The sequence below is a fragment of the Streptomyces sp. NPDC086549 genome, assembly GCF_044746205.1.
In the GTDB taxonomy this organism is placed as follows: Bacteria; Actinomycetota; Actinomycetes; order Streptomycetales; family Streptomycetaceae; genus Streptomyces.
Window position 1 is genome coordinate 1 of sequence record NZ_JBIVBS010000008.1, and the last position, 226,710, is coordinate 226,710.

Consider the following 226,710-nt stretch of genomic DNA (forward strand, 5'->3'; position numbering starts at 1 on the left):
ATGACGTCGTTGATCGCTGCGGACGGCTCAGTCCGCTCCGTCAGCGTCATCCCGGCCGTTCCCGCGGCCCGGTCGGTTACCACAATGGCTTTCATCGAGATTGTCCCCTTCCTCATATGTGTTGTGGGTTTGGATCTCCGATGAGCCAGGGTGAGGAAACAGCGGTGTCCGCTCGTCCACTGGTCGGTGATGCTGAGGGCGAGGTCCTCGGCGACCCTGTGGAGCGCGCGTCGCCCCAGCCGCGCCCAGGGGAAAGGCGGACCGCTGTGGCCCTGGAGGTCCTCGAACCACGCCGTGCACAGCTCCTCGACGTCACCGGGGTCGACCTCGATGACGAGGCGTCCCGCCGGGGCCATGAGTCCACCACAGCGGTGCAGCAGGCTGTGAGGGTCACCTCCGATGCCGATGTTGCCGTCGATGAGCAGAACCGTCTGCCAGCCGCTCTCGGCCGGTAGACGATCGAAGACCGACCGGCACAGTGCGAGCCCGCCCCGGATCGTGGTGAGTGCGACCGCGCGAGGTGCGATGTCGACCCCGAGAGCGAAGACTCCCCGGCTCAGCAGCTCTCTACACAACCGGCCCGGCCCGCAGCCGACATCCAGGACCGGGCCGACGCAGCGTTCCAGCACGGTCGTGTCAGCTGCTGTGGGCTGCTCGTGCCAGCGGTGCACGGGCATCCGGATCCGGCGCCCGTCGACCAGCCGCAGATACACCGGTCCACGGCCGGTTCGCAGGGCCAGCGCGTAGGGGTCCTGCTCGGTGCCGTACAGCTTGTCCTCGTCGGCAGTCACGGTGTGGGGCCATGACCTGGCGCGGGCAGGCCCTCGTCGCCGCGGTCGGCCCGCCGGGCGCGGCGAACTCTGATCGCGAAGGCCAGTGCGGAGGCGGCGAAGAGCACACCGGTGATCGCCAGCCATCGGCCGAGGTAGACACTGTCGGAGAGCCCGGTGTCACCGGGGTAGGGGACGGCGAGCCGGAAGACGAGGGGAAACCAGACCAGCAGGAGCAGGCCGGACAGGAAGGCGGGGACGCGCAGGTGGTTGATCCACGGCACTGCTCGTCGGTCGGCGGTGCGATGGCGCAGTACAGAGAGGGCAGACTGGTCTGCCAGCGAGTACAGGGGAAGCAGCATGAGGTCATGGAGGATGGCCGCGCCGACGAACCAGATCGCCACCTCCAGCGGCCGGACCGCGAAGAGGCGCACCATGGCGTAGGCGATGAGGGCGAACGAGGCGATCAGGACCAGCAGATGCAGCGGGCCTGAGCCGTACCAGCGGACGAATCGTGTCATGACCACGCCCTGAATGTGAGCCGGTGGACCCACTTGGTGTTGTTCACGCCGGGGTTGGCCGGAACGATGATGCGGGCCGGGTATCCGTGATCGAGCGAGAGGTCCGCGCCGTTGACGCGGAGGGCGAGCAGCGCTCTGGAATCGCGGATCTGGTTGCCCCGCAGCACCACCCTGGTGAATGGGCCGGGTGGTTGGATGGATTCGACCAGGACGCTTCCGGCGTCGGTCATGCCGGCCAGGGCGGCGAGGTCGGCCAGCCGGAGGCCGCTCCAGTTCTGGTCGTCGGTGGACCAGCCCTCCACGCAGGCGATCGGCAGAGCGGCGGAGTGCTGGGGTACCGTCAGAAGCTGCTCGCGTGTGAAGACCTGCGGCGCTCCGCGTCCGTGCACCTCCAACCGCCAGCTGGGGCCGACCAGCGCGGGGGTGACGCCGACCTTCGCCGCCGTCTTGTTGATCTGGAAGACGTTCGGGCCGCTGCCGGGGTCGCGGTTGTGTGGTGCGAGGAGCGCGGTGCCGCGCAGCCAACCGCCGATGCTCTGTCCGGCGGTCACGGCGAGGAGGAGCAGCGACCCCGCGCCCACCATGCCCAGCGCGCCGCGGCGAGTCATCGTCGGCTGAGCGGGGGTAGTTGCCACCAGGCCGTCGGGGTCGGGGGGTTCGGGCACGGTGTGGGCGAGGTCGGTGCGCAGCTCGGCGCTCAGACTGCGCGAGCGCAGGGCCCGTGCCATCCGGCTGAGCTTGAGGCACACGTGGACGACGAAGGCGGCGATGAACACCCAAGCGCCGTAGAAGTGCAGGCGATAGAAGGAGCCCGGGAAGACGTAGTAGAGCTGGATGTTGAGGATACCGGTGACGAATTCGAAGATGACGCCGCCGACCAGCATCAGCAGGGACAGCCGCTCGAGTCCGTGAGCGACGGAGCGCACGGGCAGCCATTCGAAGAGCCTCGGGATGACCGACCACAGCTTGGCCAGCAGGACCGGGACGAGGACCACGCCCAACGTCACATGGACGCCCTGGAGCAGCCGGTAGAGCCAATACGGGTGCGTGGGCCAGCTGAAGAGGTAGAAGCCCAGCACGCCCTTGTCGGGTGTCTCGTCATTGAGGGGGCTCAGGCTGGGGTTGTAGGAGGCGTAGGACAGCAGTCCGGTGACAAAGAGCAGCGGAATACAGATCAGGAGGACCAGTCCGAACACCGACGTCAGCCAGGGCCCGCGGATCGGACTGCGCCAGAATCCCGGCCGGAACGGCCCCGGGGGCGGAGGCATCCGGCTGACGCGCTGCGCCGCCGTACGGGTACGGGAGGCCGCCGACGCCACCGCTGCCGCCCCACCGGCCCGCACACGCCTCAGCCGCTCCCGTGCGCGCCTCTCATCCGGTCCCCGGCGCGCCGGCCCACTGCGTGGGGCCGAACCCGACGGCCGTCCGCCACTTGCGACAGGCATCTCGCTACCGGTGCTCGGGGTTCTCGTAGTCGCGGCGGCAGCCGGCGTCCCAGGCGGTGCGCTGGTTGCCGTAGGCGGGGATGCCGCCCAGGTCCTTCAGCGCCCGGGCCAGGTGCAGCAGGTTCCAGGTCATGAAGGTGGTGTTGCGGTTGGTGAAATCGTTCTCCGGGCCGCCCGAGCCGGGATCCAGGTAGGAGGGGCCGGGACCGGCCTCGCCGATCCATCCGGCGTCCGCCTGGGGAGGGATCGTGTAGCCCAGGTGCTGAAGGCTGTAGAGGACATTCATGGCGCAGTGCTTGACGCCGTCCTCGTTGCCGGTGATCAGGCAGCCGCCGACGCGGCCGTAGTAGGCGTACTGGCCGGCTTCGTTGAGCAGGCTGGAGCAGGCGTAGAGGCGTTCGATCACCTGCTTCATCACTGAGCTGTTGTCGCCGAGCCAGATGGGACCGGCCAGCACGAGGATGTCGGCTGCCAGGACCTGCTGGTACAGGTCGGGCCAGGCGTCCGTCTCCCAGCCGTGCTCCCTCATGTCGGGCCACACGCCGGTGGCGATGTCGTGGTCCACCGCCCGTACGATGTCGACGTGCACTCCTTGTGCGTCCAGGATGGCGGTGCTGCGGTCGATCAGTCCCTGGGTGTTGCTCGTCTCCTGCGAGCGCTTCAAGGTGCAGTTGAACACCAGAGCACGTAGGTCGTCGTACCGGGCCGGCGGCGCGTCGGTAGCGGGCGACGAAGTAGTCACACGGTCCTCCCGGAGCCCTGCCGCCGCACGGTGCGCGGCGACTCGTCCACTGCGCCCAGCCTGCGTGCCAACCGCGGCAGCCGCCACCACAACGCCTCCGAATGGTTCCGGCGTTCCGCGCCCCCGGTCGGCTGCCGACGAGTGGCTGGGACCGGTGGCCGTGCATACCTTCGTCTCATGGGTACCGAAGGCGCGACCGAGTCGCAGAACACGGCAGCAGTTGAGGACGTCGCGCACCTCTTGGTGCGTTGCCTGCGGGCCGAGGGCGTGGAGTACGTCTTCGGCATCCCTGGTGAGGAGAACATCCGCTTCGTCGACGCGCTGAACGGCTCCGGGATCCGGTACGTCCTGGTACGCCACGAACAGGCCGCCTCGTTCATGGCGGAGATCTACGGGCGGCTGACCGGCCGGGCCGGTGTGTGTTCGGCCACGCTGGGGCCCGGCGCGATCAATCTGCTGCTCGGCACCGCGGACGCCATGACGAACAGTGCGCCGATGGTGGCCCTGGCCGCCCAGGGCTCCCTGCGCCGCATCCACAAGGAGTCGCACCAGGTCATCGACCTGGTGTCGATGTTCGCTCCCGTCACCCAGTGGTCAGCCCGTGTCGAGTGTCCGGACGCGGTGCCGGAGATGACACGCAAGGCGTTCAAGACAGCGCAGAGCGAACGGCCCGGCGCCGTGTTCCTCGCGGTCCCGGAGGACATCGAAGCGGAGCGCCCCGCCGAGCCGCTGGCGCCCCTGCAGATCGACACGGTGCGGGCCGACGCGCCGTCACCCTCCCAGATCGCACGGGCGGCCGAGGTGCTCTCGGCCGCACGGCACCCGGTCGTGCTGGCAGGCCATGGTGCCGCCCGAGCCGGGGCCTCGGCCGCCCTGGTGCGGTTCGCCGAACGGCTGAACATCCCGGTCGCGACCACCTTCCACGGCAAGGGCGTGTTTCCCGACGACCATCCGAACGCCCTCGGCGCGGTCGGCTTCATGCGCCACGACTACGGCAACTTCGGCTTCGACGCGGCCGATGTGCTGCTCTGCGTGGGCTACGAGATCCAGGAGTTCGACCCCGTCAAGATCAACCCGAACGGCGACAAGCGGATCGTTCACGTCCACCGCTTCCCCGCCGAGGTGGACGCCCACTACCCGGTCACCGTGGGTGTCGAAAGTGACCCCTCACAGGCGCTGGACGCGCTCTCGGCAGCACTGCCCGAGGGACTCACCTACGATTCGGGAAGCAGCGAGAAGATCCGCACCCTGCTCGACGAAGAGCTGAAGTACGGACGTGACAACGACGCGTTCCCCCTGGTACCGCAGCGCGTCGTGACCGATGTGCGCACCGCGCTGGACCGCCACGACATCGTGCTCGCCGACACCGGCGCCGGAAAGATGTGGATGTCCCGCCTCTACCCCACCTACGAACCGGACACCTGCCTCGTCTCAAATGGCCTGTCCACGATGGGGTTCGCGCTGCCGGGCGCCATCGCCGCCAAGCTGGCCCGGCCGGACCGGCGCGTGCTGGCGATGATGGGCGACGGCTCGTTCCTGATGAACTCCCAGGAACTGGAGACGGCCGTCCGTGAACGCGTCCCATTGGTCGTCCTGGTCCTGGTGGACGAGGAATACGGCCTGATCACCTGGAAGATGGAACTCGAACTGGGCCGCCACAGCCACACCCGGTTCACCAACCCGGACCTGGTCGCCTATGCCGAGAGCTTTGGGGCGCGCGGCTACCGGATCGAGGCCCCCGACCAGCTTTTGCCTGTGCTGCGCAGGGCCCTCGACGACGACGGGGTCGCCGTGATCGCCTGCCCCGTGGACTACTCCGAGAACCTTCGCCTGACCGACAGACTGGGCAGTCTCCACGGCCCGTTCTGACCTGACGGGCCCAGAACCCGGAGTTTGCGGTCTTCATCCCTCTGAGGGCCGATTTCGGTTGCCCGCCTTGTACAACCCCTGCAGAGGTCTGTCACCCACCGGCCGAGGCGTCAGCACTTCCTGAATCCCGGCACTCCGGGCGCTCCCGCAGTGCCAGACTGCTACCGACCGAGCGGACAGGCGGACCGAGGATGACGCGGCTTGCGGCGCTGGCACTCATCACGCCGGCCTGGAAGATATCCGTACACCAGGCTGTGTCGGCCGGGGCCGTCATCATGCTCGTCCAAACCTACGGCCCGTGGGCGTTGTGCGGTTACTCCCGGGTCGCGGTCGTCGGCTGGTCACGTGTCGCTCTGCGCGACCACACACCGGCGAAGGTGGTCGCGGGAACGATCCTCGGCTCAGCGGTTGCGGCCGGGGTGTTCGCCGCCCTCCGCCGAGCACGTTCTCCAGCCTCGGGCCGGTGTCGTGCGGCAGCAGGGCGGTCTCTGGCCAGCGGCATGGAGAGACCCGCCGTGAGAGTCTCCTACCGGACCGAGGAAGGAACACCCGGTCGCGTTCAGGTGTAGCCGCAGCCCGCGCCCGGGACGGCCGCATCTTCACCGCGGTGAACGCCTACCACTTCACGGGAGGGCCCTGCGCCGAGCTGATCCTCATCGGCACGGCAGCCGCCCAGGGCGCCTACGAGCTGGATACGATCGTCGCCGTGGGCGACCGTGACCGCGGAGTTGTTCCCCCGTGCGGCCGGTGCCGTCAGGTCCTTCTCGACTACTTCCCCACCCTCAAGGTCATCGTCGGCGAAGGCGACCGCATCCGAACCGTCCTTGTCACCGACCTGCTGCCCGAAAGCTACGTCTGGGCTGACCACCAGCTCGAGGCCGAGTAGACCGCGCCACTCAGTGCCGCCGCAGACCGTCTCTCCACCCGATCGAGGACGCAGCCTGACACCCAGAACCTTCCTCCTCGACTTCGCCCGCACCGGCCGAATCGGGCCCCTTCGCCACGGAATGCCCCTGTCCGAGGCCGAGGACCTCCTCGGTCCGGGGCGTCCGCATCCCGCCATCCGCTTGAAGGGGCCCGACATCGACGGCTACCCCTACTCCTGGGACGGGCTGCAACTCGACATCACCCGGCGAGCGGTCAGCGGCATCCGGAACAACCTCCGGCCGGGCCCGACCACCAAGCTCCCCGCTCTCGTCCTGCCCGAATCCACGTCGTTCGAGGCCACCGTGGACCGCGAGGAACTGGTCACGGCCCTGGACATCGCAGGCTGTGAGCACCACGTCAACGACACCCTGACGTTCGGTCAGCAGTCGAGCATCCTCACCCGGCCCACCGGCGTCTGCGCGGTCTTCAGCCTTCCGGGCCGAGACGACCACGTGCCTCACCGAGACCGTCACTACCTCCGCGTGATGTACAAGCGCATGGCTTGACACAGCAGCCGCCGGTACAGGGCTTCATCGGCTATGACGGGGAAGTGGCCGGACGCCGTGCGCCGACCGCCGTGTGGACGCGAGCGATGAGCGGCGGCAGGAACAGCGAGCTCGCCGTCGCGCCGGCCGCGGCGGACAGCGCGATGCCCCAGGCGACGGGGCCGAGAGGCGTGCAGCCGAAGAACTGGCTGAGGACCGGGGTCTGGACGACGGCCGCCAGTGCGGCCAGGGAGCCGAGGGAGGAGACGACGATCGCTCCGCTGCGGCCCCCGACCAGGAGGGTCTGACCGAGCTGCGCGCCCACGAGCGCGACCAGGGCGACGGTGCGGGCGCGGGTGGTGCGGCCGGTGAACCGTGCGGCGAGCCAGCCGGCTGTGGCGCCCAGGGCGGTGGCCACGGCGCGGCACACCATGTCCTCGGTCAGTGCCGTGCCGAGCGAGACCTCGGGTCCCTCGTGGAGCACGCGTTCGGCGGCCTCAGGATGCGGCGGGCGCAGGGCGACGGCCATGGCCGGGGCGAGGTCCGTGAAGAGGTTGACCAGCAGGAGCTGGCGGGCCGTCAGGGGTGAGGTCCCGGTGGCGGCCGCACCGAGGAGGGTGAAGGCGATCTCGCCGAGATTGCCGCCGACCAGGATCGCCAGGGCCTGTCGTACGGAGGCCCACATCGCGCGGCCTTCCACGAGCGCGTCGAGCACCGTCTCCAGCCGGTCATCCGTGACGACGAGGTCGGCCGCGGCACGCGCGGCCGGCGTGGCCCGCGTGCCGAACGCGATCCCGATGTCGGCGAGCCGGATGGCGGGCGCGTCGTTGGCGCCGTCGCCGGTCATCGCGACGGTGCGGCCCAGGCGTTGGAACGCCTGGACGACGCGGACCTTGTGCACGGGGGTACCGCGGGCGACGACACCGACGTCGGGCAGCAGCCTGTCGAGGGCGCGGTCGTCCATGTCGTCGAGTTCGGCTCCCGTCACCACCCGTCTGCCGTCCACGACGCCCAGTTCCCGGGCCATCGACTCGGCGGTGCCCGGGTGGTCTCCGGTGATCATCACGATGTGCACACCGGCGTCGGCCAGCCGGCGCACCGCGTCGCGGGCGGTGCCGCGTACCCGGTCGGCGAACGCGAGGAAGCCGAGGAAGTCGAGGCCGTCCACCGCCTCGTCCGTGAGTTTGCCGCCCGGCGCGTCCCGGAGTTCCGCCACCGCGAGGATCCGGTGGCCCTTGGCCGCCAGCTTCTCACCCGCCGCGAGAACGGCCTTCCGCCCCTTCCGGTCCAGGCGTTGTCCGCCCCGGGTGGCACAGCGCTCCACGACCTCCTCCGGAGCCCCCTTCACCGACAGGATCCGCTGCTCGCCGCAGTGGCCGCGCGTGGCGTGGAAGCCACGGCTCGGTTCGAACGGCAGGCTCGAGGTGCGCCGCCAGTGCGGCGCGGCCGTCGTCCGGTCCGCTCCCGCCTCCTTCGCGCCCTCGGTGACCGCGCCGTCGGTGGCGTGTTCCAGTTCGCCGCCGTTGTGCGGGCGTGGTGTCGCTCGCAGCGCCGCGGCAAGGACGGCCCGCTGCTCGTCCCGGAGTGCTTCGAGGGGCCGGCTGTCCCCGTCGGCGGCGACGGCGACGAGGGAGATCCGCCCTTGGGTCAGGGTTCCCGTCTTGTCGAAGCACAGGACGTCGGTGCGGCCGGCAGCCTCAATGGTGCGGGGATGCCTGAGCAGGGCTCCGCGTGCGGAAAGTCTTCTGGCCGAGGCGAGTTGGGCGGCCGAGACCAGAAACGGCAGTCCTTCGGGCACGCTGGCCACGGCCAGCCCCACCCCCGCCCCGACCGTGTCCCGGGTGGGGCGCCCGCGCAGCATGCCCGCCCCCACCACCGCGGCAGCCGAACCGAGGGCCACCGGCAGGGTGGTGCGGGTGATCCGGGCCAGTCGGCGTTCGACCCCGGCGGAGGGCGCCGTGCCTCGCCCGCCTGCCGCGGCACGGCCCGCCTCGGTGGCCGTGCCGGTCGCGACGACGACCGCGCGGCCGCGACCGGCCGCCACGGTGGTGCCTTCATAGACCATCGACGTACGGTCCCCGAGGTCCGAGGCCAGTACCGGCTCCACCCCCTTGGCCACCGGCAGCGACTCGCCCGTCAGGGCGGATTCGTCGACCTCCAGATGATGAGCCTCCAGCAGGCGGCCGTCCGCCGGCACCACGTCACCCGGGACCAGCTCCACCGCGTCGCCCACGGCCAGTTCCTCGGCGGGGACGGTGCTCTCCTCCCCGTCCCGCACCACCTTGGCCATGACGGCCGACTCCCGCCGCAGCTGGGCGACCGCGCGCTCGGTCCGGTACCGCTGGAAGCCGCCGAAGAGCCCGGACAGAGCGGTGACGGCCACGATGACGACGGAGTCGAGGACGGCGCCCACCGAGGCCGACATGGCGGCTCCGGCGCCGAGGACCGGCGTGAGCGGGTTCGCCATCTCGGCCAGGTAGGCCCGGCCGAGTGACGTCGTAGGCGCGCGCTCGCCGGTGGGAGTCACCCGCGCCCGCGCCTCTTCCGCCGTGAGGCCGCCGTCGCGGCCGCCGGCCCTGTCCAGCGCGGTGGCCGCGTCCATCGCATGCCATGGGTGCCGCGACGGGGTCACCGGCGGCGGGCGCCGCAGCAGCCGTACCGCCGACCAGACACCCGTCACGGTGCCCAGTGCGGCCGCCACGTTGAACGCCGCCACTCCCCGGGCCGTCGGCCGCCGCGCCCGCCCCGCCAGCACAGCCGTCGCGCCGACCACGACCGCGGCCTGGGCGAGCCGTACGCCCCGGCGGGCGGTCTCCCGGGCGGTGCGGCACGCCTCGACGATCACCACGGCCGACGCGGGGTCGCCGTCCAGATACAGATCCGCTCCCCAGGGCGGCGCGCCGTCCGGGTCGGCGAGACCCGCACCGACATCAGCGGCCAGGAGCGCCCGTCGGTCGTAGGAGACCAGCAGCACACCGTCGCCATCGCGCTGCAGGGACCGTACGGAGTCGATCAGACGATCGCCTCCGTCCGTGACCGCGTCCGCCTCCCGCACGGACGCGTGGCGGGCGTGCGCACCCGCGGTCACCACCTTGAGCCCGGCCGCGTGGGCGGCCGAGAGGAGGGCGCTCGCCGCATCGTGCATCTCGGGCAGCACGCTGATCACGGCGAGCAGGTGCTGCCCGTGCGCCAGGCCCAGCACGAACCGCGCGCCCTGCCGTCGCAGCCGCTCCCGGGCCTGTCTCCCCGTACGCCCCTGCAATCTCAGGCACTCGACAGGCCCCAGCACCCACTCCCCGTCCCGCTGCACACGTTCCGGCGCGGAGCCGTCGAAGAGCCGGTGAGCCGTCGCGGCGAGTTCACCCACCGCCATGTCGTCGTCGAGGGTGACCAGATCGGCCGGCAGATGGGACCCGGTGGCCAGGGCGTCCGTGTCCAGCAGCACAACGCCGATCCGGTCCAGCCTGCGCAGCGCCTCGGCGTCGGCCACGACGATTCCCCGGCGGGCCAGGCCGCGGCCGAAGACGCAGGCGAAGCCCTCGCGCGCTGAACCCGGCGCCTTCGGGATCGCCGCCAGCGCCGCACCGGCGGCGCGCCCGAGGCGCCGGGTCACGAGCAGCGATCCGGCGAAGGACGCCGCCGCCACGGCCGGTGCCTGGTCCGCGTAGCGCTCGATCGGCCCGGGCTTCAGCCGTGTCTCGCGGGGAAGACGCTCAGGCGGGGCACGGTGGGCTCCCGCCGCGGCGCTGCCCGCGAGGCGCGGCTCGGCCGCGGCCCAGGCGGCGTCCTCCTGGTTGGCCTCCATCGTGCGCAGGACGTGCCGGAGGGTGTCCACGCCGACCCCGGAGAGGCCGCCGGATCCGGCCTCCATGAACGCGGTGGCGGAGGCCAGGAGCACTCCGGCGTTGTCGGCGCCCACCGCCTGCTCCACGAGACGCCTCAGGCGGGGGTGGGCGTCGACGAGCGGAGCGAGCGCCGCGATGCCCGGGGGGATGGGGGTGCGCCGCGTCAGACCGGCGACCGCCGCCACGGGCGCGGCCGCCACGTGCAGGGCCATGGCGGAGGTGGACCTGCGGACCGTCCCGCCCGACAGGGGATGCTCGGGCAGCGGGTGCGCGACGCCGTGGGCTTCCTCCACCTCCTCGACCGCCTCGATCAGGGCGTCCGTGATGGTTTCGATCCCGGAGGAACCGTCGGTGCCGACGACGGCGTGGCCGAGCACGGTGTTCACCACGGCCCAGTCCACCGAGGGCACGGCAGCGAGGCGCCGCTCGACCTCCTTGACCAGCTTCGTCGCCGCGGCCTCGGGCAGGTCGCCGGGGCGCAGACCCCGTACGGCCACGTGCGCGCGCCTTCCGAAGAACCGCACGCGTGCCTCCTCGCCCCGCAGCGCACCGGCCGCGCACGACACCGCGCTCCTCAGCAGTCCGCGTCCGGGAAGTGCCACGGCGCATCACCAGCTCCCTGCGGCCCGGCACCCCTCCGCCTGCGCGGGCGGCTCAGCTCCCCCGATTCCATCGCAACGCTTTGGACGCGCACACGCCACCGGGGGCGCGCGAGAATTGAAGAGGCACACCACACCGACTCCGATGAAAGGAGGAGGGGATGGGCAGGACAGCGGAGACACCGCAACAGGAGACCCACGAGCGCGACGGTGCGGGTCTGCATCTGCACATGCGCACACTGCATCCTTCGGTGCCGGTTCCGTACCTCACCAGAGAGGAACTGACGCGCACGGCCCACGCGGCCACGACACGACTGCCCAGCACTCCGCCCGTCAAGGACCTCGCGTTCTACGGAGGCCTCGGCGCGCTGACGGTGGCTGGGGCTCTGGAATGGCCGGTCGCCATGGCCATCGGCGGAGCCACCTGGCTGCTGCGCAGCGGGCGGAAGGAGAACCAGGACGCAGGCGTCCTGATGTAGGTGAAGAGCGACCCGATGGCGCGCAGTGGCGTAGGCGCTGCGCGCCGGGTGGTTGCGGGGTGAACAGACGTCCACGACGTCCAGAGGAGCGTGGGCGGGGTTGGTTGCCGCTTGGCTGTCACCGGCCCCAGATCTTCCGGTAGCCGTCCCGGTAGCCCGACGGGTCCCAGGACGTGGCGCCGTGGCTGTTGGCAGCCGTGGCCAGGTGGACCGGGGCGACATAGCCACTGGCCGGCCGGCCCGCAAAGGCGCGGTTGAATTCGTCGACGATCTGCCAGCCCTGTAGGGACAGCGGCTCGGGGACCGTGGCGGCCTGGTACTGCCTGCTCTCGATGCGCTGAAAGGCCGAGGGGTCGCCGTCGCCGGCACCGATGTTGAAGGGCGGGCCCGAGCCCTTCCGGCCGGCGGCGCGGAAGGCGGGGGCGGCATCGGCGAAGTACAGGTCGTTGATGGCGACGGAGTGCGTCCACGCGCTCCGGAAGCGGGCGAGGAGGGAGGAGATCTCCCGCGGGGTACGGCTACCGGCGTCCGCGATCGGGATGTTCTCGTACGCGAGTAGTTTCACGCCCTCGCAGGTGGCGAGTTCCTTGCGGATCAGCTCGGATTTGTCCCTGGCGAACGGGATCGAGGCGTCGGTGATGAGCACGACCCCGGCGTGGCCGTCGGAGCGCGCGATGACCCACTGTGCGCTGATGGCGGCCACCTCCCCGAGATGGGTCGTGACGTTGGTGAAGAGGCGGGGCCGTCGGCTGGGGCCGGGGGAAGCGAGCGCGTGCCAGCCGATGAGCGGGATGCGTGCCTCGTTGGCCGCGGCCACCTGCTGTGAGGTCGAGTTGGGGTCGAATCCTCCGACGACGATCCCGGAGGGCTTGAGGGCCACGGCCTCGCTCATGGCCGCCTGGATGCCGGCCGGGGTGCCCTCGCCGTCGAGCACCCGGGTCTTCCAGCCGATCACGCGCGCGGCTTCCCGTACGCCGCTCGCGGCGCCCGCGACTCCGGGGTTGGTCATGGTCTGGGCCACGAAGACGATGTTCCTGCCGGACACCGCCTTGGGACCGCCGGTCGGTCCGTTCCAGGGGATGTCCGTTCTCTCCGCCCGTGCGACCTCGGCCGCGGCCCTGGCGTGGACCGCGGGGCAGCCGACCGGGGCGGTGACGGAGTCCGACGAGACGCCGGAGGATCCGCGTTCGCAGCCGGCGAGGGCGGTGGCCGCTGCCAGCAGGACCGCAGCGGTGTACCGGGCCTTGGCGAGGCCGGGGGTGGCCTTGCGGTTGCCGTGCACGGGAACTCCTCGGAAACGGGTCACGGGCCGGCGCCTTCCGTACCTCCGTCCTGGTTGGGGGGCGGGGGCAGGGCGGAGGGGCCGTCGCGGGTGGCGGCGGTGTCCGTGCGCAGGCGACGGCGAGCCGAGTAGCCGGCCAGCCCGACAGCGAGGAGCAGAGTGCCGCCGTAGAACAGCGGGGTCGTCCAGAAGGCGCCGCCCAGCTGGCCGATGCCGGTGAGGCCGACGGCCAGGACGGCGACGGCGACGAGCGTGCCCAGGGCGTTGGGCCGGCCGGGTCTGACGGCGGTGGAGCCGAGGAGGGCGCCGGCGAAGGCGGGCAGCAGGTAGTCCAGTCCGACGCTCGGGTTGCCGACCTGCTGCTGGGCCGCGAGCAGGACCCCGGCGAAGCCGGTGATCAGGCCCGAGCCGGTGAAGGCGTAGACGGTGTACCTGCGGGTCGGGATGCCGACGAGGTCGGCGGCGCGCGGATTGGATCCCACGACGTACAGGCTGCGGCCGAGCGGCAGCCGCTCCAGAACCGCCCAGAGCACGGCTGCGAGGGCCAGCACGTAGAAGGCGGGAACGGGCAGGCCGAGGAACGTGGAGTCGTAGAGGCCGGTGAAGGCGGCCGGGAGTCCTTGCGGGCCGGGGACGATGCGACCGCCGCCGGTGACCCAGCCGGTCACTGCGTACAGCATGCTGCCGGTTCCGAGCGTGGCGATGAAGGAGTCGATCCGCCCGAACTCGACGATGACGCCGTTCAGGACGCCCACGACACCCGCTCCGACGAGTACCGCGAGGCAGGCGACCGGCCACGGCCTGCCTTCGTCGACGATGAGGTGCAGCACCATGACATGCGCGAGACCGAGGACGTAGCCGATGGAGAGGTCGAACGCCCGGGTCACGATGGGGACCATGGCGGCGAGCGCGAGGATGGCCGGGATCGACTGGGCGGACAGGATCGCGTCGATGTTCTCGCGGGTGGGGAATGTGCGGGGCAGGGCGAGAGAGAAGGCCAGGAAGAGCAGGCCCGTGAGGGCCGGCAGGCCGTAGGCGCCGATGAGGTGCCCGACCGGTCGGTGCCGTCGCGGCCGGGGCGGGGAGGGGGATGCGGTCACGAGGTGGTCGTGGTTCCGGAGGCGGGCAGGGCGGAGGCGGCCCTGGTGAGCCCGGAGACGGTCAGGCCCGCACCGCTGAGCTCGGCCGTCATCGATCCGCGGACGAAGACCAGGGCGCGTCTGCACACACGGGTGACCTCCTCGAAATCGCTGGTGATGAGCAGAGCCCCGAGTCCGGCGGCCAGCTCCTGGTCGAGCAGGCGGTAGAGCGCGGCCTTGGCGCCGATGTCCACGCTCGCCGTCGGCTCCTCGAGGATCAGCAGGCGCAGGCCGACGCGCAGCCACCGGCCGATCATGACCTTCTGCTGGTTGCCGCCGGACAGGGTGGCGATGGGGGTCTCGCTGTCGCGGGGACGCACCGAGAACCGGTCGATCAGGGCGGTGGCGTCGACGCGTTCACGGCGGGGGCTGATCCAGCGGAGCGCCGGCCGGCCGCCCGCGCGGGGGTTGGCCAGGAGGTTCTCCCGTACCGTCAGTTCCGCGGCGCTGCCCTCCCGTTGTCTGTCGGCGGGTACGAGGCCCACGCCGAGTCCGACCGCATCCGCGACACTGCGCGGGCGGTAGGGACGGCCGCCCAGGAGTGCCCGCCCGCCGAGGAGGGGCCGGGCGCCGGCGAGGGCTCGGCCCAGGTCGACGTGTCCGGCGCCCGTCAGACCGACCAGGCCCAGGACTTCCCCGGCCGTGAGTTCCAGACTGACCGGTGCCACACCGGGGGCGCGCACGTGGTCGAGGGCCAGGACGGCCGGACCGCCGGCGGAGACGGCGGCCGGGCGGAAGTCGGCCGGGCGGAAGTCGGCCGGGCGGAAGTCGGCCGGGCGGAAGTCGGCCGGTTCCGCACCGACGATGTCGCGCACCAGGCGGGCGGGGGTGCGCCCGGCCAGCGGGCCGTGACTGACGAGGCGGCCGTCGCGCAGGACGGCGAAGGTGTCGGCCACCTCGTACACCTCGTCGAGGCGATGGGTGACGAAGAGGACGCCGTGTCCCCGGTCGCGCAGGGCATGCAGGACACGGAAGAGCCGGGCGCAGTCGACCGCGGGGAGACGGGCGGTCGGCTCGTCGAGCACGATGAGCCTGGCCCGGGCCGCGAGGGCCCGGGCGATGGCGACCAACGAGCGCTCGGCAGGGGCCAGTTGGGCGATGAGCGCCTCGGGGTCGAGATGTCGTGCGACAACCCGCAGGGCGTCGGTGCAGCGCTCCCTGGTGCGGCGCCAGGAGATGAGTCCGGCACGGCGGGGATATCCGGCGCTCAGCGCGATGTTCTCGGCGACCGTCATCCACTCCACCAGACCGAGGTCCTGGTGGATGAAGGACATGCTGCCGGATGCGTCCCGGGTCCCGAGCGGGTGCCCGGCCACGGTGATCTGCCCGGCGTCGGCGTGATGGACGCCCGCGAGCACCTTGATGAGTGTGGACTTTCCGGCGCCGTTGGGGCCGAGGAGGGCCAGGACACTGCCGGCGGAAATGTCGAGGTCGATCCCGTCGAGCGCGAGGGTTCCGCCGAAGCGCTTGCTGAGCCCGCGGACACGGACCAGCGGTTCGGCCCCGAACGGCGGGACCGCCTTCGCAGAGGTGTCGGGAGCGTCATGCACGGACATCTCCGGAGGTTCGGCCTGGTCGGTTCACTCAGATTTGATCGTGGATTTATAACGGATATTAGCCAAGGAAATCGCAGAATTCAGAACATTCTGGATTCCTTTGTGGCCCCAACGGGCCAGCGGGCCGTCAGACCGCGGCCAGCGCGCATTCGGCCCAGATGACCTTGCCCTGCGTGGTGTAGCGCGTACCCCAGCTCTGTGACACCTGTGCGACGAGGAACAGGCCACGACCGCCCTCGTCGGTGCTGGCCGCCCGGCGCAGATGCGGGGCGGTGCTGCTGGTGTCGGAGACCTCGCAGATCAGGTTGTGGCCGTGCAGCAGCCGTACCCGGATGGGGCCGGCACCGTGGCGGACGGCATTCGTGACCAGCTCGCTGAGTATGAGTTCCGCGGCGAACACGGTGTCGTCGAGGCCCCAGTCGGCCAGCTTCCGGACGGCGCCCGCACGGACCTCGCCGACGAGGGCCGGGTCGGCGACCAGGTCCCAGGTGGCGATCCGGTCGAGGCCCATGGCGTGGGTACGGGCGACGAGCAGGGCGATGTCGTCGTAGGGATGGTCGGGCGCCACAAGATCCAGAACGGTCTGGCAGGCCTCCTCGGGCGTGTGCTCGGGGTGGGCCAGGGCGCCGCACAGGCGGTCGAGCACCTCGTCGACGTCGCGGTGCCGGTCTTCGATGAGTCCGTCGGTGTACAGGACCAGTTGGCTGTCCTCCGGCACATGGACCTCGGCAGTCTCGAAGGGCAGGCCGCCCAGGCCGAGAGGGGGGCCGGCGGGCAGGTCGGGGAAGGACACGGTGCCGTCGGGGTGGACGAGCGCGGGCGGCGGGTGACCGGCGCGGGCCATGGTGCACTGCTGCGAGGTCGGGTCGTATACGGCGTACAGACAGCTCGCCCCGATGATGCCGAAGTCCTCGGCCTCGGGATCCTCCCGGTCGAGGCGCCCCACGACATTGTCGAGGTGGGCGAGAACCTCGTCCGGAGGGAAGTCGAGTTCGGCGAAGCTGCGTGCGGCGGTGCGCAGGCGGCCCATGGTGGCGGCGGAGAGCATGCCGTGGCCGACGACATCGCCGACGAAGAGGCCGACCCGGCTGCCGGAGAGCGGGATGACGTCGTACCAGTCACCGCCCACGTCGGATTCGGCGGGCAGATAGCGGTGGGCGACTTCGACGGCGTCCTGGTCGGGCAGGACGTGCGGGAGCAGGCTGCGCTGCAGGGCCAGGACCATGGCGCGTTCGTGCGTGTAGCGCCGGGCGTTGTCCATGGACAGGGCGGCGCGTCCGGCGAGCTCCTGGGCCAGCGAACGGTCGTCGTCTCCGAAGGGTGCGGGGTCCTGCGAGCGGTAGAAGCTGGCGACGCCGAGGAGGACGCCGCGGGCGACCAGGGGAACGGTGATGAGGGAGTGGACAGTGGCCAGCAGCTGTCCGGTGAGCTCGGGGTCCTGGGCGAGCCAGCCCGCGGCGGCCTTCAGGTCCGGCTCCAGCACCGCCTGCCCATTGGTCAGGCACCTCAGCTGCGGCGTGGTCGGGCCGTAGTCGATCCGTTTGCCGGGAGGACTGAAGGGAAGGTCGTCGCGGATGCCGCGCACGACCGTACGCTGCAGGTCGCTGTGCGGGTCGGCACACTTGTCGCCCCGAAGTACGGCCTCGGCCAGGTCGATCGTGACGAAGTCGGCCAGTCGCGGAATCGCCGTCTCGGCGAGTTCCTCGGCCGTGCGGCGCACGTCCAGGGTCGTGCCGATGCGGACGCTGGCCTCGGACAGCAGCTCCAGGCGGTGTCGCGCGGCCAGGGCGTACTCCCCCACGTACGGCTCCCCCACCAGCACGAGCCCTCTCGCCGGCGGCCGGGAGGCGGCAGGAAGGCCCGTCGCGCCACCGGCGTCGGCGGCCGCGATCCTCTCGCCGCCCGTGCCACCCGTGCCGTCCGCGCCGTCCGTGCCACCCCTGCCGTCCTGTCCCGGCACGGGTCCGGCGAGGCGACCGGGCATCGGGCCGCCGGAAGGCCGCTCCAGTTCCAGGAGGTCTGCACCGTGTCCGGACGGCAGAACGGTGGACAGAGTGGGCAGAGTGGGCAGAGCTGCGGGCGGTGCGCCCGCGCCGGCCTCGACGGCCCGGCGCGGTTCGGCGGAGGTTGGGCCGGACGAGGGGCCTGTGAGAACGGCCTCGACGGCGATGCCCTCCACCCCGGAGGCACTCGTCGTCGGCCGGCTCACGAGGGTGACGCGTCGGCCGTCGGGCAGGCCGAAGTCCACCGCGGCCCGGTGCGCGGCGGAGATCAGCTGGGTGGCCTTCTCCAGGAGAAGGGCCCGGTCTCGGGGGCGCAGCTCCGGGGCCAGTTCGTCCACGCCGATGCGTTCGTGAGGACCAGCGGCGGCTTCGGCCCTGGCCTCCAGGTACGCCCGCAGCAGCGCACGCTCACGCACGGAACTCTGTCCCAGCAAACGCCGTTCGATGGCCTCGGCGGCCCTGCACAGAACGGCGGCCAGACGCGGATCCTCGGCACCGCGCGGATACCCGAAGCACAGGACGCCTTCGATGCGCCCGTTGAGCGGGTCACGGACGGGAAGCGCACGGCAGGCGCTTCCCTGCGAACGCTCGGCGAAATGCTCGGCGCCGCGGACCCTGATGAGTCGACGTTCCGCGAGCGCGAGGCCGATGCCGTTGGTTCCGGCGTACTGCTCGGCGAACACGAATCCCGGGACGCGTTGAATCGCGGGGAGGGTTCTGGCCAGTGACGCCTCTCCGAAACGGCGAAGGAGGACGGCCCCGCGCGCATCGGCGACGGAGATGTTCATCTGGCTGCCGGCGAATATGGACTGCAACCGGTCGAGAACGGGAACGGCCGCGCGTACGAGCCTGCCGTCCCGATCGAGATCCTCCCGGAAGGGAAGGTCGGTCTGGTCCGGCGAAAGGCCCAGGGACCGGCAGCGCTGCCAGGAACCCAGGATCGGTGACCGCACGTCTGCTGCGATCGTCTCCCCCTGCAGGAACCGTTCGCGGGTACGCACGGGCCCCGCGCCACGTGCCGTACGCCCCGTGGGCATCGGTTCCCCGCCAGACCGGACCACGCTTTGCCTCGCTCACAACACGAGATCAAGCATTTCCAGAAAACTATGACAATAACGAGAGTACGGTCAGAAAAGCCGCTAGTCATTGCCAGAGGTTCACAGAACCGCGACCGGATTGACGGGCGACCCGGTCCCGCCCGGCACATTCAGCGGCGACAGCACGAACAGGAACGCGTACCGCCCGGCCTCGGCAGTCGCGGCGGAGAGCGCCTCCAGGTCGAGGTTGTCCAGCAGCGGCACCCCCATCGCCGCCACCGCCAGCGCGTGGACCGGCGAGTGGACGCCCTCCACGGGCGAGGGCCGCACATCGCTGTCGCCGTCGGCGCCGAGCAGCGCGATGCCTCGCTCGGCCAGCAGCGGTACGGCGCTCACATGAAGGCCCGCGCTCGCCGTATCGGGATCCCAGGCGCCGAGTTCCTCTCGGCGGCGGACGTGACCGGAGCGCAGCAGCACCGCGTCGCCCTCGCCGATCGTCACGCCCAACGCCTTCTCCGCCGCGATGATGTCCCGGGCCCGGACGGCCTGTCCCGGCTCCAGCCAGCGGATCCCGGCAACAGCGGGAAGGTCGAGCAGCACACCCGTCGTGACGAGCGGACCCAGCGCCGACACCGCGCCGAAGCGTGCGCCCTCGGCGTCGACGGCCTCGCTCGCCGTCCGGCCGTCGTAGAGCTGCCCCCGGTAGGCGATGTGACACAGGGCGTCCAGGTGGGTGACCGCCTTGCCGTGGTAGTCCGCGGCGATGAAGTCCTTGTGGGTGGAGGGTTCCGGCGGCTCCACATCACCGAGATCGGTCATACGGTGCACAGCGGGCTTGCGGTTGTCGGGGCCGGCCCGGGTGTTCCATGGCAGCCCCATCGGTACGACCGTCCCCGACCGCACCCGCGCCACGGCCTGCCGCACCCGGTCCGCGGTCACCCGGTTCCAGGCACCGCGGTCGGCCGGGGCCCAGCGTCCCCACGTCCGCACGGTCTCGAACAACGCGTCGAACTCCTGCCGGGAAACGGCGGGCCCACTGCCCGGGGCGGCAGCCGCGGGACACGGTCCATCGGCGCGGTCGGAGCTCATCAGGCAGTTGGAGCTCATCTGGCGGTTGGAGCTCATCTGTACTCACCTGGAGTCGCTGTGGTGATCAGAACTCCAGCGTCGCACACACGGGGGGAACCGCCGCGTGTGGCGTGCGCTTGGATGTGGGCATGACCGTTCATGACATTGCTCGACAGCTGCCCGGGAAAGCCGTCCTCAAAGATCACTGCCGTTCCCTGGCGATGCTGGACGCGGTGCTGAGTCCCGAGTGGGCGGACCGCTACTACTCCTTCGACGCCCATTGGTCCGAGACGGAGTCGATGGCCTCGATGCGCAACGGGTCGGGCGACGAATACTCGATCGTCTTCTCGCCCGCCGGCGCCTATGTCCGTGGGTTCGCTCACGAATCACCGATGAGCCCCTACGCGGGGGACGGGCCATGGCCCGGCGTGCTCGATGACGTGCCGGAAGTCTTCCGGCCGTGTGTCGAGGAGCCGGCGTTCTCGGACGAGGACGGGATGCCTGTCATCACCGCGTGCATGTGGCGGGAGCCGGGAGACGATGAATGGCAGGCGGGGACGATCGACTTCCCCGAGGAGACCACGGAAGATCCGGACGGCGCCGGGTACTTGTTCCATCTGCTGGTGGATCGCTCGGCGGAAGCGTTTCAGCGGTGGGCCGAGGACTATCACGAGGTCCCGGTCGACTTGGCGGCCGTTCGTCACGTCCTTGCCTCACGTCCGCTGACCGAGCATGTGGTCAGCACGTTGAACGCGGAGATCACATGGGCGGACCTCGCGGAGGACATCGCGGAGATCGGCTATCCGGTGGGCGCCTGACGCGGACCCGTCGGCGCAGGCGTCCGTTCAGGGTGTCATCGCGGTGCGCAGCGAACGGAAGTCGTCGACGGACAGCGAGACGAGACCGAAGCGCAGCGAATATCCCCAGTTCGGCTGCTGCGTCAGCAGCAGTTCGCCGGAGACGTCGCTCAACGGCACGGAATGGACCGGCAGGAAACGCACGTTGCGCCGCCAGGGCCGCACAGGGCCCTTGGCGCCCATGTTCATCACCTCGTCGGCGAGGTAGGGCTCGTCGTCGTCGATGACGCCGAGCGCCGTGAAGGCGCGCAGACGTCCCCGGTCCCCCATGCGCTGGGTGGGCGAGTAGAAGACGAAGCCGTCACCACGGCCCATCCGGGCGAGGTTGTGCCGCTTGCCGTGGTTGAGCTGGACGAAGCCGCGCCGAACCGCGATCCGCGCGTGCTCGGCCGATACGACCCCCAGCCATGCGCGCCGGGGCGCGACCGCCGATGTCCCGGCCGGGCTTTCCTCACGGCTGACGGCCGTTGTGCCGACCGCCGTCGTACTGACGGTCGTTGTGTCGGCCGCCGTCGTGCCGGCCATCGTCGTGCCGGCCATCGTCGTGCCGGCCGCCGTCGTGCTGGTCATCGTCGCGCTGGTCATCGTCGTCTCTCCTGGAGTCGGTGCGGTTGTCCGTGCACACCCGAGAGTGCGTCGAAAACCTGACAGAGCACGTCATGTATTCCAGGTCACATCTCGATCTCCTGGCCTGATCCGACCGGTGAGCCCGGGGCATGGCAGGAATCGTCAACAAGGTGTCGTTGCGGGCAGCGCCGGACTGGGCACAGGGTGTGATCGTGGAACAACGACGTGTTGTGATCGTGGTCTATCCCGGCGCGCAGACGTTGGACATCAGCGGGCCGCTCGAGGTGTTCGACACGCTGAACCGGCTGTTACCCGGGCCGGCCGGCGCCTATCGCCTGCAATGCCTCTCCCCCGACGCACCGTCGGTCCCAACCTCCGCCGGCCTGGTCATGCAGGCCGAGCCGCTGGAAGCCGGCGAGGGGCCGATCGACACCCTCCTCGTGCCCGGAGGCTGGGGTCTGCGGCAGGCCCTGTCGGATCCGTCCCTCGTCGCGTGGATCCGGCACGCCGCGGGGCGGTCCAGGCGCGTGGCCTCCGTGTGCGGTGGGGCGTTCCTGCTGGCCGAGGCCGGCCTGCTGGACGGGCGACGGGCCACCACCCACTGGGCCTACGGGAAGGAGATGGCGCGCCGCTACCCCAGCGTGACGGTGGACACCGAACCGATCTTCGTCTGGGACGGTCCCTACGTCACCTCGGCGGGCGTAGCCACCGGCATTGACATGACCCTGGCACTGGTGGAGGCCGACCACGGGTCGGCGTACGCCCTGGAGGTCGCCAAGTACCTGGTCCTGTACTTCAAACGGCCCGGCGGACAAACCCAGTTCAGCGTGGTGCTGGACGCACAGCTTTCGGACCGGGAGCCGATCCGGTCCGTGCAGGACTGGGTCCGGGAGAACCTCCACCGCCCCCTGCCGGTGTCCGACCTGGCCGATCGGGCGAGCATGAGCCCGCGTCACTTCGCCCGCGTCTTCCGGCGCGAGGTGGGCACGACACCGGGCCAGTACGTCCGGCAGATGCGCGTCTCCCGCGCCCGTCAGCTCCTGGAGGCGAGCGAGCTGACGGTGTGCCAGATATCGAGCCGGTGCGGATTCACCGCGACCGAGACGTTCCTGCGGGCCTTCAGCGCCCTCGTCGGACTCACCCCCGCCCAGTACCGGCAGCGCTTCCAGCTCCTCTCCCCCGCCGGTCTGGTCGTCGAGCCGGCCGACGCCGAGCGGAGGGCCGCATGACGGACCGTACGCGTCTGGTGGACTTCGTGACCGCGGAACTGGACCGGCTCGGCGTCCGGTACGTGTTCGGTGTCGGCGGCGCGAACATCGAGGACCTGTACGACGCGGTGGCCCGTACGCACGGCCGGATCCGCGGTGTGGTGGCCAAGCACGAGTTCTCCGCGGTGACCATGGCCGACGGGTACGCACGGGCCACCGCCCGGCTCGGCGTCGTCGCCGCCACGTCCGGCGGGGGTGCGATGAACCTGGTGCCGGGGCTCGCCGAGGCCCACGCCTCGCGCATCCCGCTGCTCGCACTGGTGGGCCAGCCGCCCACGGACCTCGACGGCCGGGGTGCCTTTCAGGACTCCAGTGGCCGGGCCGGCTCCTTCGACGCCCTGGACGTCTTCGCACCCGTCTCGCGTTTCTGCGCCAGGGTCACCGTGCCCGGCTCGATCGCCGGGCTGCTGGCGCGGGCCGTCTCCGTGGCACAGACCGAACCCCGGGGCCCGGCGGTGCTGCTCCTGCCCAAGGACGTCCAGCAGTCCGGCCTCGGCCTGCCGGCGGGGGCGGGCATCGGGCGGCCAGGGCCCGTCGGCACCGCGGATGTCATGGACACCGGCGGCCCGGCAGGAGCTGTGGACGCGGCGCCGGCCGACGCACCGGCGGCTGTCGCCGACGGCAGCGGGGCTACGGCAACTCCGTGCACCCGCTCGGCCCTGTCGGCCGATCCCGCCATGCTGACCGATCCCACCACGTCGGCCGATCCCGCCACGCTGGCCGCCGCGCTCGATGTCCTCCAGAACGCCTCACGTGTCCTGGTGATCGCGGGGGAGGGTGTGGCCGGGTCCGGGGCACGCGAGGAACTGGCCGGACTGGTGAGCCGTCTGGGTGCGTGTGTGGCGGTCACACCGGACGCCAAGGACGTCTTCGACAACCGCAGCCCCCGGTTCGTGGGCGTGGCAGGGGTTATGGGCCACCGCGAGGTGGAGGAGTGCCTGCGACGCGCCGATGCCTGCCTCCTGGCGGGCACGCGTCTGCCGGTCCTGGCCCGGGGGCGGCTGGAGTCGTCGCTCACCGCGACGCCCCTGGTCTGTGTCGATCCCGAGCCGCCGTTCGTACCCGGTGTCGCACTGCGCGGTGGGCTGGCCGGCACGCTGCGGACCCTGCGGCACCGCCTCCGGCCGCGGCCGCCCGCCTGCCCGGCGCACCCCTCGCCCCGCGTGCGCACCGCGCCCGAACTGCCCGGCGCCACCACCGGCTACGGCGCGGCGGTGGCCTCGATCGCCGGGGCGCTGCCGCAGGACGCCCACGTCTTCGTGGACGCGGGCAATGCCGGGGCCAGCGCCATCCACGCTCTGCCGGCCCCCCGAAACGGCCGCTTCGTCGTGGCGGTGGGGATGGGCGGCATGGGTTACACCTTCGGGGCCGGGATCGGCGCCGCGCTGGCCACCGGCCGCCGCACCTACGTCCTGGCCGGTGACGGGGCGTTCTTCATGCACGGGATGGAGGTGCACACGGCGGTCGAGTACGACGCACCGGTCACCTTCGTCGTACTCAACAACAACGCGCACGCGATGTGTGTGACCCGCGAGGAGCTCTTCCAGGGCGGTGCCCGGCCCGAGAACCTCTTCCGTCCGGCCGGCATAGCCGCGGGCGTCGCAGCCATGTTCCCCCGTCTTTCCGTCGCCTCGGCCGACACGCCCTCCCAACTGCGCGCCGCGCTGCTGCGGAGCAACGCCCGCCGTGGCCCTTCGCTGGTCGTCATGGACTTCGACCACCGCGAGATCCCACCGTTCGAGCCCTTCCTGACCGGCCCGACCGCGACCGGTCCCGGTCACCCCCGCATCGACCACCCCCACATCGACGACCAGGAGCAGGCGCATGACCGACCGATCCACGTTGGCTGACATCCCTGGCCTGGTCCGGGTGGAGAACACCAGCCCGGAGAAACTGGCCGAACTCTGCGCGCAGACGACCTCGCACTCCTATCCGCACCAGGAGGTCTACGGGCAGTACTGCACCATCCACGCGTACGTCGACTGCCCGCCGGAGGCGGTGTACGACTACCTCAGCCGCGGCCACCACCTGGAGGAGTGGACCTGCAGCCTCAGGGGGTTCGAACCCTCCGACGTGCCGGGCCTGTGGGTCGGTCACGACCGTCTGGAACAGGACACACGGATCTACTGCCGGGTCGAGGCCCATCACGGCGCCATGACGGTCGACTTCCACTGCGCCTGGGACCAGGGGGACGAACTGTGGATGATCTATCTGATGCGGGTGCTCCCGGCGGCAACGGTCCTCGGCCGCCCCGGCTCCGTGATCACCTGGACCAACTGTCGCCACCCCTACTACCGGACCAATCCGCGCCCGGAGCTGACACCGCGCCCCGGCCGGCGCTGGGTCGGTGACTACTGGGACCTCTTCTACGCGGGCCACACCCTGGAGATGAACAACCTCAAGGCGATCCTCGAACACCGGCACCGCAACGGACTGCCGGTCAACAGCTCCCCGGCGGCACGGGTGGCCCGATGACCACGGTGAGCCTCACGGACGTCTCCAGCTACCTGCCGGGCGAGCCCGTACCCGCCGCCTTCTTCACCGGGCATCCCGCCGCGGAGGACAGGCTGCGCGACAGCCCGATGTTCAAGGTCCCGCCGTACCGCCACCACGTCACGCCCGAGGAGTCCAACACGGACATGATCGAGCGTGCCGTCCAGCCACTGATCGAACGTCACGGCCGGGCGGAGATAAGCCGCGTGGACGTCCTGCTCGTCCACAGCCAGCTGCCCGACCAGCCCTTCGTCGGATCCGGCACCGAAGTGGCGCGCAGGCTGGGCCTGTCTCCCCGCTGGCTCGTCGACGTGGCCAACGCCGGATGCGCCTCCTTCGTGCACATGCTCCAGCTGGCGCGGCACCTCCTGCTCACCGGAGACGCCCGTACAGCCCTCGTCTGCAACGCCCAGAGCGCGGCGGGCCAGTTGTTCACCCAGTCGCAGGTCCGCGGTCTCTCGCAGGCCGCGATCCCCGGCGACGGCTGCGGCGTGGGCTACCTGACGACATCCGGACACGCGCCCCTCCTGGGGACGGAGAGCAGACACATCGCGGCGTACGCCGGAGACATGACCATGGTGCGCGACGACGGACGCAAGTACTGGGAGCCCGGCGAGGCCCAAGTGCGCATCGGTTTCACCCCTCGCGGGGTCACGGACGTACTGGACCGGGGCAACCGTCTGGTGCCGGAGGTCGTACGCGCCCTGTGCCGTCGGCTGGACGTGAAGAGCGCCGGCATCGACTGCCTGATCACCAATCAGCCCAACCGGACCTTCCTGGAGAACTGGCGCAAGTCACTGGGTTTGCCCGCGCAGCGGCACCCCGACACCTTCGACCGGTGCGGCAACCTCTTCGGCGCGGCGCTGCCCGTCACGCTCGACGACGCCATCCGTAGCGGACGGATCGGGGACGGGGATCTCGTGGTCCTGGCGGGATTCGCGCATGCCGGGGACTACGCCGGTGCCGCCGCGATCCGTGCAGGCGGGTGGTGACAGCGCTGTCCCCACACCTGCGAGCTCGAACGGAGCCTGGCGTGCGCCGTACGATGCCGGCGCCATGACGGATCGACGGGAGGTCGCCATCGTCCGCCGACCCGGCCACGACCCCGCCGCCGAGCAGGGGTTGGCCGCACTGCCGACTGCCGACTGCCGACCGGCGACCGGCGACCGGCGACCGGCGACCGGCGACCGGCGACCGGCGACTGCCTACCATCTGCGGACGGAGGTCGGCTGTCGGCAGCCGCGGAAGGTGGCGGTCGCGCCGGCCGGAGGGGGGTTTGCCACACTGCCCCCATGCCCCTGACCACCGGCCCCGCCTCGCACGACCCCGTGCGCGACTTCCCCGAGCTGGCTCCGTACGCTCGGACGACCGTGCGACTGCATCCCCGCCGGGGCACTCCCGGCCCGCGCGGCAGCCACATCGGCGGTCCCCTGTGGTGGCCGGCCTGCGAGCCGTGGCCGCACTGCGCGGACCACAAGGACGTCAACGGCCGGCCGGAGGAACCCTGTCCGCTGGTCGCCGTCGCTCAGTTCACGGCCGCCGAGTTCCCGGAGATCCGTTTCCCGGAGGGCACGGACCTGGTGCAGGTGCTGTGGTGCCCGGAGTGGCACGACCAGCCGCATCCGGAGGGCTGGGGCCAGGCTTGCCGGCTGTTCTGGCGCCGGGAGGCGGACGTCACCGACCCGCTCACCGCCCGGCCCGACCCCGAGGACCACTGGGACTACGACTGGGACATGATCCCGCGCGCGTGCGTGCTGCACCCCGAGCGCCTGACGGAGTACCCATGGCATGAGGAACTCCCCGTCGGCCTCGCGGAGCGGCACACCGCCTGGCTGGAGGAGCGGAGCCTGCCCGACGACGTGTCGGCGGTCCCCGGCTGGAAACTGGGCGGCAGCATGAACTGGTCGGTGACCGACATGCCCCTGGCCCTGGAGTGCTCGCAGTGCGGCGCGCCGCTGGAGCTGTTCCTCCAGTGCGACACCTACGAGTACGCGCTGGGCGGCTGGGGCGAGGATGGTGCGCCGCACCGTTTCTGGCCTCTGGAGGAACGCCATCTGGAACCGGGGAGCGAGGAGTGGGCGGCGGCCCGCGAACCCACCGGCATGAGCGTCGGCCGGGGCAGCCACGCGGGAGTGTTCGTCTGCTCGGCCGACCCCTGCCATCCGGCGCCGTTCTTCTCCCAGTGAGTCGTGCGGAAGCCACTGCGGTGCGCCATGCCGCCCGAACATGGGGTTCCGTCCACCGGCGGGCCTCACACACCGTCGCGACTCCGTGACCGGGAATCCGCTGCGAGGACATCGCGGCCGACGTCCGAAGTCGAGGGTCGCAAGGCGCGCGACTACGATGGAGTTGTCGCCCCATCGAGGGCTTGACCAGTGGCTCTGTCCAGCGCCGGGCGTTCGGCGACGCCGGCGCCCCGGAGGATGTCGTACACCCTCCGCTCTCCATCATGGGCTTTTCAGCATCCCCCAGGGAGCACTGCCATGACTGCTCAATCCCGCTCGATCGTCCTGGAGCGCCCGGCACAGGAGCTGGCCGACGCGACCTCGAACCATCCATTCCTGTACGAGCTGAAGCCGGCCGAAGCTCGCAAGGTCCTCGACGACCTGCAGGCCGCGCCGATCGACAAGCTGCCGGTCGACGAGGAGTGGATCACCGTGCAGGCCTCGGTGGGCGACGTGCGGGTGCGCATCGTCAAGCCTGAGGGCGCCACCGGCACACTGCCCGTCGTGCTGTACATGCACGGTGGCGGATGGGTGCTGGGCAACGCCGCCACCCACGACCGGCTGGTGCGGGAACTGGCGGTGGGCGCCCACACCGCGGTCGCCTTCGTGGAGTACACCCCGTCACCGGAGGCCCACTACCCCGTGGCCATCGAGCAGGGCTACGCCACCGCACAGTGGATCACACGCGACGGGGCGTCCAAGGGCCTGGACGCCCGCCGCATGGCGGTGGCGGGCGATTCGGTCGGCGGCAACATGACCGCCGCGCTCGCCCTGATGGCCAAACAGCGCGGTGATGTCACGTTCACACAGCAGTCGATGTACTACCCGGTCACGGACGCGGCCATGGACACCGAGTCCTACGACCAGTTCGACGACGGCCCCTACCTCCGCCGCAAGGCGATGGAGTGGTTCTGGGACGCCTACACCACCGACCCGAAGCAGCGCGCCGAGATCACGGCCTCCCCCAACCACGCGACCACCGAGCAGCTCACGGGCCTGCCACCCGCCCTGCTGATCGTCGACGAGGCCGATGTACTGCGCGACGAGGGCGAAGCGTATGCCGCCAAGCTGCGCGCCGCGGGCGTCCCGGTCACCACGGTGCGCTACGACGGCACGGTGCACGACTTCATGATGCTCAACTCGCTCAGCCAGTCCAAGGCCACCCGAGCCGCCATCGACCAGGCCATCTCGCTGCTGCGCGACGCCCTGGGAACCGCCTAGCATCGACAACGCGGTTCGTCGACAACGTGGTTCAGGGAATGCCCTGACCCCTCGGCATGGTGACGACGTCCGTCATCGTGAACTCCCCGACGGCTAGTGGTTAGCAGGTCGCCGGGGCCGCCGTAGAAGGCCGTCGCGGGAACGATCACCGCTCCCGCGGCGGCCTTTGCGCGGTCCGTGAAGTGCGCGCGACCCATGAGGCAGGCGCACACGCGAGCCCCGGCACCTGCCACCGCCACGACGCCGCGCCGTCCGGAGGCACGCCGACCGGCGTGAGCACAGGAGCACCCTCGTTCGAGGGCCTTCCGCGTGCGTGAAGCGACGTGCGGCGGGGCGTGGCCACGACTCTCGCCAAGTGCGGACGGAAATCGGCCCGTTCGGGTTCTCCTCCGCACGTCTCTTTCTGTGTCCGCCCGTAGTCGTAGCAGGACCGCCCTGCAGATGGATTCGCCCGTATCCGCAGACACGAAATGGTCGTTCCGACCCGTCAGTTGATCGAAAGGAACGGCCATCGTGCGGATAGGACGCATGGCGCCCTTGCTCGCGGTGGGGATCACGGCAACGCTGGTCCCCGTCCTCGCCCCGGCGCAGGCATCCGCGGCAGAACCGCTCAAGAGATTCGAGAACCAGAGGCCCGCGTGGCACCGTTGCGACAGCTCGACGCCCGCTGCGTTACAGTGCGCGACGATCAAGGTCCCGCTCGACTACAGCCGCCCCACCGCCAGGACGATCAAGCTGGCCATCTCCCGCATGAAGACCAGTGTCCCCGGCAAGCGGCGCGGCGCGATCCTCTTCAACCCGGGCGGTCCGGGCGGCGAAGGCCTGGACATGCCGGCCATGATGAAGGACTCGATGCCCAAGAAGGTCCGTGAGCAGTACGACCTCATCGGGTTCGACCCGCGCGGTGTGGGGCGCAGCAGCCCGGTCACCTGCGGTCTCACGGACGCGGAACAGAACATCGAACACCCCTACAGGTCCGAGACGTTCAGCCGGGACGTCAAGTGGGCCCGGACCGTCGCCGAGAAGTGCCGTGCGAAGAACGGCGACACGCTCCCGTACATCACCACCCGCAACACCGCCCGCGACATGGACGTCATCCGCGCCGTACTGGGCGAGCGGAAGATCTCCTACCTGGGCTACTCGTACGGCACGTACCTCGGCGCCGTGTACGCGCAGATGTTCCCCGAGCGGACCGACCGCTTCGTGCTGGACAGCGCGGTCGACCCTGCCCGGGTCTGGCGCGGCATGATCCAGGTATGGGCGGAGGGCAGCGAGCCGGCGTTCACCCGCTGGACGAAGTGGACCGCCCAGCACCACCGCGCCTACAGGCTCGGCGACACCCCGGCCAAGGTGAAGAAGACGTTCTGGGACCTGGTTGCCCGGGCCGACCGCGATCCGATCAGGGTCAATGGCGAGAAGGTCACCGGGGACGACATCCGGGCCGGCCTGCGCGCCGCGTTCTTCAGTCCCAAGATGGCGGCCGAGTCCGTCGTCGAGTTGAAGAGGGCCGCCGACGGCCGTCCGCCCTCGCGTCACTCCGCCGTGCCGCGCGACGAGCGGGAACCGCGCCGTTTCGCGGCCTCCGCCGCGCAGGTGCCGGAGGACAACGGCTCCGCCGTCTTCTGGACCGTGGTCTGCGGCGACACCGCGGCCTGGCCGCGCGACCCCGAGCAGTACCGGAGTGACGCGATCCGCGACAAAGCCAAGTACCCGCTGTACGGCGACTTCGGCTCCAACATCACCCCCTGTGCCTTCTGGAACAAGCCGGCCGAGCCGGTGACACCGGTGGACAACAACGTCGGCCTGCTCACCGTCCAGAACCAGTGGGACCCGCAGACGCCCCTGATCAGCGGCCTCGGCATGCACCACGCCCTGAAGGGCTCGCGCATGGTCTACGTCAAGGGCGGCGAAGGCCACGGCGTCTACTCCAGGGACCCGCGCTCCTGCGCCGACCGCGCCGTCAACGACTACCTGAGCACCGGAAGGCTTCCGGCGCAGGACGTCACCTGCAAGGCGTCCGGTGTCCGGAACCCGGGCGTGAACCAGGGCATCGTCCCGACACCGCAGCGCACTCCGGGATCACCGCGCTTCTGACGTTCCCTCGACCGGCCGACGGTGGCGGTCGCGCGTCGGCGCAGCCGCCACCGTCATCGCGGACGATCGTGGCGGCAGCCCTTGCCGTCTCCGTGGAAGAATCCGCGTGACACGCAAGGAGGACGGATGACGGGACACCAGCGGGGATCCGTCCCCGGAGCCGCCGATGCGCCCGGCGCCGCTCTGGTCCCGCGCCGCACCCCTGGTGCAACACGTGCGGCCGTACTGTTCCTGCACGGCGGCAGGGCCGACAGCCGGGCTCCGTCCCGGCCCTGGCACCCGGCGGCCGTACGGATGAAGCCCTTCGTCCGGGCCGTCGCCACGCTGCTGCCGGACGAAGGTGTCCTCCTGGGAGAGGTCCGCTACCGCCTGCGGGGCTGGAACGGCAGTGACGCCGATGCCCTGCGGGACGCCCGGCGGGCGCTGGAGGAACTCGTCCTCCTCGTCGGCGATGTGCCGGTGGTCCTCGTGGGCCACTCGATGGGAGGCCGGGCAGCCCTGCGTGCCGCGGCCGCGCCGCAGGTCCGCGGCGTCCTGGCCCTGGCGCCCTGGTGCCCGGACGGAGAACCGGTGTCCCATCTTCGGGACAAGGACGTCGTGATCCTCCACGGCGACCGCGACCGCGTCACCGACCCCCGCGCATCGGAGTCGTTCGCGCGCCAGGCGCGGGAGGCAGGCGCCCGCGCCGATGCCGTCATGGTCCCCGGCGGTGATCACGCCATGCTCCGCCACAGCGGGAACTGGCACCGCAGGGCGGCCTCGACCGTCGCCACTCTGCTCCCGGGCGGGCGAACGGTCGCGTAGGGCACGGCACTTGTCCGCATGCCGCCCGCACTCCTCACCACTCGCGAACCACCTTGAACAAGGCGTCACACCTATTGACGGTTCACGTCAACTCTCGCACGTTTCCCCCGCATTGACGGATTGAAGCGATTCACAACGCCAAGCCGTCCTGCTTCGCCCGGCCCGCGTGAAGGAGTACTTCGTCGGCCGGTCAGACCACTCCCCCGACCCCGGCACACCCCCTGCCTCCGACACACCCGCCGCCCACGACCAACCCTCGCTCGGCCGACGCCACTTCCTCAGCGCGGGGTCGGCCCTGGCCGCCGGTGCCCTCGCCGCGGGAACCGTCGGCACGCTCCCCGGCCGTGCGCAGGCGGTCGCCGACCTGGCGCACGCGAAGGCCGTCGGACTGTCCCCGGCCCACTGGATCGGGTACCCGGAGGGGAATCCAGGCACGGACGCCCCGCCGGATACCGCTACTTCCGCAAGGAATTCAACGTCCCCGACGGCGAGGTGACCGACGCTCAGCTTGTCGACACGGGCGACGACACGGTCGACGGGTGGCTCAACGAGAAGCCCCGGCGGGATCCCCGAGGGGCGCCGACTCCTGGCGCAACGCCCAGTATGTGGACCTGAGGCCCGCTCTGACATCGGGCGCGAACACCATCGCGCTGGCGTGCCGGAACCAGGGCGGCCCCACCGGCGTCATCGGGCAACTGCGTGTCCGTACCGACGGCGGAACGACCGACGTCGTCACCGACGGCGGCTGGCATGGCGGGCAAGGACGTTCCCGAAGGACGGCTACGCCTCCCTGCGCATCGCACCGCAAGTCCGGCGGCGGCCTGACCTCCGCCGGCAGCACGTACGAGAGGCCGTTCGGCAGCGCCGCGAGCAAGTGATCAATCTCCGACGGGCGACTGACCCTGCACGCCGCCGTCCCCGTCAGTGCCTGTTCTCGATCCTGGCTCGGGTGACCGCATGGTCGGCCGCGCGATGTAATCGACCAGGCTGCGCGTGTCGGGCATGGAAACTCGGTATCGCAGGCACCAGTGACGAGTTGAAGATGGTGGCATGGACACGCAGAAGGTGACCTTGCGGAAAATGACGCCGTCGGAATACGACGTAGCGACTGAGCAGCGTGAAGCCGAGAATGCTGGTGCTGCTGGGGCTGCCGGCTGCCGGACTGACCGTGGCCGCCGCCCGTATGGGTGCGGCAGGCTATGACCGCCGCGCCCGCCTGCTGGCCATCCTCGGCGCGAACCGGCGTGCACGGGCCTGGATGGACTTCGGGGCTGCCGTGCTGCCGGTCGTCGCCGGCGCCGCCGCAGCCGCGACACTCATCGCCCCAGCCCTGGTTTTCAACGTCACGCTGCCATGGATCGACTTCACGCTCGCTGCGAGGGACCTTCGCCAGGCGGCGGGCAGTCTGCTCCTCTCCCTGGCCGGCGCGGTGGCGTTCGTCCTCATGATCACGCTGCTCCTGCAGCCCTCGGCCGGCCGCCGCTCGCGCCGCACCCACATCCGCGTGGCAGACAGCGGGCTGCTGCGACGCCTCGCCCTCGCGGCCTGCCCGGCCTTCCTTGTCCTCGCCGTCGTCACTGGTCCACTGCTCGGTGGCGGCCAGCGCTCCGCCTTCGGGTACCTCTTCGCCGTCCTGGGAGTGTGGGTCACCCTGCCCTCGGTGATCGGCTGAGCCACCTCCCGGTACGCCCCCCGGATTGCCGCCGCGGCACGCAAGTCAGGCGAGCCCGGGCGCCGTCGTACGTCTGGTCGCCACGCTGATCATCGCCATCGGAGTGATCGGACAGACCCAGCTCATCAGCACACTGCTCTACAACCGCTCGGACGACAACGAGTTCGTGGGCTCCGCCGAGGGCAGAGGCATGGCACTGGTACAGGCCGCCGACCGCGCCCGGCCGAGCAGCGAATTCCGGGCCGCACTCCCCCACGGCGTCCACATGGTGTCACTGGGCCACGTGGACCTCGCACCGGACGGATCCAGCACACGACGCCTCATCCAGGCGCCCTGCCCGGACCTGCAGGCCCTGCATCTACCGTGCCCCACGGGACAGAACACCGAAGAGGTGCCCGTCCAGCAGCTGGACCGTCGCCTGAAAGCCACCACCTACACCTACTTCGGCGACACCCCGGCCACCGTACGCACCGCCCAGACCACCCGCCTGGACCCCCAGGATGTCTGGCTTGTCGTCTTCACCGCCGACAGCACGGCCCTCGACCTCCCGGCCGTCAAGCGCGCCGCCCGCCTGACCCTGAGCACCGACTCGGTGATCCGGCCCCTGTCTGAGAGCACCGGATCCAACACGATCGGCTTCCAGGCCCGCTGGATCCCGTTCTTCGGCACCGTCGGCACCATGTACATCGCCACGGCCATGGTCTTCTCGGCGCTCTCGGAATTCATCCGGTTCGCCCGCACCCTCGCACCCGTCACCGTACTCACCGGACACAGCCGCGTCTTCCGCACCACGGCTGTATGGTCTGTCAGCCTGCCCATCCTCCTCGCCGGAGCCGCGGGCGTCGGAGCCTACATCGTGCTCGCCCAGCCCATCAGCGGCGGCAACCAAGGCGCGCAACTGTCCGTAAGCCTGTGCGCTGCACTACTCCTCCTCACCCTGGCCCTCTCTGCAGCAGCAGCTGGAACGGCCAGCCTGGCCACCACCAGAGAAGCCCGGCAGTGGCGGCCACGGGCCGACTGAACTACCAGCGGATTCGGGCCGCCGCTCCCGACGGTGCCGGCAGCCCGTTCAAGCCGCTGCCAGACAAGCAGGCGCCATGACCAGTACGCTCTGCACCCCGGCCGCCGGGTCGTCGGTGGCCACGGTCCGCCGCCGGTGGGAGATGCTGCCTGAATGATCGACCGTGAATTCGCTGTCCGGCTGGTGGAGGCGCAGCTGGAGCGTGAGTCGCCGGGTCAACTGCTAGTGGCGCATGTTGAGGAGCACGAACTGGCGTGGATTGTCTCCTACCAGTCCGCGGAGTATGTGCGGACGGGAGACCCCGCTCAGCTGCTGGTGGGCAATGGCCCGTTTCTCGTCGATCGCGTTGATGGCGGACTGCATTCGATCGGGGTGGTGTCGGCGGTCACTGGCGCGTGGGAATCGGACTACCGGACCCGCATCCGGAAGATGGCAACGCGAACGGCGGTGGACGACCTGCACGACGAGATACGCCAGACGACAGCAATCCGCGGGCGGATCTTCGCTATGCACGTGCTGCGACAGAAGGTTCCGTCGCTTGCTCACGCAGAGGTCATCGAATACGTCAATGCTCTGCAGAGCGGCTCAGCACCGGCCCATCTCGTGGCGACCTCCACCAAGACCCTCGTCCCCGAGCTGGACCCCGTCCTCAGCGTCCACACCATCCAGACTGGACAACGCACCACCGGCTGAACTCGGGCCGCCACCCGGCAGTCCGGATATTCGTCGCTCATTGCCTTGAAGGTGACGACCGCGGGGCGGCGCAGGAAGTCCGCGGCGACGGCGGCCGCGACCTGGTCCTCGCGGGTCAGTTCCTCCACTGCCCGGACCTTGTGTCCTCCTCATTGACCTGCGCGACCACCGCAGGGCCGCCGCAGCAGGTCCCCGGTCACCGCCGCAGCGACCTCCTCGTCCTGGGCCAGGGTGTGGATCGCATGGCAGAGGGCGCGAAGGCCAGACGACCCGGTGGCCGCAGCGCCCGGGTGCGGGCGGCAGCGCACCAGGCAGTCACCGACCTGGTGGCCGAGCGGGGGTACGGCAACTTCACCGTCGGCGAGGTCGCGGAGCGGGCGGGGGTGGCCGACACCAGCATCTACCGCCGCTGGGGCACGCTCGAGGCCCTGACCATGGACGTGGCCCTTACCTGGCTGACCACCAACTCCCCCATCCCCGACACCGGCACGCTGGAGGGCGACCTGCGGGCATACGCCGCCGGCGTCGCCCGTGATGTCGGTGGGCCGGACGGGCCGGCGGTGCTGCAGTTGGTCATCGCCCTGTCCAGCGCGGGCGAGTCCGGCGCCGCGGCCCGCGACCAGTTCCTCGCCGAGCGGGGCCGGCAGATCCAGGGCATGCTCGACCGCGCCCACGCTCGCGGCGAACACCCGCCCGACGCCCTGGAAGTGCTCGATCACGTCCTCGCGCCCCTGTACGTCCGCACCCTGTTCGGCATGGGCCCCGTCGCCCCCGAGTACGTCGACTCACTCGTCGACCGACTCCAGGCCTGGCGCAGTCACCCTTCGAGCGTCAGGTAGAGGCGAGTGCCTCCGGGACGGTAGCCGACGCGCTCGTACACCCGGCGGGATCCCTCGCCCGAGTACTCCAGCCAGACCGATCCCGCGCCCCGGGCGAACATGACGTCGGTCAGCGCCGCGGTGACCGACGCGGCGATGCCGTGACCGCGGTACGCGGGGCGGGTGCCCACACCCGCCAGTTCCGAGGTGCCCACGGCGGGCGCCGAGCAGGAGGCCGCGCCGGCGCATTCCCCGCCGGGGGCTCGGACGAACCGAACGGCCCCGCCGTTCTCCTGGATGCGCCGCAGCCGGGCGGCGCCTTCCGGTGATGAGGCGAAGTCTCCCGCGAACGCCTCGGACAGAGCGGCGTCGATCGCTGTGTAGTCCGCGTCCGTGGACGGGGTCTCCACGGCGGGCACGGCAACTGACGGGTTGCCGGGGGCCGGCAGCGTCAGGGTGCCGGGAGTGCAGACCAGGTACGCGTGTACCGCTTCCGTGGTGAATCCCGCCCGGCGCAGTGCCGGTTCCACGGCGGGTGCGGCATCCGGAGCGAATTCCAGACGCGGCTTGAGGCCGCGCCGGCGGAACGCCTCGATCAGTGCGGTCACGTCCCGATCGGTTGGACGTGCGCCGGGCACCGGAGTTGCGTAGTTGATGTGCGGGCTGGCCGTCGAGGGGTCGAACCCCGCGACGAAGCAGCCGATTTCGACTGCCATGGGGCGGCGGAGCAGATTGGCGACGGCAAAGCTCTGGACGTCGATGTCCACGATGTTGACCTCACGTGAATGGCAGGGCGCTGCGGTGGTAGCGGTGTCTTCGGACACCGGATCGTTGGACCGCCGTGAGGAGACGGGCGTGGCACCGGTGGTTGCTGCGCCTGGGGCAGACAGCTCAGTGCCTACGGCGGCCGCTGGCGGGCGCCGGGATCAATGGCTTCAGTCCTTCGCCGTGAGTGTGTACATGCCGGAAAAGATCGCTGAAGGCTCCCACAACGCCGAGGAGGACAGCAACCGAAATTCCGGGCGCGGGGAGAACCCCCGCGCCGGTTCAGGGACTGTCGGTTCGCCTCGCGGTGACCGCCAGGGTGGCGTAGCGCATCGTGAAGCTTCCTCCCGCGGCGTCGATGGCGGCACCGACGCCCGACAGCACCTCCTCCAGCCCGGCCCGCGGGAGCCGGGTGAAGGCTCCCTGCGTGGGTAGCTGATCCAGCCACTCGTCCCGCGTATAGGCCTGTTCCCAGTCGAATCGCCACTGCTCGGGGTCGGCGAACGCGCCCACCTCCCGAATTCCGTCGGCAGCCTTGGCGCACAGCGCCGCGTACCCGTCCGCGGCCGACACCGTCCACTGACGCGCGGCGAGCGAGTCTGGCATCGCCCGGCGGTAGACCTCGGCGAAGGCTTCCGCCACTTCGGGCACCGGTTGACCCGCGTTCCAGAACAGGGCCAGCAGACCGCCGGGGCGCAGTGTCCGCGCCGCCTTGGCGGCTCCGGCGACCGGGTCCACCCAGTGCCAGGTCTGTCCGGAGACGACGGCGTCGAACTTCCGGCCGGCCGGGTCCCAGGCTTCGAACGACGCCACCTCGACGTCGAGTCCGCGCCGGCGTGCCAGGTCGGCCATGCGGGCGTCGACGTCGACGCCCAGCACCCTGGAGCCGACCGCTTCGAACTGCCGGGCCACGATGCCGGTGCCGCAGCCGACGTCGAGAACGTCCGGGCCCGGTCCGGCGGCGACGATCCGGTCCACCAGGGCTTGGGGGTAACGGGGCCGAGCCCGGTCGTAGCGTTCGGCGTTCGAGCCGAACGACTCCGCCGTCTGCCGGTGCTGGTGGGACGCGAGGGCGGAGCGAGGGGCGGGCTCCGGGGGTAAAGTGGGCATGCGCCCACTATGAGTGGGCGCATGCCCACTCGTCAATCGAACCGGGCCGGCCCAAAGATCGGACCGGGCCGTTCCACAGAAGGCAGTTCAGGAGAAAGGGAGGGCGCGGTGCCCACGGGAGTAGCCATCCGCGACGCGCGCAACCAACTGTTCGACGCCGCCGAGCGTGTCCTGCTCCGGGACGGACCGAGCGCGCTGACCAGCCGTGCGGTCACTACGGAGGCGGGCTGCGCCAAGGGCGTCCTGCACCGGCACTTCGCCGACGTCGACGCCTTCCTCGCCGAACTCGTCCTCGACCGCGCCGCCCGGATCGACGGCCAGGCCGCCGCCCTGCGCGAGTCCGCCGGAACCGGCACCATCGCCGACAACCTCACCCAGGCGCTGATGGACCTGTTCGGGTCGGTCGCGGTGGCGATCGTCAGCCTCGTCACCTCCCGGGACGTCCTGCGCGCCCGACTGCGCCGGGCCAGGCCCACCGGCGTGCCGATCCTGACGGACGCGGCGACAGCGGTGGGCTCCTACCTCACCGCCGAGCGTGAACTCGGCCGCATCACCGCGGATGCCGACGTCGACACGCTCGCTCCCACTCTGATCGGGGCCGTGCACATGCTGTTCGCCGACCGGCAGGACACCCCGCCGGAGGCTGCGGCCGTCCGCAAGGTCGTGACCGCGGTCGTCCCCGTCGTCGAGCGGGAACCGCCGCGCTGAAGGGCCCGGCAGCAGGCGCACACGAACGCCGCTATGCGGAAGCCACCACCTCGCCGGCCATCACCTGGGGAGGGTTGGGGAGCAGGGGCGCGAGATGGTCCCGTACGAAGTCCGACGCTGTCGAGACCGATTCCTCGGCACCCGCCCGGTCCTGGAAGACGCTCGTCGAGATCATGACTCCGTCCCCGGCGTCGACCCAGTAGTACGCCACGAAGCCGGGGATCTGGCGCATGAGGGGCACGAATCCCTCGTTCACCAGGCGTCCCGCCTCGGCTGGATCGGTGACCCCCTCGTACCGCCGCACTGCTACGTACACGGCCAATCTCCTCACGGTCCGGGTTCGTCCTCTGCCTTCGTCCTCTGCTGAGACGCCGTACCCGCTACGACGGCCACAGCGCTCGCGAGGCGTCCGACATTCACCGGAAGGGCGGCCGATGGTGCCCTGAACGGCGGCTCCCGGATGCCCCGGCCGGGTGCGGCACCGTAGAGGTGAAGCATGGAGAGCCTGGATGCGGACGTGTGTGTGGTGGGCGCGGGGTTCGCGGGTCTGGCCGCCGCACGGCAGCTGGCGCGAGCCGGCCGCCGGGTGACGGTCCTCGAAGCCCGCGACCGGGTGGGCGGGCGCGTGTGGAACCGGCGGATGCCCGACGGCACGGTGGTGTCGGCTGGCGGCACCTGGCTGGGCAAGGGCCAGGAGCGGATGTTCCGGCTCTGCCGGGACTACGGCCTGTCGGTGTATCCCCAGTACGAACAGGGGGACCAGATCGTGCGCCTCGACGACGTCAACCACCGCTATCGCGGCACCGTCCCCAAGGTCGGCGCGGGAGCCGTCGCCAGCCTCGGCGTGGCCTTCGCACGCCTGGACCGGATGGCGCGCCGCCTGCCCGCCGACGCCCCCTGGCAGGCCCGAGGCGCCCGCGCGATGGACGCGCGCACGCTCGGGCAGTGGCTCGCCTCCCCCGTCAACCTGCCCTCGGCCAGGGCCCGCACGCTGGCCACGGCGACGATGAGCCTGCTGTTCTGCGCCGACCCGGCCGAGGTCTCACTGCTGGGCTCACTCGTACTGGCCCGCGGCGGCGGTGGGTTCACGTACTACATCGACAGCCGACGTACCGAGACCCATCTGGTCGACGGCGGCGTACCGGAACTCGCGCAGCGGATGGCCGAGGCCCTGGGTGCGGCGGTACGGCTCTCCTGCCCGGTGACGCGCATCGCCCAGAACAGCGGCGGCGCCGAGGTGTTCGGCGACGGGGTCACCGTCAGGGCTCGTCGGGTGATCGTGGCGACGCCGCCAGCACCGGCGGCGCGGATCCTCTTCGACCCGCCGCTGCCCGCCGTCCACAGCCATCTGCTGCAGCGACTGGTACCCGGAGCCGTCATCCGGGTACACACCGTCCACCCGGAACCGTTCTGGCGCGGTCAGCACCTCTCCGGGCAGACCCTGGCACCCCGGTCACCGGTGGCCGTCACCATCGACCAGACCCCGCGCTCGGGACGGCCGGGCGTGCTCAGCAGCTACGCGTTCGGCCCCGGTGCCCTGCGCCTGGGCCGCCTGCGCCCCGAGCAGCGGCGCGAGCTGTGGCTGGCGGCACTCGCCGAACGCTTCGGTCCACAGGCGCTTGCACCCACCGGCTACCTGGAAACGGACTGGTCGGCAGAACCCTGGTCACTCGGCGGGATGACGGCCCACTTCGCACCCGGTGTCCTCACCACCTACGGCGGCGCACTGCGTCAGCCGGTGGGCCGGATCCACTGGGCAAGCACGGAATCGGCCACCCTGATGCACGGGCTGATGGAGGGCGCCGTACGTTCCGGGGAACGAGCAGCCCACGAGATTCTGCTCACGGACTGATCCGGCCGTCCACCGCGGTGTCAGCTCTCGGATCCGGCGATGTTGACCATCCAGGGGATACCGAAGCGGTCCGTGCACATGCCGAACACATCGCCCCACATCTGCTTCTCCAGCGGAACGGACACGGAGCCGCCGGCGGACAGCTTCTCCCAGTAGCCGCGCAGTTCGGCGTCGTCGTCGCCGCTCAGGCTCACCGCGAAGTTGTCGCCCACGGCGCGCTCCATATTCGGCGGGGTGTCGGCACCCATCAGGGTGAAGCCGCTCGGGGTCTCGAGCATGCCGTGCATGATCCTGTCGGCGTCGGGAGACTCCTGTTGGCCGAAATCGCCGTAGACGTTCAGGGCCAGCGTGCCGCCGAAGACCTCCTTGTAGAACTCCATCGCCTGCCGGGCGTCGCCGTTGAAGCTGAGATACGGGTTGAGCCGCGAGGTCATGGGAACCTCCCGAAACGGGAAAAATGGTCTGATACAGCCAGGCTAGCGCGGGCAGGCACCCGTGGCCCGCCGTCTGCCGTCTGCCGTCTGCCGTCTGCCGTCTGCCGTCTGCTACGACCGTCCCCTGAGTGCCGGCGACGTCGAGGAGCTGGAGCTCGACCGCCACCGGCGCAGCCGCCTCGCGACTCGGTGCCCGCTCGTCCGCGGAACCCAGGACCGTGCCGCTAGAGCGTGCGCTCCAGCCGCTCCGCCACAAGCTGCACGAAACGCGCGGGCTCCTTCGGCCGGCCGCCCTCCGCGAGCACCGCCAGACTGTGCAACAGCAGGGCGGTCTCCACGAGTTCGGTGCGGTCCTCGCGCTCCTCGTAGGCCCGGTTCAAGCCCTGCACGAGCACGTGACCGGGGTTCAGCTCCAGGATCCGCTTCGCCGACGGGACATCCTGGCCCATCGCCCGGTACATGTTCTCCAGCGCCGGAGTGAGGTCGTCGGCCTCGGAGACGACACAGGCCGGGGAAACGGTGAGCCGCGTCGAGAGGCGCACGTCCTTCACGTCCTCCCCCAGCTGCTCCTTCATCCAGCCGAGCAGGCCGGCGTACGCCTCGGCCTGCTTCTCCCTCTCGACATCGGCCTGTTCGCCGTCCTGGGCGTCGAGATCGATCTCGCCCTTGGCCACGGACCGCAGCCGCTTGCCCTCGAACTCACCCACGGCATCGACCCACACCTCGTCGACCGGGTCGGTGAGCAGCAGGACCTCGACGCCGCGTGCCCGGAACGCCTCCATGTGCGGGGAGCTCTCGATGCTCTGCCGGGACTCGCCGGTCATGTAGTAGATGTCGTCCTGCCCGTCCTTCATCCGCTCCACGTACTGCTGGAGCGTGGTCGCCTCGTCCTCGGCGTGCGTGCTCGCGAAGGACGCGACGGCCAGCAGCGCGTCACGGCTGTCGGGGTCGCCGAGCAGCCCCTCCTTCAGGACGGCGCCGAACTCCCGCCAGAACGTGGCGTACTTGTCGGGGTCGTTCGCCTTCATCTCCTTGACGGAGGACAGCACCTTCTTGGTCAGTCGACGCTGGATCAGCCGGATGTGCCGGTCCTGCTGGAGGATTTCGCGGGAGACGTTCAGCGAGAGGTCGTGCGCGTCGACGACACCCTTGACGAAGCGGAGGTACGGCGGCAGCAGCGCCTCGCAGTCGTCCATGATCAGTACACGCTTGACGTACAGCTGGAGGCCACGCCGGAAGTCCCGGGTGAACAGGTCGTGCGGGGCGTGCGCCGGGAGGAACAGGAGGGCCTGGTACTCGAAGGTGCCCTCCGCCTGGAGGCGGATCGTCTCCAGCGGGTCGCGCCAGTCGTGGCTGACGTGCTTGTAGAGCTCGTGGTACTCGTCGTCGGACACCTCGTCGCGCGAGCGTGCCCACAGGGCCTTCATCGAGTTCAGCGTCTCGGGTTCGGGCGCGCCCTCGCCGTCGGCCACCCCCGGAACGAGCCGGATCGGCCAGGTGATGAAGTCGGAGTACCGCTTGACGATCCCCTTGACCGTCCAGACGGAGGTGTAGTCGTGCAGCTGGTTCTCGGGGTCGGCCGGCTTGAGGTGGAGCGTGACGGCGGTTCCCCGCGGCGCGTCGCCGGCGGTCTCCAGGGTGTAGGTGCCCTCGCCGCGCGACGACCAGCGGGTGCCTGCGCTCTCCCCGGCCCGCCGGGTCACCAGGGTCATCTCGTCGGCCACCATGAAGCCGGAGTAGAACCCGACGCCGAACTGTCCGATGAGTTTCTCGGCCCCCGCCGCGTCCTCGGCCTCCTTCAACTCCTCCAGGAAGGCGGCCGTCCCGGAGTTGGCGATGGTACCGATGAGCCGCCCGACCTCGTCGTGGGACATCCCGATGCCGTTGTCCCGGACGGTGAGCGTCCGGGCGTCCTGATCGATCTCGATCTCGATGTGCAGGTCGGACGTGTCTTCGTCGAGGCTGTCGTCCCGCAGCGCGGCAAGGCGGAGCTTGTCCAGCGCGTCGGAGGCGTTGGAGACGAGTTCCCGCAGGAAGACATCCTTGTTCGAGTAGACCGAGTGGATCATCAGCTGGAGCAGCTGACGGGCCTCAACCTGGAACTCAAACGTTTCGGTCGGCATGGTTCGCGTGTCCCTCACAGGTACCAAGGTCACCGGAAGCGGGTGACAGCCACTGTAAAACACCAAGTCAGGGCAGTATCGCCGTTGTTCGACGTCCGTCGGCACCACCCGCCGCGCGAACGGTCATTACCGGCCATAAGCGTGGCGGAATGGCGCTCCGGTACGACCCTCCGGCGGTCCCATTCGTAGAGGCTCGGACATTTACGGAAGCGGCGCCCGTGCGCGGGGCGCGGATCGGTACGGTCGCGGCTCGTCTTCCGACCGGTCAGGGGATCACGGGATCTCACGGGATCTCGGGATCAGCCGATCAGGGGACATCAGGGGACCAGGGGGAATCCGATGAGCCGAAACGACACGACGTCCTGCGCGGGCCTGGGCTGTGCCGGACTGGTGTTGCTCCAGCTCTGGGTCCCGGTCGGATACCTGCTCGCCGCCCCGGTGACCGTGCCGGCCCTGCTGGCTGCCCAGTCCTCCCCGGTCCGCATGCCGCCGGCCGGCCCCTGGGCGCTGGTCTGTGTCGCCCTGCTCGTGGCCGGCCTCGTGACGTGGCGCGCCGGTCACCGCGTCCGGGTGCGGCCGTGGCTGCTGCTCGCCCAGTCCGGGGGCCTGGTGGGGTTGTCCGTGGCGGTGTCCCTGTGGGTCAGGTCGCGGGTCGAGCCGCCGGCGCTCCGCACGGCGCGGGGCGACCCCAAGGGCGCCTGGAGCCTGGTCGCGGAGGCGCAGACGGTGGCCGTCATGGTGGTGGCGGTGGTGTTCTTCCTCGTCGTCCGCAGGGTCAGCCCCGCACCGCCCGCTCGCTGGGCCGCCAGGGTGGGGCCCGTCGAGCGGCGCTCGCCCGAGCCGGGCGAGATCTGGTGGTGCGAGAAGACCCTGCGCAGCGGCGAGCGGAAGCATCTGCCCTGCCTGGTGATCGACCGGGACAAGGAACTGGCTCGCATCCTGTGGCTCAACCGCGGGCCGGGCGGCGCCCGCGACACCTCCGTCCCCGTGCTGGACGGCACCTGGAACACGCGGTCACCCGAGACGAGCAGCTGGGTGGACGTACGCCGCCCCAAGGCGGTGCCGCTGGCCGACTTCGGCAGGATGATGGGCCCCTGCCCCTCCGGGACCTGGCACGAAGTCCACAAGGCGGCCGGTTGAGGGACGCCCCGTACGTGCAAGGTCGCCGGTTTCTCACCCGCCGGCGACCCTGCCTCCTCGGTGCCGGGGTACCCGGTGGCCTGTACCGAACGGACATCCGCACCGTCCCGGAGGCCGACCATGAACACACGTGTCCGCGCTCAAGGGCTCCCTGGGCTTCGTGCCCCTGCTACGGAACCGGTCGCGGACGAGTGAAACGCCGGTCGTGGGCGACGCAACCATTCGGCCCGCTCGGATGTCCCCATCAGTGAAATCACTGTCCCCTTGCCAGAAAGATCGGGGGGCGTCATGCACCACCGCCATCAACGCCGTACGGCCGTCGCCGCCGGCATCCTTCTCACCGCCGCCCTCGGCGCCACGGCTCCCGCCTCGGCCGCCCCGCGGTCCGGGCAGGCTCCCACGACCGCACTCGTGACCAACGCCCGATGGGGCGGGCACTGCACGTACGACCGGCTCGTCATCGAGGTCCGGGGGACGATCCCTCCGGTCACCGTGCAGCCGGTCAAGGAGCTGCGCTACGACCCCTCCGGGAAGAAGGTCCCGCTCGCCGGGAGGTACTTCCTAGAGATCAGGCTCTCCCCCGCCGCCACGCACAACGAGGCGGGCCAGTCGGTCTACCGAGGACCCAAGCTGGTAAAGATCTATCTGCCTGGGCTCAAGGGACTTGCCCTCACCGGCGACTTCGAGGGTGTGGTCACCTTCGGGACCGCTTTCAGCACCAAGCCCGTCTACAAGACCTTCAAGCTCCACTCCCCGGAGCGTTTCGTCCTCGACGTCAGGCACGCCAACCACTGTGCCTGACCGCGCCCACTGGCCCTGCCGTCGGTGAACGGCAGGGCCTTCTTTCTGCTTGACGGACGGTCCACCGCTCTGTATGTACATGACAGAGCCTTGGTATGGACCAATCTTTCGCGGCCTCGCGCGCCGCTCCGGCGCCCAACCTCCAGTGGAGGCAGCAATGCGAAGACCGTCGGCACTCGTCGCCGCCCTGTTCGTCGGGGCGCTGCTCCTTTTCCTGTCCCCGCCCGCCACCGCGGCGGGCTCACCGACCGCCACCTTCTCCAAGTCCTCGTCCTGGGACGGCGGTTACCAGGGCGCGTACGCCATCACCAACGGCGGCAGCACCGCACTGTCCGGCTGGACCGTCGAGTTCGACCTGCCCTCCGGCACCACGGTCGGTTCGTACTGGGACGCTCTGCTCACCCAGAGCGGCAGCCACTACACCTTCAAGAACCGTGAGTACAACGGGTCGTTGGCGCCCGGTGCCACCACCACCTTCGGCTGGGTGTCCAGCGGTTCGGGGACACCCACGAACTGCAAACTCAACGGAGCGCCCTGCGCGGGCGGTTCGGGCGGCGGCGACACCACACCGCCCAGTGTGCCGACGGGGGTGACCGTCGGCTCGGCGACCGGCTCGTCGCTGACCGTGCGGTGGACCGCCGCGACCGACGACTCGGGATCGGTCGCGGGTTACGAGGTCTCGCGCGACGGCGGCACACCGGTCAGCGTGACAGGAACCTCGTACACCGCCACCGGACTGCAGGCGGGCACGAGTTACGCGTTCCGCATCCGGGCGAAGGACGCGGCGGGCAACGCCTCCGCCTACAGCGCGGCGGTCAGCGGCACCACCGCCTCGGGCGGCACCCAGCCGGGCGGGGGCGTCCACACGGCGCCCTACGTCGACATGGGCGCATGGCCCACCCCGAGCATGCCCGAGATGGCCGCCGCGAGCGGGGTCACGAGCTACACCATGGCGTTCGTCACCGCCTCGGGCTGCAAGGCGATGTGGTTCAACGCCTATGATCCGCGCGATGGTTGGGCCAAGGACCAGATCGACGCGATCCGGGCCGGCGGCGGTGACGTCAAGGTCTCCTTCGGCGGCGCGTCCGGCATCGAACTGGCCCAGGCCTGCGGCTCGGTGGACGCGCTCTACACCGAGTACAACGCGGTCGTGAACGCGTACGGCCTGACGTACGTGGACTTCGACATCGAGGGGGCCGCCACCGCGGACCCGGCCTCCGTCACCCGCCGCTCCCAGGCCCTGGCCCGTCTGCAACAAGCCCATCCGGGACTGAGGATCTCGCTCACGCTCCCGGCGCTCCCCGAGGGCCTGACCGCGGACGGTCTGAACGTGGTCGCGTCGGCCCGCGACGCCGGTGTCGACCTCGACGTCGTGAACGTCATGGCCATGGACTACTACCGCAGCGTCGACTACGGCGACGCCGCCCTCCAGGCCGCGCAGAGCACCTTCGCCCAACTGAAGTCGCTCTACCCGGGCCGGACGGACGCCCAGGTGTGGGCGATGGTCGGAGTGACGCCCATGCTCGGGCAGAACGACGACGGCCATGTCTACGACCAGGCCGACGCCCGCCAGCTGGTGGCCTTCGCCAAGGGCAAGCACCTCGGCGAACTCGCCTTCTGGGAGGCGACGCGCGACCGCAACGCCTGCACGGGTGCCCTGTACCGGTGCACGAACATCGCCCAGGCCCCGTACGAGTTCGCGAAGATTTTCGCGGCGTACGGAGGTTGATGCTCCGTCAGATACCGGTCGCCCCGCTGCCTGGTGCGGCGGGGCGACTCCGGGACAATTGCCGTGCCGCAGCCGCCCCCACGGTGGCAGGATGCCCCGGACGCGGGACGCACTCGCGCGAGGAAAGCGGGGGACATGCTGGAGGGGCTGGACGCGGTGGACTGGCGCGCCCTGAAGCCGGTGGAGCCGGACCTGTCGGCCAGGGACGTGCCGAAGGTGCTGCGCCGGTTCGCGCGGGCGGACGCCACCACGAGGGAGGTGGCCCTGGACCGCGCCTGCGGCGATCTTCACCGCCTGCTCGTGGTCCCGGGACGGGTCACCGACGCGGGCACGGCCGCGCTGCCGTTCCTGGTGGACCTGGTGACCGACCCGGACACGGTCCGGCGGCTGGACCTGGTCATGTGCTGGTGGGTCTGGCCGACAACGACACGAGCGCCGAGCACGCGGACATGGACCCGGGGTGGAACGCGGCGTGGCAGCGACAGTGGCCCCGCCTGCGGACCCTGCTCGGCGACGCCGATCAGGTCGTACGGCGGGCCGCGCTGGGGCTGATCGCCGGCCGGACCGCGCCGCTGCTTCAGCGGTGGCACGAGGAGACGGACCGCTCGGTTCGGGTGACCGTGCTGCTGGAGCTGGGCAGGGCCGCGGCCGCCGAGGACCCGACGGGCGGGACGGCCGCCGAGGTACGCGCGCTGCTGGACGGCCTCCTCCACGGCGAGGACCGGGTGCTGCGGGTGGCGGCCGTGATCGCCATGGCGCCGCTGGACCCGCAAGCGCCGCTGCGGGTCTGCCCGATGCTCCTGGAGCACCTCACCGACCCCGTGCTCGCTCCGGAATTCGAGAAGGTCTGGTACGCCCTGGACTGCGAGTATCCGTACGACCGCAACGACGTCGCGTCCTGGGCCGTAGACCTGTTGAAGGCCGACACGGTGGTGGCGACCTCGTTCGTGGTCGGGCTCGTCGAGGCCGGGAGCCGCATCGATGACGCCGACCTGCGCCGGGGGGCGCTGGACGAGGCGTGGCGCCTGCTGGTGGAACGGCCGTCCGCGGCAGCCGCGCTGCTGCCCGTGGCGGCCGGACTGCTCGCCGACCCGGACGACGACGTACGGTACAAGGCGACGCATCTGCTGGCGGTGCTCGGCCGCCGGGCGGCCCCCTACGCCGACCGGCTCGCCGCGCTCCTCGACGATCCCGGCGAGTCGGATTTCTTCGACGGCACCGTCGGCGACCACGCGCGGTGGGCACTGACCCGGATCGGGGACGCGCGCGCCCTCCCGGACCTCGTGGAACGGCTCGTCGCGCCCTACCGGGACATGCAAGGGCGGGGCTACTGCATCGGGGACCCGCGCCAGCCGGACGTCGCCGACGTACTGCAGCCACTGCGCGCGCACGCACCGGAGTTGCTCCCCGCGGTGCGCGAGGCGCTGCGTGACGAGGTCGCCCGCAACGGCTGGCTGGTCCGGGATCTCAGGGAGGTCCTCCGTGCCTGGGGAGAGAAGCACATGCTCCCCGGCGAGGCCGGACCGGACCCGCTGCCGTCGGAGCCACCGTTGACGGACGCGGCACAGGCCGCGGAAGCGGTGCTGGCGTGCGCCGCCGATGAGCAGGAGTACTGGAGGCTCCGCGTCGCCCTGGCCTCGCTCAGCCACCACGGACGCCTCACCGCGCCGGTCCGGGAGGCCCTGACGCGGCTCCGGGCCGCGGACCGCCGCCTGTCGCAGTACGGCGACTACCGGGCATTCCTCCAGGACGAGGAGATCCGCACACGGATCGACACGGTCCTCGCGCTGCCGTAGCCGTCAGCCGCTGACGATTCCCACGACGAGATTGATGGCGGTGGCGAGGATGCTCGTGCCGAAGACGTACGACAGCAGCGCGTGGCGTAGCACGATCGCACGGATCGCCGAACTCGACACACCGGTGTCGGAGACCTGATAGGTCATGCCGAGGTTGTAGCTGAAGTAGAAGAAGTCCCGGTATGCCGGCGGCTGGTCCGAGTTGAAGTCGATCCCTTCCGCGCTCTCGTAGTACACGTAGGCGTAGCGGGTCGCGTACATCAGGTGCAACGCCGCCCAGGCCATGAAGACCCCGCACAACGCGGTCGCGGCCGCGGCGTTGCCGTTGTCGGACCTGCCGCGCACGAGCAGCAGCACGATCGTGACCAGTCCGCACAGGGTCACTGCCACGACCAGCAGCTCCTCGGTGACGGGTCGAAAGTCCTCCCGTCTGGCATTGCGGTGGGTGGCCGTGGCGTCCATGGGCCACAGCACCATCCAACCCGCCACGACGGAGAACAGTTCCGTCGCGGCGATCCCGGCCAGAGCACCCAGCGCCACGTCGGTCGCCAACGCCACGGCCACGCCGACCACGGTTCCGAGGACGACCGCGCCGGCGACGCGGGGACCGGCATCCAGGGGCAACCAGGTGCTCATGCACCACCACGGTAGTCCCGTTACCAGCGGTGAGCCTGCGGGGTGGTGAGCCTGCGGGGTCACGACGAGATAGCGTGATGCGATGCGCCACGAGGTGACCGAAGCCGATACCGCGGTGACGATGGGCAGTGGGGATGTGCCGGTGCTGTCCACCCCGCGGCTGATCGCCTGGATGGAGGCGGCGACGATGCGGGCCGCCGCGCCGTTCACCGAGGCGGGTCGGACAACAGTGGGAACGGCCCTGCGCGTCGAGCACGTCCGTGCCACGCGGGTCGGAGGGTGGGTGGATGTCTTCGCCGAACCTCCGGTCCTTGCGGGCCGGCGCCTCACGTTCCGGGTACGGGCCGTCGACGGTTCGGGGAGGTTGGTCGCGGCGGGCGAGATCGACCGGGCGATCGTCGACCGAGCACGGTTTCTCGAAGCGACAACCGATGAGGGAAAGCCCGGCCGGACGTCGTGACGGCGGCGGCCTGTGCGGGTGGGCTCACTGTCCGGCCGCTGCGCCGGGATCGGTCCCGGCGCCGTCCGGCAGGAGGGCCAGGAGCTGCTTCGTGTGGCCGGGCAGCTCCGCCTCTGCGAGGCCCGTGACGAGGTCCCTGAGCGGCATCGGTTGGTCGACCAGGACGGTGCCGTTGGACAGGAGCAGGGTGGGCACCAATGTGTCGAGTTCGCCCTCGCTCAGCATCGGTCCGCCGAGTGCGCAGAGGGCGTCTCCTTGGACACGGATGCGGTCCCGAAGCCCCGCGTTGCCGCCGGCGAGCGCGATGACGCGTTCCAGGGTCCAGGCATCCTGCGCCATGCGGTTGTCGTACGTCGTGTTCGTTCCCGAAGCGACGGAGGAGACGGCGGTGATGGTGGCGGCGTTGATGACGGCGACGTGCGCCAGAATCTGGTCCGCGTTCCACTCACCGGCCGGCGGGACGGGGCTCGTGCCGCCGGAGTCGGCCACTGTGGCGGCGGCGTCCAGCAGCGCGCGGTAGGCGTGTCGGAGCGGGGTGGTGTCCATCGTGTCTTCTTTCCCTTCCCGGTCGTGCTGTCGGCTCAGGTGTGGGCGCGGTACATCTCCCATGGCGCCTGCGGGAGGACCTCGCCGGTCTCGAGCAGCGACTTGAGGTTCGCCAGTACGGCCGGCCATCCGTGCGAAATCCCTTTGAACATCTCCGGGTTGGGGAGGTTCTCGTGGGTCACGGTGAGGCGGACGATGTCGTGGTGCGGTTCGACGAGGAAGGTGACCACCGACGGTTCCCTCGGCGGTTCGGCGTCGGGGGCGTCTTCGAAGGTGATGACCAGACTCGTCGGGGGCTCGGCCTTGAGGACTCGGCCGACGACGTCGACGGCGCCCGATCCGTCGACGCGCCGGTGCTCCCACGTCGAGCCCGGCTGCCAGTCCGAGACGTTGGCGTGCCCCCAGTAGCGCGCCGTCAGGTCCGCGTCCGTCAGGGCTTGCCACACCTGCTCCGCGCTCGCGCGGATGTACGTGACATAGACGTAGGTCGGCACGGAGGTGGGTCCGTTGGTCATGGCGTACTCCTCTGCATGGAGGCTCACGCTCAACATTATGCAGGTAATCACCTGCATAATGTCAACGTGCCGCCGTGATCAGGCGCCGGGACTCTGGGAGTCGACCATCAGCTGGAGCAGGTCCCTCAGGCCGCGTCGCTGGTTCCCGTCGAGGGCGACCAGCGGGTCGGTGGCGAAGCGCAGGCGGGCACGGAGGTCCCGGGCGGCCGCCCGGCCGGCGTCGGTGGCGGCGATGCGCTTGATCCGCCGGTCGGTGGGGTCGGGCACGCGCTCGACGAGGCCGCGACTCTGCAGCCGGTCCACCATCCCGGTCAGGTTGGAGGGGTCGGCGCCGACACGCTCGGCGAGCCGTCGCATCGGGAGTGCCTCGTCCAGCGCGAGCAGCACCTTGACCTGCTGCGGCGTGAGTCCGTGGTGGGCGGAGGCGGTCTCGTACTCGCGGCTGTAGAGGTCGGTGATCTTCGCGAAGAGGGCGATCACCTCGGCGGTGAGCCGGTCCGGGGCGTCCATGACCGGAGTCTAGACCAGCCCCTTTCGTACCACCATGGTTGACAATGATGGTGGTACTCCATAACTATTTAGAACCAGCAACCCGCACCAGGGCTCACGCCCACCTCACGGTCCTCCACCCCCGGGAAAGGCAGTCACATGTCCTCCAACGTCGTCCTGATCACCGGCACCTCCTCCGGCATCGGCCTGGAAACCGCCGTCGCCGCCGCCCGGGCCGGGTGGACCACGGTCGCCACCCTGCGCGACCCGAAGCGGGCGGACGCACTGCGCGACGCCGCCGAGCGGGCCGGGGTCACGCTCGACATCCGCCGGCTCGACGTCACCGACCCGGCCTCCGTGGCCGCCGCGATCGAGGGCACCGTCGCCGAGTACGGCCGGCTCGACGCACTGATCAACAACGCGGGCGCCGGCCACGTCGGCACGATCGAGAACGAAACCGTCGAGGACGTACGCCGCGTGATGGAGGTCAACTTCTTCGGTGTCGCACAGACCACCAAGGCCGCGCTCCCCCACCTGCGCGCGTCCGGCGGCAGGCTGATCACCGTCACCTCGGTCGGCGGAGTCGTCGGCCAGCCCTTCAACGAGGCGTACTGCGCCGCCAAGTTCGCGGTCGAGGGCTTCATGGAGAGCCTCGCCCCGGTGGCCGGCAGGCTCGGAGTGACCGTCTCCGTGGTGGAACCCGGCGCCGTCGCCACCGAGTTCGTGAACAACATCGGCCTCGACCCGGAACGCCTGATCGCCGCCGCGGGCGACTACGCGGAGCTGCTGCAGAACTACGCCACCCGCACCCTGAAGCAGTTCGCCGACTCCGCGCAGACCCCGGAGCAGGCGGCCGTCACGGTGATCGAGGCCCTCACCGCCGAGCGGCCCGCGTTCCGGCTCCAGACCTCCGAGTGGGCGCGCGCCTTCACCGGTACCAAGCTCGCCGACAACGACGGCTCGGCAGTCCTGGCCCTCACCGGCGGCTATCTCGGCTGAAGCGCCGACACGCCTTCCCTTCGACGACCCCACGCGGTATATTTCAATATTCAATCAATGAGAGGTGCTGAGAGGAGAAGGCACCGTGGCAGAGCTCGAGCTGGCTGACACGGTCGGCATCCTGCGGCAGCCCGGCGTGCGCCCGCGGCACAGCAGCGCCGGACTCGGATGGGAACGGCTGTACCTGTCCTCCCAGCACGAGCAGCCATATCGTGCCGAATTCGATCCGGCCCCCACCCATCTGCTCATCCTGCACCTCAACGGACCTGTCACCGTCCGGCGCGGGAAGCGCCCGGGCATCCAGTCACGGACGATCTCCGCCGGTGGGCTCTTCCTGCAGCCGGCCGAACGGACCCTGGCCGTCGAGCTCACCGGCAGTCTCGACACGGTTCACGCTTACCTCGCCGACGAGGCGCTGCGAGACGCCAACGAAGGCCGGCCCGTGCAGTTGTCCGAGGACTTCGGAGCCACGGACCCGCTCACCGAACAGCTGATGCTGGCGCTGGACGGTGCGGTACGGCGCTGGGAGCCGTCGGCCCGTACGTACACCGATCAGCTGACCGGAATGCTGGCTGCCCAGCTGGTGCGCCGGCATGCCGTCGGCGCCACCACCGCACCGCGGCCCCGTCACTCCGGGCTCTCCTCGCGGCAGCTCGCCGCTGTGCGAGAGCTCATGGAGCAGAGGCTGGCCGAACCGCTGCCGATCGCGGAGCTCGCCGCCGTGGTCTCGCTGAGCCCCAGCCAGTTCACCCGGCAGTTCCGCGCGAGCACAGGGCAGTCGCCGCACCAGTTCCTGCTCAGGCTGCGGCTCGATCACGCCTGCAGACTGCTGCGGACCGGGTCCGACGCGATCGGGAACGTCGCCGTCGAGTGCGGTTTCTCCCACCAGGAGCACCTGACGCGCGTGATGCGCACCAAGCTGGGCACCACCCCGGCGGTTCTGCGCCGCGCCGGCTGAGCCCCCGTACACCGGGCGCCGAGGGGGAGCCCTGCCCCGTCAGCGCTCCAGCACCAGCGCCAGGCCCTGGCCCACGCCGATGCACAGGGCCGCAAGTCCTCGTCCCCCGCCCGCCGCGGCCAGCTGGTGCGCGACCGCTCCGGTGATCCGGGCGCCCGACGCACCCAGCGGATGCCCGATCGCGATCGCGCCGCCACGGGGGTTGACGCGGGCCGGGTCCAGCTCCGGCAGGGCGGCCAGGCACGCCAGCGCCTGGGCCGCATAGGCCTCGTTGAGCTCGATCGTGTGCAGATCGGCCGGGGCCACCGCCGCCTTGTCCAGCACCTTGCGGATGGCGTCGACCGGACCGAGGCCGAAGTACTGCGGCTCGATGCCCGTCACCGCCGCCGCCCGCACCCGCGCCAGGGGCTCACGCCCGATCGCCGCGAGCCCCTCCTCGTCGGCGAGCAGCAGCGCGGCCGCCCCGTCGTTCAGCGGTGAGGCGTTGCCGGCCGTGATGGTGCCGTCGGTGACGAAGGCCGGCTTGAGCCGGGCGAGGGCCTCCAAGGAGGTGTTGTCACGGATGCCCTCGTCACGCGGCAGATCCACGCCCTCGACCGGGACGACCTCCCCGTCGTAGAGACCGGCGCGCCAGGCGTCGGCGGCGTTGCGGTGGCTGGCGAGCGCGAAGGCGTCCTGGGCCTCGCGGGTGATGCCGTACTTGGCACCGACCAGTTCCGCGCTCTCGCCCAGCGGAATCGTCCACTCCGCGGGCATACGCGGGTTCACCATCCGCCAGCCGAGCGTCGTCGAGTGGAGCTGCTGGTCCTTCGCCGGGAAGGCCCGGTCCGGCTTCGGCAGCACCCAGGGGGCGCGGCTCATGGACTCGACGCCGCCCGCCACCGCGATGGACGCGTCGCCGAGCGCGATGGCGCGAGCGGCCTGGACGACGGCTTCCATACCGGATCCGCACAGGCGGTTGACGGTGGCGCCGGGCACGCTGACCGGGAGCCCGGCGAGCAGCACGGCCATGCGGGCCACGTCGCGGTTCTCCTCGCCGGCGCCGTTGGCGTTGCCGAGCAGCACGTCGTCGATGCGCGCCGGGTCCAGGTCGGGGCTGCGGTCCAGGAGGCCGCGCAGCACACCGGCGGCGAGGTCGTCGGGGCGGGTGCCTGCGAGGGCACCGCCGTAGCGGCCGACGGGGGTGCGGACGGCGTCGACGATGTACACGTCACGCGGTCGCTCGATCATGGAAAGCTCCCGGCAGGCTAGTGGTGGACGGTCAGAGGGGTGTGGGCCGCGACCTGATCGGGCGTCACTCCCGGTGCGGTCTCGACGAGTTCGAGTCCGTGCGGGGTGACGTCGAGGACGCACAGGTCGGTGATGATCCGGTGCACGCAGCCACGGCCCGTGAGGGGCAGCGTGCACTCCTCCACGATCTTGGGGCTGCCGTCCTTGGTCATGTGCTCCATGAGCACGACGACCCGGCGGGCGCCGTGGACCAGGTCCATCGCTCCGCCCATGCCCTTGATCATCTTTCCGGGGACGGTCCAGTTGGCCAGGTCGCCGCGGACGGAGACCTGGAGTGCGCCGAGGACGGCGGTGTCGATGTGGCCGCCGCGGATCATGCCGAACGAGAGCGAGGAGTCGAAGAACGACGCTCCGGGCCGTACGGTCACGGTCTCCTTGCCCGCGTTGATGAGGTCGGCGTCGACCTCGTCGGGCGACGGGTACGGCCCCACGCCCAGCAGTCCGTTCTCCGAGTGCAGGACCACGTCGACCCCCGGCGGCAGGAAGTCGGCCACGCGGGTGGGCAGGCCGATGCCGAGATTGACGTAGTCTCCGTCCCGCAGCTCGCTCGCGGCGCGCGCCGCCATCTCGTCCTTGCTCCAGCTCATCGCTCGCGCACCGTCCTCTTCTCGATTCCCTTGTCCGCTGCCTGTTGCGGCGTCAGCGCCACGACGCGCTGCACGAACACTCCCGGCAGATGGATCTCGTCGGGGTCGAGCACTCCGGGTTCGACCAGTTCCTCCACCTCGGCCACGGTGATGCGCCCGGCCATCGCGGCCAGCGGATTGAAGTTGCGGGCCGCACGGCGGAAGACCAGGTTGCCGTGCCGGTCGCCGCGGGCGGCCCTGACCAGCGCGTAGTCCGTGGTGATGGCGTGCTCCAGGATGTGGTCCACGCCGCCGAAGGACCGCACCTCCTTCGGCGGCGAGGCCACGGCGACCGATCCGTCGGCGGCGTAGCGCCACGGCAGGCCGCCCTCGGCGACCTGTGTACCGACACCGGCCGGGGTGTAGAAGGCCGGGATCCCGCTGCCGCCCGCCCTCAGTCGCTCGGCGAGCGTGCCCTGCGGTGTGAGTTCGACCTCCAGCTCGCCCGCGAGGTACTGGCGGGCGAACTCCTTGTTGTCTCCGATGTACGAGCCGGTGACCCGGGCGATGCGGCCCGCGGCCAGCAGGATGCCGAGCCCGCGGCCGTCGACGCCGCAGTTGTTCGACACGACGCCGAGGCCGCCGGCGCCGGACTCGTACAGGGCGCCGATGAGGACCTCGGGGACACCGCTCAGTCCGAAGCCTCCGACGGCGAAGGACCGGCCGTCCGTCACGTCCGCCAGGGCTTCCTCGGCCGTGGCCACCAGTTTGTCCATCCCGCTCTCTCCTAGCGCGCCAGCACCCGGCGCAGCGCGCCGAGCAGCTCGTCCTGTGCCGCGGCCTCGGTGTCGGGGGCGGCGGGACGTCGCCAGGCGACGTGTCCGTCCGGTCGCACCAGCAGCACGCCGTCCTCGGCGATCTCCGAGACACGGCTCCATTCGCCGTACGCGTCAAGGGAGTTGTCGTCGCCGACGCGCACCACCCGCAGCGGTACCCCGAGGGCCTCCTGACACGCGGTCGCGGCCGTGTCCCACACTCCGCCGGACAGGCCGGTCAGCACGGTGAAGACGCCGGTTCCGACGACGTCCAGCGTCGACACCCGCTCTCCCCGCTCGTCGACGAGCCAGGCGTGCGGCAGCTTGGCGCCGGGACGGGTCGTCGGCCGGTGCACCAACTCCCGGTCCTGGTCCCAGACTTCGGCCGGGCCGTCGTCGGGAAGCACCGCGGCCGACACGTAACGCTGGTTCATCTCGACGCCGTGCGCGTTGAACTCGTAGTTCTTCAGCTGGATCGCCTCTTCGAGCAGACGCCTCTTCTTGGCGCCCTCGGGCGTCCGGGCGCCTATCGCCGCGAGCCCCTCGGCGATGACCTCCTCGTCGCTGCCGGCACCGACGCCCAGTACGTCGAAGATCGGGCCGAACTGGTCGCGGCTGAGGTTGGCCCGCTCGACGATCTGCCGCCCCACGGGGGCGCGTTCGGCGCTGTAGGTGTCGAGCAGCTCGGGTCCGGCCTCGCCCCGGATCACCATGGCGAGCTTCCAGGCGAGGTTGTAGGAGTCCTGCACGGAGGTGTTGGAGCCGAGCCCGTTGGACGGCGGGTGACGGTGTACGGCGTCTCCCGCGCAGAACACCCTCCCGGACGAATACGTCGAGGCATAGCTGTGGTTGACCGTCCACAGCGAGGTCGAGGTGATCTCCACGGGCAGGTCGGGGTCGCCGATGAGGTCGCGCACGATCTGCCGCGCCGCCTCCTCGTCCACCTCCGGCGGGGGCTGTTCGATGTCGTAACCCCACACCAGCAGCCACTCGTTCCACGGGCGGACCATGCGGACCAGGCCCATGCCGATGCCGCCGGTCTCGGCTCCGGGCTGCAGCACCCAGTACAGGACGCTCGGCCGGTGGGCGCAGTACCGGGTGAGGTCGGCCTTGAAGACGATGTTCATGCTGCCGGCCTTGGCCATACGCCCGTCGAAGGGCAGTCCCAACTGCTCGGCGACCGTGCTGCGCCCGCCGTCCGCTCCGATCAGGTAGCGGGCCCGTACGGTGAACTCGTCGCCGCGCACCCGGTCGCGGAGCAGGGCCGTGACGCCGTCGGGGTCCTGGGTGAAGCTGAGGAACTCGGTGTCGAAGCGGACCTTGGCGCCGCGGGCCGCCGCGTTGCTCACCAGGATCGGCTCCAGGTAGGTCTGGGGCAGGTCGATCATCTGGGAGGGGCTCTTCGAGGCGTACTCGGTGGCCGACTCGGGGCCCGTGCCCCAGCTGCGGATACGGCCGATCTCCTGGCCGGTGAGCGCGGTGCACAGCACCGTGTCCCCCATGAGGTGGGAGGGGCTGCCGACGGCCAGGGCCTCGGACTCCACACCGAGGTCGCGCAGGACCTCCATGGTGCGCTGGTTGGTGATGTGCGCCCGCGGGGTGTTGGCCAGCCAGCCGTACTTCGTCACCAGCAAGGTGCGGATGCCGTACGTGGCCAGCAGCAGGGCGGCCGAGCCGCCGGCGGGGCCACTGCCGACGACGAGGACGTCGGTGTCGTACGTGTCGTACGCGTTGTGCGTGTCGGTGGTTGTCATGGGGAGCGCTCCTCGGTCAGTCGGCCAGGGGGGCGATGCGGAAGGTGTAGTCGAGGCGGCGCCACTCCCCGTCGACCCGGCGGCCGTCGGGGGTGGGTCCGCTCTGCGGCGTGAAGTCGACGACGAGTTCGTTCTTGACGCCGAAGACGGTGTCGCCGTCCAGGTGGGCGCCGCCCGCCACGAACAGCTGCGTGATGAGCCGGCGGTGGCCGGGTGCGTCGAGCATGAAGTGGAGGTGCGGTGCCCGGTTGGGATGGCGTCCGACCGCGGCCAGCATCTGCCCGACCGGCCCGTCGTCGGGGATCGGGTACGGCGAGGGCAGGATGGACCAGAACGTGATGCGTCCGTCGGCGTCGGTGCGCAGCCGGGCTCGCAGCACCGGCCCGTCGAGATCGGGGAGTTGGACGTCGTAGAAGCCGTCCTTGTTGGACTGCCAGACGTCCACGACCGCGTTCTTGACCGGCTTGTCGTCGGTGTCGGTGACCCGCACGTCCACCCAGAGGGGGGTGCCTGGCAGCCCTGCGGAGATGTCGCTGCCGTGCGCGGCCTCGGGCGGGCCCTCCACGTAGAAGGGGCCGAGCACCGCGGACGGAGTGGTGGTGGGCGTACGGGAGTTGGTGAGCAGGTCCACGGCGCTGGAGACGCCGAGGGTGTCCGACAGCAGTACGAACTCCTGGCGGGTCGGCCCGCTGATCTCCCCGGCGCGGGTGAGGAAGTCGATGGCGTACTGCCATTCGCCGTCGGTGACGTCGTTGGTGGCGACGAAGGTGTGCAGGTGCCGGACGAGGTCGCTCAGCAGGGTGCGGACGCGCGGGTCGGGCGCCTGGGCGAAACTCGCCACCACCTGTTCGGTGAGGCGGGCGAGCATCGCCTGCGTGGAGGAGGGTCCCTCGGGGCGGCGCCCGTGCCAGGCGCCGGTCAGCAGCTCCGCGATGCCCTCGGTGGTCAGCTCGCGCGGGTTCGGGTACGGCGTGGCGGTGGCCAGCTCGGCCGCGCGGGCGAGGCCGGACTCCGGCATGCCGAGGTCGCGCAGCGAGGTGGGCCCGCCCAGGGAGGCGACCAGGTCGTGGACGCCGCTGGGAGCGTCGGCCACGCCGAGGGCATCGGCGATGCGGCGCATCACGTCGGGCACGGCGGACGCGTTGTAGGCCATGGCGTGCGGCAGGACGACGGTGTGCGTCTCGGCATGCGGCAGGTCGAAGCTGCCGCCGAGGGTGTGGCACAGCTTGTGGTGCAGGCCCATGCCGACCGTGGCGAGGCAGGTGCCGGCGAGCCAGGCCGCATGCAGCAGGTCGGCCCGTGTCTCCCGGTCGGCCGGGTCGGCGGCGAGGCGGGGCAGCGCCCGCGCGATACGGGAGATCGCGTCGAGGGCCAGCCCGTCGGTGACGGGATCGGCGTCGGCGGAGTACAGCGCCTCCACGGCGTGCGCGAGGGCGTTCACGCCGCTGGTCACCGACATCGCGGGGGGCAGGGAGAGCGTGAAGTCGACGTCGTAGAGGACCGTCTCGGGCAGGATCGCCGGCGATGACTGCGTGATCTTGCGCCCGTCCCGGGTCTCCCCGAGCACAGGGGTCACCTCGGAGCCCGCGTACGTGGTCGGCACGATCACCTGCGGCATGCCCGTACGCAGCGCCAGTGCCTTGGACAGGCCGGTGGTCGAACCGCCGCCGACGGCGACGAGGCAGTCGGCGCCCGCCTCCCGCAGCACGGAGAGTGCCCGTTCGGTCACTTCCACGGGCGTGTGCATGGCGGCCCCGTCGAATTCCGCCGCCACCAGGCCGGCGAGCGCCTCGCGGACCCGTGCGGAGGCTTCCGCGAGCGGTGGGCTGGACAGCAGCAGCACCCGGGAGCCGCCGAGGCGCTTCACCTCGTCGGCGAGCCGGTCGGCTGTGCCGGAACCGAAGACCACCCGCGAGGGGTGGGATGTGTAGACGAACGTCCGCATGGAGCTCCGCCTCCGCTTGTCGGTCGAGATGCGGCCTGGTTGACCACGAGTGTGCTGATGCGTGCGTACGGAATCCTGTACGAACGGAGCATGTCCCTGCACGAAAGACGCGTGCTCGCCGCGGGAGTGCGGGAAGGAGCCGAAATCGGCGCCCGCGCCATCGCGTCCGCATCCAGGTGACGGCGGCCCCACCGGTGGTGGTGCCGCCCGGGCGCATGACTTGGACAAACGGCATGGGGACGCCACCCGCGCCGCCTGTAACGCCATCCCGTGACTTGAGCGGAAAACGCGCAAAGGAAATCATCGAGAACGCGTCCGCTCCCTGCGCAAGGACCCACGCGACGCGGCACGTTCACGGTATTTCCGCGGTGTCCCGACCGCCGTAGCTCAGACCGAGGTGGAGTCATGTCTGCTGCCCAGCACACTTCGCTGCCGTTGACGGCAGCCCAGAGCGGGGTCTGGTTCGCGCACCAGCTGAATCGGAATTCACCCGTCTACAACGTCGGCGAATTCGTGGAAATCCACGGACCGGTCGACGGGGACATATTCGAGACCGCCCTGGAGCAAGTGGTGCGCGAGGCCGGGGCGTTGCACATCCGGCCGACCGAGGAACGGGACGGCCCACGACAGGTGCTCGGCGATCCGCCCGGACCCCGGCTGACCCGGCTCGACCTCTCCGGCGAGCCCGACCCGGAGGCGGCGGCACGCGCGTACATCACCGGCGAGATGGCTCGGCCCGTCGACCTGGCCGACGGGGATCTGTACGCGTACGCCCTGATCAGGCTGGCCGAGGACCGCTACTTCTGGCACCAGCGCTACCACCACGTCGTCGTGGACGCGTTCGGGGCCGCCGCCATCACCGCCCGCGTGGCCCGCGTCTACACCGCCCTGGCCGGCGGCGACCCGGGCACGGAGGGCGGCTTCGCGCCGTACACCGCACTGCTGGACGGCGAGAACGCCTACCGCGACTCCGAGCAGTACCGCAAGGACCGGGCGCGCTGGACCGAGCGGTTCGCCGACTGCCCCGACGAGATCGCCACCTTCGCCGGCTCCGGACGCGCCGCCCCGCCCTCGGACACGTTCCTGAGGCGCACCGCGATCCTTTCCCCCGGCGTCCTGGACCGGCTACGGGCCACCGCCCGTGCCTCCCGCACGACGTGGTCGGCCGTGATCATCGCGGCGGTGGCCGCGCATCTCCACCGGGTCACCGGAATCCAGGACATCACTCTCGGAATTCCGGTCGGTGCGCGCCACGGGGCTCAGGCGCGGAACGTTCCGGGAATGGTCTCCAACGAACTCCCCCTGCGCGTCCGTCTTTCCCCCGAGATGACGGTCGGGGACGTCCTGCGGAATGTCGCCGGAGAACTCAGGAAACTACTGCGCCACCAGCGCTATCCGTACGGGGACCTGCGCCGGGATCTGCGTCTGCTGGACGAGGGTCGGCATCTCTTCGGCCCCATGATCAACATCATGCCCTTCGATTTCGACGTCACATTCGCCGGGCATTCCATCACCGTTCACAATGTGTCCAACGGACCGGTGGGGGACCTCTCCATCGCGGTCTACGAACGCTCGGACGGCAACGGGCTGCGGTTCTCCTTCGACGCCAACCCCGCGCTCTACAAAGCAGCTGAACTGTCCCGGATCCAGGAGCGCTTCCTCGCCTTCCTCACCGCCATGGCCACGGCGGACCCCGGCCTTCCCCTCGGCCGCCTGGACACCCTGACCGGCCCCGAGCTCGAGTCGGCTCTGTCCGGCGCCGGCCGACCGCCCCGCCCCGTCGCCCCCGCCACCGTCACCGACCTGTTCGCCGACCGGGCCGCCCGCACCCCCGACACCACCGCCCTGGTCTCCCCCGGCCGCACGCTCACCTTCCGTGAGCTCAACGCGTCCGCCAACCAGCTGGCCCACCTCCTGGCCGGCCTCGGCGCGGGCCCCGAGAAGTGCGTGGCCCTGGCCCTCCCCCGCGGCGCCGACACGGTGATCGCCATGCTCGGCGTCCTGAAGGCCGGTGCCGCCTATGTACCGCTGGACCCGGACCACCCGGCCGAGCGGACCCGGCGCGTCCTCGCCGAGGCCGACCCGGCGCTGATCCTGACCACCGCCGCGCAGGCCGGCACGCTGCCCGAGTCCGACGACGCCCGGGTACTGCTCATCGAGGACGCCGGGCTCGGTCTGCCCGGGCTGCCCGACACCGACCCCACGGACGCCGACCGCACCCGCCCACTGCGCCCCGGCCACCTCGCCTACGTCATCCACACCTCCGGATCCACCGGCCGGCCCAAGGGTGTCGCCGTCGAGCACCGGAGTCTGGGCAACCTCTACGAGCACCACCGCCGGGTCCTCATCGAGCCCGCCGTGGCGGAGGCCGGCGTCGAGCGCTTCCGGGTTGCGCTGACCAACGCGTTCGTGTTCGACGCCTCCTGGACGGCACTGCTGTGGCTCGTCGCCGGGCACGAACTGCACGTCGTCGACGACGCGACCCGCCGGGACGCCGGTGCGCTCGCCGTCTACGCCGACAAGTACGCCATCGACCTGCTCGACACCACACCCACCCACGCCCGCCAGCTCCTGTCAGCCGGGCTGCTGGAGGGCGGGAACCGCCCCCGGGTCCTGGTGCTCGGCGGCGAGGCCGTCCCGGACGACCTCTGGACACAGCTGCGCGCCACCCCCGGGCTGACCGCCCGCAACGTCTACGGACCGACCGAGTGCACGGTCGACTCGATGTACTGCGACCTGCGTGCCGCGGCCACCCCCACCATCGGACGCCCGGTCGACAACCTGGGCGCCCGCGTCCTCGACAGCGCCCTGCGCCCCGTCGCGGACGGGGCCGTCGGAGAACTCTTCCTGTCCGGCGCCGGGCTGGCCCGCGGCTATCTGGGCCGGGGCGCGCTCACCGCGGAACGGTTCGTCGCCGACCCGTTCGGCGCTCCCGGCGAGCGCATGTACCGCACGGGTGACCTCGTCCGCCGCGGCCCGGACGGTCTGCTGGTCTACGTGGGCCGGGCCGACACCCAGGTGAAGCTGCGCGGCTTCCGCATCGAGACCGGGGAGATCGAGTCCGTGCTGGCCGCCCACCCGGCCGTCGCCCAGTGCGGTGTCGTGGTGCGCGAGGACCGGTCGGGGGTGCGCAGACTGGTCGCGTACGTCGTGCCCGCCCCGGGCGCCGGCATGCCGGACGCCGGAGCCCTGCGGGAGCATCTCGCCGCGTCCCTCCCGGAGTACATGGTCCCGGCCGGCTTCGTCGCCCTCGACGCACTGCCACTGACCCACAACGGAAAACTCGACCGCGACGCCCTGCCGGCCCCGGAGATCACCGCCGCCGCCGACAGCCGCCCCCCGCGCACACCCGTGGAAAAGACGCTGTGCGCCCTGTTCGCCGAACTCCTGGACGTGCGCCGGGTCGGCATCGACGACAGCTTCTTCGCCCTCGGCGGCGACTCCCCCCTGGCCGTACGGCTGGCCGCGCGCGCCCGCGAGGCCTCGGTCGTCATCCACCCCCGGGACGTGTTCCAGCACAAGACCGTCGCCGCGATCGCCGAGGTGGCGCGCGGCCCGGAGGCGAGCGGGGAACAGCCCGTCCGCTCCCGCCACCCCCTGGTGAGCCTGGACGACGCCGAACGCGCCGCCCTCGCCGCCGCCCACCCCGGCCACAGCGCCGTCCTGCCGCTCACCCCGCTCCAGGAGGGCATGCTCTTCCACGCCCAGTACGAGGGCACGGACGGCGAGACGGCCGGCATCGACCCGTACATAGCCCAGACCGCCTACGAGCTCTCCGGCCCGCTCCGCCCGGACCGGCTGCGTGCCGCCTGCGAGGCGGTGCTCGCCCGGCACGAGTGCCTGCGCGCGGCCTTCACCCGCACCGCTTCCGGCCGGGCCGTCCAGGTGATCACCGAGGCGCACACCGTGCCGTGGACCGAGCTCGACCTGACCGCACTGCCCGCGGGCAGCCAGGAGGAGCGGATCGCCGGCGAGCTGGCGGCCGACCGCGCACGGCCCTTCGACATGGCCGCCGCGCCGCTGGTGCGTTTCCTGCTCGTACGTCTGGCGGCCGAACGGCACGTTCTCGTCTTCACCGGCCACCACATCGTCCTCGACGGCACCTCGCTCGGCCTGGTGCTGGACGACCTCCTCGACGGATACGAGGGCGGTGACTCCCGCACACCGGACCCGATCACCCTGCGGGACTACGCCGAGTGGCTCGCCGCGCAGGACAGGCAGACGGCCGAGAAGGCGTGGACCATCGCGCTGGAAGGTGTCGGGGAGCCGACGCTGGCGGTGCCCGACGCGGACCGGGGCCGGGCACCCGTCCTGGCCGAGCACGTCCGGGTGACCCTCGACCCGGCACGTACCGCCGCGCTGGCCGACCGCGCACGGTCCCGCTCCCTCACACCGAACACCGTCGTACAGGCCGCGTGGGCGGTCACCCTCGCTCAGCTGACCGGCCGCGACGACGTCGTCTTCGGCACCACCGTCTCGCTGCGCCCGGCCGAGCTGCCCGGCGTCGACCGGCTGGCCGGTCTGCTGATCAACACCGTGCCGGTGCGGGTACGGCTCGACGCCGCCGAGCCGCTGGAGCGGCTGCTCGCCCGGGTCCAGGAGGAGCAGTCCGCCCTCTCCCCGCACCACCACCTGGGCCTGGCCGAGCTGCGCCGGCAGACCGGGCTCGACCAGCTCTTCGACACCTCCACGGTCTTCGAGAACCACGCCGGAGGCACCGGGACCGCCCGGAAGTCGGCCGGGGTGACCGTGCGCACCGCCGACAGCTACGGCGCCACCCACTACCCCCTCACCCTCATCGCCGAACCGGGCGAACGACTGACCCTGCGCCTCGCCTACCGTCCCGACCTGGTCGACCGCGCCACCGCCCAGGCCGTCGTCGCGCGCACGGCCCGCTTCCTGGACGCGTTCACCACCGCACCCGACACCCCACTCGCCGCCGTGGACCTGCTCTCCCCCGCGGAGCGCTCGCGCGTGCTGCACGAGTGGAACGCGGCCACCGCGCCCCCGTCGGACACCGCGATCCACCGGCGGTTCGCCGAACTTGCGGCCCGCACGCCCGGCGCGGTCGCGGTCACCGGCGTCGACGGCACGCTCACCTATGCCGAACTCGACGGCCGCGCCGACGAGTTGGCCCACCGGCTGCTCGCGCTCGGGCTGCGGCCCGAGGAACGGGTGGCCGTTCTCCAGGAACGCTCGCCCGAGCTGATCGTCTCCCTGCTGGCCGTACTCAAGGCGGGCGGCGCGTACATGCCGCTCGACGCCCGCTCCCCCGTCGACCGGCTGCGCGCGATGACGAGCCGCACGCAGACCCGCATCCTGCTGACCGACCTCGCCTCACGGGACACGGCGCGGGCCCTTGCTCCCGGGCAGCTCCTCGTCGTGGACGAGCCCGGCGCGGCAGTGCGCGGGGACACCGCCGGCCCGCTTCCCGAGGTCCGCGCCGAGCAACTCGCCTACGTCCTGTTCACCTCGGGGTCGACCGGCGAGCCCAAGGGGGTCGGTGTCACCCACCGGGCCGTCCTCGACCTGGCCGGGGACAGCGCGTTCGGTACCGAGGCCCACCGGTCGGTGCTCCAGCACTCCACCCAGGCCTTCGACGCGGCGACGTACGAGATCTGGGAGCCGCTCCTCAGCGGCGGCCGGATCGTGCTCGCACCGCCCGGCCAGCTGGACGGGCCGGTCCTGGAGCGCCTCGTCACCGAGCACGGCGTCACCGCGCTGTGGCTCACGGCGGGGCTGTTCCGGCTGCTGGCCGAGGAGTCGCCGGGCAGCTTCGCCGGGCTGCGGGAGGTGTGGGCGGGCGGCGACGTCGTCCCCGGCCAGGCCGTCCGCAGGGTCATGGCCGCCAACCCGGCACTGGTCGTCGTCGACGGCTACGGCCCCACCGAGACCACCGTCTTCGCCGCCCGGCACCGCATGCGCGCCGGGGACGAGGTGCCGGCCACGGTGCCCATCGGCCGGCCGCTGGACGGCATGCGCGCCTACGTCCTGGACAGCGCGCTGCGCCTCGTACCGCCCGGCGTCGCCGGTGAACTGCATCTGGCCGGCGCCGGACTGGCCCGCGGCTACCTGGACCGCCCGGAGGCGACCGCGGAGCGCTTCGTCGCCGACCCCTTCGGGGCGCCGGGCGAGCGCATGTACCGCACCGGCGACCTGGTCCGCTGGAGCGAGCGGGGTGAACTGGTCTTCCTCGGGCGCGCCGACGACCAGATCAAGATCCGCGGGTTCCGCGTCGAACCGGGTGAGATCGAGGCCGCCCTGGTCAGGCACCCCGCGGTGGCCCAGTGCTGTGTGCTGGCGCGCGAGGACACTCCCGGCGTCAAGCGGCTGGCCGCCTACGTGGTCCCACCGCCCGGTGCCGATGCGCCGACGGCCGCCGAACTGCGCGACCATCTGGCCCCGTTGCTGGCCGACTACCAGGTGCCCGCCGCGTTCGTGACGCTGCCCGGCCTGCCGCTGACCCGCAACGGCAAGATCGACCGGCGTGCCCTGCCCGCCCCCGCCGTCACGGCCGACGCGGCGGGACGCGCCCCGGCCACACCCCGCGAGGAACTCCTCTGCGCCCTCTTCGGCGAGGTCCTCGGCCTGGACGCGGTGGGTCCCGACGACGGCTTCTTCGCCCTCGGGGGCGACTCCATCCTCTCGGTCCGGCTGGTCGCGCGGGCCCGCAGGGCGGGACTGGTCCTCACCGCCCGGGACGTCTTCACGCACCGGACGGCGGCCGGGCTCGCCGCGGCGGCCCAGGACCTGGAGCCGGAGACCGCCCCATGCACCGACGAAGACCTCCTGCCCCCGATCGACCTGCCCGACGACGAACTGGCCGAGCTGGTGGCCGAATGGGAGTCCGCCCAGTGAACGCGACACCGAGCACCGCACCGCGGTCCACGGCCGGCAACCGCCCCGACCTGGACGTCCTGCCGCTGACGCCGCTCCAGGAAGGCATGCTCTTCCACGCCCTGTACGACGACGAGGGCAGCGACGTGTACACCGTCCAGACCTCGCTGGAGCTGACCGGCCCGCTCGACCCCGCCGCGCTGCGGACGGCCTGCGAGACCGTCCTGACGCGACACCCCGCGCTGCGGGCCGGATTCCTCCAGCGCGGGACGGGCCGGGCCGTCCAGATCGTGCCGCGCGCCGTCGAGGTCCCCTGGGCGGAGGACGACCTGAGCCCGCTGCCCGAGGCGGAGCGGTCCGCCGCGCTCGACCGGATCACGACCGAGGACCGGGAGCGCCGCTTCACCCTCGCCGCCCCTCCGCTCGTGCGGTTCCGGCTGCTGCGCATGGACGCCGACCGGCACGTCCTGCTCCTGACCAACCATCACATCCTGCTGGACGGCTGGTCGCTCCCGCTGGTGCTGCGCGACCTGTTCGAGCTGTACGAGCTGTACGAGCGCGGCGGGAGCGCCGACGGCATGCCGCCCGCGCCCTCCTTCCGCCGGCATCTCGCCTGGCTGGCCGGGCAGGACCGGCAGGCCGCGCGGGAGGCGTGGCGCACGGCCCTGGGCGACCTGGACGAGCCCACCCTCGTGGCGCCCGCCGGAGCGGGCGGCGGCCGGGCCGTGTTCCCGCGTCGCGTGGTGACCCATCTGCCCGAGCGGCTCACCACGGACCTGACCCGGTTCGCCCGTTCCCGCGGCCTCACGGTCAACACCCTGGTGCAGTCCGCCTGGGCGCTGCTGCTGGCCCGGGTGACCGGCCGCCAGGACGTGGTCTTCGGAGCGACCGTCTCCGGCCGGCCCGCGGAGCTGGCCGGCGTGGAGGAGACGGTGGGCCTGTTCATCAACACCGTGCCGGTCAGGGTGCGACTGGACGCCGCCGAACCACTCGACGGCCTGCTGAAGCGCGTCCAGGACGAGCAGTCCGCGCTGCTCCCGCACCACCACCTCGGTCTCGCCGACATCCAACGCCTGACCGGTCTCGGCGACCTGTTCGACACCGCGGTGGTCTTCGAGAACGCCCCCTTCGACCAGGAGTCCCTGGACCGGACGTTCGGCGGACTGCGCGTCGGGATCCTGGAGGACACGGCCGCCACCGGCACGATGCATTACCCCCTCAGCCTGGTGGCGGTACCCGGCCGGCGGCTGCGCCTCGACCTCAGCCACCGCCCCGACGTCGTCGACGGGGCGGCCGCGCGGCGGCTCGCCCGCGGCCTGGCACGGATCCTGGGCGCCCTGGTCGCCACCCCCGAACTGCCGTGCGGCAGCGTCGGAGCGCTCGACGCGGAGGACCGGGCGGCACTGGCGGCCGCCGGAACCGGCCCGGCCGTCCCGCACCCGGCCACCACCCTGCCCGAGCTGTTCGCCGCGCAGGCCGCGCGCACACCCTCCGCCACGGCCGTCGTCTTCGAGGGCACGACACTGACGTACGCCGAACTCGACGACCGCGCCACCCGGTTGGCGCACGCCCTGCGGGCCCGCGGTGCCGGCCGGTCCCGGATCGTCGCCGTCGCGCTGCCCCGCTCACTGGACCTGCTGGTGACCCTGTACGCCGTGCACAAGGCGGGCGCCGCGTACCTGCCGGTGGACCCGGACTATCCGCAGGACCGGGTGCGGTACATGCTCGACGACGCGGCCCCGGCCCTCGTGGTGACCCCGGAGGTCTACGGTCGTCTGATCGAGGAGGCCGTGGCCGACGGAGGGGAGCTGCCGCGCGTCGACCCGCGCGAGCCCGCCTACATGATCTACACGTCCGGTTCGACCGGTCGCCCCAAGGGCGTGCTCGTCCCCCACGAGGGCATCGTCAACCGGCTGCTGTGGATGCAGTCCGCCTACGGCCTGACGCCCGGGGAGCGGGTGCTGCAGAAGACACCGTCCAGCTTCGACGTGTCGGTCTGGGAGTTCTTCTGGCCGCTGCTCACCGGGGCCACTCTGGTCGTGGCGCGGCCCGAGGGGCACAAGGACCCCGAGTACCTGGCGGACCTGATCCGGCGCGAGGGCGTGACCACGCTGCACTTCGTACCGTCGATGCTGGAGTCCTTCCTCCGGACTCCGGGAGCCGCCCGCTGCACGGGCCTGCGCCGGGTCATCTGCAGCGGCGAGGCGCTCCCCACCTCGCTCGCCGACCGCTTCCACGACCTCTTCGACGCCGCCGGCACCGAACTCCACAACCTCTACGGCCCCACCGAGGCCTCCGTGGACGTCACCCACCGGCGCAGCCGGCCCGGGGCGGACACCGCCTCGGTGCCCATCGGCCGCCCGGTCGACAACACGGGTGTCTACGTCCTCGACGCCGGTCTGCAACCCGCCCACCCGGGAGCCCCGGGCGAGCTGTACCTGGCGGGCGTCCAGCTCGCCCACGGGTACCACGGGCGGGCGGGGCTGACCGCCGAGCGGTTCGTCGCCGACCCGTTCGGCCCGCCGGGCTCGCGGATGTACCGCACCGGTGACATCGTGCGATGGACCGAGGGCGGCGAACTCCTCTACCTGGGGCGGGCCGACGACCAGGTGAAGATCCGCGGATTCCGCATCGAGCTCGGCGAGATCGAGTCCGTCCTGGCCCGCCACCCGTCCGTGGGCACCGCGGCGGTCGTGGTCCGCGAGGACCAGCCCGGCGCCAAGCGCCTGGTCGCCTATGTCGTCCCGGCGGACCCGGCGCGCACGGCGGAGTTCGACGCCGACGAGCTGCGCGCCCACTGCGCCGCCGGTCTGCCCGAGCACATGGTCCCGCGGGCGTTCGTACCACTGGCGGAACTCCCCCTGTCCCTCAGCGGAAAGCTCGACCGCAAGGCGCTGCCCGCCCCCGCGTTCACCGCCGTCGGCGGACGGGCCGCCGACGGCCCGGTGGAGGAGACGCTGTGCGCGCTGTTCGCCGAGGTGCTCGGCGTGCCGGGGGTCGGGCCGGACGACGGCTTCTTCGAACTCGGCGGCGATTCCATCCTGTCCATCCAGCTCGTCGCCAGGGCCCGCCGCGCCGGGCTGACCCTCACGCCACGAGACGTGTTCCAGCACCGCACGGTGGCCGCCCTCGCCACGGTGGCCGCCCCGGCGGGGACCGGGCCCGACACGGAACCCGACGATGCCGGCACCGGGCCCGTGTCCCTCACGCCCATCACCCACTGGCTGCGCGAACAGGGCGGCCCCGTGGCCGGGTTCCACCAGTCCATGCTGGTTCGCGTACCGGCCGGGCTGCGCGAGGAGGACCTGCTCGGGGCGCTCCAGGCGGTCCTCGACCGGCATGACGCGCTGCGTCTGCGGCTCGGCGACTGCGACGGCAACGGCGGTGGCGACGGCAACGGCGACGGCAACGGCGACGGCAACGGCGGTGGCGGTGGCGATAGCAGTGACGGTGAAGGCCGGTGGACGCTGGAAGTCGCCGCGCGGGGCAGCGTGCGGGCCGCCGACTGCCTCACCCGGCACCGCGACCCGGGCGAGACCGTCGCGGAGCTCGCCTCGGCGGCGCAGCGGAAGCTCGATCCCCGGGCGGGACGCGTCCTGCGCGCCGTGTGGCTCGACCGTGGCGAGGCGGAGCCGGGCCGACTGCTGCTGATGGTGCATCACCTCGCCGTGGACGGAGTGTCCTGGCGGATCCTCCTGCCCGACCTCGCGACGGCCTGGCGGGCGGCGGCCGCCGGACAGGACGCGTTCGCCGCCCTGGACCCGGTGCCGACCTCCCTGCGCACCTGGTCACGTCGGCTCACCGAGGCCGCCCACGCCCCCGCACGCACGGCGGAACTACCGCTGTGGCAGGCGATGCCGGCCGCCGAGGACTCCCTGCTGACCACCCGCCCGCTCGACCCGGCCCGCGACGTCTACGCCACCCGCCGGGACGTCACTGTGACCCTGCCCGCCGAGGAGACGGCCGCGCTGCTGACGAGCGTGCCCGAGGCGTTCCACGCCGGGATCGACGACATCCTGCTGACGGCCCTCGCACTGGCCGTCGCCCACTGGCGCGGACCGGAGCGACCGGACGGCGTCCTCGTCGATCTGGAGGGTCACGGCAGGCAGGAGGAGATCGTCCCCGGGACCGACCTCTCCCGCACGGTGGGATGGTTCACCGCCCTGTATCCCGTACGCCTCGACGCTCGGGTCACCGACTGGGCGGACGTGTGGGCCGGCGGGGTCGCACTCGGCCGTGCCGTGAAGACCGTGAAGGAGCAGCTGCGCGCCGTACCGGACCGGGGCATCGGCTACGGGCTGCTGCGCCACCTCAACCGCGACACCGGCCCGCTGCTCGCCTCCGGTCGCACCCCGCAGATCGGCTTCAACTACCTGGGCCGGTTCGCGGCGGGCGGCTCCGCCGACTGGGAGGCCGTCGACGAGGCCGGCGCCGGCATCGTCCCCGCCGACCCCGCGATGCCGCTCCCGCACGCCGTGGACCTCAACGCCGTCACCGAGGAACACCCCGACGGCCCGCGTCTGGTGGCCAACTGGTCCTGGCCCGGCGAACTGCTCGACGAGGACCGTGTGCGCGAACTCGCCGACACCTGGTTCCGGGCCCTGCGGGCACTGGTCGCACACACCGCCGGTCCCACCGCGGGCGGCCACACGCCGTCCGATCTCGGTGTCGTGGCCATCGCCGGCGAACGGGTCGGCCAGGACGAGATCGACGCGCTGGAAGCCCGCTGGGCGCGGCACACACTGACCGACGTCCTCCCCCTCTCGCCCTTGCAGGAAGGGCTGTTGTTCCACGCGCTGTACGACGAGGGGACGGCGGACGTCTACAACGTGCAGCTGTCCCTCGGGCTCGACGGCGCCCTCGACCGGGACGCCCTGCGCGCCGCCTGCCGGGACCTGGTGCGCCGGCACGCCCCGCTGCGCACGGCCTTCGGCACCCTCGCCTCGGGCACACCCGTGCAACTGGTCCTGCGCGACGTGGAGCCGTCGTGGGCCGAACACGACCTGGACCCCCTCGCACGGGAAGCCCGTCGAGCGGAGATCCTGGCCACCGACCGACGCAGCCGCTTCTCTCTGACCGGGCCGTCCCTGGCCCGCTTCACCCTCGTACGGGAGACCGAGGAGCGCCACACCCTGCTCCTGACGGTCCATCACCTCCTGCTCGACGGCTGGTCCCTGCCGGTGCTGCTGCGCGACCTGTTCGCTCTGTACGCGGCGCGGGAGAACGGCGGCGGTCACCTGCCGAGGCGGCTGCCCGCGGTCTCCGTACGCGACCATCTGGCCTGGCAGGCCGGGCAGGACCGGGACGCCGCGGAGAAGGCCTGGCGGGACACGCTCGACGGACTCGACGGACCCACCCTGCTGGCGCCGCACGCCGACCGCGGGGGCACGCCACTGCTGCCCGAACGGGTCGTGACGGAGCTGACCGAGGCGGAGACCACCGCGCTGACCGAGCTGGCCCGCACGCACCGGGTCACGCTCAACACCGTGATGCAGACCGCCTGGGCACTCGTCCTGGCCGAGGCGACCGGACGGCGCGACGTGGTCTTCGGCGCCACCGTCTCCGTGCGTCCCCCGGAGCTCGCCGGAGTGGAGAACGGGGTCGGCCTGTTCATCAACACCGTGCCGGTGCGGGTGCGCCTGGCGGACGGCGAGCCGCTGGAACGCCTGCTCGTCCGTGTCCAGGACGAGCAGTCCGCTCTCACACCGCACCACCACCTCGGCCTGGCCCACATCCACACGCTGGCCGGAGGCAGCCCGCTCTTCGACACCTCCACCGTCTTCGAGAACTACCCCGCCGACGAGGGAGAGGTGTGCGCCGGAGGGATACGGCTGTCCGGCCTCGAAGGCCGCGACGCCTACCACTACCCGATGACCCTGATGGGCGTGCCCGGCGACCGGCTCTACCTGCAACTCGGCTACCGGCCCGACCTCTTCGACCAGGAGACCGCCGAACGCATCGCGGCCAGGCTCCGTCAGGTGCTGACCGGTCTGCCCGGCCGGCCGTGCCCCGCCGAGGGTCCCGTGGACACCGTACGCGCCCTCTTCGCGGAGGTCCTGGCCCTCGAACACGTCGGCCCCGACGACGACTTCTTCGCCCTGGGCGGCGACTCGTTGCGCGCACTGCGGCTCGCGGGCCGTGTCCGCTCCCTCGGCCTCGACCAGCGGCTCCCGGTGCGCGCGGTCTTCGACCGGCCGACCCCTCGGGCCCTCGCCCGGCGCCTCGGCTGACCCGTCGGTCACCCGGTGCTCATCACGGCGCCCGCCCCATCGCACCCCCCATGTGCACCCCCCATGTCGCACCACCCATGTCCCGACACCCAGGAGGAACCACATCATGAGCAGCCCCTTCGACAACCCGGACGGCACCTACCTCGTCCTCGTCAACGACGAGAACCAGCACTCCCTGTGGCCCGCGTTCGCGGAGGTGCCGGCGGGCTGGACGGTGGCCCGGCCGGAAGGCTCGCGCCAGGACTGCCTGGACTACATCGGCGAGCAGTGGACGGACCTGCGCCCCAGGAGCCTGGTCCGGGCGATGGACGCCGACGCGGCACCGACGCGGTGAGCGCGCCCCTTCCGGTCACGGCCACGGCCTTCCTCGCGCGGGCGAGTCAGCTCGGCCTGTTCTCGGCGGAGACGCTCATCCTCCTCGACCGGGGAGTCGCCAAGGACCGGATCGGGCTGGTGATGGCCGCGGCCGCGGCCGGCGGGGCTCTGGCCCAGCTCGCCGCGGGCCGCTGGGGACACCGCTGCCGCACTGCCCGGACGACCCTGCTGGGCACGGCTCTGCAGAGCGTCGGCTGTCTGGCGTTCGCCACGCTCACCCCGTGGTGGAGCCTGGCCGCCGCCGACTTCCTGCTGATGGCCGGAGCGGCGCTGACCGCCACGGGGCTGCGCGCCACGCTGGCCGCGCCCGGTCCGGGCGGCTCCGCGCCGGGGCCGGACCGGCTGGAGCGTGCCTACGGCCGTCTGACGGCCGCGCAGATGCTGGGTGCCCTGGTGGGTCCGCTCGGCGCGGGAGCCGTGCTGCTGCGCGGCAGCTCGTGGGCGGCATGGGCCGCCACGGCCGTCGCCCTCACCGCCACCGCGGTGGCGGGCGCCGCAGACCGGTGGGACCGCGCGGAGGGCCTTTCGGGGCCGACGAACGGAACCCGGCAACCTGCCATGCCCGAACGCCTCGCGACGCCCCCGCTGCTGCGCCCGCTGTGGCCGCCTCTGGTGCTGTTGCTCGGCATCACCGCGCTCTACGGCGGTTACTCCGTGGTCTGGGCCGTGTACCTCCGTGGACTGGGCGCCCCGGACGCGCTCATCGCCTGGTCCGCGGCCTGCCTGGCGCTGCCCGCGCTCGTCCTGTCGCCCCGGGCAGGCGCCGTCCTGCCCCGGGTGTCCCGCACCGTACTCATCCGCTGCGCGGCACTGCTGCTCGGCTGCTGCGCCTGTCTCTACCCCCTGGTCGGCTCGGTGGCCGCGGCCGTCGCCCTGTCGCTCACCGAAGGCGTTCTCCTCGCCGTCGCTCTGCCGCTCATCTCCGCTCAGGTGGCGCGCGACGCCGGACCCGGCCGTACGGCACGGGCCTTCGGCTTCCTCGGCACGGCGGACGCCCTCGGCAGCGGCCTGGGCACGGCGTTGGGCGGCGCGCTGCTCGCCCGGGGCGGAGCGGCCGAGGCCTTCCGCCTCAGCGGCGCCCTGTGCCTGCTCTGCGCCGCCGTCTCCCTGCTGCCCCTCCCCGTCCCCGTACCCCTATCCTCCCCAGCCTCCCCAGCCTCCTCGCCCTCCTTACCTTCCTCACCTTCAGAAACCGGCAGGTCCCCGCATGTATCACGGCCTTCCCCTCGAATACGTCCTGTCCGCCGCTGAGACGGAACAGATCCAGGAGGCGATCGCCCGCCTCCGCGGCTCCTCCCCGTCTCCCGCACAGCCCGCCTTCTACGACCGGCACTGGGACGCGGCGGCGCACCTTCCGCCCGGGCTGCGCACCTTCCTGGAGCACTTCCGCCGCACCGAACCCGCCGCGGCGCTGGTGATCCACGGTTTCCCGGTCGACGACACGGCCGTCGGCCCCACGCCGGCCCACTGGGAGGACGTACCCGCCGACGGCCCGCCCCTCGACCAGGAACTCTTCCTGGCCATGGTCGGCACGGCCCTGGGCGACCCCTTCACCTTCTCCACCCTCCAGCTGGGCCGGGTCGTACAGAACCTGCTGCCGATCCGCGGCGACGAGCTGCGCCAGAGCGGCCACGGCAGCGCGTGCCTGCTGGAGTTCCACACCGAGGACGGCTTCCACCCGGGCCGCTGCGACTACCTGCTGCTGTTCGGGATGCGCAACCACGAGCGGGTGCCGACCATCGTGGCCTCCGTCCGAGACGTCAAGATCAGCGACGAGACCGCGGACCTGCTCCGCGCGCCGCGCTTCCTCATCCGGCCGGACGACGAGCACGTACGCCAGCTCCAGGAGCGCCACCCCGACCACCCGGCACTGGCCGGCATGCTGCGGATGCAGTCCGACCCCGAGCCCGTGCCGGTCCTGTCCGGCGAGCGGGAGCGCCCCTACCTGCGGATCGACTACCCGTTCATGACGTGCGCCGGCCAGGACACGGCCGCCCAGGATGCCCTGGACGAACTGATGGAGGAGCTGGAGCGGGTCCAGCTCGACGTGGTCGTGGAGCAGGGCAGCCTGGCGGTGGTGGACAACTACGTCGCCGTACACGGCCGCAGGGCCTTCCGAGCGGCGCACGACGGAACGGACCGCTGGCTCAAGCGCATGATCGTCAGCCGTGACCTGCGCAAGACGACCCCGCACGCCTCGCCCCGCGACGCGCGGATCCTCTTCTGACTCCGGCCGACGTCGCGCCCCTCACCCGCCCCTCACCACCCCCTCACCCACCCCGTCACATCCCCCTCGCATCCCCTCAGGAAAGGGACGGCAAGAGATGCGCACCATCGTCGTGTCCGGTGGCTCCAGCGGTATCGGCAGGGCCACCGTCGAGCGCTTCGCCCGAGCGGGCGACCGTGTCGTCAGCCTGGACATCGCCGAACCGCAGGACGAGCCCGGCGGCCTCGTCTCGTGGATCCGCTGCGACGTCGCCGACTGGCAGGCCGTCGACGACGCCCTGGCCCGGGTGCACCGGGACCACTCCCTGGACGTGGTCATCGCCAACGCCGGCATCAGCGTCCGCCACGGCGTCCTCGACATCGCCGAACAGGCGGCGCGCCGCGTGGTGGACGTCAACCTCCTGGGCACACTGGGTCTGTGGCGGAGCGCTGCCCGCCTCATGGCCGACGGCGACGGCGGAGTCCTGCTGGCCACGGCGTCCGTCAACGGCCGCCGCGGCTACCCACATTACGCGGACTACAACGCGACCAAGGCCGGCATCATCGCCCTCACCCAGACATTCGCCCTGGAGCTCAGCCCCCGCATCCGGGTCGCCTGTGTGAGTCCCGGAGCGGTCCTGACGCCCATGCAACTCGCCGAGTACACCGACGAGATGCTGGCCGACGTCAACGCGCGGATCCCGGCCGGCCGCCATGCCTCCCCCGCCGAGATCGCGGCGGCCTTCCACTATCTGGCCTCGCCCGAGGCCGCCTTCCTGACCGGTCAGGAGCTGGTCGTCGACGGCGGCGAGACCGCGGGCGCGACCACCGCCGACTTCGGCACGGCGATACGCAGCTCCGTGCAGGCCTGAGCCCGTCCGCGGGCGCCGTCCCGCCCGGCCCGGCTCCCCGGCCGGGCGGGACGGCGGTGCCGGGACCGGAACAGAACCACGTCCCGAAAGGCAGAACTCACGCATGACAGCGCTCACCCAGGAAGCCGTCGCTCCCGGGAACGGCCCCGACACGGTCCCGCCGGACGCGTTCCGCGACGCGATGGCCCGCTTCGCCCGCAGTGTCACGGTGGTGACCGCCTACGACGGCACCCACCCGGTCGGCTGCACCGCCACCGCGGTCCTCTCCCTGACCGACCGCCCGCCCACCCTCCTCGCCTCGCTCGCCTCGGACAGCGGAACGCTCCGGCACATCCGGGCCGCGGGCCGCTTCGGCGTGAGCGTGCTGCCCTACCGGCTCCGCGCGCAGGCCGCGCGGTTCGCGGTGCTGCCCTCGGCGCGGCGCTTCGACGGGGTCGCGCACACCTCCCGGTGCGGTGCTCCCCTCCTCGACGGCGCGGTGGCCGGTGTGGTGTGCCACGTCACCCGGTTCGTGCCCGTGGCGGACCACACCCTGGTCATCGGTCACGTGGTCCACTCCGCGGTGGACGAAGGTGCGGAGCCGTTGATCCACTTCGCCCGCCGGCAGACCCGTCCGGAGGCCTGAGATGGACATCCCCGACGCCGGACGGCCGGGCCACGGCACCTGGTTGCGCCGCTACGGTGCCGAGCCGCCCGCGGCCGAGGCCACGCTCGTCTGCCTGCCGCACGCGGGCGGTGCGCCGACGTTCTTCCGCGACTGGCCGGAGCTGATGTCCCCCGCGCTGGACGTGCTGGCGGTGTGCTACCCGGGGCGCCAGGACCGTTTCCACGAGCCCCCGGTCACCGGCATGGCCGAGCTGGCCGAAGCGGTGGCCGCCGCCCTCGTCCCGCTCGCGGACCGGCCGCTGGCCGTGTTCGGGCACAGCATGGGAGCGGCCGTGGGGTACGAGGCGGCGCGGCTGTTGCGGGCCCGTCACGGGATCGAGCTGTCGTACCTCTTCGTCTCCGCCATGGTGCCTCCGCACCGGCTCCGCCCGCGTTCCCGGCATCTGCTGGGGGACGCCGAGCTGGCGGCCGAACTCCTCGAACAGGGCGGCACCGACGCCGAGGTCCTGGCCGACGAGGAGTTGCGTGCGATCGTCATGCCCGCCGTCCGGGCGGACTACCGGCTGATCGAGACCTACCGGCATGTCCCCGGAGGCGAGCCGTTGGACGCCCCGGTCGTCGCGTATCACGGGCGGCAGGACCCGTCCGTCACCGAGGCAGCCGTACGGGAGTGGCGGCACTGCACCCGCGCGACGGCCGAGACGAGGTCCTTCCCCGGCGGGCACTTCTATCTGCGGGAGGCACGGCTCACGCCGGCCGCCGACATACGGGAGCGGCTCCCGGCGTCGGCGCGCGGGTCTCACCAGGCCGGCGGGTGCAGGGCGAGGACGAGCAGCGTGCACGGCGAGTGCGCCTCGTTCAGTTCGTAGCCGAATCCGCTCGGCACGTAGAGGGCTTCGCCCACGCGCAGCCGCAGTTCCAGGGCGCGGTCCAGTACGGCGCGGGTCTGGCCGGGCGGAGAGGGTTCGACCCGGCCGTCGCAGCTTCCGCGCACAGGCAGGAGCACGAGGTCGGTGGCCGCGGTGTCGCCGGTGCTCCGCGCGCCGGTGGGCAAGGTGAGATACGAGCTGCCGACGCGGCAGCCCAGCAGGTCGCCCAGCCCGGAGGTCAGCCGCGCCGTCCCGGCGGCCACACCCTCCCGCTCCGGGCCCGGGTCCGCGCGCCCGCGTCGTACGCCGCCGTCCTCCGACAGCACGGCGTCGGCGCCGTCCGGCCACACCAGGGCCGGCCCTCTGTCGCGGTGGACCGACAGGCACAGCGCCAGGTCCCTGACGAAGAGGTCCAGACCGGTCTTGCCCTTGCTCCAGTCTCCTTCGTAGTCCACGTCCCGCTCCCGCTTCGCGTCGCACCCGCCGTCCCGCGTGCCGTGGTTCACGCGCGGACGGCCCGTCCGTGGTGCACGGGACGTCCCGGGAAGGGGAGTCTCCTGTTCTTCCGCCACATGGCCACAGGGACGAGCGGCACCGTAGCCCCGTCCCGTTCCTGTGGTTTGCAGGAACTCTGCTGCACACAGCGGGGGTTGCGGCAGTCCCGGGTTCACGGTACCGAAACGGTGGCGGCCCGTCGCCACACTGGCGGTAATCCCCCGGGAGTTCTGGAGCTCCGTGGTCGGATCAGGCGCCCGGCCCGGCCTCCGGGACCTCGTCGAGGAGTCCCTGCTGCGCCGCGAGCACGCCGGCCTGGAAACGGCTCTCGGCTCCGAGCGTCTCCATGATGTCGGCGATGTGCTTCCTCGCGGTGCGCAGGGACATGCCGATCCGACGCGCGATGCTCTCGTCCTTCAGGCCCGCCGCGAGCAGCCGCACGATGGTCCGGTGGATGTCCTTGGCGACGAGTTCCAGGCCGTCGGCGGCGGCGTCGGAGAACGGCGCGGCCTGCGTCCACGCCTGCTCGAAGACCTCGCACAGGTAGTGGACGACCGAGGGTTCCCGGATCACCACCGCGCCCCAGGTGCCCCCGCGTTCGGGGATGAAGGCCACCTTGCGGTCGAAGACGATCAGCCGGCCGAACAGTTCGTGCGCGGTGCGGTACTCGGCGCCGAGGGCGGACACGGTGGCGACGTAGGCCTGGCTGGGGCCGTTGAAGCGTGCCGTGTGGTGGTAGAGCGTGCGCATCCGCACGCCGCGGGACAGCATCGCGGTGTCGCGGGCCAGGGCCTCCTGGAGGACTTCCGGCACCCGGTTCCCGCCGGGCTGGCTGGTGAGCATCTCCTCGGTGCATTCCTCGGCTGCCCGGTTGAGGGCGGCCCGCACCTCCTCCACTCCGGGTATCACCTCGAGGTCGACGGACTCCCGGCTGAGGCTGTCCAGGTAGTGGCCGCGCAGATCGGCGAACTGGTCGCGGATGCGGTGCAGTTCGGCCTGCTGGGTGCGGATCGCGGTCTCCATGGAGGTGGTCACCACGGCGGCCACGAGGTCCGGATCGACGGGGCGCAGCCGCGCCGGGTCGTCCGAATCGGGTTTGAGCAGGCCGAGTTCGGTCAGGGAGACGACTGCGGCGTCCACGTCCTCCGGGGTGAGGCCTAACTCCCGGGCCGCCCGGTCCGGGTCCATCCTTTCGTTGGCCGACACCCATCGGTACAGGGCGACTTCCCTGTCACTGGGCCGTGCGGGAGGGTCAATTGCCCGATTCTGCTCGGATATGAACATTACATCCCCTGTTCGTTTTGCTGCGGGGCAGCTTGGTGAGCACCTGGATCCCTGGCCATGACCACCGCCGACACGAAAGTCTTGAGGCACCGGAGATCGAATACATGGAACTACCGGTTCCGCTAGAGAAATCAGAACCAGGAGTGCCCCACATGAAATTCTTCCGTGCCGCCGCCGCAGCGTCCGCCCTCGCATGCATCGCATTCGGCGCGTTTATGGGAGCGACCCAGACCGTGTCGGCGCACCCGTCCGGAACGGCCCCGCATTCCGTGCTCGCCGGCACCGGCACGACGGACAGTGACAGCGGGTGGGGCGGTCGCCGCATCAACGACGTGGTCACCGAAGCGGAGGGCATCACCCCGACCGGCGACAGCGGCTGGGGCAGCACGAACAGCTGAACCGGTCCGCACGCGGCTCGACGAGCCCGGGGAGCGGCGCGCCCGCGGAAGCCATGACAGGACCAGCGCGCCTGGGACCGGACATGGACCCGGGTCAGCGCGCCGCCCCCGGACCGGGCAGACGGTCACCACTTGGTTTGCACCCCCACCGTGTCGTCCCCCGACCACGGGCGCACCTTAACCCGCGTCAACGGCGTTCGGCCCGGCGGCGCGCGCGAGGCGCGGCCGACAGTCCCGGCCGGCGAGCCGGCGACGGGCCCGGCCGCGTGGCCCTCGTCTCCCCAAGAAAGGCACACCTGTGAGTCCGTTCGCCGTCGAAATCCTGAAACAACTCAGCGACCGTGAGCTCGAAGTACTCGGCTATCTCGCCGAGGGCCACACGTATTCCTCCATCGCGCGCAGAATGAATCTGAGCCCGCACACCGTGGACACCTATCTGCGCAGAATCCGGGGAAAGGCGGGAGTCAGCAACCGCGCGCACCTCATGGTGCTGGCCTTTCAGGTCTCCCGGCACCTCGACCTCGGCCTGGCACAGGCGTGAGCTCCCCCCCGTACGACGGCGGAGGGCGCCGGTGGGTGATCCCCACCGGCGCCCTCCGCCGTCGTGGTGCGCCCCCGCCCCTGGTGGGGACGCACCACCGGTGTCATCCCGCGGGCACCGCCGTGCGCTCGCGCCGCTCGGCCTCCTGGCGTACCAGCGGCAGCAGCGTCCGCCCGAACTCCTCGGCGTCCCGCAGTGGTTCGTACCCGCGCAGCAGGAACGTCGTCACGCCGATGTCCATGTAGTCCAGCAGGGCTCGGGCCACCGTCTCCGGAGTGCCCACCAGTGCGGTGGAGTTGCCCGCCGCCCCGGTGGCGGCCGCGGGAGCGGTCCACAGGGCCCGGTCGTGCCGCTCGCCCTTCGCCGCGACGTCCAGCAGCCGCTGGGAACCGGCGTTCTCGGGACGCGCCGACGGCCCGAGCGGCAGCGGCGGCCGGGCACGGTCGAAGAAGGAACCCGCCGTCCCCCGCCGGCGGATGGCGTCGAGGACGCCGTGCGCCCGCTCCCACGCCTCCTCGTCGGTACGGCCGAGCACCGGCCGGAACGACACGCTGATCCTGGGCAGCACCGTGCGTCCGGCCGCGCGGGCCGCGGCATGCACGGCCGCGATCTGCTCGGCGGTCTGAGCCAGCGGCTCGCCCCACAGGGCGAACACGTCCGCGTGCTTGCCGCCCACCCGGTACGCGGCCGCCGAGGATCCGCCGAAGTACACGGGGATGCGGGGCTGTTGGAGCGGCTTCACCTCGGAGCGGAAGTCGTCGAACCGGTAGCAGCGGCCTTGGTGGCCGAAGCCCTCCGGTTCGGTCCACGCCCGCTCCAGGACCTCCAGGAACTCGTCGGTGCGGGCATATCGGTCGTCCTTGCCCAGGTAGTCGCCGTCGCGCCGCTGTTCGGCGTCGTTGCCCCCGGAGATGATGTGGACGGCGAGCCGGCCGCCACTGAAGTGGTCGAGGGTGGCGAAGGTCCGCGCGGCCGCGGTGGGGGCGAGGACGCCCGGGCGGTGGGCGAGCAGCAGCCCGAGGCGCTCGGTGTGCGCGGCGACGTACGCGGCGACCTGGGTGCCGTCGGGCGAGCTGGAACTGTGGCCGATCAGGACGCGGTCGAAGCCCGCCTCCTCGTGCACGCGGGCGAACCGCCGCGTGAACTCCGGGTCGACGGCGGGCCCGTGGGGGCCGCCCTCGGAGTCCTTGGTCCCGATCATTCCGATGAACTCAACCGGCACGGTGATCGCCACCTGGTGTGGTGTGGGCCAGGGCGTTTCTCCCGCGCGCGCCGGTGGCGGGCGCTGCCGCCAGGGCCGCCCGGTCCAGCTTGCCGTGCGCGGTGACCGGCAGCCGGTCGAGGTAGTGCAGACGCTGCGGCAGCATGTGCGCGGGCAGCCGCTCGGCGAGCCGCTCACGCACCCGGGCCGGGGGGAGTACGTCACGGTCGGCGACCAGGTAGGCGCCGAGCACCGGCGTACGGCCACTGTCGTCGACCAGACAGGCTGCTCCGCTCACGCCGGGCAGTGCGCGCAACTCGGCCTCGATCTCGCCGAGTTCGATACGGAATCCGCGCAGTTTGACCTGGCCGTCCATCCGCCCCGCGTAGTACAGCAAGCCGTCGGCGTCAGCGACGGCCCAGTCGCCGCTGCGGTAACGGCGGCCCGAACCGTCCTGTGCCGCGGGGAACCGCTCGGCGGTGAGTCCGGGGCGGCCCAGGTAGCCGTGGCTCACGCCCGCGCCGCCCACCCACAGCTCACCGAGTTCTCCTGGAGCCGCCAACTCCCCGTTTTCATCGCGTAGTTCGACGTTCAGATGGCTCAACGGCCGTCCGATCGGGGTACGTCCGGGACCGGCGTGGCGCAGGACGTCGGCCGTGACGGGGCAGTGGGTGACATGGACCGTGGTCTCCGTGATGCCGTACATGTTGGTGACGCGAGCGGCGGGCGAGGTGCCCGCCGCCCACCACCGTCGTATGTCGTCGGGGACGAGTGCCTCGCCGCCGAGGACGACATGGCGCAGGCCTGGCAGCCGTACGCCAGCGGCCGCCGCCTCGGTGACGAGGTTGCCGAAGGCCGAGGGCACCTGGTTGAGCACGGTGACCCGCTCGGCGGCCAGCAGCGCGGCGAAGGCCTCGGGGTCGGCGGCGGTGTCCCGGTCGACCACCACCGCCCGGCCGCCGTACAGCAGGGCGCCCCAGATCTCCCAGACGCTGAAGTCGAAGCTCCAGGAGTGGAACAGCGTCCACACGTCCTCGGCTCCGGTACCGAACAGCGGTATCGCGGCGTCCAGCAGGGCCAGCACCTGCGCGTGCCCGACGACACAGCCCTTGGGGGCGCCGGTGGAGCCGGAGGTGTAGATCGTGTAGGCGGTGTCCGGCGGGAGGACGGGGGTGTCGGCGGCGCCGGGGGCGGGCGGACGGGAGGCGAGGACGAGCGGGCCCAGCTCGGCGAGCGGGGTCTCGCCGGGCGCCGGCCGTCCTTCGGTGAGGACCAGTCGGGTCCCCGAGTCGTCGAGCAGATAGCGCTGCCGCTCCTGCGGATATCCGGGGTCGACCGGCAGGTAGGACGCGCCGGCGCCCAGGATGCCGAGCAGGCCGGCCAGCGCGTACCGGGACCGCCCCGCGCGGAGCGCGACGGGCTGTCCGGGGGCCACATGGCCGCGCAGGGCACGGGTGACGGCGTCCGCGTGCTCGGCGAGCCGGCCGTATGTGGCGGAGCCCTGGGTGTCGGTGACGGCCGTGCGGTGGGGCTCGCGGGCGGCGACCGCCCGGAACCGGGCGTCGAGCCGGTCCCCGGCGACCGTCGCGCCAGGCATCTCGGGCACCTCGGGCATCTGTGGGGGCTTCATACGGCGCTCCTGTCATCCACGGGCTCGGTCGCGGGCTCGGTCACGTTCGCGGGCTCGGTCACGTTCGCGGTCGCGGTCGCGGTCGCGGTCGCGGGGAGCCTTCCGCCCGTCAGCGCGTGGGCGAGATAGCTGGCCACGTCGTCGGGGGTGGTACCGCGTCCGAAGACGCGGTCGACGCCCAGCTCCGCGGCCATGCCCGGGGCGAAGCGCGGTCCGCCCACCACGAGCAGGGGACGGGTGCGCCCGGCGTACGCCGCGTCCAGTTCGGCGCCGAGTTCCCGGACATTGGTCAGGTGCGCGTCGCGCTGGGTGACGGCCTGGGAGACCAGGACGGCGTCGGCGCCCTCGCTCACGGCCCGGCGCACCAGGTCGGCCACCGCGACCTGGGCACCGAGGTTGACGACCCGCATCGAGTGGTAGTACTCAAGGCCCTTCTGCCCGGCGAAGCCCTTGATGTTGAGGATGGCGTCGATGCCGACGGTGTGCGCGTCAGTACCGATGCACGCGCCGACCACGACCAGGTCGCGTCGCAGGCCCTCATGGACGGTCTCGTCGACCTCCTGGGCCGACAGCAGCGGATACTCCCGCTCCACGACGTCGACCGATTCAAGTTCCACCCGGTGCACGACCGCGCCGTAGACGACGAAGAAGCTGAACTCGGTGCCCACCTGGCGGGCGTGGACCAGAAGCGGGCGCTCCATGCCCATCCGGCGGGCCAGTTCGAGGGCCGCGGCCTCGGCGAGCGGGCCGTGCGGCAGCGGGAGGGTGAACGACAGTTGCACCATGCCGTCGTCGGTGGTGTCCCCGTAGGGACGAACCGCGGTCGGCGGCCCGACGGGGAAGTTCATCGCTGGTCTTCTCCTTCACGGTCGGGGTCCGGGGACGCTTCCAGCAGCTCGACGGCGGGATTGCGGTAGCCGGCGGCGCGTTCGGCGACTCCGTCTCGGCCGCGGCCGCCGTCGACGGGACGGCGCATGCCGCCGAAGGTGCCCGCGGCGATGGCGTCCAGCAGGCCGCGGTCGCAGATGCGCTCCAGCAGGTCGACGGCCTCCCCGAGCACCGCTTCCGCGCGCCGGGCGATCACGCCGCCGGGGGCGGGGCGGAAGTCCTCCTCCAGGGCGCCGGCGGCGTCCATCACGTAGCGGACGTTCTGCAGCGCCAGGTCGCGGTCGGAGAGGAAGGGGGTGACGACGGCCTCGGTCATCATGCCGACGAGCAGGATGTTCTGCCGGGTCAGCGCCCCGGCCAGGTTGAAGAACCCGTTGAGCAGATAGCCGCGGAAGACATCGCCGGTCATGTGCCGGGTGGGCGGCATCCACTTCAGCGGGGCGTCGGGGAACAGTTCGCGGGCCAGCAGCGCGTGGGCGAGCTCCATCCGGAACGAGTCGGGCAGGTCCGGGTCGATCTCGAAGGCGTGGCCGAGGCCGAGCTGGGTGTCGGTGAGTCCGGCCTCCTTGCCGAAGTACTCGTTCAGGAGTTGGCTGGCGGTCACCGTGTGGGCCGCCTGCATCGCGTCGGCGGTGGTGAGGTAGTTGTCCTCGCCGGTGTTGATGACGATGCCGGCGCGGGCGTGCAGCTGCCGGGAGAACCGCTGGTCGACGAAAGTGCGGACCGGGTTGATGTCGCGGAAGAGGATGCCGTACATCGAGTCGTTGAGCATCATGTCGAGCCGTTCGAGTCCCGCGAGTACGGCGATCTCGGGCATGCACAGTCCTGACGCGTAGTTGGTCAGGCGGACGTAGCGGCCGAGCTGGGCCGACACCTCGTCGAGGGCGGCGCGCATCAGGCGGAAGTTCTCCTGCGTGGCGTAGGTGCCGGCGTAGCCCTCGCGGGTGGCGCCGTGGGGCACGTAGTCGAGGAGCGACTGGCCGGTGGAGCGGATGACCGCGATGACGTCGGCGCCGCCGCGGGCCGCTGCCACCGCCTGCCGGACGTCCTCGTGGATGTCGCCGGTGGCCACGATCAGGTAGACGAGCGGTCCGCCGGGCTCGCCCCATTCCCGGATCAGGCGCTCGCGTTCGCCGCGGCGTGCGTCGATGACCGCGAGGCCCCCGGCCATGGCCCGGCGGGCGTCCCGCACGGCGCTCTCCGCTGCCGCCCCCTCGGGCAGCCGGAAGGAGACGTCCCGGGCGGTCGCGCGGGCGGCGAGCTCGGTGAGGTCGCGGCTCGGCCCGGTCCGCAGCGCGTGCCAGACCGGCAGGGCCACCCCGTGTTCCAGACCGACCTGGTCGCGCACCGCGTCCACCAGCCGGTTGGCCCAGGGGATGCCCTCGGCGTCGGCCCCGGACAGCCCGGCCAGCCGCAGCGCGGCCCGCTCGACGGCCACGGTGGTGTGGGACCGCGCCAGGTCCACCACCGGGCGTCCGGCCCGGACCGCCAACTCCCTTGCCCGGCGCACCAGGCGGGGATCGAGGCCGAGCTTGCCGGTGGGGGCGGAGGGGGTGGCGGGCCGGGAGACGGGGGTGCCGGCGCGGGGCGGTGCGAGTCTGCGGGCGAACAGTTCCCGCACCCCGGGCTCGGTGCGCACCAGGTCCAGTGCCTGCTCGGCGTGTCCGGGCTGGTAGCCGTTGCCGATGAGCATCGTGACGTCGGCGCGGAGCCCTTCGGCGCCGAGCGCGGCCGCGGGGAACGAGGTGGCCATCGAGAAGAAGACGACGGTGCCCCCGTCCCGCGTCGCCAGCACCGCCGCGTGCTCGCAGCCGGGTACGTCGGTGCAGACCACGGTGATGTCGACGGGTCCGCCGGCCCCGGCCAGCCGCTCGGTCAGCGCGACCGCGTCGCGCGCGTCGGCCCGCAGGACCGTGCCGGCCAGGCCGGACGCGGCGAGCGCGGCTTCCTCCGCGCCGTCGGGCACGACGCCCACCAGGCGTCCGGCACCCGCGCGGCGGGCGGCCGCCAGCGCCAGGCTGCCCGACTTCCCGGCCGCCCCCAGGACCGCCACCGACGGCGCGGTGCCGCACCGGGCGGCGTACTCGGCCACGGTGCGGGCCGTCAGCGCGGGCGCGCCGCACACGTCCAGTACCGCGAGGGACAGCTCGTCGGGCAGATCGGCGGGGAGGGCCGCGGCGACCGACCGCCCGAAGAGGACGGCGTGCCCGCGGGCCGGTACGCGCTCCCCCAGCCCGTCCCAGTCGCGCAGCCCGTCGGTCAGCGTCAGCGGGGTCAGGGTGAGCGAGACCAGACTCGCCACCCGGTCCCCGGACCTGAGGCCGAGCGGGGTGCGTGGCCCGGCCTCCGCCACGGTGCCGATCAGCATGCCGCCGGAGCCGGTGACCGGGTTGTGCATCTTGCCGCGCTCACGCACGATCCGGCAGACCGCCTCCCGTATCGCGTCCCCGTCGCCGTCGTACTGCTCGTGGAGCTGGCGGTAGGAGGCCGCGTCCAGGTTGAGGTACTCGACGTCGATGCGCAGTTCGTCCTCGCGCAGCGGGGAGTCGGGGTCGAGCCGGTCGGCGGCCTGCGGCAGCACCCCGGCCGGGGCGAGCACTCGGTGCAGTCCGAGCGGCGAACTCTGGGCCCTTGTCGTGCCGTTCACCGGCCCTCCCCCGGCTGCCACTGCGCCCAGTGCGCCTGCCCGGCCTCGGGCAGGGTGTGCAGCGGGTCGTAGTAGTGGTGGGTGCGGTGCAGCGCCTGCGGGTCGTCGTGTTCCACCGAGGTCAGATAGTTCTTGGACCAGTCGGAGATGCCCAGTACGCGGTCGTAGGCGTCGGCCTGGTGCACCCATCGCTTGCCGACGTAGGGGACGTCGCACACCAGGCGGGGCGTGGCGAAGCCGGGCAGGTAGCCCATGACGGCGTGCTGGAGGCGCTGGGCCTCGGACAGCGGCAGCCGCCAGTGTTCGGCGCCGGGCACGATGTCGCAGAGGTAGAAGTAGTACGGCATGATCTGCGCGCTGTCGAGCAGGGCGAAGCACAGATCGAGCAGGGCCTCGGGGGTGTGGTTGACGCCGTGCAGGAGCACGCCCTGGTTGCGTACGTCGCGCAGTCCCGCGGCGAGCAGCGCGCGGGAGGCCTCGGCGACCAGCGGGGTGACCTGCTGGACGTTGTTGGCGTGGGTGTGCATCGCCAGGCCGACGCCGCGCGCGGACGCCTTGGCGGCGAGGTGGGCCATGCCGTCGAGGACGTCGGGGGCGAGCCAGTGCTGGGGCAGTCCGACCAGGCCCTTGCTGGCGAGCCGGATGTCCCGGATGTTGTCCAGGTCGAGGAGCCGGTCCACGAAGGAACGCAGCCGCGGCCAGGGCACGTTGGCCACGTCACCGCCGGAGACAACGACGTCGCGCACGGTGGGGGTGGCGCGCAGATACGCGATCATCCGGTCGAGGCGGTCCGCCGGACGCAGCACGAACCGGTATTTGTCGATCTGCGGGGTGGAGGTGCCGACCAGGTCCATCCGGGTGCAGTGGCCGCAGTACTGCGGGCAGGTGGTGACGAGTTCGGCGAGCACCTTGGTCGGATAGCGGTGGGTGAGCCCTTCGACCACCCACATCTCGGCCTCGTGCAGGGAGTCGCGGGAGGCGAGCGGGTGACTGGGCCACCTGGGGTGCCGGTCGCTGGCGACGGGCAGCATGTAGCGGCGGACGGGGTCGGCGTACCAGGCGGCGGTGTCGGGGGCGCAGGCGGGGGCGATGGTGTTGAGGACCTGCGGGGTGAGCAGGATCGGCATCGTCGCGTACTGCCGCTGGTCGGCGGCGAGGTCTTCGTAGAACGCGTCGTCCAGTCCGGGTCCGGCCACCTCGCGCAACTGCCGGACTCCCTTGACGCAGTGGGCGCGCTGCCACTGCGGGTCGCGCCACTCGGCGGGGGTGACGTGCCGCCAGGCCGGGAAGCGCCGCCAGTCGGGCTCGACCGCCACATGGCGTCGGTAGCCGTACGGCTGGGCGGGCGCGTCGGCCGCCTCCCGGGTGGGCGGCGCGGCCGGCAGGGGTGCGGTTTTCACGGGGTGCCTCGGATTCTCCCGGCCAGTGGCGGCGGGTGGGGTCTCGGAGCGGGGCGGGGGGGGGGCGCCGGGACGGCGGGCCGGCCGCCTCGGCAGGGGCGGGGGGGGCGGGCGGGGGGGCCGGGGGAGGGAGTTGGGTTAGGCCGGGGGGGGGGGGGGGCCGGGGGGGGGGGGGGGGGGGGGGGGGGGGGGGGGGGGGGGGGGCCCCCGCCCCCCCCCCCCCCCCGCCGCCGGATCGGGTGCGGGCCGGTGCCCGGTCAGCCGGTGAGGGCGTAGACGAACTGGCCCTCGTGGTCGGGGCGGCGGGCGAAGCCGGCGCGCTCCATGACGCGTTGGGAGGGGGTGTTCTCGGGCGTGGTGGTGGCGATGACGGTGTCGACGCCGGTGTCGTCCAGCGCCCAGCGGGCGAGCGTGGCGAGGGCCTCGGTGGCGTAGCCCCGGCCGCGGGCGTCGGGGTGCAGGTCGAAGCCGATCTCGACGGATCCGTCCTCGGGCGGGCCGTGGAAGCCCATGCCGCCGACGACGAGGCCGTCCTCGCCGCGGACGAGCACGTACATGCCCCAGCCGGGGCGGTGCAGTCCGGCCGCGTGGGCGCCGGCGAGCATCCCCGCCGCCTCCCGCGAGCCCTCCCCGGGGGCTCCGCCCAGCCAGTCCAGTCCGGCGGTCCGGCCCTCCCTCAGTTCCAGGGCTTCGGCCGGCAGCACCTCCCGCAGCCGGAGGCGGTCGGTGTCGAGGGCGATGGCTTGGGTCACTGCTGCTCCTGTGCTGTGCTGTGGGATACGGGGGTGAAGTCGGCGTCGGCAACGGGGGCGACGGTGTCGAGGGCGTCGAGGAGGCGGTCGAGGTGTGCGGCTTCGCCGACGGAGATCCGCAGGTGTCCGTCGAGTCCGAAGCGGCCCGCGTCGCGGACGAGGATGCCGTGGTCACGCTCCAGCAGCCGCTCGGCCCGTGCGGAGTAGGGCACCGGTACGGCGAGGAAGTTGGTCACCGACGGCAGCGCGCGGCGCCCGCGGGCGGCCAGGTCGGCCCGGAACCGCTCACGGGCCACGGCGTTGCCCTGCCGTACCCGCTCCAGGTGGTCGCGGTCGGCGAGCGCGGCCACGGCGGCGGCCTGGGCGGCCCGGTTGACGCTGAACGGCATGCTGCCCTGCACTTCGCGCAGCCGGCCCACGAGGCCGGCGCTGCCCACGGCGTAACCGATGCGCAGTCCGGCCAGCCCGTGCGCCTTGGAGAAGGTGCGCAGCGCCAGCACGGGTGCCCCGGTGCCGAGGTAGTCGAGCACCTGCGGGGTGCCGGGCGGGGCGAAGTCCAGGTAGGCCTCGTCCACCACGAGGGGGGTGCCGGTGGCGGCGGCCCGTTCGACGAGGAGGTCGAACGAGGCCCGGTCCAGGGCGCCTCCGGTGGGGTTGTGCGGGTTGCACACGTAGGCGACGCCCGCGCCGTCGAAGGCGTCGGCCAGGGCGGCGATGCCGTCGACGGGGACCTCGCGGCAGCCGCGCCGGACGTTCTCCAGACAGATCCTGTAGCCGGGGAAGGTGCCCGCGGTGGTGACCCCGGGGCGCTGCCGGTCACCCAGGCACAGCGCGGTGAGCAGGACGAGTTCGTCACTGCCGTTGGCGACGGCGACCTGGTCGGGCCGGACGCCCAGCAGGTCGGCGATGGCCCGCGCGGGCGCGGTGCGGGTGGGGTCGGGATAGGTGCCGGTGTCGTCGACGGCCTCGTGGGCGGCGCGCAGCGCGTGCGGGCTGGGGCCGTACGGGCTCTCGCTGAGGTGCAGGCGCAGGGGCGCGCCGGCCAGGGTGCGCGGGACGGCGGGGGCGGTCACCGTTCACCGCCGAGCAGCAGGCCGAAGCAGTAGCTGCCGGGCTCGGCCTCCAGGGTGAGGAAGCGGTGTTCGGCACCGGCCGGGACGCGCAGCAGGGCCGGCGAGGTCAGCTCGTGCCGGTCGCCGTCGACGAGGACCTCGATGCGCGCGCCGCCTGGGTGGGGCGAGACCAGGAAGTAGATCTCGTCGACCTCGTGCCGGTGCGGATCGGCGACCGGCCTGCCGACGAGGTGGTCGATGGGGCCGCCGGCCAGCTCGACGGGGACGCCGCCGAACATGTCGGCCGTCAGGTAGAAGGGCGCCGGTTCGTGGTGCCCGGCCACCGGCAGGAACTGCGGGATGTCCGTGCGGATTTCGGCAACCGCCGTACGGGGGGCGGGTGTCGTCGTCTCGGGGGTCATGCGGGGGCCTTTCATCGGTCGAGGGGGACGGGAGGGGCGGAGGCGGCCAGGTCGCCGGCGCGCAGGGTGCGGCCGTCGGCGAAGGTGTAGGTGAGGGTGTCGAGGGCCCGGTCGAGTACGGCGACCATCGCGCGGTGGTCGTCGGCCGTGCCCCACAGCACGGCCAACTCGCCTGTTCCAACGCCGGGTTGTACGTGGGTTCCGGGCTGCACCCGGGTCTCGTAGCCGTCGAGGCCGGGCAGGGCGAGCGCGTCGGCGACCCCGCGCACGGCGGTGAGCAGGCCGCCCTCGGCGGGGGTCGGTACGGCGCGGGCGTAGACCACCCGCTGCTGCGGCACCCAGGCCCCGGGGGCGGGACCGCCCAGCGCGAGATGTCCGGCCAGTGCCACCGGGTCCAGGCCACCCGCCAGTCGGCCCAGTCCGCTCTGGAAGCCGCCCAGCCTGCCGTTGACCTCGATCAGCCGGGGTCCCCGGGCGGTGAGTTTGATCTCGGTGTGGGTGATGCCGGTGCGCAGCCCGAGTGCCTCGACCGCGCGGCCCGCCAGGTCGAGCACCGCCGCCCGTTCGGCGTCGGCGAGCGGCGCCGGCCAGTAGTGGCCGACCTCGCGGAACGGCGGGGCGAGCGGAAACTTGCCGGTCACCGCCCAGTGCGTGACCCGGCCGTCCGCCACCGCGCTCTCCACGGAGACGTGGTCGCCGAACGGGGTGCGGTCGACGCCCGCCAGATACTCCTCCAGGACGAGGGCCGTCTCCCGGTCCGGGCCCGTCAGCAGCTCCGCGGCGAGCGCGGCGCCGGTGTCCGCGTCCCGCACCAGGTGGGTGCTGCGGCTGCCCTCGCCACGCACCGGCTTGAGGACCGCGGGCAGACCCACCGCGGCGAGCGCGGGCGCCCAGTCCGCCGGGGTGCGCAGCAGCCGTGTCCGTACCGGGTCCACGCCCCGCTCACGGAGCCTGCGCCGCTGCTCGTACTTGTCGGTCAGCAGCCGTACGGTGTCGGCGTCGTGGTACGGCAGCCGCAGCCGTGAGGCGAGCTCCGCCGTCGTCCCGAGCCGGCGCTCGCTGAAGGTGAGCACGGCGTCGGGACGGTGTTCCCGAAGGCGCGCGGCGGCCTCGTCGAGGTCCTGTGCGCTGTCGCCGTCCACCGGCACGACCGGGGCCAGGTCGGCCAGGAGCGGGGTGAGTTGCTCGGTGTGTGCGGAGCGGCAGACGGCGAGGACGACGTCACCGAGCGGTTCGAGCCGGTCCACGATGTCCGCGGGCGCGACGGAGCCGAAGTCGTAGACGACGGCGATGACGGGGCGTGGCATGGCCGGTTTCCTCAGGCGTCGACGTGGTCGGGGTCGGGCGCGTACCGCACGCCGGAGAGGGCGGCGGACAGCGTGGTCGCCGCGGGTGCGGGCGTCGTGGGCTCGGTGCCGAACATGGCGAGCGCCGGTGCCAGGCCGTCGATCTCCGCGGGGATGCGGCGGGACGCCTCCCAGTCCGTGCGGCGCAGCCGGTAGCGGTCGCTGACGGCGCGTCGGCCGCGTACGGCGTTGACCTGCGTGCCGTCGTGGGAGAAGCCGAACTTGCGGCACACGGCCTGCGAGGCGGTGTTCTCCCGCCGTACGACGGAGAACGCGTCCTGCGCCCCGAGGCCGGCGAAGGCCAGTTCCAGGACCGCGGCGCGGGCATGGCCGCCCAGGCCCAGGCCCTGGTGGCGCAGGCCGAGCCAGGACGTCAGGAGCACCTCTCGGGTCACCGCGAAGTCGCGCGCGCCCAGTGACTGGGAGCCCACCACCTCGCCGTCGTGCACCACCACCAGGTACAGCGTCCAGTCGTCGGCGCTCCAGTTGGCCATGGCGTTCCAGTGGCGCTGGAGGACACGCCGGGCGACGGTGGCCGGATCACCGTCCGTCCACTGGGAGAAGAAGGGCATGAAGCCGGGCGCGTGCACGCCTTCGGCGCCCAGACCGGCGAGCGCGTCGAGGTCCTGCGGGGTCGGCCAGCGCAGTTCCACGAGCGGGGTGCGCACGGTGATGCCGCTCAGCGGCCAGTGCTGCATGACGGGTACCTCCTAGGAACCGCTGGCTGCGATGACGGGGGCGGATCCGGTGACGGCGGCCGCGGGCTCGTCGGCCTCGGCTTCCGGTGCCGGGTCGGGCAGGTCGGCGTCCGCTGGAAGGGTTCGGCGCAGGGCCGGTCCCACCAGGGCGACCGCCGCGCAGACGGCGATGAGGAGGACGACCAGCGGCAGGCCGTGGGCGAGCGGAAGCGTGGCTCCGGCGAGGAGGGGACCGGCCACCGATCCGGTGGACACGGCCACCGACAGCATGGCGTTGGCCCGGCCCCGGATCCGTTCCCCGGCGAGGTCGTTGAGCAGCCCGGTGATCACCGGGAAGACGAGCGCCTCCCCCACCGACAGCAACAGCACCCCGGCCATGGCCGTGACCGTCGCGGCGGTGCCGTGCTGGCGTCCGGCGGCCAGGACGAGGGCCCAGGCCGCGGCCCAGAGGACGCCGGTGACGGACAGCACGGTGCTGCGCCGCACACGCTGGACGCGCTCGCCGAGCAGGACCTGGGTGAGCACGGCGACGACGATGTTCACGGCGAACGTGCCGGACAGCCCCTCCGGGCCCACCGCGCCCCCGGCCGTGAGGTAGCCGGGCAGTCCCGACCTGAGCTGTCCGTACGACACCAGCGAACACAGCGTCAGGGTGGCCAGCAGCACCGCGAGCGGCCGCTGCCCCAGCACCTCGCGGTAGCCCGCCGGTCCGTCCGTCGCCGGCTTCTCGCCGCCGGTGCGCTCGATGCGCGGCAGCAGCAGGAGGAAGGCGGCGCCGGCGACCAGGAAGGTGGCGCCGTCGGCGAGGTAGAGCACCGCGAAGCGGGCCGCGCGGGACCCCGGCCCCGAAGCCGCGACCAGACCTCCGACGAGGACGCCGAGCCCGGTCATCGCGTTGAACACCGCGTAGTCGGCCGAGAAGGCGAGCCCGCGCTCCCGGGCCGTGGCGGCACCGGCGTACAGATAGCGCAGGACCGTGCCCACCCCGCTGATGCCGAGTCCGTACACGACCGCGGCGGTGAGCGCGGCCGGCGCCGACGTGGCGAAGGCGTACAGGCCGGTGCCCGCGCCCGCCACGCACATCACCAGCGTGACGACGGCGCGCGGCGCGAGGCGGTCGAGGACCGCGCCCCAGGCGAGGCCGCCGACGACGGCGGTGGCGGCCTGGACGGCGAGGGTGGCCGCGGGGATCCAGGACGCGAGGCCCCGGACCTGGTCCAGATAGATCCAGAGGAACGGCAGGACCAGGCCGCCGCCGAAGGAGTTGACCGCATTGACGGCGAGCACGGCCCGGGTCCGCGGGGAGAACTCGCGCAGGACCGCGAGGGGGTTGACGCTCACCGCGCCTCCAGGACGTACAGCCACGAGTGCGGGGTGCCGAAGGGAACCGTGCGGACCGGGTGGAGTCCGGCGGCGGCGAACAGCTCCTCGTAGGTCTCCTTGGTGTGCAGGGGTACGCCCATGAGCGCGTGCGCGAGTTCGTATCCGAGGGAGAACACCGGCAGGGTGGAGGAGCCCTCCGCGTCCGGGCGGAGCATGGTGTCGGCGAGCACGAAGGTCCGCGCGGCCGGGAACGCCTCGCGCAGCCGGGTGAACAGGTGGGGGCGGGTGGCGGGGTCGGCGAGCAGGTCGTGCAGCAGGAAGAAGCTCATCACGGTGTCCACCTCGGCGATGGCGTCGCGATGGGCCTCGCGGTGGCACACGTCGAGCACATCGGTGCGGATCGCGCGCACCCGGTCCTCCAGGCCGGCCTCGGCGATGGTGCGGCGGCCCAGTTCGGTGGCGGGGCCGCTGATGTCCAGGCCCAGGCCGCGGGTGCCGGGGCGGGCGCCGACGACCCGGCTGACCCGGGCGGAGATGCCGCTGCCGAGGTCGGCGAGGGTGTGGAAGTCGATGCCGTCGAGGACGTCGTCGAGGGTGGTGGACATGAAGGAGCGGTCGTTCTGGCCGGAGCCGAGGGCTACCATCGCCTCGTCGCGCAGCAGGTCCTCGCCGAACGTGGCCTCGCCGGTGGCCAGTCGGGCGGCGCCGGAGAAGACGTCGCTGTAGCCGCCGACCGCCCAGGTGAAGTAGCCGCGCATCCGGATCGTCTCGCGTCCGGCGTCGGTGAGGACCGCGGTGTCGCCGCCGTCCTCCAGCCGCAGCCAGCCGCACACGGCCGCGGCCCGCAGGACCTCGCGGACGACGCGCTCGCGGACCGCGGGTCCGGCGGAACGCACGAACTCGGTCACGTCCAGGCGGGGTTCGGCGGCCAGGCGGTCCCAGACGCCCAGCCGGTCGAGGGTGTGCACGACGGTGGCGGCGACATAGCCGTTGAAGGCCTGGTCCACGCCGATCGGGGCGGGCGCGGCCCCGTACCAGTCGGCGGGCAGGGCGCTGGGCGGGGTGTGCAGGAGTGTCATCGTGATTCCGATCTCTGTCAGGCGAGTTGGGGTTCCGGAGGCAGGGCGTCGGCGCCGGCCAGGCCGACGAGTTCGTCGAGCAGGTGCTGCGGGTCGAGCGAGGTGGTGAGCGGCTCGTACACGGCCAGGGCCAGCGCCCAGTGGGCGGGGCCGCTGCGGAAGGTGCAGCGCACCAGTGGCGTGTCGCGCAGGCGCAGCGGCGACCGTGCGGCGTCCAGCACCGCCTGTCGCAGAAGCTCCGGCCCGCCGTCCGGGTCGGGGACGAGGTGGGCGGGCCGGGCGTCCGAGGTGGGCAGGGTGCGGGCCTGCCAGCGTCCGCCCGGTTCGCTGAAGACGGTGCGCAGGGCCGGGTGCCGGCGCTGGAGTTCGGCGAAGGCGTCGCTCACGGCGCCGGGTGCGGGCGGCGGTCCCGGTATCACGGCCGCGACGGCCACGTTGTGGTCCCCGGAGGAGCCGTGCCGGACCAGGTCGTAGAACAGCCAGCGCTGTTCGTACGGCGTGAGCGGGCGCGTGGCGGACGCGTCGGCCGGTGCGGGACCGCCCGGTTCGCGGCGGCGCAGCGGGTGGCCGGGCAGCCGGACCCGGCGGCCGGGGCGGCCGAGTGAGGTGTCGACGTCGTAGCCGTGCCGCCAGAGTTCGGCGAGCAGCCACGCGTAGGAGGTGCCGTCGGCCGGGTCGAGGGCGAGCGCGTCGGTCGCGTCCGGCCGGTGCGCGCCGATCCGGACGACGGGTGTGCCGGCGTGTTCCGCGGGAAGGTCCTCGTCGGTGGCCGGGGTGCCCGCGGCGGCGGCCCGCAGTGCGTCGGGCAGGGTGAGGTCACCGCGCGCCGCCGCGGCGGCGAAGGCGCCGGGTCCCGTTCCGCGCACCGCGCGCGGGGTCACGCCGCAGGCCCGCAGCCAGGCCACCGCGCCGTGGAGGACGGCGACGGTACGGGCCGCGGCGCAGTCACCGTGCTGCTCCGCGACGCGCAGTGCGTCGGCCACCTCGGGGAGGTCCGGGGGCGGCGTGGTGACCGGCGCTCCGTCGAGCAGCAGGACGGGTCCGTCGCCGGGTGCCCGCGCGGGCGAGGCGCCCGTGGTGGCGGTCGGCTCGCCCAGCAGGGCGGCGGCTTCGGCGACGGTGCCGCCGGTGACGGCGTCCCGGCAGGGGAAGCGTTCGCGGCCGGTCCGGAGGGTCAGGGCGACGTCGTCGAGGTCGGCGTCCGGCGTGTTCGCCAGCCACGCGGCCAGACGGGCGCGCATCTCGGCCAGGGACTCGGGGTCCCGTGCGGACAGGGCCAGTACGCGCGGGACGTCCGTCGGTGTCATGGGTCCGTTCACCACAGGTCACGCCCTTTCGAGCTGCGGGAGGAGGGCTGCCGGCGACGCGGCCCGGTGCTGCTGCACCACCACGTGGGCGTTGGTGCCGCCCACGCCGAAGGAGCTGACACCGGCCGTGCGCGGCCGTCCGGTCTCCTCGGTCCAGGCGCGGCCCTCGCTCAGCAGGGACAGGCGGCCGCCCGCGGCGAGTTCGTCGATGGGCTCGCGGACGTTGGGAGTGGCGGGCAGGTGCCCGTGGTGGACGGCGAGTACGGCCTTGATGAGTCCGGCGATGCCGGCGGCGGTGTTGCAGTGCCCGATCGAGGCCTTGACCGCTCCGACGGCGACCGGCGGTCCGGTCTGCCCCAGTGCCTCGTCCAGGGCCGTGATCTCGATGGCGTCGCCGAGGCGGGTTCCGGTGCCGTGGGCCTCGACGAAGCCGACGTCGGCGCCGCTGACACCGGCGGCGGCCAGGGCGTCGCGGATGACACGGGACTGGCCTTCGACTCCGGGCGCGGAGTAGCCGATGCGGGCCTTGCCGTCGTTGTTGACCGCGCTTCCGCGGATCACCGCGTACACCGGGTCCCCGTCGCGTTCGGCGTCGGCGAGCCGGCGCAGCAGCACGGCTCCGGCGCCGAAGCCGCCCACCGTTCCCGACGCGCGCCGGTCGAAGGGCCGGCACATGCCGTCGTCGGCGTAGAGGAAGCCGGGCCGGTAGCGGTAGCTGCCGTCGGAGGCCGGGTCGAGGGAGACGGCACCCGCGAGGGCGTAGTCGCTGCTGCCGGTCAGCAGGCTGCGGCAGGCGAGGTGGACCGCGTACAGGCCCGTGGAGCAGGCGGTGTCGAGGAGCAGGGCCTCGCCCCACAGGTCGTGCAGGTAGGCGAAGCGGGAGGCGACGAAGGTGGGGTCGGCGTTGACGACGTCGTCCACCCGGGCCTCGGGGTCGGTGTCGAGGACCTTGGCGCAGCCGGCGTACAGGCTGGTGCGGGAGGCGATCTCGGACAGCCGCAGGGAGGCGTCCTCCACGGCCGACCACAGCACCTCGTGCAGCACTCCCTGCTGGGGGTCGCCGTGGCGCAGGTCGTCCTCGCTGAAGCCGAGGAAGCCGGCGTCGTAGCCTGCGCCCTCGGCGGTCATGCCCCAGCGCGCCACGCGCCGCTGCCCGCCGGGCAGTTCGGTGATCAGCGGTCCGGGGCCCTCGGAGAAGCAGTCCCGTCCGGCCCGCAGGTTGTCCCAGAAGGCGCCCAGGTCGGCGGCGCCGGCGAACCGGGCTCCCATGCCGACGACGGCGACGGCGTCATCGTCCGACCCGGACCCGGACCCGAGCCCTGCCGTGAAGCGCGCGGCGGCCTGGCGCGGGGTTCCGCTCTCGTCACCGCCGAGCAGCCGGGTCTGCGACCGGACCGTGGTGTGGCGCAGCAGGTCGCCGATGGAGGGCCTGGTCCCGGTGGCGCGGCGCAGTGCCGCCTGGAGCCGGACCAGGAGGAGCGAGTGGCCGCCCACGTCGAAGAAGTTGTCGTCGGGTCCGAAAGCACGCTCGCCCAGCACCTCGCTCCAGGCGCCGTGGACCGCCTGGTGGAGGTCCGGTGCGGGCGCGGTGGCATCGCGGGTGACGGGCCGGGTCGGCACGGGCGCCGGGGTGTCCTCGGGCCGGGGCAGGCGCCGCCGGTCGATCTTGCCGTTCGGGGTGAGCGGGAGCTCGTCGAGGACGAGCAGGTGGGAGGGGACGGCGAACGTCGGCAGGCTCGCCCGCAGGTGCCGCATGACCTCCGGGTGGGCGCCGGGCCGGGCGAGTACCGCGTAGCCGACGATCTCCTTCTCGTCCCGGTCGTTGCGGCGGCTGGTGACGAACGCGGCGGTGACGTCCGGGTGGGCGCGCAGGGCGGATTCGACCTCGCCCAGTTCGACCCGCTGGCTCCGGATCTTGATCTGGTTGTCGGCCCTCCCGATGAACTCCAGGCGGCCGTCGGCGGTCCACCGCACCCGGTCTCCGGTGCGGTAGAGCCTGCCGCCCGGCTCGGTGCCGAACGGATCGGCCCAGAACCGCTCGGCGGTGCGGGTGGGGTCGCCGAGGTAGCCGAGGGCCACGCCGGAGCCGCCGAGGACGAGTTCGCCGGGCATGTACGGCGGCGCGGGCACGAGGGTGTCCTCGAAGACGACGTGGGCGCGGGTGCCGGGGACCGGGGTGCCGATGGACAGGGTGCGGGCCGCCTCGGGGACCTCCTCGACGGGGCACCATGTGGAGGTGAAGGAGTTCTCCGTGGGGCCGTAGCTGTGCAGCAGGGTGCCCGGGCGGGCCCAGCGCAGTGCTTTGCGCAGGTGCGGGACCGAGACCAGCTCGCCGCCGAAGTACACCCTGCGCAGTGTCTGGAGCAGGTCGGGCGCGTCCTCGATGATGCGGTTGAGCAGCGGGGTGGTGACCAGCAGGGTGGTCACGCCGAGGTCGCGGACGGCCGTGCGCAGGGCGGGCGGGTCGAGGACGAGTTCCTTGTCCAGTACGGCCAGCCGGGCGCCGTGCGTGAGGGCGCCCCAGATCTCGTAGGTCGCACCGTCGAAGTTGAGCGGGGAGAGGTGGGAGACGGTGTCGTCGGGTCCGAGGGGCAGGAAGTCGGGCCGGTGCATCAGGCGCACCACACCGCCGTGGTGCAGCAGGACACCCTTGGGGCGGCCGGTGGAGCCGGAGGTGTACAGGACATTGAAGACGCTGTCCGGGCGGATGCCCACGGCGGGCGGCGTGGCGGGCAGTCCCGCGGCCGCCTCGGCGATGTCCTGGGTGGTGTGCACGGGCAGGCCCTCCGGCACCCCGCCGGTCCCGGCCGACTCGGCGATGAGCACCCGGGGGCGGGCATCGTCCAGGACCAGCCTGAGCCGGGAGTCGGGGTGGTCGGGGTCGAGCGGCAGATACGCCGCCCCGGCCATGGCGACGGCCAGCATCGCGGTGATCGTGTGCGCGCCGGGCCGCAGCAGCAGCGCGACCAGGTCGCCGTCGCGGACGCCGGCTTCGGACCTGAGCCAGTGCGCCGCGCGCGCCGCCTCCTCGACCAGCGCGCGGTAGGTGAGGCTGTGGCCGCCGTGCACCACGGCGACGGCGTCGGGGGCGCGGCGGGCCTCGCGCAGGACCAGTTCGGGCACGCTCGGTGCCACGGCGGTGGTGTCCTCGGCCTGCGGAGCCGGGGTGTCGCGCCGGGGTGCTTCGGCCAGCGCGGCAAGCAGTTCCCCACAGCGGGCACCCGGGTGTTCGGCGGCCCCGAGCAGGGTGTCGAGCTGGCGGGCCATCAACGCGGCGGAGGCTCCGGTGTACAGGCCGGTGTCGTAGTCGATGCGCAGCACCAGCCGGTCGGAGTGTTCCAGTGCGGCCAGGGCGAGGTCGTACTTGGCCGAGGCGGTGTCCAGGTGCACCACGCGCACGGTGGCTCCGGGCACCGCTTGGACGGCGTCGGTGCGGGGCTGGTGCAGGAACACCGCGCGGTACGCCGGTGCGGTCGCCGGGGGCGGCGGTCCACCGGCGGCGAGCGCCTCCATGGAGTCCAGCACCTGTTCGCCCAGGCGCCGCGCGTGCTCGCCGAACTCCTCGTCGGGGACCATGCGGCTGCGGACCGGGAGCACCCGGGTGAACAGGCCCACGGCGTCCTCGGTGCCGGGCTCGCCGCGGCCGGCGAACGGCATGCCGAGGACGCCGTCCCGCTCGCCGGACCAGGCGTGCAGCAGCAGGCTCCACGCGGCCAGCAGCACGGTGGCGGGCGACACGGCGTGCCGGACGGCGATGTCCCGTACGGCGGCGACGCGTTCTGCGGACAGGGTGCGCTCGGCCCATCCGGCCGTGCCCCGCAGCCGGTCCTCGGCGCGTACGAGGTCGGGCAGCGGTCCGAGGGTGACGGGTTCGTCGGCGAGCAGTTCCTGCCAGTACGCGGTCGGCAGGCGCTCGGCGTCCTCGGTGGCGGGCGGCGACAGCTCGACGGGAGCGACGGCGACGGCGGCCCCGGAGGCATGGGCTCGGTAGGCGGCGAGCAGGTCGGCCGCGACGAGGTCCAAGGTGCGTCCGTCGGCGACGATGTGGTGCACCGTCAGAACGACCAGGGCGCCGTCGTCGTGATGCAGCACCTCGGCGCGCAGCAGGGGCGCGCTGCCCGGGTCCAGGGGGCGCTGCGCCGCCCGCACGGCCTCCTCGATCGCGTCGTCGGAGCGGCACGAGCCGGGTCGTCGTACGACGCCGAGCGGGACCGGTGCCGTCGGCTCCGGGCGGAAGCGGAGTTCACCGTCCTCGGCGTCGAATCGCCCGGCCAGCGCGGGCCGCCGGGCGAGCAGGTCGCCGAGGGCCGGCCGCAGGGCGGCCAGGTCGAGGTCGCCGAGGAACTCCAGGGCCACCGGCACGTTGTAGCGGCCCGACTCCGGCTCGCAGCGGTCCGCGAGCCAGATCTCCGTCTGGGCGGCCGAGACCGGCAGCCCGTCCGCGTGGCCGCTCACGAGCGCTCCTCCGGGGCATCGACCGCAAGCGCCTGCCCCAGCCCGCTCACTGTGGGGTTGCGGAAGAGGACCCGCACGGAGATCCGGCGGCCCAGGGCCGCGCCGAGGTCCCTGACCACCTGGAGGGCGCCCAGGGAGTGCCCGCCGACCTGGAAGAAGTGGTCCTCGTCGGTGAATTCGTCGTGGCCGAGCGCGCCGGCCCAGGCCTGGCGCACCAGTGCGGTGAGCTCGTCGGTGCCGCGTGTCGCGGATTCGGTCGCCGTCACGGCAGTCGTGTCCTTCCGTTCTTCGTCTCGGCCGCGTCCCGCGCGGGACCGGCGCTCGTGCGCTCAGGCGGTTGTCTGCTCGTCGGGCACGAACGCCCGGTAGGTGTCGTCCACGGAGTCCCACAGCCGCGGGAAAAGGCTGCGTTCGGCCATGGCGCGTACGCCCGCCGTGGAATGGCCGCGCAGGCTCTTGGGCAGGTCCTCGCGGGTGTCCGTCGCGGCGGACGGGCCGTCGGCCGGAGCGGTCTCGGGGTGGCCGCCGAGCTGGGACCACACCAGACGCAGGTGGTGGTGCTTCCACGCGGCGACCGCCCCGTCCAGCCTGAGCAGCGCCTGCCGTACGAGGGCGAGGTCGGGGGCCCGGTCCTCGCGGGCCGGCGGTGCCCCGCGGCCCTGCGCCTCGATGAGCCCCCGCACGTCGCCCCCCTCGCGGGCGACGGCGGCCTCCGTCTCCTGCCACAGCGCGACGGCCGCGCGACGCAGGTTGCGGGCGCCGGGCGAGTCGAGACCGGTGGTGTTCTCCGGGAAGGTCTCGCGCATCCGCAGCAGGCTCTCCTGCGGCAGGAAGTCCACGAGCACCTGGAGCGACCGGACAGCGACGTCTCCCATCGCGGCCGCCCGTTCCAGCAGTTGGGCGGCGAGGAGGTAGTCGCGCCCGCGCAGCCCCGCGGCCGCACGGCGCATCTCGTAGTGCATCTCGCACCAGGCGTACTCGGTGATCAGGTGCACCGTCTGGAACAGCCGCTGGTCCGGGTGGACGAGCCCGTCCTCCGGCAGCAGTGCCGACAGGGCGGCGGTGAGCCGGGTGTCCTCTTCGTAGTTGCTGCCCCGGTCGTACTCGTACGCGAAGAGGCGGTTGTTCTCTCCGGGGTTCATCGTCCGGCGGGCCCTTCCGGGCCTGCCGGTCTGCGCTCGCTTGCTCATCGTGGTGGACGCCTCCGGACGGGGGTGCGTGGGCGGGAGCGGGACGTGCGTGGGAGGGAGTGGGCCGCGCGGCGGGAGCGTGCGGCTCAGCCGACCAGGGCGCCGTGCCGGTCCGGGGCCGGGAACAGCCGGTTGTCGAGGACCGCCGCGAGGTAGGGCACGCCCTGGGTGTATCCGGTGCCGGAGCGTTCGCCGATCATCCGTACGGCCAGCCGGTAGTGGGTCTGCTTCCACCGCTGGTGCACGGATTCCAGCCGGTCGGCCGCCGCCCTGAGTGCCGCGTCGTCCGCGGCGTCCGGGCCGTGCGCGGCGATCAGGGCGTGCCAGGTGCCCTGGACGGTGGCCTGTCCGTTCATCACCCGCTCGCGGACCCGGGGTACGGAGGTGTAGGCGGACGAGGCGAGCCGGGCGAGGCTCGGCGTGGAGCACAGCGACTCGAAGGTCTTGTAACCGGCCGACTGGATGGCGCTCGCCCCCTCGGTGAATTCCCGGAAGATCCGGAAGGCCTCGGGCCGCATGGTCGCCAGCAGGGAGAACAGGGGCAGGGATTCCTTGAGCACCTCGGCCACGGCGCCGACGAGTTCCGCGGCCTCCGCCGGCCGGTTCCCGTCGAGCCGCCGTACCGCCGTGGCCAGGGCGGACGACATGAAGGTGAACGTCGTCTCGAACGCCTGGAGGGTGCGCAGGAACAGGTACTCGTCGTGCAGGACGTACACCGGCTGCACACTCGCCGTCAGCATCAGGGCCTGTTCCGGCGTGGCGGTGCGCAGGATCTCCGCCGCCAGCGGGCCGCCGGGGGTACGGCCCGGGACGGCGGCGATCGCCGCGGCGTCCACGACTCCCGCGGGCAGCGCGCGCAGGGCGGCGGGCTCCATCGCCCGTACGGCCAACCTGGCCCGCTTGGCCACGAGTTCGGGCGACGGTGGCATGTCGTGCGGGGCGCCCGGGGTGTCGGACAACGCCCGCTGCTCGAACCGGATCAGATCGGCGAGGAGGAACAGCAGCACCTCGTCGCGTGACCGGAGCGCCTCGCGCCAGTCGGCCGCGGCGGGCCGGTGCAGCAGGCACAGGGCGGTGTAACTGGGGTAGTCGTAGCGGTCGTCGTGCTTGTCGAGGACGACGTCGAGGAACCTGCGCAGGAAGGACGGTCCGTCCTGGCCCTCGGACGTGGGCAGCCGGTCGCGAACCTCACTGAGCAGGTCGAGGAGTTCGGTCGCCAGGAAGTGCTTGCCGACCGACCGCAGGTGCCCGAGAACCCTGCTGTAGGGGAACTCCGCGGGCTTGCCGGGCACCGCCCAGGCGAGGAGTTCCTCGACGACGTCGGCGGAGGCGGGAACCGCGGCCGACGGGAGGATCGCCGGAGCGGATTCCGTGGAACTCATCAGGAATTCCAGGAGGTTGACACGGCAGAGGTCCGGGATATGTCCCTGACCCGGAGTCGGGTAATTCGAGAGACCATGAATGGGTGTCCTTTACTCGGGGACGGCTCGCGACCGCGATCGCTTTCTGAAAAGAGATCCTCCGTCGGTCGCGCCGAACTCCCAAGTCACCAATATCCGGTCACGCCGACTCGGTCACGCCGATTCGGTAACGCGTGTACGGTCCCGGGATCACGTGACAATTTCCTGCCGGAAAGAGGTTCAGCTTCCAACGAGTGAATCCGGCGATTCGGTGGGGGACGGCCGTCGCGGGAGGGGGAAAGCCATCCTGCACACCCGACAACCGATGGCAGGGAGCGTCCCGATGCCGAAGTTCCTCATCCAGGCCACCTACACACCCGAGGGCACCATGGGGCTGCTCAGGGAGGGCGCGAGTGGCCGCCGGGCCGCCGTCGACCAGGTCGTCACCGACCTCGGTGGCGAGGTCGAGGCCATGTACTACGCCTTCGGGGAGGACGACGTCGTCATCATCATCGACCTCCCCGACCCGGTCTCCATGGCCGCCGTCAGCCTCGCCGTCAAGGCCAGCGGCGCGCTCCGCACCCGGGCCACCCCTCTCCTCACCCTCGACGAGATCGACGAGGCCGCCCGCCGGCAGGTCGCCTTCCGCACCCCCGGCGCGTAGACGTAGCCCATACGAATGAGTTGACGGCGCCGCAGGGTGAACGTCGGGACTCGGAGCATCGCGCCGACGGCGGCATGCCCCTCGCGACGACTAGCGTCGACTCTCGTGTTGCTCAGCTACGCCTTTGTGAACCTGAAGCCCGGAGTGGGGAAGACGACCAGCGCGGTCTGGTTGGCTCACGCACTTCACGAGTCGGGGAACCCACCGTTGCTGGTGGACAGTGACCCCGCCTCCTCCGCACTGCGCTGGAGCGAACTGGCAGGCGGCTTCCCGTTTCCGGTGGTCGCCCTTCCGGTGGGTGACGTGCACCGCCGGGTGAACGACTTCCTCGGGAACCGGAAAGCCGTGGTGTTCGACGCCCCGCAACTCGAGGACCACGCGCACATCGCCCGGAGCATCATGCGGTACGCGAGCGAGTGGATCGTACCGGTGACGCCGGCTCCCATCGAGCTCGATCGCATGGCGCCCATCGGCGGCGAGATGGGCGACATGCAGTCCTTGCGTGCCCAGCCGGCCCGCGCCGCCGTCCTGCTGAACCGCACGAATCGTCCGGACGCCACGCGCACCGGTCCCGATGCCGATGCCCGCGAGGCCCTCACCGAGCGCGGCTTCGACGTGTTGTCGACCCATATTCCGCGACTCGACTTGTACGCCCAGTCATTCGGCAGCCCGGTCCAGGTCAAAGGCTCGGCCTACATGGACCTCGCAAACGAGCTCATCAAGCGTCAGGACCCGCGATGAATCAGCGCAAGGACACCTACCGGGCCGCATTGCAGCGCGAACCGCAGGCCGCGCCGTCCCGTCCGGCCAAGGTCACCCATCTGCACACCCGATACGTCCGAGTGACCATCGAGCTCTCCCCCGCCCTGTCCCGCGACGTGACCCGCTGGGCGGCAGCGCCCGTTTCCGCGCTCGGGAGCGTCGGTGCCGCCGTACTGCGCCCCCTGACAAGCTGGGGCACGGTGGCGGACGCGGTGGTGGAGGCCTCGTCACTGGTGGGCGACATGATCCGGCCCCGGTCGAGGCACCCTCGCCCCTAGAGCCTCCAAGATGCCGGACGCCGGCTCCGGGGCCCGGGCGGGCCGTCGTCCGCGCCCGGGCCCCGGAGCCGCCTACATGGCCTGGCCAGGACCGGAGAGTCTCCTGCGTCGCATGTACGCGACCGCGATGGTGAGGGACAACCCGACGATCGCGGAGGAGACGGAGGACACCGCCACCCAGTCCGTTCCGTCGTCGGACCCCACGACGGCCCAGAGGCCCGCGAGGACCGCCGCGGCGGTCAGCCCCAGGCCGATGACGGCGGCGATGACCTTTCGGGCACGCCCGGGGTCGGGTACGGGCTGATCGTGGCGCAGCTCCGCCCAGTGGCGGGCGGCCTCATGTCTCTCCCGCCGCCGTTGCACGGCCGCGCGGATCCGGAGGCCCGCCGTGGCAGCGCCGCCCAGCACCGCGGCGGCGGAGGGGATCCACCACGTCTCGGCGAGGAGCAGCAGGACCGCGATGAACCCGGTCGTGCTCCAGCCACTGAGACAGGCCGCCGCGGCGCTGCGCCGGGACGCGGGCCGGTCGGCCCCCGCGCGCAGGTCCGCGAGCGCCGGCAGGTACCAGACGCAGCCGGACACTGTCGTGGCCGCGCATCCGAGGGCGAGAACGGCTTGGGGCATGGTCTACTTCGCCGCCTCGAGCGCGGCGATCTCCGGATGGTGCAGGTCGAACGCCGGGGACTCGCTGCGAATGCGCGGGAGCTGCACGAAGTTGTGGCGCGGCGGCGGGCAGGACGTGGCCCACTCCAGTGAACGGCCGTAGCCCCACGGGTCGTCGACCTCGACCTTCTTGCCGTACTTCGCGGTCTTCCAGACGTTGTAGAAGAACGGCAGGATCGACAGGCCCAGCAGGAACGCCCCCATCGTGGACAGGGTGTTGAGGGCGGTGAAGCCGTCGGCGGCGAGGTAGTCGGCGTAGCGGCGGGGCATGCCCTCGGCGCCCAGCCAGTGCTGGACCAGGAAGGTGAGGTGGAAGCCGATGGTGAGGGTCCAGAAGGTGATCTTTCCGAGGCGCTCGTCGAGCATCTTGCCGGTGAACTTCGGCCACCAGAAGTGGAATCCGGCGAACATCGCGTACACGACGGTGCCGAAGACCGTGTAGTGGAAGTGCGCGACGACGAAGTACGAGTCGGAGAGGTGGAAGTCCATCGGGGGTGAGGCCAGAATGACGCCCGTCAGGCCGCCGAAGACGAACGTGATCAGGAAGCCCGTGGTCCACAGCATCGGGGTCTCGAACGAGAGCGACCCCTTCCACATGGTGCCGATCCAGTTGAAGAACTTCACTCCGGTCGGCACGGCTATGAGGAAGGTCATGAAGGAGAAGAACGGCAGCAGCACCCCGCCCGTGACGTACATGTGGTGCGCCCACACCGTCACCGACAGACCCGCGATCGCGATGGTCGCGGCGATCAGGCCCATGTAGCCGAACATCGGCTTGCGGGAGAAGACCGGGATCACCTCGGAGACGATGCCGAAGAACGGCAACGCCAGGATGTACACCTCGGGATGTCCGAAGAACCAGAACAGGTGCTGCCACAGCAGCGCGCCGCCGTTGGCCGAGTCGAAGACGTGGCTGCCGAACTTGCGGTCGCATTCGAGCGCGAACAGGGCCGCGGCCAGGACCGGGAACACGATCAGGATCAGAAGTGCCGTCAGCAGGACGTTCCATACGAAGATCGGCATGCGGAACATGGTCATGCCGGGTGCGCGCATACAGACGATCGTGGTGATGAAGTTGACCGCACCCGCGATCGATCCGAACCCGGACAGGGCGACACCCATGATCCACAGGTCGGCGCCGAGGCCCGGCGAGTGCACGGCGTCCGACAGCGGCGCGTACAGGAACCACCCGAAGTCGGCCGCTCCGCCCGGGGTGAGGAAGCCGAACGCCGCGATCGACGAGCCGAACAGGAAGAGCCAGTAGGCGAGCATGTTCAGGCGCGGGAAGGCGACGTCGGGCGCGCCGATCTGCAGCGGCATGATCCAGTTCGCGAAGCCCGTGAACAGCGGCATGGCGAACATCAGCAGCATGATCGAGCCGTGCATGGTGAACGCCTGGTTGAACTGCTCGCTCGACATGATCTGCAGGCCGGGGCGCGCCAGTTCGGCACGCATCAGCAATGCCATCACACCGCCGACGATGAAGAATACGAACGCGGTGACCAGGTACATCGTCCCGATCTTCTTGTGGTCGGTGGTGGTCAGCCACTCCGTCCACGCGGGCCGCCCGCCGGCCGGCTGGTCAGTCCGCCCCGGTGTCACCGCGGCCACGGGGGCCGCCGCGCTCCTCGACCGCACGGTCTCCACCTGCTGTTCTTGCGTATCGCCCACCGGACGACGCCCTCCTTTTGTGCCTTGTGGAGGCGAGCCGCGAAATGCCGTGGTGCAGGTACGGACCCGGCCGTTCTGGCCGTCCCGGCCGCCGCCTCATGATCGTCGGAGGGGTACCCGGGGCCGATAGGGCCGAACGGTCCCTGCACCGGTGACGGAGGGGGTCCAACGGCCCCACTTGGTTTGTAGACTCCTCTCCCTGCCTTCGCTTCGGGGGGAAGGCGAGCAGACCTGCCACTGGAGACCACGTGGTGCGCAAAGGCGTCGGCGACCTGCCCGCCCCGCTGCGGCGGGCGCTCGCTCTGGCTCAACAGGGGTACGAGGCGCGGGCGCGCTTCGACAGCGGTGCGGGCGGCGCCGAGGCGCTGGGGGAGGCCGTCCGGGCGGTGCGGGAGGCGCTCGCCGAGCCGGTGCACGATCCGCGGCTGCGGGCGGTTCTGGACAGCTCACTGGCCTCGCACCTGTACCACCGCTGGCGGCTGACGGGCGACGCGGATGCGCTGGCCGAGGCGGTCACGCTGGGGCGGACGGCGGCGCGTGGCCCGCACCCCGACCCCCTCGAACCGCACCGCAACCTGTGCGCCGCGCTCACCGCCCTCTTCGAGACGACGACCGAACTCGCCCTGCTCGACGAGGCGGCCGGGCACGGCCGTACCGCGGTGACCCTGAGCCCGCCCGGAAGTCCGGCGCGGGCGGGCTGCCTGTCCAATCTGGCCGCGGTACTGCACCGCCTCCACCAGTTCCGTCCCGATCCGGGGCTGCTCGACGCGGCGGTCACCGCCGAACGGGGGGCGCTGGAGTGTGTCCCGGCCGGCGACCCGGCCCGCCCCCGCTTCCAGCACAACCTGGCAACGCATCTGCGGGCCCGCTACGACGCCACCCGCGACCTCGACGCGCTGGAGGAGTCCTGTGCCCTCGCCCGTGCGGCGGCCGACGCCTCGGACAACCCGATGCACCTGGTGTCCGCGGCCGGCGCCCTCCTCACCCGCTACCTCGCCCGCGGCCGACTCGCCGACGCCCACGAAGCACTGGCGCTGGAGGAACGGGCCCTGGCCGCCACGGCCCCCGGCGACCCGCATCGCCCCGCCTTTCTCAACATGACCTCCGCCACGCTGAGCCGTATCGCCGAACGCACCGGCGAGCCGCAATGGGCGCGCCGGGCCGTGGCCGCCGGCGAAGAGGCCGTCGCCGGCACCCCGCCGCACCACATCGACCGGCCCAGTCACCTCCACAACCTGTCGCTGCATCAGGCGGCGCTCTTCCGCCTCACCGGCGACGTCGACTCGCTGCGCGCCTGCGTGGTCTCCGTCCGACGTGCCCTCGACGCGCTGCCGCCGGCCCATCCGGACCGTGGCGGCTGCAGTTCGGTGCTCGTGGAAACCCTGGTGACGCTGTACGACCACACCCGGGAGCCCGGTCCGGTCGACGACGCGGTCCGGGCGGCGCGAACGGCCCTGGACGAGGGGCCCACCGACGGCGCGCAGCGCGGCCCGTGTCTCAACAACCTGAGCATCGCCCTGCACGCGAGGTACGGGCTCGATCGCGACCCCGCCCACCTGCGGGAGGCGGTGGAGGCGGCCCGGGAGGCGGTGCGTGTCGCGGGTGACGACCCGCGCCTCCCGCTCTATCTGGGCTCGCTGTGCGCGGCGCTGCGCGATCTGAGCGCGGTGACCGGCGGCGACCGGGACGTACTGCGGGAACTGGCCGCGGCCGCCCGCCGTGCCCTGGACCACACCCCGCCGGACTCCCCGGACCGGGTCAGGCGCACGGGTGAACTCGCCTGGGCCCTGCTGCTGTTGGCCTCCGCCGACGGCGACGCGGCCGGGGCCGCCGTGCGGGAGGCGGTCTCCCTGACCCGGCATGCCCTCGCGTCCGTCCCACCCGGCCACCCGGCACAGGCCGGACTCGCCCTGACCCTGGGCTCGGCACTGACCGCCCCGCCCTCCCACACGTCCGCGCCGCACCTCACAGAGGCGACCGCCGTGCTGGCGAAAGGAGCGGCAGCGGCCGCCTCCCCGCCGCAAGACCGGCTGGAGTCTGCCCGTGCCCTGTCCCGGCTCCACACGGCGCTGGGCGACCCTGGCGCCGCGCTGGCCGCCGTCGAGCAGGCCGTCGACCTGCTGCCCTGCGTCGCGCCCCGGCATCTGGCGCGCGTCGGCCGGGAGCACGGCCTGGAACGGCATCCCGGTCTGCCGCAGGAGGCGGTGGCCGCGGCCCTCGCCGCCGGCCGGCCCGGCCGTGCGGTGGAGCTCCTCGAACGCACCCGGGGCCTGCTGCTCGGCGAGATCATCGAGGCCAGGGGTGCCCCGGTGTCGCTGCCGCCGCCGCTGGCGACGGAGTTCGTACGGCTGCGCGCCCTGATGGCGGAACCCGCCGAGCCGCCGGGGGACGGGCTGCGGATCCTGGCCGCGGCGGAGGAGCGCCGGACGCTGGTCACGCACTGGAACGATCTGCTGGAGCGCATCCGGCGCACCCCGGGCCACGCGGACTTCCTACGGCCCCCCGAACTCCCGGACCTGCTGGAGGCGGCGGACGGCCCGGTCGTCATGGTCGTCGACGGTCCGTCCGGGGGCCATGCCCTGATCGTCGGCTCCGGAAGCGGGCCCGGCACAGTCGGCGTCGTACCCCTGCCCGGGCTCACCTTCGGCATCGCCCACCACTGGGCGGCCCGCCTGCGCGAACCCCTGGACCGGGGCGAGCCGATGGACCACCAGGACCTCATGGGGCTGCTCTCCTGGCTGTGGGAAGCGGTCGCCGAGCCGGTGCTCACGGCTCTCGACCCGGCACCCGGTTCCCGCCTGTGGTGGTGCCCCACGGGGCCACTGGCCCTGCTGCCCCTGCACGCGGCCGGGCGGTACGGGCAGGAAGGGTCGGCCTGCTCCGTCCTCGACCGGGTGGTGTCGTCGTACACCCCGACTCTGCGGGCCCTGGGGTACGCGCGCTCGCGGCCGGCGGGCTCCGCTGCCGGGCTGGGGGAGGCGCTGGTGGTCGCCGTACCGGATCCGGGTCGGCACAGTCCGCTGCCGGCTGCGCTCCGGGAGGCGGAGACGGTCGGACGCAGGCTGTCCGGAACGAGGGTGCTGAGCGCGACCGGGGCCGACCGGGAGACTGTGCTGCGCGCACTGCCCCGACGCCCGGTGGCGCACTTCGCCTGCCACGGGGTCGGCGACGCGGTGTCCCCCGCGGGCAACGGAGTCCTGCTGGCCGACGGCGTGGCGCTGACGGTGGCGGCGGTGGCCGGTCTCGATCTGCAGGATGTGACGCTCGCCTATCTGTCCGCCTGCGGCACGAGCGAGACGCGGATCGGTCTCGCGGACGAGTCGGTGCACCTGGCTTCGGGCTTCCAGATCGCCGGCTACCCGCAGGTGATCGGCAGCCTGTGGAGCGTGCCGGACACCGCCTCGGCCCGGCTGGCCGACAGCTTCTACGCCCACGCGACCGAGGACGGCCGACTGCTCCCGTCCCGCGTACCCGGTGCCCTTCACCGGGCGGTGGCCGAGGCCCGCCACCGCTATCCGGACCACCCCGAACTGTGGGCGGCGTTCGTCCACCACGGCGCCTGAGCGGAACCCCGTACTCCAACACAGCGCCGTGGTCCCGGCGTTGGGAGTTGTTCGAGGTGTCGGACATTGTTCGAAACCTCTTGACGCTGCACCGGACGCCGACTGACACTCACGCAACACGACGTCACACAGCCGTAACAGCAGGGCGCCCGCGGCTCCCTCATCAGCCATGCCCCAAGCCATGTCCCAAGCCATGTCACATGTCTCAGCAGGGAAAATCGACATGACGTACAACGCACGTCCACGCGGTCGCGCGAGACGTTGGGCGGGCCGTCTCGCCGGACTGACCACCGCGTCACTGCTCCTCGGCCTGGCCGGGCCCGCCGCCCCCGCACAGGCGGCGGAGAACGCGGACATCACCGACGGTCTCGCCCTCTGGTACAAGCTCGACGCCGCCTCCGGCAGTGCCGTCACCGACGCCTCCGGCAACGGCCGGGACGGCACGGTCAGCGGCACCGCCGACTGGTCCGGCACCGGTCAGGGGCTCGCCTTCAACGGGTCCGACACCTACATCAAGGTGCCGGACGACATCCTGAAGGGCATGGACGCGATCACCGTCTCGATGGACGTGCTGATCGATTCCGCCCAGACCACGCCGTACTTCGTCTACGGCTTCGGCAACTCCAGCGGCAGCAGCGGGAACGGCTACCTGTTCACCACGGGCAACGGCTTTCGGACCTCGGTCGCGACCGGCAACTGGTCCACGGAGCAGACCACCAAGCCCGCCGACGCGCACAATCTGAGCCGTTCGGTGTGGAAGCACGTCACCTACACCCAGTCCGGCACCACCGGAGTGCTCTACGAGGACGGTGTGGAGGTCGGCCGCAACTCGTCGGTCACCATCACCCCCGGAGCCATCGGCTCCGGCACCACCACCGCCAACTACATCGGCAGGTCGGTCTACTCCGGCGACAAGCTCTTCAAGGGCAGGATCCGCGACTTCCGGGTGTACGACCGGGCGCTCGCCGGCTCCGAGGTCGAGCAGCTCGCCCTCCCCGTCGCCACCCAGGGCGTCGCCGACGACAAGGCGGCCCTGAGCCTCGGTGACACCAGCACCGTGACCGCCGACCTGGACCTGCCGAAGACCGGCACCGCGGGCGGCTCCGCCATCAGCTGGTCCAGCGACAACCCCGCCGTCGTCTCGGACAGCGGCAAGGTGACCCGTCCCGCCGCCGGTTCACCCGACGGCCACACCACGCTCACGGCCACCCTGAAGAAGGGCACGGTCACCGACACCAGGACCTTCGACGTGACCGTTCTCGCCGCCTTCGACGACGCCACCGCCACCCGCCGGGCCGCCGACGCGCTGACCGTCCACAACCTCGACGACGTCCGCGGCAACCTCACCCTCCCCGCCGACGGCGCCCACGGCACGACCATCACCTGGTCCTCCGCCGCCCCGGACGTCATCTCCGCCGACGGAGTGGTCCACCGCCCCGCGCACGGCGCCGGCGCCACCACCGTCGACCTGACCGCGACGGTCACCAAGGGCGAGGCGAGCGCGACCCGCGTCCTGACCGCCCAGGTGCCCGAACTCCCCGCCGGGGAAGCCCTCAAGGGCTATGTGTTCAGCTACTTCACCGGCGAGGGCACCGCCGACGGCGAACAGCTCCACGCCGCCCTCAGCAAGGGCAACGACCCTTTGCACTGGCGGGAGTTGAACGACGGCAAGCCGGTCCTCACCTCCACTCTCGGCGAGCAGGGCCTGCGCGACCCGTTCATCATCCGCTCCCCCGAGGGCGACAAGTTCTACCAGATCGCCACCGACCTCAGGATCTACGGCAACGGCGACTGGGACGCCGCCCAGCGCACCGGCAGCAAGTCCATCATGGTCTGGGAGTCCACCGACCTCGTCCACTGGACGAACCAGCGGCTGGTGAAGGTCTCGCCCGACAGCGCCGGCAACACCTGGGCACCGGAGGCCTTCTACGACACCGAGCTCGGCGAGTACGTGGTCTTCTGGGCGTCCAAGCTGTACGACAACGAGGCGCACTCGGGCGACACGTACAACCGGATGATGTATGCGACCACCCGTGACTTCTACACCTTCAGCGAGCCCAAGGTGTGGATCGACCGCGGCTGGTCGGTCATCGACTCCACGATGATCCAGCACGACGGGACGTACTATCGCCTGTCCAAGGACGAGCGGAACAACACCTCCTCCACGCCCGACAGCAAGTTCATCTTCGAGGAGAAGAGCGACTCCATCCTCGCCCCGTCCTGGGACGCGGTCGCCGAGGGCATCGGCAAGGGCACGATGAGCGCGGCCGAGGGTCCGCTGGTGTTCAAGTCCAACACCGAGGAGAAGTGGTACGCGTTCCTGGACGAGTTCGGGGGCCGCGGCTACATCCCGTTCGAGACCACGGACCTCGACTCCGGCAACTGGACACCGTCGACCGGCTACGACCTGCCGGCCAGGCCCCGCCACGGCACCGTCCTGCCCGTCACCCAGGCCGAGTACGACCGGCTGCTGCGCGCCTACCAGCCCGACCAGTCGGTGGACAGCGTCGAGAGCGTGAAGGTGAGGACGAAGACCGGCCAGGCTCCGGTCCTGCCGGCCACCGTGATCGCCAGGTACGCCGACGGGGTCGACCGGCCCGTGGCCGTCACCTGGGACGACGTCCCGGCCTCGGCATACGCGCAGACCGGGACCTTCACCGTGACCGGCAGCCTGCCGGACGGCGCCGCGATCCCGGTCCGGGCCGAGGTCACCGTGTCGGAGGAGGGCCCCGACGTCCCGGCCGACCTGCTCCTGCACTACGGCTTCGACGAGACGTCCGGCAACATCGCCGTCGACTCCAGCGGCCACGGCTACCACGGCACGTACGTCCGCACGCCCGGGTTCGGTACGGGTGTCAAGGGCGGCTCCTTCAAGATGTCCGGGGACGCCACCAGTTCGCCGTACGTGAAGATCCCGAACGGCGTGCTCAAGAACGCCGACAGCGTGACCGTGTCGACGTACGCCAAGTGGAAGGGCGGCGACAACTTCCAGTGGCTGTTCGGGCTGGGCCCCGACAGCGACAAGTACCTCTTCGCCACCCCGTCCAACGGTGGCTCCAGCCTCTACTCAGCCATCACCACGGCGAGTTGGTCGGCGGAGTCGAAGCTGACGGCCGGCTCGCGGCTCACGCCCGGCGAGTGGCGGCACGTCACCGTCACCCTCGACGGCTCGACCGGCACGATGGTCCTCTACGTCGACGGCATCCAGGTCGCCCGCACGACGACCACCATCAAGCCGTCCCAGCTGTACGACGCCGACAAGGACTACACCGGGTACATCGGCCGTTCCCTGTACTCGGCCGACCCGTACTTCGGCGGCGAGGTCGACGACTTCCGCATCTACGACCGGGCCCTTTCGGCCGCCGAGGTGATGGAGCTCAGCGGCAACACGGCCGGTATCGCCAAGGCGACACAGTCAGGTCTGAAGGTCGACGCCATCGTCGACGACGCGGACAGCAAGATCACGCTGCCCATGACCGAAGGCACCGATCTCACCTCTCTGGCACCGGAGTTCACCCTCGCCCACGGCGCCGCCATCAACCCGGCCTCCGGCAGCGTCCAGGATTTCAGCAAGCCGGTGACGTACGAGGTGATGGGCTCCGACGGCAAGAAGCGCACCTGGACGGTCTCGGCTCTCATCATGAAGAGTCCGGTGCTGCCGGGGCTCAACGCCGACCCGAACATCGTGCGTTTCGGCGACACCTTCTACATCTACCCGACCACCGACGGTTACGACGGCTGGAGCGGCACCCAGTTCAAGGCGTACTCCTCCACCGACCTCGTCCACTGGACGGACCACGGCGTCATCCTCGACCTGGGACCTGCCGTCAGCTGGGCGGACAGCAGGGCCTGGGCGCCGACGATCGCCGAGAAGGACGGGAAGTACTACTTCTACTTCTGCGCCGACGCGAACATCGGCGTGGCGGTCTCCGACTCACCGACCGGCCCGTTCAAGGACGTCCTGGGCAAGCCGCTGCTCAAGGCGGGCCAGTACAGCGGTCAGATGATCGACCCTGCCGTGTTCACCGACGACGACGGGCAGTCGTACCTCTACTGGGGCAACGGCCACGCATACGTGGTCCCGCTCGACGACGACATGGTCTCCTTCGACGCCTCGAAGGTCACCGACATCACCCCCGCCGGCTACAACGAGGGCTCCTTCGTCATCAAGCGCCACGGCACCTACTACTTCATGTGGTCGGAGAACGACACCCGGGACGAGAACTACCGCGTCGCCTACGCCACCGGCCCCTCCCCCACCGGCCCCTGGACCGAGCACGGGGTGATCCTGGAGAAGGATCTCTCCCTCGGCATCAAGGGCACCGGCCATCACTCGGTCGTCCACGTGCCGAACACCGACGACTGGTACATCGCCTACCACCGGTTCGCCATCCCCGGCGGCGACGGCACCCATCGCGAAACGACCGTCGACAAGCTGGAGTTCGACTCCGACGGTCTGATCAAGAAGGTCGTCCCCACCCTGACCGGTGTCGACCCGGTGACCATCGTCCACGCCGGCCCGGACGCCGACGGCACAGAGGGCGACGCGATCGGGCTGAACGGCACGGTCTCCGGGGCCGGCAGCCCGAAGTGGACGGTCGAGCGGGGAGCACCCTGCGCCTTCGCCGACTCCGGCGCGGCGCAGACCGCGATCACCTGCACCGACGACGGCACCTACACGGTCACCCTCACCGGCGGCCGCAGCAGCGACACCGCAACCGTCGAGGTGACCGACGCGGCGCCCGCCATCACCTCCGCCGCGGGTCCGCGGACACCGGTGCCGGTCGGCAGGCGCGCGGTCGTCACGGCCGAGTTCACCGACCCGGGTACAGGTGACAGCCACACCTGCGCGGTCGACTGGAAGGACAGCACCGAGCCGCGGCCCGGCACCGTCACCGGCTCCAGCTGCCATGCCGAGCACACCTATGCCAGGGCAGGCATCCACCGCCCGGTGATCACCGTCACCGACGACGAGTCGGCCTCGGACAGCAAGACCCTCCCCGAGCTGATCGTCTACGACCGCGCCGCCGGGCCCGCGCTCGGCACCGGCATCTTCACCTCACCGGCGGGCGCCTGTCCCGCCAGACCCGAACTGACCGGCAGGGCGTCCTTCTCCTTCACCGCGTACTACACGAGGGGAGCCACGGTCCCCGCAGGAATGGCGTACTTCGAATTCGGCCCGGCCAGGCTGAAGTTCCGCTCGACCGACTCCGACTGGCTGGCGGTCACCGGATCCCGGGCCGTGTACCAGGGCTCCGGCACGGTCGACGGCACCGGCGGCTACGGCTTCCGAATCACCGCCACCGACGGCCCGGACACCTTCCGCATCAAGATCTGGAAGAAGTCCACCGGTGACGTCGTCTACGACAACCTCACCGGCGCCAGGCCGATCGGCATCATCACCGTCGGCAACCGCTGACGGCCGACGCGGCGACCACGACGAGCCGTGCCCGGGGGCGGTCCCGGGCACGGCTCGCGGTCATTGCGTCTCCGTCGTCGTCTTGTACGCCTCGTGTCGCACATCGGGGTGCGGGTGCCCACGCAGGAGGCGCAGCAGCGACCGGGCCAGCAGTTCTGCGCGCTCGGCCATCAGCAGCGGCTCCGACGCCAGCTGTCCGGCGAGCGCTTCGAGAACCTCGGGGCGCTCGTCCGCGCCGTAGCCGGGTGACACCAGGGTCCGCAGTCGCTGCAGTGCCGGCCGGTCCCGGTTCTCCAGCGCATCGCAGTCGCCGTCGGGCCCGTGCATCGCGGCCAGCAACTCGGCGACCGCACCATGGAGCACACTGCCCGGCGCCGCACCGCCGACGGGATGCGGCAGCTCGGAGAATGCCAGGTCGCGCAGCACCCACGCCGCGTACCGCCAGAGCGTGCGGGCGCCGAGATCGCACACGGTACGGGAGAGCCGGACAGCGAGTTCGGGATCGTAACGGCACCAGACACCCACGGCCAGCAGCGTGGTGTAGCTCACGGATCCGTCGGGCGCCAGGTACGTGTCATACGCGGCGCCGACGACGGGGGCATACTCACGGCGGTGCGCGTCGGCCAGCTCCCAGGGTGTGACCGCCACGAGGGCCTCGCGTACGGCCAGGGCGTCGTCGCGTGCGGCGTCCGCGAGGAGGTGCCGGGCCGCGGGCTCACGGAGCAGCGGTGGCAGCGCGCGGACGACCGCGGACCGCACGTCCGGGTGCTGGTCGGCGGCGTGGAAGGCGTCCGCCAGCAGGGCCGACGCCTGCCTCGGCGGCAGGAAGCGGGCCGCGAGCCGTACGGCCTCCTTGCGGGAGGTCACCTTCGCGGGCTGCTCCCCGGTCAGCAACGCGCCCAGTGAGAGGGCGAGTTCGGACGGGGCGGTGAAGCGTGCGGCACGTGCCGCCGCGTACACGGCGACCCGAGCGCGTTCTCGGCGTGGTCCAGCACCGGGTCGGGATGCCTGCTCGCGAGCCTCGGCCAGCAGTCGACGGCGTGCGCGAGACCGGGCAGCTCCCTTGACACGAAGGAGGTGGAGCAGGCCGGCAGCAGTCGCGCAGCCTCGGTGTCGCCCCACTCCGCGCGAAGCCGCGGCACCAGCCGCTCCGCGAGTGCGGTACGGCCGCCGGAGGCGAACAGGCGGGCCAGCCGGTGCCGCAGCGCGGCCGGTGCGTCGTCGTACGCCGCCTCCACCGCCCGGTCCGGCACGGGCAGGACGCGTGCGGCGCGCAGGGCGTATCCGGCGACGACGGGGGCGGGGTCGGCCAGCCGCTCCGCGAGGAACCCGGCGTCCCGTCCGACGAAGGCTGCCAGCGCCGCGAGCCTCCGCGCGTACGGCCCACGCGAGTCCAGGTCCGCGAGAAGCGGGGTGAGTTGCCCGTCGTCCGCGAGCCGGCGGGCAGTCCTCGCGGTCAGGGAGAGGCGCTCCGGGAACGACAGCGGTTCGAGTGCGGAGACCAACTGCTCCGCAGTGGTCGGCATGCGGCGATTGTGCCCGGGCAGATCCGTTCACGCGATCGATTATGAAGCGACCCCCGCTCCAAACCGTTTGATGCGTGGATGACCGGCGGCGATGATGCGTGCGTTGTCGAACAGGTGGGGGCGCTGTGAGTCTGGGAACGGTCGCGGTGACAGGTGCGGCGGGGAACATCGGTTCCGTGGTACGGGAGGCCCTGCGGCGCGACGCGGCGCGATTGATCCTGCTCGACCGTGTGCCGCTTCGGCCGGAGGCCGAGAACGAGGACGTGCACACCGTGGACCTGCGGGACCCGGTGGCCGTGGAGGCGGCGCTCGCGGGGGCCGACAGCGTGCTTCATCTGGGCGGTGTGCCGGACGAGGCGCCACTCGATGAGTTGCTTCAGGCCAACGTGCTCGGTACGCACAACGTTCTGGAGTCGGCGCGGCGCACGGCGATCAAGCGGGTGGTGCTGGCCGGCAGCAACCGTGTGACCGGCTTCTACCCCGTCGCGCATCTCACCGGACCGCGGGAGCCGGCGCGCCCCGACGGGCTCTACGGGGTGAGCAAGGTGGCCGTCGAGGCCCTCGGGCAGTTGTACGCCGACAAGTTCGGGCTGTCCGTGATCTGCCTGCGCATCGGCAGCTTCGAGCATGCGCCCACCGAGCCCCGGCATCTGGCGACCTGGCTGAGCCCGCGCGACGCCGTCGGCTACATCCGGGCCGCTCTGACCGCGCCCCCCTCCACCCGCTTCGCCGCGGCATACGCCGTCTCCGCCAACACGCGCCGCTTCTGGGAACTCCCCACACCGGCGGTACTCGACTACACCCCCGTCGACGACGCCGAACTCCACGCCGGGAACATCCCCGGCGCGGACCTCCCGGCCGACCCCGCCGCACCCCAGGCCGGCGCCTACGCCCTGCCCGAGTTCACCCTGAGGCACCTCCGCCCCTGACGCACACGCCGCTCGCCGGGGATCAGATCCAGGAATCCAGCCACATCCGCGCGTGCCAGCTGGAATACGGGATCGTCATACCGGTGTACAGAGGGAAGAAATAGATGAAGTTCCAGATGATGAGCAGCACCAGGGTTCCCCCGGCCATCGCTCCTCGGGTCCGGCGCGTCCTGCTCGACCCCGGCGGCCCCAGCAGGGCACCCACCATCATCGTCACCGCCAGGCACAGGTACGGCACGAAGCTGACCGCGTAGAAGGAGAAGATCGTACGGTCCTGGTAGGCGAACCACGGCAGATATCCAGCGCTCGCCGCACACAGGACGGCGCCCGCGCGCCAGTCGCGGCGCATCGCCCACCGGTAGAGCAGATACACGAGTGCGCAGCATGCCGACCACCACAGCAGCGGCGTACCGAGGGCGAGGATCGCCCGGGAACAGCCGGACGCCGCATGGCAGCCGTCCTGTCCGAGTCTCGGCGCCTGGTAGTAGTACGAGACGGGGCGGCCCTGGACCAGCCAACTCCACGGGTTGGACTGGTAGGGGTGGGGGGTGTGCAGCCCTATGTTGAACCGGTAGACCCCGTACTCGTAGTGCCACAGGCTGCGCAGGGGTGCCGGGATCCACGACCAGGGGCCGCCGTGGTCGTCCGCCCAGTGCCGGTCGTAGCCCTTGTCGGTCAGGAACCAGCCGGTCCAGGTCGACAGATAGGTCACCAGCGCGACCGGGACGATGGACAGCACCGACCAGCCGAGGTCCTTGCGCAGCACGGACCGGTAGGGGTGGCGTGCTCCGGCGACGCGGCGGGAGCCGACGTCCCACAGCACGGTCATGACCATGAAGAAGGCAAGGAAGTACAGGCCGTTCCACTTGCAGGCGGCCGCCAGTCCCAGGAAGAGGCCGGCCGCGATGCGCCAGGGACGCGGTCCCGTCCCGGCGCGGTCGCCGGTGTCCTGGTCGGGACCGGCGAATCCGCCCTCGCCCACCGGCAGAGCCGCGGCCAGCCGGGCTCGCGACCGGTCCCGGTCGATCAGCAGGCACCCGAAGGCCGCCAGCGCGAACACCATGACGACGAGGTCCAGCAGCGCGACGCGGCTCATCACGAAGTGGAGGCCGTCGACCGCCATCAGGGTCCCCGCCAGACAGCCCAGCGCGGTCGACCGGAACAGCCGGCGCCCGATGCGGCACAGCATCAGCACCGACAGCGTGCCCAGTGCGGCCATCACACATCGCCAGCCGAACGGGTTGAGGCCGAACATCGACTCACCCAGAGCGACAACCCATTTGCCCATCGGCGGATGCGCCACAAAACTTCCGGCGTCGGAGAGCGGGATCACCTGGGGATGCGCCAGGATCTGCGGGTCGGAGACCTTGCGGTCCGGCCAGGTCCCCTCGTAGCCGAGGTGGAACAACGCCCAGGCGTCCTTGGCGTAGTACGTCTCGTCGAAGACGACGGCCCGTGGTTGGCCTAGATGCCAGAAACGCAGCGCTCCGGCGAAGGCGGCGACGAGGACCGGCCCGAGCCAGCCCATTGCCCGCGCGACGCGGTACGCCACCGGAGGGCCGAACCCCACGGCCGCCCAGAAACGGGTTCCCGGTTCTCGGAAGGGTGGGACCAGACGTTCGCGGGTGTCGGTGCGGGAACGTCCTGAGTGACCGAACCGGGCCAGTCGCTCCGCCCACGGGATGGGCTCCGCCGCCGCGAGGGCATCGTTGCTTACAGCGGCCTGCGTCGCGGAGTCGCTCATCATCGGATCATCCTAAGAACTGTTCGGCTGTGGATGAACTCGAACTCGGCTTGCGTCGCGGTCAGTTCATTGGTTCCCTCGCACCCGGTGCTGCTCTTCCGCTTCAGCGCCCTGACCGCGAACGCCCACCGCATCCACTACGACACCCCCTGCGCCCGGGACGAGGAGGGCTACGCTGGCCTCGTCGTCCACGGCCGCCTGCCGGCCCTGCTCATGCTGGAACGGCACGCCTTTCGGCAGCGCTCTCCTTCCGTGACCCGCGGCGACGCGGCGCTCACGCCACGTACGGCGGCTGAACGGCGGCGACGGCCGTGATGCGCGCAGCCGACCCTTCCACGGCGCGCGAGCTGGAGAGAAGGACGGTAGAAGTGGAATACGGGGTCGAACGCCGAGTGGTCCGGCTTCGGGCGACCTGTGGTCTCGGCGGCATCTCCCGAAGCCAGGGTGTCCTTGGGGGCAGAATGGGCGATGATCGACATGGACTGTGCCACCCCGCCCGGTAGCGGCTCCGGCGCGCACCCGGATCCGGCGGCCTCAGCCACCGCAGTCGTCGACGCTCAGGGAATCGTCACCGGGTGGAGTGCGGGCGCCGAGCGTCTGCTCGGCTACCCCCGCCAGGAGGTTGTCGGCCGCCCCGTGATCCGTCTGCTCGGTTCGGACGCTGACATCGACAGGGACATCGGTTCAGCCTTCGACGGACGAATCGGAACGACCCTGCTCCGGCACCGGGACGGCCGGCACGTGGCGGTCCAGCTGCGGGCGTATCCGTCGTGCGACTGCGAAGGCCGCGTGCAGCGATTGATCGTGGTCACACCGCCGCAGCTGACGGAATCGGACCGGGCAACGGGAGAGGAGGCATTCGCGCAGTGTCATCTGTGCGTGATGGTGTACGACTCCGCGTTGCGGGTCGTGCGGGCGAGCGTCGGCGCCACGCGCGAGCTCGGGATGAGCGAGGAGCAGATGCGCGGCCGACGCGTCGTCGAGATCATGCCGCCCCACATCTGCCGGACGGTCGAGGACGGCATGGGCCGTGTGTTCGTGACCGGGGAACCCGAGGATTTCCTTGTGCGCGGCAGGACCCGGCCCGAGGCTCCCGAAAGGGTCTGGTCCATCAAGGTGTCCCCCCTCAGAACTCCGGCAGGTCAGGTACGGCACGTGGAGGTTTCCGCGCTCGACGTCACCGAACAGCACCTGGCCCGGGAACGGCTCGCTCTGCTGAACGACGTCAGTACGCGGGTGGGCAGCACCCTGGACGTGACACGGACCGCCCAGGAGATGGCCGACGTGGCGGTCGGCCGGCTCGCCGACTTCGTCACCGTCGACCTGCTCGACTGCCTGTTCCACGGAGTCGAGCCGAGGCCTTCCGCCACGGGGACCGTCGCCCTGCGTCGCGTGGCGCAACAGTCCGTCCTGCCGGGCGTGCCCGAGGCGGTGATCCAGCCGGGAGACGTGGACGAATACCCCGAGTCCGCTCCCCCGGTCCGCTGCCTGGCCACCGGCCTGCCCTCGCTGCACCGCACGCTGGACGAAGCCGTCCGGAGCTGGCAGGAGGCCGACCCCCAGCGGGCGGGAGTGGTCCGGGCGTTCGGCATCCACTCCCTCATGGTCATTCCGCTGCGCGCCCGCGGCATCGCTCTGGGTGTGGCGGTCCTCGTCCGCCACCGGCGCCAGGACCCGTTCGAGGAGGACGACCTGCTCCTCGCCGAGGAGATCGGCTCACGGGCCGCCGTGGCCGTGGACAACGCCCGCCGGTACACGGTCGAACGCGACACCGCCCTGGCCCTGCAGCGCAGCCTGCTGCCGCGTCGCCTCGCCGCCCAGGACGCGGTCGAGGTGGCCTACCGCTACCTCCCCGCTCGTACCCGGGCGGGGCTGGGCGGCGACTGGTTCGACGTGATCCCGCTGTCGGGCGCCCGGGTCGCGCTGGTCGTCGGAGACGTGGTGGGACACGGCCTTCGGGCCTCCGCCACCATGGGACGCCTGCGAACCGCGGTACGCACCCTGGCCGACGTCGGCCTCCCCGCCGACGAGCTGCTCACCCAGCTCGACGACCTGGTCACCCACGTCGCCGCGCAAGAGGACACCCCCGCGGAGTCCGGGTCCGCCCTCGATGTCTCCACCGATTTCGTCGCCACGTGCCTGTACGTGATCTACGACCCGGTCTCGCGCCGCTGCTCGGCCGCCTCCGCGGGGCACCCGCCGCCCGCCGTCGTCACACGCGACGCCACAGCCGACGCCACAGCCGACGCCACGGCCGACTTCGTCGACATTCCTCCCGGTCCTCCGCTGGGTGTGTGCGGGCTGCCCTTCGAGACCATCGAGTGGGAGCTTCCTCCGGGCAGCCTCCTCGCGCTGTACACGGACGGCCTCGTCGCAGGTACCGAGCACGATCTGGGCAACGGCCTCGCACTGCTGCGCCAGTGCCTCGAGCGGCCCGTGGAGTCGCTGGAGGCCACCTGCGACGACCTTCTTCAGGCCCTGCTCCCCGCACAGCCGCAGGACGACGTGGCCCTGCTGCTCGCCCGGACCCGAGCCCTCGACACGAGCCGGTTCGCCACGTGGGACCTGCCCTCCGACCCGACCGCGGTGGCCGGTGCCCGTGCGGAGGTCCTGGCCCGGCTGACCGCTTGGCGGCTGCCCGACGTGGCCTTCACGGCGGAGCTGGTCGTCAGCGAGCTCGTCACCAACGCGATCCGCTACGGGCGACCCCCCATCCGGCTGCGTCTGATCCGCGGCGCCACGCTCATCTGCGAGGTTTCCGACAGCAGCAGCACCGCACCGCACCTGCGACGGGCCCGCACCTTCGACGAGGGTGGCCGCGGCCTGCTGCTCGTCGCCCAGTTCGCGGAGCGCTGGGGAACACGCCAGCACACCGGCGGGAAGACCATCTGGGCGGAGATCGAACTTCCCGACGAGCGGACATGACCGCTGTCGCGGTGTTCATCCGAACCGGCCGGGCCGGTGGTTAGCGGCGGGCTAATATGGTCGAAAATGTGGAATTTCCACCATTTCAAACGCATTCCTCCTCGCACCCTCAGGAGCAGGCATGACCAGCGAACCCGCGCCGATCAGCGACGCCGCCCGTCACGCCCTGGAGCAGGAGATTGCCGACCTCCGCGCCGAACGCGAGACGGTCGCGGCGACCCTGCGGGAGAACGACACGGTCGGCGACCGCGCCGACGAGGCCGACGAGTTGCAGCGCGCCAATGAGCTCGAACGCCTGGACGCCCGTATCTCGGAGATCAGCACGCGGCTGCGTCAGGCTGCCGAAGCGGGCCCGCCCTCCACCGATGTGGTCGGTGTGGGCAGCACGGTCACGGTCAGATTCGCGGACGGCACGGTGGAGACGCTTCGGATCGACGCGGAGGCGGTGCAGTTGGACCAGACCATGGTCACGGCCGACAGCCCGCTCGGGCGCGCCCTCCTCGGGCACCGCACCGGCGACCTCGTGAGCTACGACGCGCCGGGGGGACGGGCGACCGCGGTGGTGGTGTCCCTCGGCGAGTCACCGGGCGGACCGGATTGATCCGCTGCCCTCGCCGTCACGCCGGGAGCGGCGGGAACGGCGGGCGGGTCTTCGAGAAAGGTGACGGTCGGTACGTGGAACAGGCACCCGGTGATCGCGGTCGAGAAGTCGAGGATGCGATCGTGCGTTGCCCGACCGTCACCGAGGAACATGTTCCTCAACATCTGTTCGATCACATCCGGGGTACGCGCGTAGCCGATGAAGTACGTGCCGAACTCGCCCTCTCCGAGGTTGCCGAAGGGCATGTTCTCGCGCACGATCTTGCGCTCGCGGCCGTTGTCGTCGGTGATGGTGGTGCGTGCCACGTGGGAGTCGGCCGGCTTGACGTCATCGGCGAGTTCGACGTTGGCGAGCTTCGTCCGCCCGATGGCCTTCTCCTGCTCCTCCACCGGCAGGGCGCGCCATGCCGTCAGGTCGTGAAGGTACTTCTGCACGATCACATAGCTGCCCCCGGCGAAGTCGGGGTCCTCGTCGCCGACGAACACCGCGTCGTCCCCGATCCGGCCTTCGGGGTTCTCGCTGCCGTCGACGAAACCGAGCAGGTCACGCTCGTCGAAGTACTTGAAGGCATGAACCTCGTCGACCACGGTGATCGCGCCGCGCAGCCGGTCCGTGATCAGCCACGCCAGTTCGAAGCACAGGTCCATACGGCGGGCTCGCACGTGGAAGAGGATGTCTCCCGCCGTGGCAGGGGCGCGATGGCGGTCACCGGCCAGTTCCACGAACGGGTGCAGGTCCCGTGGACGCGGCCCACCGAAGAGACGGTCCCAGGCTCCCGACCCGATACCGACGACACAGCTGAGAGCGTCGTCGGGGGCACGGAAGGCGACCGAGCGGCGCAGTCCCGAGACATCCTGCAGCAGACCGCGGACCGTGTCCTCCTGGCCCGGAGCGATCGTGACCACGAGGAACAGCGTGGCCCTGGCCGGCGGGACGACCACGGCCTGCGAGTCAACCACGAGCCGACCTCCTCCGTACGCTTCACCCTTCCCATCTTGCTTCGCCCCGGGCGAACCCGCGCGGGCTTTCGTCCTACTGACCGACACGCAGGGCATCACAGCTTCGTACCGAAGTCCTGGGTCCACCATGGGCCGCCGGATCCGTTGTGGACGCCCACGCCGAGCTCCTTGAAGGAACAGTTGAGGATGTTGGCACGGTGGCCGGGGCTGTTCATCCAGGAGTCCATCACCGATTCCGGGCTCTGCTGGCCCTTGGCTATGTTCTCGCCGAACGTGGACCAGCGGTAACCGGCGGCGGTGATGCGCTCGCCGGGGCCGTCGCCGTCGGGGTTGGTGTGGTCGAAGAAGTTGCGCGCGGCCATGTCGTCGGAGTGCTTCTGGGCGGCGTCGCGCAGCTGCGCGTTGTCGGTGACAGGTCCGCAACCGGCGGACGCCCGCTCCTTGTTGACCAGCGCGATGACCTGCGCAACGGTGCCTGCCGGAGCCGACTGCGCGGTCGGGGTGCTGGACGCACGTTGAACGGCCTGGGGCGGCTTCTTCGACGCGGGGGCGCTCTTGGCCGTGCGCGGTTTCGCGGAAGGGCTCGCGCTCTTCGACGCGGACTTCGAGGGCGAGGCCGACGCCGAGGGCGAGGTCGAAGGCGAGCTTGCGGCGGCGTCGGGCGTCTCGACCTCCGCGAGTGGAGCGGCGGGTGTCTGCCTCGCGGCGGTGCCTTCCGTCCCCGCTCCGGAATCCGTATCGAAGTACCACATACCGGTGCCGACCAGGCAGGCCGCCGCGATAGCACCGCCGACGACCCGTTGCCGATTCCTGCGACGCCGGCGCGCCGCGGCCCGTGAGGTCACCTGTTCCCCGGTGGAGCGGTGCTTCACGGCGCTGCCGGCCCCGTCGCGGCTTCCCGCCGCGTCGAGTGGCGTTGCGGAACCGGCCGGCGCGGTCGCACCGAGGGTGTCGCGTACGTTCGACAGCAGTGCTGCCGATACCGGTACCAGTGCCAGGCCGGCCAGCAGGCCCTCGGCGGGCATCAGCCCGCTCCACTGACCCGTGCAGCGCACGCAGTCGCGGGCATGGCGGGCTATGCGCTTGCGCCACAGCGGGGAGGGCCGACCGTCCCAGGGCGCCAGCAGAGCCCGCAGGTCCTCGCACGGTGGCTGCGCCTCCAGTGCCCGCACGACGACGCGAGCCGCATCGAGCTGCGCCTTCATCCGCTGCACCCGCACCGCTGTGTGCTGCGGGGACAGCTCCAGGGCCTGCGCTGTCTCCGCGCGTGTCAACTCACCGGCGCACTCCAGCCACCACAGCGACAGCAGACTCCGGTCGTCCGGTTCCAGCCAGCGCGTCGCACGCGCGGTCTCCAGGCGTTGCCCGGACAGCTGCAGCCGCATCATGGTCAGGTCCACGAAGTCGGCGCCGGGGTCCGCGAACTCGCCGGCGTCCTCCACGGCACCCGGAGCGGACTGCCGGTCCTGCCAGTACGCACGGACGCGGTTCATGGCGATGGCCACCAGCCAGGAGCGGAAGCTCTCGGGCGTACGCAGGCTGCCCAGCCCGTCCAGGGCCCGCAGCATGGTGTCCTGCACCACGTCGTCCACGTCCACCGAACCGTTCAGCGCCCGGCCCACGACGTTGTACACCAGCGGAAGGTACGCGTTGACCAGGGCTTCCTGCGCCTGCAGGTCGCCCTCGCGGGCAGCGGTCACCAACGCCGCCGACTCCACCGTGTGCTGTGTACTCATAAGAAGAATTCCCTGTCCTTGACGCCAGACGATGATGTCCGATGCCTGGGAGACCTATGCAGGCACCCCGGATAACAGTTCTTGCGACAGCAGTTCGGAAAATGTGGGCGCCGAGCCCATTTCGCCCTCGTCACCGGAGCCGGCGCTCAGGTGGAGTGAGGCCCGGTCCAGCCGGTGGCGGCCAGCACGTCCCGTGCGATGTCCACGACTCGACGTCCGTCCGTCACCACCCGCACCGTGTCTTCGGACGCCCGCTGGTCCAGGAGCCGTGCCTTGCGGAGGCTGCCTCGCAGCTCCTTCTCCAGCTCCGAGCCGAGTTCCCGGCCCACCAGCCGCTCGCGGGCCGTGGCATCGGAGGCGGTGAGCAGGATGCGTACGATCCGTACCCCGGCCCCCATGGACCGCTGGAACATGCCCGTCGCCTCGGGCAGCACACTGACCGTGTTCGTGTAGATCAGACGGCGATATCCACGCTGGGCGAAGTTCGCCCACACGGCAGTCAGATTGCTCTCGGTGATCTCCGAACGGTCAGGATCCCCCTCCGGCGCGGGGTGCACCTGCCCCATGAAGTCACCGTCGATGACCGCGTGCGAGACCGCCGCGGCGCGCAGCAGCGCCGAGACCTCCCACCCCACCGTGGTCTTGCCGACGCCGGCTCGTCCGCCGATGAGGAGTACCTCAGCACGATCCATGCAGGCAGCGTCCCAGCCGGCAACCGCCTCGCGCGATCCGATACCGGACCGGGTCAACGAGGCGATCCCGGTCCCTCGACAAAGGCGGTGAGTTGCCGGGCGGCGCCGCGCGGCAGGCCGGCGATCGCCTGCTCCGGCAGAGTCGCGATCACGGCGCTCAGCCGCGCGGCGGGATCCGGCAGCACGGCCCAGGCCGAGGCCGGGGCTTCCACGGTCGCGAGCAGCAGGTCCCCCTCGTAGAAGTACGCGTCGAGCAGCGGCTCCCCGAGCAGAAGGCTCACCGCGAGGGGCAGGACGTACGGCAGAGCCACCCGCTGTGAGATGAGCGTGCGCAGGTCCGCCGGACGGAGTTCGCCCAGCGGCACGCGCCGCAGTCGATGCACCTCGCGGACCAAGTGGGTCGCGTCGGCGGCGGGAGCCGTCCAGCGAGGCGGGTCCAGCTCGTCGAGGGTGCGGTCGAGGTGCAGCAGATGGTCCATGGGGTTCATTCTCGGCCACCCGGCCACCTGGGTGCGTGGCCGCGCGTCACGACTCCAGGTGCGCCTGTGTGACCGCCAAGGCCGCCGCCATGACGGTCAGTTGCGGGTTCACCTCGGGACAGCCGGGGAGTACGGACGCGTCGGCGACCAGCACACCGTGCACCCCGCGGAGCCGTCCCGCCGCGTCCGCCGGGAAGCGCTGCGGGTCCGCACCCGCGGCGACGGTGCCGGTGGGGTGATACGCCGACAGATGGAGCTGACGCACGCCGGTGCCGGCCAGAACGGCGTCGAGCTGCGCGAGGCTGTGGACCCGGGGTGCGGCGGTGATTCCGGTGAGCACTTCCTCGGCGCCCGCGGCGAAGAGCAGCTCACCCATGGCACGTACCGCCCGCATCAGCCGGCCGGCGTCGCGGCGGTCGAGGTCGTAGCGGAGCAGGGTACGGTCACGGCCCAGCACGCGGCCGGAGGGCCGGTCGGCGATCATCGCGCCGAGGGTGGCGAGCCGGTGGGCGCCCTCGAGTTCGCCGCGCAGCTCGGCGCCGAGTCCCGGCAGGACGAAGGAGCCCATCCCCGGCGGAGTCGCGGTGGCCTCGATGAGGACGCCCTGGTGATGGTGCTCCTCCACTCCGACGCTCTGCAGTACGCCTTCCCAGGCGGTGACCGGCTGGGCGAAGCGCCCGGCGACACTCGTGGCCGGGTGGACGCTGAGGTTGTGGCCGAGCCGGGGATGCCGGCCGAGGCCGGAGCGGCGCAGCAGCGGCGGCGACTCCAGGGCGCCCGCGGCCACGACGACCAGAGGCGCGAGGATCTCCATGGCGCCGCCCTCCCGGCGTATCCGCACCCCGGCCGCGCGCGGGCCTCCGGGCCGGTCCGCGTCGACGAGGAGGTGCTCCACCCGTGCTTCGGTGACGATGCGGGCCCCCGCGGCGCAGGCGTCGGGCAGCACGGAGAGCTGCACGCTCTGCTTGGCGCCGGTCGGGCAGCCCACGACGCACTGGCAGGAGCCCTTGCAGCCGGGCGCGTTGCGGCGCAGGGGTGCGGCCCGCCAGCCCAGGGTGTGCGCCCCGTCGAGTGTGATCCGGCCGTTGTTGCCGAGGACGTCCAGGGGTTGGGTGGCCACGTGCAGCGTGCGCTCGGCCTCGTCCAGGTGGGGGCCGAAGCCGTCGGCGAGGGTGAACCCGAAGTCGGTGCCCCAGCGGGCGAGGACATGGTCCGGAGTGCGGTAGCAGGTACCGGAGTTGACGACCGTGGTGCCGCCGACGGCCCGGCCCACGGGCAGCAGCAGCGGCGGGCGGCCGAGGGCGAAGGTCGCTCCCCCGTTCCGGTAGAGCTCCGCGAACCGGTCGAGCGGGGTGCGCCGGGCGAACCACTCGGTGGAGTGGTGCCGTCCCTCTTCGAGGACGACGACATCGAGCCCGGCCCGCGCGAGGGTCCGCGCGGCGATGGCGCCGCCCGCGCCCGAGCCGATGACGACGGCGTCGGCGGTGGAGCGCGCGGGCCACTCGTGGGCGGGCGTACAGTCGAGCGGTGGGTCCTTCCGCGTGAGCGGGGGTGCGGCGAGACCGTGGTCGAGCATGCGCTCGGTTCCTGCCGCGAGCAGGACGGGCACCTTGACGACGTCCAGCAGTGCCAGGAGTGCGGGTCGTGTGCCGATGCCGTCGAGTACGGACTCGCGCTCGGGGTGGGTGAGCACGGCCAGTCCGCGCCCGGTCCGCGCTCTGGCGTATGTGTCCAGGCCGTGCGCCGCCGCCCGTATGCCGGTCCGGGCGGCGAGCGGCATCGAGGCGAGGACCGTCTCCAGCCTCGCGGGGACGCGTGCGGGCCAGTCGGCGGTGCCGTCGTCGGCGATGAGGGCGGCCACCAGGCCGGTGAGGCTCATCGCGTGCCCACCTCGGCATGGGCCGTTCCGCTCAGCGTCCACTCGGCCTCGGTGCGCCAGCCGCCGAACCACCATCGCTCCAACAGGACGTGCGCGTCGGCGCGTTCGCTGTTGCGGCAGACGGCGTGGGCACCGTCGGGATCGGTGTAGTCCAGGGCGAGCGTGCGGTCCGGCGGCTGGGTGACCGCCACGCGGATCCGGCGCAGTCCCGCGCGGCCGGACACCGTCCAGGTGGGCAGGTCGATGGCGGCGCGGAAACGTCCCGGTCCGGCCCAGCCGACCGCCGGGCGCTCGGGCCGCCGCGGCCAGGTACGGTCGCCGCGCAGCAGGCGCAGGAAGACCAGGGGAGGAAGCCTGCGCAGGCCGGGACGCATGGAGACGGCGGCGACGATCTCCAGGACGTCTCCGCCGCCGAGGTCGGCGTGCAGCCAGGCCCAGCGACGGGCGTTGCCGTGGCCGTAGATCCGGGCGGACGCCCCCGGGGCCGCGGTGAGGGTGAGTGTCGTGTCGTCGTGCGTGAAGGTGCCGTCGTAGCGGGCCCGCGCGGCGGGAAGGATCTGGGCAGCGGGCAGCAGGGGGCGGCGCCAGGACCATCGGGGGAAGGTGAACAGCGGCCCGGCCAGGGGCCGTTCGGTGAGCTCCCAGCGCAGCGCGCCGCCTTCCGCCTCGCCGGTCAGCGCTCCGGGTCGGACGGTGATGCCGTCGACGCTGAATCCGGTCGCGTCCGGGGTCCACTTGGCGGGACCGAAGCGGGCGTGCCGTACGGGGCCGTCCTCGGGGAAGACCGCGGCCCAGCCGTGGGCGTACGGTGCGGAGCCGTCGGCGGGTGCGGTGAGTTCGTGGTGGAGCCACAGCCCGCTGCCGGTCGCCGGGTCGGTGAGGGTGGTGTACCAGACCTCCGTACGGCCCGGCTCACCGTTCCAGCGCGGGGCGAGGAGTGCGTCCGTGTTCTCCCGGAGCGGGAAACGGAAGCTCGCCAGGAAGGGAACGAGCTGCGTGGTCACCGGAAATCGGAGGGTTCCGGTGCCGATCCGTACGCCGTCTTCGTACAGGGTGTACGGCAGTACGGTCATCGAGGCGACGGGCCTCAGCGGCGTCACGGACTTCCAGCCGTCGAGCGTCAGCCGGCGACCGTGGGCGGTGAACGCGATGCGGTAGCGGATACGGCGTCGCGCGAGCGGTGAGATCTCCAACTCGCCCTCGGCGTCCGCGTCGTCGGCCCATCCGGCGATCCGCACCCGGCCGCCGGCGCGGGCCTCGGTGGTACCGGTCAGCCGCATCACGCGGTCCGCCGAAACCCTCAGGTCGAGCCGTACCCGGCGGGTACGGTCCTCGTCGTCCAGCCGCAGCGAGCCGAGCATCGTCTCCCTGAAGACGGTGCCGCGAGCGGGTGCGTCACCGCTGGTGCCCGTGTCCCGCTCGCTGTGGTGCGGGGTGCTGGTGTCCGCGCTCACGCGAGGCCCTCCAGCATGATGTGCTCGGTCGTCGTCAGGTAGTCGTCGGCCGCCCGACGGGCGGCGGCCTCGTCGCCTGCGGTGACCGCGTCGATCACCGGCTCCAGGCGGGCCCGGGCTGCCGCGGCGTCCGTGAACGGGCCGCGGAGCGCTGCGCGCACCGGCAGGTAGGCGTTGAAGAGGGTGTTGGTCAGCAGGACGTAGACCCGGTTCCCGGTGGCGCGGGCCAGGCCGCGGTGCACCTCGATGTCCGCGAGCTGCACGGCGTCGCCGTCCTCCGCCTCCCCGACGGCCGCGAGCAGCCGGCGCAGCTCGGCGCGTTGCCGGTCGGTCGCCCGGGCCGCGGCTCTTTCGGCGATCAACGCTCCGATGCTGCGCCTTACTTCGAAGATCTCACCGATCCAGTCGGGGCTGTGCCGTACGAGCATGGGCAGCAGGTCGGCTCCGCCCAGGCGCAGGTAGTCGCGCACACGGGTGCCGACACCGTGCCGGGTCTCCAGCAGACCCGCCTGCACAAGGCGGCCGAACGCGTGCTTGAGGGTGGTGCGGGTGACGCCGTAACCGTCGGCGAGTTGCCGCTCCGGCGGCAGGTAACTCCCGGCGGGGTGCCGTCCGGTGAGGATGTCCTCGCGCAGACGGCCTTCCAGGACATCGACAATGGTCTCGCGTGGCAGTGTCTCCATCTTGCCCTCCCCAGTGGCCCAGTGGCTGATCCACTCAACCAACAGGCGTTGGCGTATGTCAATGGGAAGGCAGGCGTACCGCGAGTCACTGCCACCGTGCCCGGGGGCGAGAAGTCGCCCCCGGGCACGGTGGCCGGCTCACCCGACGCCGCTGACTCCGGGGGCGATGAAGCGCCTGTGCAGCGGAGTGAACTCGGCGTCGGGTGTGCCGGCGATGCCGGCCTTCTCGACCGCGGGGCCGATGCGTTCGGCGAAGAAGACCTGGAAGGCCTGCTCCGACTCCCAGACGTCGACCACGTGGAGCCCCTGGCCGTCGAACCAGGCCACGTGCATCTGCGCGCCCGCCGCAGGGGCCTCCTCCCAAGCCACCGCGTCGCGCACCGTGTCGTACTGCTCGGGGGTCACCCCGGCCCAGCTCATGGACATCACCACAGCCATGTTCCGCTCCTCGTCATCGTCGTGTACGGCCGGCCCGGGCGGCTTCGGCATCGTCCCGCGAGGGAACGTCCCCGGCGAAGAGCGTGCGGAGGCTCGGTATGGGCACACTTCGATCCTTTGCGCCCGGCGCGCGTTGCGGATGCCGCCGGCACGCCGATCGGCCTTGCGCCGCGGCGACTTGGCCGCTGGGGAGCGCTCAGGGGCGCCGAGGGGCGCTTCCTATACTGACCGGATGATCACCGTTCCGTTCAGCGCGCTCGAGGTCGCCATGGTCCAGAAGGGCACCTCGGCCGCGGACACGTTACATGACACGACCGAGTTCGCCCGGCGCATCGAAGAGCTCGGTTACCTGCGACTCTGGTACGCCGAGCATCATCATTCCCCGGCCATCGGAGCGTTTCCGCCCGTCGTCCTGACCGCCCACGCGGCCGCGTCGACGTCGGCCATCCGGCTCGGATCCGGAGGCGTCCTCGCTCCGAACCACGCCCCGATCATGCTGGCCGAGCAGTTCGGTACGCTGGCCGCACTGCACAGCGGCCGTATCGACCTGGGCATCGGCCGTGGCCCGGGCACCTTCGACGAGTCGACCGCGCGAGCCCTGCGGCGTGGGGCCGGGCCGACGACCGACGACGAGTACCGCAACGATGTGTCGGCGATCCTGCGCTTCCTGGTGGAGGAGACAGCCCTCGGCCCGCTCCCCGAGCCATGGCTGCTGTCATCGAGCACAGCCGGTGCCGCGCTCGCCGCCGAACTCGGACTGCCGATCGCCCTCGCCCACCACATCCGCCCCGACAACACCCTCGCCGCGCTCCATCACTACCGCGAGCACTTCTCCCCCTCCCGCTGGTGCGCGCGCCCCCGTGTGCTGATCTGCGTGGAAACGGTCTGCGCCGAGACGCAGGAGGCAGCGGCCCGGCTCGCGGGCCCCATGGACGTGGTCAAGGCCGGACTCCTCAAGGGACGAGGCGACTTCCCCTTCCCCACGCCCGAGGAGGCGGCCGCCCACCCGTTCACGGCAGAGGAGCGGCAGGCCCTGGCGGGCTTCCGCGCCCACCAGGCCCACGGCTCACCCGACATCGTGGCGAAGCGGCTCGTGGACCTGGTGAGCGCGACCCAGGCGGACGAACTCATGCTGGTGACACCCGTCTACGCCTTGGCCGACCGCTTGAGGTCGTACGAGCTCGTCGAACAGCACATCATGACGCCGACGGCGACCTAGTGATCGAACCGTGGCTCCTCAGGCCGGTCGGACCAGCCCCGTGTCGTACGCGAAGATCACGGCCTGGACCCGGTCCCGGACGCCGATCTTCGTGAGGATGCGGCTGACGTGGGACTTGACGGTGGTCTCGGCAACGGAGAGCCGGTCGGCGATCTCGGCGTTGCTCAGGCCGGTCGCGAGGGCGGTGAGGACCTCGCGTTCACGTTCGGTCAGGGCTGACAGCCGTTGCTGCTGTGCGGGTGTCCGGCCGGGGAAGCGGTCGGAGAAGGCCTCGATGAGCTTGCGGGTCAGGCCCGGCGAGATCACCGCGTCTCCGGCGGCCACCGCACGGATACCGGCCACCAGTTCGTCGGGCTGCACATGTTTGAGGAGGAAGCCGCCGGCTCCGGCGCGCAGGGCGTCGTAGGCGTACTCGTCGAGGTCGAAGGTGGTCAGCACCAGGACGCGCGAGCGGCCGCCGGACGAGACGATGCGGCGGGTGGCCTCGATGCCGTCCATGCCGGGCATACGGACGTCCATCAGGACCACGTCGGGGCGCAGTTCGGCGGTCTTGCGGACCGCCTCGGCGCCGTGGGCGGCTTCGCCCACGACCGTCATGTCGGGGTGCTGTTCGAGGATCAGCCGGCCCCCGGGGGGATCCGGGACCGGCGGGCGGCGACGGGTGGACTCGACAGGTACGGGCCCTGGCTCCGACGGGTGGCCGCCCGATCCGCTCGGACTCTACGGCCGACCGGTCAGTCCACGCGCATCGGCGCCGGTGGCACCGGCTCGGGCTGCCGGTCGGCCGCGGGGCCGACCGGGTCCAGCGGCAGGTGCCGCAGCTTCTCGCCCTCCACGTCCACGTTCGGCAGGAACCGGTCCAGCCATCCGGGCAGAGCCCAGGCCCGGTGGCCGAGCAGTGCCATGACGGCGGGCACGATGGTCATCCGGACGACCAGGGCGTCGAACAGCACCGCGGACGCGAACCCCAGGCCCATGGACTTGATCAGGGGCACGTCGTCCAGGAGGAACCCGGCGAACACCGAGATCATGATGGCCGCGGCGGCCGTGACCACCCGGGCGGAGTGCCTGAAGCCCGCGACCACCGCTTCGGTCGGCCCGGCGCCATGGACGTACGCCTCCCGCATCCGGGTCACCAGGAACACCTCGTAGTCCATCGCGAGCCCGAACACCACGCCGACCATGAAGATCGGCAGGAAGCTCACGACGGGAGCGGGCTGGTCGACGCCGAAGACGTCCGACAGCCAGCCCCACTGGAAGACCGCGACGACGACGCCGAGCGTGGCGACGACGCTGAGGAGGAAGCCGAGGGCGGCCTTGAGCGGGACCAGGATCGAGCGGAAGACCAGCAGGAGCAGCACGAGTGCCAGGCCGACGACCACCGCGAGGTAGGGGACCAGGGCGGCGCCGAGCTTGGTGGAGGCGTCGATGTTCACGGCGGTCAGGCCGGTGACCATCAGGTCGGCGCCGGTGTCCTTGCGCAGGCCGGCACCGCGGTCGCGGATGTCGGAGACCAGGTCCTCGGTGGCCTGGCTGGTCGGGGCGCTCTTCGGTACGGCGCTGATGACGGCCACGTCGCCGCGCTGGTTGAAGGTGGCCGTGCCGACGGCGGCGACGTCCGGCAGCCCGCGCAGCAGCGCGACCGACTCCCGCGCGGCGGCCTTCGGGTCGTCGCTCCCGCGGCCGTCGACGACGACGGTCAGCGGGCCGTTGTAGCCGTCGCCGAAGCCCTTGGTCACGATGTCGTACACGATCCGCTCGCTGCTGCCGGGCGCGGCCATGCTGTCGTCGGGCAGCGTCAGCCGCAGTGACATCGCCGGAAGGGCCAGGACGGCCGGCGCGGTGACCGAGACAGCCAGCACCTTCACCGGGTTGCGGGTGACGAACTTCGCCCAGCGCACACCCAGCGCCTCGCCCTCGCCGCGCTCCAGCGCCCGCAGTCGGCGGGTCTTGAGCCCGCCGCGCATGACGCGCGCACCGACGAAGCCGAGCACGGCGGGCAGCAGGGTCAGCGCGATGAGGACGGCGACGACGACCGCGAAAGCGGCGGCGAGGCCGATGGTGGTCAGGTTCTGAATGCCGATGACACTCAGCCCGGCCAGCGCGATGACCACGGTCAGACCGGCGAAGACCACCGCAGAGCCGGCCGTGCCCAGGGCCCGTCCGGCGGCCCGCTCCGGATCGTGGCCGTCGCGGATCTCGCTGCGGTAGCGGGAGACGATGAACAGGGCGTAGTCGATGGCCACCGCCAGGCCCAGCATCAGGGCCAGGGTCGAGGAGCTGGAGCTCATGTCGAAGACCGCGGTGGCCATCGTCAGAGCGCAGATCGCCATCCCCACACCGAAGACCGCGGTCAGCAGCGGCAGCCCGGCCGCGAGCAGCGAACCGAAGGTGATCACCAGCGTCACGGCGGCGACGGCGACACCGATCAGCTCGGCCGGGCCCGCCCCCGCCTTGCCCTGGACGGCGTTGCCGCCCAGGTGCACCGCCAGGCCCGCCTTCTCGCCCTGGTCGACGACCTGGTCCAGGGCGTCCCGCGCCGCCTGGCTGATGTCGGGCTCGCCCACCTTGTACGTCACCTGGGTGTAGGCGATGCTGCCGGACGCACTCACCAGGTGGTTGGCGTACGGGTCGGCGACGTTCGCCACCTGCGGTGCCGTCTTCAGCTCGGCGACCAGCGACTCGATCACGGTCCGGTGCGTCCCGGAGGTCAGCTTCCGGCCGCCGGGCGCCTCGAAGACGACCCGGGCCGTGGCGCCGTCGGCCGATGCCTGGGGGAACTCCTTCCGCAGCAGGTCGAGCGCCTTCTGCGACTGCGTGCCCGGAAGGGTGAAGCCGTCGGTCGTCTCGCCCGACACGGTGGCCGCGCCGATCCCGACGGCGGCCAGGACGACTATCCAGAACATCACGAAGAGTCGCCGTCGCCGGAAGGCGAGCCGACCCAGCCGATAGAGGAACGTGGCCAAGGAAGTACTCCCACGGAAGAAGGGGGGTGCGCCGAGCGGGCCGCTGCGGCCCGAGGACCAAACTAGGAACGGTCACGGCCCACTTCGGCGCCCGAAGGGACACACTTCGAGGCCGGTGGTGTCGTTCGAAAGTAGGAAGGATGCTCATCCCCGGAGCTCATCCGGTGGCCCTTCGGAGACCGCCCTCGCCCGCCCCGCACGACAGGACACGCTGATGACGACACGCCTACGGGCCGTACTGGCCGGACTCCTCCTGGCAGTCGGTGCTCTGGCCGCCGTCGTCGGCGTCGCACACGACGACGGTGACGGAACCGCCCGAGGCGCCGCCACACCGGCCTCGAAGGGGGCGTACGTCGCCATCGGTGACTCCTACACCGCCGGCCAGCAGATCCCCGACCGGACCGGAGAGCCCGCCGGATGCGGCCGCTCCGACCACAACTACCCGACCCAGGTCGCCGCCCGGCTCGGCGTGAAAGCGGCCGACTTCGATGACGTGAGCTGCAGCGGCGCCACCATCGCCGACCTCACCGCACCCCAGGCAACCAGGGACGGCACCAACCCCGCCCAACTCGCCGCCCTCTCCTCGAAGACCCGGCTGGTCACGATCGGCATCGGCGGCAACGACATCGACTTCATCGCCATGATCACGCGATGCGTCGACCTGGGAGGGGCATACAGCTCCCTCGACGGCGGGACGATCTCGGACGACGCCCCCTGCCGGAAGTACTACGTCAAGAACGGCACCGACAGCGCACGGCGGCTGGTCGCCGCCGCGGGCGAACGGCTGTCCGGCGCGCTGAGCGAGGTCAGGCGGCGCGCGCCCGAAGCCCGTGTCTACGTCGTCGGTTATCCGGCGATCCTGCCGTCCGACGGCGCCGTCTGCGGCCGCGAACTGCCCATCGCCCCAGGGGACATCACCTATCTCCGGGAGACGGAGCAGGAGCTCAACGAGGCCCTGCGGGTGCGGGCCGGGGCGGCCGGGGCCACGTACGTCGACACGTACACGCCCTCCCGGGACCACAACGCCTGCTCGCCCGAGGACACCCGCTGGATCGAACCCCTCCGCCCCGGCAGCCCCGCGGCCGCCGTCCACCCCAACGCGCGCGGCGAGCGCGGGATGGCGGACGCGGTGCTGCGCGCCGTGAACGCCTCGGGGTGAACGGACCGAGGCGCCCCGCAGGACGATCGGAAGCGGTCCGTCCCTACTGATGCGGCGCAGGATCCGTCCCTACTGATGCGGGCGCAGGATGAGTCGCAGCGTGTCCGTGAGCACGGTCGTGGGCACGGCGGGGTCGTTGATCCGCTGGATGCCGAGTCCGATGCCGAGGCTCAGCAGAGTCATCGCGGCCTGGTCGGCGGGCATGGCCAGGGAGACGCCCAGCTCCTGAGCCAGGGCGTCGAGCAGTTGGGCGAGTGCCTCGCGGATCGCGCCGACGCGCGCCGTGATCTCGCCCCGGAGCTCGTCGTCGTGCCGGGCCTGGGTGAGGAACTCGACTTCGAGCGTGGTCCAGGCCTCGTCGCCGATGTGTGCCTCGCCCCACGCGGTGAACATCGCCAGGCGTTCGTCGATCCGGGCGTCACGCATGACGGAGTCGGTGAGCAGGGTCAGCTGTTCGGCACGGATGTCATCCAGGACGGCCAGGCACAGGTGGCCCTTGCCGCGGAAGTTGGAGTAGACGGCGCCCTTGGAGTAGCCGGCCGTCTCCGCCACCTCACTCAGGGAAGTGGCGCCGTAGCCGTTGTGCAGGAACAGGTCCCGCGCGGTGGCGACGAGTCGCTCCCGAGTGCGTTCCTGGCTCTCGGCGCGGCTGAGGCGGGCCATCGCGTTCTCCCTCCCCTCCGGCGCGGCAAGTTCCCGACAAGCTCTCGGATCCTAACCCTGGCACGGGCTGTCCAGCGCACTCGGATACCGCTAGTATCCCGTTTTCGGATACCACTGGTATCCCGATCTCACCGGTATCCCGATTGGGCGGAGTACTCAGTGACGATGACTGGCAGACGAACCACCCCCTCCCGCGGACTGGTGCTGGGCTGCGGCGGAACGCTCGGCGCGGCCTGGACGATCAGTGCTCTGCATTCACTCGAACAGGCCGCGCAGTGGGACCCGCGCGACGCCGAGGTCCTGGTCGGCACCTCGGCCGGGGCCGAAGTCGCGGCCATGCTCGGCAGCGGCATCGGCGTGGCGGAACTCCTGGCCGCGCAACTCGCCCGCCCGGATGCCCGACCCGAGCTGCTCCGCCACTTCGCCGCACCGCCCCGAGGCACCCCGCCACGACCCGCACTCTTCCCCGGGTCGCCCCGGCTGGCGCGCCACGCGCTGGCCGGCAGGGTGCCCGCACTGGCGGGCCTGTCCGGACTGTTGCCCCAAGGTCGTGGCTCGGCCGGGCGACTGGCGGACCTGGCCGATTTCCTGGCCCCTGCCGGGAGCTGGGTCACCCATCCCGCGACGTGGCTGGTGGCGACCGACTTCGACACGGGGCGGCGTACGCTCTTCGGGCATCCGGACACCCCGCCGGTCGCCCTGCGTGACGCCCTGCGCGCGTCCTGGGCGGTCCCGGGATGGTTTCCACCCGTGCGCATCGACGGCCGGCGCTATGCGGACGGCGGCATCACTTCCACCGCCTCGGCCGACCTCCTGGTGCCCCGCGGCCTGGACGAGGTGTACGTCGTGGCGCCGATGAGTTCGCTGTCTCCCGCACCCCGCAGAGGACTCGGCCGGGCGGAGGCGCTGCTGCGCCGCGTCATGACCCGCACGCTGAACGCCGAATGCGCCGCGTTGCGGGCGGCGGGTACACGGGTCGTACGGATCGAGCCGACTGCCGCCGACCTGAAGGTGATGGGAGGCAACTTCATGGACGCCCGGCGTCGCCTGACGGTCCTGGAGACATCCCTGCGTACGACGCGAGCCGCCGTCCGCGCATGCCTCCGGTCGGCCGATTCACCCGCTCCGTGCCCCACCACCGACCGCGGCCTCGACACCGACTGCGGCCTCGACGCCCGGACAGGAGCCTGACATGGCCCAGTCAGCTACGCCCGTCGCGGCCGTCACCGGTGAGACCCGCGATGTGGAGGTACTGATCATCGGCAGCGGTCTGTCCGGTATCGGAGCCGCCGTCCGACTGCGCCAGGCGGGCGTGCACGACCTCGTCGTCCTGGAGAAGGCGGACGGCCTCGGCGGCACGTGGCGGGACAACACCTACCCCGGCTGCGCCTGCGACGTCCCATCCGCCCTCTACTCGTACTCCTTCGCACCCAATCCGGAGTGGACGCGCGCCTTCGCCGGCCAGCCCGAGATACGCACGTACCTCCATGACACCGCGGCCCGGTACGGCATCACACCGCTCATCCGCTTCGGCACCGAGGCCATACGTGCGCAATGGCATCCCGACCGGACCCGCTGGTACGTCGAGACCGACCGGAACCGCTATGCGGCCCGCTTCCTGATCGCGGCAGCGGGGCCTTGGCACGAACCCCTGCTCCCCGACATCCCGGGCCTTGCCGACTTCCCCGGCGAGGTCTTCCACTCCTCGCGCTGGCGCCACGACCACGATCTGACGGGCACACGCGTCGCCGTCGTCGGCAGCGGCGCGTCGGCCGTGCAGTTCGTCCCCGCCATCCAGCCGCAGGTCGGGCGACTGCATCTGTTCCAGCGCACCGCCCAGTGGGTGCTGCCCAAGCCCGACCACTACGTGCCACATGCCGAGCGATGGCTGATGCGACGCCTTCCGGCAGCCCAACGGGCCCTGCGGAACGTGGAGTACGCGGCACTGGAGACCCTGGGCATCGGTTTCCGTCACCCGTCCCTGCTGCGCGCGGTGCAGAAGGCGGGCACGCTCCACCTCAGGGCGACGGTCAGGGACCCGCGGCTGCGCAGGGCCCTCACGCCCGACTACACCCTGGGCTGCAAGCGGCTGCTGCTGTCGAACTCCTACTATCCCGCGCTGACCCGGCCCAACGTCACCGTCCACGCCACGGCGGTCGCGGCCGTCCGCGGCAGCCGCGTCATCGGCGCGGACAGCAGCGGCGCGGACGTGGACACCATCATTCTGGGAACCGGCTTCCACATCCTCGACATGCCGATCGCCCACCGCGTGTTCGACGCGGACGGCGCCAGCCTCGACGACCACTGGAAGGGCAGCCCGGACGCCTATCTGGGCACCACGGTGAGCGGATTCCCCAACGCGTTCGTCCTGCTCGGGCCGCATCTCGGTACCGGGCACTCCTCCGCGTACACGATCCTCGAAGCGCAACTGGACTATGTGACAGCCGCGGTGCGCCACTTCCGCGCGGCGGGCTGGACGAGCATGAACGTGCGGCCCGAGGTCCAGGCCGCCTTCAGTGCCGAGGTCCAGCAGGCTCTTCCGCGCACCGTCTACAACGCGGGCGGATGTTCCAGCTACTACCTGGACGACAACGGCCGCAACAGCTTCAGCTGGCCCTGGTCGACAGGCCGGATGCGCCGGCGTCTGGCCGCATTCGACCCCGAGGCGTACGACGTCACTTCGAGCACCGTTCGAGCGGGGTGTCTCACCGGGTGACGACCCGGCGTCACAGGCCGGCCGAAGCCCTGTTCCGTGCCTTCTCGAACTCGGAGACGGGGTCGCCGTCGACGCGCCAGGGCCAGGCGGCGACCGTGCCGTTGATCGCCTCGAAGACCGGACGCGCCTCTCGTCGCCGTTCTGCGGCCATCAGCGCATAGGCGAGCAGGTTCAGGTCGGCAAGGGTCGCGGCGTGGTGGAAGAACCCGGGCCGGGCCCAGGTATGGGCCGCACGGTCGAGGGCTTGGGCGGCCGCCGCGTGGGACCAGTGGTTGCGTGCCATCAGCGCCTCGACTCCGCCCAGGGTGAGGACGGACTGGTACTGCCGGACCTGGGCGGTGAGTTCCGTCGCCGCGCAGGGCGCGTTCTCGGGTGCGCGGGCGCGGACGGCGTCGACGAAGTCCAGTACCTGGATGCGCGACCCCATTTCCTCCGGGCCGAGGTAGTGCAGCATGTTCAGGTACGCCTCGCGGTTCCAGCGGTCGCGTGTCAGTACCTCGTTCCAGATGCCGAACACCTCGGACTGGTTGCGGCGCTCCAGCCGTGACAACCCCAGCAGAACCACCCAGGGAGTGGGGTCTTCCGGCGCGAGGTCGGCTGCCTGGAAACAGCTCTTGGCGACGGCGTCCCCGTCCTCCAGACGCCCCTGAGAACGTGCGCGCATGAGCTGCGCCCATGCGTGCAGAACGAGCGCGCTCGCGTTGCGCGGCTCGCGAGTGGCCCAGGCCCGAGGCACGTGGGACTCGGACAGGCTGTACGCCAGGACGGATATCTGGTGCGTACGGCGGTCCCAGTCGTCCGCGCCCTGGTCCAGGAGACGGGATATCTGGGCCGAGCACAGGTCTGTCGTCGCGATCGTGCCCGTGCTGGTCGTCGCCTGCAGGGACTTCAGCAGCCGGCTGAGGGCAGCGTCGTCGAGGGCGAGGGCGAGGCGCGCCCTTCTGCGGCGACTTGAGAGAAATGCCATGTCAGGAGGCTAGAGGTGATCAGCCGTGACGCAAGGTGCGCGCCGGGATCGTTATCGATTGCACGTGTCACCGCGCATTACCCGCTCGTACGGTGAGATGCCTGCGGTTGCCGCCGGAGCAGGTAGACGCCCGCGGACGACACCAGGACGGCCATGCATGCGATGAACACGAGCCCCGCGCCTTCCAGGCCGATCGGCCCCGTCAGCACGCCCACACCGATCACCGGCACCGAGATGCCCGCGTAGGCCACCACGAACAGAGTCGAGATCACCGCCGCGCGCCGGTCCGCCGGAGACGCCTCGGCCACGGCGGCCAGCGCCCCGCGGAACGACAACCCCTGCCCACCCCCGCCGACGACGGCGCTCAGCACCACCAGCGAGAGCAGGTCCCACCGCAGCGCGCCCGCGAGCAGCACCAGCCCGGCGAGGAGCCCGGCACAGCCCAGCGGCAGTGACCGCCCCACCCCGACCCGGCCGACGGCCAGCTGTCCGGCTGTCGAGGCGAAGAAGGCCAGGGCGACGACCAGCCCGCTCACGGCGTGGTCGTGCAGGTTCAGGGACCGCGCGAGGAACGCGGGGCTGACCGATGTGAACACCCCGAACAACGCGAACCCCGCGAACGAGGCGATCGCCGCCGGCCCGAACACCGCGCGCACCTGTGGGGGCAGGCTGGGACGCTGCGGCCGTACGGTGCCGAGCGGCCGCCGTTCCCGTACGGTCTCCGGCAGCCACAGGACGACGGCGCCCGAGCCGGCGACCAGGGCAAGGTGCACGGCGAACGGCAGGTACAGCGGCCAGGCGGCGTACTGTGCGAGGACTCCGGCGAGCAGCGGACCGCAGCCCAGCCCGCCCATGTTGGCGGCCGTCGCCACGAACGTGGCCCGGGAGGCACCGCCGTACGGTGCCAGCTCCATCACGTACGCCGTGGCAGCCCCGGTGAACAGACCGGCGGACAGTCCCGACAGCAGGCGCCCCGAGTACAGCCAGCCCAGCCCGGTGGCGCTCAGGAAGCAGACGGCGCTCGCGGCCGCGAACCCCAGGCCCCACAGCAGTACGGGACGCCTGCCCACGGCGTCCGAGGCGTTGCCCGCCAACAGCAGCACGCCGATGACACCGAAGGCGTACACGGCGTACACGACGGTGACCGTCAGTTCGGAGAAGCCGAATTTCTCCTGGTAGAGGGGGTAGAGGGGAGTCGGCAGCGTGGTGCCGGCCATGCACACGGCGAACACGGCCCCGCCCAGCAGACACGGCAGCCACCCTTGGCGATCAAGGTCCATGCCGCCGACGGTAACCCCGCATGTCGCACCGGTACGGCTTCGTCATGCACCGGTCCCGCATGGCGCGTCGCAGGCCGCTCGGCACGGCGCCTCACATGGCGCTTTGCATGACCATGCGAGGCAGTGCATAATCTATCTATGTCCAAGGTCCTCACCTCCCTTCCCGCCGACGAGCGCGTCGGCATCGCCTTCTCGGGCGGCCTCGACACCTCGGTCGCAGTCGCATGGATGCGCGACAAGGGTGCCGTCCCGTGCACCTACACCGCCGACATCGGTCAGTACGACGAGCCCGACATCGCTTCGGTGCCCGGCCGCGCGAAGACCTACGGCGCCGAGATCGCGCGCCTGGTCGACTGCCGCGCGGCGCTGGTAGAGGAGGGCCTGGCGGCGCTCACCTGCGGCGCTTTCCACATCCGCTCGGGCGGGCGTGCCTACTTCAACACCACGCCGCTCGGCCGCGCCGTCACGGGCACCCTCCTGGTCCGGGCGATGCTCGAGGACGACGTACAGATCTGGGGCGACGGCTCGACCTTCAAGGGCAACGACATCGAGCGGTTCTACCGCTACGGCCTGCTCGCCAACCCGCACCTGCGGATCTACAAGCCCTGGCTGGACGCGGACTTCGTGACCGAGCTCGGCGGCCGCAAGGAGATGTCGGAGTGGCTGCTCGCCCACGGGCTCCCCTACCGTGACAGCACGGAGAAGGCGTACTCCACCGACGCCAACATCTGGGGCGCCACCCACGAGGCCAAGACGCTGGAGCACCTGGACAACGGCGTGGAGACCGTGGAGCCCATCATGGGCGTACGGTTCTGGGACCCTGAGGTCGAGATCCTCCCCGAGGACGTGACGATCGGCTTCGACCAGGGCCGCCCGGTGACGATCAACGGCAAGGAGTACGGCTCCCCCGTCGACCTGGTGATGGAGGCGAACGCCATCGGCGGCCGCCACGGCCTGGGCATGTCGGACCAGATCGAGAACCGGATCATCGAGGCCAAGAGCCGCGGCATCTACGAGGCGCCCGGCATGGCCCTGCTGCACGCCGCGTACGAGCGTCTGGTCAACGCGATCCACAACGAGGACACCCTGGCCCAGTACCACAACGAGGGGCGTCGCCTGGGCCGGCTGATGTACGAGGGCCGCTGGCTGGACCCGCAGGCGCTCATGATCCGTGAGTCGCTGCAGCGCTGGGTCGGCGCGGCCGTCACCGGTGAGGTGACGCTGCGGCTGCGGCGCGGCGAGGACTACTCGATCCTCGACACCACGGGTCCGGCGTTCAGCTACCACCCGGACAAGCTGTCCATGGAGCGTACCGAGGACTCGGCGTTCGGCCCGGTGGACCGGATCGGCCAGCTCACCATGCGTAACCTCGACATCGCCGACTCACGCGCCAAGCTGGAGCAGTACGCCGGGCTCGGCCTGATCGGCACCGCCAACCCCGCGATCGGGGCCGCGCAGGCGGCCGCGACCGGGCTGATCGGCACCATGCCGGAGGGCGGCGCCGAAGCCATCGCCTCCCGCGGCGAGGTCTCCGACGAGGACGAGATGCTGGACCGCGCCGCGATGGAGTTCGGCACGGACTGACCAGCCCAGCCGAGCGATGGCTCGGCACCAGCGGGGAATGCACCACCGGAGAGGGCCGGGCTCGGCACCAGCGGCGTCGAGCCCGGCCCTCTCCGTCACCCGGGGCTCGTGGCCGGGACGGCTGCGCACGCGTGGCGCGGCCGGGGGAGCCCGTGCGGGCGGGCAGGACTCGACCTGGCGGCGGGAATCCCGTCCCGGACCATCAGGGCGAAGGCGAAGATCCGACGTGCGCCCTGCCGGACAGCGCCGACCAGGTCATCGACGGGCCGCTGGGCGCGACGCAGCGCAGTGACGCAGCGCGGTGGCGGAGGCCGCACGGGGGGCCGTGGGGATCGATCCGTGTGCGGGCAGCAGCACGCGCGGAGTCAGATCGGCCGCGGCCAGAAGGCCTCGGTGAAGCAGTCCGGGGCGACGGTTCAGCCCAGGTAGAAGTCCTTGCGAGCGGCCACGAACTCCTCGACGCTCTGGGCAGGTACACCCGTCACGCGTTCGACGTCGTCGGACGAGCGGTCGTAGCGGTTCTCGCGGTGCAGTCGGGCCATGGTCCCGATGTGGTCCTCGACGTGCGGCGACAGGCCCGCCTTGGCGAGCACCTCGGCCCGCCACTGGTCCAGCGGCACGTCGACATAGGTCACCGGACGTCCCAGCGCCCGGGAGAAATCCTCCGCCATCTCGGTCATGTCGACCGTGCGCGGCCCGGTCAGCTCGTAGACGTGCCCGATGTGCGGGGCGGGGTCGCGCAGCACGGCGGCGACCACCCGGGCGACGTCCTCGGTGGCGATGGGAGACGTGCGCCCGGTACCGAAGGGCAGCGCGATCGTGCCGTTCTCCCGGATCGACCGCGCCGCAAGGGTGGTGAACAGCGGGTTGTCCAGGAACGACGTCGGCCGGATGTGGATCACCGGCAGGCCCGACCAGTTCAGTACCTGCTCAGCCAGCCAGTGCAGCCGCTGCTGATGGGACTCGCCGGTGCTGGTGGCGGTCATCTGCGACACCGTCATCTGTGACATGTCGACCAGGCCGTCCAGCTGCCCGTACTCGCGCGCCACGGTGGCCACCACCGTCGCGGCCAGCAGATGGTCCGGCGAGACGGGCATCGCGAAGTACATCCGCGCAACGCCCTCCAGCGCGGGCGCGACGGTCTCGGGCCGCGTCAGGTCGCCGACGACGACCTGCGCGCCGAGCGTGCGGAACTCGGCCGCGCGGTCGCCGTCGCGGTGGACCATCACCCGCACCGGTACGTCCTGTGCGCGCAGGTCCCCGAGGATCTTGCGGCCCACGTCACCGGCGCCGGTGACGAGAACAAGGTTGCTCGCGACCATGGGGTGGCCTCCTTCTGCGTAGCCGAATTGCCGGGTGGCCGAGCGGTGGCGCGATCACACGCGCCTGTCACTTTCCTACGATCTATGGTTGATGTACCCGAATTGCAGATATTTGGGGGTTTACGTGATGAGTGGCATTGCCGACATGGGAGGCACCTCGGGCTGGGGCCCCGCGCACCCGCCGAGACGCGACGAACCCGTCTTCGAGGAGCCCTGGCAGGGCCGGGCCTTCGCGCTGGCGATCCTCTCCAGCCGTGTGGCGTGCGGCGGCGTCAACACGGACGCCTTCCGGCACGCGCTGGAGCGCCTGGACCAAGCCGCCTACCTGGACGACGGCTACTACGGACGCTGGCTCAACGGCGCGGAGCTCATGCTCACCGAAAGCGCCGTCCTGGCGCCGGGCGCGATCGAGGCCCGAGGCCGCAATCTGCGCGGCGAACACGTCGAGGAACCGCCGGTCCCCGAGCCTGCCCTGCCCGACTACGCAAGCACCGCCGAGGGCTCGCTGCGCTCCGTGGACGCCGCACCGGCCTTCGCCGTCGGCCGGCGGGTCCGGGCCAGGGACATCTCGCCGCCCGGGCACACCAGGCTGCCGGACTATGTGCGGGGACACATCGGATTCGTCGAGTCTCTCCGGCCCGCCGCCGTGCTGCCGGACACCAACGCGCACTTCCTGGGCGAGAACCCGCAGCACGTCTACTCGGTGCGCTTCGACTCGCGCGAGCTGTGGGGCGCCGATGCCGAGGCCTTCGCACTCACCGTAGAGATGTACGAGAGCTACCTGGAGACGGCCTCATGACCACCACCAGTGGCAAGGGCGAGCACCTTCCCGCGGCCCTGCGGACCGAGGCGCTCGAGCAACTGCTCACCGAGCGGGGCCTGATCGACCCGAAGGTAATGAACGGGATCATCTCCACGTACGAGACCGACGTGGGCCCGCTCAACGGCGCCAAGGTCGTCGCCAGGGCATGGACCGACCCTGAGTACCGGCGACGGCTGCTCGAGGACGGCACGGCCGCCATCAAGGAACTGGGCTTCTCCGGTCCGCAGGGCGAGCACATCGTCGTCGTGGAGAACACCGCGACCACCCACAACGTCGTGGTGTGCACCCTGTGTTCGTGCTACCCGTGGCCGGTGCTCGGTCTCCCGCCGAGCTGGTACAAGGACCCCGCCTACCGGTCTCGTATCGTCAAGGAGCCGCGCACGGTGCTGGCCGAGATGGGGCTCGAACTCGACGAAGACGTGCAGATCACCGTCCACGACTCCACCAGCGAAGTGCGCTGGTTCGTACTGCCCGAACGCCCGGCCGGCACCGAGCACCTGACCGAGGAAGAGCTCGTCCCGCTGGTGAGCCGGGACGCGATGGTCGGCGTGGCGAAGGTCGAGGCGCCATGAGCGCACCGCTGGACATCAAGGGCCCGGCCGCCCCGCCCCGCTCCAACGGTGAGCTGGTGTTCGCCGAGCCGTGGGAGAGCCGCGCCTTCGGCATGGCCGTCACCCTGTACGAGGCCGGCGCGTTCACCTGGCCGCAGTTCCAGGCCGCGCTGATCGCCCGGATCGTGGCCCAGGAGGCCGCCGCGGCCCAGGACGAGCCGTACGACTACTACCGGCTCTGGCTGGACGCCCTCGAGGACGTCCTCGTCGGCCAGGGCACCGTGTCACCGGACGAGGTCACCACCCGCGCGCAAGCCCTGGCAGACCGGCCCCCGGGCCACGACCACAACCACGACCACCCGCGCTGAACCGCACGGACAACGCGGAACGGTCCGGTCCCGTGTGCCGCGGGACCGGACCGTCCGGCCTACCGGCGCAGCGTCAGCCCTGACGGGCCTTGAAGCGCGGGTTCTTCTTGTTGACGACGAAGACCACGCCCCGTCGACGGACCACCTGAGCCCCCGGTTTCGACTTCAGCGAGCGCAGGGACTTGCGTACCTTCATGACTGTCTTACCTCTTTCTCGGCCCTTGGCTTCCTCGGGCCTCGGCTTCCTGGGGCCTTGGCTCGCTGTCAGCGACCGGCCGGGGCCAGGCTGCCGTAGCGGCGCTCGAAGCGCTCCACACGGCCGGCGGTGTCCACGACCCTGGAGGCTCCGGTGTAGAACGGATGGCTCGCCGACGAGATCTCGACGTCGATCACCGGGTAGGTGTTGCCGTCCTCCCACTGGATCGTCCGATCCGAGGCAGCCGTGGAGCGGGTCAGGAATGCGACGTCCGCCGCGCGGTCACGGAAGACGACCGGTCGGGAGCTGGGATGAATTCCCGTCCTCATGGGGTTTCCTTCCTCACGGCCTCCGCCCTCGGAGGGCGGAGGCTCGGTTCAGCGTTCCTCGCGGAACGGGACGTGCTGCCCCGCCACGGGGTCGTACTTGCGCAGGACGAGCCGGTCGGGGTCGTTGCTGCGGTTCTTGCGCGTCACATAGGTGACGCCGGTCCCGGCCGTCGACTTCAGCTTGACGACGGGACGCGCGGTGCTGCGTGCCACAGGGTCCTCCTTTCACCGACATGGGTCACATTGACCAGCCCATGTCAGCTTCTGTGCTGTTGAACAAGGGCTCTCGCCGTCGCATTCCCGGGCCGCCGGCGCCGGCCCGGGATGAAGTCGCGGACAGGTCGGACGCGGAGTTTCATGGTGTGGGGACAGCAGGACGGGACGGCCCATGGAGGCCTTGATGGACAAGCGAGACGTCGCGCGGTGCTTCACCACCCCGCTGGACTCCCCCGCCTACGCCCCCACTCGGTACCGCTTCACCGACCGCGAGTACCTGAACATCGTCTACCGCACCGACCCCGAAGTACTGCGCCGCCTCACGCCCGAGCCACTGACCGTCACCGATCCGCTGGTCCGCTTCGAGGTCATGCGGATGCCCGACGTCACCGGCCTGGGTGACTACACCGAAGCCGGCCAGCTCATCGCCGTCGAATACGACGGGGAGGCGGGCGAGTTCAGCCTCGCGATGTACGTCGACAGCGTTCCGGCGATCTCCAGCGGCCGTGAGTACAGCGCGTATCCGAAGAAGTCCGGTTCACCCGCCCTGTACGTCGACTCCGACACCCTGGTCGGCACGCTGGACTACGGCACCCTTCGCGTTGCCACCGCCACCATGGGCTACAAGCACCACGCCATGGACCTCGACGAAGCGCGTGCGGAGATCTGCACCCCCACCTTCATGGTCAAGACGCTGCCCCACTACGACGGCACGCCCCGCGTCTGCGACCTGGTCCGCACCCGGATCAGCGACATCACTGTCAAGAGCGCCTTCACCGGTCCCGCCCGCCTTCAGCTCTTCGCCCACGCGATCGCCCCGCTGGCGGACCTGCCCGTGCTGCAGGTCGTCCGCGCCGGCCACATCCTCACCGACCTCACCCTCGATGCCGTGGAAGCCGTCTACGACTACCTCGCCGACTGAGACGGCAGAAGCCGGACGTCTTGAGAAAGCCCGAGATCATGACCCCCACTTCTGAACCCCAGGACATGAACCCAAGCGAGGACGACGCGGCCGTTCTGGACTCCTACAAGCGTGCCGCGATCATCGGGGGCGGCGTGATCGGCGTCTCCTGGGCCGGCCTCTTTCTCGCCCGCGGCATCGACGTCGTCATCAACGACCCGCGCACCGATATCGAGGACCTCGTCCGGGCGGGCCTGGCGGAGATCACCCCCACGCTGGCCGCGCTCGGACTGCCCGCCGAGAACCTCACCGACCGGCTGACCTTCGAAGCCGACCTGGCCACGGCCGTCGCCGACGCCGACGTCATCCAGGAGAACGGCCCCGAACGCCTCGAACTCAAGCAGCAGATCTGGCAGACCGTCGAGCAGGCCGCCCCTGCCCATGCGCTGCTGGCCACCTCGACCTCGACCATCCCGGCCACCGCCATCGCGACGGCGATGCGGCAGCCGGAGCGCCTGATCGTGGGCCATCCGTTCAACCCGCCGCATCTGGTCCCGCTGGTGGAGGTCGTGCCGGGCGAGAGCACCTCCGAGGCAACCGTCAGACAGGCCAAGGCCTTCTACACCGCACTCGGCAAGAGGCCACAGGTCCTGCGCAAGGAGATTCCCGGTTTCGTCGCCAACCGCCTGCAGTCCGCCCTCTTCCGCGAATGCGTCTTCCTCGTCGCCCAAGGTGTGGTCACCGAGCAGGAACTCGACGACATCGTCACCTCCTCCATCGGCATGCGCTGGGCCGTCGCCGGTCCCTTCCGCACCTTCCATCTCGGCGGCGGCCCCGGCGGACTGCCCCACTTCCTCGAACACCTCGGCCGCACCATGGAAGCCTCCATGTGGCCCGCCCTGGGCAATCCGTCCTTCGACGACGCCACCGTCGCCCTCCTCACCGACCAGGCGCGCGAAGCCTTCGGCACGGGCACCGTCGACGAACTCGCCACCGCGCGCGACCGTGCGCAGATCGCCCTCATGCACGCCCTGAACGAAACACCGCAGCCCAGCAGCGCCCATCACCCCTGACGCCCCGTGCCACCTCACGTCCCGGTTACAGATTCCGCAACCTCTGGTGGCGCCGCAGTAAGCAGACGACCATGAACCCATGACTCTGGCCAAGCGCGTCATGGAGCAACTGGAAGACTGGCCCGACCTCAGCGCGGGCCCGGCCAGTTGCGGCGCCGGGCGAGCACTGCGGTCCCTCCACGGCGAGATCGTCCACTTCCATTCCGGGCGGGACGTGGACCTGCACCTCACCGCCCACGCGATCCAGCGCTTTCACGACGATCTGCAGGCGTCGACCGCGGTCCGGCTCATACCGGGCTCGCGATGGGTGACCATTCACGTCGACTGCCGCGCGGACGTCGACCTGTTGCTGAGCCTGGTCAGCGTCGCTCTGAAGGCGCATCAGTCGGAGCCCACCGCCGACGGCACACTCCCCGTCGAATGCAACTTCCGTCGCGTCACTGTGGTGTCGCGTGACCGGGCCGAGGCCTGCTGAGCCTCGTCAGCGGCCCTGCCAGTGCGGTTGGCGCTTTTCCGCGAAGGCGCGGGCGCCTTCCCGCGCGTCCAGGGACGCCAGCACCGGGGCGACGATCTGATCCTGATCGAGGAGGGCGTCCTCGTCCCGGAAGGCGGTCCGCTCGTTGACGACGCGTTTGACGGCCGTGATGGCCAGCGGGGCATTCCTCGCGATGCGGTCGGCGAGCTCCAGGGCCTGCTCCAGCGCCTGACCCGGCTCGGTGAGGTGGTTGACCAGGCCGAGCCGCTCGGCGCGTTCGGCGGGCAGGGGATCGCCGGTGAGCAGCAGCTCCAGGGCGATGTTGCGGGGGATGCGCTCGGGCAGACGCACCATGCCGCCTTCGGGCGGCACGATGCCGTAGTGGACCTCGGTCTGACCGAAGGTGGCGCCCCGGGCGGCCACGATCATGTCGCAGGCGAGCGCCATCTCGGTGCCGCCACCCAGCGCAAAGCCCTCGACGGCGGCGATGAGGGGGGTCTTGATCTGGGCGCGGGTGATGCCCGCGAATCCCCGTCCGGAGACAATGGGTGTGTCGCCGGCCGCGAACGCCTTGAGGTCCATGCCCGCGCTGAAGACGCCGCCCGCGCCGGTGAGAATGCCGACCACGAGGTCGTCGCGGGCGTCGAGTTGGTCGACGGCGGCGGCCAGCGCGCGTGCGGTGGCACCGTCGATGGCGTTCCGCGCCTGCGGCCGGTCGATGGTGATCACGAAAATGCCGTCGCGTTCCTCGGTGTGCACCGCTGGGGTGCCGGTGGCCTCGCTCATGATGGTGATTCCCTTCTCCCCCCTGTCGGACCGCGACCTCACTCGATCGCTTCCGCCTGACGCAGGTCCGCGATCCCCGCATCGTCGTAGCCGAGGTCACGGAGCACCGACTCGGTGTGTTCGCCGAGGTCAGGGGCCGGACGCGGACGGACTTTCTGCTCCTGGTCCAGCCGCACGGGGCTGTCGACCGTCAGGTACGGCTCCGCGTTGCCGTCGTCGATCGGAACGAGGATCCGGTTGGCCACGAGCTGGGGGTCGTGGGCGAACTCCTCGAGCGTCTGGACGACTCCGTAGGTGAGACCCGCCGAATCGAGCACCTCACGCCACTCGGCCAGCGGACGGGCCGCGAACGTCTTGTCCAGCAGGCCGGCGATCTCGGCGGCGTTGGCGCGGCGGCTCGGTGAGTCGGCGTAGCGCGGGTTCTGCGCCGCCTCGGGGTGGCCGATGGCCCGGAGGAACAGGGGGACCTGCTTGTCCTCGTTGGCGAAGGCCAGCAGCAGCCAGCGGTCGTCCGCGGTGCGGTACGCGTTGGCGAGCGCGTTCGGCGGGTCGGACCGGTCGGCCGGGCGAGGGGCCTTTCCGCCGACCAGCACGGCCTGCAGCCACATGCTCGCCGCCCAGGCTCCCTCGGCGATCAGCGACGCGGTGACACGCGCGCCCTGGCCGGTCCTCTCCCGCCGGTACAGCGCGGTCATGATCCCGGCGAACAGGGTGATGGCCGTCGGGTGGTCGCCCGATCCGAACGCGTTCATCGCCGGCGGTGCTTCCCGCTGGCGCGTCACGTCCATGAGGCCGCTGCGCGCCCAGAACGCCGTCACGTCGAACCCGGGCAGGTTGGCCTCGGGACCCTCCTCGCCGAAGCCGGTGACATCGGCGTAGACCAGCCGGGCGTTGAGGGGGGCCAGGTCGTCGTATTCCAGGCCCAGCTTGGCCCGTACGCGCGGCGGGAAGTTGATCACCAGCACGTCCGCCCACGTCGCCAGCCGCTCGACCACGGGCCGGGCACCGGGCGACTTCAGGTTGAGCGCGATGCTGCGCTTGTTGCGGTTGTCCAGCTGCCAGGGGTAGTTGACCCCCTCGACCCGAGGGTTCGGTGGCATGCGGCTGAGCGAACGGTATGTGTCGCCCACGCGCGGTGGTTCCACCTTGACGACGTCGGCGCCGAAGTCACCGAGGATGGCGGCCGCGGCAGGTCCGGCGATGAAGCTCGCGAGATCGACGACGTGCAGTCCCTCCAGCAGGGGTGTGTCCGCCATGACCGATCCTTTCTCGACATGGCTCTCGCGCGGCGCCGGTGGCCGCGGCCGTGGGCGCCGACGCTGTGTGAGCCGGGTCAGTGACCTGGAGGAGCCATGGGCACGAAGGCGTTGTACCCGGTGATGTCCCGTCCGACGATCAGCGCCTGTACCGTGTCGGTGCCTTCGTAGGTGTCGATGGCCTCGATGTCGCACAGGTGCCGGGCCACGTGGTAGTCGAGGCAGATGCCGTTGCCGCCGAGCATGTCGCGGGCGTCGGCGAGGATGGCCCGGGCGCGCTCGGTGTAGTGCATCTTGGCCAGGGCGACCCTGGGCATCGAGTACTTCTCCTCGTCCATGAGCTGACTGAGCCGGTACTGCATGCACAGCATGTCGGTGATGTCCGCCAGCATGCGCGACAGCCTGTACTGGATGAGCTGGTTGGCCGCCAGCGGCACCCCGAACTGCTTGCGCTGCTTCGCGTAGGCCAGGGCGGTCTCGTAGCCGGCGATGGCGGCTCCGATCGCCTCCCATGCCACGCAGAAGCGGGAGGCCAGCAGGACCTTCTCGGTGTCACGGAAAGTGTTGACGTTGGCCAGCTGGTTCTCGGCGGGTACGCGGACGTCGGTGAGGGAGATCTGCGCGTTCTGGACACAGCGCAGCGCCGTCTTGCCGGTGATGACCTCGGCCTCGTAGCCCGGTGTGCCCTTCTCGACGACGTATCCGCCGACGTGGCCGTCCTCGCCGCGGGCCCAGATGATCACGTAGTCGGCGAACGTCGCGTTGCCGATCCACCGCTTGTGGCCGTTGAGTACATAGGAGTCTCCGTCCCGCCGTGCGGTGGTCTCCAACTTGACCACGTCCGTGCCATGAGCGGGTTCGGTCAGAGCGAAGGCGCCGATCTTCTCCAGGCGGGCCATCGGCGGGAGGAAGCGCTGGTGTTGCTCCTCCGATCCGCACAGCGCGATCGACATCATGGCCAGGGCCGAGTGCACACCGCAGAACGTGGAGATGCTCAGGTCGCCGCGCGCCAGTTCCAGGATCACCAGGCCGGCCGTCACGTTGTTCATACCCGGGCAGCCGTTGCCCTCGATCTGGAAGCCGATGATGCCCAGCTCGGCCAGCTTGGGGACGAGTTCGTGGGGAAACTCCGCCCGCTCCCAGTAGGGGTTGATGATCGGGGTGACTTCCCGGTCCATGAAGTCACGGACCTTTTGGCGGATGGCCTGCTGCTCGTCGTCCAGCAGATCGTTGAGCAGGTAGTAGTCCGTGTGCTCGGATCCCCCCAGAACAGGCGGCTGGACGACCGGTTTCCCGTTCCCCGAACCTACGGTGACAAGATCGATGCCTGCCGTCGCGGTGCTCCGCATCGCATTCATCTGCCCGATGCTCCTCTCCGGTTTCCTCCACGCATTCATTGCATGGGCTCGTGGCCCGTCTCATTGCACGAGTTCGTCGGTTCACATGGGCTGCCCTCAGCATGCTAGGAAAAATCGGCCGACAAGCCATCGGGCGCCGGACACGACTTTTCCGGCCGGCATGGTGCCGACGACACAGAAGACTCACCGTAGCCACACGGCCACGAGCGGCCGCGGCCCTGATCGAGCCCCTTCACCATCACCGCGGTACGGTGATTTCATGGCCATGGGTGACGCCGAAGCCATAAAGCGTCTGACGGCTGTGGCCTCGGAGGCAGGGGAGCACGCCTCGGAGATCAGCCGCGACATCTGGGAGCACCTGGTTCTCGACATTCCGGAGCTCAGAGGGGACCAGGCCATCCTCGGCCTGCTTCACGCGAGCGTCTCGGAAAATGTCATCACATTGCTCCATGTCCTTGAGTACGGTGTCGCTCTGGAGAATGTCGAAGGGCCGGCGGCGGCATTCGAATATGCCCGCAGGCTGGCCCAGCGAGGAATTCCCGTCAGCGCACTCGTCAGGGCGTACCGGATAGGCCACTTTCATTTCATCCAGTGGTGTCTTCACGAACTCCAGCGTCAGTACGCCGATGGATACGTCTCCGCCGAGAGCACACGCCGGCTGCTGGCAGTGAGCTTCGGCTACATCGACCGGATCACCGAGCAGGTCATCGAGGTGTACCAGCATGAACGCGACCGCTGGCTGCTGAGCCGGACCGCGGCCCGCACCGGACGGGTGCGGGAGTTCCTCGACAAGGATCACGTGGACCCCGAATGGGCGGAATCGATCCTCGGCTACCGGCTGCGGCAGCGCCACGTCGGAATGGTGCTCTGGCTGCCGGAGCGGTCCCATGGCGGAGCGGCGCTGTCCCGCCTCGACCGGCTCACCGGCACCATCGCGGCAGAACTGCACTGCGACACCCGACCGCTGTTCGTGGCCCGGGACGAGACCCTGGCGTGGGCCTGGCTGCCGCTCGGCTCACGCGACGAAGTCCCCTGGGCCCTGCTGTCGGGCACTGTCGAGGACACCGATCCCGCCGCACTGGCCTGCGTGGGTGACCTGGAGTCAGGTCTCGACGGATTCAGACGCACCCACCGGCAGGCATTGCGGGCGCAGGAACTGGCGGTGGCGGCCGGTCCGGGCACCCGGGTCACCCTGTACCCCCAAGTCGCCCCGATCGCCTTGATGTGCAAGGACATTGACGACACACGGGCTTGGGTGCGGAGCGTCCTCGGGGAACTGGCGACCGACGACGAACACTGCGCACGGTTGCGGGAAACGCTGCAGATCTTTCTTGCCACCGGCTGCAGTTACACCGCGACCGCCGGCCGTCAGATCCTGCACAAGAACACCGTGCAGTACCGCATCCGGAAGGCCGAGGAAGCCATGGGGCAGTCGGTCCACGACCGCCCCACCGAGCTGGGCCTGGCCCTGATGGCCTGTCAGTGCCTCGGCTCCTCGCTCCTCCGAGGCAGCCCCGTGACCCGTCCGAGCTTCACGGACACCGACTGAGGTCGCCACCGACTCCTCACCATGATTGAGGAGTTCAGCTACTGCTCTTGCAGCGCCCAGCTCAACACCGCTTTACGCACGGGTTCCGGAAGCATGAGCACCTGTGGCTCGGCCTCCACCCAGCCAGGTTCCCTTGTCCGCTTGGCCTGCTCAATGTGATCGCGATCGATTGGAAGACTGCGATCCAGGCCCGCCCCGTCTTCTCCTCTCACGGTGACCCAGAACAGATGGTCCTCGCCGTCTTCCCGTAGCCGGAACACGATCTCGATCGCCGTCCGCTCGCGATCCAGAGTGGCTACACACTCGTCGAGTCGGTCGTTGAGCATACGCATCCACCTGTCGGCCTCGGCCTCGGCACCGGGTTTGACCTTGGCCCGTGACAGTTCAACGACCAGACCGGAAGGGATGCTCGCAGGACGATCTGCACTCATGCGCGGAAGTCTGCCAGAACGATCTTCTGCGGCGCGGTGCCAGACCCCGCGTCCGCGGCATGATCCGCCGGACAGGCCCTAGCCCCGACGAGCTACAAATAGCGCTGCCCTCCCCCACGACGCGTCGGCCGGGGAAAGATCCGTCGACCTCGTGGACCGGCGGCGCTCCGAACGGACGCCGCCCGTCGGAAATGGAGCCGGACTTGGCGCCCGTACCGAACGGCACCTACACGATCTCCCGCCCCGGCGGGCAGCTTCTCACCTTGGAGAGAGGGTCACCGGAGCCCAAGACACCCGTGGTACTCCTGCCGCCCTCCGGCCATCCGGGTGAGCAGGAGTGGCAGCTGTGGCGGCTGAAGAAGCTCGGCAATGGCAGTTACGCCATCCGCAATCTCAGGGGCGGCACATACCTGAGTCTCGTCGGCGACCCGGAAACCAACAAACCGCTGTTCGGATACCCCCAGCTCCGCGAATGGACGCTCCAGGACGGCACACAGCCGGGCAGCTTCCACCTCGTCCCCACGGGCCCCATCCACTGCGAGAGACTCGCCGCCGACGTCAGCCCGCTACGGATCTTCCCGCCCCGCACTGCTCTGAGGCCGCTCGACACCGGCAACTTGCGCCAGGCATGGAGCCTGCGTCCCGCCGAATAACGGCAGTGCGGACGCTGTCGAGCCGGACCTCGACGCCGCGGACGCCGTCGAGGTCCTGCCGACCCGTCACCGGCGCAGCTCACTCGGGCTCGCGCAGCAGCGACGACGCTTCGCAGCCGCATCCGACGGTGCGGATCCCGCCGGCAGCCATCACCCACCCGTACGGCGGGCGCCACTTCAACGGCGCCCGATCACGCTCCGGGCCCGCTGACGGCTGACTGGATGAACCTCGACGCGAGATGCCGCTTGTGCCTACGTGTTCGATGACGCGAGGCGTTATTAACAGCTGATTATGGGGCGAATCCCCCAACAGAGAGGCTGACGTAGCTCATGCGTCGTTCCCTGCTGGCCGCCAGTGCCGCGGCGACTGTTCTCCTCACCGCCATGCCCCTGGCCCTGACCCCGACCCCGGCGCTCGCCGGCTCCGGCCCCCGCCCTCACGAGCCCTGGGTAGTGCGCAGTGCCGTCATGCGTGCCGACGCCAAGGAGTTCGCCGCGCTGTGCGGTGAGCAGGCGGAGGGGGTGCCGGAGACCCGCACGTTCCGTCTCTTCCGCAACGGCCCGAGTATCACCGCCGTGCGGGACTACCTGCGCAAGGACGCCGACGGCACCCTGTACTGGGACGGCCACGACCCGAACAACCCCGAGGACACGGTCTCCCTGTCCATCATGGGGGCCTGTACGCGAGGGCCGGTCACCCTCGACGGCGTCATCGAGATCGGCACCAAGGACTATCTCTTCAATCCGGTGCCCAAGCACCCGGGTGAGTACTGCCTGGAGGAGATCGACACCCTGCTCCTGCCCCCCAGCGGGCAAGGCATCGACGCCGTGCCGCAGACCTCCCCGGCCCCCTCCGGGCATGCGGCGCCCAAGGCCGTCGACGCCTCGAACCCCGTCGCCATCGACATCGTGGTCCCCTACACCCCTGCCGCCGTCACCGAACTCGGCGGAGTCTCGGAGGTGGAGGCCCGGATCCGCTACGGCGTGAGCCAGATCAACAAGGCCTTCGCCGTCACCAATGTGCCGGCCAGCGTGCACGTCGTCCACACTTACCAGACGCTGGCGTCGGGCGTGGCCAACGAGGACGCCGGCACCATGCTCGACAAGCTCGACGACCCCCAGGACCAGACCCTCGGCGCCCCGGCCCACGCGGCCCGGGAGCTCTACGGCGCCGACCTGGTGGCCCTGCTCGCCTCCATCCCCGCCCAGAACAGCTCCGGCTCGGCCGATCTGCCGGAGCCGGTGACCGCACAGACCAGCGAGGACGCCTACTCGGTCACGAGCGTCCTGTCCGCGAAGGACTGGGACAACCTCGGACACGAGATCGGCCACAACCTGGGCATGCGGCACGACCGCCAGACGGTGACCACCAACGGCGAGACGCCGCCGGGCCCGAACGCCACCAACTTCGGCTGGATCACCGCCGACAAGCGCTACCACACGCTCATGGCCTACAACACGCCCTGCCGACCCACCTGCAAGGTCATCAACCAGTACTCGAACACCACCAACACGATCAACGGCCAGGCCCTCGGCGACGCGAAGAACAACAATGCCGGCATCGCGAAACTCGCCACCCCCATCGTGTCCGCCTACCGCGCCACGAAGGTGACCGTCCGGCACAGTCTCAACATCTCGGCCAACCCGGCCGGCGGCGGCACTGTCACGGTCAGCGAATTCGGCCCCTACGACCCCGGCACCCAGGTGACCGTCACCGCTCACCCCGCTGCCGGCTATGTGTTCGCGGGCTGGGAGGTCGACGGCGTGAAGCAGTCCGACGCCACGACGCAGTACCAGATCACCATGAACAAGAACCGCAGTATCACCGCGCTCTTCAACCAGACCCCGTGACCGCACGCCCATCCCGTCGCTGACCGGCGGGTGCCTGTGGAACCATCCGTCGGCCGGGCCCTGCACGGCCGACGGCCCCATGACAGGCCCAGGTCGAACTCTCGTCAACTGCGGCCAGAAGCAAGGCGGTTACGCAATCCACTGACGTGCAGTGCCCCGTCGCGTGCCGGCTGAACAACGGCACCGACTCGTCCCGCGGGCCTGCGTTCCGGCGGGATGCGCGCCCGGCGCGGCTCACCCGCAGCAGGGTCCGGTGCCGTCCTCGGCTTCCGGGAGGTGCTCCTCCGCCCAGACTCTGAGTTCCTTGAGGGCGGGTTCGAGGGCTCCCCCGGACTCGGTCAGCCGGTAGGAGACCCGCAGCGGCGGCCCTTCATCGACCTCACGCACGACGAGGCCCGCCGCGCCCAGCTCGGTCAGCCGGTCCGAGAGCATGCGCTCGCTGATGCCCGGGATGGCACGGCGCAGATCGGCGAAGTGCACGGGGTGCTCCATGAGAACCGCCAGGATCGGGCCGGTCCAGCGCTTGCCGAGCAGCCCGAACACGCGCGTGATGGCGGTGTCGACCTTCTTGCAGGGCTCTACGCCGGCTTCCCTCGTGACCTCCATGGCCTCAGTCTACTATGCCGTCCGTCGTAGGTGAAAAAAAGTAAGCCCCTGTGTTATTACTAGGAGCGCACGGAATGGCGGGCCCTGTGTCGCCCCTCCGTTTCGCACGTTTCGAACGTTTCGAACGTTTCGCACCACTATGTCTGGAGACCCCCATGGCAACGCTGCTGCAGCTGGACTCGTCCCTCTGGCCCGAGGCCGCTTCCACCTCCCGCTCGGTCACGGCCGCCTTCCGTAAGGCCTGGGAGGAGCAGCACCCCGACGGCACCGTGATCTACCGCGACCTCAACGCCCATCCGGTCCCGCACCTCGACGCCCTGGCCGCGTCCGCCGCTTTCGCCTCCCCCGACGACCGCACCCCGGAGCAGGCGGAGGCCTTCGCCGCGCGTCTGAAGCTGATCGAGGAACTGGAGAACGCGGACGCCGTGCTCATCGGCGCCCCGATGTACAACTTCACGATCCCGTCCACGCTGAAGGCGTGGCTGGACCAGGTGATACTCGTCGGCCGTACGGCGATGACCGAGGAGTCCGCGGTCAAGGGCACCCCCGTCTACGTCGCCGCCAGCCGCGGCGGCTCGTACGCCCCCGGCACCCCGCGCGAGGGCTTCGAGTACGTGCAGAACCTGCTGCAGGCGCTCCTCGGCGACATGCTGGGCATGGAGGTCGACTTCATCGTTCCGGAGCTCACCATGGCGCACTCCAACCCGGCGATGGCGGAGCTGATCCCGCTGGCCGAGGCCTCCAAGACCAAGGCCCACGAGGACGCCGTCAGCAAGGGCAAGGCAGCCGCCATCAACGCGGCCGCCTGACAGGCAGGACAGGGAGGGCGGGCCGGGCTTCCCCGGCCCGCCCTCCCCGGGCCGCTTCCCGACCGGCGAAGGAGTTGGTTCATTCCGATCAATGTCGTCACCCGATCGGGCAGCCGAGGCTCTCGCCGTCGGTCCCGTGGCCACCGGAGGAGTCATGATCGGCTCTCGGTGATCGGGGTGGCGGACAGAGGGGAGCGGCCGTGATCGACTTCGGCCCGACGGACGTATGCTTCGCCGTGCCCTTTCCGGCCGGAATCAGCCCCGACGCCGACGCTGCGGGAACGCATCTGGTCGACTGGTTCGACCGCATGCGGATCTCGGACCGGGGCGAGGTGCAGGGTGCGGCCCCGTTCGACCCCCGGCAGGCCCATGTGGTGGGCCTCTGGTCGGGCATGTGCTACCCACAGGCCCGGGGTGAGGTTCTGAACCTCATCACCTGCTTCAACGGGCTGTGGCTGGTCTTCGACGACCGGTTCAAGGGACCGCACAGCAAGACGCCGGCCACCGTCGCACCGGTCGCCGACCGGATCACCGGCCGTCTGTACCAGCCCGACCGTCCCGACCCCATGGACGCCCTGGAGTCCGCCGCCGCGGACCTCCTGATCAGGCTGCGGCAGCGGACGTCCCCCGTCTGGTACGCGCGTTTCGCCGGCCACCTGGAGCGGTTCCTCGCGGGCCTGGTCAGCGAGTCCCTGGCCCGCGACCACTCCCCGACGATCGAGGACTATCTCGGCTGGCGGCGCTGGACGATCGGCACCTGGGCGAACCTCGATCTGGTCGAGACCGCCATCGGCTACGACGTACCCCCGAGCGTGTACCACGCCCCGGCCATGCGTGAGCTGCGGCATGCCGCGGCCGATGCCGTGATCGGCATCAACGACGTGTTCTCCCTGCCCAACGACCAGGCCGGACAGGACCCGAACAACCTCGTACTCCGCTGTCGGGCCGAGCACGGGGTGGACCGGGACGCGGCCGTCGAGTGGGTGCGCCGACACGTCGAGCGGGCGCACGCCCGCTTCCAGCGGGCGGCCGCCCGTGTTCCCTTCCTCTGTGACGACCTGCGCCTGGACGAAGAGCACCGGGCAGGGCTCGGCCGCTACATCGAGGGCGCGGGCCAGTTGCTGCGCGGCATCCACGACGTGCACCTCGTCAACCCCCGCTACCGGTCCTGAGAACGAGGCAGCGATGGCCCGCACTACCGCAGAGCAGGTGCGTACGGCTCTGGCGACCGCCTTCGCGGACTGCTGGTGCGGCGACGCGGGCGGCATCGACGCAGTCGCCCGCTATGCGATCACCGCGCCCGGGAAGCTCCTGCGCCCCCGGCTGCTGTGCCACACGGCCCTTGCCCTCGGCGGCCGCATGGCGACAGCCGTCCCGGCGGCCGTGGGCCTGGAGGCCGCGCACGTCGGCAGCCTCGTCCACGACGACATCATCGACCACGACACGGTGCGCCGCCGACGGCCCGCCGTGCACAAGGCGTTCGGGGTCGAGACCGCGATCATCGCCGGAAACGCCCTGTACTTCAGCTGGTTCGCGGCTCTGGACGAGTGCGGGCGCAACGGGGCCACCGACCGGCAGATCGCGGCGGCGACGCGCGTCCAGGCCCGGACCGGGGCAGCGGTGTGCCGGGGAGCCGCGGCCGAGCTGAGCATGGCCGGTTCGTTCCGCCACGACATCTCGGCCTACGTGACGATGGCACAGGGCAAGACCGGTGCCCTGATGGCCTGCGCCTGCCACATCGGAGCGATCATGGCCGACGCGTCCTCGGAGCTGGCCGGAGCGGCTCGCCGCTACGGAGAGAGCCTGGGCCTGGCGTTCCAGATCCGCGATGACCTGCTCCCTTACACAGCGCCGCGATCGATGGGCAAGCCGAGGGACTCGGACCTGCGCAACCGCCGCCCGACGCTGCCCGTCCTGCTGGGGATGAAGATGGCCGACGCCGCCCAGCGGCAGACGTTGGAGGAGATCCTCACGGACCCGGAGCACGGCGGCCGTACGCAGCTGCGGGACCTGCTGGAGGCCAGCGGTGCGCTGGACGCCGCCGACGCCATGGCCGCGGAGCACCTGGTCTGCGCCCGCGACGAGTTGCGGCACTTCCCCGGCGGCCCGCACCGCGACGAGCTCCATCGCCTCGCGACCGTGTGAGGTTCCCGCACGACCCGTCACAGCATGACGTGTTTGACCTGCGTGTAGTCGAGCAGCCCGGTGAGGGACAGGTCGCTGCCGTAGCCGGAGTGACGTACGCCCCCGTGCGGCATCTCCGACACCGTCGTGCCGTGGGTGTTGACCCAGACGATGCCTGTGCGCAGGGCACGACTCGCGCGCATGGCGCGGTCGTGGTCGCTCGTCCAGACGCTCGCGGCAAGTCCCTGCGGGACCGCGTTCGCCATCTCGAAGGCCTCGGACTCGTCGGTGAAGGGCTGGACGGTGACGACCGGGCCGAACACCTCGCTCTGCACGATCTCGTCCTCCTGCCGCACGCCGGCGACCACCGTGGCCTGGTAGAAGAATCCGGGGCGGTCCAGCGCCGCTCCGCCGGCGACGATCTCGGCGTGGGCCGGAAGGGTTTCCAGCAGGCGGCGTACGGAGGCGAGTTGGGCGGCGTTGTTGAGCGGGCCGAAGTCGGTGCCGTGGCCGTCGGGGTCACCAGGGACCAGACGTGCCGCCCGGTCGGCGAAGGCTTCGAGGAAGGCGTCGTGGATCCGGTGGTGGACGAGGATCCTGGTGGCGGCAGTGCAGTCCTGGCCGGAGTTGTAGAAGGCCAGTGAGGACAACTGTCCCACCGTCTCTTCGAGATCGGCGTCCCCGTGGATCAACACGGGCGCGTTGCCGCCGAGTTCCAGGTGGAGTCGCTTGAGGTCGGCGGCCGCCGCCGCGGCGATCTGCTGTCCGGCGCGGACACTGCCGGTGACGGCCACGAGGCGGACGGCTCGGTGGGCGACCAGGAGGCGTCCGGTGTCCCGGTCGCCGCACACGACGTTGAGCACGCCGGGCGGCAGGTGTTCGGCGGCCAGCCGGGCCAGGAGCGTGGCGGAGGACGGGGTGGTGTCGGAGGGTTTGAGGACGACGGTGTTGCCTGCGGCGAGCGCGGGGGCGATCTTCCACACGGCCATCATCAGCGGGTAGTTCCACGGGGTGATCTGCGCGCAGACGCCGACCGGCTCCCGGCGCAGTACGGAGGTGCGGCCGGGGGTGTACTCGGCGGCGGCGGCGCCCGGCAGGTTGCGGGCGGCGCCGGCGAAGTAGCGCACCACGTCGACGATCGCGGGCAGTTCGTCCGCCAGGAACAGGGCGCGGGGCTTGCCGGTGTCGGCGACCTCGGCGTTCGCCAGGGCGTCGGCGTGCCGCTCCAGCGCGTCGGCGATGCGCAGCAGCGCGGTCTGCCGCTGTGCCGGGCTGGTGGCCGACCAGGTGTGCTGGGCGTTCTCGGCCGCTCGGCAGGCGGCGTCGACGTCGTCGGTGCCGGACAGCGGAGCCGTGCCGTGGACCTGTCCGGTGGCCGGGTCGATCAGCCGCAGGGTGGCTCCGGAAGCGGCCGGTGTCTCCTTGCCGCCGATGTGGTTGAGGACGGTTGCCAGGCGGGCGTTGTCAGCCACGGCGCAGTGCCTCCTTCGCTGCCGCGCGGCCGGTGCGGACGGCGCCTTCCATGTATCCGGCGACCCACTGGTCGGAGCCGCAGACGTAGAACGGGGGTTCATGGGTGCCGTGCAGCGGGCCGACGGCCGTGACCTCGCCCGGCGGCCACTGGGTGACGTAGCCCTGGGTCCAGGGGTCGGTGCCCCACAGCCGCAGATGGCACGCGAGCGGCCGGTGGGCTGCGTCGCCGTACAGGGCGGCGATCTCGGCGAGCAGTTCGCGGGTGCGCAGGTGGGGCGGGGTGCCCAGCAGGACGCCGTAGCGTTCGGGCGGTATCAGCGCGGACAGGACGCCCTCGTTCTGCGGCCAGGTGCTGCCGAGGACTCCCTCGGACTCGGACAGGCCGTTCAGGTGGTCCGCGCGCCAGAAGGGACGGTCGTAGACGGCGACGAACTTGGCTGCCGTCGCCTGCCGTTGCCGGTGCAGGGAGGCGAGTCGGGCCTCGCTCACGCCGGTGACGGAGACGGACCGCAGCGGTCCCACGGGCAGCGCGCTCACCACGGCCCCGGCGGTGAGGACTTCGCCGGTGACCAGGCGGACGGCGCAGCGGCCGGGGCGTATGTCCACGGCCGCGACGGGTGAGCCCAAGCGGATGCGCAGGCCGAGTTCGCGGCCCATGACCTCGGCCAGGGTCGCCGAGCCGTCGGCGAGCCGCAGCCCCTCCCAGTCGTCGTAGTCGTAGTCACCCGTGCCGGAACCGGGTGCGGCGGCGCTCTTGCGCAGCGCGGCCAGGAGTGAGATCCGCTCGTAGGAGCCTCCGGCGAGGGCCAGTTGACCGATCTCCCACAGGCGTACGACGGCGGGTGTGGCGTGCCGGGAGCGCAGCCAGCCGCCCACGGACAGCCGGTCCAGGGCGGCCGCGTCCGGGTGCGACCAGGGGTCGTCGGGGTCGACGGTGGCGGCCAGGTCCGTGAACTCGGCGCCGAGGCGCTGGTGCAGGGCGGCGTCGCCGTGGCCGAACCAGTGCGGCGGCTCACCGGCCGAGCGGCCCTCCGGTGTGGCGCGGACCATCTGGCCGGGCTCGGCGACGTAGCTGGGCACGAGCTTCAGTCCCAGTTCCTCGGCGAGGCCGAGGTAGGCGGTGTGGGCGCGGCCCACCACCTCCCCGCCGAGCTGGACGGTGCGGCCGTCGGGCAGCCGGGTCTGTTCGACCCGGCCGCCGACCCGGTCCCTGGCTTCCAGGACGAGCACGTCGGTGCCGGCGGCCGCCAGGTCCCGGGCGGCGGCGAGCCCGGCCAGCCCGGCACCGAGAACGATCACGTCGTGATGCATCGGTTTCGCTTTCAGATCGGGTGGGGGCGGTCAGGCGAGGACGAGGCAGTGCTCGGGCCGCCAGCCGAACTCGACCGTCTCGCCGCCGCTCCAGCGGTCCTCCATGCGGGCGCGTGCCGTGTTCTGCTCCAGCACCGACAGCGTGACGCCGGGGGCGAGTTCGATCAGGTAGGTGGTGGTGGGACCGCTGTAGACGGTCTCCCGGATCACTCCGCGCTGCACCGACATGCCCGGTTCGAAGTCGGACAGCCAGACCTTCTCGGGGCGCACGGAAACGCTGACGGCGGTGCCGTCCGCGATGCCGGTGCGGGGGCCGACCGGCAGGGCCGGGCCCTGGTCGAGGGTGACCTCGCCGCCGCGATAGGTGCCGGTCATCAGGTTGGAGGTGCCCATGAAGGAGGCGACGAAGCGGCTGGCGGGGTGCTCGTAGACGTCCTCGGGGGTGCCGCACTGCTCGATACTGCCCGCGTTCATCACGCAGATCCGGTCCGACATGGTCAGCGCCTCGTCCTGGTCGTGGGTGACGAAGACGAAGGTGATGCCGACCTCCCGCTGGATCTGCTTGAGCTCCACCTGCATCTGCCGGCGCAGCTTCAGGTCGAGGGCGGCCAGCGGCTCGTCGAGGAGGAGGACGGCGGGCCGGTTGACCAGGGCGCGGGCGAGGGCGACGCGCTGGCGCTGGCCGCCGGAGAGGGTACGGGGTTTGCGGGCGGCGAGGCCGTCGAGCTGGACCAGCTCCAGCATCTCGCCGACGCGGCGCCGGATCTCCGCCTTGTCCACGCCCTTGCGCTTGAGGCCGAAGGCGACGTTGTCGGCGATGTTCAGGTGGTCGAACAGGGCGTAGCTCTGGAAGACGGTGTTGACGTTGCGTTTGTCTGGGGGCAGCGCGGTCACGTCCTCACCGGCGAGCAGCACCGACCCCTCCGTCGGGTCGCTGAACCCGCCGATCATGCGCAGCGAGGTGGTCTTGCCGCAGCCGGAGGGCCCGAGCAGGGAGAAGAAGCGGCCGGCCTCGATGTCGAGGTGGAGGTCGTGGACGGCGTAGGTGTCCGCGAACCGCTTGGAGACGCCGTCGAGGCGGACGGCGGGAGTCGCGTCCATGAGTCAGCTCCCGGAGAGTATGTCGAGGCCGCCGCGGCGGCCGAACAGGCTCGGAATGAACAGGGCCAGGGCGATCAGGCCGATGGATCCGGCGAGCATCAGCGTGCCGACGGCGTTGATGGTGGGCTGCACCCCGAAGCGGATCGCCGAGTAGATCCGCACGGACAGCGGCTGGGGGTCGACTCCGGTGGTGAAGTAGGCGAGGACGAAGTCGTCGAAGACGAGCGCGAAGACCAGCACGGCGCCGGCGAGCACGGCGGGCAGCAGCGCCGGCAGGGTGACCAGGCGGACGGCCTGCCAGCGGGTGGCTCCCAGGTCCATCGCGGCCTCCTCCACCTCGGGGTTCAGCGCGGCGACCCGGGAGCGCATCTACCGCGAGCTGCGCGTGGACCGGATCTGGGAGGGAACCTCCGAGATCCAGCGGCTGATCATCGCCAACGAGCTCATCAAGCGCGGCACCGGCGCTCTGGCCCTGCCCACGCACTGAAACCGCCCACCCCCGATCACCACACAGCGAGGACTTCCATGGACTTCCGCCTCACCCCGCGCCAGGTGCAGTTCAAGGCCGACGCACGCGCCCTGACCGACCTCATCGCCGCGTACGAGACCCAGTGCGAGGAGGACAACGGCCTCCCCGCCGACGCCCACGCCAAGATCCGCGACGCGGTGCTCGACGCGGGGCTCCAGGCCGTCAACATGCCGGCCGAGTGGGGCGGCGCCGGCCTCACCATCGCCGAACAGGTCACCGTGCAGGAGGAGTTGGGCCGGCTCACGGGCGCCCTGTGGGACATGGTGTGGCGGCCCGCCAACGCGCTGCGGTTCTGCACCCCGGAGCAGCGCGAGCGCTTCCTGATCCCGGTGATCAAGGGAGAGCGGCGGGACTGCTACGCCGTCACCGAGCCCGGCGCCGGCTCGGACCCGCAGAACCTGGCCACCACGGCGACGAAGAACGACCACGGCTGGGTGCTCGACGGAGAGAAGTGGTTCGTGACCGTCGCCGACCACGCCGACTTCATGATCGTCCTCGCCGCGGCGGGCCCGGAGCGCGCGCCGACGCTGTTCCTCGTCGACAAGGACACGCCCGGCATCGAGATGACGCGGGTGCCGCGCTTCATGCACACCTTCGTCTACGAGCACCCCGAGTTCACGTTCACCGACGTCCAGGTGGGCGAGGACGCCGTGCTCGGCGGCATCGGCGAGGGGTACGACATCACCCGCTCCTGGTTCACCGAGGAGCGGCTGATGATCGCGGCACGCACCACCGGCGCCGCCGAGCGGGCCCTGCAACTGGCGCGCGACTGGGCCGTGGAGCGCGAACAGTTCGGCGCCCCCATCGCCACGTACCAGTTGGTCCAGGGCATGCTCGCCGACTGCGCCGTCGACATCGCCGTCAACCGCGCCTACACCCACCAGGTCGCCTGGGAGGTGGACCAGGCCTCCCCCGAGGACCGCAAGACCCTGCACGCCAAGGCCTCCATCGCCAAGCTCTCGGCGAGCGAGGCCTCGGGCCGGGTGATCGACCGGTGCCTGCAGATCCACGGCGGGCGGGGCTACGACCGTTCGTACGCCGTGGAACGGCTCTACCGGGAGCTGCGCGTGGACCGCATCTGGGAGGGAACCTCCGAGATCCAGCGGTTGATCATCGCCAACGAGCTCGTCAAGCGGGGCTCGGGGGTGCTGGACCTGCCCGTCGCCCGATGACACCGGCCGGGGCGGCCCCCCGCCCCGGCCCCGCGCGGAGAGGGCGCGGAGTCGACGTGGAGTGGCCGCGTAGCGGCCGAGTACAGGACAACGAGCGGAGAGGACAAACGGATGACCGGCATCGAACGTGTGGGGGTCGTCGGTTGCGGCTTGATGGGTGCGGGCATCGCCGAGGTCTGCGCGCGCGCCGACCTGCCGGTGACGGTCGTGGAACGCGACGCGGACGCGGCCCGCTCGGGCCGCCGGCGCATCGCCCGCTCCCTGGACAAGGCCGTCGCACACGGCAGGCTCACCGCCGAGCGGCGCGAGGCCGCCGCGGCGCTGATCACGGTGGTCGACCAGGTCGAGGCCCTGCACGACCGTGATCTGGTGATCGAGGCCGTCGCGGAGGACGAGCGGCTCAAACTGGACGTCTTCTCCCGTCTCGACACGGTCGTCACCGGCGAGCACACCGTCCTCGCGACCAACACCTCCTCGATCCCGGTCGTGCAGCTGGCCGCGGCGACCGCCCGGCCCGAGCGCGTCCTGGGCGTCCACTTCTTCAACCCGGTGCCGGTGCTGCGGCTGGTCGAACTCGTCCCGTCGCTGCTCACCTCGGCCACCACCACGGCACGGGCCGAGGCCTTCGTGGTCGAAACGCTGGGCAAGGAGGTCATCCGCACGCGGGATCGCGCGGGCTTCGTGGTCAATGCGCTGCTCGTGCCGTATCTCCTGGCCGCGATCCGCATGGCCGAGTCGGGCGTCGCCGGCGTCGAGGACATCGACCGCGGGATGGTTCTCGGCTGTGCGCACCCGCTCGGCCCGCTGGCGCTGACGGACCTGATCGGCCTGGACACCACGCGCGCCATCGCCGAGTCCCTGTACGCCGAGTTCCGGGAGCCGACGTACTCACCGCCGCCCCTGCTGTCCCGGATGGTGGAGGCCGGCCTGCTGGGCCGCAAGTCGGGCCGGGGCTTCCACACGTACGCGGAAGAGCCGCGGCACGAGGCGGCAGCGCCGGGAGAGCAGCCGTGAGGGAGAATGGCGGCGGGGTACGAGCGCCGGACGAGGGGAGTCGCAGGGTGTCCACCAAGGTGCGCACGGCAGACACGCGCGAGCGCATCCTGACCGCGGCGTGCGAGGCCATCGCCGAGATCGGCTTCGAGAAGATCCGGATGCGCATGGTCGCGGAGCGGGCCGGTGTGTCCACCGCTCTGCTGCACTACCACTTCGACACGCGCGAGAAGCTGTTCACCGAGGCGATGGCCCACTCCTTCGCCAACACCGCCGTCGACGTCGAACGCGACGCGGGAACGGCACCGGCGGCGGTCATCCTGGCCCGTATCCTGCGCAACCTGCTGCCGACCGACCCCGAGCTGCACCAGGACTGGCGGCTGTGGCAGGAGCTGTGGGTCCGGGCGCTGCGCGACGAGCCGACCCGGGTCTTCGCCGTGGACCTGTACGCCCAGCTGCACGCATGGGTGTCCGGTGCGGTGCGGCGCGGCATCGCGTCCGGCGAGTTCGCCCCGACCGATGTGGACGACCTCGCCACGCTCGTGCTGTCCCTGAGCGACGGCTACGGCATCCGTCTGATGCTGCGCGATCCCACGGTCACCCTGGACACGGCGCTCGCGGCCGTCTGGCGCCATGTGTCCGCGGCGCTCGGCCTGCCGGAGACGATCCCGGCCGAGTGAGCCGGCCCGGCCACGACGGCCCGGCCACAACGGCCCGGCGGCGTACGGCGTCGTCGCGAGCGACTCGTCAAGTAGGCATGATCTCAAGGTGATCGGGGGTCGGTCGTGGCATCATGACGTCCATGACCACTTGCCGAAAGGCCGATGCCGCGTAGACGGCCCGGCGCCCTGCGCGCCCAACCGCGTGACTCTCGCGCCTGGGGCGACTTCGTCCCGGTCCGGATCCACGGGATCTCCACCGACTCCACCCTCGCGATACTCCGGCTGGAGCGGCTCTCGGACGACTACTTCGTCTACCCCGGTGCCACAGACCGCGCTTTGCGGCGGTACCGAGCGTTTCTTGCGCCGCCGGGCCGTCGGCCGCTGTATCCGCAGTACTCGGAGTGTGGGTGCCGCGGGTGTTCGTTCGACGACGTCAGACACGCCCGCGACGTGCTGGACGAGGTGCTGCGGCAACTGTCCTCCCGGCCACGCGCCGAGCTGAGACGCCAAGTGGTGTCTCTCGACGCCGCATACGTCAGGCGCACTCTGCCGGATCCGTTCGCCGCCTCTCGGCAGTGGCGCTCCGACCTGTGGTGGCGCCGCCGTCTCGCGGGCGGCAGGGAGGGCGAATGAGTCCGGGGGATGCGGACCGCCCGACGTCAGCAACCCGCCACAGGGCTGCGCGGCATCGCCGGGGAGGCCGGGCGGGCGCCCGTCCACCCGAGCAGTATCACCGAGCACACTGCCGCGAGCGCGCACCAGGTCGAGACGAACTCCAGGCGCCACAGGGTCCAGCAGACGAAGGCCCCGACGCCGGCCACGACTCCCAGCACCACCAGACGCCGGTCACCGGACAGGAGCAACGAGCCCACGGTGGCCAGCAGGTAGCCCGCGACGAGCAGCGGCGCGTGGGAGAGGTGAAAGACATAGCCGACGGTCCGACCGCGGATCTCGGCCGTCACCGGGCCGACGGCGAGCGCGTACGCGAGGAACGCGGCGGTCGCGGCTCCGGCCGCGAGGGGGAGGATCAGTCTGCTCCGCGCGTGCCGTGGGGCGGCACATACCGCTCCCGCCGGCACCCACACCGCCAGCAGTGGGAGGGCGATGACGGCCCAGACGACAGTGGCGGGTCCACTGCCCCCGCCGTTGTGCCAGACCACCGATTCAACGATCTGGTGCGCCCCGAGCAGCAACGGCAGTGCTGCGAGCGGGAGGTCCCGGACACTGCGCACACGCGCCACGCAGGCCACCCCGGCCGCCGCGACACCGGTGCCCGCCACGAGATCGGCCGTCGCACTCCAACACATCACGCCACCCGGGGTCCGTCGCCGTCGCATCCGCTCGCGCCGTGGGCCAGGCTACGGGGGGCCTGCGGTATCCAGCGACACCCGAGGATGATTGGCTGGCCACGGCCGTCACGCCAGAGCCCAACCCGGGCCGATCAGCAGGAGGACTCCGCAGTCATGAGCAGCCCCTACACGTACGAGTACAAGGTCGTCACCTTCCGGGAGTCGCTGATCGGCGACGCTCTGGACAGCGACAAGCTGGAGAAGGTTCTGAACAAGCATGCCGAGGACGGCTGGGCCCTCAAGGCCATCACCTCCGCCGACGTCAAGGGTCGCATCGGTCCCGGAGCGGTCGAGGGCCTGCTGCTGACCTTCGAGCGTCCGCGCGGCTGACGGACGGACCGGCAGACGATGCGATGCACCCGGCGCCTGGCGGAAGCCGGGTGCCGGGTGCCGGGTGCCGGGTGCCGGACGCCAGGTGCCGGGTGCCGGGTGCCGGGTGCTCGACCCGTGGTCGGGGCATGCTCGCCGACGCTCCGTCAGTCATGGCGCGCAGTATCCATACCGGCACTGACATCGCCGCATGGATCCGGGACCGGTGACGGGCCTGCTCGGGCCGGAGGCCGACAGCCCGTCCTTCCGGGCAGCGTGCCGGACGCTCGTCGACGGCAGTCGGCGTCCGGACTTCGTCAACGACCTCGCCGAGGATCTGCGCGAGGGGTGGCTCGGCATCTCCGCCCAGGCGCTGCGGCGTTTCGCCGTCACGGTCGAGGACCTCGTCCCGGGCCGGGAGCCGCCGGGTCTGCGCGATCGGGTGGACCACGAGGTTGCGGCCCACATGGACTTGGAGACCGCCCGGGAACTGCCCGCCCAGACCACGGCCCCCGGGCGGACGCTGCTGACCGCCGTGGTCGATATCGAGCTGCTCACCGCGAAGGCGGTGCTCGCGCGCGGTCCGCGGTTGCTGAGTGGCCCGGCGAGCCCGTCACCGGTAGGCGCGCTGCGGGTACTGATGGGCGCCCGCCGAAAGGCCCGCGCAAGCCACTGAGGTGTTCCTGCTGCCGGGCGGCGGTCTTTCCCAGGTCAAGGGGAGAGCCTCGACGGCGTGGTCACCGGAACGGCCCGGAGGGCTGCACCGCCCACACGGCCCGCGCCGCCGACGACTCCGGCATCGCGGGCCGTACCGCCCCCGGTGTGCACGGGGCCACCCGATACTCACCGTGGGTCCAGTCGTCGAGGGGGCTTGCTCCCGGTTCTCGGCTGGGGTTGTCCCCAGCCCGAAGCGCCTGCCTGCCGGAGTGATCGCGCCTCGGTCCGTGCCTAGCGTGATGTCGCATGGCAACCATCTCCCTGAGCTCCGCGCCCGGCAGAAGATCAAGCCTCGCGGCCTTGGTGACAGTCATCGTGCTGGCTGCCGCTCCTATGGCCGGCGCTCAGCCGGTCAACCCGCCGGCACCCACCGGCTGCGGTACGCACGACGAAATCCGCCGGGCCCTGGACATCCTCACCACGCGTGACCGGATCGCGGGAGCAGCGGTCCTGGTCACCGAGGGCAGCAAGGACGCTGCGGGCGCGCCCTGCGCCCGTTGGACCGAGAGCGCCGGAACCGCCGATCTGCGCACCGGGCGGCCCATGAACACCAGCGACCGGCTGCGCGTGGGCAGCGTCACCAAGACGTTCACCGCGACAGTCGTCCTGCAACTCGCCGCCGAGCACCGTCTCTCACTCGACGCCCCGGTCGAGCGCTACGTGCCCGGGCTGATCCGGGAGCACGGCTTCGACGGCCGACGGATCAGCGTACGGCAACTCCTTCAGCACACCAGCCGGTTGCCCGACTATCTCGACGCACCCGAATGGGAGCACCCCGAACGGCTGCGGAACCGTCACTTCGAGCCGCGCGAACTCGTCGCACGCGCACTTGAGCTGCCGCGCCCGCAGGGCACCTGGCACTACGCCACCACCAACTACCTCGTCCTGGGCCTGATCATCAACGAGGTCACCGGCCGCTCCCCCGAGTCGGAGATCACCCGCCGTGTCATCGGCCCCCTCGGGTTGCGCGACACGTACTGGCCCGGCGACGACACCCGCATCCAAGGACCGCACTCCCGCAGCTACTTCCCCGCCGATGACGGTCACCGCATCGATGGCACCGCCTGGAACATGACCTTCGGCGGCGTCGGCGGCGCCCTGGTCTCCACACCGGCTGACCTGACGCGGTTCACCACGGCACTGCTCGGCGGCCGCCTGCTGCCCGCGGCCCAACTCACCGAGATGCGGCGGACGGTGGCCGCCGATCCCGACCGACTGTGGCCCGGCGCCCGCTACGGCCTGGGGCTGATCGCCTCTCCCTTGTCGTGCGGCGGCCTGTGGTGGGGACATGCGGGAACCGTGCCCGGCGGCCACCGGGCGCTGACCGCCGTCGGCCCCGGCGGCCGGGCAGTCGCCGTCGCCCTGAACGAGGTGCCGACCACGCTCCAGGCCGAACAGGACTTCCTCCACGTCGTCGACACGTCCCTCTGCGAGGGCAAAGCTTCCGGAAGGACTTCCGCATGACCGGCTTCGCATCCTCGGCCGCCCTGGGCCTCACCGCCGTGCTCGCCCTCACCGCGTCGCCCGCGCCCGCCCACGCGGCCCGCACGACCCCCGACCCTCTCGCCCGCTACCACCAGCAGCACCTCACCTGGAAGAGCTGCGTCCTCGGGCCCGCCGACGACACCGGCAGGGAACTCCAGCAGGCAGGCGCCCAATGTGCCGACGTCACCGTGCCGTTGAACTACGCGGACCCGGGCGGCCGTACGATCACGGTCGCGATCTCCCGGATCCGGGCCACCGACACCAGCCATCGGGTCGGCGCGCTGCTGCTCAACGGCGGCGGTCCCGGCGGGCAGACGCTGGGCGACCCGCCGTGGGTGCGCAAGGCGATGAAGGATGTCGGCAGCCGCTACGACGTGGTGGGGGTGGACCCCCGCTTCGTCGGTCGGAGCACCCCGCTGGACTGCCACTGGCCCACCGGCTCATCCTTCCGCGGTGCGGGTGACGACCGTGCCGGGTTCGATCGTTCAGCTGCCTTCGCCGAGGAACTCGCCCACCGCTGCCGGACGTACGAAGGCGATGTGCTGCCGTACGTCACCACTCGGAACACCGCGCGCGACATGGACGTCATCCGCGTCGCGCTCGGCGAGCGCAGGATCTCCTACCTGGGCTACTCGTACGGCAGTTACCTCGGCCAGGTGTACGCCACGATGTTCCCCGGCCGCACCGACCGTGTCGTCCTCGACGGTGTGGTCGCCCCCGACCACTACGGTCCCCGGCTGCTGCTCGGCACGGAGCAGGCCGATCGGCACGCCCTTCGGGACTGGGCCGCCTGGACTGCCCACCGTGACGGGACGTACGGTCTGGGCCGCACCCGGCAGGCGGTGCTGGCGGCCGTCGGCCACGTCCAGGCGGCAGCCGGACGCACGCCTCTGCGACTGGGCGGCCACCGGGTGGACGAGTACGTGGTGCCCGTTGTCGTGTTCAACGGCCTGTCCCAGGACAACGATGCCGCGTACGGCGACTTCGCGCTGGCCGTGCGGGACATGCGCCGCGCCGCCGACGGCCACGTCGTCGCCCCGAGCCCATGGCTCGCCGACACGCTCGATTTCCTGCTGAGCGGATCCGACTCCCCCTACGGCAGCGTGCAGTCGGCGATCCTCTGCGGCGACGTCTCCGCGCCGCGCGACCCCGAGACCTACTGGCACGACGTCCAACGGGCCCGCGCGCAGGACGCGTTGTTCGGTCCCGTCACGAACAACATCGGTCCGTGCGCGTTCTGGGATCCGCCGCGCGAACGCCCGACCGTGATCAGGGACGACCTGCCGGCCCTGCTCGTCAACGCGACCGGTGACCCACGCACCACCTACCGGGGCGCCGCGACGGTGCGCCATATGTGGCCCGCCTCCCGCCTGGTCACCCTCCGCGGCGCGGACCAGCACGCAGTGTTCGGTGTCTTCGGCAGTTCCTGCGTGGATACGCGGGTCAACGCCTACCTCGCCACTGGCCACCTGCCGCCCACGGACGTCAGCTGCGCGGCCCGGTCCGCCGGATGATCCGGTAGGCCTGTCGTCAGTCGGTGATCACGGCACTGCGATGGACCCACTCGCCGCCGTGTGCCGCCTGGCGCATGAAGGCGGCGACGTCCGCTCGGCCGATCGCCGGGTTGCCCTTCTTCGGCAGCCGGTCGGTCGCGTGCCGGTGTGTCGACGGGCGCGAGCGTCGCTGCCGCCGTGGTCACGGCTGCGGCGATGACGCGCCCGTGCTTGGGGTGACGACGGACGTGGCTGCCCAATCCTGCCTCGCCGCCCTGCGTATCCGCTTTCCGACATCTTCCGCGTCGGCCCGCCGGAGGGCTTGAGTCGCATCGCGCGTGTCGATCTCACCGGCGTCGGACGGCTCCTCGCCAAGGCCCGATTGCCTGATATTATCCGTGAAGTCCGAATTTCCCCTGGTCCGGGCACCGCCCCGGCGCCCGCCGGAACGGAAACCCCCACGACGTGACCAGCGCTGACCTCGACCACCGCCTCACCGCCCTCGGCCGCTCCTTTCGACTGATCGTCACGGGCGGCGGGACCGGCGGCCACACCTACCCCGCGCTCACCGCCATCCGCACGACGAGCACCCGGCTCGCTCGCCTCGGTATCGGCCTGGACGTGCTCTGGGTCGGCACTGCGGCGGGCCTGGAAGCCCGGGTCGCCGAACGCGAAGGCATCCCGTTCAGGACCGTGGCCACCGGAAAGCTCCGTCGCTCCGGCAACCCGCTCAAGCTGGCCTCCCCGGCCAACATCAAGGACATGGGCCGGGTCCCGCTCGGCGCGGCCCAGGCGAGGTCGATCGTTTCGCACTTCAAGCCGGACGTCGTCCTGTCGACCGGCGGCTACGTCGCCGTACCCGTCGGCCTGGCAGCCAAGTTCTGCCGCCACCCGCTGGTCATCCACGAACAGACGGTCCGCCTGGGCCTGGCCAACCGTGCACTGGCCCGCGCTGCCACGCGCGTGGCCGTCTCCTCGGAGTCGACGCTGCCACTCCTGCCGGACTCCGTCCGCACCTCGGCGGTGGTCACGGGCAACCCCGTCCGCCCCGAGGTCCTGGAGGGCCGGCCGGACAAGGCGATCAGCACCCTCAGCCTCACCACCTTCGACCCAACCCTTCCGACGGTGTACATCACGGGTGGCGCCCAGGGCTCCGTCCAGATCAACACCGTCGTGCGCGCGATCCTGACTTGGCTGCTGGGCCAGGCCAACGTGATCCACCAGTGCGGCGCCACGTCCATCGAGGAGTCCCGCCAGTATGCGGCCACACTCCCGCCCCACCTCTCACACCGCTACCTGGTCACCGACTTCTTCGGCCCGGAGCTCCCCGATGTCCTCGCCCTCGCCGACGTTGTGATCTCCCGCAGCGGTGCCGGCACGATCGCCGAGCTCACGGCCCTCGGCAAGCCATCGGTCCTGATCCCGCTCGCGACGTCGGCGGGCAACGAGCAGGAGCACAACGCGCTGCACCTGCAGAAGGCGGGCGCCGCAGTGGCCCTGGTGAAGGACGCGGTCACGCCGGAGGGGCTGCGGGCGGCGGTCGGGCCGATCCTCGCCTCGACCGAGCAGCGCCGACAGATGGCTCAGCAGGCCCGCACGCTGGGGCGCCCCGATGCAGCCGACCGCTTGGCGGAGCTCGTGCTGACCGTGGCGGTCTGACGACCCCAGGTCATGGCAGGGCTGCCGCACAGTCCGGGCACCGCTGGATCGCGCGTCGCGAGGTGTCGCCCGGCGCCGGCTCTTCCTTCACGGCCCCGCTCACTCTGCGGCAGCAGCTCTGCCGCCAACCCGATGTTCGGGAGCCTGCATCACGATGTCGACCACGAAGGTGCGGCCCCCGATGCACACCTGGCTCCGCTGTCGGTCGAGGTCCTCGATCGCCCGTATCGATGATGTCTTTTTGATGTGTTTCTGCACATTGAATGATGGGTTCGGGTTGATCAGACTGGCAGAAGAGCGAGGGCTGAGAAAGGAGCCGCGATGTCTCTGCCTGCTGTGGGTTCACGGACTTGGCTGACCGAGGAGGACTGCGATCTCGACGCGTTCCGCGCGCTCGTGGAGCGGGACACCGACCCCGGTGACCATCCCGCGGCCGAGCGGGTGGAGCAGAACGTGCCGCTCTACGACAGTGACCGGCTCCGCGCCCTGACGGCCACCCCGGAAGGCCGTCGGAACGTGCAGGGCGAGCTGGTCCGGGCGCTGCTGGAGGGACCCGGCATCGTGGTGTTCAAGGGCGCCTTCGCGGACCCGGCCGTCGTGGACCGGGCGTCCGGGGTGTTCCGGGCGCTGATCGAGGAGGAGCGCGCCTCGGGTGCGGGGTGCGGCGACCACTTCGCCAAGCCCGGAGCCAACGACCGTGTCTGGAGCGCTCTGGACAAGGTGGCCGTGCGTGCGCCGGAGGTGTTCGCGGACTACTACGCCAACGACGTGCTGGCGCTGATCGCCGAGGCCTGGCTCGGCCCCGCCTACCAGGTGACCTCTCAGGTGAACGTGGTCAACCCGGGCGGCACCGCACAGAACGTGCACCGCGACTACCACCTCGGCTTCCTCTCCCAGGAGCGGGCCGCCGCCTACCCGGCGCATGTGCACCGTCTGTCGCCGGTGCTGACCCTCCAAGGCGCGGTGGCTCACTGCGACATGCCCGTCGAGTCCGGCCCGACGCTGTATCTGCCGCACTCGCAGAAGTTCGAGCCCGGCTATCTGGCCTGGCGGCTGCCGCGGTTCGTCGAGTACTTCGACGCCCACCACGTCCAGTTGCCGCTGGAGAAGGGCGACGCGGCCTTCTTCAACCCGGCGCTCTTCCACGCCGCCGGGCACAACCGCTCGACCGGCATCCGGCGCATGGCCAATCTGCTCCAGATCTCCGCCGCCTTCGGGCGCGCCATGGAGACGGTGAACCGCGAGGCGATGGCGAACGCGCTGTTTCCGGTGCTGCTCCGCCGCAAGGCCGAGGGCTTCTCCGAGGACTGGCTGCGGCGGGTGGTCGCCGCCACCGCCGAGGGCTACCCCTTCCCCACCGACCTCGACCTCGACCCGCCGGTCGACGGCCTCGCCCCGCTCTCCCAGGCGGACACGCTCTGGCAGGCCGTCGCGGAGGGCTGGGACCCCGAGCGGCTGCGCCGGGAGCTGGAGGCGGGCGCCGAGCGCCGCCGGACCTGACGGAGGGACGGCTCAGCCGGATCGCACCGCTCCGTCCCGACGGAAGTGATCGAAACCGTGAGCAGAGGCCGGGACTGGGTTAGCCTCGTTCTCCCAGCGAAGGCGAACTGACTTACGACGAACACCACTTCGGGAGTTCCGTGTCTGACCACCGGCCACCATCACCGGACTCCGCGGCCCGCGAAGCCGCCGCACTCCGGCAGACCGGAGCCTCACCTCTGCTGGCCGGCGACCCGGGCCGCATCGGTCCCTTCGTGCCGGTGGCGCTGCTGGGCAAGGGCGGGATGGGACGGGTCTACCTGTCACGGGCCGCCGACGGCCGTCCGGGACTTTTCGCGGTGAAGGTAATCCGGCCGGAGTACGCCGAGGACGTCAGGTTCCAGCGGCGGTTCGAACGCGAGGCATTGGTGCACTCGCGGATCGGTCCGCCGTACGCACCGAAGTTATGCGGAACCGGATGGGACGACCAACTGCTGTGGATGGCCACCGAGTACGTCCCCGGACTCGACCTGTCGGAAGCCGTACGTGAGGGCGGTGCCCTGACTCCGGCCACCGTGTGGCGGTTGGTGGCGGAGCTGGGGCGGGCGCTCGCGGCCCTGGCCGCCGCAGGGGTCGTACACCGGGATCTGAAGCCGTCCAACGTGCTGTTGTCGGTCAAGGGCGCGCATGTGATCGACTTCGGGATCTCCAAGGCCGCGGAGGCCAGCGCGATCACCGGCACCGGCAACCGGGTCGGCACTCCGGCCTACATGTCGCCGGAGTATCTGAGGACAGGCCACTGCGACACGGCATCGGACGTGTTCTCGCTGGCGAGCAGCCTGCTCTTCGCGGCCACCGGACGTGCGCCGTTCGGCGACGGTACGGGCGTCGACGTGATGCACCGGGTGGCGTTCGAGGAGCCGAATCCGGAGGTCACCGGGGCGGTCTCGGCTGCCGACCCGGAACTGGGGGCGCTGCTGGCCGCCTGCTTGGCCAAGGAGCCCGAGCGGCGCCCCACCCCGCGGGAACTGACCGACACCGCAGGGGCACATGCCGGAACAACCGGTTGGCCGGAGCCACTTGACGGCAGGGTGCTCGCCCGGCAAAGGGCGTACGAAGCGCTGCACCGCCTCCCCGTCGAGCGGGCGGCGCTCTTCCACCCCTCGGGGCGCCGGGCGGGTGCGCCGGCTCCCTCGCCCGGACGGGTGGGCTCGCCGGCCGCCCCGCCCGCGGCCGCCTCCGCCTCTGCCTCTGCCTCTGCCTCTGCCGAGAGGGCCTCGGCAGGGTCGCGTCCGGCGGCGGCCCGACCCTGGGTGCGCAGGAAGCGGGTCATGGCCGCCGCGGCGGGCACCATGCTGTGCGCCGTTGCCGCGGGCGTCCTGGTGCTGATGCGTGAGGGCGGCGGCCCCGCAACCGCCGCCTCGCCGGAGTACACCGCTTCGCAGGCCGGTACCCGGCCCGGCCGGCTGTCCGACGGCACCGCCCTGTCCGTCGCACCCGGCGTGTCGGACCGGGCGTCCGCTGCGGGCGCGTCCAGCAGACGCGCCGGCGTCACCGACGACGGCACTGCGCAGCCCGAGGACTCCCCGTCCGCCCCCGCCGGCCGACCCAGCTCCCCCACTACCCGGGCCGGCGACACCGGCTCCACCGCCACCCCGGCCCAGTCCCCCGGCACCGCATCCGCCGACCCCGGAACTCCGCCCTGGATCGCCGACTGCACGTACTACGCCGGCAACGGCCGCACCCGCCCGGGTGACAGCGGCAAGCGTGTGCTGCAGGTGCAGTGCATGCTCACCAAGCGCGGCTACGACGTGGGCAGTACCGGTGTGAACGGCGAATTCGGCTCCGCCACGGAAGCGGCGGTCCGCAGCTTCCAGAGCGCCAAGGGCGTGACTGCGGACGGCGTCGTGGCCCATGACACCTGGGTCGCTCTGCGCGCCACCGAGTGAGAACAGCGGCCGCCCCGAGCACGGCGGTATGAACCCACGGCCCGATTCACCCCTGCGGAGCACCCCGTCGTGTCCGTGCACACCAGTTCCTGGAGGGTTGCTGACACTGCGGTCATGAGCCGAGTACCTGACGAAGGCATGGTCCTGATCCCCGGCGGATCCCTCATCACCAAGACCCCGGAAGAGGGCCGTGCCCTGGCGCTCACCCTGGCCCGGCACACCATCCACAACATCCAGCCCGATCTCGACGTCCTCAAGGGCGGGCGAACGACTTATTCCACCGCCCCCGAAAGCCTCATGCACGCGGCGCAGGTCGTGGCACTCGAGTTCCAGACCATCGCCGCCGCCAACGGTTACTGGCGGGACTGACACCCCAACCGAACCACGGGAACCGCGGGGAGCACGGGCAGGCAGCGCCCGGACTCCCCGCAGAGCGGCCTCCGTCAGGGGCGGGGAGCCGCGGTCGCTCGGCTTCCGTTCGCCGGGGTGTGCGCCTGTGCCGTGTTCGACTCCGCGGCCTTGGGGAGCAGTTCGCGCTCCGCGAGCACACCGAACACGAGCCCGAAGGAGGTCCACAAGGTGGCCTGGATGGCAAGGGCCGCCAAGCGGAACTGCCACAGCAGCGTGGCCGAGAAGTCCTTCGGGACCTCGTTGATCGCAGGCAGGAAGGCGTAGGCCAGTCCAACGACCAGGACGTAGAACGCGGCCGCGGAGAGCGTGGCGTTCCAGTTGCCCAGGCGTGGCGCGAGACGTTTGCCGACGATCACGGCGGCAACCGCGAGCAACACGCTGAGCAGCATCATCAGGAAGTAGAGAGTCGTCCGCTTGCCGATGGTGTCGGGGTCGCCGACGGACGGTGGGTTCGCGGGGTACTTCAGGAACGGCACCACGTAGACGGCGACCAGACCGGCGGCCGCCAGCAGCAGCGCGCTCGCGCGCGGCCCGAAGCGACCGATGCGGCCGAGTACGAAGCAGTACGCCAGGGCGGCGATGCCGCCGAACGCGACCCCGTACACCAGGACACCGGTGGTCAGGCCACCGGTGGACTGCATGGTCCGGGAGACCGCCTCCACGCCGTGCTCGTGGGAGTGTGCCTCCTCGTAGGCGATGGCCGAGTCGACGCGCGGCTCGCCGAGGAAGTAGGCGACGACGAGTGCGAGCAGGCCCGCGGCGAGTCCCGCGAGCATGCCACGCACCAACAGATTTCTGACAGTTGCCGAGTTCATGGGCTCGTGGATTCCCTCGCCGCCGTCAGTGGCAGGGGAAGCCGAGCAGATGACGCGCGTCGTGCACCCACTCGTGCACATTGTCTCCGGACATCACGGACGTGGCGCCCTGCTCGGCGCCGACGAAGTAGAGCAGGACCAGCATGAGGATGCCGAAGAAGACCGCCCAGGGGACGATCGCGCCGATCGGCAGCTTGGCGGGCGTGACGGTGGGGGTAACGGTCGGCTGGACAGCGGACTGCGCCATGGCAGGACCTCCTGGGGAACTCGCGTCCCGTCTCGGTGGTGCAACAGGACAACGGAGCGGGTCTGACTCACCCGAACGCACCCCAGGAGTGCGAACCGGGCTTACAGTGGCGCGACCGTGCCGGACTTCCACCGGCTTCCGCGGACCGTCGTCGATATCGAAGTGACGGTACCGCGGAGCAGGGGGTGCGGCCAAGGGCGCACAACGTGGCCGGAAGTGCGCCCAGGGCCCTCTCCGCACCGTCATCTTCGGCCAGGACAGCGGTGCATGAGGATCGGAGCGGATGAATGACCAGTCGAGTGATGTTGATCTCACCGGCGCTGAACCCATCGCTCCGTCAGGCCCGCTTCGACGACGGATGCTCGCTCGACACCGCCGGCGCACTCCGCGCCCGTTCGGCCGCCGGCGCACTTCCCGCGGCCGACCGCACGCTCGTCTCCCCCACCGTCCGCTGCCGGGAGACGGCCTCGGAGCTCGGCCTCGACGCCGCGGCGTCACCCGGACTTGACGGCTTGGACCCGGGCCGATGGCGGGGCCGCACACTGGACGAAGTGGGCGCGGCCGAGCCGGAGGAGGTGGCTCGCTGGCTCACGGACCCACTGGCCGCGCCGCACGGCGGGGAGTCCGTCCACCAGTTGTGCCTGCGCATCTCGCGCTGGCTGGACGAGGCCGCGCGGTTCTCCGGCCTCACCGTGGCGGTGGTGGAACCGGAAATCGTCCGCGCCGTGACGGTGTGCGCGCTCGGCGCACCCGAGTCGGCCTTCTGGCGCGTCGACGTACCACCCCTGTCCGCAACGGAGTTCACAGGCCGCGCGGGACGCTGGAACGTGGCACTGGGCACCACGCTCGGGACGAGGTGACGCTCGTGCCCCGGCGCGGCCTCCGACTCCGCCACCGCCCACGCCTTGGGCGCCCGGCCGAGGCACGCGGACGCACACGGCGCGTGCCCGTCGCGGTCGGGTCGAGTCGAGTCCGGCGAGGAAGTCGGCGGCGGCGCGCGTTCCGGCGACACCGCTGCCCGCCAAAGCCCCGGACCTCTGCCCGCCCCCTGGGCTAGCCCAGGACGGCGGGCCTGAGCGCGTCCTCGCACCACTGGCGGAAGCCCGTAGGTGCCGACTCGGGGGTGCTCGGCTGGGCGGCGCCGTAGAAGCCCTGGTCCTTCAGGGCCTCCGTCATGTCGGCCAGGCCCTGCGCCCAGGCCTCGCTCGCGCCGAAGCGCAGCACCGTCGCCTTGTAGTCCGCGCTGCCGGTGCGGTGGAGACGCACCGGACGGTCCAGGACCTCGGAGACGACCTGGGCCATGTCCTCGGCGGACAGATCGTCGGGGCCGACGAGCGGGACGTCCTGCTGCCCGGTCCAGGAGCCGTCGAGCAGCAGCCGGGCCGCCGTGGCGGCGATGTCGCGGGTGGCACAGGTGCGCAGGACGCGGTCCTCCGCCACCGCCAGGAAGAAGACACCCGCGTCGCGGATCGATTCGGCCTGGCTCAGCAGGTTCTCCATCAGGAACGGCGGGCACAGCGCCCGGTAGTGCACGCCCGTGGCCATGATCGCCTCGTCCATGGCGAGCGAAGCCGATATCTGCCCGGCGTTCTTCGCCACTCCGCGGCCCAGGGTCGAGACGCCGACGACCCGCTCGACGCCCTGGTGCCCGATCACCTCGCACAGGGGCTCGGTGAAGTCGTGGAAGTGGCCCTCGACGCTGTCGGCCCCGGGTGTCGGGGGCACGAGCCAGAACAGGCGGTCGGCGCCCGTACATGCCTCCTTCAGGACGGCGGCGTCGGAGTGCGATCCCCGTACGACCTCGACACGCTCGCGCACCCGCGCGGAGAGCCGAGCCGGGTCACGGGCGATCACCCGGATTCCCTCCGTTCCGTCCGCGGCGTCCACGAGGTGGTCGAGGACCTGTCGGCCGATCTGGCCGGTGGGGGTGGTGACGACGATCATCAACGACTCCAGGAAAGGGGCTTGTCGGATGCCGTCGAGCCTGCTGCGTGGCGCACGCGAACTGAAGTACCGATCTGCTAGCGCTTGTTACCCTCAAAGTAATACCGACCTTGGAGGGCCCATCGGACGGCCCATCGGACGGTCCATCAGACGGCCCGGAGGGGGAGATCATGGAATCCCGCCCGCTGCGCTACTTCGTCGCGGTCGCCGAGGAGCTCAATTTCACCCGTGCCGCCGAGCGGCTGGGCATCTCACCGCCGCCCCTGTCCCGTGCGGTCCGCCAGTTGGAGACGGAGATGGGCGTCGCCCTCTTCGAGCGGAGCACCCACAGCGTGGCGCTGACCCCGGCCGGAACGGTGCTCCTCGCGGAGGCGAGGATCGCCCTGGACGCTCTGCAGGCCGCCGAACGGCGGGCCCAGCGCGCGGCGGACGCCGATCCGAAGCTGATCCTGGCCGTCAAGGCCGACGGTGACGCGGGCCTGCTGGAGCCGATCCTGGCGCGCTTCGCGTCGGAACCGGCGGCGTTACCGGTCGCCGTCCGGCTGTGCGGCTGGCATGAACACCCGCGGCTGCTGCGTCAGGGGGAAGCCGACGCGGCCCTGGTCCACGAGCCGTTCGACCGTACCGGCCTCGACTCCGAGACCCTCTTCGGCGAACCACGCGTCGCCGCCCTCGCCGCCGCCCATCCGCTCGCCGCCCGCGACCGCCTGGCCCTCGCCGACCTCGGCCTGCGCCCCGACGAGGTGCCGCGGTTCATCGAGAAGAACCGCACCGAGGGCCGCGACCTCGCCCAACTGCTCACTCTCGTCGCGCTCGGCGGCCCCACTCCCCTGCTGCCCGCCTCCGTCGCCGCTCGCTATCCGCGCCCGGGCGTCGTCTACCTGCCGGTCCCGGACGCACCGCCGTCGGTCCTTGCCATCGCCTGGCCACAGCAGTCCCGTTCGACGGCCACGGCGGCGCTCGTCCGCGCAGCGGCGGCCGTATCCGAAACCGTGCGGGGCCGGCCCGCGGCCTAGCCGACGAGCGGGCCGTACACGGCGATCCGCCCCGGTCCGGACCAGGCACGTCACCGGCCTACGCGATCTGGTCGGCCGCCCACTGGGCCCACTCGCGGCGCATGGCGTTGAAGCGCAGGCCGTACTCCAGGGCGATCCGGCCGTAGACGGAGAGGTTGTCGTCGTCCCAGTCGATGGACTCCGCGAGCTGGTTGAGATCCTCGTACGACCGCTCGGACATCTCCGTCAGCTCGGTCAGGTACGCGCGCGCCTGCTCGGGCTCCAGCACTCCGAGGAAGAAGACCCGCAGCAGCAGATCACTGCGGGTGTTGCGCTGGGGCCTGGTCTCGGTCAGCCAGTGGCGTAGTTCGGCCAGCCCCTCTTCGGCGAGGGCGTATTCCTTGCGGCCGCGTGGCCCCTCGGCCGCTACCGTGATCAGTCCGGTGGCCGCGAGCTTGGTCAGCTCCGTATAGATCTGGCTCTGCGTGGCCGGCCAGACGGTGGCCAGTGAGGTTTCGAACAGTTTCAGCAGGTCATAGCCGCTGGCGGGACGCTCCGAGAGGAGGCCCAGGAGTGCGTGTCTGAGGCTCATGCCCTGCACTCTACATTCCACTATTGACATGTCGCTACTAGACATTCTACTTTTGACATGTCAGGAGAGACACCGAGACGGGGAGATCAGACCATGTCCTACCTGCGCACGTTCCTGCCCTGGATCGTCTTCGCCGTGCTCCCCTCGGGGGACTGGCAGTGGGCAGCGCTGGCCGCGCTCGTGGTCGCCGTGGCGCTCATCGCCCAGCAGGTACGGGCCGGCACCGGATTCGACGCACTGATCATCGAGTTGGGCTCGGCGGTCTTCTTCGCCGCACTGGCCGTCATCGCCTTCGCCGACCCCCACTCGGGCGTGCACGACTACTCCGCGGCCCTCTCCTCCGGCACCCTCGCGGTCATCGCCGGCGCCTCACTGGCCATCCGCAGGCCGTTCACCCTGGGCATCGCCAAGCGCACCACCCCGCAAGAGGTCTGGAACCTCAAGCCGTTCATCCGCACCAACGTCGCCATCACCGCCGTATGGACCGCCGCGTTCACCCTGACCGCCGCCGTCCTCGCCCTCGTCGCGCACGCCGGCAACGCCCACTCCACCCCCGCCACACTCGTCCAGATCGCCGGCTTCGCCGTCCCGATGGTCTTCACCGTCCGCTACGTCGCCCACGTCCAGGCCAAGGCCAAGGCCGCGCAGGTGACCCGATGACGGCCCGCCACCTCACCGGCAACCACACCCCGGTCACCGGGCTCGGCTTCGGCCGCCCGGGGTGGAGAGGTCGACACGGTCACCCCACTGCCACCGGCTAACCCACTGCCCGCAGAAGCGTCAGCGTGCGGTCGAGCAGCAGCTCGGCCGCCGCCGCGTCGTACGACGCGAGTGTGCTGTCTGCGAAGTAGTGCTGGTCGCCCTGGTAGAGGAACAGTTCCGCCTGCTCGGCGGAGGCGACCAGGGCACGTGCCGCGTCGAGGTCGCCCTCGCCTGCGAAGAACGGGTCGGCGTCCATGCCGTGCACCTGGACGGGCACTCCGTCCGGCCAGGCCGGGCCGAACTCGGTGACGGGAACGCAGGCGTAGTACAGCAGCGCTCCTCGCGCGCCGGACCGGGTCTGCGCCAGCTTCTGGGCCGGGAGCACCCCTACCGAGAAACCGGCGTAGACGACGTCGGCGGGCAGGTCGTCGACCGCTCGGACACCGCGCTCGATCACCTCACCGAAGCCGGTCCGCTGGACGTAGCCCATGCCCTTCTCCAACGTGTCGAACGTGTGCCCGTGGAAGAGGTCGGGCGTGTGCACGGTGTGCCCGGCCCGGCGCAACTCGTCGGCGAAGGCGGTCACCCCCGGCGTGAGTCCGAGCGCGTGGTGGAACAGCACGATGCCGGTCATCCCTGTCTCCAGCTAGGAGTCGACTGCGCGAACGATCCATGAAATCAGCATGTTCGAGCTCAGCCGTGACCCTTCGGCCGGGACGGCCGCGAGACGGCCCTGTCTCCGGCGATCTCACCGCTGTACACGGCCACCACCAGAGCGACCACCAGCGGCACGAGCCATGTGATCACGTGAATCGAAGCGGGGTAGCTCGCAAGGGAGTAGCCGTCCCCGATCAGAGACACCACGAACAGTCCCGCGAGCGGCACGCCCGCGGCGAGTGCCGCGAGCAGCCCCCGCAACAGGGGACGCGTGAGCAGCCGGCGAGGCGCGATCGCCAACACGAGCGCGGCCGCCGCGCCCAGCGTCAGGCCTATCGCCATGCTGACGAGTGCGGCGAGGACACCCACAGCGAGGAATGTCCGCACAGTCCCCCATCGGCCCCCGGTCAGGAAGACGAAGGCACCGACAAGACATCCACAGCCGAGCACCCCCGCGGGCCACACGCCGATCCGCGCGCCCAAGCGGACACCTCGCCGGACAACCGCTCGAATCTCCACGCGCGCCCCCGTCACCCGGCTCGTCCACCGCTCGTCCGCCGCTCGGTCGCGCTCATGATCGCATGCACGTACCTCTACGGCATCGCTTGCGACATCGCCTACGACATCGCTTCGATGATCCCGTCCCACAGTCGTGACCGCGCCTCGAGTGCGGCCGTCGCCACCTCGGCCGCCTCACGCCAGCGGGTGTCGTCGTCACCGCACAGATCGGCCACCATCTGCAGGGCCATGGGGGTGTGCTCCTCGCCGTCGACCTCGATGTGTCGCGAGAGGTAGTCGCAGAAGAGCGGGAAGCGGTCGGTGCCCTCCTTCTGGAGCACCTGGTCGAACATGTCGGGGATGAGGTCCTCGCGGGAGAAGGCGAAGGCGGCGGCACGGCAGTGCAGCGGACGGTCGCTGATGATCTCGAAGGTGGTACGGACGAAATCGGCCGCGGGCGCCGGGACCTGGGCGACACGAAGCGCCGAGGGCACGTCGTGCCCCTCCTTGATCAGGTCGAGAAAGGTGTCGATCCGGGTGGTGTCGGCCCCGGCTTCGGCCATCCCGGCACGGTAGAGCTCGAAGTGGCTGGTGAAGCCGCCGTTCAGTTCGTCGCTCTCCTCGACCAGCACGATGTCGTTGATGAGGCGCCGGCCCACCTGGGAACCGGTGGGGATCCAGGGCACGTCGACGCAGGTCAGGTCGCGCTGGAGCGCCTTGAGCAGCGACATGAAGTCCCACACCGCGAACACATGGTGTTCCATGAACATCGCCATGTGCTCGCGGCTGCTTATTCGCTGGTAAATCGCATGCGTGGCGACTTCCTTTCGGACCGGCTCGATGGCGGCACGCGCCCTGTCAATTCCGTCGTGCATCAGGTTCCAGTCGTACCGGGACATGTTTTTCCCTCCGCTCGATTTCTGGGTGGATGGCGATCGTGACGCCGTTTCGTACGTCACGGCAAGCGCTTCCCGAAAATTCAGCGAAGTTACCCGAAGTATCAGCAGGCAAAAGCCGTCAAGGCCGCAAAGGAAGGTGAAGAGTTAAAATTCGGGCGGGTCGAAAAAAGCTCGCTGGAGACGTGAACAGACCCCGGTCGGCATACGTATCCAATTGGAATGTTCCCATCCCTGGAAAGATCCCCCGCGAATTTCCGGTCGCGAAAAGGCGGCTCAAAGCCGTTCGGCGCCATGTCGCGGCGCGCCCCGGCTCTGCCATGCTGCTGTTACGTTCTTGATCCTTGTACGTGCTTGATCCTTGGCGGACCGAGGCGGGAAAGGCGGAGCGGAGCTTGGACACGGGCGCGGGACCTGGCCGGAACGCGAGTGCGGGCTCGGGGCTGGACATGCGGGCGCATGCGCGGCAGCGGTGGGCGGCGCGGGCGTCCCTGACGTCCGCGGGACTGACAGTGATCGCACCGCTCGCGACCGCGCCCTCCGGCGGGGTGGCACTCGTGCTGATCGGGGCTCTCTCGATCGCCGTGAGCATGGCGGCACTGTGGTGGGCGCTCACCCGGCGCGGGTGGCTCAGGGCCTGCGCGGGCGTGGTCGCGGTCGCCGCGCCCGGCGCCGCGATCGCGCTCTTCGCCGTGGCGCACCTGCTGTGGCTGCCCTTCCTGCTGCTGGCCCTGTGGGCGCTGTCGGTGTGGACGGGGAAGGTCGCGCTCAGCGGCACGCGGTCGCACGTCGTACAGGTCGTGGAGTACGAAACTCCCCCTCCCGCCCGGGCGTTCCTCATCATGAACCCGCAGTCCGGGGGCGGGAAGGTCGAGCAGTTCGGGCTGAAGGCGAAGGCCGAAGAGCTCGGAGCCCGCGTGCATCTGCTCGACACCGGCCGGCCGGACGCCCCCGAAGACGTCACCGCCCTCGCTCGTGCCGCGCTCGACGAAGGGGCCGACCTGCTCGGCGTCGCCGGCGGGGACGGGACGCAGGCGCTGGTCGCGGCGGTCGCGGCGGAGCACGACGTACCGTTCCTGGTGATCTCCGCCGGCACCCGCAACCACTTCGCCATGGACCTCGGGCTCGACCGCAACGACCCGTCGACGTGCCTGGAGGCACTCACCGACGGGGTCGAAGTCAGGGTCGACCTGGGCTTCGCCGACGGCCATCCCTTCGTGAACAACGCGTCGTTCGGGGCGTACGCCGCGGTCGTGCAGAGCCCCGCGTACCGGGACGACAAGGTGCGCACCACGCTGGATCTGCTGCCCGAACTGCTCACCCACGAGCGCGGTCCGCTGCTCACCGCGCGTGTCGCGGGCACGGGCGGCCCGGACATCGTCATCGACACGCCCCAGGCCGTGCTGGTCAGCAACAACCCCTACCGTACGGACGACATCGCCGGTCTGGGCCGTCGGGAGCGGTTGGACCTGGGCGTGCTCGGCGTGCTCGGCGTCAAGGTGGAGGGCGCCGCCCAGGCCGCCGAGCTGCTGCTGGGACGGTACGCCGAGGGGCTCACCGCGGTGACCGCCCGGCAGGTGGTCGTCGACTCCGACAAGGGCGACGTCGAGGTCGGGGTGGACGGCGAGGCCATGGTGCTGCCCGCGCCCGTCCGCTGCCGCATCCAGCCGGGCGCCCTGCGCGTCCGGGTCCCCCGCAACCGGCCCGGCGTACCCGCGGTCAAGCCGCCCCTGGAATGGCGGCGGCTGCGCAAACTGGCGGCGACGGTGGGACGGACGGCCCTCCCCAAGAGCCGACAGCGGCGGCTGTGGTCGTGACCACGGCCGACTCCTCGTCCCGGCGGCCTGGTGTCTGCCCCGCCTCACCGTCCCCTCCCCTCAACCAGCCTCCGGGAAAAGGGAGTTGATCTTCTCTCGGTCACATGGAATTCCCCGATTGGTCGGACGCGCAGGGGTGCACAGAAAGCGTTTTCCGCTAAGTTTTGGCATGTCCACACCCCGATCGGCACTCCCCCCATGTAGGAGACACCCCCATGCGCAGACTCGTCGCCTGTCTGGCGGCCGCGGTCGCCACCCTCGGCGGGCTCACGGCGACAGCCACGCCGGCCGCGGCTGCCGGCTCGGGCACGTTCAGCGTGCTCACGTACAACGTCGCCGGCCTTCCGGAAGCCCTGTCCAGCGCGCCGACCCCGCGCGACACCAGCACGACGGAGATCGGCCGGCGCATCGCACCGTACGACATCGTCAACGTCCAGGAGGACTTCAACTACCACGCTTACCTGTACTCCACCGACACCCACCCCTACCGGACCGCGACCAGCGGCGGCGCCGGTATCGGCAGCGGGCTCAACACCGTCTCCAACTACGCCTGGGACGGCGACGACTTCGAACGCGTGGGCTGGAACTCGTGCCAGCTCGACTCCGGCGACTGCCTCACGCCGAAGGGCTTCACCTTCATGCGCGAGCGCCTCGCCGAGGGCGTCTACGTCGACTTCTACAACCTGCACACCAACGCGGGCACGAACGACGGCGACCTCGCCTCGCGTGCGGACAACCTGAACCAGCTGACCTCGTTCATCCAGTCGCACTCGGCGGGCAACGCGGTCGTGGTCATGGGTGACACCAACACCCGCTACACCCGCACCGGCGACACCATCGCCGAGTTCGGTGCGGCCAACGGCCTGACCGACGCCTGGGTGCAGCTGATCCGCGGCGGCACACCGCCCGCCAAGGGCAGCGACGCGCTGGTCTGTGACCAGACGGGGGCCACCGTGCCCAACACCTGCGAGGTCGTGGACAAGGTCCTGTACCGCAGCAGCAAGCTGGTCACCCTGAACGCGACCTCGTACAACAACGAGCACGCCAAGTTCCTGACCTCCGACGGCCTCATGCTCTCCGACCACGACCCGATCACCGTCGGCTTCTCGTGGTCGCAGAACCCGGACTTCCAGCTGAGCGACCAGTTCGGCGGTCCGCACGGCGACTACTACCAGGACATCGACAAGGTAGCCGCCGGTGCCCGCGCCACCACCATCGCGCTGCGCTCCGGCTCCCGGGTCGACCAGGTCGGCATCACCCTGAGCGACGGCACCACGCTCACCCATGGCGGAACCGGTGGCACGGCGTCCTCGCTGACGCTGGGCAGCGGCGAGTACGTGACGAGCGCCTACCTGTGCGAGGGCGTGAAGGACAGCCACACCCGGATCTTCTACGCCAAGTTCACGACCAACCTGGGTCACACCCTCGCGGGCGGCACCACCACCTCGGACTGCGTGACCCGTACGGCCCCGTCGGGCTGGCAGATCGCCGGCTTCCACGGGCGGTCGGGCGACGAACTCGACAAGGTCGGCTTCATCTACACCAAGCGCTGACACTCAGCAGCCGGTCCCCATGACCCCCGGATTCCGGATCCCGGATCCCGGATCCCGGGTCATGGGGACTCCGGCGGTCTGATCCACCCCAGTGAGCGCTCGACGGCCCGCTTCCAGTCCGCGTACTCCGACTCCCTCCGCTCGGGGTCCATGTCCGGCAGCCACTGGGCGGCCCGGTGCCAGTGGCGACGCAGAACCTCCAGGTCCGACCAGTAGCCGGCGGCCAGCCCGGCGGCGTAGGCGGCGCCGAGGGAGACCGTCTCGGCGACCATGGGCCGTACCACGGGCACGTCGAGCACGTCGGCGACGAACTGCATGAGCAGGTTGTCCGCCGTCATACCGCCGTCCACCTTGAGCTGCTTCAGCGGGACCGAGAAGTCCGCGTTCATGGCGTCGACGACCTCGCGGGTCTGCCAGCCGGTGGCCTCCAGCACGGCCCGGGCCAGGTGCCCCTTGGTGATGTACGAGGTGAGGCCGACGATGACACCCCGTGCGTCGCTGCGCCAATGGGGCGCGAACAGGCCCGAGAACGCGGGGACGATGTAGCAGCCGCCGTTGTCCTCGACCGTCCGCGCGAGGGTCTCGATCTCCGGCGCGCTGCTGATCAGTCCCAGGCGGTCACGAAACCACTGGACCAGTGAGCCGGTGACGGCTATGGAACCCTCCAAGGCGTAGACAGGGGCCGTGTTCCCGACCTTGTAGGCCACGGTCGTGAGGAGTCCGTTCCGGGACCGCACGACATCGGTACCGGTGTTGAGCAGCAGGAAGCTGCCCGTTCCGTACGTGCACTTCGCCTCCCCGGGGGAGAAGCAGGTCTGGCCGAACAGAGCGGCCTGCTGGTCGCCGAGGGCCGCCGTGATGCGGACGCCCGGGAGCAGCGCGCTGGCCTCGCCGTAGCTCTCGGCCGAAGAGCGGATCTCGGGCAGCATGGCGCGGGGAACCCCGAAGAACGCCAGGAGCTCCTCGTCCCAGGTGAGGGTGCGGATGTTCATCAGCATGGTGCGGCTGGCGTTGGTGGGGTCGGTGATGTGCAGGCCGCCGTCCGCACCCCCGGTGAGGTTCCAGATCAGCCAGCTCTCGATCGTGCCCATCGCCACCTCGCCGTCCTTGGCACGCTGTTCCAGCCCGCCGAAATGGTCGAACAGCCAGCGGATCTTGAGCGCGGAGAAGTAGGTGGACGGGGGCAGGCTGCAACGCTCCAGGAAGAACTCGTCTCCGGGGCGGACCCTGTACTCGTCGACGAGCGGTGCCGTGCGGGTGTCCTGCCAGACGATCGCCCTGCCCAGCGGGGCACCCGTCCGCCGGTCCCAGAGCACCGTGGTCTCCCGCTGGTTGGCGATCCCGATGGCGGCGACGTCTCGCGCGCCCGCACCGGCATCGGACAGGGCCTCGGGCACTATGCGCTGGAGATTGCGCCAGATCTCGACGGCGTCGTGCTCGACCCAGCCGGGCTTGGGGAAGTGCTGCTCGTGCTCCCGCTGGGCCACCGACACCAGCCGCCCCTGCTGGTCGAACAGGATGCATCGGGTGGAGGTGGTGCCCTGATCGATGGACATCACATACCGTTCAACCATGATCGGGTCTGCCTTCCGATGTCCGATGTGTCGAAGCGGCGGTGGGACTACCAGCGAGCTGCGCCCAGATCCCGGGAGATCGCCCGTGCGGCCTCACGCAGCAGGGTGATCAGGTTCGGCAGGGGACGGCCCTGGCTGTCACAGATCCTCTCGACCGGACCGGACAGCCCGATGGCACCCACCACGAGACCGCCGTGCCCACGGATCGGCGAGGCGATGCCTGCCTCACCCATGCTCATTTCCTGTACCTCGGCGGCCCACCCCTGTTCCCGGACCTCGGCAAGCGCCCGGTTGAGCTGCTCCGGGGAGACCAGGGTGTGCCGGGTGTACGTCTCCAGCCCGAACTCCAGAACCGACTCCAGCGGCGCGGTCCCGAAGGCCAGCAGAACCTTGCCGAGCGAGGAGGCGTGCAGCGGCAGCAGCGCGCCCACGTCGAGGGTCTGGAGCGAGTCGTCCGGCCGGAACACATGGTGGACGACGAGGACCCTGCCCTCCAGGGAGGTACCCAGGCGGACGGCCTCCCCGCTGCGGGCGGCCAGGGCGTCGGCCCAGTTGATGGAGCGCGACCGCAGCTCATTGACGTCGAGGTAGCTGGTGCCGAGATGCAGCAGGGCGGCCCCGAGCTGGTATTTACCCGTCGCCGCATCCTGCTCCACGAAGTCGACGTGCTGGAGCGTGCGGAGTATGCCGTGGGCGGTGCCCTTCGCCAGACCGAGCGAGGCTGCCACCTCGCCGAGTCCGAGTCGGCGGGGCCCACCAGCGAGCAGCCGCAAAATCGCCGCCGCCCGTTCGATCGACTGGACTGGGCCGGCCATGAAACGAGCGTAGTACCGCTGTCCGCTGACCGCTTTACGTGCAGGTCACCGGCTTTGCAGCACGTGGGGGGCACCGTTCGACAATGCCGACCACCCTTCGTTGACCGGCTGCTGTCGACTACTTAACGTCCACCGCAAGCGCGCTGAAGACCGGCTTCCGGCCGGAGGCGCTTACCGGAGGAGAGCAAATGGCGGCACAGCTCGACACAATGCTTCGGGAAGCAGTCGATCACATTGGTCCGCTGCCGCACACGGCCGGGACCGTCTCGACCGTGCGACAGCGTGCGCGTGCGGTCATGGCCGCCTGGGACGTGTCACCGGAGATCGTCGACGACGCGCTGCTGCTGGTGTCGGAGCTGGTGACCAACGCCATCGTCCATGCCCTGGCCCCGGCGGAGCTGCGGCTGTCATGGCGCCGACGCGACGGACGCGACACCCTGCGGGTAGAAGTCATCGACGCGGGACCCGGACTTACGGCGGGAACGTGGCCGGCGGGGACCGACCCGGACGAGCACGGCCGGGGCATGGAAATCGTCCACGCGCTGGCGACTCGGCACGGCATGAGCATCTACTCCGGCCGGGTTACCCGATGGGCCGATCTCGTCGCGGGATGACAGCGCCGCCCCCCATGCCGTCGGCGACGGGGGGCACGGCTCGACGCCGCTGCCGGGCAGGCACGCCCGACGCCCGACGACCGACCGGTGGGCGAGCCGCCGAGAGGGTACCCGCAGGAGTGACCGCGGGCCCGGTCCCGCCTCCGGGCACTCGGACGGAAAGGGGTGGTGCGTGATGAACGACCGACCACGCTCCGGCACGGCCCAGCTCGAAGACACCCCCGGCCAGGACTTCCTCCGGAGAGCGTGACGGACACCGCCCCGCGGGCGGAGCAGCTTCCCTCTCGGTGACCGGTGGCAGCCGTGGTCAGGCCGGTCCGCCAGTGGATCAGAGTGGATCAGGCGCCCGTGAGCGTGACGGAGCGAGGGAATCCATGTCGGGCATACGGTTTTTATGTGATCGGCGACGCTGATATGAGCGGCGACGGAACATTCGGCGATGTTCTCGGGACGGTTCTGGCCGACCTCGTCCGTCGCACGGGTGCGGCGATCGGCGGCGTGTACCTGATCGAACAGACGGAGCCGATGCTGCGTCTGGTGGCCCTGTGCGGGCTGCCCGTGGACTTCACCGCGCCGTGGCAACGGCTGCCGCTGACCGCTCCGGTCCCGGTCGCCGACGCCATCCGGCTCGACCGGCTCGTGTGGGTCGGGGGCCAGGACGAGATGGCGCGCCGCTATCCGCGCGCCTCCGCGGTCCTGCCCTACCCCTTCGCTCTCGCCGCGATCCCGCTGGCCGGCGTACGCCGCTGCTGGGGAGGCATCGTGCTGATGTGGCCCGCCGACCACCCGCACGAGGCCACACCGCGCGAACGCAGCCACATCACCGCCGGCGCCCACCGCATGGCGCGTCTGCTGGACGACTCACCCCCTCCGCCCGACCTGCCCGACGAACCGCGCGCCGTCCCCGTCATCTCCGTACGCCACCCCGACCAGACCGGGCTGGCAGCCCTCGACTATCTGGAACGCCTTCCCGAAGGCGCCCTGGCCCTCGATCTGGAGGGCCGCATCACGTTCGTGACCGCCGCGGCGGCCCAGTTGCTCGGCCGTGGCCCGGACCTGCTGCTGGGGACGCGGCCCTGGCAGGCTCTCCCCTGGCTGGACGATCCCGCGTACGAGGACCAGTACCGCACGGCGGTCGTCAGCCGTGTGCCGGTCTCGTTCGGCGCGCTTCGACCGCCGGATCAGTGGCTGACCTTCCACCTGTACCCGGACGCCAGCGGCATCAGTGTCCGGATCACCACCCGCGACGAGGCAGTCGGAGGCACAGGGGCTCCGGCCACCACGTGGCGTGCCTCGGTGACGCCCACCGGCCGGCTCTACCAACTGGTCCATCTGGCTGCCGCTCTCACGGAAGTGGTCACCGTGCGTGACGTCGTCGCGTTGATCGTCGAGCAGATCCTGTCCGCCTTCGGTGCCCAGGGCCTCGTGCTCTCCGTCGCCGAAGCCGGCCGACTGAAGATCGCCGGCCATCACGGCTACCCGGCCGAGAACATCGAACGCCTCGACGCCCTGCCGCTCGGCACCGAGTTCACTCCCGCGGGCCAAGTCCTGGCCAGCGGCGCCCCCGCCTTCTTCCCCAGCCCAGCCGACCTGGACCGCAGCTACCCCACGGCATCCCGGGTCAGCGGAAAACAGGCGTGGGCCTTCCTTCCCCTGGTCATCACGGGACGCCCGGTGGGCTGCTGCATCCTCTCCTACGACCAGCCCCATTCCTTCACCGCCGACGAGCGCGCCGTCCTCACCTCACTGGCCGGTCTCATGGCGCAGGCGCTGGACCGCGCCCGTCTCCACGACACCCAGCACCGCCTCGTCACCGAGCTCCAGCGGGCCCTCCTGCCCAGCACGCTGCCCGCACTGCCCGGCCTGGAGGTCGCCACCCGATACCTGCCGGCCGGCCACGGCGTCGAGGTCGGCGGGGACTTCTACGACCTGCTGCGCCTGGACGACTCCACCGCTGCCGCCGTGATCGGCGACGTCGAGGGTCACAGCATCGCCGCGGCCGCTCTCATGGGACAGGTCCGCACCTCCATACACGCTCACACAACCGCTGGGGCCACCCCTGATCAGGTACTGGCCCGCACCAACCGGCTCCTGGCAGACCTCGAACCCGACCTGCTCGTGGCCTGCCTCTACGCCCACCTCGACCTGCGCCGCAACGAACTGACCCTCGCCAGCGCCGGACATGTACCGCCGCTGCTCCGTCCCGCGCCACAGCAGGCCCGTGCCCTGGACGTCGAGCCCGGTCCGCTCCTGGGCATCGACACAGACGCCCGCTACCCCCTCACCGCCATCCCGCTGCCCGCCGGGGCCATCGTCGCCCTCCACACCGACGGCCTCGTGGAGAGACCCGGAACCGACCCCGCCCAGGCCACCAGCGACCTCGTCGACCACCTCGCGGCCGCCGACGAGCATGACCTGGAGGCCCTCGCCGACAGCCTCATCCGCCATGCCTGGCCCACCGGCCAGCGCACGGACGACGTCACCGTACTTCTGCTGCGCACCATGGCCGGCACCGCCTAGGTGTATCGACCCGCAGGGTTGTTCACGCGGGTGATGGGTGGCTGGCCGCCGGGACGGCGACTTCGCGGTGCGGCTGGGCCGGAGGCCGTCATTGCGAGCCGAGGTCGGCACCGAATCCGGCGACAGGACTCCGGACGAACGACAGCAGTGACCGCCCCTCCTCACATCGATGCGGTTCTGCGGGATCCGGCCGGACTGTCATCGATCGTCCACTGCGGCCTCACGCCCAGGTCCGCCAGCGGTGCCCGGCCGCACCCAGGCGTAGGCCCAGGTGCCGCGTCGCCGAGCGCGCCGAGCGTACCGGCCGCGTCGCCGGTGCGCTGTCCCCAGCCGAGTACCGCGCGCGCCTGCGCGCCGCGGGCTTCACCGGCATCGAGATCATCCCGGCTCTCCCCCGTGATCGCCGACGGGATGCATTCCGCGATCATCCGGGCGACCACACCCACCCGCTCCGCCCGGTCCCGTCAGCCGAAACAGGGCAGCCCCTCGAAGTGGCCGGCCCTGCCGTCGCGTCGTACCGGGCGGCCCTGACGCGTCGCCTCGGTCCGGGGCATGAGGGTCCAGGTGCCGTCGGGGCGGCACAGGGCGGCGGAGTGCCAGGGGGTGGTCCGGGCGTCGGGGGCATCGGGGGCGTCGAGCAGACGAATGCCGAACTCGGGAGCGCCCACCGGCTGCGGGGGATCGACAGACGGTCCAGTAGTCGCGGCGAAGGCGCCCTGAGTTCCCGCCCGGCTGGCGTGCGGATCCGGCGAATCGCCGCGGTGCCGGCGAGGGGACCGGCACCGGTCTCCTCGCCGACGGCTCAGGCCGCCACGACGGCGGGCTCGTCCTCCCCCACTGCTTCAAGGGCGTGGGAGGTACCCGCGTCGTCCAGCAGAGCCATCAGGGTCGCGCGGGCCCGGGCCACACGCGAACGGATCGTGCCGACGGGGCACTTGCTGACTTCCGCCGCCTCCGCGTAGGGCAGGCCTACCAGTTGGGTGAGGACGAACGCGTCCCGGCGTTCGTCCGGCAGCGACGCCAGCAGGTCGACCAGGGCTATGCCGTCGTCGAAGCCGGGCAGGTTCTGCGGCTGGGCCAGTTCCACGGCCAGTTGCCAGTCCGGTACGTCGGACAGGCGCGGCCGGCCGGCGGCGTACCGGTAACTGTCGATCACCGCGCGGCGCGCGATGGAGAGCAGCCAGGCGCGCGCCGAGGAGCGGCCCTCGAAGCGGTGCAGGCTGCCGAGCGCCCGGAGGAACGTGTCCTGGGCCAGGTCGTCGACCGCCTGCGGGTCGGCACAGAGGTGGGCGACATAGCGCTGGACGTCGCGGTGCAGGGCGCGCACGAACCGCTCGACGGCGTCCGTGTCACCGCCTCGTGCGGCCAGCGCCCATGCGGTGATCGACTCATCGAGCGCTCCGGCTTTGTCGCCTTCGTGGCGCGAGGTGGGCAGGGCAGGGATAGTCACCTGGTGTCCTTCTCGGTCATCCGTGATCCGGACCGGTGGCGCGCGAGAGCGCGGACGGTCCGGTGAGTGGGGAGACGGCCTACGCCTACGGCGCTGTCGCGCTACGGCTCCTGCGCGGGCGTACGGCCGTGGCCCGAGGCGCGCGTGCGCGGTCTCGGGAATCCAGCTGTCCTCAGACGACAGCGGTCCCGGTGGGCGGTCCCCGAGAGGTGATCGAGTCGGTGAGAAGGAGGCGTCGCGGCGCCCGCTCCGAGCGGCGGCGCCGGACCCGGAGGCGCGGACGGTCCGGGGTGACGGGCAGGGCGAGCAGCAGCCGCAGGGGCGCCCACAGCCGGCCGGCCACGGCCCGCAGGATGCGGAACACGGCCCTCTCGCCGTACCCGAGCCACAGGCCGCACAGCAGCGCGGCCAGCAGGTGGGCGGCGAGCATGCCCCACGACGACGAGGCGGCGTCCGCCGAGTGCCCCACGAGGGACGCACTCGGGTGCCCCACGTCCATGGAGTCCATCCGCATCGAGGCCATGTCCGCGGCGTCCATGGCGCGCATGTCCATGGACGCCGAACCGTCCGCCGCCGACTGGGCGAGCGAGAACGCCTCGTGCAGCACCGTCTGTGCGGCGACCACGACGGCCACGACCGACGGCAACCCGCGCTCACGGCCCGCCAGACACCAGCCGGCGCCGCCGGTCACGGCCACGCCGACGGCCAGCGCCCAGCCGGGAACGTCGCTCCCGGACATCAGAACGTGGCCCAGGGCAGCGAGCAGCACGCATACGGCCGCGAAGACCGCGGCCCGTACCGTGCGAGAACACCACCCTGCTGTCATGGCGCCTCATCCTCGCATCCGGACTTCGGTCGTCATGCGTGGGTACGCGAATCCACAGGAGACCACACTCAATCCACAGCGTGGGATCCAGGCATCGACAACTGACGGGAAACAGTTGGGCGTTCGAGCCGAAAATGCTGGTGCGAACTGACGCCGGTGCGGGATGGGTGACCCCTTTGTCGCCGCGCTGGGCGGCCCTCCCTGAAGGGCCCGTCACATGGGGAGCGAGAACAGTCGCACTGGCCCTGAGGGCCAGCGGGCGTCGCCGCGCAACGGCGTCACCATGGTCCGCAGCGGCATGGTCACCAGGCGGGCTTCGGGTTGTTCGACGAGTACGTCCTTGTCGAGCGGGTGCCATCCGAGGCGCTGGTAGAGCGGCACGAGAGCCGGCCGGCAGAACAGGAGTGCGTGCTGAGGACCCATCGTGCGGGCGTGCTCCAGTGCGGCTGTGACGACGAGCCGCGCAAGGCCCTGACCCTGCATGCCGGGTGCGACGGCCACCCCGCCGACACCCACCACCTCTGTCTCGGCGTCGCCGATCGCGACAGGCAGGCGCAGCAGGCCGGCGTGTGCCACGAGTCGGCCGTCGTGTCTGATGCCGAAGTGCTCTTCTTTCGGCAGCCAGGTCAGACCGGTCGAGGCGACACCGAAGGGGTCATCGCCTTTGCCAAGGATCTCCTGCTGGTCCGCCTTTGTGTACTGGGGGAGCCGCACCACAGTCGGTGCCACAGAGGGCTGGTTCTCAGACATTCCCACATGATGATCTCTCCGCCGAACACAGGCCAAGCGGTTCCCCAGCCGACCCCGTCGTGTACAGGTCGACTTTGGACTGTGGTGGGACCTGGGGTGGGCGGGCTTCCGTTCGGTGCGGCCCGCCCACCATCAGCTTCGCCCTGCCCACCCGCTCGGTGATGGCCCGGCGGATGCGGTCGATGGCGGTGTCGGCGTCGGCCGTGATCGACGCAGTCCGGTCGTCGTACCCGAGGATGATCACCTCCCGGCCGGCCGCGCCCCTGCTGTACGAGCGGCCTACTCCTACGAGTCGCGGATGAGCAGGCTCCAGCCCATCGCCCGGATCTCGTCGTAGGTTGCAGGCCGGGTGAGCACGTCCGGCATCGACGCTGAAGACGATCAGGCCATTCGAGCATGTGTGGCACTCCAGGCCGCTGATGAACGATTCAGCCACTACACCACCGCTCCTTGGCGCCTAGGATCCCCTCTTTCACACTGGCTGGTTTGAGGTCCGGCCTCGTCATCGCTCTCATCCGGCCGCCTGCTGGGGTCCAGCGACTGGTAGTGGGAAACGCCTCTGTGCTCAACTGGCTCAGTGGATGGCGCCCTGGCAAGTCTCGTGGCTGTTGCAGGTACCTTGCTTGGATCGTTCGTCACGTTCCTCTTCCAGCGAAGGACGGCGAACCGTACCGAAGCCTTCACCTGGAGACGGCTGATGCGAGAAGAACGCCTAACCGCCTACAGCGGCTTTGCCGAAGCGGCCTCCGCTGTGCGCACAGCGGCGTTCGGACCTGCGGAGGGAACAGCAGGCCGAGGTCTCCTGACGCGGAGGGGTTCCGGCCCCCAACTACGAAGCGGCGCCTCCAGCACTGGACGGCCACGAAAGGTCTCCCTGGGGTGCCCATGTCTGCTGTCGTGGCTGTCAGCCGGTGAGGAGCTTCGGATACGGGCAGGGCTCCAGGTCCCCGGGCAGCCTGTCCGACCACCTCCACCAGACGTGTTGGCTGTCGCAGGCCGAGACCACGCGGCAGACGCGCCGGCCGTCCTCTTCTCGCTTGCAGAGCACCATGGCGCCGATCGTGAGCCGTCCATCGCACTGGGGACAGGTCAGGGGTTCCTCGTCCGGCATAGCGCGCAGCGTACGCGAGAGGCGGGCACGTTCACTCGGCTTGCTTCACCAGTTCGATCTTGTTGGGTGCCGAAGAGTAGCGGCGCTGCTCAATCTCCGTCGCCGGCATGACGAGTCTTGGCGAACACTCCAGCCCGGAGCTGAAGCACCGCACCGAGCACGATGATCCCCAGGGCAATGGCGGAAACAACCATCCCCGCTCCGGAGGACAAGCCGAGAAGTCTGGCTCCGCCGTCCAGGACGAAGCCGCCACCCATCGCTATCCGACCCCAACCAGCCCTGGGCGACCCCGCGTACGCTGCGATTCCCCGGCCGATCAAGGTCAACGCGCCCAGGACCACGGCAAAGCAGCCGGAGCCCAAAATGATCCACGCAGACATGCCACCCCTCCGCGGTAAGGCTACTTCACGGGCAAACGGCTTTGGCCTGCGGCCTGGCGGTGCCGTAGAGCACCAGCTCGGAAGGTCGGCGCGATGTCGCGGGTGTCCGGCGGACGTCCGCGCGTCGGGCGTCGCCCGGCCGCCGGAGGGCTAGGACGACACGGCGCAGGTGCTGGCGCGGAGGGGCAACAGCCAGGGTAGAGTCTCGCGGGTCGGGGAGGTGAACCATGGCCGCGCTGTTCTATTCCGCTGTCGTGGTCGGCGTCGCGTCGATCGCTTTCGCGGTCCTGCGGGAGCACGGAACGCGGCTTGCGAAGGCGGCATCCTGGTTGTGTCTGGCAGTCGCCGCGCTCCCCGGGCTAGGACTCATCGGCGTCGTACTTCAAGTGATCTTCGGGTCGTGACACTGTGCGGGGCCGGGTGAACTGGCCGCGCTTCGCCCTGTCCGTCTCCGAGCAGGTACTCGCTCGCCGTCGGATGCGGCTACGGCCCCGGACGGGGAGTCCGGGGCCGTAGGGAGCGCCTCTCCGGGAATGGCGAACCCCGGGTCAGCGGCTCGACGCGGGGTGCCTACCCCGGTACGGGAGTGACCCCGTGCGCCGGTGTCAGGAGCGGCGCGTGCGGCGGGACATGAAGACCGCTCCGGCTCCGGCGACGATCACCAGGGCCGCGCCGCCGGCGATCAGGCCGACCGGGGCGCTCGCGCCCGTCTCGGCCAGCGGCGGCTTGCTGTCGCTGGGCGACGGCGTCGGGGAGGTGGGCGGCGTCGACTCGAGCGGGGGCACGTCCGGTGTCGTGGGAGGCGTGGTGGACGGCTTGGGAGTGGTCGGCGGAGTCGTCGCCTCGGCAGGCGGCCGGCTGCCCGCGGGAGTCGTGGGTGTCGCGGGCGTGGCCGGGGTGGGCTGCGACGGCGTGGGCGTGGGCGAGTCCGGCGTCGCGGGGGTGCACGGCTTGTCACCGCCGTTCCACGCCGCTATCAGGTGGTAGGGCGTGACGACGTTGTCGGGCTCGTAGGGGGCGGGGCCGTGCCCCTCCCCCGTCTTGCCGTCGTACGAGACGTCGTCGCCGTACAGGTCGATCTGGCCGTAGCAGTCGGGGGTCTCCACCGACAGCTTCTGCCAGGTCCGCTTCGCGTCGTCCGAGCCGGCGACGTCCGCGGCCGTGAGGTAGACCGTGGCCTTGTCGACCAGGGTCTGGTGTCCGGAGGTGTACCAGTTCGAGCCCTCGGTGGTGTATCCGGAGAGGGAGACGGGGTACTTGCAGCCGTCGCCGACGCTCTGGCCCGGGGCCAGTCGGACCTCTACGGTGCCGGGAGCGCTGTCCCACTGGTGGAACCCGCCCTGCGAGGTCCAGTCCGCGCCCACCGGCTTTCCGTCGGCATCGACGATGCGGTACTGGACCGTGGCGGACTGGCAGTCGCCGGACGTCGTGGCGCTCGCGGCGCCGGCCCCGAGCAGGGGGAGGACGGCCCCGGTGAAAGCGGTTGCCGCGAGGGCGGCCAGAGTTCTTCTCGATTGAAGCGAACGCGACAAAGTGGGCCTCTGTGAAGGTGAAATGTGTGGGAGGTGGCCGAGCGCGAGGGGTCGACACGGGCAGACGCCATGAAGGCGTGGACGACCGAGTCACTCGCGTCACTTCGCTTGCTCCAGGCACAGCGAAGCAAGGCGAATTCTTCTCACCTTTCACAACTCTCGTCAATTCTTCACTGGTTGAGCACAGCGGACCCGGTGGGTGACGTCTTCGTAGAAATCGGACGACCTCATCACGTCGGCCGGTCGCCGGGCCCCCTGCCGTTGTGGCCCGCTTGGGACGCCATCGTCACCAGCAGGGCCTCAGCGGCTGTCAACCGGTCCTGGAGCGCACTCAGTTCCGAGTCCTTCGCCCGGTACTCGTGCTCCGCCTTGCGACGCCGGTCTTCCTCATCCCTTGCCCAGCTGAAGTACAACTCGCAACGGCGCAGGTTGAGCTCGTTCAGCTTCTCCAGGAGCACAACGCGCTCCTCCCGCAGTTCGCGCAGTTCGTCCTGGAGCCGTTGGATGCCGTGCGTGTGCTCCCGGCACTCCGCCTCCAACGCGGCAACCCGCCGACGCAGTTCCTCGTTGCGTCCCCGCTCCCGGCCCAGTTGCTCGCGCAGGGCCCCGATGCGGTCGCTGAGATCGGCGCGGGCTTCCATGGCCGCGAACAGTTCGCGTCGTGTGTCGCTCTCCCGTTGCTGACGCTGGGCGACCTGCTCGTGCAGGTCCTCCTTCGCAGCGTCGAGCTCCGAGATGGTCAGAACCGCAGCCGCCTGTGGCACCGCCTCCGCCTCGGCCCAGTCCGTGCGAGCGGACACCGCCAAAGGCGCGGCCTCGTCGGCCGAGGAGCGCCAGAGTGCACTGAACGTCTCCTGGTCGCCGCCGAGCGCGTCGACCACCAGTTCCAGGGCAGCCCGGTCGGGGGTGCCGGCGCAGCGCAACACGCTGTCGACCGTTGTGTGGCTGATGGCCCCGCCGGCCCGCAAGGCGATGACCCGCGCGCTGGGCTGTCCCGCCCGGCGATGCAGTCGCTCGAGTTGGTCCCTGAGCCGCTCCAACGGGGATCGGGAAGACCCTTCCGCCCCTGGCGCCATCGTGTCCCCCTTCACCCGAGGCGAGCCGGTGCCCGATCATCCCATTCCCGGTCGGCGTGGCGGGGCGAATTCCTCACACACGAGCCCGCAGACCCTGCCGGTCATGGCCCGGTCCAGCCCGTCACCCCCTCTCCCGGGGCCCGTCGGGCCGGGCGGGCGGAGGCGTTCGGCGGTCCGAACCATGGGTACCGGCCGCCCCGTCGCCGCCGGACGGCATCCCCCTGCCGAAGGGCAGGGAAAGGCTGTCCCCATCCACATCCAGTGCGCGCAGGTAGGCGTCGGCATGGGCACCGGTGGTGTCCTGGTCTCGTTCCATGGCTCGGAGGGTGGCCACGGGCAGGCGGCAGGCGGCGGCGAACTGCACCAACGTCAGTCCGGCCTCGACGCGTGTCTGTGCCAGGGCGAGCCCTGCCCGCAAGGGGGAAGGAGCCGTACCGGGGCGCTGCGCGACGGTCCAGTCCACTCCGTCGCTGCGTGAGATCAGATGGTCCGGAACGATGGTGGCACCGTCGATGCGTGCCCTGGCCAGTGCCTTGCCCGTCAGTCCCCGGACGCCGGTGAGATCGGCTCCTCGCAGGTCGGCCTGTGTCAGATCGGTGGCTGTCAGGTCGGCGCCCCGTAGATCGGCTTCACGCAGGTCGGCGTGGCGCAGCGAGGACAGGGACAGCGTCGCGTCGTTGAGGCCGGCTCCCAGCATGTACGCCGAGTCGAGTGACAGCTCCGACAGGTCGGTGCCGGACAGGTCCAGGGAGATGTCGGTCAACCAGGGCAGGACGACTCCACTGGACGGGTTCCCGGTCGAGCCGCCCGACCGGTGCCCGTGCAGGATGACGTCGACGGCGGTGTACACCCCCGCCTCCCGCAACGGGCCGGTTCCGGCCGGGGCGGCCCAGCGGAGGTAGGCGCACAGTCCGTCGACGATCTCTGCGGCAACACAGGGGTTCTCACGTGCCAGGAGAGCCAGGGCCGCGACAGCCGAGCCGCGTTCGGCCGGGTCGGGCAAGCACAGACGTTCGAGCTGCGCCGCCGTCCGGTCCCGAGTGCGCCGTCGCGCCGGTGCCGACGGCTCGGGACGGTCCGACAGCCACGTCCGCGCAGGAGACCCGTGTTCGAGCACGGGCTGCTGCTGCCGCGCTTCGGGCAGGTGTCGTTCGGCTGCCGGGGCGTAGGCGACTACGACCCGGTACTCCACCTCGTCCCACATCTGTGGGCTCTGTCTCGCGTCGGAGGCGTGCAGGCGTTCGTAGACATACTCGTACAGGTCGCGCTCGCTGATCAGACCGTCGCGGTTGGTGTCCGCCTCGCCGGATCGCAGCCCTTCGATGATGAGTCCGGTGAAGCGTGACGGCTCGGGCGCGAGCGCGTCGAGGTGCTCGCCCTCCCAGGCGTACTCGACACGATTGGTCGCCGTCAGCACCGCCCTGCCGTGACCTGCCAGTTCGTCCTTGATGTGCACCGCGGTGTCGCCTTTGCTGCCGACCAGGAAGGCACCGCTGTAGCAGCAGTCCAGCAGCAGCACGATGGACCGCGCCCGGCAACGGCTCATCTGCGTACGCAGGAAGGCGGCCGACACGGCTGTGGAGGCCAACAGCCGTCGGTCGGTGTCCCGGGCCGCGAAGTGCAGCTCGCCGTCGGCGTTCTTGATGCCGTGCCCCGACAGGTGCAGCAGGAGCAGGTCATTTGCGCTGCGGTCCAGGAAGAACCGCTCCATGGAACGGTTGACTTCATGGTGACGGCCGTCCAGGACGGTGTCGACTTGGAAGTCGCCGATGTTCGGATCCCGCAGCACCTCGGCCATGCCCGCGGCATCACGCCCAGGTGACCGCAGCCGGCTCAGACCTGGCTCGTCATAGCGGTCCGTGGCGATCAGCAGCGCGTATCGTCCGCCCGGTCGTCCACCGGCGTCACGCGGCGCCATCGGTGTCCGGCTCCGCGCTGGGGCCGGGGCCTGGATCCGCCGCGTCCCGTGCCGGCGCCGACTCCTGCGCGAGGACGAACGCGTCGATCAGCTTGCGCTGGTCCTCTGCCGAAACGGCCTGTACTTCCAAGCTGTTGGCACCGATGGTGATCGTGACCGTACGTACGGGGCGATGCTCCATCCAGGCGGTCACCATCCGCACCACGCCGCGCAGCACTCCCGGTGTCAGGCCGACCACCAGCGTGCCGACGGCGATCAGTCCAGCGGACTTGGCGCCGGTCGGGCCCGTGCCGTCGCGGGCCATCTCAACGTCCTCGACGTCGAGTTCCAGCAACCGCTGCCGCAGCCCGAGGCTGAGTTCCTCCAGCTCCTCCAGGTCGACATCGGCCCGAGCTCCCACGACCAGAACTGCCCGTGCCGTCGCCTCGCCGCCCACTCTGATCCCCCTGGACATTCCCCCGCGCACCCACCATCGGGCGCTCAGCCTATCCGCCCTTGCACCATAGTGTCCGACTTCTCACCGCTGTTCCTGACGTGCCGTCGGCCAGGGCGGTACTGTGACCGGTCCGTGGCCTGGCGGACAATCTCGTAGGCCTCAGCGGCTTCGCGATCCGCTGTGTGAGGCGCTGTGTGAGGCGCTTGTGGATGCGCAGCGATCCGGGCGCCGTCCGATGTGCAGGTGGCCGGTCTCGACGGTGACATCCGGACCGTGACCGTGGATCCCGCGGCAGCCGAAGCCACCCTTGCCGCCGCCCTTCGGGCCGCCGTGTCCGGCGGGGCCGAGGGACCCGATGCGTCCGGTGACAGCACCGACGGACGGGCGTGACAGTACGGACAGATCTCGCCGTCAGCCTGTGTAGTGCAGCCCGGCCCAGTACGTCGGGTGGGCGTGGACCGTGGCGTCGTCCGGGGCGGCAAGGTCCCGCAGCTCTGCCGACTCGGGGAACGTGGCCCGCTTCTCCGCGAGGGTGGCGGCACGCGTGCCCTGTTGGGCCCGGCGCAGCGGCTCGTCGGGGGTCATGCGGCCGGTTTCCTGGTGCAGCAGCCGGTGCATGCGGATGACCACTTCCGCCGTGGCCACTGCGGGCACCCGCCACAGCGCCGAGACGACACCGGCGACACCGGTCTCCAGCAGGGTGCTGGGAAGTCCCACGGCCTCGTCCGGCAGGCGGGAGCCGTACAGACAGGCGGGAGCCGTACAGAGCCGTCTCACAGGCCGCGTCTGCGTCTCCATGCGCCGGACACGGCTCCCCCGTGGACCGACGATGCGTTCGGGCAGCATCCCGCCGGGCCGGGTTCCGGGCAGGCGTGTCGGGCACGGCACCGAAGCAGAACAGGCGCGAGAGGGCTTGTCGTGCGCCCCCTCGTCTGGTTGGGTACCCCCGCCACCTGCGCAAAGGGCGCGGCGGGCGTGAGGGGAGCAGGCGGCGTGCATCCGACGGTGGGGCAGGAGACGAGGGAGCCCTTGCCCGAAGGGCTCGGGCAGGCGATACGGGAGACCGCCGACGACATCGCGCGGCTGTTGCGGGGCGCGCCCGGCACGACGGTTCCGGTACCGGGATCCGCGTGGACGCTCGGGGAGGCGGCCGCCCATCTGGCACTGGCCAACGAGCTGATGGCCGACCTCGCGTCCGGACGTGAACGCCCCTACGGTGACGGCACCCCGCATGGCCTGGCCGCGGCCAATGAGCAGTCCCTCGCCGCGTTCGGGGAGCGCCGGGCGGAGCCGCTGGCGGCGGTGATCACCGGGCAGGCCGATGCGTTCCTGGACGCCGTGGCCTCGGCCGCGACCGACGAGACCGCCGACGGCCCGCCGCTCGTCACACCTCTGGGCCCCATGGACAGGCCCCTTCTCGCGTCGTATCTGCTGACCCACATGCTGGGCCACGGCTACGACATCGCCCGTGCGCTGAACCGCCCGCACATGATCGACCGCGACCGTGTCGGGCTGTGCATGCCGTTCATGCTCTCGGTCATGCCACGCGTCGCCGACGCGGCACGCACCGCCGGACTCACGGCCCGCTACGCCATCCGCCTCAGGGGCGGCACGGCGTTCGGCGTCACCCTGGCCGACGGCGCCGTGACCGTGACCCCGGGACCGCCGGACCGTCCGGACTGCACCATCCTCATCGAGCCCGTGGCCTTCCTCCTCATAGCGCTGGGCCGACGCAACCCGTGGCTGGCCATCGCCCAGGGGCAGGTCCTCGCCCGGGGACGCAGGCCCTGGCTCGCGCCCCGCTTCCCGAACCTGTTCACCGCGCCCTGATCTCCGTCACCGCGCGATCGGGTACGGGCAGGCGCCGATGACCGGCACTCCGTCGATCACCGGTCGAAGGCGATCACTCCGCGGTAAAAACACGTCGCCGTACGTGACTTATCAGGCATCGGCCATCACTCCTGGAGACGCCCCCATCAAGCCGTGCCCGCATGTCTACGGTGCAACCACCGGGCGGGAAGGCGACGCGCCGGACCGCCGCAGCCGACAAGCAAGGGGAGGGCACGATGGCAAGCGTGGAAGTGTCGTTAAAGGAGATGATGGCCTCGGTCGAGGGGGCACTCGGGGCAGCGGTCGTCGACTACACCAGCGGCATGGCACTGGGTACCCTGGGCGGGCGCAAGGACCTGGACCTGAACATCGCCGCGGCGGGCAACACCGACGTCATCCGCGCGAAGGTCCGCACGATGGAACAGCTGGGGCTGAAGAGCGACATCGAGGACATCCTCATCACGCTCGAGGGGCAGTACCACCTCATCCGTCTGGTCACCGGGCGGAACGGCAACGGCCTGTTCCTCTACCTCGTTCTCGACAAGACCCGGTCCAATCTGGCGATGGCCCGGCACCAGCTGAAGCGCGTCGAGGAGCAGCTCGAGGTCTGACCTCGCCGAAGACCCGGGGCCACGCATGTCCAACATGTGAAGACTTCTTCAAGTCAAGAGATCAGCATGACCCCAACTCGCGGATGCGTGTGGTCCCGGGCGACAAGGATCGACTTCGAACGGCAGGTCACGCGGCGGCACCTGCGCGGTGCCGCCGCACGACCCGGCGACCACTCCGAAGCAGCAGGGAGCGCACGCGCATGCAAGTCCCCCTCTACCAGGCCAAGGCGGAGTTCTTCCGCATGCTCGGCCACCCTGTGCGCATCAGGGTCCTGGAACTGCTCCAGCACGGCCCCGTCCCCGTGCGGGATCTGCTGGCGGACATCGAGATCGAACCGTCCAGCCTTTCCCAGCAACTGGCGGTCCTGCGGCGATCGGGCATCGTCGTGTCCATCCGGGAGGGCTCCACGGTCCTCTACGCGCTCGCGGGCGGCGACGTCGCCGAACTGCTGGCCGCGGCCCGCCGCATCCTCACCGAACTGCTCGCCGGCCGGAACGAACTGCTGGCCGCCCTGCAACAGGCCCCCCTGTCACCACCACCGGCGACCACCAGCAGCCGCAGGTGACGACCCGGTTCTGCCGATCGCGGAGCGCGGTGCGGTCAGCTCCCTGCCACTTCCCCGGCATAGAGGTGGGCGCGCACGCGGCGCAGCCATGACTCTGCGGCCGCCTCGTCCGGTCGCTCCGGGAGCACGCTGGTGGTCTCGTCGAACGCGGTCTCGTAGGCTCGGAGCACAGGCAGAGCGGCGGCCGCGTCGGCAGCCACTCGCTCGCCGAAGTCGTGGTACTCCTGCGGGTTCTCGACCCGGATGGTCAGCCGGCCCGTGGTGTACAGCTCCAGGCCCTGGTGGCACAACCGCTTCAGGTGTCTGGCGTGCTTGGCGGTGCGCTTGCGCGTGTCCGCGGAGAACGATCCGTCACCGCGGGCTTCCAGGCGCCGGAACTGCTGTGTGGCGTAGCCGAGGTAGGCGTCCCGGACGCGCTTGGCGCACAGCAGCGAGGACCGTATGCCGATCAGCTCGTCCCCGAACGGCGTCCGCACCTCGTACAGCTCGTCGGGCAGCCACACCAGCTCCATCGCGGTCGGATTGCCGCCAAGGGCGAGGCGGCACCACTTCGCGGCTTCGTGCAGGGTGCGGTCCGGGCCAGTGGTGACGTGGGACTCCTTGGGGCGGTGCAGGCCGTGCAGTTCCGCGGTGGGGACGGCGAAGACGCCGAGCCTGTCGATGTCGGAACCCTCATGGGCGAGTCCGTACGCGGTGGAGCCGACGATCCCGGACAGGATGACGTTCGGAACGGGCACGGGCGGCCGCCTTTCTCGTGCTGGGCAGGGAGCCCGGTGTGTCGAGGGTCCATTGTCGTGACGTGCGAAGCCGCGGTCACCTGGATATTCGCCGGTGACGGGGCGCCCTCCGGAGCGCGGTCGGAATGTGTGCCCCCTGAGTACGAGAACTCATGACGCCCGCCCCGACGCCGGGGAGGATCGGGGCATGACAACGATCAAGGCGACCGGGGTCCGGCACGGACTGCTGCCGGTGGCCGTGCTGGCCGTGCTGGCCACGGGGTGCGGAACGCATCGGCCGGGGGACGGCATCGGCGCAGACGGGCCGTCCCGGACCACGGCTGCGACGCCCGGCAGGCCGACGGACTTCCCGTGCCCCGGCGAGAGCCCCAGCCCGACACCGTCATCGGCCGGGGCCACCTCGGGCCCGGCGACGCCGCCCACCGACCACTACGCCGAGAACCACGGCTTCATGGTTCCCCTCCCACTGCACGGCCGCCGCCGCTGCGACGGACTCGCGGCGGTCGAGCACATCGAGAACGCGCTCGAACCACTGCGCAAGCGCGGCGACTTCGATCCGGCGAGCACCCGCAAGGCGCTCACCCACCTCGGCTACTCCGCCGGCAAGGTGCAGTCGTACCAGAACGGCCCCACAGGCGTCGGCTTCCTCATTGACGCCTCCCCGCTGTGCGTCGAGGGGAAGATGAACCGCGACTCCACCCGGGCGGACGCCTTCGGCGGCTACCCCGACCACTCCGGCTGCGACCAGCCCTCCGGCGGTCACTGACCACCGCGAGCAGGGCGACTGCGGCCACGGTTCCTCTCCCTCCCCGTCCCGCTCCGCCGCCAGGACGCACGCCCTTCCCTCCTCCTGGGCCGGCACGTGGAAGGGCGCCGGGCAGGCGGCCGGCTCACCGCCCCGCCTGACCCCCGTGTCATGACCGGCAGCCGGGACCGACGTCTCGGTCCGTCTCCGTCTCCGTCTCCGAATCCAACTCCAGAAACCCCGAGACCGCCTCGGTGAACGCCTCCGGGGCCGCGTCGTGGACGAGATGTCCGACCGGGATGGTGACCATACGGCCGCGCGGGATCAGGCGGGCGAGTTCGGCGACGCCGTTCTGGGGCACATGGCTGCCGGGTCCGCCGGCCACCACCAGGGTCTCGGCGGTGATCCCGTCGAGGCCCTCCAGCCAGGTGGCCGGCGGCGTGTCGATCTGGCACCTCACCGCGAGCACCATGGCCCAGTCGAAGGTCAGATCGCCCTCCGGCCGGACCGGGGTGGTGGCCGGCCGGGGCCTCGGCGCCGAGACATCCTCCAGGACGAGCCGTGCCACCCGCTCGGGCTGTTCGGACGCGACCAGGTAGGCCACGATCCCGCCCATGGAGTGCCCGACGAGGTCCACCCGGTGGAGTCCCAGCACGTCCAGGAACCGGATGACGTCGGCCCGCATGAGTTCGAGGGAGTACTCCCCCGGCCAGTCGCTTCGCCCATGACCGCGCAGGTCAAGGGCGTAGACCCGGCGGCCCCGGGCGAGGGCGGGCGCCACCGTGCCCCAGTCCCCGGAGTCCTCGCCCAGCGCGTGCAGCAAGACGAGCGGCGGAGCGTCCGGCGAGCCCGACACCTGGTGGGCGAGCCGGATTCCCCCGACGTCCACGGAGCGGCGATACGACATGGCCCGAGGCTATGCGAAGACGTCCCGGCGAGGCCCTCACTCGGGTGCCGTGGCCCGGGCCTCAGGGGTGCGTGCGGCGGGCTTGGGGAGCAGCAGGCGTCTCGCGGGACGTTCCACCGCCTCGTACAGGACCCAGGACAGAGCGAGGGACACCGTGAACGTGGCGGCGGTGACGGCAAGGCCGGCGAACACACCGAAGTGCGGGCGGACACCGAGCAGGCCGGTGGCGGACCGCAGGACCAGCAGGTGGGCCATGTAGAAGGCGAACGAGAGTTCTCCCAGCCGCACCAGCCGCCGCCCGCGCCACAGCGAGGGCAGTCCGTGCAGGTCCGCGACGGCCGCAGCCGGGATGAGCAGGGCGAAGCCGGTGAGGGTGCAGGCGGTGGCCGGGTATCCGTCGGTGACCTGCGGGACGAGGAAGTAGCCGATGACCGCCAGGGCGAGCGAGGCTTCCAGGCCGGGTCCGCGCCACCGGTCCAGGAGCACGAGACGGGCGGTGGCGGCGCCGAGGACGAACTCGGGCAGGCGGGCGGCGGGGAAGGAACTGATCGGCTGACTGGCCCAGTGGTGCGCCTCCGCCCACGCCAGAACGAGCACCGCGCACGCCGAGACCCCGGCCAGTGCCACCGCCCCCCGGGGACCGAGACGGCGCAGGAGGAGTGCCAGCAGCGGAAAGGCGGCGTAGAAGAACGCCTCGCAGGCCAGCGACCAGCTGACCGGGTCCAGGGTCTGCCACCACGGGCGCCACCAGGAGTGCACCAGCAGAACATTGGCCAGGGCCTGGGACGGTGTCGGCACGGGCAGACGGGCCAGCGTGTACGCGATGAGCAGCGCGGTCGCGGCGGTGACCAGGTGGACCGGGTAGACGCGGGCGATGCGGCGCCGCCAGAAGGCGAGCGCGCGGTCGTCCGGCCGTGCGGACCACATCAGTACGAACCCGGACAGGATGAAGAAGAACGAGACGCCGGCGCCGCCGGCCCCCAGTCCCCAGGTCACGATTCGGCCACCGGCTCCTCCGAAATAGCCGAAGTTGTGCACGTGCAGTCCGAAGACCAGCAGTGCGGCCACCCATCTCAGTCCGGTGAGGGACGGCAGCGCGGACGCCGAGGCGGACGGAGAGGTCTTGGTGGTGGTCGGGGTGGCACTGACGGACGGTGCCCGGGTCACCCTGGTCGCCGTCGTCATCGTGTCACCTGCCGGAGGATGTTCGTGCGGGGCATGAAAGGGAACGTTGCCCGATCCCCACTTTTCATTCCGGCGTTTTGGGAAACATCACACCCGTGCCGACGAACATCGTCCGCACGACCGGGACAGCCGAGGAGAACACACCCGAATGGCCGATCGAGCGCGGCCGGGCGCCGGCGTGCGCCGACACCGTGCGCCCGGCTCACGCCCGGCTCGCAGCTTCGCGGTCAGCCGATGTGATAACTGTCGCCGTACACCTTCCAGTCCAGCGGCGGGTTCAGGTCGCGGTTGCCCTTGCGCAGGAAGACGCGCTGTTCGGTGTCGACCCTGCTGGTGTCGCTGTGGGCCTCCTCCTGCTTCATGGCCCACACCCGGGCGTCGAGGAAGGCGTTGAGGTACGTCGTCTCGTCGCCCCCCTGGGCCGGCGGCTTCGCCTTGCGCAGGGCCCGCTTGCGGATGTTGCCGAAGCTGGTGGGGTCGTCGCCGTCGCCGTGCATGACGATGGCGTCGTAGTACGTGAACTGGCCGAGCGTGCGCAGTCCGTCGGCCTTGCCCTGGCGCACCGCGGGGTTGAAGTAGACGCGGTCGCGCTCGTCGTTCTGGGCCTGCTGGAACGCCGTGTCCTGGGCTGCCTTGCGCCAGTCCCCGGGGAAGTTCGGATCGAGGCCGTCGTGCGAGTCGGTGCCGTTGACCCGGCGCAGTGCGGGGAGGTACTTGGCGAGGACGTTGCCGGGCTTCCGGTCGGTGTAGAGCTGGACGAGGTCGAGCATGTCGCCGGTGCCGGAACAGAATCCGATGATTCCGGCGGTGTAGCCGCGGCCGTCACCGATGTCCTCGATGTACTTGTACTGCGCCTTCCAGTCGAGTGAGGAGTTCTCCGCGCTCGACACGAGTTTCATGGCGATCTCCTTCTTGGCCGGGTCGTCGAGGCCCGGGGCGGCCGCCGACACCGCCGAGGCGCGCGGCGTGGCCAGGAGAGTGCCGAGGGTCAGGGCGCCGGTCAGGGCGACGAAGGTCCGGCGGGAGGTGCCGGAGGAGGATGCTGGTTCAGGGTCGAGGTGCACCACTGGGGCTCCAACTGGAAGTGGGGGGTGGGAAGTTGGTCCGTACCGCTCTGATAGGAAGGTTTCCTATCAGAAGCTCGACCGGAACCCCTGAGGCAGCAAGTTCGTAGGATCGAACAGGAAGGAAGTCGAAAAACCGGGACGTTCGGCGTTGACGTACGAGTGACGGGCCGGTGACTGGCACCTCGCACCATACGAATCACCTGCCGGCCGCCCGATGCCGCCGGGTGAGGGAGGCAGAGGGCGCCATGACGACGCAATTCTCCTATCCCGGTGTCTACATCGAGGAGATCGAGAGCCCCGTACGGCCGATCGCCGGTGCGGAGACCTCGGTGACGGCGTTCGTGGGGCTCGCGTCGACCGGACCGCGGACGCCCACGACCGTGGAGAGCTGGGCCGACTTCGAGCAGCGGTTCGGCGGACTGTGGGCCGGCAGCGACCTGAGCTACGCCGTCTACCAGTTCTTCCTCAACGGGGGGAACAAGGCGGTCGTGGTCCGCGTCGGCGGCAGCCCGGCGTACGCGGGGGTCGACCTGGGCGACGGGGTGAAACTGAAGGCCAGGACGCCCGGCACGGCGGGCAACGCGATCAGGGCGACCGTGCAGCACGACCCCGGCGACGCCGGCCGCTACGCCCTCCTGGTCTCCGGCGGGGGGACGACGGAGTCGTACGGCGTCTCGGTCGACCCGACGCTGGAGAGCCTGCGCCTGGACCGGGTGCTCGCCACCTCCCAGCTCGTCGAGCCGGACACCTCGGTCTTCGACAAGCGCCCGGCCGCCGTCGAGGACAAGCCGTTCACCGGCGGCACCGACGTCACCCTGTCGAAGTCCGACATACTGGGCAGCGCGACGGCGTCCCCGAGGACCGGTCTGGCCGCGCTGGCCGACGTCGACGTCTTCAACCTCCTCGTGATCCCGAACCAGTTGCCGAAGCCCTCCGGCGGAGCCGACACCCGGGACAGCACCTGGGCCCCCGTGGTCGACGCGGCTGCCCGGCTGTGCGAACAGCGGCGGGCGATGCTGCTGCTCGACCCGCCGTACGGCTGGGACACCGTGGACAACGCGCTGCAGGGGGCCCGGGGCGGACTGCCCGTGGGCGGCGTGACGGCACGCAATGTGGTGGTGTTCTTCCCCAGGCTCCTGGTCTCGGACCCGCTCGGCGGCCCCGACCGCGAGGCGGGCCCGTCCGGTACGGTCGCCGGCGTGATCGCCCGCACCGACACCCGGCGCGGGGTGTGGAAGGCACCGGCCGGAACCGACGACGGCGGGCTGCTGGGGGTGCGCTCGCTCGCCTTCCGGCTGACCGACCAGCAGAACGGCTCCCTCAACAAGCTGGGCGTGAACTGCCTGCGCACCTTCCCGGTCTACGGGAACGTGCTCTGGGGCTCACGCACCTGCCGGGGCGGCGACGACATCGGCGACCCCTGGCGCTATGTGCCGGTGCGGCGGGTGGCCCTGTACATCGAGGAGTCGCTGTTCATCGGCACCAAATGGGTGGTGTTCGAGCCCAACGACGAGCCCCTGTGGTCCTCGGTCCGCCTCAACGTGGGCGCGTTCATGGACCGGCTCTTCCGGCAGGGCGCCTTCCAGGGCCGGACCGCGAAGGACGCGTACTTCGTGCGCTGCGACTCCGGCAACAACCCGCAGGACGCGGTCGACCGCGGCGTCGTCACCCTCGACGTGGGCTTCCGGCCGCTGTCGCCCGCCGAGTTCGTCCACATCCGTATCCAGCAGAAGCGCGACGACGCGTCGGGCCAGGGGAGTTGAGATGGCGCAGTTCACGGTCAACGCCACCCGCCTGGACCCGTACAAGAACTTCAAGTTCCGGGTGAAGTGGGACGGCAAGTACGTCGCCGGCATCAGCAAGGTGAGTGCTCTGAAGCGGACCACGGAGGTGGTCGAGCACCGGGACGGCGGAGACCACTCCACCGCCCGCAAGTCACCCGGCCGCACCAAGTACGAGGCGATCACCCTGGAGCGCGGGGTCACCCACGACCCGGAGTTCGAGGCGTGGGCGAACAAGGTGTGGAACTACAGCAACGACGCCGGCGCCGAGGTCGCACTCGCGGGCTTCCGCAAGGACCTGGTGATCGAGGTCTGCAACGAGGCCGGTCAGCCGGTGCTGGCCTACCAGGTCTACCGCTGCTGGGTGTCGGAGTACCAGGCGCTGCCGGACCTCGACGCCAACGCCAACGCGATCGCCATCCAGCACCTGAAGCTGGAGAACGAGGGCTGGGTGCGCGACGTGGCGGTCACCGAGCCCACCGAACCGAATTTCTGACGGTACGTCAGCGGGGGATGAGGATGGACACGGTGAGTGCCGCCGAGTTGCTGGACGCGTGGGAGGCGGGCTGGGGCCGCGATCCGCTGCGGCGCGGCCTGGCCCTGCTGGCCGCGGCCCGGCGCACCACGCCGGCCGCCGCCGCGGAGGTGCCCGTGGGCCACCGGGACCGGGCCCTGTTCGCCTTCCGGGCGGCCCTGTTCGGCACCGCTGTGGACGCGGTGTCCCGCTGCCCCGGATGCGACACGGAGGTCGAAGTCGCCTTCGACCAGGGGGAATTGCTTGCGCAGAACGAGGCCGCGGCCGGGGACGGGGACGGGGCGACCGTGCGGGCGGGCGGCCGGGACGTCCCGGTGCGCATGCCCACGAGCGCCGACCTGGCCGCCGTACTCGACGCGGGCGTCCCCGATGCCGAGGAGGCGCTCGTACGCCGGTGCGCTCCCCCCGGGGCGCCGGCACCGGCCGTCGGCGAGGTCGCCGAGGCGTGGACGGCGGCCGATCCGCTGATCGACCCACGGGTGGGCCTGGCCTGCCCCGACTGCGGCCTGGCCTGGGAGGAGCCCTTCGACATCGTCGGATACCTGTGGGCGGAGCTGGACGCCTGGGGGCGGCGGACCGTCCTGGAGGTGCACGAGCTGGCACGCGCGTACGGGTGGACGGAGGCGCAGACCCTCGCGCTCAGCCCCTGGCGCCGGCAGTGCTACCTGGGGCTGGTGGGCACGTGACCGGACCCCTGGCGCGGCTCGTCGGCAGAAGCCGCTCCCCCGTCCCCGGCCTGCGTCCCCGCCCGGCCTCCCGCTATGAGCGCCCCGCCGCGGCCGACGGACCGCCGCTTCCGGCCCTCCACGACGCCCCGGAGTCCCCCGTACCGCACGCGGCGGCCCCCGAACCGATCCCCGCCGATGTCGCCGGCGCCCCTGCCGACGGAGCGGGCCCTCAAGAACCCCGGCCGACCGAACCCGCCGACACCGAGGCCGGTGTCCCGGGCCGCGAGCCGCCCACCCGCGCCCTGTCCGTCGTACGGCACCCTCCCGGCGCACGACAGGACGGTCTCGTACGCCGCGAAGGACCTGTGCCACAGCCCCACCCCGCCCCCGTCGAGGCGACGCCCGAGCCGGGCCGCCCGTCGGATCCGCGGCGCGGCTTCCTGCGCGACCCTGCGGAGGCGGCCCCCGCCTCCCCCGGTCGACGGGGCCCGCAGGCCGGCGTCGGCTTCGACCGGCCGCTGCTGCACGCCGAGGTGCCGCCGCCCGAGCTCGTCGCCGACACGCCGGCGTCCGCGGCACCCGGGGAGGCGGAACCGGCCGTCGTGGTCGAGGTCTCCATCGGGCGGCTGGACGTCCGTACCCCGCCCGTTCCCGCCCCGCCGCAGCCGGTGCGGCTGCAGAGGGGCGCGCAGGCGGACCACGCCAAGGCGCTGGAGAACTATCTGCGCCGACGCGCCGAGGGGGAGCTGGGATGAGCAACTCGCTGGCCATCGCGGCCGTGACGGCCACGCTGCGGGCCCGGCTGTTCACCCGGCTCGGCGGCCCCCGGGTCACCGTCTCCCCGCCCAACAAGGCGCCCGACGCGGTCAGCGGCGACCATGTGAACCTATTCCTGTACCGGGCGGACCTCAACCCTGCCTTCCGCAACGCCGATGCGTTCGGCGCCCGCCCCGGTGAGTCCCCGAAGCCCCTGCTGCCGCTGGTGCTTCACTATCTGCTCGCCGCCTACAGCGACGACGAGGGCAAGGCGCACGAGCTGCTCGGCGCGGCGATGCTCGCGCTGCACGACGAGCCGGTCCTGTCCGGGGACGAGATCCGGGCGGCCACCGCGGCGGCGCTGCCGGGCAGCGATCTGCACCTGCAGCCCGAGCGCGTGAAGATCAGCCAGGAGGCGCTGAGTCAGGACGACATCGCCAAGATGTGGACGGCGTTCGGGACGCCCTTCCGGATGTCGTCCGCGTACCAGGTGACCGCCGTCCTCATCGACAGCGCCCTGCCGGGCCGCTCGCCGCTGCCCGTGCTGAGCCGCGGCCCCGACGACCGGGGAGCGGCCGTCCGGCCCGACCCGGGCGCGCCCGCTCTGCTCGGGATCCGTTACGCCGCCGCCGGACAGGTCGGTGCGCTGCCGGGCGAGCAGGTCACGCTCATGGTGGCGCAGCTGCCGAGCGTGGCGCTGACCGCGCGGCTGCGGCACCTGCGTGTGCCGCAGGGCGCGAGCGTGGCGCTGCCCGCGCCCGCCGCCGGGACAGCCGAGCTGACGCTCACCCTGCCGGCCACGGGGCTGCCCGCGGGCCCGTGGGCGCTGGACCTGGGCCCGGCGGATGGCGGCTCGCCCCGCACCAACGAACTCGTCCTGGGCGTGACCCCGGCGGTGACCGCGCTCGCCGCCGCGCCGGCCGGCGGCACCCCGGCGCGTACGAAGGTGACCGTGACGGCCGCACAGCCGGTGCTGGCCGGTCAGCAGGCGGCGGTGCTGATGGGGGCGCGGCAGCTGGCCGTGGGACTGCTGACGGCGAACTCCAGGTCGGTGTCGGTGACCGCGGTCCTGCCGTCCGGCAAGACCCGGGTGCGGTTGCGGGTGGACGGTGTCGACAGCGAGATCGTGAACCGGGCCACCGGCACGTTCCGGACCGGCCCGACAGTGGAGGTGACGATCCCGTGAGCATCGGCGTCCCTGCCGACCTCCGCTGGGAGGAGGCCAACAACCGTTATCTGAAGGCCTCGTTGGTCTGGCTGCGGGCCCGGCTGGAGGCGTTGTCCCGCGTCCCGGACGCCGCGGAGCCGACGGACGGCGGCCGGCGCCGTCCGTCCCGGCGGGGGCGTCAGCCCGAACTGCCGCCCGCTCCCGGGGCCCCGGCGGACACGGGTGCCCTCGGTCCGCTGGCCGCCGCAAGACAGGACGCGGCCGCCGTCCCGGACACCGCGCCGCCCGCGCTGGTCCAGCTCGCGGACCGGTTCGGACTCACCGACTTCGAACGCGACGTGCTGCTGCTGGCGGCCGCACCGGCCGTGGACCCCGGCATCGGCGCCACGATCGCCGCCGCGCACGGCGACCCCATGGCCACCGCTCCGACGTTCGCCCTGGCGCTGCGGCTGTTCGACGACGCCCGCTGGGACGTGCTGTCGCCCCTGCGTCCGCTGCGGCGCCGGCGGTTGGCCGAGGCCGTGCCCACCGCCGCGCAGCCACTGCTCACGGCGCCGCTGCGGACCGACGACCGGATCGCGAATCTGGTGCGCGGCCTCAACCACCTGGACGAACGGCTCGCTTCGGTACTCGAACCGATGGCCGACCCGGCCGCGGGAATCCACTCGCCCGCCTCGGTCCGGGACGCCGAGGACGCGGTGACGGCGGCCGTGCTCGCCGACACCCCCGACGGCCGGTTCCCCGTCGTCCAGCTCACGGCCGTCGACTCCGACAGCGCCGCGCTCGTGGCGGTCAGGGCGTTCGCGCGGCTGGGGCGCGAGGTGTACCGCCTGCGGGCCGGAACGCTGGTCCGGGGCGTGCAGGACCCCGACACGCTGGCGCTGCTGTGGCACCGGGAGAGTCTGCTGCTGCCGGTCGTGCTGCTGCTGGACGCCGTGGACGCCGATCCGGACGATCCGGCTCTGGCCGCCGCCGTACGCCGCCTGCTGTCCTTCGCGGGTGGGCCTGTCGTGCTGGCCGCCCGCGAGGTGTGGCCGGTGGACGGGAGTTCCACGGCGGTGGTCGACGTGACCGTGCCGCCGCCGGGCGAGCAGCGGGCGCTGTGGGCCGCCGCGACCGGGCTGGACCCCGGCGGGGCTCCGGCCGCTCTGGCGGCGCAGTTCCGGCTGAGTCTGCCCGCGCTGCACCGGGTGGCGATCGCCCACCGGCCGGGGCCGGACAGCCCGGCCGCCGAACAGGCCGCGGACCGGTTGTGGGCCGCCTGCCGGGATGCCGCACGACCCCGGCTGGAGTCCCTGGCCCAGCGCATCGTGCCCCGCGCGCGCTGGGCGGACCTGGTGCTGCCGGAGCCGCAGTTGGAGACGCTTCGGCGGCTGGCCGGTCAGGTGCGCGACGGCGCCACGGTGTTCACGGACTGGGGCTTCGCCGAGCGGACGGCCCGGGGGCAGGGCGTCACCGCGCTGTTCTCCGGTCCCAGCGGCACCGGCAAGACCTTCGCGTCCGAGGTGCTGGCGCGCGAACTCGGCCTGGATCTCTACCGCGTGGACCTGTCCGCCGTGGTCAGCAAGTACATCGGGGAGACCGAGAAGAACCTGCGCCGGGTGTTCGACGCCGCCGAGTGCGGCGGGTCGCTGCTGTTGTTCGACGAGGCCGACGCGCTGTTCGGGCGGCGCAGCGAGGTGCAGGACAGCCACGACCGGTACGCCAACATCGAGGTGAGCTATCTGCTGCAGCGCATGGAGGCCTACCGGGGCGTCGCCGTGCTCGCCACCAACCTGCGGGCCGCGCTGGATCCCGCGTTCCTGCGGCGGCTGCGGTTCGTCGTGGAGTTCACGGTGCCCGGTGAGGAGGAGCGGCGCCGGCTGTGGGAGGCGGCCTTCCCCGACTCCGTACCCCTGGCGGGCGGCCTCGATCTGGCTGCGTTCGCCGAGTTGCCGGCCACCGGCGCGGCCATCCAGGCGATCGCGCTGGGCGCGGCCTTCTCGGCGGCGGCGTCCGGGCGACCGGTGGACACCGCGATGGTCCTGGCGGCCGCCCGCGCCGAGTTCCGCAAGCTGGACCTGCCGCTGCCCGTACTCGCCGGGGAGGCGTCATGACGGTGCGGAGGATCGTGGTGCGCATCGACCGGGTGGTGCTCGACGCGGCTACGGCCGGGGGCCGTTCGGCGGCAGAGGTGGCCGAGGCGCTGGGGGCGGCGCTGCGGGCGGACCTCGTCGCGGCGGCGGGTACGGCGGCCCCGGACGGCGAGGTGTCCGTGGGCCGGCTGCGGGTGACGGCCGAGAGCGACGGCGTCGACGCCGTAGCCCGGGCGGCGTCACGGGCGGTCGCCCGCGCGATGACGGACGGGGGCGGCGGCTCCGGTCGAACGGCACGGTCCGACGGTGACGGCGCTCCCGGCCGTCGCGTCCCCTCGCAGACGGGCGGTGACGGCCGATGACCTCCTCCTTCCTGCCCGGCACCCCGGTCGTGCCGCGCGGCGCGATCGCGCTCCTCGACCCCGCCACCGGTGCCGTCCTACGCGTGATCGCCCTGCAGTACAACCCCGACACGCTCACCCGCACGCTGCAACCGCAGGGTGTCGGTGCCGAGGCCGGGGAGCGGAGCGAGGCGTTGCGGCTCAAGGGGCCCGCGCACGAGACGGTGAAGGTGGACGTGGAGCTGAACGCCACCGACCAGCTGGCGGACCCGTCCGGTGCGGACGCGGACGTCGTGGCCCGGTTCGGGCTGCTGCCGGTGCTGGCCGCGCTGGACCAGTTGGTCAACCCGACCGCGGGGGCGCTGCTCGGCCAGGACAGCGCGGCCCGCTCGGGGGCGTTCGAGATCGCGCCCCTGGAATCGCCGCTGACCGTCTTCGTGTGGAGCCGTGACCGCGTCGTACCGGTGCGGATCACGGAGTTCACGGTGACGGAGGAGGCGTTCGACGCCCAGCTGCACCCGATCCGGGCCAAGGTCAGCCTGGGGATGCGCATCCTCACCGTCGACGACCTGGGCTTCACCCACCGGGGCGGGGCCCTGTTCCTCGCCCACCAGCGGCGCCGCGAGCAGCTCGCGGCGCTGTACCGCTCGGCCCGTCCGGGCATGACGATCCTCGGCACGCCACCGGGAGGCAGTTGATGTTCACCGCCGCGAGCCGCTACCACGGCATCGACGTCGCCCGGTACGAGCCGCCGGGCGGCGGCGACCCGATTCCGTACGTCCGCCGCAGGCTGCTGCCCGACCCGGGCTCGCTGACGCCGCTCGGCCTGCACACGGTGACCGAGGCCGACCGTCTGGACCGGATCGCCGCCGCCGCGTTCGGCGACCCCGAGCTGTTCTGGCGGATCGCGGACGCCAACCCCGCGCTGGATCCTGAGGAGTTGACGGCCCGGCCGGGCCGCCGGCTGCTGATCGCGCTGTCCGCCGCTGCCGCCGGGAGCGTCCGTGGCTTCTGAACTGCTGCTGGCGCTGCGGCTCGGTGCCGTGCGCGCGGAGCCCGTGCCGCGCGAGGTGGCGGACGCCCTGCTCTCGGTCCAGGTGACCGAGGGCGTCGGCAGGTCCGGCGGCTTCCAGCTGCAGTTCGGCACCGCCAAGCGCTCGCTGCTGTTCGCGGAACTGCTTCCGGGGGGCGCGCTGGACCCGCCGGCCCGGGTGCAGCTCGTGCTCACCGTGCGCGGGCGGACGACGGTGCTGATGGACGGCGTGGTCACCCGTCACGAGCTCGCCCCCTCCGCCGAGCCGGGGCAGGCGAAGCTGACGCTCACCGGCGAGGACGTCTCCCGCATGATGGACGTGGTCGACTTCAGCGGCGTCAAGTACCCGTGCTTGCCGCCGGAGGCACGGGTCGCGGTGATCTGTGCCAAGTACGCGATGTACGGGCTGGTTCCGGCGATCGTGCCGAGTGTGTTCATGGTGCCGCCGAACCCGTTGAAGGAGGTGCCCAGTCACCAGGGCACCGACCTCGCCTACGTCAGACAGCTGGCCGCCCAGGCCGGTTACCTGTTCTTCGTGGAACCGGGGCCCGAGCCCGGCCTCAACATCGCCCACTGGGAACCGCCGAACAAGCTGGGTTCGCCGCAGGACCTGCTGCTGGTGAACTGCGACACGGCGAGCAACGTCGAGAACCTGTCCTTCTCCTTCGACGGCTTCTCTGCCACCCAGTACGTCGTGCTGGTCCAGGAGCCGACGACCAGGTTCCCGATCCCGGTGCCCGTTCCCGATGTCACCCCGCTCAGCCCGCCCATGGGCCGCCGCCGGCCGCTGCCGCTGAAGGTGGAACCGATCCGCGGCCTGGCCAAGCTGACCGCGCCGCAGGCCGCGGGCGTGGCCCTGGCCCGGGCCGCGGACAGCTACGAGGTGATCTCGGGCCAGGGCAGCCTCGACGTCCTGCGCTACGGGACGCCGCTGCGCCCGCGCCGGCCGGTGCCGGTGCACGGAGCCGGAGAGGCGTACGACGGGACCTACTACGTCAGGAGCGTCACGCACTCGATCAAGCGCGGTGCCTACACCCAGCAGTTCAGCCTGACCCGCAACGCCTTCGGCCCCCTGTGAGCGATCCGCCGCAGCCGGTCGGCGTGAGGAGACGAGACGTCATGACGAGCATGGACGACATCGGTTACGTGGAGTCCCCGGGCCTGCTCAGCCCCGCCCAGCGCGCGGACGGCGAACCGCCCGGCGCGCGCCGCTTCTACGGCAAGTACCGGGGCGCGGTCGTGCAGAACACCGACCCGCTGGGCATGGGGCGGCTGCTGGTGAGCGTGCCGGACGTGTTCGGACTGTTCCCGACCAGCTGGGCGATGCCGTGCGTACCGCTCGCCGGGCTGCAGTCGGGGGTGTTCGTGGTGCCGGCCCCGCAGGCGGGGGTGTGGGTGGAGTTCGAGGGCGGCAACCCCGACCATCCGATCTGGACCGGCTTCTTCTGGGGCAGCCGCGCCGAGACCCCGGCCACCGCCAGCACGCTCGTCCCCGCCGCCCCGGCCTTCCTGGTGGAGAGCACGGGCAAGAGCAAGGTCGTGGTCAGCGACAGCCCGGTCCCGCCCATGAAGGGCGGCGGGGTGCTGCTGCAGTCGCCGACCGCGTCGATCACCGTGGACGGCGCGGGCGTGACCATCACGGCTCCGACCGTCAACATCGTCGGCCTGGTCAACATCAACAACGGCGCGCTCGTCGTGAAGACGGCGTGAGGGGGCGGCCATGCCGGGATTCGCCCTCACCACGGTCACGGCGCTGACCTGCACGCACCAAGGACAGGTCACGCTGACGCCCGGTCAGCAGCAGGTGTTCGCCGACGGCGCGCCGGTGGTGACAACGGCCGACCTCAACGTCGTCGCCCCGTCCTGCGCCCTGTCCTCGTCGCAGCCTCCCTCGCCTTGTGTGAAGGTCGACTTCGCCCCGGCCGCCGCGGCCCGGGTCCTCGTGCAGGGCCGCCCGCTCGTCGTGCAGCCCGCGGGGCCGGGCACGGGTCTGTGCCTGTCCGCCGCGCAGGTGCCGCAGGGCCCGCCCGTCGTGTCGGCGATCCAGCAGCGGGTGGTGGCCACATGAGCACGCACCTCGACTTCCCCTTCCAAGTCGACGCGCACGGGCGGTCGGCCCGCACCACCGACGAGGGCCATGTCCGCGATCTGATCGAGCAGTTGCTGTTCACCGTGCCCGGCGAGCGCGTGAACCGGCCCGACTTCGGCTCCGGTGTGCTGCAACTGGTGTTCGCCCCCGGCAGCCCGGAACTGGCCGGAGCGGTGGAGTACTCCCTCCAGGCCGCGCTCCAGCGGTGGCTGGCCGACGTGATCCAGGTCGAGCGGGTCGAGGTCGAGACCGAGGAGGCGGAGCTGCGGATCACCGTCGGCTATGTGCTGCTCGCGACGGGCGAGGCGGGCACGGCCGTACTGGAACGGGGGACGGGAGCATGACCGACGTACGTGACCTGCCGCCCTGCCTGCCCGGCGAACGCACCGACCGGACCCGGGACAGCGGGCTCGGCGCGGTCGTCGCCGTGGACGTCGACCGGGCCGGGCGCGCCCTGCGGGTGCTGCTGCTCGGCTCGGCGCCCGATCCGCTGCCCGACGCCGGGTGCGTGCGGATCGACGGGCCGGGGCGGGCGGTGCGTGCCGTGGACGTACGGGTGGAGGGCTCGCCGCCGCCCACCCGGCAGGCCACCCTGCTCGTCACCCTGGACCGCCTCGGCGACCGCTCCCCCTACACGCTCTCCCTCGTCGACCCGGCCCGGCCGGACGCCCCGTTCCCCGGCCTCGACCCCCGGCACAGCGGCGCGGAGTTCACGTTCACCGCCGACTGCGGCGAGGAGACCGACTGCGCGCCCGCGCCCCGCCCCCCGGCCCCCGCGGCGCCCGCACCCGCCCTCGACCACCTCGCCAAGGACTACGCGAGCTTCCGCCGTCTGATCCTCGACCGGCTCGCCCTGACCGCGCCCGAATGGGCCGACCGGGAGATCCCGGACCTCGGCGTCACCCTCGTGGAACTCCTCGCCTACGTCGGCGACCGGCTCTCCTACCGGCAGGACGCGGTCGCCACCGAGGCCTACCTCCACACCGCGCGGCTGCGCACCTCGGTCCGCCGCCACCTGCGGCTGGTCGACTACCGCATGCACGACGGCTGCAACGCCCGCACCTGGGTGCACCTGGAGGTCGAGGAGCCCTCGGTGCTGCACGCGGGAACGTACTGGTTCGCCACCGCCCTGCCCGCCGGACCACTCGTCTCCGAGACCGAACTGCGCGGGATCACGGCCCACTTCGAACGGTACGAGCCCGTCGTGCCGGCCGATCTGGCGCTGCGCCCGGCGCACAACCGGATCCGGCTGTGGACCTGGGACGGCGAGGCGTGCCTCCTGCCCGCCGGGACGACGTCCGCCACCCTGGCCGACCCCGGAACGGAGTGCGAGCGTCTGCTGGATCTCGGGCCCGGCGACGTGCTGGTCCTGGAGGAGGTGCGGGGACCGGTCACCGGCGTGCCCGGCGACGCCGACCCCGGCCACCGGCAGGCCGTACGGCTCACCGCCGTGGAGAAGATCACGGATCCGGTGCACCGGCAGCCGCTGCTGCGGGTGACCTGGGCCGAGGAGGACGCGCTCGCCTTCCCGCTGTGTCTGGCCGCCGTCGGCGGTGAGCGCTGCTGCCTCGCCGAGGACGTCGGCGTGGCCCGCGGCAATGTCGTGCTGGTCGACCACGGCGGCAGTGGCACGCCTCCCGTCCGCCTCACCGCGCCCACCCCGGCGGACCGCCCGGTGGTCTGCGACGGACTCGGCCGCCCACGGCGGACCGAGGCTCCCCTGCGGTGGCTGCCCCGCCTGGACACCGGCCCGCTCACCCGGCGCGCCCCCTACCCCGACCCGGCCCGCACCGCCGCCGCGCAGGCGCGGACGCTGGACGCGATCCCGGCGCGGGCGGCCGAAGCCGTCGAGGACATGTACCGACGGGTGGCGGCCGGCGCCCCGCTCACCGACGCCGACCTCGCCCTGGCCCGCACGCTGTGGGGCGAGCGCGCGGTGGCCGACGCGGGGCTGGACTCGGCCCGCGACACCCGGGAGCGGCGGGCCGCGCTGGTGCTGCTGCGCTCCCGCTCCGCCGCGCTGCTGGCCCGCCGCACCTCGCGGCTGGCCCGGCTCGCCGCGCGGGCCCGCACCGGCACGCCACTCGACGCGGACACCGCCGCCGAGTTGGTGGCGGGCTGGGGTCCGGTCCTCGCCGCCGGGCTCGACCCGGCCGACCCGAGGGTCGCCGGGCCCGCGTCGGCCGCCCTCACCCAGGATCCCCGGGTCGCGCTCCCCCAGCTGACGCTCACCTCGGCGGGCGAGCACTGGGCGGTGCGGGCGGATCTGCTCGACAGCGGCCCCGCCGATCCGCACGTGGTGGCCGAGGCCGACGACGACGGCACCGCCCGGCTGCGCTTCGGCGACGGCCGGCTGGGCCGGGCCGTGACGGCCGGGCAGGAGTTCCGGGCGGGCGTCCGGGTCGGCAACGGGCCCGCGGGCAACACCGGCCCGGACACCGTGGTGCACGTCGTCGTCAGCGCGCCGACCGGCGCCCGTGTCACCGCCGTACGCAATCCGCTGCCCGCGACCGGCGGCATCGCGCCCGAACCCGTCGCCGACGCCCGGCTGTTCGGGCCCACCCAGTACCGGCACCGTCTGGAGCGGGCGGTCACCGCGGACGACTACAGCACGCTGGCGGGCGAGGTGCGCGGGGTGCAGCGGGCGGCCACCGACCTCGCCTGGAACGGCAGTTGGTACGAGGCCGACGTGGCGGTCGACGCCCTCGGCCGCACCGCTCCGCCGGCCGCGCTGCTCGGCGCGGTGCGCGACCGGCTTGAACACGTCCGGCGGATCGGCCACGACCTGCGCGTGGACCCGCCACACACCGTCCCGGTGGACGTACGACTGCGCCTCTGCCTGGCCCCGGACGCCCGGCGCGCCGCCGTGGAGCGCGAGGTGCGCGCCCGGCTCGGCAACGGCACCGGAGGGCTGTTCCACCCCGACCGGCTGACCTTCGGCAGCGACCTGTACACCGGGCGGCTGGTCGCCGAGGCGATGGCGGTGCCCGGTGTGGTGTCGGCGACGGTGCTGCGGCTGGGCCGCGCGGAGGCGGCCGCAGCGCCCGTCCCGGACGACGGGGTGCTGGCCTTCGGGC

At 71.5% G+C, this 226,710-nt stretch carries 204 protein-coding genes, 2 pseudogenes and 1 riboswitch (1 of these 207 only partly in view); of the genes and pseudogenes, 104 read left to right on the forward strand and 102 right to left on the reverse strand.

All coding sequences use genetic code 11. The features are described from left to right. The 4 genes from ACIPSA_RS24665 to ACIPSA_RS24680 all read right to left on the reverse strand — a co-directional run. Positions 1-791 (reverse strand): class I SAM-dependent methyltransferase (locus ACIPSA_RS24665; protein ID WP_402638141.1); only part of this gene is annotated, 791 nt, incomplete at its 3' end. Continuing rightward, positions 788-1,291: a hypothetical protein gene (locus ACIPSA_RS24670; protein ID WP_402638142.1), complete on the reverse strand. Its 504-nt coding sequence runs from the start codon at positions 1,289-1,291 to the stop codon at positions 788-790. The genes ACIPSA_RS24670 and ACIPSA_RS24665, both read right to left, overlap by 4 nt. Then, the gene (locus tag ACIPSA_RS24675; RefSeq protein ID WP_402638563.1) at positions 1,288-2,559 is read right to left on the reverse strand and encodes a molybdopterin-dependent oxidoreductase; all 1,272 of its coding nucleotides are present in this window, start codon (positions 2,557-2,559) and stop codon (positions 1,288-1,290) included. The genes ACIPSA_RS24670 and ACIPSA_RS24675 overlap by 4 nt, the downstream gene beginning before the upstream one ends. 181 nt (positions 2,560-2,740) lie before the next feature. Then, entirely contained in the window at positions 2,741-3,478 is a 738-nt protein-coding gene (locus ACIPSA_RS24680) for a flavodoxin family protein (RefSeq protein WP_402638143.1), read from the reverse strand. A 177-nt stretch (positions 3,479-3,655) separates the two neighbouring features. Here ACIPSA_RS24680 and ACIPSA_RS24685 point away from each other — a divergent pair, with 177 nt between their 5' ends. From ACIPSA_RS24685 to ACIPSA_RS24695, 3 genes and pseudogenes are all read left to right on the forward strand, one after another. Beyond that, positions 3,656-5,347, forward strand: a complete 1,692-nt coding sequence (locus tag ACIPSA_RS24685; RefSeq protein ID WP_402638144.1) for an acetolactate synthase large subunit — start codon at positions 3,656-3,658, stop codon at positions 5,345-5,347. 568 nt (positions 5,348-5,915) lie between these two features. Continuing rightward, positions 5,916-6,233, forward strand: a pseudogene (locus ACIPSA_RS24690) (cytidine deaminase family protein); the annotation flags it as partial. A 121-nt stretch (positions 6,234-6,354) separates the two neighbouring features. After that, positions 6,355-6,780, forward strand: coding sequence for a hypothetical protein (locus ACIPSA_RS24695; RefSeq protein WP_402638145.1), 426 nt, complete (start codon positions 6,355-6,357; stop codon positions 6,778-6,780). A gap of 31 nt (positions 6,781-6,811) precedes the next feature. Here ACIPSA_RS24695 and ACIPSA_RS24700 read toward each other — a convergent pair whose 3' ends face one another. After that, positions 6,812-11,206 (reverse strand): HAD-IC family P-type ATPase, encoded by a 4,395-nt coding sequence (locus ACIPSA_RS24700; protein WP_402638146.1) that lies wholly within the window; start codon positions 11,204-11,206, stop codon positions 6,812-6,814. A 158-nt stretch (positions 11,207-11,364) separates the two neighbouring features. On the opposite strand from ACIPSA_RS24700, the gene ACIPSA_RS24705 reads away from it, so the two are divergent. Continuing rightward, on the forward strand, positions 11,365-11,682 hold the full coding sequence (locus tag ACIPSA_RS24705) for a hypothetical protein (protein ID WP_402638147.1): 318 nt from the start codon (positions 11,365-11,367) through the stop codon (positions 11,680-11,682). 118 nt (positions 11,683-11,800) lie between these two features. Here the strand turns inward: ACIPSA_RS24705 and ACIPSA_RS24710 are convergent, their stop codons facing one another. The 5 genes from ACIPSA_RS24710 to ACIPSA_RS24730 form a co-directional block, all read right to left on the reverse strand. After that, the gene (locus ACIPSA_RS24710) at positions 11,801-12,964 is read right to left on the reverse strand and encodes a substrate-binding domain-containing protein (protein WP_402638564.1); all 1,164 of its coding nucleotides are present in this window, start codon (positions 12,962-12,964) and stop codon (positions 11,801-11,803) included. 20 nt (positions 12,965-12,984) lie between these two features. Next, positions 12,985-14,064 carry an ABC transporter permease gene (locus ACIPSA_RS24715; RefSeq protein ID WP_402638148.1) on the reverse strand — a complete coding sequence of 360 codons (1,080 nt, stop codon included), beginning with the start codon at positions 14,062-14,064 and terminating at the stop codon, positions 12,985-12,987. Beyond that, entirely contained in the window at positions 14,061-15,653 is a 1,593-nt protein-coding gene (locus tag ACIPSA_RS24720) for a sugar ABC transporter ATP-binding protein (RefSeq protein ID WP_402638567.1), read from the reverse strand. Before ACIPSA_RS24720 ends, ACIPSA_RS24715 begins: the two co-directional genes overlap by 4 nt. Positions 15,654-15,786: 133 nt before the next feature. Continuing rightward, positions 15,787-18,723, reverse strand: coding sequence for a SpoIIE family protein phosphatase (locus tag ACIPSA_RS24725; RefSeq protein ID WP_402638149.1), 2,937 nt, complete (start codon positions 18,721-18,723; stop codon positions 15,787-15,789). Between the two features lie 96 nt (positions 18,724-18,819). Next, entirely contained in the window at positions 18,820-19,788 is a 969-nt protein-coding gene (locus tag ACIPSA_RS24730) for a cyclase family protein (protein WP_402638569.1), read from the reverse strand. A 128-nt stretch (positions 19,789-19,916) separates the two neighbouring features. On the opposite strand from ACIPSA_RS24730, the gene ACIPSA_RS24735 reads away from it, so the two are divergent. Next, entirely contained in the window at positions 19,917-20,585 is a 669-nt protein-coding gene (locus ACIPSA_RS24735; RefSeq protein ID WP_402638572.1) for a hypothetical protein, read from the forward strand. 27 nt (positions 20,586-20,612) lie between these two features. Here ACIPSA_RS24735 and ACIPSA_RS24740 read toward each other — a convergent pair whose 3' ends face one another. Then, a complete protein-coding gene (locus ACIPSA_RS24740) occupies positions 20,613-21,209 on the reverse strand; it encodes an EVE domain-containing protein (RefSeq protein WP_402638150.1) in 597 nt (198 codons plus the stop codon). A 131-nt stretch (positions 21,210-21,340) separates the two neighbouring features. Between ACIPSA_RS24740 and ACIPSA_RS24745 the strand changes: the two genes are divergently transcribed. The 13 genes from ACIPSA_RS24745 to ACIPSA_RS24805 all read left to right on the forward strand — a co-directional run bounded on the left by ACIPSA_RS24745 (position 21,341) and on the right by ACIPSA_RS24805 (position 34,682). Beyond that, positions 21,341-22,420: a GlxA family transcriptional regulator gene (locus ACIPSA_RS24745; protein ID WP_402638151.1), complete on the forward strand. Its 1,080-nt coding sequence runs from the start codon at positions 21,341-21,343 to the stop codon at positions 22,418-22,420. After that, positions 22,417-24,309, forward strand: a complete 1,893-nt coding sequence (locus ACIPSA_RS24750) for a thiamine pyrophosphate-binding protein (RefSeq protein ID WP_402638152.1) — start codon at positions 22,417-22,419, stop codon at positions 24,307-24,309. Before ACIPSA_RS24745 ends, ACIPSA_RS24750 begins: the two co-directional genes overlap by 4 nt. Beyond that, positions 24,284-24,934, forward strand: coding sequence for an SRPBCC family protein (locus ACIPSA_RS24755; RefSeq protein WP_402638153.1), 651 nt, complete (start codon positions 24,284-24,286; stop codon positions 24,932-24,934). Before ACIPSA_RS24750 ends, ACIPSA_RS24755 begins: the two co-directional genes overlap by 26 nt. After that, positions 24,931-25,944, forward strand: a complete 1,014-nt coding sequence (locus ACIPSA_RS24760) for a 3-oxoacyl-ACP synthase III family protein (protein WP_402638154.1) — start codon at positions 24,931-24,933, stop codon at positions 25,942-25,944. The genes ACIPSA_RS24755 and ACIPSA_RS24760 overlap by 4 nt, the downstream gene beginning before the upstream one ends. A gap of 300 nt (positions 25,945-26,244) precedes the next feature. Further along, positions 26,245-27,138, forward strand: coding sequence for a hypothetical protein (locus ACIPSA_RS24765; protein WP_402638155.1), 894 nt, complete (start codon positions 26,245-26,247; stop codon positions 27,136-27,138). Positions 27,139-27,435: 297 nt separating this feature from the next. After that, entirely contained in the window at positions 27,436-28,398 is a 963-nt protein-coding gene (locus ACIPSA_RS24770) for an alpha/beta hydrolase (RefSeq protein ID WP_402638156.1), read from the forward strand. A gap of 528 nt (positions 28,399-28,926) precedes the next feature. After that, positions 28,927-30,492, forward strand: a complete 1,566-nt coding sequence (locus tag ACIPSA_RS24775) for an alpha/beta hydrolase (RefSeq protein ID WP_402638157.1) — start codon at positions 28,927-28,929, stop codon at positions 30,490-30,492. A 126-nt stretch (positions 30,493-30,618) separates the two neighbouring features. Beyond that, entirely contained in the window at positions 30,619-31,296 is a 678-nt protein-coding gene (locus ACIPSA_RS24780; protein WP_402638158.1) for an alpha/beta hydrolase, read from the forward strand. A 166-nt stretch (positions 31,297-31,462) separates the two neighbouring features. Then, entirely contained in the window at positions 31,463-31,792 is a 330-nt protein-coding gene (locus tag ACIPSA_RS24785) for a hypothetical protein (protein ID WP_402638159.1), read from the forward strand. 43 nt (positions 31,793-31,835) lie between these two features. Continuing rightward, entirely contained in the window at positions 31,836-32,174 is a 339-nt protein-coding gene (locus ACIPSA_RS24790; RefSeq protein WP_402638160.1) for a hypothetical protein, read from the forward strand. A gap of 239 nt (positions 32,175-32,413) precedes the next feature. Next, entirely contained in the window at positions 32,414-32,968 is a 555-nt protein-coding gene (locus tag ACIPSA_RS24795; RefSeq protein ID WP_402638161.1) for a hypothetical protein, read from the forward strand. Positions 32,969-32,993: 25 nt separating this feature from the next. Further along, positions 32,994-33,989 (forward strand): hypothetical protein, encoded by a 996-nt coding sequence (locus ACIPSA_RS24800; RefSeq protein WP_402638162.1) that lies wholly within the window; start codon positions 32,994-32,996, stop codon positions 33,987-33,989. 153 nt (positions 33,990-34,142) lie between these two features. Then, entirely contained in the window at positions 34,143-34,682 is a 540-nt protein-coding gene (locus ACIPSA_RS24805) for a YrhB domain-containing protein (RefSeq protein WP_402638163.1), read from the forward strand. Between the two features lie 41 nt (positions 34,683-34,723). Here ACIPSA_RS24805 and ACIPSA_RS24810 read toward each other — a convergent pair. After that, a pseudogene (locus tag ACIPSA_RS24810) lies at positions 34,724-34,810 on the reverse strand (hypothetical protein); the annotation flags it as partial. A 114-nt stretch (positions 34,811-34,924) separates the two neighbouring features. On the opposite strand from ACIPSA_RS24810, the gene ACIPSA_RS24815 reads away from it, so the two are divergent. Then, positions 34,925-35,521, forward strand: coding sequence for a TetR/AcrR family transcriptional regulator (locus tag ACIPSA_RS24815; RefSeq protein ID WP_402638164.1), 597 nt, complete (start codon positions 34,925-34,927; stop codon positions 35,519-35,521). Here the strand turns inward: ACIPSA_RS24815 and ACIPSA_RS24820 are convergent. Then, positions 35,500-36,267 carry a GNAT family N-acetyltransferase gene (locus ACIPSA_RS24820; protein ID WP_402638165.1) on the reverse strand — a complete coding sequence of 256 codons (768 nt, stop codon included), beginning with the start codon at positions 36,265-36,267 and terminating at the stop codon, positions 35,500-35,502. The genes ACIPSA_RS24815 and ACIPSA_RS24820 overlap by 22 nt on opposite strands. Before the next feature lie 280 nt (positions 36,268-36,547). Further along, on the reverse strand, positions 36,548-37,375 hold the full coding sequence (locus tag ACIPSA_RS24825; RefSeq protein WP_402638166.1) for a class I SAM-dependent methyltransferase: 828 nt from the start codon (positions 37,373-37,375) through the stop codon (positions 36,548-36,550). A 108-nt stretch (positions 37,376-37,483) separates the two neighbouring features. Between ACIPSA_RS24825 and ACIPSA_RS24830 the strand changes: the two genes are divergently transcribed. Next, a complete protein-coding gene (locus ACIPSA_RS24830) occupies positions 37,484-38,083 on the forward strand; it encodes a TetR/AcrR family transcriptional regulator (RefSeq protein ID WP_402638167.1) in 600 nt (199 codons plus the stop codon). 31 nt (positions 38,084-38,114) lie between these two features. Here ACIPSA_RS24830 and ACIPSA_RS24835 read toward each other — a convergent pair whose 3' ends face one another. Beyond that, positions 38,115-38,399: a hypothetical protein gene (locus ACIPSA_RS24835; protein WP_402638168.1), complete on the reverse strand. Its 285-nt coding sequence runs from the start codon at positions 38,397-38,399 to the stop codon at positions 38,115-38,117. Between the two features lie 180 nt (positions 38,400-38,579). On the opposite strand from ACIPSA_RS24835, the gene ACIPSA_RS24840 reads away from it, so the two are divergent. Next, positions 38,580-39,935 (forward strand): flavin monoamine oxidase family protein, encoded by a 1,356-nt coding sequence (locus tag ACIPSA_RS24840; RefSeq protein WP_402638169.1) that lies wholly within the window; start codon positions 38,580-38,582, stop codon positions 39,933-39,935. Between the two features lie 20 nt (positions 39,936-39,955). Here ACIPSA_RS24840 and ACIPSA_RS24845 read toward each other — a convergent pair whose 3' ends face one another. Together ACIPSA_RS24845 and htpG are read right to left on the reverse strand one after the other, a co-directional pair. Next, the gene (locus ACIPSA_RS24845) at positions 39,956-40,369 is read right to left on the reverse strand and encodes a VOC family protein (protein WP_402638170.1); all 414 of its coding nucleotides are present in this window, start codon (positions 40,367-40,369) and stop codon (positions 39,956-39,958) included. 224 nt (positions 40,370-40,593) lie between these two features. After that, on the reverse strand, positions 40,594-42,492 hold the full coding sequence (htpG, locus tag ACIPSA_RS24850) for a molecular chaperone HtpG (protein ID WP_402638171.1): 1,899 nt from the start codon (positions 42,490-42,492) through the stop codon (positions 40,594-40,596). Between the two features lie 339 nt (positions 42,493-42,831). Between htpG and ACIPSA_RS24855 the strand changes: the two genes are divergently transcribed. The 5 genes from ACIPSA_RS24855 (at position 42,832) to ACIPSA_RS24875 (ending at position 47,958) form a co-directional block, all read left to right on the forward strand. Then, positions 42,832-43,632, forward strand: a complete 801-nt coding sequence (locus ACIPSA_RS24855) for a hypothetical protein (RefSeq protein ID WP_402638172.1) — start codon at positions 42,832-42,834, stop codon at positions 43,630-43,632. 288 nt (positions 43,633-43,920) lie between these two features. Continuing rightward, positions 43,921-44,433: a hypothetical protein gene (locus ACIPSA_RS24860; RefSeq protein ID WP_402638173.1), complete on the forward strand. Its 513-nt coding sequence runs from the start codon at positions 43,921-43,923 to the stop codon at positions 44,431-44,433. Between the two features lie 157 nt (positions 44,434-44,590). Beyond that, complete coding sequence (locus ACIPSA_RS24865; protein ID WP_402638174.1) at positions 44,591-46,162, forward strand: cellulose binding domain-containing protein; 1,572 nt, start codon at positions 44,591-44,593, stop codon at positions 46,160-46,162. 135 nt (positions 46,163-46,297) lie between these two features. Further along, positions 46,298-46,714 (forward strand): hypothetical protein, encoded by a 417-nt coding sequence (locus ACIPSA_RS24870; RefSeq protein ID WP_402638175.1) that lies wholly within the window; start codon positions 46,298-46,300, stop codon positions 46,712-46,714. Beyond that, positions 46,612-47,958 (forward strand): hypothetical protein, encoded by a 1,347-nt coding sequence (locus ACIPSA_RS24875; protein WP_402638176.1) that lies wholly within the window; start codon positions 46,612-46,614, stop codon positions 47,956-47,958. The genes ACIPSA_RS24870 and ACIPSA_RS24875 overlap by 103 nt, the downstream gene beginning before the upstream one ends. Before the next feature lie 3 nt (positions 47,959-47,961). On the opposite strand, the gene ACIPSA_RS24880 is transcribed toward ACIPSA_RS24875, so the two are convergent. Beyond that, positions 47,962-48,594 (reverse strand): DUF1345 domain-containing protein, encoded by a 633-nt coding sequence (locus ACIPSA_RS24880; protein WP_402638177.1) that lies wholly within the window; start codon positions 48,592-48,594, stop codon positions 47,962-47,964. Positions 48,595-48,676: 82 nt separating this feature from the next. Between ACIPSA_RS24880 and ACIPSA_RS24885 the strand changes: the two genes are divergently transcribed. Then, positions 48,677-49,054 carry a thioesterase family protein gene (locus tag ACIPSA_RS24885; RefSeq protein ID WP_402638178.1) on the forward strand — a complete coding sequence of 126 codons (378 nt, stop codon included), beginning with the start codon at positions 48,677-48,679 and terminating at the stop codon, positions 49,052-49,054. A 24-nt stretch (positions 49,055-49,078) separates the two neighbouring features. On the opposite strand, the gene ACIPSA_RS24890 is transcribed toward ACIPSA_RS24885, so the two are convergent. The 3 genes from ACIPSA_RS24890 to ACIPSA_RS24900 are packed head-to-tail and all read right to left on the reverse strand — an operon-like array spanning position 49,079 to position 50,625. After that, entirely contained in the window at positions 49,079-49,600 is a 522-nt protein-coding gene (locus ACIPSA_RS24890; protein ID WP_402638179.1) for a hypothetical protein, read from the reverse strand. A gap of 35 nt (positions 49,601-49,635) precedes the next feature. Next, positions 49,636-50,142 (reverse strand): SRPBCC family protein, encoded by a 507-nt coding sequence (locus tag ACIPSA_RS24895; protein WP_402638180.1) that lies wholly within the window; start codon positions 50,140-50,142, stop codon positions 49,636-49,638. 51 nt (positions 50,143-50,193) lie between these two features. Next, positions 50,194-50,625 carry a MarR family winged helix-turn-helix transcriptional regulator gene (locus ACIPSA_RS24900; protein WP_402638181.1) on the reverse strand — a complete coding sequence of 144 codons (432 nt, stop codon included), beginning with the start codon at positions 50,623-50,625 and terminating at the stop codon, positions 50,194-50,196. 138 nt (positions 50,626-50,763) lie between these two features. Here ACIPSA_RS24900 and ACIPSA_RS24905 point away from each other — a divergent pair, with 138 nt between their 5' ends. Further along, entirely contained in the window at positions 50,764-51,603 is an 840-nt protein-coding gene (locus tag ACIPSA_RS24905) for an SDR family oxidoreductase (RefSeq protein ID WP_402638182.1), read from the forward strand. Between the two features lie 85 nt (positions 51,604-51,688). After that, a complete protein-coding gene (locus ACIPSA_RS24910; protein ID WP_402638183.1) occupies positions 51,689-52,561 on the forward strand; it encodes a helix-turn-helix domain-containing protein in 873 nt (290 codons plus the stop codon). A gap of 39 nt (positions 52,562-52,600) precedes the next feature. Here the strand turns inward: ACIPSA_RS24910 and ACIPSA_RS24915 are convergent, their stop codons facing one another. Genes ACIPSA_RS24915 through ACIPSA_RS24935 form a run of 5 tightly spaced genes read right to left on the reverse strand, consistent with a single transcriptional unit; the run spans position 52,601 to position 58,931 of the window. Next, positions 52,601-53,791 carry a thiolase family protein gene (locus ACIPSA_RS24915; protein ID WP_402638184.1) on the reverse strand — a complete coding sequence of 397 codons (1,191 nt, stop codon included), beginning with the start codon at positions 53,789-53,791 and terminating at the stop codon, positions 52,601-52,603. A gap of 17 nt (positions 53,792-53,808) precedes the next feature. Further along, complete coding sequence (locus tag ACIPSA_RS24920; RefSeq protein WP_402638185.1) at positions 53,809-54,438, reverse strand: CoA transferase subunit B; 630 nt, start codon at positions 54,436-54,438, stop codon at positions 53,809-53,811. After that, positions 54,435-55,193 carry a CoA transferase subunit A gene (locus ACIPSA_RS24925; RefSeq protein ID WP_402638186.1) on the reverse strand — a complete coding sequence of 253 codons (759 nt, stop codon included), beginning with the start codon at positions 55,191-55,193 and terminating at the stop codon, positions 54,435-54,437. Before ACIPSA_RS24925 ends, ACIPSA_RS24920 begins: the two co-directional genes overlap by 4 nt. Before the next feature lie 11 nt (positions 55,194-55,204). After that, complete coding sequence (locus ACIPSA_RS24930; RefSeq protein ID WP_402638187.1) at positions 55,205-56,986, reverse strand: FAD-dependent oxidoreductase; 1,782 nt, start codon at positions 56,984-56,986, stop codon at positions 55,205-55,207. A gap of 16 nt (positions 56,987-57,002) precedes the next feature. Continuing rightward, the gene (locus tag ACIPSA_RS24935) at positions 57,003-58,931 is read right to left on the reverse strand and encodes a maleylacetate reductase and hydroxyquinol 1,2-dioxygenase domain-containing protein (RefSeq protein WP_402638188.1); all 1,929 of its coding nucleotides are present in this window, start codon (positions 58,929-58,931) and stop codon (positions 57,003-57,005) included. A gap of 405 nt (positions 58,932-59,336) precedes the next feature. Here ACIPSA_RS24935 and ACIPSA_RS24940 point away from each other — a divergent pair, with 405 nt between their 5' ends. From ACIPSA_RS24940 to ACIPSA_RS24975, 8 genes are all read left to right on the forward strand, one after another. Continuing rightward, positions 59,337-65,789, forward strand: a complete 6,453-nt coding sequence (locus ACIPSA_RS24940; RefSeq protein WP_402638189.1) for an amino acid adenylation domain-containing protein — start codon at positions 59,337-59,339, stop codon at positions 65,787-65,789. After that, complete coding sequence (locus ACIPSA_RS24945; protein WP_402638190.1) at positions 65,786-71,998, forward strand: amino acid adenylation domain-containing protein; 6,213 nt, start codon at positions 65,786-65,788, stop codon at positions 71,996-71,998. The genes ACIPSA_RS24940 and ACIPSA_RS24945 overlap by 4 nt, the downstream gene beginning before the upstream one ends. 106 nt (positions 71,999-72,104) lie before the next feature. Further along, complete coding sequence (locus ACIPSA_RS24950) at positions 72,105-72,332, forward strand: MbtH family protein (protein WP_402638191.1); 228 nt, start codon at positions 72,105-72,107, stop codon at positions 72,330-72,332. After that, the gene (locus tag ACIPSA_RS24955; protein ID WP_402638192.1) at positions 72,329-73,624 is read left to right on the forward strand and encodes an MFS transporter; all 1,296 of its coding nucleotides are present in this window, start codon (positions 72,329-72,331) and stop codon (positions 73,622-73,624) included. Before ACIPSA_RS24950 ends, ACIPSA_RS24955 begins: the two co-directional genes overlap by 4 nt. After that, complete coding sequence (gene gntD / locus ACIPSA_RS24960; RefSeq protein WP_402638193.1) at positions 73,581-74,600, forward strand: guanitoxin biosynthesis L-enduracididine beta-hydroxylase GntD; 1,020 nt, start codon at positions 73,581-73,583, stop codon at positions 74,598-74,600. The genes ACIPSA_RS24955 and gntD overlap by 44 nt, the downstream gene beginning before the upstream one ends. A gap of 97 nt (positions 74,601-74,697) precedes the next feature. Next, positions 74,698-75,450 carry an SDR family NAD(P)-dependent oxidoreductase gene (locus ACIPSA_RS24965; protein WP_402638194.1) on the forward strand — a complete coding sequence of 251 codons (753 nt, stop codon included), beginning with the start codon at positions 74,698-74,700 and terminating at the stop codon, positions 75,448-75,450. A gap of 103 nt (positions 75,451-75,553) precedes the next feature. Next, positions 75,554-76,075 carry a flavin reductase family protein gene (locus ACIPSA_RS24970; RefSeq protein WP_402638195.1) on the forward strand — a complete coding sequence of 174 codons (522 nt, stop codon included), beginning with the start codon at positions 75,554-75,556 and terminating at the stop codon, positions 76,073-76,075. 1 nt (position 76,076) lies between these two features. Continuing rightward, complete coding sequence (locus ACIPSA_RS24975; protein ID WP_402638196.1) at positions 76,077-76,925, forward strand: thioesterase II family protein; 849 nt, start codon at positions 76,077-76,079, stop codon at positions 76,923-76,925. Here ACIPSA_RS24975 and ACIPSA_RS24980 read toward each other — a convergent pair. Both ACIPSA_RS24980 and ACIPSA_RS24985 read right to left on the reverse strand, forming a co-directional pair. Then, positions 76,856-77,431, reverse strand: a complete 576-nt coding sequence (locus ACIPSA_RS24980; protein WP_402638197.1) for a hypothetical protein — start codon at positions 77,429-77,431, stop codon at positions 76,856-76,858. The genes ACIPSA_RS24975 and ACIPSA_RS24980 overlap by 70 nt on opposite strands. A 238-nt stretch (positions 77,432-77,669) precedes the next feature. Continuing rightward, a complete protein-coding gene (locus tag ACIPSA_RS24985; RefSeq protein WP_402638198.1) occupies positions 77,670-78,626 on the reverse strand; it encodes a LuxR C-terminal-related transcriptional regulator in 957 nt (318 codons plus the stop codon). Positions 78,627-78,856: 230 nt separating this feature from the next. Between ACIPSA_RS24985 and ACIPSA_RS24990 the strand changes: the two genes are divergently transcribed. Continuing rightward, a complete protein-coding gene (locus tag ACIPSA_RS24990) occupies positions 78,857-79,102 on the forward strand; it encodes a hypothetical protein (RefSeq protein ID WP_402638199.1) in 246 nt (81 codons plus the stop codon). Between the two features lie 298 nt (positions 79,103-79,400). After that, a complete protein-coding gene (locus ACIPSA_RS24995; RefSeq protein WP_402638200.1) occupies positions 79,401-79,643 on the forward strand; it encodes a response regulator transcription factor in 243 nt (80 codons plus the stop codon). Positions 79,644-79,746: 103 nt separating this feature from the next. Here the strand turns inward: ACIPSA_RS24995 and ACIPSA_RS25000 are convergent, their stop codons facing one another. The 17 genes from ACIPSA_RS25000 to ACIPSA_RS25080 form a co-directional block, all read right to left on the reverse strand. Next, a complete protein-coding gene (locus tag ACIPSA_RS25000; RefSeq protein WP_402638201.1) occupies positions 79,747-80,865 on the reverse strand; it encodes an LLM class flavin-dependent oxidoreductase in 1,119 nt (372 codons plus the stop codon). Further along, positions 80,855-82,474 (reverse strand): amino acid adenylation domain-containing protein, encoded by a 1,620-nt coding sequence (locus ACIPSA_RS25005; RefSeq protein WP_402638202.1) that lies wholly within the window; start codon positions 82,472-82,474, stop codon positions 80,855-80,857. The genes ACIPSA_RS25000 and ACIPSA_RS25005 overlap by 11 nt, the downstream gene beginning before the upstream one ends. Next, positions 82,471-83,322 (reverse strand): OAM dimerization domain-containing protein, encoded by an 852-nt coding sequence (locus ACIPSA_RS25010; RefSeq protein WP_402638203.1) that lies wholly within the window; start codon positions 83,320-83,322, stop codon positions 82,471-82,473. Before ACIPSA_RS25010 ends, ACIPSA_RS25005 begins: the two co-directional genes overlap by 4 nt. Continuing rightward, a complete protein-coding gene (locus ACIPSA_RS25015) occupies positions 83,319-86,009 on the reverse strand; it encodes a lysine 5,6-aminomutase subunit alpha (RefSeq protein WP_402638204.1) in 2,691 nt (896 codons plus the stop codon). Before ACIPSA_RS25015 ends, ACIPSA_RS25010 begins: the two co-directional genes overlap by 4 nt. Beyond that, positions 86,006-87,409: a KamA family radical SAM protein gene (locus ACIPSA_RS25020; protein ID WP_402638205.1), complete on the reverse strand. Its 1,404-nt coding sequence runs from the start codon at positions 87,407-87,409 to the stop codon at positions 86,006-86,008. Before ACIPSA_RS25020 ends, ACIPSA_RS25015 begins: the two co-directional genes overlap by 4 nt. 257 nt (positions 87,410-87,666) lie before the next feature. Beyond that, positions 87,667-88,161 (reverse strand): GNAT family N-acetyltransferase, encoded by a 495-nt coding sequence (locus ACIPSA_RS25025; RefSeq protein ID WP_402638206.1) that lies wholly within the window; start codon positions 88,159-88,161, stop codon positions 87,667-87,669. Further along, entirely contained in the window at positions 88,158-89,234 is a 1,077-nt protein-coding gene (locus ACIPSA_RS25030) for a pyridoxal phosphate-dependent aminotransferase (protein WP_402638207.1), read from the reverse strand. Before ACIPSA_RS25030 ends, ACIPSA_RS25025 begins: the two co-directional genes overlap by 4 nt. Further along, entirely contained in the window at positions 89,231-89,635 is a 405-nt protein-coding gene (locus tag ACIPSA_RS25035) for a cupin domain-containing protein (RefSeq protein WP_402638208.1), read from the reverse strand. Before ACIPSA_RS25035 ends, ACIPSA_RS25030 begins: the two co-directional genes overlap by 4 nt. A gap of 11 nt (positions 89,636-89,646) precedes the next feature. Next, positions 89,647-90,942, reverse strand: a complete 1,296-nt coding sequence (locus tag ACIPSA_RS25040; RefSeq protein ID WP_402638209.1) for an ATP-grasp domain-containing protein — start codon at positions 90,940-90,942, stop codon at positions 89,647-89,649. 11 nt (positions 90,943-90,953) lie between these two features. After that, complete coding sequence (locus tag ACIPSA_RS25045) at positions 90,954-91,679, reverse strand: GNAT family N-acetyltransferase (protein ID WP_402638210.1); 726 nt, start codon at positions 91,677-91,679, stop codon at positions 90,954-90,956. 12 nt (positions 91,680-91,691) lie between these two features. Then, positions 91,692-93,020: an MFS transporter gene (locus ACIPSA_RS25050; protein ID WP_402638211.1), complete on the reverse strand. Its 1,329-nt coding sequence runs from the start codon at positions 93,018-93,020 to the stop codon at positions 91,692-91,694. Next, positions 93,017-94,081, reverse strand: a complete 1,065-nt coding sequence (locus ACIPSA_RS25055) for a methyltransferase (protein WP_402638212.1) — start codon at positions 94,079-94,081, stop codon at positions 93,017-93,019. Before ACIPSA_RS25055 ends, ACIPSA_RS25050 begins: the two co-directional genes overlap by 4 nt. Positions 94,082-94,098: 17 nt before the next feature. Next, positions 94,099-95,388, reverse strand: a complete 1,290-nt coding sequence (locus tag ACIPSA_RS25060; RefSeq protein ID WP_402638213.1) for a hypothetical protein — start codon at positions 95,386-95,388, stop codon at positions 94,099-94,101. An 18-nt stretch (positions 95,389-95,406) separates the two neighbouring features. Beyond that, positions 95,407-99,843 (reverse strand): amino acid adenylation domain-containing protein, encoded by a 4,437-nt coding sequence (locus ACIPSA_RS25065; protein ID WP_402638214.1) that lies wholly within the window; start codon positions 99,841-99,843, stop codon positions 95,407-95,409. Continuing rightward, positions 99,840-100,109, reverse strand: coding sequence for an acyl carrier protein (locus ACIPSA_RS25070; RefSeq protein WP_402638215.1), 270 nt, complete (start codon positions 100,107-100,109; stop codon positions 99,840-99,842). Before ACIPSA_RS25070 ends, ACIPSA_RS25065 begins: the two co-directional genes overlap by 4 nt. Before the next feature lie 63 nt (positions 100,110-100,172). Next, a complete protein-coding gene (locus tag ACIPSA_RS25075) occupies positions 100,173-101,033 on the reverse strand; it encodes a hypothetical protein (RefSeq protein WP_402638216.1) in 861 nt (286 codons plus the stop codon). Positions 101,034-101,119: 86 nt separating this feature from the next. Beyond that, positions 101,120-102,415: a tryptophan 2,3-dioxygenase gene (locus tag ACIPSA_RS25080; protein WP_402638217.1), complete on the reverse strand. Its 1,296-nt coding sequence runs from the start codon at positions 102,413-102,415 to the stop codon at positions 101,120-101,122. A gap of 361 nt (positions 102,416-102,776) precedes the next feature. Here ACIPSA_RS25080 and ACIPSA_RS25085 point away from each other — a divergent pair, with 361 nt between their 5' ends. The 3 genes from ACIPSA_RS25085 to ACIPSA_RS25095 all read left to right on the forward strand — a co-directional run bounded on the left by ACIPSA_RS25085 (position 102,777) and on the right by ACIPSA_RS25095 (position 104,137). After that, positions 102,777-103,097, forward strand: coding sequence for a GYD domain-containing protein (locus ACIPSA_RS25085; RefSeq protein WP_402638218.1), 321 nt, complete (start codon positions 102,777-102,779; stop codon positions 103,095-103,097). 126 nt (positions 103,098-103,223) lie between these two features. Continuing rightward, a complete protein-coding gene (locus ACIPSA_RS25090) occupies positions 103,224-103,838 on the forward strand; it encodes a hypothetical protein (protein WP_402638573.1) in 615 nt (204 codons plus the stop codon). Continuing rightward, positions 103,835-104,137, forward strand: a complete 303-nt coding sequence (locus ACIPSA_RS25095) for a hypothetical protein (protein WP_402638219.1) — start codon at positions 103,835-103,837, stop codon at positions 104,135-104,137. The genes ACIPSA_RS25090 and ACIPSA_RS25095 overlap by 4 nt, the downstream gene beginning before the upstream one ends. 72 nt (positions 104,138-104,209) lie before the next feature. Here ACIPSA_RS25095 and ACIPSA_RS25100 read toward each other — a convergent pair whose 3' ends face one another. Together ACIPSA_RS25100 and ctaD are read right to left on the reverse strand one after the other, a co-directional pair. Further along, positions 104,210-104,761: a hypothetical protein gene (locus tag ACIPSA_RS25100; protein ID WP_402638220.1), complete on the reverse strand. Its 552-nt coding sequence runs from the start codon at positions 104,759-104,761 to the stop codon at positions 104,210-104,212. A gap of 3 nt (positions 104,762-104,764) precedes the next feature. Further along, positions 104,765-106,411: a cytochrome c oxidase subunit I gene (gene ctaD, locus ACIPSA_RS25105; RefSeq protein ID WP_402638575.1), complete on the reverse strand. Its 1,647-nt coding sequence runs from the start codon at positions 106,409-106,411 to the stop codon at positions 104,765-104,767. 308 nt (positions 106,412-106,719) lie between these two features. On the opposite strand from ctaD, the gene ACIPSA_RS25110 reads away from it, so the two are divergent. After that, entirely contained in the window at positions 106,720-110,034 is a 3,315-nt protein-coding gene (locus tag ACIPSA_RS25110; protein ID WP_402638221.1) for a CHAT domain-containing protein, read from the forward strand. Positions 110,035-110,257: 223 nt separating this feature from the next. Beyond that, positions 110,258-115,453 (forward strand): family 43 glycosylhydrolase, encoded by a 5,196-nt coding sequence (locus ACIPSA_RS25115; protein ID WP_402638222.1) that lies wholly within the window; start codon positions 110,258-110,260, stop codon positions 115,451-115,453. A gap of 60 nt (positions 115,454-115,513) precedes the next feature. Here the strand turns inward: ACIPSA_RS25115 and ACIPSA_RS25120 are convergent, their stop codons facing one another. Further along, positions 115,514-116,413 (reverse strand): hypothetical protein, encoded by a 900-nt coding sequence (locus ACIPSA_RS25120; RefSeq protein ID WP_402638223.1) that lies wholly within the window; start codon positions 116,411-116,413, stop codon positions 115,514-115,516. After that, complete coding sequence (locus ACIPSA_RS25125) at positions 116,341-116,979, reverse strand: hypothetical protein (RefSeq protein WP_402638224.1); 639 nt, start codon at positions 116,977-116,979, stop codon at positions 116,341-116,343. The genes ACIPSA_RS25120 and ACIPSA_RS25125 overlap by 73 nt, the downstream gene beginning before the upstream one ends. A gap of 125 nt (positions 116,980-117,104) precedes the next feature. Between ACIPSA_RS25125 and ACIPSA_RS25130 the strand changes: the two genes are divergently transcribed. Further along, the gene (locus ACIPSA_RS25130; RefSeq protein ID WP_402638225.1) at positions 117,105-117,908 is read left to right on the forward strand and encodes an NAD-dependent epimerase/dehydratase family protein; all 804 of its coding nucleotides are present in this window, start codon (positions 117,105-117,107) and stop codon (positions 117,906-117,908) included. A gap of 22 nt (positions 117,909-117,930) precedes the next feature. On the opposite strand, the gene ACIPSA_RS25135 is transcribed toward ACIPSA_RS25130, so the two are convergent. Continuing rightward, the gene (locus ACIPSA_RS25135) at positions 117,931-119,655 is read right to left on the reverse strand and encodes a dolichyl-phosphate-mannose--protein mannosyltransferase (protein ID WP_402638226.1); all 1,725 of its coding nucleotides are present in this window, start codon (positions 119,653-119,655) and stop codon (positions 117,931-117,933) included. An 84-nt stretch (positions 119,656-119,739) separates the two neighbouring features. Between ACIPSA_RS25135 and ACIPSA_RS25140 the strand changes: the two genes are divergently transcribed. The 3 genes from ACIPSA_RS25140 (at position 119,740) to ACIPSA_RS25150 (ending at position 123,178) form a co-directional block, all read left to right on the forward strand. Continuing rightward, entirely contained in the window at positions 119,740-119,967 is a 228-nt protein-coding gene (locus tag ACIPSA_RS25140) for a hypothetical protein (RefSeq protein WP_402638227.1), read from the forward strand. A gap of 153 nt (positions 119,968-120,120) precedes the next feature. Then, on the forward strand, positions 120,121-122,577 hold the full coding sequence (locus tag ACIPSA_RS25145) for a SpoIIE family protein phosphatase (protein WP_402638228.1): 2,457 nt from the start codon (positions 120,121-120,123) through the stop codon (positions 122,575-122,577). 121 nt (positions 122,578-122,698) lie between these two features. Next, a complete protein-coding gene (locus tag ACIPSA_RS25150) occupies positions 122,699-123,178 on the forward strand; it encodes a GreA/GreB family elongation factor (RefSeq protein ID WP_402638229.1) in 480 nt (159 codons plus the stop codon). Here ACIPSA_RS25150 and ACIPSA_RS25155 read toward each other — a convergent pair. The 8 genes from ACIPSA_RS25155 to ACIPSA_RS25190 form a co-directional block, all read right to left on the reverse strand. Then, complete coding sequence (locus ACIPSA_RS25155; protein WP_402638230.1) at positions 123,106-124,137, reverse strand: Dyp-type peroxidase; 1,032 nt, start codon at positions 124,135-124,137, stop codon at positions 123,106-123,108. The two genes, ACIPSA_RS25150 and ACIPSA_RS25155, sit on opposite strands and share 73 nt — an antisense overlap. Positions 124,138-124,232: 95 nt before the next feature. Then, on the reverse strand, positions 124,233-125,873 hold the full coding sequence (locus tag ACIPSA_RS25160; RefSeq protein ID WP_402638231.1) for a sigma-70 family RNA polymerase sigma factor: 1,641 nt from the start codon (positions 125,871-125,873) through the stop codon (positions 124,233-124,235). A 146-nt stretch (positions 125,874-126,019) separates the two neighbouring features. Continuing rightward, positions 126,020-126,565, reverse strand: coding sequence for a hypothetical protein (locus ACIPSA_RS25165; protein WP_402638232.1), 546 nt, complete (start codon positions 126,563-126,565; stop codon positions 126,020-126,022). 53 nt (positions 126,566-126,618) lie between these two features. Then, a complete protein-coding gene (locus ACIPSA_RS25170; RefSeq protein ID WP_402638233.1) occupies positions 126,619-127,044 on the reverse strand; it encodes a contact-dependent growth inhibition system immunity protein in 426 nt (141 codons plus the stop codon). Between the two features lie 46 nt (positions 127,045-127,090). Then, a complete protein-coding gene (locus ACIPSA_RS25175; protein ID WP_402638234.1) occupies positions 127,091-128,923 on the reverse strand; it encodes a GMC family oxidoreductase N-terminal domain-containing protein in 1,833 nt (610 codons plus the stop codon). Then, a complete protein-coding gene (locus tag ACIPSA_RS25180; protein ID WP_402638235.1) occupies positions 128,920-130,377 on the reverse strand; it encodes a hypothetical protein in 1,458 nt (485 codons plus the stop codon). Before ACIPSA_RS25180 ends, ACIPSA_RS25175 begins: the two co-directional genes overlap by 4 nt. Next, on the reverse strand, positions 130,374-131,060 hold the full coding sequence (locus ACIPSA_RS25185; RefSeq protein ID WP_402638236.1) for a FadR/GntR family transcriptional regulator: 687 nt from the start codon (positions 131,058-131,060) through the stop codon (positions 130,374-130,376). Before ACIPSA_RS25185 ends, ACIPSA_RS25180 begins: the two co-directional genes overlap by 4 nt. 138 nt (positions 131,061-131,198) lie before the next feature. Further along, positions 131,199-131,498, reverse strand: a complete 300-nt coding sequence (locus ACIPSA_RS25190; RefSeq protein ID WP_402638237.1) for a hypothetical protein — start codon at positions 131,496-131,498, stop codon at positions 131,199-131,201. Positions 131,499-131,730: 232 nt separating this feature from the next. Between ACIPSA_RS25190 and ACIPSA_RS25195 the strand changes: the two genes are divergently transcribed. Continuing rightward, complete coding sequence (locus ACIPSA_RS25195) at positions 131,731-132,717, forward strand: MsnO8 family LLM class oxidoreductase (protein WP_402638238.1); 987 nt, start codon at positions 131,731-131,733, stop codon at positions 132,715-132,717. Between the two features lie 18 nt (positions 132,718-132,735). Here ACIPSA_RS25195 and ACIPSA_RS25200 read toward each other — a convergent pair whose 3' ends face one another. Continuing rightward, complete coding sequence (locus ACIPSA_RS25200) at positions 132,736-133,338, reverse strand: response regulator (protein WP_402638578.1); 603 nt, start codon at positions 133,336-133,338, stop codon at positions 132,736-132,738. A gap of 113 nt (positions 133,339-133,451) precedes the next feature. Further along, positions 133,452-135,683 carry an MMPL family transporter gene (locus tag ACIPSA_RS25205; protein WP_402638239.1) on the reverse strand — a complete coding sequence of 744 codons (2,232 nt, stop codon included), beginning with the start codon at positions 135,681-135,683 and terminating at the stop codon, positions 133,452-133,454. Between the two features lie 214 nt (positions 135,684-135,897). Here ACIPSA_RS25205 and ACIPSA_RS25210 point away from each other — a divergent pair, with 214 nt between their 5' ends. Further along, the gene (locus tag ACIPSA_RS25210; protein WP_402638240.1) at positions 135,898-136,842 is read left to right on the forward strand and encodes an SGNH/GDSL hydrolase family protein; all 945 of its coding nucleotides are present in this window, start codon (positions 135,898-135,900) and stop codon (positions 136,840-136,842) included. Positions 136,843-136,911: 69 nt separating this feature from the next. Here ACIPSA_RS25210 and ACIPSA_RS25215 read toward each other — a convergent pair whose 3' ends face one another. After that, positions 136,912-137,505, reverse strand: coding sequence for a TetR/AcrR family transcriptional regulator (locus ACIPSA_RS25215; RefSeq protein WP_402638241.1), 594 nt, complete (start codon positions 137,503-137,505; stop codon positions 136,912-136,914). A 165-nt stretch (positions 137,506-137,670) separates the two neighbouring features. Here ACIPSA_RS25215 and ACIPSA_RS25220 point away from each other — a divergent pair, with 165 nt between their 5' ends. Together ACIPSA_RS25220 and ACIPSA_RS25225 are read left to right on the forward strand one after the other, a co-directional pair. Next, positions 137,671-138,696 (forward strand): patatin-like phospholipase family protein, encoded by a 1,026-nt coding sequence (locus ACIPSA_RS25220; RefSeq protein ID WP_402638242.1) that lies wholly within the window; start codon positions 137,671-137,673, stop codon positions 138,694-138,696. A gap of 1 nt (position 138,697) precedes the next feature. Next, positions 138,698-140,221 (forward strand): flavin-containing monooxygenase, encoded by a 1,524-nt coding sequence (locus ACIPSA_RS25225; protein WP_402638243.1) that lies wholly within the window; start codon positions 138,698-138,700, stop codon positions 140,219-140,221. Between the two features lie 10 nt (positions 140,222-140,231). On the opposite strand, the gene ACIPSA_RS25230 is transcribed toward ACIPSA_RS25225, so the two are convergent. Beyond that, the gene (locus ACIPSA_RS25230; RefSeq protein ID WP_402638244.1) at positions 140,232-141,188 is read right to left on the reverse strand and encodes a hypothetical protein; all 957 of its coding nucleotides are present in this window, start codon (positions 141,186-141,188) and stop codon (positions 140,232-140,234) included. A 77-nt stretch (positions 141,189-141,265) separates the two neighbouring features. Continuing rightward, on the reverse strand, positions 141,266-142,468 hold the full coding sequence (locus ACIPSA_RS25235; RefSeq protein WP_402638245.1) for an MFS transporter: 1,203 nt from the start codon (positions 142,466-142,468) through the stop codon (positions 141,266-141,268). A gap of 138 nt (positions 142,469-142,606) precedes the next feature. On the opposite strand from ACIPSA_RS25235, the gene argG reads away from it, so the two are divergent. Further along, complete coding sequence (argG, locus tag ACIPSA_RS25240) at positions 142,607-144,052, forward strand: argininosuccinate synthase (protein ID WP_402638246.1); 1,446 nt, start codon at positions 142,607-142,609, stop codon at positions 144,050-144,052. A gap of 416 nt (positions 144,053-144,468) precedes the next feature. Here the strand turns inward: argG and ACIPSA_RS25245 are convergent, their stop codons facing one another. Then, positions 144,469-145,374: an NmrA family NAD(P)-binding protein gene (locus ACIPSA_RS25245; protein ID WP_402638247.1), complete on the reverse strand. Its 906-nt coding sequence runs from the start codon at positions 145,372-145,374 to the stop codon at positions 144,469-144,471. A 127-nt stretch (positions 145,375-145,501) separates the two neighbouring features. Between ACIPSA_RS25245 and nthB the strand changes: the two genes are divergently transcribed. Genes nthB through ACIPSA_RS25260 form a run of 3 tightly spaced genes read left to right on the forward strand, consistent with a single transcriptional unit; the run spans position 145,502 to position 147,116 of the window. After that, entirely contained in the window at positions 145,502-146,173 is a 672-nt protein-coding gene (gene nthB, locus ACIPSA_RS25250; protein WP_402638248.1) for a nitrile hydratase subunit beta, read from the forward strand. Next, positions 146,170-146,769: a nitrile hydratase subunit alpha gene (gene nthA, locus ACIPSA_RS25255; protein WP_402638249.1), complete on the forward strand. Its 600-nt coding sequence runs from the start codon at positions 146,170-146,172 to the stop codon at positions 146,767-146,769. The genes nthB and nthA overlap by 4 nt, the downstream gene beginning before the upstream one ends. After that, positions 146,766-147,116 carry a nitrile hydratase accessory protein gene (locus ACIPSA_RS25260; RefSeq protein ID WP_402638250.1) on the forward strand — a complete coding sequence of 117 codons (351 nt, stop codon included), beginning with the start codon at positions 146,766-146,768 and terminating at the stop codon, positions 147,114-147,116. Before nthA ends, ACIPSA_RS25260 begins: the two co-directional genes overlap by 4 nt. Positions 147,117-147,189: 73 nt before the next feature. On the opposite strand, the gene ykgO is transcribed toward ACIPSA_RS25260, so the two are convergent. The 3 genes from ykgO to rpmG form a co-directional block, all read right to left on the reverse strand. Further along, positions 147,190-147,312, reverse strand: coding sequence for a type B 50S ribosomal protein L36 (gene ykgO / locus ACIPSA_RS25265; protein ID WP_054244622.1), 123 nt, complete (start codon positions 147,310-147,312; stop codon positions 147,190-147,192). Between the two features lie 68 nt (positions 147,313-147,380). Next, positions 147,381-147,641, reverse strand: coding sequence for a type B 50S ribosomal protein L31 (locus ACIPSA_RS25270; protein ID WP_402638251.1), 261 nt, complete (start codon positions 147,639-147,641; stop codon positions 147,381-147,383). Between the two features lie 48 nt (positions 147,642-147,689). Further along, positions 147,690-147,854 (reverse strand): 50S ribosomal protein L33, encoded by a 165-nt coding sequence (rpmG, locus tag ACIPSA_RS25275; RefSeq protein ID WP_402638252.1) that lies wholly within the window; start codon positions 147,852-147,854, stop codon positions 147,690-147,692. A 187-nt stretch (positions 147,855-148,041) separates the two neighbouring features. Here rpmG and ACIPSA_RS25280 point away from each other — a divergent pair, with 187 nt between their 5' ends. The 3 genes from ACIPSA_RS25280 to ACIPSA_RS25290 all read left to right on the forward strand — a co-directional run bounded on the left by ACIPSA_RS25280 (position 148,042) and on the right by ACIPSA_RS25290 (position 150,306). Beyond that, the gene (locus ACIPSA_RS25280) at positions 148,042-148,779 is read left to right on the forward strand and encodes an acetoacetate decarboxylase (protein WP_402638253.1); all 738 of its coding nucleotides are present in this window, start codon (positions 148,042-148,044) and stop codon (positions 148,777-148,779) included. A gap of 38 nt (positions 148,780-148,817) precedes the next feature. After that, positions 148,818-149,831 carry a 3-hydroxyacyl-CoA dehydrogenase family protein gene (locus ACIPSA_RS25285; RefSeq protein WP_402638254.1) on the forward strand — a complete coding sequence of 338 codons (1,014 nt, stop codon included), beginning with the start codon at positions 148,818-148,820 and terminating at the stop codon, positions 149,829-149,831. A 79-nt stretch (positions 149,832-149,910) separates the two neighbouring features. Beyond that, a complete protein-coding gene (locus ACIPSA_RS25290; protein WP_402638255.1) occupies positions 149,911-150,306 on the forward strand; it encodes a luciferase family protein in 396 nt (131 codons plus the stop codon). A gap of 6 nt (positions 150,307-150,312) precedes the next feature. On the opposite strand, the gene ACIPSA_RS25295 is transcribed toward ACIPSA_RS25290, so the two are convergent. The 3 genes from ACIPSA_RS25295 to ACIPSA_RS25305 form a co-directional block, all read right to left on the reverse strand. After that, positions 150,313-151,092: a crotonase/enoyl-CoA hydratase family protein gene (locus ACIPSA_RS25295; protein WP_402638256.1), complete on the reverse strand. Its 780-nt coding sequence runs from the start codon at positions 151,090-151,092 to the stop codon at positions 150,313-150,315. Positions 151,093-151,130: 38 nt separating this feature from the next. Further along, positions 151,131-152,348, reverse strand: coding sequence for a CaiB/BaiF CoA transferase family protein (locus ACIPSA_RS25300; RefSeq protein ID WP_402638257.1), 1,218 nt, complete (start codon positions 152,346-152,348; stop codon positions 151,131-151,133). Between the two features lie 77 nt (positions 152,349-152,425). After that, complete coding sequence (locus ACIPSA_RS25305) at positions 152,426-153,706, reverse strand: acyl-CoA dehydrogenase family protein (RefSeq protein ID WP_402638258.1); 1,281 nt, start codon at positions 153,704-153,706, stop codon at positions 152,426-152,428. Positions 153,707-153,965: 259 nt separating this feature from the next. On the opposite strand from ACIPSA_RS25305, the gene ACIPSA_RS25310 reads away from it, so the two are divergent. Further along, the gene (locus ACIPSA_RS25310) at positions 153,966-155,255 is read left to right on the forward strand and encodes a PucR family transcriptional regulator (RefSeq protein ID WP_402638259.1); all 1,290 of its coding nucleotides are present in this window, start codon (positions 153,966-153,968) and stop codon (positions 155,253-155,255) included. Positions 155,256-155,293: 38 nt separating this feature from the next. Here the strand turns inward: ACIPSA_RS25310 and ACIPSA_RS25315 are convergent, their stop codons facing one another. Further along, on the reverse strand, positions 155,294-155,686 hold the full coding sequence (locus ACIPSA_RS25315; protein WP_402638260.1) for a DUF6176 family protein: 393 nt from the start codon (positions 155,684-155,686) through the stop codon (positions 155,294-155,296). Positions 155,687-155,889: 203 nt separating this feature from the next. Between ACIPSA_RS25315 and ACIPSA_RS25320 the strand changes: the two genes are divergently transcribed. Then, complete coding sequence (locus ACIPSA_RS25320) at positions 155,890-156,339, forward strand: hypothetical protein (RefSeq protein ID WP_402638261.1); 450 nt, start codon at positions 155,890-155,892, stop codon at positions 156,337-156,339. A 330-nt stretch (positions 156,340-156,669) separates the two neighbouring features. Further along, the gene (locus ACIPSA_RS25325; protein ID WP_402638262.1) at positions 156,670-158,190 is read left to right on the forward strand and encodes a reprolysin-like metallopeptidase; all 1,521 of its coding nucleotides are present in this window, start codon (positions 156,670-156,672) and stop codon (positions 158,188-158,190) included. Positions 158,191-158,424: 234 nt separating this feature from the next. Here the strand turns inward: ACIPSA_RS25325 and ACIPSA_RS25330 are convergent, their stop codons facing one another. Next, on the reverse strand, positions 158,425-158,796 hold the full coding sequence (locus tag ACIPSA_RS25330) for a winged helix-turn-helix transcriptional regulator (RefSeq protein ID WP_402638263.1): 372 nt from the start codon (positions 158,794-158,796) through the stop codon (positions 158,425-158,427). 155 nt (positions 158,797-158,951) lie between these two features. Between ACIPSA_RS25330 and ACIPSA_RS25335 the strand changes: the two genes are divergently transcribed. From ACIPSA_RS25335 to ACIPSA_RS25345, 3 genes are all read left to right on the forward strand, one after another. Next, complete coding sequence (locus ACIPSA_RS25335) at positions 158,952-159,605, forward strand: FMN-dependent NADH-azoreductase (protein WP_402638264.1); 654 nt, start codon at positions 158,952-158,954, stop codon at positions 159,603-159,605. A 200-nt stretch (positions 159,606-159,805) separates the two neighbouring features. Further along, positions 159,806-160,777 (forward strand): hypothetical protein, encoded by a 972-nt coding sequence (locus ACIPSA_RS25340; protein ID WP_402638265.1) that lies wholly within the window; start codon positions 159,806-159,808, stop codon positions 160,775-160,777. Positions 160,778-160,790: 13 nt separating this feature from the next. Continuing rightward, on the forward strand, positions 160,791-161,750 hold the full coding sequence (locus ACIPSA_RS25345; RefSeq protein WP_402638266.1) for a polyprenyl synthetase family protein: 960 nt from the start codon (positions 160,791-160,793) through the stop codon (positions 161,748-161,750). A gap of 17 nt (positions 161,751-161,767) precedes the next feature. On the opposite strand, the gene ACIPSA_RS25350 is transcribed toward ACIPSA_RS25345, so the two are convergent. The 4 genes from ACIPSA_RS25350 to ACIPSA_RS25365 are packed head-to-tail and all read right to left on the reverse strand — an operon-like array spanning position 161,768 to position 165,935. Further along, positions 161,768-163,201 carry an aminobutyraldehyde dehydrogenase gene (locus ACIPSA_RS25350; RefSeq protein ID WP_402638267.1) on the reverse strand — a complete coding sequence of 478 codons (1,434 nt, stop codon included), beginning with the start codon at positions 163,199-163,201 and terminating at the stop codon, positions 161,768-161,770. After that, on the reverse strand, positions 163,194-164,513 hold the full coding sequence (locus ACIPSA_RS25355) for a flavin monoamine oxidase family protein (RefSeq protein ID WP_402638268.1): 1,320 nt from the start codon (positions 164,511-164,513) through the stop codon (positions 163,194-163,196). Before ACIPSA_RS25355 ends, ACIPSA_RS25350 begins: the two co-directional genes overlap by 8 nt. 30 nt (positions 164,514-164,543) lie before the next feature. Then, positions 164,544-165,614 (reverse strand): ABC transporter ATP-binding protein, encoded by a 1,071-nt coding sequence (locus ACIPSA_RS25360; protein ID WP_402638269.1) that lies wholly within the window; start codon positions 165,612-165,614, stop codon positions 164,544-164,546. A 3-nt stretch (positions 165,615-165,617) separates the two neighbouring features. Further along, on the reverse strand, positions 165,618-165,935 hold the full coding sequence (locus tag ACIPSA_RS25365; protein WP_402638270.1) for an ABC transporter permease: 318 nt from the start codon (positions 165,933-165,935) through the stop codon (positions 165,618-165,620). On the opposite strand from ACIPSA_RS25365, the gene ACIPSA_RS25370 reads away from it, so the two are divergent. The 5 genes from ACIPSA_RS25370 (at position 165,919) to ACIPSA_RS25390 (ending at position 169,603) form a co-directional block, all read left to right on the forward strand. Beyond that, positions 165,919-166,101 carry an acyl-CoA dehydrogenase family protein gene (locus ACIPSA_RS25370; RefSeq protein ID WP_402638271.1) on the forward strand — a complete coding sequence of 61 codons (183 nt, stop codon included), beginning with the start codon at positions 165,919-165,921 and terminating at the stop codon, positions 166,099-166,101. The genes ACIPSA_RS25365 and ACIPSA_RS25370 overlap by 17 nt on opposite strands. 38 nt (positions 166,102-166,139) lie before the next feature. Further along, positions 166,140-167,315 (forward strand): acyl-CoA dehydrogenase family protein, encoded by a 1,176-nt coding sequence (locus ACIPSA_RS25375; protein WP_402638272.1) that lies wholly within the window; start codon positions 166,140-166,142, stop codon positions 167,313-167,315. A gap of 111 nt (positions 167,316-167,426) precedes the next feature. Then, on the forward strand, positions 167,427-168,329 hold the full coding sequence (locus ACIPSA_RS25380; RefSeq protein ID WP_402638273.1) for a 3-hydroxybutyryl-CoA dehydrogenase: 903 nt from the start codon (positions 167,427-167,429) through the stop codon (positions 168,327-168,329). A 47-nt stretch (positions 168,330-168,376) separates the two neighbouring features. Further along, the gene (locus ACIPSA_RS25385; RefSeq protein WP_402638274.1) at positions 168,377-168,988 is read left to right on the forward strand and encodes a TetR/AcrR family transcriptional regulator; all 612 of its coding nucleotides are present in this window, start codon (positions 168,377-168,379) and stop codon (positions 168,986-168,988) included. 144 nt (positions 168,989-169,132) lie between these two features. Continuing rightward, complete coding sequence (locus ACIPSA_RS25390) at positions 169,133-169,603, forward strand: hypothetical protein (RefSeq protein WP_402638275.1); 471 nt, start codon at positions 169,133-169,135, stop codon at positions 169,601-169,603. 26 nt (positions 169,604-169,629) lie between these two features. Here the strand turns inward: ACIPSA_RS25390 and ACIPSA_RS25395 are convergent, their stop codons facing one another. Continuing rightward, positions 169,630-170,277 carry a DUF6629 family protein gene (locus ACIPSA_RS25395; protein ID WP_402638276.1) on the reverse strand — a complete coding sequence of 216 codons (648 nt, stop codon included), beginning with the start codon at positions 170,275-170,277 and terminating at the stop codon, positions 169,630-169,632. Between the two features lie 156 nt (positions 170,278-170,433). Here ACIPSA_RS25395 and ACIPSA_RS25400 point away from each other — a divergent pair, with 156 nt between their 5' ends. The 8 genes from ACIPSA_RS25400 (at position 170,434) to ACIPSA_RS25435 (ending at position 179,779) form a co-directional block, all read left to right on the forward strand. Continuing rightward, positions 170,434-170,649: a DUF4177 domain-containing protein gene (locus ACIPSA_RS25400; protein ID WP_363297899.1), complete on the forward strand. Its 216-nt coding sequence runs from the start codon at positions 170,434-170,436 to the stop codon at positions 170,647-170,649. Positions 170,650-170,839: 190 nt separating this feature from the next. Continuing rightward, positions 170,840-171,304: a hypothetical protein gene (locus ACIPSA_RS25405; RefSeq protein WP_402638277.1), complete on the forward strand. Its 465-nt coding sequence runs from the start codon at positions 170,840-170,842 to the stop codon at positions 171,302-171,304. Between the two features lie 287 nt (positions 171,305-171,591). Then, positions 171,592-172,809, forward strand: coding sequence for a serine hydrolase domain-containing protein (locus ACIPSA_RS25410; RefSeq protein WP_402638278.1), 1,218 nt, complete (start codon positions 171,592-171,594; stop codon positions 172,807-172,809). Continuing rightward, positions 172,806-174,344, forward strand: a complete 1,539-nt coding sequence (locus tag ACIPSA_RS25415) for an alpha/beta fold hydrolase (RefSeq protein ID WP_402638279.1) — start codon at positions 172,806-172,808, stop codon at positions 174,342-174,344. The genes ACIPSA_RS25410 and ACIPSA_RS25415 overlap by 4 nt, the downstream gene beginning before the upstream one ends. A gap of 444 nt (positions 174,345-174,788) precedes the next feature. Beyond that, on the forward strand, positions 174,789-175,982 hold the full coding sequence (locus ACIPSA_RS25420; protein WP_402638280.1) for a UDP-N-acetylglucosamine--N-acetylmuramyl-(pentapeptide) pyrophosphoryl-undecaprenol N-acetylglucosamine transferase: 1,194 nt from the start codon (positions 174,789-174,791) through the stop codon (positions 175,980-175,982). A gap of 321 nt (positions 175,983-176,303) precedes the next feature. Continuing rightward, positions 176,304-177,482, forward strand: coding sequence for a phytanoyl-CoA dioxygenase family protein (locus ACIPSA_RS25425; RefSeq protein WP_402638281.1), 1,179 nt, complete (start codon positions 176,304-176,306; stop codon positions 177,480-177,482). A gap of 140 nt (positions 177,483-177,622) precedes the next feature. After that, the gene (locus ACIPSA_RS25430) at positions 177,623-179,410 is read left to right on the forward strand and encodes a protein kinase (protein ID WP_402638282.1); all 1,788 of its coding nucleotides are present in this window, start codon (positions 177,623-177,625) and stop codon (positions 179,408-179,410) included. Positions 179,411-179,524: 114 nt separating this feature from the next. Then, positions 179,525-179,779 (forward strand): hexameric tyrosine-coordinated heme protein, encoded by a 255-nt coding sequence (locus ACIPSA_RS25435; RefSeq protein ID WP_402638283.1) that lies wholly within the window; start codon positions 179,525-179,527, stop codon positions 179,777-179,779. Positions 179,780-179,853: 74 nt separating this feature from the next. Here the strand turns inward: ACIPSA_RS25435 and ACIPSA_RS25440 are convergent, their stop codons facing one another. Together ACIPSA_RS25440 and ACIPSA_RS25445 are read right to left on the reverse strand one after the other, a co-directional pair. Further along, positions 179,854-180,636 carry a CbtA family protein gene (locus ACIPSA_RS25440; protein ID WP_402638284.1) on the reverse strand — a complete coding sequence of 261 codons (783 nt, stop codon included), beginning with the start codon at positions 180,634-180,636 and terminating at the stop codon, positions 179,854-179,856. 25 nt (positions 180,637-180,661) lie between these two features. Further along, a complete protein-coding gene (locus tag ACIPSA_RS25445; RefSeq protein WP_402638285.1) occupies positions 180,662-180,883 on the reverse strand; it encodes a CbtB domain-containing protein in 222 nt (73 codons plus the stop codon). A 37-nt stretch (positions 180,884-180,920) separates the two neighbouring features. After that, a riboswitch (cobalamin riboswitch) is annotated at positions 180,921-181,074 on the reverse strand. A gap of 96 nt (positions 181,075-181,170) precedes the next feature. Here ACIPSA_RS25445 and ACIPSA_RS25450 point away from each other — a divergent pair. Continuing rightward, positions 181,171-181,743: a histidine phosphatase family protein gene (locus tag ACIPSA_RS25450; protein WP_402638286.1), complete on the forward strand. Its 573-nt coding sequence runs from the start codon at positions 181,171-181,173 to the stop codon at positions 181,741-181,743. Positions 181,744-181,936: 193 nt separating this feature from the next. On the opposite strand, the gene ACIPSA_RS25455 is transcribed toward ACIPSA_RS25450, so the two are convergent. Next, a complete protein-coding gene (locus tag ACIPSA_RS25455) occupies positions 181,937-182,827 on the reverse strand; it encodes an NAD(P)H-binding protein (RefSeq protein ID WP_402638287.1) in 891 nt (296 codons plus the stop codon). Positions 182,828-182,997: 170 nt separating this feature from the next. Between ACIPSA_RS25455 and ACIPSA_RS25460 the strand changes: the two genes are divergently transcribed. After that, positions 182,998-183,843 (forward strand): LysR family transcriptional regulator, encoded by an 846-nt coding sequence (locus ACIPSA_RS25460; RefSeq protein WP_402638288.1) that lies wholly within the window; start codon positions 182,998-183,000, stop codon positions 183,841-183,843. Positions 183,844-183,901: 58 nt separating this feature from the next. Here ACIPSA_RS25460 and ACIPSA_RS25465 read toward each other — a convergent pair whose 3' ends face one another. Next, positions 183,902-184,414: a PadR family transcriptional regulator gene (locus ACIPSA_RS25465; RefSeq protein WP_402638289.1), complete on the reverse strand. Its 513-nt coding sequence runs from the start codon at positions 184,412-184,414 to the stop codon at positions 183,902-183,904. A 93-nt stretch (positions 184,415-184,507) separates the two neighbouring features. Here ACIPSA_RS25465 and ACIPSA_RS25470 point away from each other — a divergent pair, with 93 nt between their 5' ends. Next, positions 184,508-185,074: a hypothetical protein gene (locus ACIPSA_RS25470; RefSeq protein WP_402638290.1), complete on the forward strand. Its 567-nt coding sequence runs from the start codon at positions 184,508-184,510 to the stop codon at positions 185,072-185,074. 97 nt (positions 185,075-185,171) lie between these two features. Here the strand turns inward: ACIPSA_RS25470 and ACIPSA_RS25475 are convergent, their stop codons facing one another. From ACIPSA_RS25475 to ACIPSA_RS25485, 3 genes are all read right to left on the reverse strand, one after another. Continuing rightward, the gene (locus ACIPSA_RS25475) at positions 185,172-185,750 is read right to left on the reverse strand and encodes a dienelactone hydrolase family protein (RefSeq protein WP_402638291.1); all 579 of its coding nucleotides are present in this window, start codon (positions 185,748-185,750) and stop codon (positions 185,172-185,174) included. A gap of 59 nt (positions 185,751-185,809) precedes the next feature. Next, entirely contained in the window at positions 185,810-186,142 is a 333-nt protein-coding gene (locus ACIPSA_RS25480; protein WP_402638292.1) for a hypothetical protein, read from the reverse strand. 248 nt (positions 186,143-186,390) lie between these two features. Then, positions 186,391-187,170 carry a DUF3050 domain-containing protein gene (locus ACIPSA_RS25485; RefSeq protein ID WP_402638293.1) on the reverse strand — a complete coding sequence of 260 codons (780 nt, stop codon included), beginning with the start codon at positions 187,168-187,170 and terminating at the stop codon, positions 186,391-186,393. A 446-nt stretch (positions 187,171-187,616) separates the two neighbouring features. Here ACIPSA_RS25485 and ACIPSA_RS25490 point away from each other — a divergent pair, with 446 nt between their 5' ends. Together ACIPSA_RS25490 and ACIPSA_RS25495 are read left to right on the forward strand one after the other, a co-directional pair. Further along, the gene (locus ACIPSA_RS25490) at positions 187,617-188,984 is read left to right on the forward strand and encodes a diacylglycerol/lipid kinase family protein (RefSeq protein WP_402638294.1); all 1,368 of its coding nucleotides are present in this window, start codon (positions 187,617-187,619) and stop codon (positions 188,982-188,984) included. A gap of 215 nt (positions 188,985-189,199) precedes the next feature. Then, a complete protein-coding gene (locus ACIPSA_RS25495) occupies positions 189,200-190,537 on the forward strand; it encodes a jacalin-like lectin (protein WP_402638295.1) in 1,338 nt (445 codons plus the stop codon). Positions 190,538-190,596: 59 nt separating this feature from the next. Here the strand turns inward: ACIPSA_RS25495 and glpK are convergent, their stop codons facing one another. Both glpK and ACIPSA_RS25505 read right to left on the reverse strand, forming a co-directional pair. Further along, positions 190,597-192,111, reverse strand: coding sequence for a glycerol kinase GlpK (glpK, locus tag ACIPSA_RS25500; RefSeq protein ID WP_402638296.1), 1,515 nt, complete (start codon positions 192,109-192,111; stop codon positions 190,597-190,599). A gap of 47 nt (positions 192,112-192,158) precedes the next feature. Continuing rightward, positions 192,159-192,926, reverse strand: a complete 768-nt coding sequence (locus tag ACIPSA_RS25505; protein ID WP_402638297.1) for an IclR family transcriptional regulator — start codon at positions 192,924-192,926, stop codon at positions 192,159-192,161. A gap of 209 nt (positions 192,927-193,135) precedes the next feature. Between ACIPSA_RS25505 and ACIPSA_RS25510 the strand changes: the two genes are divergently transcribed. Both ACIPSA_RS25510 and ACIPSA_RS25515 read left to right on the forward strand, forming a co-directional pair. Further along, a complete protein-coding gene (locus ACIPSA_RS25510) occupies positions 193,136-193,540 on the forward strand; it encodes an ATP-binding protein (protein WP_402638580.1) in 405 nt (134 codons plus the stop codon). Positions 193,541-193,954: 414 nt separating this feature from the next. Beyond that, positions 193,955-196,060, forward strand: coding sequence for a SpoIIE family protein phosphatase (locus ACIPSA_RS25515; RefSeq protein WP_402638583.1), 2,106 nt, complete (start codon positions 193,955-193,957; stop codon positions 196,058-196,060). A gap of 161 nt (positions 196,061-196,221) precedes the next feature. Here the strand turns inward: ACIPSA_RS25515 and ACIPSA_RS25520 are convergent, their stop codons facing one another. The 7 genes from ACIPSA_RS25520 to ACIPSA_RS25550 all read right to left on the reverse strand — a co-directional run bounded on the left by ACIPSA_RS25520 (position 196,222) and on the right by ACIPSA_RS25550 (position 200,577). After that, a complete protein-coding gene (locus tag ACIPSA_RS25520) occupies positions 196,222-196,506 on the reverse strand; it encodes a hypothetical protein (RefSeq protein ID WP_402638298.1) in 285 nt (94 codons plus the stop codon). A gap of 18 nt (positions 196,507-196,524) precedes the next feature. Further along, on the reverse strand, positions 196,525-196,728 hold the full coding sequence (locus ACIPSA_RS25525; protein WP_402638299.1) for a hypothetical protein: 204 nt from the start codon (positions 196,726-196,728) through the stop codon (positions 196,525-196,527). Between the two features lie 134 nt (positions 196,729-196,862). Further along, complete coding sequence (locus ACIPSA_RS25530) at positions 196,863-197,510, reverse strand: sigma-70 family RNA polymerase sigma factor (protein WP_402638300.1); 648 nt, start codon at positions 197,508-197,510, stop codon at positions 196,863-196,865. Positions 197,511-197,682: 172 nt separating this feature from the next. Then, positions 197,683-198,336: a hypothetical protein gene (locus tag ACIPSA_RS25535; RefSeq protein WP_402638301.1), complete on the reverse strand. Its 654-nt coding sequence runs from the start codon at positions 198,334-198,336 to the stop codon at positions 197,683-197,685. A gap of 213 nt (positions 198,337-198,549) precedes the next feature. Then, positions 198,550-199,086, reverse strand: a complete 537-nt coding sequence (locus tag ACIPSA_RS25540; RefSeq protein ID WP_402638302.1) for a GNAT family N-acetyltransferase — start codon at positions 199,084-199,086, stop codon at positions 198,550-198,552. Between the two features lie 904 nt (positions 199,087-199,990). Further along, complete coding sequence (locus tag ACIPSA_RS25545; protein ID WP_402638303.1) at positions 199,991-200,197, reverse strand: dehydrogenase; 207 nt, start codon at positions 200,195-200,197, stop codon at positions 199,991-199,993. Positions 200,198-200,286: 89 nt separating this feature from the next. Continuing rightward, the gene (locus ACIPSA_RS25550; RefSeq protein WP_402638304.1) at positions 200,287-200,577 is read right to left on the reverse strand and encodes a hypothetical protein; all 291 of its coding nucleotides are present in this window, start codon (positions 200,575-200,577) and stop codon (positions 200,287-200,289) included. Positions 200,578-200,804: 227 nt separating this feature from the next. Between ACIPSA_RS25550 and ACIPSA_RS25555 the strand changes: the two genes are divergently transcribed. Next, positions 200,805-200,981, forward strand: coding sequence for a hypothetical protein (locus ACIPSA_RS25555; RefSeq protein WP_402638305.1), 177 nt, complete (start codon positions 200,805-200,807; stop codon positions 200,979-200,981). A gap of 201 nt (positions 200,982-201,182) precedes the next feature. Here the strand turns inward: ACIPSA_RS25555 and ACIPSA_RS25560 are convergent, their stop codons facing one another. From ACIPSA_RS25560 to ACIPSA_RS25580, 5 genes are all read right to left on the reverse strand, one after another. Further along, entirely contained in the window at positions 201,183-202,109 is a 927-nt protein-coding gene (locus ACIPSA_RS25560; RefSeq protein WP_402638306.1) for an LAETG motif-containing sortase-dependent surface protein, read from the reverse strand. Positions 202,110-202,339: 230 nt separating this feature from the next. After that, positions 202,340-203,035, reverse strand: coding sequence for a hypothetical protein (locus ACIPSA_RS25565; RefSeq protein ID WP_402638307.1), 696 nt, complete (start codon positions 203,033-203,035; stop codon positions 202,340-202,342). A 271-nt stretch (positions 203,036-203,306) separates the two neighbouring features. After that, positions 203,307-205,103, reverse strand: a complete 1,797-nt coding sequence (locus ACIPSA_RS25570; protein ID WP_402638308.1) for a pentapeptide repeat-containing protein — start codon at positions 205,101-205,103, stop codon at positions 203,307-203,309. After that, positions 205,090-205,557: a hypothetical protein gene (locus tag ACIPSA_RS25575; protein ID WP_402638309.1), complete on the reverse strand. Its 468-nt coding sequence runs from the start codon at positions 205,555-205,557 to the stop codon at positions 205,090-205,092. The genes ACIPSA_RS25570 and ACIPSA_RS25575 overlap by 14 nt, the downstream gene beginning before the upstream one ends. Before the next feature lie 393 nt (positions 205,558-205,950). Further along, a complete protein-coding gene (locus tag ACIPSA_RS25580; RefSeq protein ID WP_402638310.1) occupies positions 205,951-206,337 on the reverse strand; it encodes a CHAT domain-containing protein in 387 nt (128 codons plus the stop codon). Positions 206,338-206,532: 195 nt separating this feature from the next. Between ACIPSA_RS25580 and ACIPSA_RS25585 the strand changes: the two genes are divergently transcribed. From ACIPSA_RS25585 to ACIPSA_RS25595, 3 genes are all read left to right on the forward strand, one after another. After that, complete coding sequence (locus ACIPSA_RS25585; RefSeq protein WP_402638311.1) at positions 206,533-207,369, forward strand: maleylpyruvate isomerase family mycothiol-dependent enzyme; 837 nt, start codon at positions 206,533-206,535, stop codon at positions 207,367-207,369. 236 nt (positions 207,370-207,605) lie between these two features. Then, complete coding sequence (locus ACIPSA_RS25590) at positions 207,606-207,980, forward strand: hypothetical protein (protein WP_402638312.1); 375 nt, start codon at positions 207,606-207,608, stop codon at positions 207,978-207,980. A gap of 200 nt (positions 207,981-208,180) precedes the next feature. Continuing rightward, entirely contained in the window at positions 208,181-208,546 is a 366-nt protein-coding gene (locus ACIPSA_RS25595; RefSeq protein WP_402638313.1) for an ArsR/SmtB family transcription factor, read from the forward strand. Between the two features lie 35 nt (positions 208,547-208,581). On the opposite strand, the gene ACIPSA_RS25600 is transcribed toward ACIPSA_RS25595, so the two are convergent. After that, complete coding sequence (locus ACIPSA_RS25600; protein WP_402638314.1) at positions 208,582-209,283, reverse strand: DNA polymerase beta superfamily protein; 702 nt, start codon at positions 209,281-209,283, stop codon at positions 208,582-208,584. 187 nt (positions 209,284-209,470) lie between these two features. Between ACIPSA_RS25600 and ACIPSA_RS25605 the strand changes: the two genes are divergently transcribed. Beyond that, complete coding sequence (locus tag ACIPSA_RS25605; RefSeq protein WP_402638315.1) at positions 209,471-210,049, forward strand: hypothetical protein; 579 nt, start codon at positions 209,471-209,473, stop codon at positions 210,047-210,049. A 148-nt stretch (positions 210,050-210,197) separates the two neighbouring features. Here ACIPSA_RS25605 and ACIPSA_RS25610 read toward each other — a convergent pair whose 3' ends face one another. The 3 genes from ACIPSA_RS25610 to ACIPSA_RS25620 all read right to left on the reverse strand — a co-directional run bounded on the left by ACIPSA_RS25610 (position 210,198) and on the right by ACIPSA_RS25620 (position 213,184). After that, positions 210,198-210,935, reverse strand: a complete 738-nt coding sequence (locus ACIPSA_RS25610; RefSeq protein WP_402638316.1) for an alpha/beta fold hydrolase — start codon at positions 210,933-210,935, stop codon at positions 210,198-210,200. Between the two features lie 36 nt (positions 210,936-210,971). Then, positions 210,972-212,120, reverse strand: a complete 1,149-nt coding sequence (locus ACIPSA_RS25615) for an acyltransferase family protein (protein ID WP_402638317.1) — start codon at positions 212,118-212,120, stop codon at positions 210,972-210,974. A 227-nt stretch (positions 212,121-212,347) separates the two neighbouring features. After that, positions 212,348-213,184 (reverse strand): chitosanase, encoded by an 837-nt coding sequence (locus ACIPSA_RS25620; protein WP_402638318.1) that lies wholly within the window; start codon positions 213,182-213,184, stop codon positions 212,348-212,350. A 248-nt stretch (positions 213,185-213,432) separates the two neighbouring features. Here ACIPSA_RS25620 and ACIPSA_RS25625 point away from each other — a divergent pair, with 248 nt between their 5' ends. The 14 genes in view from ACIPSA_RS25625 to ACIPSA_RS25690 are tightly spaced (at most 41 nt apart) and all read left to right on the forward strand, a layout consistent with a single transcriptional unit that may run on beyond the window. Then, positions 213,433-214,950: a phage tail sheath family protein gene (locus ACIPSA_RS25625; RefSeq protein WP_402638319.1), complete on the forward strand. Its 1,518-nt coding sequence runs from the start codon at positions 213,433-213,435 to the stop codon at positions 214,948-214,950. A gap of 1 nt (position 214,951) precedes the next feature. Continuing rightward, complete coding sequence (locus ACIPSA_RS25630; protein WP_402638320.1) at positions 214,952-215,464, forward strand: phage tail protein; 513 nt, start codon at positions 214,952-214,954, stop codon at positions 215,462-215,464. Positions 215,465-215,487: 23 nt separating this feature from the next. Beyond that, on the forward strand, positions 215,488-216,189 hold the full coding sequence (locus tag ACIPSA_RS25635) for a hypothetical protein (RefSeq protein WP_402638321.1): 702 nt from the start codon (positions 215,488-215,490) through the stop codon (positions 216,187-216,189). After that, on the forward strand, positions 216,186-216,926 hold the full coding sequence (locus ACIPSA_RS25640; protein WP_402638322.1) for a hypothetical protein: 741 nt from the start codon (positions 216,186-216,188) through the stop codon (positions 216,924-216,926). The genes ACIPSA_RS25635 and ACIPSA_RS25640 overlap by 4 nt, the downstream gene beginning before the upstream one ends. Beyond that, the gene (locus ACIPSA_RS25645) at positions 216,923-218,113 is read left to right on the forward strand and encodes a DUF4255 domain-containing protein (RefSeq protein WP_402638323.1); all 1,191 of its coding nucleotides are present in this window, start codon (positions 216,923-216,925) and stop codon (positions 218,111-218,113) included. Before ACIPSA_RS25640 ends, ACIPSA_RS25645 begins: the two co-directional genes overlap by 4 nt. Beyond that, positions 218,110-220,191, forward strand: coding sequence for an AAA family ATPase (locus ACIPSA_RS25650; protein ID WP_402638324.1), 2,082 nt, complete (start codon positions 218,110-218,112; stop codon positions 220,189-220,191). Before ACIPSA_RS25645 ends, ACIPSA_RS25650 begins: the two co-directional genes overlap by 4 nt. Continuing rightward, the gene (locus ACIPSA_RS25655; RefSeq protein ID WP_402638325.1) at positions 220,188-220,532 is read left to right on the forward strand and encodes a hypothetical protein; all 345 of its coding nucleotides are present in this window, start codon (positions 220,188-220,190) and stop codon (positions 220,530-220,532) included. The genes ACIPSA_RS25650 and ACIPSA_RS25655 overlap by 4 nt, the downstream gene beginning before the upstream one ends. After that, entirely contained in the window at positions 220,529-221,209 is a 681-nt protein-coding gene (locus tag ACIPSA_RS25660) for a hypothetical protein (RefSeq protein ID WP_402638326.1), read from the forward strand. Before ACIPSA_RS25655 ends, ACIPSA_RS25660 begins: the two co-directional genes overlap by 4 nt. After that, entirely contained in the window at positions 221,209-221,526 is a 318-nt protein-coding gene (locus ACIPSA_RS25665) for a LysM domain-containing protein (protein WP_402638327.1), read from the forward strand. The genes ACIPSA_RS25660 and ACIPSA_RS25665 overlap by 1 nt, the downstream gene beginning before the upstream one ends. After that, a complete protein-coding gene (locus tag ACIPSA_RS25670; protein WP_402638328.1) occupies positions 221,516-222,622 on the forward strand; it encodes a hypothetical protein in 1,107 nt (368 codons plus the stop codon). The genes ACIPSA_RS25665 and ACIPSA_RS25670 overlap by 11 nt, the downstream gene beginning before the upstream one ends. A 41-nt stretch (positions 222,623-222,663) precedes the next feature. Beyond that, complete coding sequence (locus tag ACIPSA_RS25675; RefSeq protein ID WP_402638329.1) at positions 222,664-223,254, forward strand: phage baseplate assembly protein V; 591 nt, start codon at positions 222,664-222,666, stop codon at positions 223,252-223,254. A 10-nt stretch (positions 223,255-223,264) separates the two neighbouring features. Next, positions 223,265-223,612: a hypothetical protein gene (locus tag ACIPSA_RS25680; RefSeq protein WP_402638330.1), complete on the forward strand. Its 348-nt coding sequence runs from the start codon at positions 223,265-223,267 to the stop codon at positions 223,610-223,612. Next, positions 223,609-223,977, forward strand: a complete 369-nt coding sequence (locus tag ACIPSA_RS25685; RefSeq protein ID WP_402638331.1) for a GPW/gp25 family protein — start codon at positions 223,609-223,611, stop codon at positions 223,975-223,977. Before ACIPSA_RS25680 ends, ACIPSA_RS25685 begins: the two co-directional genes overlap by 4 nt. Continuing rightward, a protein-coding gene (locus ACIPSA_RS25690) for a putative baseplate assembly protein (RefSeq protein ID WP_402638332.1) crosses the window boundary here: on the forward strand, positions 223,974-226,710 show its 5' portion. It continues 83 nt past the right edge of the window; 2,737 of the gene's 2,820 nt are visible here — the first part of the coding sequence; its start codon is at positions 223,974-223,976; the stop codon falls past the right edge of the window. Before ACIPSA_RS25685 ends, ACIPSA_RS25690 begins: the two co-directional genes overlap by 4 nt.

What these genes read in the sequence shown, in the direction of transcription:
- ACIPSA_RS25075 (WP_402638216.1), bottom strand. Translation starts at nt 101,033, where the DNA reads ATGAGCAAGCGAGCGCAGACCGGCAGGCCCGGAAGGGCCCGCCGGACG.
- ACIPSA_RS24805 (WP_402638163.1), top strand. Translation starts at nt 34,143, where the DNA reads ATGATCGACCGTGAATTCGCTGTCCGGCTGGTGGAGGCGCAGCTGGAG.
- ACIPSA_RS25290 (WP_402638255.1), top strand. Translation starts at nt 149,911, where the DNA reads ATGACTCTGGCCAAGCGCGTCATGGAGCAACTGGAAGACTGGCCCGAC.
- ACIPSA_RS25390 (WP_402638275.1), top strand. Translation starts at nt 169,133, where the DNA reads ATGCCGCGTAGACGGCCCGGCGCCCTGCGCGCCCAACCGCGTGACTCT.
- ACIPSA_RS25160 (WP_402638231.1), bottom strand. Translation starts at nt 125,873, where the DNA reads ATGAGTACACAGCACACGGTGGAGTCGGCGGCGTTGGTGACCGCTGCC.
- nthA (WP_402638249.1), top strand. Translation starts at nt 146,170, where the DNA reads ATGACCACCACCAGTGGCAAGGGCGAGCACCTTCCCGCGGCCCTGCGG.
- ACIPSA_RS25190 (WP_402638237.1), bottom strand. Translation starts at nt 131,498, where the DNA reads ATGGCTGTGGTGATGTCCATGAGCTGGGCCGGGGTGACCCCCGAGCAG.
- ACIPSA_RS25035 (WP_402638208.1), bottom strand. Translation starts at nt 89,635, where the DNA reads ATGACCCCCGAGACGACGACACCCGCCCCCCGTACGGCGGTTGCCGAA.
- ACIPSA_RS25125 (WP_402638224.1), bottom strand. Translation starts at nt 116,979, where the DNA reads ATGCCGACCACTGCGGAGCAGTTGGTCTCCGCACTCGAACCGCTGTCG.
- ACIPSA_RS25380 (WP_402638273.1), top strand. Translation starts at nt 167,427, where the DNA reads ATGACCGGCATCGAACGTGTGGGGGTCGTCGGTTGCGGCTTGATGGGT.
- ACIPSA_RS25245 (WP_402638247.1), bottom strand. Translation starts at nt 145,374, where the DNA reads ATGGTCGCGAGCAACCTTGTTCTCGTCACCGGCGCCGGTGACGTGGGC.
- ykgO (WP_054244622.1), bottom strand. Translation starts at nt 147,312, where the DNA reads ATGAAGGTACGCAAGTCCCTGCGCTCGCTGAAGTCGAAACCGGGGGCT.
- ACIPSA_RS25215 (WP_402638241.1), bottom strand. Translation starts at nt 137,505, where the DNA reads ATGGCCCGCCTCAGCCGCGCCGAGAGCCAGGAACGCACTCGGGAGCGA.
- ACIPSA_RS25365 (WP_402638270.1), bottom strand. Translation starts at nt 165,935, where the DNA reads ATGGACCTGGGAGCCACCCGCTGGCAGGCCGTCCGCCTGGTCACCCTG.
- ACIPSA_RS25095 (WP_402638219.1), top strand. Translation starts at nt 103,835, where the DNA reads ATGAATCAGCGCAAGGACACCTACCGGGCCGCATTGCAGCGCGAACCG.
- ACIPSA_RS24845 (WP_402638170.1), bottom strand. Translation starts at nt 40,369, where the DNA reads ATGACCTCGCGGCTCAACCCGTATCTCAGCTTCAACGGCGACGCCCGG.
- ACIPSA_RS24840 (WP_402638169.1), top strand. Translation starts at nt 38,580, where the DNA reads ATGGAGAGCCTGGATGCGGACGTGTGTGTGGTGGGCGCGGGGTTCGCG.
- ACIPSA_RS24825 (WP_402638166.1), bottom strand. Translation starts at nt 37,375, where the DNA reads ATGCCCACTTTACCCCCGGAGCCCGCCCCTCGCTCCGCCCTCGCGTCC.
- ACIPSA_RS24915 (WP_402638184.1), bottom strand. Translation starts at nt 53,791, where the DNA reads ATGATCGAGCGACCGCGTGACGTGTACATCGTCGACGCCGTCCGCACC.
- ACIPSA_RS25580 (WP_402638310.1), bottom strand. Translation starts at nt 206,337, where the DNA reads ATGGAGACGCAGACGCGGCCTGTGAGACGGCTCTGTACGGCTCCCGCC.
- ACIPSA_RS25225 (WP_402638243.1), top strand. Translation starts at nt 138,698, where the DNA reads ATGGCCCAGTCAGCTACGCCCGTCGCGGCCGTCACCGGTGAGACCCGC.
- ACIPSA_RS24730 (WP_402638569.1), bottom strand. Translation starts at nt 19,788, where the DNA reads ATGAGCTCCGACCGCGCCGATGGACCGTGTCCCGCGGCTGCCGCCCCG.
- ACIPSA_RS25630 (WP_402638320.1), top strand. Translation starts at nt 214,952, where the DNA reads ATGGCGCAGTTCACGGTCAACGCCACCCGCCTGGACCCGTACAAGAAC.
- htpG (WP_402638171.1), bottom strand. Translation starts at nt 42,492, where the DNA reads ATGCCGACCGAAACGTTTGAGTTCCAGGTTGAGGCCCGTCAGCTGCTC.
- ACIPSA_RS24925 (WP_402638186.1), bottom strand. Translation starts at nt 55,193, where the DNA reads ATGGACAAACTGGTGGCCACGGCCGAGGAAGCCCTGGCGGACGTGACG.
- ACIPSA_RS25335 (WP_402638264.1), top strand. Translation starts at nt 158,952, where the DNA reads ATGGCAACGCTGCTGCAGCTGGACTCGTCCCTCTGGCCCGAGGCCGCT.
- ACIPSA_RS24855 (WP_402638172.1), top strand. Translation starts at nt 42,832, where the DNA reads ATGAGCCGAAACGACACGACGTCCTGCGCGGGCCTGGGCTGTGCCGGA.
- ACIPSA_RS25355 (WP_402638268.1), bottom strand. Translation starts at nt 164,513, where the DNA reads ATGCATCACGACGTGATCGTTCTCGGTGCCGGGCTGGCCGGGCTCGCC.
- ACIPSA_RS25010 (WP_402638203.1), bottom strand. Translation starts at nt 83,322, where the DNA reads ATGAACTTCCCCGTCGGGCCGCCGACCGCGGTTCGTCCCTACGGGGAC.
- ACIPSA_RS25145 (WP_402638228.1), top strand. Translation starts at nt 120,121, where the DNA reads ATGATCGACATGGACTGTGCCACCCCGCCCGGTAGCGGCTCCGGCGCG.
- ACIPSA_RS25280 (WP_402638253.1), top strand. Translation starts at nt 148,042, where the DNA reads ATGGACAAGCGAGACGTCGCGCGGTGCTTCACCACCCCGCTGGACTCC.
- ACIPSA_RS25590 (WP_402638312.1), top strand. Translation starts at nt 207,606, where the DNA reads ATGGCAAGCGTGGAAGTGTCGTTAAAGGAGATGATGGCCTCGGTCGAG.
- ACIPSA_RS25680 (WP_402638330.1), top strand. Translation starts at nt 223,265, where the DNA reads ATGCCGGGATTCGCCCTCACCACGGTCACGGCGCTGACCTGCACGCAC.
- ACIPSA_RS24735 (WP_402638572.1), top strand. Translation starts at nt 19,917, where the DNA reads ATGACCGTTCATGACATTGCTCGACAGCTGCCCGGGAAAGCCGTCCTC.
- ACIPSA_RS25545 (WP_402638303.1), bottom strand. Translation starts at nt 200,197, where the DNA reads ATGCCGGACGAGGAACCCCTGACCTGTCCCCAGTGCGATGGACGGCTC.
- ACIPSA_RS25235 (WP_402638245.1), bottom strand. Translation starts at nt 142,468, where the DNA reads ATGGACCTTGATCGCCAAGGGTGGCTGCCGTGTCTGCTGGGCGGGGCC.
- ACIPSA_RS25645 (WP_402638323.1), top strand. Translation starts at nt 216,923, where the DNA reads ATGAGCAACTCGCTGGCCATCGCGGCCGTGACGGCCACGCTGCGGGCC.
- nthB (WP_402638248.1), top strand. Translation starts at nt 145,502, where the DNA reads ATGAGTGGCATTGCCGACATGGGAGGCACCTCGGGCTGGGGCCCCGCG.
- ACIPSA_RS24930 (WP_402638187.1), bottom strand. Translation starts at nt 56,986, where the DNA reads ATGACAACCACCGACACGCACAACGCGTACGACACGTACGACACCGAC.
- ACIPSA_RS25045 (WP_402638210.1), bottom strand. Translation starts at nt 91,679, where the DNA reads ATGCAGCACTGGCCGCTGAGCGGCATCACCGTGCGCACCCCGCTCGTG.
- ACIPSA_RS25655 (WP_402638325.1), top strand. Translation starts at nt 220,188, where the DNA reads ATGACGGTGCGGAGGATCGTGGTGCGCATCGACCGGGTGGTGCTCGAC.
- ACIPSA_RS25575 (WP_402638309.1), bottom strand. Translation starts at nt 205,557, where the DNA reads ATGTCCAGGGGGATCAGAGTGGGCGGCGAGGCGACGGCACGGGCAGTT.
- ACIPSA_RS24765 (WP_402638155.1), top strand. Translation starts at nt 26,245, where the DNA reads ATGCCCCTGACCACCGGCCCCGCCTCGCACGACCCCGTGCGCGACTTC.
- ACIPSA_RS25595 (WP_402638313.1), top strand. Translation starts at nt 208,181, where the DNA reads ATGCAAGTCCCCCTCTACCAGGCCAAGGCGGAGTTCTTCCGCATGCTC.
- ACIPSA_RS24760 (WP_402638154.1), top strand. Translation starts at nt 24,931, where the DNA reads ATGACCACGGTGAGCCTCACGGACGTCTCCAGCTACCTGCCGGGCGAG.
- ACIPSA_RS24675 (WP_402638563.1), bottom strand. Translation starts at nt 2,559, where the DNA reads ATGCCTCCGCCCCCGGGGCCGTTCCGGCCGGGATTCTGGCGCAGTCCG.
- ACIPSA_RS25555 (WP_402638305.1), top strand. Translation starts at nt 200,805, where the DNA reads ATGGCCGCGCTGTTCTATTCCGCTGTCGTGGTCGGCGTCGCGTCGATC.
- ACIPSA_RS25515 (WP_402638583.1), top strand. Translation starts at nt 193,955, where the DNA reads ATGAGCGGCGACGGAACATTCGGCGATGTTCTCGGGACGGTTCTGGCC.
- ACIPSA_RS25170 (WP_402638233.1), bottom strand. Translation starts at nt 127,044, where the DNA reads ATGGACCATCTGCTGCACCTCGACCGCACCCTCGACGAGCTGGACCCG.
- ACIPSA_RS25550 (WP_402638304.1), bottom strand. Translation starts at nt 200,577, where the DNA reads ATGTCTGCGTGGATCATTTTGGGCTCCGGCTGCTTTGCCGTGGTCCTG.
- ACIPSA_RS25635 (WP_402638321.1), top strand. Translation starts at nt 215,488, where the DNA reads ATGGACACGGTGAGTGCCGCCGAGTTGCTGGACGCGTGGGAGGCGGGC.
- ACIPSA_RS25260 (WP_402638250.1), top strand. Translation starts at nt 146,766, where the DNA reads ATGAGCGCACCGCTGGACATCAAGGGCCCGGCCGCCCCGCCCCGCTCC.
- ACIPSA_RS24905 (WP_402638182.1), top strand. Translation starts at nt 50,764, where the DNA reads ATGTCCTCCAACGTCGTCCTGATCACCGGCACCTCCTCCGGCATCGGC.
- ACIPSA_RS25540 (WP_402638302.1), bottom strand. Translation starts at nt 199,086, where the DNA reads ATGTCTGAGAACCAGCCCTCTGTGGCACCGACTGTGGTGCGGCTCCCC.
- ACIPSA_RS25455 (WP_402638287.1), bottom strand. Translation starts at nt 182,827, where the DNA reads ATGATCGTCGTCACCACCCCCACCGGCCAGATCGGCCGACAGGTCCTC.
- ACIPSA_RS24970 (WP_402638195.1), top strand. Translation starts at nt 75,554, where the DNA reads ATGACAGCGCTCACCCAGGAAGCCGTCGCTCCCGGGAACGGCCCCGAC.
- ACIPSA_RS25470 (WP_402638290.1), top strand. Translation starts at nt 184,508, where the DNA reads ATGTCCTACCTGCGCACGTTCCTGCCCTGGATCGTCTTCGCCGTGCTC.
- ACIPSA_RS25330 (WP_402638263.1), bottom strand. Translation starts at nt 158,796, where the DNA reads ATGGAGGTCACGAGGGAAGCCGGCGTAGAGCCCTGCAAGAAGGTCGAC.
- ACIPSA_RS25665 (WP_402638327.1), top strand. Translation starts at nt 221,209, where the DNA reads ATGTTCACCGCCGCGAGCCGCTACCACGGCATCGACGTCGCCCGGTAC.
- ACIPSA_RS25405 (WP_402638277.1), top strand. Translation starts at nt 170,840, where the DNA reads ATGGATCCGGGACCGGTGACGGGCCTGCTCGGGCCGGAGGCCGACAGC.
- ACIPSA_RS25510 (WP_402638580.1), top strand. Translation starts at nt 193,136, where the DNA reads ATGCTTCGGGAAGCAGTCGATCACATTGGTCCGCTGCCGCACACGGCC.
- ACIPSA_RS25055 (WP_402638212.1), bottom strand. Translation starts at nt 94,081, where the DNA reads ATGACACTCCTGCACACCCCGCCCAGCGCCCTGCCCGCCGACTGGTAC.
- ACIPSA_RS25445 (WP_402638285.1), bottom strand. Translation starts at nt 180,883, where the DNA reads ATGGCGCAGTCCGCTGTCCAGCCGACCGTTACCCCCACCGTCACGCCC.
- ACIPSA_RS25605 (WP_402638315.1), top strand. Translation starts at nt 209,471, where the DNA reads ATGACAACGATCAAGGCGACCGGGGTCCGGCACGGACTGCTGCCGGTG.
- ACIPSA_RS25270 (WP_402638251.1), bottom strand. Translation starts at nt 147,641, where the DNA reads ATGAGGACGGGAATTCATCCCAGCTCCCGACCGGTCGTCTTCCGTGAC.
- ACIPSA_RS25425 (WP_402638281.1), top strand. Translation starts at nt 176,304, where the DNA reads ATGTCTCTGCCTGCTGTGGGTTCACGGACTTGGCTGACCGAGGAGGAC.
- ACIPSA_RS24695 (WP_402638145.1), top strand. Translation starts at nt 6,355, where the DNA reads ATGCCCCTGTCCGAGGCCGAGGACCTCCTCGGTCCGGGGCGTCCGCAT.
- ACIPSA_RS25195 (WP_402638238.1), top strand. Translation starts at nt 131,731, where the DNA reads ATGATCACCGTTCCGTTCAGCGCGCTCGAGGTCGCCATGGTCCAGAAG.
- ACIPSA_RS25210 (WP_402638240.1), top strand. Translation starts at nt 135,898, where the DNA reads ATGACGACACGCCTACGGGCCGTACTGGCCGGACTCCTCCTGGCAGTC.
- ACIPSA_RS24770 (WP_402638156.1), top strand. Translation starts at nt 27,436, where the DNA reads ATGACTGCTCAATCCCGCTCGATCGTCCTGGAGCGCCCGGCACAGGAG.
- ACIPSA_RS24950 (WP_402638191.1), top strand. Translation starts at nt 72,105, where the DNA reads ATGAGCAGCCCCTTCGACAACCCGGACGGCACCTACCTCGTCCTCGTC.
- ACIPSA_RS25060 (WP_402638213.1), bottom strand. Translation starts at nt 95,388, where the DNA reads ATGACACCGACGGACGTCCCGCGCGTACTGGCCCTGTCCGCACGGGAC.
- ACIPSA_RS24990 (WP_402638199.1), top strand. Translation starts at nt 78,857, where the DNA reads ATGAAATTCTTCCGTGCCGCCGCCGCAGCGTCCGCCCTCGCATGCATC.
- ACIPSA_RS24885 (WP_402638178.1), top strand. Translation starts at nt 48,677, where the DNA reads ATGCGCCACGAGGTGACCGAAGCCGATACCGCGGTGACGATGGGCAGT.
- ACIPSA_RS25465 (WP_402638289.1), bottom strand. Translation starts at nt 184,414, where the DNA reads ATGAGCCTCAGACACGCACTCCTGGGCCTCCTCTCGGAGCGTCCCGCC.
- ACIPSA_RS24705 (WP_402638147.1), top strand. Translation starts at nt 11,365, where the DNA reads ATGGGCAGGACAGCGGAGACACCGCAACAGGAGACCCACGAGCGCGAC.
- ACIPSA_RS25675 (WP_402638329.1), top strand. Translation starts at nt 222,664, where the DNA reads ATGACGAGCATGGACGACATCGGTTACGTGGAGTCCCCGGGCCTGCTC.
- ACIPSA_RS25610 (WP_402638316.1), bottom strand. Translation starts at nt 210,935, where the DNA reads ATGTCGTATCGCCGCTCCGTGGACGTCGGGGGAATCCGGCTCGCCCAC.
- ACIPSA_RS24975 (WP_402638196.1), top strand. Translation starts at nt 76,077, where the DNA reads ATGGACATCCCCGACGCCGGACGGCCGGGCCACGGCACCTGGTTGCGC.
- ACIPSA_RS25315 (WP_402638260.1), bottom strand. Translation starts at nt 155,686, where the DNA reads ATGAGTGCAGATCGTCCTGCGAGCATCCCTTCCGGTCTGGTCGTTGAA.
- ACIPSA_RS24935 (WP_402638188.1), bottom strand. Translation starts at nt 58,931, where the DNA reads ATGCGGACGTTCGTCTACACATCCCACCCCTCGCGGGTGGTCTTCGGT.
- ACIPSA_RS24745 (WP_402638151.1), top strand. Translation starts at nt 21,341, where the DNA reads ATGGCAGGAATCGTCAACAAGGTGTCGTTGCGGGCAGCGCCGGACTGG.
- ACIPSA_RS25080 (WP_402638217.1), bottom strand. Translation starts at nt 102,415, where the DNA reads ATGAGTTCCACGGAATCCGCTCCGGCGATCCTCCCGTCGGCCGCGGTT.
- ACIPSA_RS24875 (WP_402638176.1), top strand. Translation starts at nt 46,612, where the DNA reads ATGGACCCGGGGTGGAACGCGGCGTGGCAGCGACAGTGGCCCCGCCTG.
- ACIPSA_RS24750 (WP_402638152.1), top strand. Translation starts at nt 22,417, where the DNA reads ATGACGGACCGTACGCGTCTGGTGGACTTCGTGACCGCGGAACTGGAC.
- ACIPSA_RS25460 (WP_402638288.1), top strand. Translation starts at nt 182,998, where the DNA reads ATGGAATCCCGCCCGCTGCGCTACTTCGTCGCGGTCGCCGAGGAGCTC.
- ACIPSA_RS24940 (WP_402638189.1), top strand. Translation starts at nt 59,337, where the DNA reads ATGTCTGCTGCCCAGCACACTTCGCTGCCGTTGACGGCAGCCCAGAGC.
- ACIPSA_RS25535 (WP_402638301.1), bottom strand. Translation starts at nt 198,336, where the DNA reads ATGACAGCAGGGTGGTGTTCTCGCACGGTACGGGCCGCGGTCTTCGCG.
- ACIPSA_RS24890 (WP_402638179.1), bottom strand. Translation starts at nt 49,600, where the DNA reads ATGGACACCACCCCGCTCCGACACGCCTACCGCGCGCTGCTGGACGCC.
- ACIPSA_RS24685 (WP_402638144.1), top strand. Translation starts at nt 3,656, where the DNA reads ATGGGTACCGAAGGCGCGACCGAGTCGCAGAACACGGCAGCAGTTGAG.
- ACIPSA_RS25410 (WP_402638278.1), top strand. Translation starts at nt 171,592, where the DNA reads ATGGCAACCATCTCCCTGAGCTCCGCGCCCGGCAGAAGATCAAGCCTC.
- ACIPSA_RS25100 (WP_402638220.1), bottom strand. Translation starts at nt 104,761, where the DNA reads ATGCCCCAAGCCGTTCTCGCCCTCGGATGCGCGGCCACGACAGTGTCC.
- ACIPSA_RS24865 (WP_402638174.1), top strand. Translation starts at nt 44,591, where the DNA reads ATGCGAAGACCGTCGGCACTCGTCGCCGCCCTGTTCGTCGGGGCGCTG.
- ACIPSA_RS25345 (WP_402638266.1), top strand. Translation starts at nt 160,791, where the DNA reads ATGGCCCGCACTACCGCAGAGCAGGTGCGTACGGCTCTGGCGACCGCC.
- ACIPSA_RS25485 (WP_402638293.1), bottom strand. Translation starts at nt 187,170, where the DNA reads ATGTCCCGGTACGACTGGAACCTGATGCACGACGGAATTGACAGGGCG.
- ACIPSA_RS25375 (WP_402638272.1), top strand. Translation starts at nt 166,140, where the DNA reads ATGGACTTCCGCCTCACCCCGCGCCAGGTGCAGTTCAAGGCCGACGCA.
- ACIPSA_RS25450 (WP_402638286.1), top strand. Translation starts at nt 181,171, where the DNA reads ATGACCAGTCGAGTGATGTTGATCTCACCGGCGCTGAACCCATCGCTC.
- ACIPSA_RS25285 (WP_402638254.1), top strand. Translation starts at nt 148,818, where the DNA reads ATGACCCCCACTTCTGAACCCCAGGACATGAACCCAAGCGAGGACGAC.
- ACIPSA_RS24900 (WP_402638181.1), bottom strand. Translation starts at nt 50,625, where the DNA reads ATGGACGCCCCGGACCGGCTCACCGCCGAGGTGATCGCCCTCTTCGCG.
- ACIPSA_RS25305 (WP_402638258.1), bottom strand. Translation starts at nt 153,706, where the DNA reads ATGAATGCGATGCGGAGCACCGCGACGGCAGGCATCGATCTTGTCACC.
- ACIPSA_RS24775 (WP_402638157.1), top strand. Translation starts at nt 28,927, where the DNA reads ATGGCGCCCTTGCTCGCGGTGGGGATCACGGCAACGCTGGTCCCCGTC.
- ACIPSA_RS25415 (WP_402638279.1), top strand. Translation starts at nt 172,806, where the DNA reads ATGACCGGCTTCGCATCCTCGGCCGCCCTGGGCCTCACCGCCGTGCTC.
- ACIPSA_RS25440 (WP_402638284.1), bottom strand. Translation starts at nt 180,636, where the DNA reads ATGAACTCGGCAACTGTCAGAAATCTGTTGGTGCGTGGCATGCTCGCG.
- ACIPSA_RS24965 (WP_402638194.1), top strand. Translation starts at nt 74,698, where the DNA reads ATGCGCACCATCGTCGTGTCCGGTGGCTCCAGCGGTATCGGCAGGGCC.
- glpK (WP_402638296.1), bottom strand. Translation starts at nt 192,111, where the DNA reads ATGGTTGAACGGTATGTGATGTCCATCGATCAGGGCACCACCTCCACC.
- ACIPSA_RS25185 (WP_402638236.1), bottom strand. Translation starts at nt 131,060, where the DNA reads ATGGAGACACTGCCACGCGAGACCATTGTCGATGTCCTGGAAGGCCGT.
- ACIPSA_RS25165 (WP_402638232.1), bottom strand. Translation starts at nt 126,565, where the DNA reads ATGGATCGTGCTGAGGTACTCCTCATCGGCGGACGAGCCGGCGTCGGC.
- ACIPSA_RS25005 (WP_402638202.1), bottom strand. Translation starts at nt 82,474, where the DNA reads ATGAAGCCCCCACAGATGCCCGAGGTGCCCGAGATGCCTGGCGCGACG.
- ACIPSA_RS25175 (WP_402638234.1), bottom strand. Translation starts at nt 128,923, where the DNA reads ATGAGCCTCACCGGCCTGGTGGCCGCCCTCATCGCCGACGACGGCACC.
- ACIPSA_RS24755 (WP_402638153.1), top strand. Translation starts at nt 24,284, where the DNA reads ATGACCGACCGATCCACGTTGGCTGACATCCCTGGCCTGGTCCGGGTG.
- ACIPSA_RS25230 (WP_402638244.1), bottom strand. Translation starts at nt 141,188, where the DNA reads ATGGCATTTCTCTCAAGTCGCCGCAGAAGGGCGCGCCTCGCCCTCGCC.
- ACIPSA_RS25660 (WP_402638326.1), top strand. Translation starts at nt 220,529, where the DNA reads ATGACCTCCTCCTTCCTGCCCGGCACCCCGGTCGTGCCGCGCGGCGCG.
- ACIPSA_RS25310 (WP_402638259.1), top strand. Translation starts at nt 153,966, where the DNA reads ATGGCCATGGGTGACGCCGAAGCCATAAAGCGTCTGACGGCTGTGGCC.
- ACIPSA_RS24815 (WP_402638164.1), top strand. Translation starts at nt 34,925, where the DNA reads ATGGCAGAGGGCGCGAAGGCCAGACGACCCGGTGGCCGCAGCGCCCGG.
- ACIPSA_RS25300 (WP_402638257.1), bottom strand. Translation starts at nt 152,348, where the DNA reads ATGGCGGACACACCCCTGCTGGAGGGACTGCACGTCGTCGATCTCGCG.
- ACIPSA_RS24870 (WP_402638175.1), top strand. Translation starts at nt 46,298, where the DNA reads ATGCTGGAGGGGCTGGACGCGGTGGACTGGCGCGCCCTGAAGCCGGTG.
- ACIPSA_RS25685 (WP_402638331.1), top strand. Translation starts at nt 223,609, where the DNA reads ATGAGCACGCACCTCGACTTCCCCTTCCAAGTCGACGCGCACGGGCGG.
- ACIPSA_RS24880 (WP_402638177.1), bottom strand. Translation starts at nt 48,594, where the DNA reads ATGAGCACCTGGTTGCCCCTGGATGCCGGTCCCCGCGTCGCCGGCGCG.
- ACIPSA_RS24740 (WP_402638150.1), bottom strand. Translation starts at nt 21,209, where the DNA reads ATGACCAGCGCGACGATGACCAGCACGACGGCGGCCGGCACGACGATG.
- ACIPSA_RS24780 (WP_402638158.1), top strand. Translation starts at nt 30,619, where the DNA reads ATGACGGGACACCAGCGGGGATCCGTCCCCGGAGCCGCCGATGCGCCC.
- ACIPSA_RS25040 (WP_402638209.1), bottom strand. Translation starts at nt 90,942, where the DNA reads ATGCCACGCCCCGTCATCGCCGTCGTCTACGACTTCGGCTCCGTCGCG.
- ACIPSA_RS25395 (WP_402638276.1), bottom strand. Translation starts at nt 170,277, where the DNA reads ATGTGTTGGAGTGCGACGGCCGATCTCGTGGCGGGCACCGGTGTCGCG.
- ACIPSA_RS25150 (WP_402638229.1), top strand. Translation starts at nt 122,699, where the DNA reads ATGACCAGCGAACCCGCGCCGATCAGCGACGCCGCCCGTCACGCCCTG.
- ACIPSA_RS25495 (WP_402638295.1), top strand. Translation starts at nt 189,200, where the DNA reads ATGCGCAGACTCGTCGCCTGTCTGGCGGCCGCGGTCGCCACCCTCGGC.
- ACIPSA_RS25475 (WP_402638291.1), bottom strand. Translation starts at nt 185,750, where the DNA reads ATGACCGGCATCGTGCTGTTCCACCACGCGCTCGGACTCACGCCGGGG.
- ACIPSA_RS25325 (WP_402638262.1), top strand. Translation starts at nt 156,670, where the DNA reads ATGCGTCGTTCCCTGCTGGCCGCCAGTGCCGCGGCGACTGTTCTCCTC.
- ACIPSA_RS25135 (WP_402638226.1), bottom strand. Translation starts at nt 119,655, where the DNA reads ATGATGAGCGACTCCGCGACGCAGGCCGCTGTAAGCAACGATGCCCTC.
- ACIPSA_RS25115 (WP_402638222.1), top strand. Translation starts at nt 110,258, where the DNA reads ATGACGTACAACGCACGTCCACGCGGTCGCGCGAGACGTTGGGCGGGC.
- argG (WP_402638246.1), top strand. Translation starts at nt 142,607, where the DNA reads ATGTCCAAGGTCCTCACCTCCCTTCCCGCCGACGAGCGCGTCGGCATC.
- ACIPSA_RS25085 (WP_402638218.1), top strand. Translation starts at nt 102,777, where the DNA reads ATGCCGAAGTTCCTCATCCAGGCCACCTACACACCCGAGGGCACCATG.
- ACIPSA_RS25360 (WP_402638269.1), bottom strand. Translation starts at nt 165,614, where the DNA reads ATGGACGCGACTCCCGCCGTCCGCCTCGACGGCGTCTCCAAGCGGTTC.
- ACIPSA_RS25570 (WP_402638308.1), bottom strand. Translation starts at nt 205,103, where the DNA reads ATGGCGCCGCGTGACGCCGGTGGACGACCGGGCGGACGATACGCGCTG.
- ACIPSA_RS24920 (WP_402638185.1), bottom strand. Translation starts at nt 54,438, where the DNA reads ATGAGCTGGAGCAAGGACGAGATGGCGGCGCGCGCCGCGAGCGAGCTG.
- ACIPSA_RS25625 (WP_402638319.1), top strand. Translation starts at nt 213,433, where the DNA reads ATGACGACGCAATTCTCCTATCCCGGTGTCTACATCGAGGAGATCGAG.
- ACIPSA_RS24860 (WP_402638173.1), top strand. Translation starts at nt 43,921, where the DNA reads ATGCACCACCGCCATCAACGCCGTACGGCCGTCGCCGCCGGCATCCTT.
- ACIPSA_RS25435 (WP_402638283.1), top strand. Translation starts at nt 179,525, where the DNA reads ATGAGCCGAGTACCTGACGAAGGCATGGTCCTGATCCCCGGCGGATCC.
- ACIPSA_RS24670 (WP_402638142.1), bottom strand. Translation starts at nt 1,291, where the DNA reads ATGACACGATTCGTCCGCTGGTACGGCTCAGGCCCGCTGCATCTGCTG.
- ACIPSA_RS25615 (WP_402638317.1), bottom strand. Translation starts at nt 212,120, where the DNA reads ATGACGACGGCGACCAGGGTGACCCGGGCACCGTCCGTCAGTGCCACC.
- ACIPSA_RS25505 (WP_402638297.1), bottom strand. Translation starts at nt 192,926, where the DNA reads ATGGCCGGCCCAGTCCAGTCGATCGAACGGGCGGCGGCGATTTTGCGG.
- ACIPSA_RS25220 (WP_402638242.1), top strand. Translation starts at nt 137,671, where the DNA reads ATGACTGGCAGACGAACCACCCCCTCCCGCGGACTGGTGCTGGGCTGC.
- ACIPSA_RS25295 (WP_402638256.1), bottom strand. Translation starts at nt 151,092, where the DNA reads ATGAGCGAGGCCACCGGCACCCCAGCGGTGCACACCGAGGAACGCGAC.
- ACIPSA_RS25400 (WP_363297899.1), top strand. Translation starts at nt 170,434, where the DNA reads ATGAGCAGCCCCTACACGTACGAGTACAAGGTCGTCACCTTCCGGGAG.
- gntD (WP_402638193.1), top strand. Translation starts at nt 73,581, where the DNA reads ATGTATCACGGCCTTCCCCTCGAATACGTCCTGTCCGCCGCTGAGACG.
- ACIPSA_RS25490 (WP_402638294.1), top strand. Translation starts at nt 187,617, where the DNA reads ATGCGGGCGCATGCGCGGCAGCGGTGGGCGGCGCGGGCGTCCCTGACG.